The organism is Enterobacter sp. PI-10 (genome assembly GCF_027947695.1).
Taxonomy (GTDB): Bacteria; Pseudomonadota; Gammaproteobacteria; order Enterobacterales; family Enterobacteriaceae; genus Enterobacter; species Enterobacter vonholyi.
Genome location: NZ_JAJNOG010000003.1, coordinates 56,364 through 287,049 on the forward strand (window position 1 = coordinate 56,364; position 230,686 = coordinate 287,049).

Annotated in this window: 201 protein-coding genes, 7 tRNA genes and 1 pseudogene (2 of these 209 only partly in view); 141 read left to right on the top strand and 68 right to left on the bottom strand. The window is 56.1% G+C overall.

The annotated features are described in order from the left end of the window. The 4 genes from LRM19_RS08750 to LRM19_RS08765 form a co-directional block, all read right to left on the bottom strand. Window positions 1-94, bottom strand: the 5' portion of a protein-coding gene (locus LRM19_RS08750; RefSeq protein ID WP_271368298.1) for a MurR/RpiR family transcriptional regulator. The gene continues 677 nt to the left of window position 1, outside the view; the window shows 94 of its 771 coding nt (coding positions 1-94); it begins with the start codon at window positions 92-94; its stop codon lies off the left edge, out of view. Next, the gene (gene sseA, locus LRM19_RS08755) at window positions 94-939 is read right to left on the bottom strand and encodes a 3-mercaptopyruvate sulfurtransferase (protein ID WP_271368299.1); all 846 of its coding nucleotides are present in this window, start codon (window positions 937-939) and stop codon (window positions 94-96) included. Before sseA ends, LRM19_RS08750 begins: the two co-directional genes overlap by 1 nt. A 90-nt stretch (window positions 940-1,029) precedes the next feature. After that, on the bottom strand, window positions 1,030-2,397 hold the full coding sequence (locus LRM19_RS08760; RefSeq protein ID WP_271368300.1) for a 6-phospho-alpha-glucosidase: 1,368 nt from the start codon (window positions 2,395-2,397) through the stop codon (window positions 1,030-1,032). Between the two features lie 12 nt (window positions 2,398-2,409). Continuing rightward, a complete protein-coding gene (locus LRM19_RS08765; RefSeq protein WP_271368302.1) occupies window positions 2,410-3,954 on the bottom strand; it encodes a PTS transporter subunit EIIC in 1,545 nt (514 codons plus the stop codon). A gap of 286 nt (window positions 3,955-4,240) precedes the next feature. Between LRM19_RS08765 and LRM19_RS08770 the strand changes: the two genes are divergently transcribed. The 12 genes from LRM19_RS08770 (at window position 4,241) to LRM19_RS08825 (ending at window position 22,779) form a co-directional block, all read left to right on the top strand. Beyond that, a complete protein-coding gene (locus LRM19_RS08770; RefSeq protein WP_271368304.1) occupies window positions 4,241-9,193 on the top strand; it encodes an alpha-2-macroglobulin family protein in 4,953 nt (1,650 codons plus the stop codon). Window position 9,194: 1 nt separating this feature from the next. Continuing rightward, the gene (gene pbpC, locus LRM19_RS08775) at window positions 9,195-11,519 is read left to right on the top strand and encodes a peptidoglycan glycosyltransferase PbpC (protein ID WP_271368306.1); all 2,325 of its coding nucleotides are present in this window, start codon (window positions 9,195-9,197) and stop codon (window positions 11,517-11,519) included. Between the two features lie 156 nt (window positions 11,520-11,675). Further along, window positions 11,676-12,107 carry a nucleoside-diphosphate kinase gene (gene ndk, locus LRM19_RS08780; protein WP_003860625.1) on the top strand — a complete coding sequence of 144 codons (432 nt, stop codon included), beginning with the start codon at window positions 11,676-11,678 and terminating at the stop codon, window positions 12,105-12,107. Window positions 12,108-12,276: 169 nt separating this feature from the next. After that, window positions 12,277-13,443: a bifunctional tRNA (adenosine(37)-C2)-methyltransferase TrmG/ribosomal RNA large subunit methyltransferase RlmN gene (locus tag LRM19_RS08785; protein WP_014171168.1), complete on the top strand. Its 1,167-nt coding sequence runs from the start codon at window positions 12,277-12,279 to the stop codon at window positions 13,441-13,443. A 292-nt stretch (window positions 13,444-13,735) separates the two neighbouring features. Continuing rightward, on the top strand, window positions 13,736-14,749 hold the full coding sequence (gene rodZ, locus LRM19_RS08790; RefSeq protein WP_271368309.1) for a cytoskeleton protein RodZ: 1,014 nt from the start codon (window positions 13,736-13,738) through the stop codon (window positions 14,747-14,749). A 26-nt stretch (window positions 14,750-14,775) separates the two neighbouring features. Beyond that, entirely contained in the window at window positions 14,776-15,894 is a 1,119-nt protein-coding gene (ispG, locus tag LRM19_RS08795) for a flavodoxin-dependent (E)-4-hydroxy-3-methylbut-2-enyl-diphosphate synthase (protein ID WP_262806007.1), read from the top strand. Window positions 15,895-15,974: 80 nt separating this feature from the next. After that, window positions 15,975-17,249: a histidine--tRNA ligase gene (hisS, locus tag LRM19_RS08800; RefSeq protein ID WP_032622984.1), complete on the top strand. Its 1,275-nt coding sequence runs from the start codon at window positions 15,975-15,977 to the stop codon at window positions 17,247-17,249. A gap of 13 nt (window positions 17,250-17,262) precedes the next feature. Beyond that, on the top strand, window positions 17,263-17,883 hold the full coding sequence (locus LRM19_RS08805) for a YfgM family protein (protein ID WP_115875997.1): 621 nt from the start codon (window positions 17,263-17,265) through the stop codon (window positions 17,881-17,883). A 10-nt stretch (window positions 17,884-17,893) separates the two neighbouring features. Continuing rightward, the gene (gene bamB / locus LRM19_RS08810) at window positions 17,894-19,072 is read left to right on the top strand and encodes an outer membrane protein assembly factor BamB (RefSeq protein ID WP_008502135.1); all 1,179 of its coding nucleotides are present in this window, start codon (window positions 17,894-17,896) and stop codon (window positions 19,070-19,072) included. A 112-nt stretch (window positions 19,073-19,184) separates the two neighbouring features. Then, the gene (der, locus tag LRM19_RS08815; RefSeq protein ID WP_115875996.1) at window positions 19,185-20,657 is read left to right on the top strand and encodes a ribosome biogenesis GTPase Der; all 1,473 of its coding nucleotides are present in this window, start codon (window positions 19,185-19,187) and stop codon (window positions 20,655-20,657) included. Between the two features lie 300 nt (window positions 20,658-20,957). Then, window positions 20,958-22,499, top strand: coding sequence for a peptide MFS transporter (locus LRM19_RS08820; RefSeq protein WP_271368315.1), 1,542 nt, complete (start codon window positions 20,958-20,960; stop codon window positions 22,497-22,499). Window positions 22,500-22,557: 58 nt separating this feature from the next. After that, window positions 22,558-22,779, top strand: a complete 222-nt coding sequence (locus tag LRM19_RS08825; protein ID WP_115875994.1) for a zinc ribbon domain-containing protein — start codon at window positions 22,558-22,560, stop codon at window positions 22,777-22,779. Here LRM19_RS08825 and LRM19_RS08830 read toward each other — a convergent pair. The 3 genes from LRM19_RS08830 to xseA are packed head-to-tail and all read right to left on the bottom strand — an operon-like array spanning window position 22,776 to window position 25,578. Beyond that, complete coding sequence (locus tag LRM19_RS08830; RefSeq protein ID WP_024908659.1) at window positions 22,776-23,126, bottom strand: protealysin inhibitor emfourin; 351 nt, start codon at window positions 23,124-23,126, stop codon at window positions 22,776-22,778. The two genes, LRM19_RS08825 and LRM19_RS08830, sit on opposite strands and share 4 nt — an antisense overlap. Next, window positions 23,127-24,146, bottom strand: coding sequence for a M4 family metallopeptidase (locus tag LRM19_RS08835; RefSeq protein WP_111965157.1), 1,020 nt, complete (start codon window positions 24,144-24,146; stop codon window positions 23,127-23,129). It abuts the gene before it with no gap. A gap of 58 nt (window positions 24,147-24,204) precedes the next feature. Beyond that, entirely contained in the window at window positions 24,205-25,578 is a 1,374-nt protein-coding gene (gene xseA / locus LRM19_RS08840; RefSeq protein ID WP_133294910.1) for an exodeoxyribonuclease VII large subunit, read from the bottom strand. Between the two features lie 158 nt (window positions 25,579-25,736). On the opposite strand from xseA, the gene guaB reads away from it, so the two are divergent. Then, complete coding sequence (gene guaB / locus LRM19_RS08845; RefSeq protein ID WP_008502128.1) at window positions 25,737-27,203, top strand: IMP dehydrogenase; 1,467 nt, start codon at window positions 25,737-25,739, stop codon at window positions 27,201-27,203. Window positions 27,204-27,270: 67 nt separating this feature from the next. After that, window positions 27,271-28,848 carry a glutamine-hydrolyzing GMP synthase gene (gene guaA / locus LRM19_RS08850; protein WP_008502126.1) on the top strand — a complete coding sequence of 526 codons (1,578 nt, stop codon included), beginning with the start codon at window positions 27,271-27,273 and terminating at the stop codon, window positions 28,846-28,848. Window positions 28,849-28,903: 55 nt separating this feature from the next. Here the strand turns inward: guaA and LRM19_RS08855 are convergent, their stop codons facing one another. Beyond that, complete coding sequence (locus LRM19_RS08855) at window positions 28,904-29,734, bottom strand: MurR/RpiR family transcriptional regulator (RefSeq protein WP_271368322.1); 831 nt, start codon at window positions 29,732-29,734, stop codon at window positions 28,904-28,906. 291 nt (window positions 29,735-30,025) lie between these two features. Between LRM19_RS08855 and LRM19_RS08860 the strand changes: the two genes are divergently transcribed. The 10 genes from LRM19_RS08860 (at window position 30,026) to iolB (ending at window position 43,153) form a co-directional block, all read left to right on the top strand. Next, window positions 30,026-31,531 (top strand): CoA-acylating methylmalonate-semialdehyde dehydrogenase, encoded by a 1,506-nt coding sequence (locus LRM19_RS08860; protein ID WP_271368324.1) that lies wholly within the window; start codon window positions 30,026-30,028, stop codon window positions 31,529-31,531. 11 nt (window positions 31,532-31,542) lie between these two features. Next, window positions 31,543-33,468: a 3D-(3,5/4)-trihydroxycyclohexane-1,2-dione acylhydrolase (decyclizing) gene (gene iolD, locus LRM19_RS08865; protein WP_271368326.1), complete on the top strand. Its 1,926-nt coding sequence runs from the start codon at window positions 31,543-31,545 to the stop codon at window positions 33,466-33,468. A 300-nt stretch (window positions 33,469-33,768) separates the two neighbouring features. Then, window positions 33,769-34,755, top strand: coding sequence for an inositol 2-dehydrogenase (iolG, locus tag LRM19_RS08870; RefSeq protein WP_271368329.1), 987 nt, complete (start codon window positions 33,769-33,771; stop codon window positions 34,753-34,755). 31 nt (window positions 34,756-34,786) lie between these two features. Beyond that, complete coding sequence (locus LRM19_RS08875; RefSeq protein WP_008502118.1) at window positions 34,787-35,716, top strand: sugar ABC transporter substrate-binding protein; 930 nt, start codon at window positions 34,787-34,789, stop codon at window positions 35,714-35,716. Window positions 35,717-35,770: 54 nt separating this feature from the next. Next, on the top strand, window positions 35,771-37,318 hold the full coding sequence (locus LRM19_RS08880) for a sugar ABC transporter ATP-binding protein (protein WP_025912800.1): 1,548 nt from the start codon (window positions 35,771-35,773) through the stop codon (window positions 37,316-37,318). 11 nt (window positions 37,319-37,329) lie between these two features. After that, entirely contained in the window at window positions 37,330-38,358 is a 1,029-nt protein-coding gene (locus LRM19_RS08885) for an ABC transporter permease (protein ID WP_008502116.1), read from the top strand. Between the two features lie 8 nt (window positions 38,359-38,366). Next, entirely contained in the window at window positions 38,367-39,500 is a 1,134-nt protein-coding gene (locus LRM19_RS08890; protein ID WP_271368332.1) for a Gfo/Idh/MocA family protein, read from the top strand. A gap of 12 nt (window positions 39,501-39,512) precedes the next feature. Further along, window positions 39,513-41,417, top strand: a complete 1,905-nt coding sequence (locus LRM19_RS08895) for a bifunctional 5-dehydro-2-deoxygluconokinase/5-dehydro-2-deoxyphosphogluconate aldolase (RefSeq protein WP_271368333.1) — start codon at window positions 39,513-39,515, stop codon at window positions 41,415-41,417. Between the two features lie 11 nt (window positions 41,418-41,428). Continuing rightward, a complete protein-coding gene (gene iolE / locus LRM19_RS08900) occupies window positions 41,429-42,319 on the top strand; it encodes a myo-inosose-2 dehydratase (protein ID WP_271368336.1) in 891 nt (296 codons plus the stop codon). A 9-nt stretch (window positions 42,320-42,328) separates the two neighbouring features. Further along, window positions 42,329-43,153: a 5-deoxy-glucuronate isomerase gene (iolB, locus tag LRM19_RS08905; protein ID WP_271368338.1), complete on the top strand. Its 825-nt coding sequence runs from the start codon at window positions 42,329-42,331 to the stop codon at window positions 43,151-43,153. Between the two features lie 54 nt (window positions 43,154-43,207). On the opposite strand, the gene LRM19_RS08910 is transcribed toward iolB, so the two are convergent. Genes LRM19_RS08910 through LRM19_RS08920 form a run of 3 tightly spaced genes read right to left on the bottom strand, consistent with a single transcriptional unit; the run spans window position 43,208 to window position 45,711 of the window. Continuing rightward, window positions 43,208-43,951 (bottom strand): alpha/beta fold hydrolase, encoded by a 744-nt coding sequence (locus LRM19_RS08910; RefSeq protein ID WP_271368339.1) that lies wholly within the window; start codon window positions 43,949-43,951, stop codon window positions 43,208-43,210. An 11-nt stretch (window positions 43,952-43,962) separates the two neighbouring features. Next, on the bottom strand, window positions 43,963-44,430 hold the full coding sequence (locus LRM19_RS08915) for a DUF6130 family protein (protein ID WP_271368340.1): 468 nt from the start codon (window positions 44,428-44,430) through the stop codon (window positions 43,963-43,965). A 51-nt stretch (window positions 44,431-44,481) separates the two neighbouring features. After that, window positions 44,482-45,711 (bottom strand): MFS transporter, encoded by a 1,230-nt coding sequence (locus LRM19_RS08920; protein WP_271368341.1) that lies wholly within the window; start codon window positions 45,709-45,711, stop codon window positions 44,482-44,484. Window positions 45,712-45,808: 97 nt separating this feature from the next. On the opposite strand from LRM19_RS08920, the gene LRM19_RS08925 reads away from it, so the two are divergent. After that, window positions 45,809-46,690, top strand: a complete 882-nt coding sequence (locus LRM19_RS08925; RefSeq protein WP_127731919.1) for a LysR family transcriptional regulator — start codon at window positions 45,809-45,811, stop codon at window positions 46,688-46,690. Here the strand turns inward: LRM19_RS08925 and LRM19_RS08930 are convergent. Then, window positions 46,687-46,875 carry a YfgG family protein gene (locus tag LRM19_RS08930; RefSeq protein WP_021241815.1) on the bottom strand — a complete coding sequence of 63 codons (189 nt, stop codon included), beginning with the start codon at window positions 46,873-46,875 and terminating at the stop codon, window positions 46,687-46,689. The genes LRM19_RS08925 and LRM19_RS08930 overlap by 4 nt on opposite strands. Window positions 46,876-47,228: 353 nt before the next feature. On the opposite strand from LRM19_RS08930, the gene LRM19_RS08935 reads away from it, so the two are divergent. After that, window positions 47,229-49,469 (top strand): sensor domain-containing phosphodiesterase, encoded by a 2,241-nt coding sequence (locus tag LRM19_RS08935; RefSeq protein WP_271368343.1) that lies wholly within the window; start codon window positions 47,229-47,231, stop codon window positions 49,467-49,469. 4 nt (window positions 49,470-49,473) lie between these two features. Here the strand turns inward: LRM19_RS08935 and ppx are convergent, their stop codons facing one another. The 4 genes from ppx to purM all read right to left on the bottom strand — a co-directional run bounded on the left by ppx (window position 49,474) and on the right by purM (window position 54,959). Then, complete coding sequence (ppx, locus tag LRM19_RS08940; RefSeq protein ID WP_045399702.1) at window positions 49,474-51,012, bottom strand: exopolyphosphatase; 1,539 nt, start codon at window positions 51,010-51,012, stop codon at window positions 49,474-49,476. A 3-nt stretch (window positions 51,013-51,015) separates the two neighbouring features. Beyond that, window positions 51,016-53,076 carry a polyphosphate kinase 1 gene (gene ppk1, locus LRM19_RS08945; protein ID WP_111965176.1) on the bottom strand — a complete coding sequence of 687 codons (2,061 nt, stop codon included), beginning with the start codon at window positions 53,074-53,076 and terminating at the stop codon, window positions 51,016-51,018. A 207-nt stretch (window positions 53,077-53,283) separates the two neighbouring features. Beyond that, a complete protein-coding gene (gene purN / locus LRM19_RS08950) occupies window positions 53,284-53,925 on the bottom strand; it encodes a phosphoribosylglycinamide formyltransferase (protein ID WP_271368344.1) in 642 nt (213 codons plus the stop codon). After that, window positions 53,922-54,959 carry a phosphoribosylformylglycinamidine cyclo-ligase gene (gene purM, locus LRM19_RS08955; RefSeq protein WP_008501643.1) on the bottom strand — a complete coding sequence of 346 codons (1,038 nt, stop codon included), beginning with the start codon at window positions 54,957-54,959 and terminating at the stop codon, window positions 53,922-53,924. The genes purN and purM overlap by 4 nt, the downstream gene beginning before the upstream one ends. Before the next feature lie 266 nt (window positions 54,960-55,225). Between purM and LRM19_RS08960 the strand changes: the two genes are divergently transcribed. From LRM19_RS08960 to LRM19_RS08975, 4 genes are all read left to right on the top strand, one after another. Beyond that, window positions 55,226-56,656, top strand: a complete 1,431-nt coding sequence (locus LRM19_RS08960; RefSeq protein ID WP_252093292.1) for a 6-phospho-beta-glucosidase — start codon at window positions 55,226-55,228, stop codon at window positions 56,654-56,656. A 228-nt stretch (window positions 56,657-56,884) separates the two neighbouring features. Then, window positions 56,885-57,511: a uracil phosphoribosyltransferase gene (upp, locus tag LRM19_RS08965; RefSeq protein ID WP_111965178.1), complete on the top strand. Its 627-nt coding sequence runs from the start codon at window positions 56,885-56,887 to the stop codon at window positions 57,509-57,511. Between the two features lie 86 nt (window positions 57,512-57,597). Then, the gene (uraA, locus tag LRM19_RS08970; RefSeq protein WP_045399708.1) at window positions 57,598-58,887 is read left to right on the top strand and encodes a uracil permease; all 1,290 of its coding nucleotides are present in this window, start codon (window positions 57,598-57,600) and stop codon (window positions 58,885-58,887) included. A gap of 96 nt (window positions 58,888-58,983) precedes the next feature. Beyond that, window positions 58,984-59,685: a DnaA inactivator Hda gene (locus tag LRM19_RS08975; protein WP_211438414.1), complete on the top strand. Its 702-nt coding sequence runs from the start codon at window positions 58,984-58,986 to the stop codon at window positions 59,683-59,685. Window positions 59,686-59,774: 89 nt separating this feature from the next. Here LRM19_RS08975 and LRM19_RS08980 read toward each other — a convergent pair whose 3' ends face one another. The 3 genes from LRM19_RS08980 to celB are packed head-to-tail and all read right to left on the bottom strand — an operon-like array spanning window position 59,775 to window position 63,475. Further along, the gene (locus LRM19_RS08980; RefSeq protein WP_271368677.1) at window positions 59,775-61,196 is read right to left on the bottom strand and encodes a leucyl aminopeptidase family protein; all 1,422 of its coding nucleotides are present in this window, start codon (window positions 61,194-61,196) and stop codon (window positions 59,775-59,777) included. Then, complete coding sequence (locus tag LRM19_RS08985; RefSeq protein WP_115875974.1) at window positions 61,196-62,152, bottom strand: N(4)-(beta-N-acetylglucosaminyl)-L-asparaginase; 957 nt, start codon at window positions 62,150-62,152, stop codon at window positions 61,196-61,198. Before LRM19_RS08985 ends, LRM19_RS08980 begins: the two co-directional genes overlap by 1 nt. Before the next feature lie 3 nt (window positions 62,153-62,155). After that, window positions 62,156-63,475 carry a PTS cellobiose transporter subunit IIC gene (gene celB / locus LRM19_RS08990; RefSeq protein WP_271368348.1) on the bottom strand — a complete coding sequence of 440 codons (1,320 nt, stop codon included), beginning with the start codon at window positions 63,473-63,475 and terminating at the stop codon, window positions 62,156-62,158. Between the two features lie 145 nt (window positions 63,476-63,620). On the opposite strand from celB, the gene LRM19_RS08995 reads away from it, so the two are divergent. Next, entirely contained in the window at window positions 63,621-64,445 is an 825-nt protein-coding gene (locus tag LRM19_RS08995) for a helix-turn-helix domain-containing protein (RefSeq protein ID WP_271368350.1), read from the top strand. Here LRM19_RS08995 and arsC read toward each other — a convergent pair. Both arsC and bepA read right to left on the bottom strand, forming a co-directional pair. Continuing rightward, on the bottom strand, window positions 64,442-64,798 hold the full coding sequence (gene arsC, locus LRM19_RS09000) for an arsenate reductase (glutaredoxin) (RefSeq protein WP_271368353.1): 357 nt from the start codon (window positions 64,796-64,798) through the stop codon (window positions 64,442-64,444). The genes LRM19_RS08995 and arsC overlap by 4 nt on opposite strands. Window positions 64,799-64,816: 18 nt before the next feature. Then, window positions 64,817-66,280, bottom strand: coding sequence for a beta-barrel assembly-enhancing protease (bepA, locus tag LRM19_RS09005; protein ID WP_111965181.1), 1,464 nt, complete (start codon window positions 66,278-66,280; stop codon window positions 64,817-64,819). A 221-nt stretch (window positions 66,281-66,501) separates the two neighbouring features. Between bepA and LRM19_RS09010 the strand changes: the two genes are divergently transcribed. Then, window positions 66,502-67,566, top strand: coding sequence for an AI-2E family transporter (locus LRM19_RS09010; RefSeq protein ID WP_033146172.1), 1,065 nt, complete (start codon window positions 66,502-66,504; stop codon window positions 67,564-67,566). A gap of 95 nt (window positions 67,567-67,661) precedes the next feature. On the opposite strand, the gene bcp is transcribed toward LRM19_RS09010, so the two are convergent. Together bcp and LRM19_RS09020 are read right to left on the bottom strand one after the other, a co-directional pair. After that, on the bottom strand, window positions 67,662-68,132 hold the full coding sequence (gene bcp / locus LRM19_RS09015; RefSeq protein WP_014171119.1) for a thioredoxin-dependent thiol peroxidase: 471 nt from the start codon (window positions 68,130-68,132) through the stop codon (window positions 67,662-67,664). After that, complete coding sequence (locus LRM19_RS09020; protein WP_023308758.1) at window positions 68,132-68,701, bottom strand: glycine cleavage system transcriptional repressor; 570 nt, start codon at window positions 68,699-68,701, stop codon at window positions 68,132-68,134. Before LRM19_RS09020 ends, bcp begins: the two co-directional genes overlap by 1 nt. 145 nt (window positions 68,702-68,846) lie before the next feature. Between LRM19_RS09020 and dapA the strand changes: the two genes are divergently transcribed. The 6 genes from dapA to ypfH all read left to right on the top strand — a co-directional run bounded on the left by dapA (window position 68,847) and on the right by ypfH (window position 75,301). Continuing rightward, window positions 68,847-69,725 (top strand): 4-hydroxy-tetrahydrodipicolinate synthase, encoded by an 879-nt coding sequence (gene dapA / locus LRM19_RS09025; protein ID WP_008501633.1) that lies wholly within the window; start codon window positions 68,847-68,849, stop codon window positions 69,723-69,725. A 16-nt stretch (window positions 69,726-69,741) separates the two neighbouring features. Continuing rightward, complete coding sequence (gene bamC, locus LRM19_RS09030; protein ID WP_111965182.1) at window positions 69,742-70,776, top strand: outer membrane protein assembly factor BamC; 1,035 nt, start codon at window positions 69,742-69,744, stop codon at window positions 70,774-70,776. A 109-nt stretch (window positions 70,777-70,885) separates the two neighbouring features. Further along, window positions 70,886-71,599 (top strand): phosphoribosylaminoimidazolesuccinocarboxamide synthase, encoded by a 714-nt coding sequence (gene purC, locus LRM19_RS09035; RefSeq protein ID WP_008501631.1) that lies wholly within the window; start codon window positions 70,886-70,888, stop codon window positions 71,597-71,599. Between the two features lie 120 nt (window positions 71,600-71,719). Continuing rightward, complete coding sequence (gene ypfJ, locus LRM19_RS09040; RefSeq protein ID WP_111965183.1) at window positions 71,720-72,586, top strand: KPN_02809 family neutral zinc metallopeptidase; 867 nt, start codon at window positions 71,720-71,722, stop codon at window positions 72,584-72,586. Continuing rightward, window positions 72,586-74,532: a tRNA(Met) cytidine acetyltransferase TmcA gene (locus tag LRM19_RS09045; RefSeq protein WP_271368375.1), complete on the top strand. Its 1,947-nt coding sequence runs from the start codon at window positions 72,586-72,588 to the stop codon at window positions 74,530-74,532. The genes ypfJ and LRM19_RS09045 overlap by 1 nt, the downstream gene beginning before the upstream one ends. 73 nt (window positions 74,533-74,605) lie before the next feature. Further along, complete coding sequence (gene ypfH / locus LRM19_RS09050; protein ID WP_136195541.1) at window positions 74,606-75,301, top strand: esterase; 696 nt, start codon at window positions 74,606-74,608, stop codon at window positions 75,299-75,301. A 38-nt stretch (window positions 75,302-75,339) separates the two neighbouring features. On the opposite strand, the gene LRM19_RS09055 is transcribed toward ypfH, so the two are convergent. From LRM19_RS09055 to LRM19_RS09065, 3 genes are read right to left on the bottom strand one after another with little or no spacing between them, the layout of a single operon-like run. After that, window positions 75,340-75,537 carry a YpfN family protein gene (locus LRM19_RS09055; protein ID WP_008501627.1) on the bottom strand — a complete coding sequence of 66 codons (198 nt, stop codon included), beginning with the start codon at window positions 75,535-75,537 and terminating at the stop codon, window positions 75,340-75,342. A 24-nt stretch (window positions 75,538-75,561) separates the two neighbouring features. Next, window positions 75,562-76,689 carry a succinyl-diaminopimelate desuccinylase gene (dapE, locus tag LRM19_RS09060; protein ID WP_136195540.1) on the bottom strand — a complete coding sequence of 376 codons (1,128 nt, stop codon included), beginning with the start codon at window positions 76,687-76,689 and terminating at the stop codon, window positions 75,562-75,564. 10 nt (window positions 76,690-76,699) lie between these two features. Next, window positions 76,700-77,050: an ArsC family reductase gene (locus LRM19_RS09065; protein WP_115875967.1), complete on the bottom strand. Its 351-nt coding sequence runs from the start codon at window positions 77,048-77,050 to the stop codon at window positions 76,700-76,702. A gap of 387 nt (window positions 77,051-77,437) precedes the next feature. Between LRM19_RS09065 and ypfM the strand changes: the two genes are divergently transcribed. After that, window positions 77,438-77,497, top strand: a complete 60-nt coding sequence (gene ypfM / locus LRM19_RS09070; RefSeq protein WP_015572204.1) for a protein YpfM — start codon at window positions 77,438-77,440, stop codon at window positions 77,495-77,497. Between the two features lie 109 nt (window positions 77,498-77,606). On the opposite strand, the gene acrD is transcribed toward ypfM, so the two are convergent. Further along, entirely contained in the window at window positions 77,607-80,720 is a 3,114-nt protein-coding gene (acrD, locus tag LRM19_RS09075) for a multidrug efflux RND transporter permease AcrD (protein WP_127731904.1), read from the bottom strand. Between the two features lie 142 nt (window positions 80,721-80,862). Continuing rightward, entirely contained in the window at window positions 80,863-82,557 is a 1,695-nt protein-coding gene (gene narQ / locus LRM19_RS09080; protein WP_271368377.1) for a nitrate/nitrite two-component system sensor histidine kinase NarQ, read from the bottom strand. A gap of 152 nt (window positions 82,558-82,709) precedes the next feature. On the opposite strand from narQ, the gene aegA reads away from it, so the two are divergent. The 3 genes from aegA (at window position 82,710) to LRM19_RS09095 (ending at window position 86,491) form a co-directional block, all read left to right on the top strand. Further along, window positions 82,710-84,686 carry a formate-dependent uric acid utilization protein AegA gene (gene aegA / locus LRM19_RS09085; protein WP_271368378.1) on the top strand — a complete coding sequence of 659 codons (1,977 nt, stop codon included), beginning with the start codon at window positions 82,710-82,712 and terminating at the stop codon, window positions 84,684-84,686. 66 nt (window positions 84,687-84,752) lie between these two features. Further along, window positions 84,753-85,346: a GDP-mannose pyrophosphatase NudK gene (gene nudK / locus LRM19_RS09090; protein WP_127731898.1), complete on the top strand. Its 594-nt coding sequence runs from the start codon at window positions 84,753-84,755 to the stop codon at window positions 85,344-85,346. Window positions 85,347-85,447: 101 nt separating this feature from the next. Then, a complete protein-coding gene (locus LRM19_RS09095; protein ID WP_111965192.1) occupies window positions 85,448-86,491 on the top strand; it encodes a DUF1176 domain-containing protein in 1,044 nt (347 codons plus the stop codon). 42 nt (window positions 86,492-86,533) lie between these two features. Here the strand turns inward: LRM19_RS09095 and tkt are convergent, their stop codons facing one another. Both tkt and tal read right to left on the bottom strand, forming a co-directional pair. Next, window positions 86,534-88,522 (bottom strand): transketolase, encoded by a 1,989-nt coding sequence (tkt, locus tag LRM19_RS09100; protein WP_111965193.1) that lies wholly within the window; start codon window positions 88,520-88,522, stop codon window positions 86,534-86,536. Window positions 88,523-88,541: 19 nt separating this feature from the next. Next, on the bottom strand, window positions 88,542-89,492 hold the full coding sequence (tal, locus tag LRM19_RS09105) for a transaldolase (protein WP_115875961.1): 951 nt from the start codon (window positions 89,490-89,492) through the stop codon (window positions 88,542-88,544). Window positions 89,493-89,781: 289 nt separating this feature from the next. Between tal and maeB the strand changes: the two genes are divergently transcribed. Continuing rightward, window positions 89,782-92,061 (top strand): NADP-dependent oxaloacetate-decarboxylating malate dehydrogenase, encoded by a 2,280-nt coding sequence (gene maeB, locus LRM19_RS09110; protein ID WP_115875960.1) that lies wholly within the window; start codon window positions 89,782-89,784, stop codon window positions 92,059-92,061. Between the two features lie 47 nt (window positions 92,062-92,108). Here the strand turns inward: maeB and hemF are convergent, their stop codons facing one another. Further along, a complete protein-coding gene (hemF, locus tag LRM19_RS09115) occupies window positions 92,109-93,005 on the bottom strand; it encodes an oxygen-dependent coproporphyrinogen oxidase (RefSeq protein ID WP_271368380.1) in 897 nt (298 codons plus the stop codon). Then, complete coding sequence (gene amiA / locus LRM19_RS09120) at window positions 93,005-93,880, bottom strand: N-acetylmuramoyl-L-alanine amidase AmiA (RefSeq protein ID WP_023308739.1); 876 nt, start codon at window positions 93,878-93,880, stop codon at window positions 93,005-93,007. Before amiA ends, hemF begins: the two co-directional genes overlap by 1 nt. Window positions 93,881-94,092: 212 nt before the next feature. Between amiA and LRM19_RS09125 the strand changes: the two genes are divergently transcribed. The 10 genes from LRM19_RS09125 to pdxK all read left to right on the top strand — a co-directional run bounded on the left by LRM19_RS09125 (window position 94,093) and on the right by pdxK (window position 102,435). Continuing rightward, the gene (locus LRM19_RS09125) at window positions 94,093-94,518 is read left to right on the top strand and encodes a GNAT family acetyltransferase (protein ID WP_014884750.1); all 426 of its coding nucleotides are present in this window, start codon (window positions 94,093-94,095) and stop codon (window positions 94,516-94,518) included. Beyond that, window positions 94,505-94,954, top strand: coding sequence for a DUF2919 domain-containing protein (locus tag LRM19_RS09130; RefSeq protein WP_115875958.1), 450 nt, complete (start codon window positions 94,505-94,507; stop codon window positions 94,952-94,954). The genes LRM19_RS09125 and LRM19_RS09130 overlap by 14 nt, the downstream gene beginning before the upstream one ends. 63 nt (window positions 94,955-95,017) lie before the next feature. Next, window positions 95,018-95,593 carry an RpoE-regulated lipoprotein gene (locus LRM19_RS09135; RefSeq protein WP_111965198.1) on the top strand — a complete coding sequence of 192 codons (576 nt, stop codon included), beginning with the start codon at window positions 95,018-95,020 and terminating at the stop codon, window positions 95,591-95,593. A 92-nt stretch (window positions 95,594-95,685) separates the two neighbouring features. Beyond that, entirely contained in the window at window positions 95,686-96,585 is a 900-nt protein-coding gene (locus tag LRM19_RS09140; protein WP_111965199.1) for a Dyp-type peroxidase, read from the top strand. 172 nt (window positions 96,586-96,757) lie between these two features. After that, window positions 96,758-97,771: a sulfate ABC transporter substrate-binding protein gene (locus LRM19_RS09145; protein ID WP_271368384.1), complete on the top strand. Its 1,014-nt coding sequence runs from the start codon at window positions 96,758-96,760 to the stop codon at window positions 97,769-97,771. Further along, window positions 97,771-98,604 (top strand): sulfate/thiosulfate ABC transporter permease CysT, encoded by an 834-nt coding sequence (cysT, locus tag LRM19_RS09150; RefSeq protein ID WP_004123378.1) that lies wholly within the window; start codon window positions 97,771-97,773, stop codon window positions 98,602-98,604. Before LRM19_RS09145 ends, cysT begins: the two co-directional genes overlap by 1 nt. Beyond that, a complete protein-coding gene (gene cysW, locus LRM19_RS09155; RefSeq protein WP_045325891.1) occupies window positions 98,604-99,479 on the top strand; it encodes a sulfate/thiosulfate ABC transporter permease CysW in 876 nt (291 codons plus the stop codon). Before cysT ends, cysW begins: the two co-directional genes overlap by 1 nt. Next, the gene (cysA, locus tag LRM19_RS09160) at window positions 99,469-100,563 is read left to right on the top strand and encodes a sulfate/thiosulfate ABC transporter ATP-binding protein CysA (RefSeq protein ID WP_008501607.1); all 1,095 of its coding nucleotides are present in this window, start codon (window positions 99,469-99,471) and stop codon (window positions 100,561-100,563) included. The genes cysW and cysA overlap by 11 nt, the downstream gene beginning before the upstream one ends. 118 nt (window positions 100,564-100,681) lie before the next feature. Beyond that, on the top strand, window positions 100,682-101,593 hold the full coding sequence (gene cysM / locus LRM19_RS09165; protein WP_115875955.1) for a cysteine synthase CysM: 912 nt from the start codon (window positions 100,682-100,684) through the stop codon (window positions 101,591-101,593). Between the two features lie 5 nt (window positions 101,594-101,598). Continuing rightward, window positions 101,599-102,435 carry a pyridoxine/pyridoxal/pyridoxamine kinase gene (pdxK, locus tag LRM19_RS09170; protein ID WP_115875954.1) on the top strand — a complete coding sequence of 279 codons (837 nt, stop codon included), beginning with the start codon at window positions 101,599-101,601 and terminating at the stop codon, window positions 102,433-102,435. A 45-nt stretch (window positions 102,436-102,480) separates the two neighbouring features. Here the strand turns inward: pdxK and crr are convergent, their stop codons facing one another. From crr to cysZ, 5 genes are all read right to left on the bottom strand, one after another. Further along, window positions 102,481-102,990 carry a PTS glucose transporter subunit IIA gene (crr, locus tag LRM19_RS09175; protein ID WP_003861316.1) on the bottom strand — a complete coding sequence of 170 codons (510 nt, stop codon included), beginning with the start codon at window positions 102,988-102,990 and terminating at the stop codon, window positions 102,481-102,483. Window positions 102,991-103,030: 40 nt separating this feature from the next. Then, entirely contained in the window at window positions 103,031-104,758 is a 1,728-nt protein-coding gene (gene ptsI / locus LRM19_RS09180; protein ID WP_023332954.1) for a phosphoenolpyruvate-protein phosphotransferase PtsI, read from the bottom strand. Window positions 104,759-104,802: 44 nt separating this feature from the next. Continuing rightward, window positions 104,803-105,060, bottom strand: coding sequence for a phosphocarrier protein Hpr (gene ptsH / locus LRM19_RS09185; RefSeq protein WP_045909449.1), 258 nt, complete (start codon window positions 105,058-105,060; stop codon window positions 104,803-104,805). A 317-nt stretch (window positions 105,061-105,377) separates the two neighbouring features. Continuing rightward, window positions 105,378-106,349, bottom strand: a complete 972-nt coding sequence (gene cysK / locus LRM19_RS09190) for a cysteine synthase A (RefSeq protein WP_014884739.1) — start codon at window positions 106,347-106,349, stop codon at window positions 105,378-105,380. 163 nt (window positions 106,350-106,512) lie between these two features. Further along, on the bottom strand, window positions 106,513-107,274 hold the full coding sequence (gene cysZ / locus LRM19_RS09195; RefSeq protein WP_111965203.1) for a sulfate transporter CysZ: 762 nt from the start codon (window positions 107,272-107,274) through the stop codon (window positions 106,513-106,515). A gap of 230 nt (window positions 107,275-107,504) precedes the next feature. On the opposite strand from cysZ, the gene zipA reads away from it, so the two are divergent. From zipA to LRM19_RS09210, 3 genes are all read left to right on the top strand, one after another. Next, window positions 107,505-108,500, top strand: coding sequence for a cell division protein ZipA (gene zipA, locus LRM19_RS09200; RefSeq protein WP_271368394.1), 996 nt, complete (start codon window positions 107,505-107,507; stop codon window positions 108,498-108,500). A 68-nt stretch (window positions 108,501-108,568) separates the two neighbouring features. Continuing rightward, window positions 108,569-110,584, top strand: a complete 2,016-nt coding sequence (gene ligA, locus LRM19_RS09205) for an NAD-dependent DNA ligase LigA (protein WP_271368396.1) — start codon at window positions 108,569-108,571, stop codon at window positions 110,582-110,584. 1 nt (window position 110,585) lies between these two features. After that, on the top strand, window positions 110,586-110,801 hold the full coding sequence (locus tag LRM19_RS09210; protein ID WP_003861328.1) for a DUF3820 family protein: 216 nt from the start codon (window positions 110,586-110,588) through the stop codon (window positions 110,799-110,801). Between the two features lies 1 nt (window position 110,802). Here LRM19_RS09210 and LRM19_RS09215 read toward each other — a convergent pair whose 3' ends face one another. Further along, the gene (locus LRM19_RS09215; protein ID WP_111965206.1) at window positions 110,803-111,798 is read right to left on the bottom strand and encodes a bile acid:sodium symporter family protein; all 996 of its coding nucleotides are present in this window, start codon (window positions 111,796-111,798) and stop codon (window positions 110,803-110,805) included. 89 nt (window positions 111,799-111,887) lie between these two features. Between LRM19_RS09215 and LRM19_RS09220 the strand changes: the two genes are divergently transcribed. Then, the gene (locus LRM19_RS09220) at window positions 111,888-112,829 is read left to right on the top strand and encodes a LysR family transcriptional regulator (RefSeq protein WP_271368401.1); all 942 of its coding nucleotides are present in this window, start codon (window positions 111,888-111,890) and stop codon (window positions 112,827-112,829) included. Here LRM19_RS09220 and LRM19_RS09225 read toward each other — a convergent pair. The 5 genes from LRM19_RS09225 to LRM19_RS09245 all read right to left on the bottom strand — a co-directional run bounded on the left by LRM19_RS09225 (window position 112,820) and on the right by LRM19_RS09245 (window position 113,715). Next, entirely contained in the window at window positions 112,820-113,158 is a 339-nt protein-coding gene (locus tag LRM19_RS09225; RefSeq protein ID WP_111965208.1) for a FlxA-like family protein, read from the bottom strand. The genes LRM19_RS09220 and LRM19_RS09225 overlap by 10 nt on opposite strands. 179 nt (window positions 113,159-113,337) lie before the next feature. Next, window positions 113,338-113,413, bottom strand: a tRNA-Lys gene (locus LRM19_RS09230). A 4-nt stretch (window positions 113,414-113,417) separates the two neighbouring features. Further along, a tRNA-Val gene (locus LRM19_RS09235) sits at window positions 113,418-113,493 on the bottom strand. A 29-nt stretch (window positions 113,494-113,522) separates the two neighbouring features. After that, window positions 113,523-113,598 (bottom strand) — tRNA-Val (locus LRM19_RS09240). Window positions 113,599-113,639: 41 nt separating this feature from the next. Beyond that, a tRNA-Val gene (locus LRM19_RS09245) sits at window positions 113,640-113,715 on the bottom strand. 259 nt (window positions 113,716-113,974) lie between these two features. On the opposite strand from LRM19_RS09245, the gene gltX reads away from it, so the two are divergent. Next, the gene (gene gltX, locus LRM19_RS09250; RefSeq protein ID WP_271368404.1) at window positions 113,975-115,390 is read left to right on the top strand and encodes a glutamate--tRNA ligase; all 1,416 of its coding nucleotides are present in this window, start codon (window positions 113,975-113,977) and stop codon (window positions 115,388-115,390) included. Between the two features lie 44 nt (window positions 115,391-115,434). Here the strand turns inward: gltX and LRM19_RS09255 are convergent, their stop codons facing one another. Together LRM19_RS09255 and LRM19_RS09260 are read right to left on the bottom strand one after the other, a co-directional pair. Beyond that, entirely contained in the window at window positions 115,435-115,827 is a 393-nt protein-coding gene (locus LRM19_RS09255; protein WP_271368405.1) for a YfeC-like transcriptional regulator, read from the bottom strand. Window position 115,828: 1 nt separating this feature from the next. Next, entirely contained in the window at window positions 115,829-116,191 is a 363-nt protein-coding gene (locus LRM19_RS09260; protein WP_115875947.1) for a YfeC-like transcriptional regulator, read from the bottom strand. A 217-nt stretch (window positions 116,192-116,408) separates the two neighbouring features. Between LRM19_RS09260 and LRM19_RS09265 the strand changes: the two genes are divergently transcribed. From LRM19_RS09265 to LRM19_RS09275, 3 genes are all read left to right on the top strand, one after another. After that, window positions 116,409-116,484, top strand: a tRNA-Ala gene (locus tag LRM19_RS09265). 41 nt (window positions 116,485-116,525) lie between these two features. Continuing rightward, window positions 116,526-116,601, top strand: a tRNA-Ala gene (locus LRM19_RS09270). A 215-nt stretch (window positions 116,602-116,816) separates the two neighbouring features. Further along, window positions 116,817-119,006, top strand: a complete 2,190-nt coding sequence (locus tag LRM19_RS09275) for an EAL domain-containing protein (protein WP_271368408.1) — start codon at window positions 116,817-116,819, stop codon at window positions 119,004-119,006. Window positions 119,007-119,050: 44 nt separating this feature from the next. Here LRM19_RS09275 and LRM19_RS09280 read toward each other — a convergent pair whose 3' ends face one another. Next, window positions 119,051-120,238, bottom strand: coding sequence for a NupC/NupG family nucleoside CNT transporter (locus LRM19_RS09280; protein ID WP_008501591.1), 1,188 nt, complete (start codon window positions 120,236-120,238; stop codon window positions 119,051-119,053). A gap of 348 nt (window positions 120,239-120,586) precedes the next feature. Between LRM19_RS09280 and LRM19_RS09285 the strand changes: the two genes are divergently transcribed. Beyond that, window positions 120,587-121,825, top strand: coding sequence for an Nramp family divalent metal transporter (locus tag LRM19_RS09285; RefSeq protein WP_008501590.1), 1,239 nt, complete (start codon window positions 120,587-120,589; stop codon window positions 121,823-121,825). Window positions 121,826-121,857: 32 nt separating this feature from the next. Here the strand turns inward: LRM19_RS09285 and LRM19_RS09290 are convergent, their stop codons facing one another. Both LRM19_RS09290 and mgrA read right to left on the bottom strand, forming a co-directional pair. Beyond that, entirely contained in the window at window positions 121,858-122,199 is a 342-nt protein-coding gene (locus tag LRM19_RS09290; RefSeq protein WP_111965213.1) for a DUF2502 domain-containing protein, read from the bottom strand. Window positions 122,200-122,326: 127 nt separating this feature from the next. Then, entirely contained in the window at window positions 122,327-123,325 is a 999-nt protein-coding gene (mgrA, locus tag LRM19_RS09295) for an L-glyceraldehyde 3-phosphate reductase (RefSeq protein WP_271368416.1), read from the bottom strand. A gap of 185 nt (window positions 123,326-123,510) precedes the next feature. Between mgrA and ipdC the strand changes: the two genes are divergently transcribed. Then, window positions 123,511-125,169 (top strand): indolepyruvate decarboxylase, encoded by a 1,659-nt coding sequence (gene ipdC, locus LRM19_RS09300; RefSeq protein ID WP_223580128.1) that lies wholly within the window; start codon window positions 123,511-123,513, stop codon window positions 125,167-125,169. Here the strand turns inward: ipdC and LRM19_RS09305 are convergent, their stop codons facing one another. After that, window positions 125,170-126,405 carry an ion channel protein gene (locus LRM19_RS09305; RefSeq protein ID WP_115875943.1) on the bottom strand — a complete coding sequence of 412 codons (1,236 nt, stop codon included), beginning with the start codon at window positions 126,403-126,405 and terminating at the stop codon, window positions 125,170-125,172. It lies immediately after the preceding gene. A 205-nt stretch (window positions 126,406-126,610) separates the two neighbouring features. Between LRM19_RS09305 and glk the strand changes: the two genes are divergently transcribed. Then, on the top strand, window positions 126,611-127,576 hold the full coding sequence (gene glk / locus LRM19_RS09310; RefSeq protein ID WP_045285807.1) for a glucokinase: 966 nt from the start codon (window positions 126,611-126,613) through the stop codon (window positions 127,574-127,576). 35 nt (window positions 127,577-127,611) lie between these two features. Here glk and LRM19_RS09315 read toward each other — a convergent pair whose 3' ends face one another. Together LRM19_RS09315 and LRM19_RS09320 are read right to left on the bottom strand one after the other, a co-directional pair. Next, window positions 127,612-128,343 (bottom strand): LytR/AlgR family response regulator transcription factor, encoded by a 732-nt coding sequence (locus tag LRM19_RS09315; protein WP_115875941.1) that lies wholly within the window; start codon window positions 128,341-128,343, stop codon window positions 127,612-127,614. Between the two features lie 3 nt (window positions 128,344-128,346). Continuing rightward, window positions 128,347-130,053 carry a sensor histidine kinase gene (locus LRM19_RS09320; RefSeq protein ID WP_115875940.1) on the bottom strand — a complete coding sequence of 569 codons (1,707 nt, stop codon included), beginning with the start codon at window positions 130,051-130,053 and terminating at the stop codon, window positions 128,347-128,349. Between the two features lie 386 nt (window positions 130,054-130,439). On the opposite strand from LRM19_RS09320, the gene alaC reads away from it, so the two are divergent. Next, the gene (gene alaC, locus LRM19_RS09325) at window positions 130,440-131,678 is read left to right on the top strand and encodes an alanine transaminase (RefSeq protein WP_023308710.1); all 1,239 of its coding nucleotides are present in this window, start codon (window positions 130,440-130,442) and stop codon (window positions 131,676-131,678) included. Between the two features lie 52 nt (window positions 131,679-131,730). Here alaC and ypdK read toward each other — a convergent pair whose 3' ends face one another. Further along, window positions 131,731-131,802 (bottom strand): membrane protein YpdK, encoded by a 72-nt coding sequence (gene ypdK / locus LRM19_RS09330; protein WP_099458937.1) that lies wholly within the window; start codon window positions 131,800-131,802, stop codon window positions 131,731-131,733. A 358-nt stretch (window positions 131,803-132,160) separates the two neighbouring features. Then, complete coding sequence (gene lpxP / locus LRM19_RS09335) at window positions 132,161-133,081, bottom strand: kdo(2)-lipid IV(A) palmitoleoyltransferase (protein ID WP_024907634.1); 921 nt, start codon at window positions 133,079-133,081, stop codon at window positions 132,161-132,163. Window positions 133,082-133,093: 12 nt separating this feature from the next. On the opposite strand from lpxP, the gene LRM19_RS09340 reads away from it, so the two are divergent. The 24 genes and pseudogenes from LRM19_RS09340 to LRM19_RS09455 all read left to right on the top strand — a co-directional run bounded on the left by LRM19_RS09340 (window position 133,094) and on the right by LRM19_RS09455 (window position 164,371). After that, window positions 133,094-133,231, top strand: coding sequence for a hypothetical protein (locus LRM19_RS09340; RefSeq protein ID WP_159427010.1), 138 nt, complete (start codon window positions 133,094-133,096; stop codon window positions 133,229-133,231). A gap of 639 nt (window positions 133,232-133,870) precedes the next feature. Continuing rightward, window positions 133,871-134,368, top strand: coding sequence for a type VI secretion system contractile sheath small subunit (tssB, locus tag LRM19_RS09345; RefSeq protein WP_111965220.1), 498 nt, complete (start codon window positions 133,871-133,873; stop codon window positions 134,366-134,368). Between the two features lie 32 nt (window positions 134,369-134,400). Next, the gene (gene tssC / locus LRM19_RS09350) at window positions 134,401-135,945 is read left to right on the top strand and encodes a type VI secretion system contractile sheath large subunit (protein ID WP_271368424.1); all 1,545 of its coding nucleotides are present in this window, start codon (window positions 134,401-134,403) and stop codon (window positions 135,943-135,945) included. Window positions 135,946-135,962: 17 nt separating this feature from the next. After that, entirely contained in the window at window positions 135,963-137,303 is a 1,341-nt protein-coding gene (tssK, locus tag LRM19_RS09355) for a type VI secretion system baseplate subunit TssK (protein WP_271368427.1), read from the top strand. Then, window positions 137,300-137,989, top strand: a complete 690-nt coding sequence (tssL, locus tag LRM19_RS09360; protein WP_223580121.1) for a type VI secretion system protein TssL, short form — start codon at window positions 137,300-137,302, stop codon at window positions 137,987-137,989. The genes tssK and tssL overlap by 4 nt, the downstream gene beginning before the upstream one ends. Further along, window positions 137,986-139,692, top strand: coding sequence for an OmpA family protein (locus tag LRM19_RS09365; RefSeq protein WP_271368428.1), 1,707 nt, complete (start codon window positions 137,986-137,988; stop codon window positions 139,690-139,692). Before tssL ends, LRM19_RS09365 begins: the two co-directional genes overlap by 4 nt. A 4-nt stretch (window positions 139,693-139,696) precedes the next feature. Further along, window positions 139,697-140,188 (top strand): type VI secretion system effector Hcp, encoded by a 492-nt coding sequence (hcp, locus tag LRM19_RS09370; protein ID WP_023325816.1) that lies wholly within the window; start codon window positions 139,697-139,699, stop codon window positions 140,186-140,188. 155 nt (window positions 140,189-140,343) lie between these two features. Then, complete coding sequence (tssH, locus tag LRM19_RS09375; RefSeq protein ID WP_271368430.1) at window positions 140,344-142,998, top strand: type VI secretion system ATPase TssH; 2,655 nt, start codon at window positions 140,344-140,346, stop codon at window positions 142,996-142,998. Continuing rightward, entirely contained in the window at window positions 142,995-145,490 is a 2,496-nt protein-coding gene (locus tag LRM19_RS09380; protein WP_271368431.1) for a type VI secretion system Vgr family protein, read from the top strand. Before tssH ends, LRM19_RS09380 begins: the two co-directional genes overlap by 4 nt. A 1-nt stretch (window position 145,491) precedes the next feature. Then, window positions 145,492-146,541, top strand: a complete 1,050-nt coding sequence (locus LRM19_RS09385; protein WP_271368433.1) for a T6SS immunity protein Tli3 family protein — start codon at window positions 145,492-145,494, stop codon at window positions 146,539-146,541. Continuing rightward, window positions 146,531-148,465 (top strand): T6SS effector phospholipase Tle3 domain-containing protein, encoded by a 1,935-nt coding sequence (locus LRM19_RS09390; RefSeq protein WP_271368435.1) that lies wholly within the window; start codon window positions 146,531-146,533, stop codon window positions 148,463-148,465. Before LRM19_RS09385 ends, LRM19_RS09390 begins: the two co-directional genes overlap by 11 nt. Before the next feature lie 164 nt (window positions 148,466-148,629). Beyond that, window positions 148,630-149,133: pseudogene (locus LRM19_RS09395) on the top strand (DUF2345 domain-containing protein); the annotation flags it as partial. Between the two features lie 16 nt (window positions 149,134-149,149). Beyond that, window positions 149,150-149,896, top strand: coding sequence for a T6SS immunity protein Tli3 family protein (locus LRM19_RS09400; protein ID WP_271368437.1), 747 nt, complete (start codon window positions 149,150-149,152; stop codon window positions 149,894-149,896). A 10-nt stretch (window positions 149,897-149,906) separates the two neighbouring features. Next, window positions 149,907-151,871 (top strand): T6SS effector phospholipase Tle3 domain-containing protein, encoded by a 1,965-nt coding sequence (locus LRM19_RS09405; RefSeq protein ID WP_271368438.1) that lies wholly within the window; start codon window positions 149,907-149,909, stop codon window positions 151,869-151,871. Window positions 151,872-151,917: 46 nt separating this feature from the next. After that, complete coding sequence (locus LRM19_RS09410; RefSeq protein WP_271368439.1) at window positions 151,918-152,181, top strand: PAAR domain-containing protein; 264 nt, start codon at window positions 151,918-151,920, stop codon at window positions 152,179-152,181. Continuing rightward, window positions 152,181-153,617: a hypothetical protein gene (locus LRM19_RS09415; protein ID WP_271368440.1), complete on the top strand. Its 1,437-nt coding sequence runs from the start codon at window positions 152,181-152,183 to the stop codon at window positions 153,615-153,617. Before LRM19_RS09410 ends, LRM19_RS09415 begins: the two co-directional genes overlap by 1 nt. 5 nt (window positions 153,618-153,622) lie before the next feature. After that, window positions 153,623-157,027: an ImcF-related family protein gene (locus tag LRM19_RS09420; RefSeq protein ID WP_271368442.1), complete on the top strand. Its 3,405-nt coding sequence runs from the start codon at window positions 153,623-153,625 to the stop codon at window positions 157,025-157,027. Beyond that, entirely contained in the window at window positions 157,027-158,628 is a 1,602-nt protein-coding gene (gene tssA, locus LRM19_RS09425; RefSeq protein ID WP_271368444.1) for a type VI secretion system protein TssA, read from the top strand. The genes LRM19_RS09420 and tssA overlap by 1 nt, the downstream gene beginning before the upstream one ends. 41 nt (window positions 158,629-158,669) lie before the next feature. After that, a complete protein-coding gene (gene tssF / locus LRM19_RS09430) occupies window positions 158,670-160,424 on the top strand; it encodes a type VI secretion system baseplate subunit TssF (RefSeq protein ID WP_271368446.1) in 1,755 nt (584 codons plus the stop codon). Then, window positions 160,388-161,473, top strand: a complete 1,086-nt coding sequence (tssG, locus tag LRM19_RS09435) for a type VI secretion system baseplate subunit TssG (RefSeq protein WP_271368448.1) — start codon at window positions 160,388-160,390, stop codon at window positions 161,471-161,473. Before tssF ends, tssG begins: the two co-directional genes overlap by 37 nt. After that, complete coding sequence (gene tssJ, locus LRM19_RS09440; RefSeq protein WP_271368450.1) at window positions 161,451-161,996, top strand: type VI secretion system lipoprotein TssJ; 546 nt, start codon at window positions 161,451-161,453, stop codon at window positions 161,994-161,996. Before tssG ends, tssJ begins: the two co-directional genes overlap by 23 nt. Continuing rightward, window positions 161,996-162,451: a type VI secretion system baseplate subunit TssE gene (tssE, locus tag LRM19_RS09445; RefSeq protein ID WP_059355594.1), complete on the top strand. Its 456-nt coding sequence runs from the start codon at window positions 161,996-161,998 to the stop codon at window positions 162,449-162,451. Before tssJ ends, tssE begins: the two co-directional genes overlap by 1 nt. A 14-nt stretch (window positions 162,452-162,465) precedes the next feature. Then, a complete protein-coding gene (locus tag LRM19_RS09450; protein WP_271368452.1) occupies window positions 162,466-162,936 on the top strand; it encodes a hypothetical protein in 471 nt (156 codons plus the stop codon). 103 nt (window positions 162,937-163,039) lie between these two features. Continuing rightward, window positions 163,040-164,371, top strand: coding sequence for a VasL domain-containing protein (locus tag LRM19_RS09455; protein WP_271368454.1), 1,332 nt, complete (start codon window positions 163,040-163,042; stop codon window positions 164,369-164,371). A 47-nt stretch (window positions 164,372-164,418) separates the two neighbouring features. Here LRM19_RS09455 and LRM19_RS09460 read toward each other — a convergent pair. After that, window positions 164,419-164,490: transfer RNA gene (locus LRM19_RS09460), tRNA-Arg, on the bottom strand. Between the two features lie 75 nt (window positions 164,491-164,565). Beyond that, on the bottom strand, window positions 164,566-165,495 hold the full coding sequence (locus LRM19_RS09465; protein ID WP_271368457.1) for a formate/nitrite transporter family protein: 930 nt from the start codon (window positions 165,493-165,495) through the stop codon (window positions 164,566-164,568). 313 nt (window positions 165,496-165,808) lie between these two features. On the opposite strand from LRM19_RS09465, the gene mlaA reads away from it, so the two are divergent. Continuing rightward, a complete protein-coding gene (mlaA, locus tag LRM19_RS09470; protein ID WP_115875917.1) occupies window positions 165,809-166,561 on the top strand; it encodes a phospholipid-binding lipoprotein MlaA in 753 nt (250 codons plus the stop codon). Window positions 166,562-166,605: 44 nt separating this feature from the next. Here mlaA and fadL read toward each other — a convergent pair whose 3' ends face one another. Continuing rightward, entirely contained in the window at window positions 166,606-167,928 is a 1,323-nt protein-coding gene (gene fadL, locus LRM19_RS09475) for a long-chain fatty acid transporter FadL (RefSeq protein WP_032659239.1), read from the bottom strand. 372 nt (window positions 167,929-168,300) lie between these two features. Here fadL and LRM19_RS09480 point away from each other — a divergent pair, with 372 nt between their 5' ends. The 4 genes from LRM19_RS09480 to sixA all read left to right on the top strand — a co-directional run bounded on the left by LRM19_RS09480 (window position 168,301) and on the right by sixA (window position 172,984). After that, window positions 168,301-168,585, top strand: a complete 285-nt coding sequence (locus tag LRM19_RS09480; protein WP_023294142.1) for a YfcZ/YiiS family protein — start codon at window positions 168,301-168,303, stop codon at window positions 168,583-168,585. 246 nt (window positions 168,586-168,831) lie between these two features. Further along, the gene (gene fadI / locus LRM19_RS09485) at window positions 168,832-170,142 is read left to right on the top strand and encodes an acetyl-CoA C-acyltransferase FadI (protein WP_271368461.1); all 1,311 of its coding nucleotides are present in this window, start codon (window positions 168,832-168,834) and stop codon (window positions 170,140-170,142) included. Next, window positions 170,142-172,289 carry a fatty acid oxidation complex subunit alpha FadJ gene (gene fadJ / locus LRM19_RS09490; RefSeq protein ID WP_271368463.1) on the top strand — a complete coding sequence of 716 codons (2,148 nt, stop codon included), beginning with the start codon at window positions 170,142-170,144 and terminating at the stop codon, window positions 172,287-172,289. The genes fadI and fadJ overlap by 1 nt, the downstream gene beginning before the upstream one ends. Window positions 172,290-172,498: 209 nt before the next feature. Beyond that, window positions 172,499-172,984 (top strand): phosphohistidine phosphatase SixA, encoded by a 486-nt coding sequence (sixA, locus tag LRM19_RS09495; protein ID WP_045330962.1) that lies wholly within the window; start codon window positions 172,499-172,501, stop codon window positions 172,982-172,984. A gap of 46 nt (window positions 172,985-173,030) precedes the next feature. Here sixA and smrB read toward each other — a convergent pair whose 3' ends face one another. After that, entirely contained in the window at window positions 173,031-173,582 is a 552-nt protein-coding gene (gene smrB, locus LRM19_RS09500) for an endonuclease SmrB (protein WP_008502613.1), read from the bottom strand. 145 nt (window positions 173,583-173,727) lie between these two features. Between smrB and prmB the strand changes: the two genes are divergently transcribed. Genes prmB through LRM19_RS09530 form a run of 6 tightly spaced genes read left to right on the top strand, consistent with a single transcriptional unit; the run spans window position 173,728 to window position 178,279 of the window. Beyond that, window positions 173,728-174,660: a 50S ribosomal protein L3 N(5)-glutamine methyltransferase gene (gene prmB, locus LRM19_RS09505; protein WP_008502612.1), complete on the top strand. Its 933-nt coding sequence runs from the start codon at window positions 173,728-173,730 to the stop codon at window positions 174,658-174,660. A 60-nt stretch (window positions 174,661-174,720) separates the two neighbouring features. Then, the gene (gene aroC / locus LRM19_RS09510) at window positions 174,721-175,806 is read left to right on the top strand and encodes a chorismate synthase (protein WP_115875913.1); all 1,086 of its coding nucleotides are present in this window, start codon (window positions 174,721-174,723) and stop codon (window positions 175,804-175,806) included. A 2-nt stretch (window positions 175,807-175,808) separates the two neighbouring features. After that, window positions 175,809-176,633: a penicillin-insensitive murein endopeptidase gene (mepA, locus tag LRM19_RS09515; protein ID WP_271368472.1), complete on the top strand. Its 825-nt coding sequence runs from the start codon at window positions 175,809-175,811 to the stop codon at window positions 176,631-176,633. Next, window positions 176,633-177,442, top strand: a complete 810-nt coding sequence (locus LRM19_RS09520; RefSeq protein WP_008502609.1) for a sulfite exporter TauE/SafE family protein — start codon at window positions 176,633-176,635, stop codon at window positions 177,440-177,442. Before mepA ends, LRM19_RS09520 begins: the two co-directional genes overlap by 1 nt. Then, entirely contained in the window at window positions 177,442-177,987 is a 546-nt protein-coding gene (locus tag LRM19_RS09525; protein ID WP_111965248.1) for an elongation factor P hydroxylase, read from the top strand. Before LRM19_RS09520 ends, LRM19_RS09525 begins: the two co-directional genes overlap by 1 nt. A gap of 13 nt (window positions 177,988-178,000) precedes the next feature. Then, on the top strand, window positions 178,001-178,279 hold the full coding sequence (locus LRM19_RS09530; RefSeq protein WP_048029667.1) for a YfcL family protein: 279 nt from the start codon (window positions 178,001-178,003) through the stop codon (window positions 178,277-178,279). 58 nt (window positions 178,280-178,337) lie between these two features. Here LRM19_RS09530 and mnmC read toward each other — a convergent pair whose 3' ends face one another. Further along, a complete protein-coding gene (mnmC, locus tag LRM19_RS09535; RefSeq protein ID WP_271368477.1) occupies window positions 178,338-180,335 on the bottom strand; it encodes a bifunctional tRNA (5-methylaminomethyl-2-thiouridine)(34)-methyltransferase MnmD/FAD-dependent 5-carboxymethylaminomethyl-2-thiouridine(34) oxidoreductase MnmC in 1,998 nt (665 codons plus the stop codon). Between the two features lie 158 nt (window positions 180,336-180,493). On the opposite strand from mnmC, the gene fabB reads away from it, so the two are divergent. Then, window positions 180,494-181,711, top strand: a complete 1,218-nt coding sequence (gene fabB / locus LRM19_RS09540) for a beta-ketoacyl-ACP synthase I (protein WP_014832795.1) — start codon at window positions 180,494-180,496, stop codon at window positions 181,709-181,711. A gap of 207 nt (window positions 181,712-181,918) precedes the next feature. Next, window positions 181,919-183,097 (top strand): MFS transporter, encoded by a 1,179-nt coding sequence (locus tag LRM19_RS09545; protein ID WP_032659215.1) that lies wholly within the window; start codon window positions 181,919-181,921, stop codon window positions 183,095-183,097. A 42-nt stretch (window positions 183,098-183,139) separates the two neighbouring features. Here the strand turns inward: LRM19_RS09545 and flk are convergent, their stop codons facing one another. After that, entirely contained in the window at window positions 183,140-184,144 is a 1,005-nt protein-coding gene (flk, locus tag LRM19_RS09550) for a flagella biosynthesis regulator Flk (RefSeq protein WP_045402671.1), read from the bottom strand. Window positions 184,145-184,257: 113 nt separating this feature from the next. Between flk and pdxB the strand changes: the two genes are divergently transcribed. From pdxB to hisP, 15 genes are all read left to right on the top strand, one after another. Beyond that, a complete protein-coding gene (gene pdxB, locus LRM19_RS09555) occupies window positions 184,258-185,394 on the top strand; it encodes a 4-phosphoerythronate dehydrogenase PdxB (RefSeq protein ID WP_271368483.1) in 1,137 nt (378 codons plus the stop codon). 67 nt (window positions 185,395-185,461) lie between these two features. Continuing rightward, window positions 185,462-186,475, top strand: a complete 1,014-nt coding sequence (locus tag LRM19_RS09560; RefSeq protein WP_024908943.1) for an aspartate-semialdehyde dehydrogenase — start codon at window positions 185,462-185,464, stop codon at window positions 186,473-186,475. Next, complete coding sequence (truA, locus tag LRM19_RS09565) at window positions 186,475-187,287, top strand: tRNA pseudouridine(38-40) synthase TruA (RefSeq protein ID WP_115875908.1); 813 nt, start codon at window positions 186,475-186,477, stop codon at window positions 187,285-187,287. Before LRM19_RS09560 ends, truA begins: the two co-directional genes overlap by 1 nt. 28 nt (window positions 187,288-187,315) lie before the next feature. After that, window positions 187,316-187,975 carry a DedA family protein gene (locus LRM19_RS09570; RefSeq protein WP_008502599.1) on the top strand — a complete coding sequence of 220 codons (660 nt, stop codon included), beginning with the start codon at window positions 187,316-187,318 and terminating at the stop codon, window positions 187,973-187,975. 154 nt (window positions 187,976-188,129) lie between these two features. Beyond that, the gene (accD, locus tag LRM19_RS09575) at window positions 188,130-189,035 is read left to right on the top strand and encodes an acetyl-CoA carboxylase, carboxyltransferase subunit beta (RefSeq protein WP_111965256.1); all 906 of its coding nucleotides are present in this window, start codon (window positions 188,130-188,132) and stop codon (window positions 189,033-189,035) included. Window positions 189,036-189,105: 70 nt separating this feature from the next. Further along, window positions 189,106-190,374 (top strand): bifunctional tetrahydrofolate synthase/dihydrofolate synthase, encoded by a 1,269-nt coding sequence (gene folC / locus LRM19_RS09580; protein WP_271368491.1) that lies wholly within the window; start codon window positions 189,106-189,108, stop codon window positions 190,372-190,374. Then, window positions 190,364-191,062 carry a cell division protein DedD gene (dedD, locus tag LRM19_RS09585; protein WP_111965258.1) on the top strand — a complete coding sequence of 233 codons (699 nt, stop codon included), beginning with the start codon at window positions 190,364-190,366 and terminating at the stop codon, window positions 191,060-191,062. Before folC ends, dedD begins: the two co-directional genes overlap by 11 nt. A 165-nt stretch (window positions 191,063-191,227) precedes the next feature. After that, the gene (gene cvpA / locus LRM19_RS09590) at window positions 191,228-191,716 is read left to right on the top strand and encodes a colicin V production protein (protein ID WP_000262116.1); all 489 of its coding nucleotides are present in this window, start codon (window positions 191,228-191,230) and stop codon (window positions 191,714-191,716) included. Window positions 191,717-191,749: 33 nt separating this feature from the next. Next, window positions 191,750-193,267, top strand: a complete 1,518-nt coding sequence (gene purF / locus LRM19_RS09595) for an amidophosphoribosyltransferase (protein ID WP_021241570.1) — start codon at window positions 191,750-191,752, stop codon at window positions 193,265-193,267. A gap of 89 nt (window positions 193,268-193,356) precedes the next feature. Beyond that, window positions 193,357-193,926 carry a UbiX family flavin prenyltransferase gene (locus LRM19_RS09600; RefSeq protein WP_271368559.1) on the top strand — a complete coding sequence of 190 codons (570 nt, stop codon included), beginning with the start codon at window positions 193,357-193,359 and terminating at the stop codon, window positions 193,924-193,926. Window positions 193,927-194,217: 291 nt separating this feature from the next. Then, window positions 194,218-195,000, top strand: a complete 783-nt coding sequence (gene argT, locus LRM19_RS09605; RefSeq protein ID WP_023616063.1) for a lysine/arginine/ornithine ABC transporter substrate-binding protein ArgT — start codon at window positions 194,218-194,220, stop codon at window positions 194,998-195,000. 226 nt (window positions 195,001-195,226) lie between these two features. Then, window positions 195,227-196,009: a histidine ABC transporter substrate-binding protein HisJ gene (gene hisJ / locus LRM19_RS09610; protein WP_023336423.1), complete on the top strand. Its 783-nt coding sequence runs from the start codon at window positions 195,227-195,229 to the stop codon at window positions 196,007-196,009. A gap of 88 nt (window positions 196,010-196,097) precedes the next feature. Next, window positions 196,098-196,784: a histidine ABC transporter permease HisQ gene (locus tag LRM19_RS09615; protein ID WP_271368563.1), complete on the top strand. Its 687-nt coding sequence runs from the start codon at window positions 196,098-196,100 to the stop codon at window positions 196,782-196,784. Continuing rightward, the gene (locus LRM19_RS09620) at window positions 196,781-197,497 is read left to right on the top strand and encodes an ABC transporter permease (protein WP_008502590.1); all 717 of its coding nucleotides are present in this window, start codon (window positions 196,781-196,783) and stop codon (window positions 197,495-197,497) included. Before LRM19_RS09615 ends, LRM19_RS09620 begins: the two co-directional genes overlap by 4 nt. A gap of 8 nt (window positions 197,498-197,505) precedes the next feature. Next, a complete protein-coding gene (hisP, locus tag LRM19_RS09625) occupies window positions 197,506-198,279 on the top strand; it encodes a histidine ABC transporter ATP-binding protein HisP (RefSeq protein ID WP_014832781.1) in 774 nt (257 codons plus the stop codon). Between the two features lie 47 nt (window positions 198,280-198,326). Here hisP and LRM19_RS09630 read toward each other — a convergent pair whose 3' ends face one another. From LRM19_RS09630 to yfcG, 4 genes are all read right to left on the bottom strand, one after another. Further along, window positions 198,327-198,836, bottom strand: a complete 510-nt coding sequence (locus LRM19_RS09630) for a GNAT family N-acetyltransferase (RefSeq protein ID WP_271368567.1) — start codon at window positions 198,834-198,836, stop codon at window positions 198,327-198,329. A gap of 44 nt (window positions 198,837-198,880) precedes the next feature. Next, window positions 198,881-199,774, bottom strand: a complete 894-nt coding sequence (locus tag LRM19_RS09635) for a TIGR01777 family oxidoreductase (RefSeq protein WP_271368569.1) — start codon at window positions 199,772-199,774, stop codon at window positions 198,881-198,883. 13 nt (window positions 199,775-199,787) lie between these two features. Next, window positions 199,788-200,156 (bottom strand): dihydroneopterin triphosphate 2'-epimerase, encoded by a 369-nt coding sequence (gene folX / locus LRM19_RS09640; protein ID WP_023312555.1) that lies wholly within the window; start codon window positions 200,154-200,156, stop codon window positions 199,788-199,790. Window positions 200,157-200,231: 75 nt separating this feature from the next. Continuing rightward, window positions 200,232-200,861: a GSH-dependent disulfide bond oxidoreductase gene (gene yfcG / locus LRM19_RS09645; RefSeq protein WP_133294860.1), complete on the bottom strand. Its 630-nt coding sequence runs from the start codon at window positions 200,859-200,861 to the stop codon at window positions 200,232-200,234. A 140-nt stretch (window positions 200,862-201,001) separates the two neighbouring features. Here yfcG and yfcF point away from each other — a divergent pair, with 140 nt between their 5' ends. Genes yfcF through yfcD form a run of 3 tightly spaced genes read left to right on the top strand, consistent with a single transcriptional unit; the run spans window position 201,002 to window position 202,864 of the window. Then, the gene (gene yfcF, locus LRM19_RS09650; RefSeq protein ID WP_127731800.1) at window positions 201,002-201,646 is read left to right on the top strand and encodes a glutathione transferase; all 645 of its coding nucleotides are present in this window, start codon (window positions 201,002-201,004) and stop codon (window positions 201,644-201,646) included. 56 nt (window positions 201,647-201,702) lie between these two features. Next, complete coding sequence (gene yfcE / locus LRM19_RS09655; protein WP_271368572.1) at window positions 201,703-202,254, top strand: phosphodiesterase; 552 nt, start codon at window positions 201,703-201,705, stop codon at window positions 202,252-202,254. A gap of 55 nt (window positions 202,255-202,309) precedes the next feature. Continuing rightward, the gene (yfcD, locus tag LRM19_RS09660; RefSeq protein ID WP_032641987.1) at window positions 202,310-202,864 is read left to right on the top strand and encodes an NUDIX hydrolase YfcD; all 555 of its coding nucleotides are present in this window, start codon (window positions 202,310-202,312) and stop codon (window positions 202,862-202,864) included. Between the two features lie 3 nt (window positions 202,865-202,867). On the opposite strand, the gene LRM19_RS09665 is transcribed toward yfcD, so the two are convergent. Next, window positions 202,868-203,887 carry a LacI family DNA-binding transcriptional regulator gene (locus LRM19_RS09665; protein WP_127731794.1) on the bottom strand — a complete coding sequence of 340 codons (1,020 nt, stop codon included), beginning with the start codon at window positions 203,885-203,887 and terminating at the stop codon, window positions 202,868-202,870. A gap of 234 nt (window positions 203,888-204,121) precedes the next feature. Here LRM19_RS09665 and LRM19_RS09670 point away from each other — a divergent pair, with 234 nt between their 5' ends. The 5 genes from LRM19_RS09670 (at window position 204,122) to LRM19_RS09690 (ending at window position 208,104) form a co-directional block, all read left to right on the top strand. Next, the gene (locus LRM19_RS09670) at window positions 204,122-204,565 is read left to right on the top strand and encodes a PTS sugar transporter subunit IIA (protein ID WP_271368576.1); all 444 of its coding nucleotides are present in this window, start codon (window positions 204,122-204,124) and stop codon (window positions 204,563-204,565) included. 80 nt (window positions 204,566-204,645) lie between these two features. Next, window positions 204,646-204,918: a PTS sugar transporter subunit IIB gene (locus LRM19_RS09675; RefSeq protein ID WP_271368578.1), complete on the top strand. Its 273-nt coding sequence runs from the start codon at window positions 204,646-204,648 to the stop codon at window positions 204,916-204,918. Window positions 204,919-204,939: 21 nt separating this feature from the next. Beyond that, a complete protein-coding gene (locus tag LRM19_RS09680; RefSeq protein ID WP_115875900.1) occupies window positions 204,940-206,331 on the top strand; it encodes a PTS ascorbate transporter subunit IIC in 1,392 nt (463 codons plus the stop codon). Continuing rightward, window positions 206,328-207,158 (top strand): transketolase, encoded by an 831-nt coding sequence (locus LRM19_RS09685; protein WP_271368581.1) that lies wholly within the window; start codon window positions 206,328-206,330, stop codon window positions 207,156-207,158. The genes LRM19_RS09680 and LRM19_RS09685 overlap by 4 nt, the downstream gene beginning before the upstream one ends. After that, window positions 207,151-208,104: a transketolase family protein gene (locus LRM19_RS09690; protein ID WP_271368582.1), complete on the top strand. Its 954-nt coding sequence runs from the start codon at window positions 207,151-207,153 to the stop codon at window positions 208,102-208,104. Before LRM19_RS09685 ends, LRM19_RS09690 begins: the two co-directional genes overlap by 8 nt. A 72-nt stretch (window positions 208,105-208,176) precedes the next feature. On the opposite strand, the gene pta is transcribed toward LRM19_RS09690, so the two are convergent. After that, window positions 208,177-210,318, bottom strand: coding sequence for a phosphate acetyltransferase (gene pta / locus LRM19_RS09695; protein WP_271368583.1), 2,142 nt, complete (start codon window positions 210,316-210,318; stop codon window positions 208,177-208,179). A gap of 76 nt (window positions 210,319-210,394) precedes the next feature. Beyond that, window positions 210,395-211,597, bottom strand: a complete 1,203-nt coding sequence (ackA, locus tag LRM19_RS09700) for an acetate kinase (protein ID WP_033146081.1) — start codon at window positions 211,595-211,597, stop codon at window positions 210,395-210,397. Between the two features lie 337 nt (window positions 211,598-211,934). On the opposite strand from ackA, the gene yfbV reads away from it, so the two are divergent. The 4 genes from yfbV (at window position 211,935) to LRM19_RS09720 (ending at window position 215,555) form a co-directional block, all read left to right on the top strand. Then, complete coding sequence (gene yfbV / locus LRM19_RS09705) at window positions 211,935-212,390, top strand: terminus macrodomain insulation protein YfbV (protein WP_023312543.1); 456 nt, start codon at window positions 211,935-211,937, stop codon at window positions 212,388-212,390. A gap of 91 nt (window positions 212,391-212,481) precedes the next feature. Next, the gene (locus LRM19_RS09710) at window positions 212,482-212,976 is read left to right on the top strand and encodes a YfbU family protein (RefSeq protein ID WP_023617380.1); all 495 of its coding nucleotides are present in this window, start codon (window positions 212,482-212,484) and stop codon (window positions 212,974-212,976) included. 11 nt (window positions 212,977-212,987) lie between these two features. Further along, window positions 212,988-213,647 carry a sugar phosphatase gene (locus LRM19_RS09715; protein WP_115875897.1) on the top strand — a complete coding sequence of 220 codons (660 nt, stop codon included), beginning with the start codon at window positions 212,988-212,990 and terminating at the stop codon, window positions 213,645-213,647. A 75-nt stretch (window positions 213,648-213,722) separates the two neighbouring features. Beyond that, window positions 213,723-215,555, top strand: coding sequence for an SLC13 family permease (locus LRM19_RS09720; RefSeq protein ID WP_271368591.1), 1,833 nt, complete (start codon window positions 213,723-213,725; stop codon window positions 215,553-215,555). A 54-nt stretch (window positions 215,556-215,609) separates the two neighbouring features. On the opposite strand, the gene yfbR is transcribed toward LRM19_RS09720, so the two are convergent. Both yfbR and alaA read right to left on the bottom strand, forming a co-directional pair. Beyond that, window positions 215,610-216,209, bottom strand: a complete 600-nt coding sequence (yfbR, locus tag LRM19_RS09725) for a 5'-deoxynucleotidase (RefSeq protein WP_010433329.1) — start codon at window positions 216,207-216,209, stop codon at window positions 215,610-215,612. Between the two features lie 94 nt (window positions 216,210-216,303). Further along, entirely contained in the window at window positions 216,304-217,518 is a 1,215-nt protein-coding gene (gene alaA / locus LRM19_RS09730; protein WP_008500204.1) for an alanine transaminase AlaA, read from the bottom strand. A 937-nt stretch (window positions 217,519-218,455) separates the two neighbouring features. Between alaA and lrhA the strand changes: the two genes are divergently transcribed. From lrhA to nuoL, 12 genes are all read left to right on the top strand, one after another. Next, window positions 218,456-219,394 (top strand): transcriptional regulator LrhA, encoded by a 939-nt coding sequence (lrhA, locus tag LRM19_RS09735; protein ID WP_111965271.1) that lies wholly within the window; start codon window positions 218,456-218,458, stop codon window positions 219,392-219,394. A gap of 630 nt (window positions 219,395-220,024) precedes the next feature. Beyond that, complete coding sequence (gene nuoA / locus LRM19_RS09740; protein ID WP_014171000.1) at window positions 220,025-220,465, top strand: NADH-quinone oxidoreductase subunit NuoA; 441 nt, start codon at window positions 220,025-220,027, stop codon at window positions 220,463-220,465. A 15-nt stretch (window positions 220,466-220,480) separates the two neighbouring features. Further along, the gene (gene nuoB / locus LRM19_RS09745) at window positions 220,481-221,155 is read left to right on the top strand and encodes an NADH-quinone oxidoreductase subunit NuoB (protein ID WP_003861482.1); all 675 of its coding nucleotides are present in this window, start codon (window positions 220,481-220,483) and stop codon (window positions 221,153-221,155) included. An 89-nt stretch (window positions 221,156-221,244) separates the two neighbouring features. Continuing rightward, entirely contained in the window at window positions 221,245-223,047 is a 1,803-nt protein-coding gene (nuoC, locus tag LRM19_RS09750; RefSeq protein ID WP_023312537.1) for an NADH-quinone oxidoreductase subunit C/D, read from the top strand. 2 nt (window positions 223,048-223,049) lie between these two features. Beyond that, window positions 223,050-223,550, top strand: a complete 501-nt coding sequence (nuoE, locus tag LRM19_RS09755) for an NADH-quinone oxidoreductase subunit NuoE (protein ID WP_006176513.1) — start codon at window positions 223,050-223,052, stop codon at window positions 223,548-223,550. Beyond that, on the top strand, window positions 223,547-224,884 hold the full coding sequence (gene nuoF / locus LRM19_RS09760; protein ID WP_008500209.1) for an NADH-quinone oxidoreductase subunit NuoF: 1,338 nt from the start codon (window positions 223,547-223,549) through the stop codon (window positions 224,882-224,884). Before nuoE ends, nuoF begins: the two co-directional genes overlap by 4 nt. Before the next feature lie 55 nt (window positions 224,885-224,939). Further along, the gene (gene nuoG / locus LRM19_RS09765) at window positions 224,940-227,663 is read left to right on the top strand and encodes an NADH-quinone oxidoreductase subunit NuoG (RefSeq protein ID WP_147301715.1); all 2,724 of its coding nucleotides are present in this window, start codon (window positions 224,940-224,942) and stop codon (window positions 227,661-227,663) included. Beyond that, window positions 227,660-228,637 (top strand): NADH-quinone oxidoreductase subunit NuoH, encoded by a 978-nt coding sequence (nuoH, locus tag LRM19_RS09770; RefSeq protein ID WP_008500211.1) that lies wholly within the window; start codon window positions 227,660-227,662, stop codon window positions 228,635-228,637. The genes nuoG and nuoH overlap by 4 nt, the downstream gene beginning before the upstream one ends. Window positions 228,638-228,650: 13 nt before the next feature. Continuing rightward, window positions 228,651-229,193: an NADH-quinone oxidoreductase subunit NuoI gene (gene nuoI, locus LRM19_RS09775; protein ID WP_003861491.1), complete on the top strand. Its 543-nt coding sequence runs from the start codon at window positions 228,651-228,653 to the stop codon at window positions 229,191-229,193. A gap of 10 nt (window positions 229,194-229,203) precedes the next feature. Next, window positions 229,204-229,758, top strand: coding sequence for an NADH-quinone oxidoreductase subunit J (gene nuoJ / locus LRM19_RS09780; protein ID WP_271368620.1), 555 nt, complete (start codon window positions 229,204-229,206; stop codon window positions 229,756-229,758). Continuing rightward, window positions 229,755-230,057 carry an NADH-quinone oxidoreductase subunit NuoK gene (gene nuoK / locus LRM19_RS09785; protein WP_003861496.1) on the top strand — a complete coding sequence of 101 codons (303 nt, stop codon included), beginning with the start codon at window positions 229,755-229,757 and terminating at the stop codon, window positions 230,055-230,057. The genes nuoJ and nuoK overlap by 4 nt, the downstream gene beginning before the upstream one ends. Then, window positions 230,054-230,686, top strand: the beginning of a protein-coding gene (gene nuoL, locus LRM19_RS09790) for an NADH-quinone oxidoreductase subunit L (protein WP_023325763.1). It continues 1,209 nt past the right edge of the window; 633 of the gene's 1,842 nt are visible here — the first part of the coding sequence; the start codon lies at window positions 230,054-230,056; its stop codon lies beyond the right edge, outside the window. The genes nuoK and nuoL overlap by 4 nt, the downstream gene beginning before the upstream one ends.

Consider the following 230,686-nt stretch of genomic DNA (forward strand, 5'->3'; position numbering starts at 1 on the left):
GCAGCGGATGCTCCGTGAGGTGGGCGAGGACGCGATACTCCGCGCGGGTCAGAGACGTCCCGCGCGTTAACAGCGTGGCCAGGCGGTTATCCATTATTTTTCCGGTTCGACAGGCAGATCGTCTCGCGCACCCCATTCGCTCCAGGCGCCGTCGTAGAGCGTGACGTCGCTTACGCCGAGCGTGGCGAGCGCCAGAATCACTACGCAGGCCGTCACGCCGGAACCGCAGCTGGCAATAATCGGACGATGTAAATCAACCCCTGACTGGTCAAAAATAGCGCGCAGCTCGTCGGTGGTTTTCAGCTCGCCCTCAAACACCAGATCGCCCCACGGCACGTTCAGCGCGCCCGGAATATGTCCGCGCTTCAGCCCCGGACGCGGTTCATCCGCTTCGGCATTGAAGCGCGGAGCAGGGCGGGCATCGACGATTTGCGCCGTTTTTTCATGGCTCACGACCAGTACGTCGGTCAGGCGTTTCACCACATGGGCGTCAAAGGTCGCGTCGAATTCGCCTTCCGGCAGCGTTACGTCACCCTGCTGAAGGGGCAGCTCGTCACGTTTCCAGCCCGCCAGCCCGCCCGCCAGAATCGAGACTTTTTCTACGCCGAAGTTTTTCAGCATCCACCACGCGCGCGGCGCGGAGAAGAGGTTACCTTCATCATAGACAACGAGGTGCTTATCTTTGCTGATGCCCAGCTCGCGCATCGCCACGGAAAACGCTTCCGGGCGCGGCAGCATGTGCGGCAGGGGAGAGGTGTGATCGGAAAGGGCTTCGATATCAAAAAATACCGCGCCAGGCAGATGCCCGGCACGGTATTCACCGGGCACGTCACGATGCTCTTGCCCCGGAGGGGCCATACGAGCGTCGATAATCTGAACTTCCGGATCGTCGCCGTGCTCAATCAGCCAGTCGGCAGCGACAAAATATGAGGTGGACATGGGTTGCCTCCATTCTTTTCCGTAAAAAAGGATTGTCGGTGTTTTTTCTGACACCGACAAGCAAACCACGTTCAACTCGCGAGCAAGCCCCTATTTTTTCACCGGTTCGCCGTCCTGCCAGGCTTTTTGCAGCGCAGGCCAGTAGTCGCGGTTGGCCACGATCATCTCATCAAGAATCACTTTCGCATGTTCCATGGTCGGCACGGTGCGGTTGAGGGTGAACGCCTGCAGGGCTTTCTCATAGCTGCCCTCGATGGTCGCCTCCACCAGAAGCTGTTCCGAGGCGAGCTGCTGTTGCAGCAGGGTCTGATGGAACAGCGGCACCTGACCGACGCGAATCGGTTCCGGGCCTTCGGAGGTGATATAAGCGGGCACTTCCACCACGGCATCGTACGGCAGGTTGGCGATCGCCCCGCGGTTTTCCACCATCACCAGATGTCGGCTGCGCAGGTTAAAGGCCAGCGAGCAGGCGACATCAACAATAAACTCGCCGTGGACGCCCACGTGGAAGGCATCAGGCAGGATCCCGGTTCGCTTATATTCTTCGGCAGCGGCGAACAGCTTTTTCTCACGCCCGTCCATCACTTCATTGGCGCGGGTATAGTCCGGGTTCTGATGCTCCACAATCTGGTTCGGCATCAGGTAGTACTGCAGATACGGGTTCGGCAGATACTCCGGGAAGTTGTCCATGATCGGCTTGATATTGCGCCAGGTCTTCACCCATGAAGGATCGGAATGCTGCGGATCGGTTTTAGCCGCGTCTTCCGTCAGCAGGCCAAACTTTGCGATATGCTTACGCAGCTCGGGCAGCTTGTCTTCGCCGTCCACCAGCACGCGGGTAAACCAGCCGAAGTGGTTCAGGCCGAAGTAGTCGACCTCCAGCTTGTGGCGATCGACACCCAGAATTGCCCCCATATTGCGCATCGCGGCCACCGGCATATCGCAGATATTCAGCACCCTCGCGTTCGGGCGCAGGCGGCGCACGCCTTCCGCGACGATCGCCGCCGGGTTGGAATAGTTCACGATCCAGGCTTTCTCGTGCGCGTAGCGATCGACCAGATCGATAAGCTCCACCATCGGCAGGATCGTGCGCAGGCCGTAGGCAAGTCCGCCGGGTCCGCACGTTTCCTGGCCCACCACGCCGTGACGCAGCGGGATCTTCTCATCCTGCTCGCGCATTTTATACTGGCCGACGCGCATCTGGGCGAAGACGAAATGCGCGCCGCTGAAGGCCACTTCCGGATCGCTGGTGACGGTAAATTTGATGTTCTGACTGTGGTCGCGAATCACCTTCTCGACGACGGGCGCAATGGTGTTTTGACGCGCCTCGTCGATGTCATAAAGGCGGATTTCGGCCAGAGGGAAATCCTGCAGGCGCACCATCAGGCTTTTCACAATACCCGGCGTGTAGGTGCTGCCGCCGCCGGCAATCGACAGAATGAATGGGGGTGTAAACATCTTTAGCTCCTTTCAGAGAAACGTCTCAACGGCTTCTCGCATTTTTTTGACGTGCAGCCCGTAGACCACCTGAACGTTGTTACCTTGTTTGATAATCCCTTTCGCGCCGGTCGCCTTCAGCCGCGGCTCGTCGATAATGGCGATGTCCTTCACCGTGACGCGTAAGCGGGTGTAGCAGTTATCCACGACCTGAATATTTTCCCGGCCTCCGAGACCTACCACGATGGATTCGCCGAGCCCGTCGTTATTCCCCTTCGCCTGGTATTCCTGCTTGCTGTAAAGGCGCGTTTCCTTGTCGTCATCCTCACGGCCCGGCGTTTTCATGTTGAAGTGCAGGATCAGGAAGCGGAACACCACGAAGTAGAGGGCAAACACGATCATCCCCACCACGATGTACATCGGCCAGTTGGACTTCTCCGTGCCGAGCGGCAGGTTGTAAAGGATGAAGTCGATAATCCCGTTGGCGCCGATGGCGTGAACGCCCAGCAGCGAGAACAGCATCATGCCGATGCCGGTCAGCACCGCGTGCACCACGAACAGCAGCGGGGCGACGAAGAGGAATGAAAACTCAATCGGCTCGGTCACGCCGACCAGCAGCGAGGTCAGCGCCGCGGGGATAAGAATGGCTTTCGCAATGACTTTACGCTCCGGCTTTGCGGTCATATACATCGCCAGCGCGGCGGCAGGCAGGCCGAACATTTTGCTGATGCCGCGCGCGTCCCACACCACCGTGCTGCTGAGCTGCTTCACGTTCGGGCAAGCCATCTCGGCGAAGTAGATATTGCGCGCGCCCTGATATGTTGCGCCGCACACCTCCTGCGTACCGCCCAGCTCGGTATAGAGAAACGGCGTATAAACCAGATGGTGCAGGCCAGTGGGAACCAGAATGCGTTCCAGGAAGCCGTAGATGGCCACGCCAAACGGCCCGGAGCCTTTGATGGCAAGCGCCAGGGCGCTGATGCCGTGCTGGGCAAAGGGCCACAGTTCACTCATCACCACGCCGAGCAGCATGGAGACCGGAAGCATTACAATGGCGACAAAACAGTGGCCGGAGTAAATCGCCATCGCGCCGTTAAACTGTACGCCGGAGTATTTATTGTACAGATATCCGGAGAGCGCTCCGGTCAGGATCCCGGCAAAGACCCCCATCTCTAGCACCTGCACGCCCAGCACCATTGTCTGTCCGGCCGCTTTCATCTGGGCAACTGGCGCCAGCGCGCCCTGCAGCTGCAGCGTGACGTTCATGGCGTTGATGAACACGATAAAGGTGACCAGGCCAATCAGTGCGGCATAGCCTTTATCACGCGTCGCCAGACCAATCGGAATACCGACGGCAAACACCAGCGCGAGGTTAACCAGCACCGACACGGCAGATTTCGCGATAAGCTGACCAATATGCTGAATCAGAGGATGTCCAAGAAACGGCAGGTACTCCGCGAGATTACCGTTACCCAGCACGTTACCAAAGGCGATAAACAGACCGACGATCGGTAAGATAAGTACCGGTCCGTACAATGATTTTCCGAAATTTTGTAGGGCGTTCACGGCTCGTTTCATGGCTTTCTCTCTTATTGAACCGCGCACTCGGGGTGCGTCATGGTCATAAAACTAGCAGTCTTCAGGCACGTTTATCCAGCTATCTTATTGTTTTAAAAACAAATGACATGGAAAGTAACATGTGACGTTATGTCTTGTGATCGCGGTTCCATCACGGCGTAGCGGCGTGATGCCATTCTGCGAGGCGCTTTCCAGACTCTAAAATTGGACTTTTTGAATTAATGAAACTTGCGGATAATACTTATCCGGACGACGACCAACAGGCCCCCTGGGCCAGGGACAAAGGATGAAACCGTTTCGCTTAGCCGCGCTCTCTCTTGCGCTGCTTACCACGTTTACGCTTGTCGGCTGTGATAACAGCGACGATAAATCTCAGGCTGCGGCTCCCGCGGCATCCACCGCATCCACACCAAAAGCCGCGGAAAAGCCCAATGCTGAAACGCTGGCTAAACTGGCCGCCCAGAGTCAGGGAAAAGCGCTGACCTTGCTGGATGCCTCTGAAGTCCAGCTAGACGGTGCTGCCACGCTGGTGCTGACCTTTTCTGTTCCGCTGAATCCTGAACAGGATTTCGCGAAAACAGTGCATGTCGTGGATAAGAAAAGCGGCAAGGTTGACGGGGCGTGGGAACTTGCGCCTAACCTGAAAGAGCTTCGCCTGCGCCATCTGGAGCCTAACCGCAACCTGGTCGTCACCGTTGAACCTGGCCTGCAGGCGCTGAACAAAGCGACGTTTGGTACTGATTATGAGAAAGCCCTGACCACCCGGGACGTTGAACCCACCGTCGGTTTTGCCAGCCGCGGCTCGCTGCTGCCGGGTAAAGTGGTGGAAGGGCTGCCGGTTATGGCGCTCAACGTCAACAATGTCGATGTCAACTTTTACCGCGTGAAGCCTGAATCGTTGGCCTCCCTTGTTAGTCAGTGGGAGTACCGTAACTCGCTGACCAACTGGGAATCCGACAACCTGCTGAAGATGGCGGAACTGGTTTACACCGGTCGATTCGATCTTAATCCGGCGCGCAACACGCGCGAAAAATTGCTATTGCCTCTGAAGGATATTAAACCGCTCCAGCAGTCTGGCGTTTATATCGCGGTCATGAACCAGGCCGGGCACTACAACTACAGCAACGCCGCGACGCTCTTTACCTTAAGCGATATTGGACTGTCCGCTCACCGTTATCATAACCGCCTGGACATCTTCACCCAGAGCCTGGAAAACGGGGCGGCGCAGTCCGGGGTTACCGTTACCCTGCTGAATGACAAAGGGCAGACCCTTGCCGAAGCAAACAGCGATGCCGACGGCCATGCGAAGCTTGAAACCGACAAAGAGGCCGCGCTGATCCTGGCCAGCAAAGACGGCCAGACCACGCTGCTTGACCTCAAGCTGCCGTCGCTCGATCTGGCGGAGTTCGATATTGCCGGTAGCCCCGGCTACAGCAAGCAGTTCTTTATGTTTGGCCCGCGCGATCTCTACCGCCCGGGTGAAACGGTGATCCTCAACGGCCTGCTGCGCGACAGTGACGGTAAGCCACTTCCGGATCAGCCCGTGAAGCTTGACGTGCTGCGTCCGGATGGACAGGTCGCGCGTACCATTGTCGTCAAGCCAGAGAACGGGCTCTATCGCTTTAACTATACGCTGGACAGCGGAGCGCAGACCGGCATGTGGCATATCCGCGCCAACACGGGCGATAACCTGCAGCGTCTGTGGGACTTCCATGTCGAAGACTTCATGCCAGAGCGCATGGCGCTCAACCTGAGCGGACAAAAAACGCCGCTATCACCGCAGGATAACGTCGACTTTAACGTGGTGGGCTATTACCTGTATGGCGCACCGGCCAACGGTAATTCTCTGCAGGGCCAGCTTTTCCTGCGTCCGCTGCGTGACGCGGTGTCTGCGCTGCCGGGCTTCCAGTTTGGCGATATCGCCGAAGAGAACCTGAGCCGCAGCCTGGATGAAGTGCAGCTTACGCTCGATGAGCAGGGGCGTGGGCAGGTTTCTACCGAAAGCCAGTGGAAAGAGGTGCATTCTCCGCTGCAGCTGATATTGCAGGCCAGCCTGCTGGAGTCCGGCGGCCGTCCGGTAACGCGTCGTGCTGAGCAGGCTATCTGGCCGGCGGCTGAGTTGCCGGGGATTCGTCCTCAGTTCGCCAGTAAAGCCGTTTATGACTACCGCACCGATACCACCGTCAACCAACCGATTGTTGACGAGAACGGCAACGCCAGCTTCGACATCGTGTATGCCGATGCCAGCGGAGCGAAAAAAGCGGTTTCCGGGTTACAGGTTCGTCTGATTCGCGAGCGTCGGGACTACTTCTGGAACTGGTCTGAGAGCGAAGGCTGGCAGTCTCAGTTCGATCAGAAAGACCTGGTCGAGGGCGAGCAGGAGCTAACTCTCAAGGCCGATGAGACGGGTAAAGTCACCTTCCCGGTGGAGTGGGGCTCTTATCGTCTGGAGGTGAAAGCGCCTGATGAGATGGTCAGCAGCGTGCGCTTCTGGGCGGGGTACAGCTGGCAGGATAACAGCGACGGCACCGGGGCAGCGCGCCCTGATCGCGTGACGCTGAAGCTGGATAAGCCAGCCTATCAGCCAGGCGACACCATCAACCTGCACATTGCAGCGCCGGCCGCAGGCAAGGGCTATGCGATGATCGAATCCAGCGAAGGGCCGCTGTGGTGGAAGGAGATCGACGTACCGGCAAACGGGCTTGATCTCGCTATCCCGGTCGACAAGGCGTGGAAACGTCACGATCTTTATCTGAGTACGCTGGTGGTGCGTCCTGGGGATAAATCAAAATCCGCTACGCCGAAACGCGCGGTCGGCCTGCTGCATCTGCCGATGGGCGACGAAAACCGTCGCCTGAATATTGCGCTCGATAACCCACAGAAAATGCGTCCAAACCAGACGCTCTCGGTGAAGGTGAAAGCCAGCGTGAAAGAGGGGGCCGTGCCGCAGAAGGTGAACGTCCTGGTATCGGCGGTGGACAGCGGCGTGCTGAACATTACCGATTACGTGACGCCTGATCCCTGGCAGGCTTTCTTTGGTCAGAAGAGCTACGGCGCGGATATCTACGACATTTATGGCCAGGTCATTGAAGGGCAGGGCCGCCTGGCCGCGCTGCGCTTCGGTGGCGATGGGGATGAACTGAAGCGCGGCGGCAAACCGCCGGTGAACCACGTCACCATCATTGCCCAGCAGGCACAGCCGGTCACGCTGGATGCCAACGGGGAAGGCACGATTACGCTGCCGATTGGAGACTTTAACGGTGAGCTGCGTCTGATGGCGCAGGCCTGGACGGAGGACGATTTCGGTAGCAGTGAAAGCAAGATTATTGTGGCCGCGCCGGTTATTACCGAGCTTAATACCCCACGCTTCCTGGCAAGTGGGGACACCTCACGCCTGACGCTGGATCTAACCAACCTGACCGACCAGCCGCAAACGCTGAACGTTGCCCTGACCGCAACAGGCAAATTATCGCTGGAAGGCGGGCAGCCGCAGCCGGTGCAACTGCCTCCGGGGGCACGAACCACCCTCTTTATTCCGGTGCGTGCGCTGGAAGGCTATGGTGACGGTGAGGTGACAGCACAGGTTACCGGCCTGCAGCTTCCGGGCGAGACCTTTGCGCCACAGCAGAAGAGCTGGAAAATCGGCGTGCGTCCGGCGTTCCCGGCGCAGACGGTCAATACCGGTGCCATGCTGAACCCTGGCGAATCCTGGACCGCACCGGCGCAGCACAGTAACGGTTTCTCTCCTGCCACCCTGCAGGGGCAACTGCTGCTGAGCGGAAAACCACCGCTCAACCTGGCGCGCTACATTCGTGAGCTGCAGGCCTATCCGTATGGCTGCCTGGAGCAGACCGCAAGCGGCCTGTTCCCGTCGCTCTATACTAACGCGGCGCAGCTTACGGCGCTTGGCATCAAAGGTGATACGGACGATAAACGCCGTGCCGCCATTGATATCGGTATTTCCCGTCTGCTGCAGATGCAGCGTGAAGACGGCGGGTTCGCGCTGTGGGATAAAAACGGTCCGGAAGAGTACTGGCTGACGGCCTACGTGACCGACTTCCTGGTGCGCGCGGGCGAGCAGGGTTACAGCGTACCTGCCGATGCGGTGAATAACGCCAATAGCCGCCTGCTGCGCTACCTGCAGGATCCGGGCATGATGTCCATTCGCTACAGCGACGATACTCAGGCCAGTAAATTTGCCGTGCAGGCCTATGCCGCTCTGGTGCTGGCACGTCAGCAAAAAGCACCGCTGGGAGCTCTGCGTGAAATCTGGGAACGTCACGCTCAGGCGGCGTCCGGGCTACCGCTGATGCAGCTGGGCATGGCGCTCAAGCTGATGGGCGATGCGCCGCGCAGCCAGCAGGCGCTGGATCTGGCGCTCAAAACACCGCGTAACGACAGCAAAACCTGGATGGCCGATTACGGCAGCCAGCTTCGCGATAACGCGCTGATGCTCTCCCTGCTGGAGGAGTACAAGCTGCTGCCGGATGCGCAGAATACGCTGCTGAATGCTCTGTCTGAACAGGCCTTCAGCCAGCGCTGGCTGTCAACGCAGGAGAGCAACGCGCTGTTCCTGGCCGGACGTTCGCTGCAAACCTTGTCCGGTACATGGCAGGCGAAAACCTCTCTGTCTGAGACCGCATCAGGCGGCGATAAGTCACTGGTACAAAACGTGAGCGGCGACCAGCTTGGCGCGCTGCAGGTGACCAATACCGGCACGACTCCGCTGTGGGTGCGTCTGGACAGCACCGGCTATCCGGAATACGCCCCTCAGCCGAGCGCGAACGTGCTGCAGGTTGAACGTCATATCCTGGCAACCGACGGCAGCACTAAATCACTCTCTTCCCTGAAGAGCGGTGAGCTGGTGCTGGTGTGGCTGGAAGTTAAAGCCAGCCAGAACGTGCCGGATGCGCTGGTGGTGGATCTCCTCCCTGCGGGTCTGGAGCTGGAAAACCAGAACCTGGCAAGCAGCAGCGCCAGCCTGCAGGACAGCGGTAGCGAAGTACAGAACCTGCTCAGCCAGATGCAGCAGGCGGACATTCAGCATATGGAATTCCGCGACGACCGCTTTGTGGCCGCCGTGCCGGTAAATGAAGGTCAGCCGGTCACGCTGGTCTATCTGGCGCGCGCCGTGACGCCGGGAACCTACCAGGTGCCGGTTCCGATGGTCGAGTCCATGTATGTGCCGCAGTGGCGGGCAACGGGGGCGGCCAGTGGCCCGCTGATTGTTGTTCCGTAATATGCGAATGGCACGTTTGACACGCTCCCGCTGGCTCTGGCTGGCGGGAGCGCTTCTCGTTTTATGGGGGCTAATTGTCGCCGCCGACCGCCTGTGGCCGTTGCCTCTGAAAGAGGTTAACCCTGCCCGGGTGGTGGTGGATGAGAAGGGCACGCCGCTCTGGCGTTTTGCCGATAGCGATGGGATCTGGCGCTATCCGGTGACGATCGAAGAGGTATCTCCCCGTTATCTTGAGGCGCTGATCCAGTATGAAGATCGCTGGTTCTGGGATCACCCCGGCGTAAACCCGCTCTCTGTTCTGCGCGCTGCCTGGCAGGATCTCACTTCCGGAAGAGTGGTTTCTGGCGGCAGCACGCTCACCATGCAGGTCGCGCGACTGCTGGACCCGCATCCGCGCACCGTTGGCGGCAAAATTCGCCAGCTCTGGCGGGCGATGCAGCTGGAGTGGCATCTTTCCAAGCGTGAGATCCTCACGCTCTATCTCAACCGCGCCCCGTTTGGCGGTACGCTGCAGGGTGTGGGGGCTGCAAGCTGGACGTATCTGGGCAAGCCGCCGTCGCAGCTCAGCTATTCCGACGCGGCGCTGCTGGCGGTGCTGCCGCAGGCACCGAGTCGTTTACGCCCGGACCGCTGGCCTGAACGGGCCGAAGCGGCGCGCAACAAAGTGCTCGACCGCATGGCGACGCAGGGCGTCTGGTCCGCAAAGCAGGTCAAAGAATCCCGTGAAGAATCAGTATGGCTGGCGCCCCGGCAGATGCCGCAGCTGGCGCCGCTCTTTGCACGGATGATGCTCGGCAAAAGTCGCGACACGAAAATTGTCACCACGCTGGATGCCGGACTGCAGCGGCAGCTGGAAGAGCTGGCAATGAACTGGAAATCCCGCCTGCCGGCACGCAGCTCGCTGGCGATGATCGTGGTCGATCATACCGATATGAAAGTGCGCGGCTGGGTAGGATCGGTGGATATCAACGATGACACGCGTTTTAGCCACGTAGATATGGTCAATGCGATCCGATCACCGGGATCGGTGTTAAAACCCTTTATCTACGGCATGGCGCTGGATGATGGCCTGATCCATCCCGCCTCGCTGCTTCAGGACGTTCCCAGAAAAACCGGTGATTATCGCCCGGGAAATTTTGACAGCGGTTTCCACGGACCGGTCAGCATGAGTGAAGCGCTGGTGCGCTCCCTCAACCTGCCGGCCGTACAGGTGCTGGAAGCCTACGGACCAAAACGATTTGCCGGGATGCTGAGCAATGCAGGCTTGCCGCTGATCCTGCCCGCGGGGGCGCAGCCGAATCTGTCTCTGATCCTCGGCGGGGCAGGCGCGCGGCTGGCAGATATCGCCGCTGCCTACAGCGCCTTTGCCCGACACGGTAAGGCGGGAAGGCTGCGCCTGCAGCCGGGCGATCCGCTGACTGAACGTCCGCTGTTATCACCGGGCTCGGCGTGGATTATTCGCCGTATTCTTGCCAATGAAGCGCAGCCGCTGCCGGATAATGCGCTACCGCAGGTTGCGCCGCTGGCGTGGAAAACCGGCACCAGCTACGGCTACCGTGATGCCTGGGCCATCGGTCTGAATGCCCGTTACGTGATAGGCATCTGGACCGGGCGACCGGACGGCACGCCCGTGGCGGGACAGTTTGGGTTTGCCAGTGCGGTGCCGCTATTAAACCAGGTCAATAACCTGCTTCAGTCGCGCTCAACGGTAGACGAAGCCCGCCTGCCGCGCGATCCGCGTCCGGAGAGCGTCGGGAGGGGCGTAATCTGCTGGCCGGGCGGCCAGTCGCTGCCGGAAGGCAGTGAAAACTGTCGACGTCGCCTGTCGACCTGGCTGCTGGATGGGAGTGAACCGCCCACGCTGCTCTTGCCCGAACAGGAAGGCATACGCGGGATCCGTTTCCCGGTCTGGCTGGATAAATCAGGTAAACGCGTGGCGGCAGATTGCCCGGATGCTACAGAGAAGGTCCTGGATGTCTGGCCGCTGCCGCTGGAGCCGTGGCTACCCGCAACCGAGCGTCGTGCGGTACGGGTCCCTCCTTCATCAACAACCTGCCCTCCGCTGTCGCAGGACGCACCTGCGCCACTCATCCTGACAGGCGTGCGCGAAGGGGCCGTCATCAAACGTCTGCCGGGGGAACCCCGCGTTTCGCTGCCGCTTCAGGCGACCGGCAATAGCGGTGAGCGCTGGTGGTTTTTGAACGGTGAACCGCTGAATGTGAAGGGAAGAGTTTACACATTACAGCTTGATAAACCGGGCGATTATCAGTTACTCGTTATGGATGAGACCGGGCAGGTCGCGACGGTGAATTTTACGCTGCAGTGACCTGAAAAAAGCTTTCTGATGTGAGCTGTTGCTAAAACTCGTCTTATTTTAAAAAAATGTTACCTGAATCCATAGGCAATGGCGCCATTGCTCATTATAATCCGCGCCACACCATACTCAGGTATGCAAAACAACAGAACATTGACAGAGGTTATCATGGCTATTGAACGTACTTTTTCCATCATCAAACCAAACGCGGTGGCAAAAAACGTTATTGGCAGCATCTTCGCTCGCTTTGAATCTGCAGGGTTCAAAATTGTTGGCACCAAAATGCTGCACCTGACCGTTGAGCAGGCTCGCGGCTTCTACGCTGAGCACGAAGGTCGCCCATTCTTTGACGGCCTGGTTGAGTTCATGACCTCCGGTCCAATCGTGGTCTCCGTGCTGGAAGGCGAAAACGCCGTACAGCGTCACCGCGACCTGCTGGGCGCAACCAACCCGGACAACGCGCTGGCAGGAACTCTGCGCGCTGATTACGCTGACAGCTTCACCGAGAACGGCACCCACGGTTCTGACTCTGTTGAATCTGCTGCACGCGAAATCGCTTTCTTCTTCGCTGAAGGCGAAGTGTGTCCACGTACCCGTTAATTTAACGGTTTCGTTTACACATTATTTTCGTAAATGCCGCGTCCAGACGTGGCATCCCTGCGCCAGACTTTGTACAATGCAACGCCCCGGACGAGCAGACCGCTTTCCGGGGCGTTTCTATTCAACCCTCCATGGGCCATAACGTGTAACAACGAGGCCGGTAAATATTATGTCTGAATTAGTGAATACCTCCGAAGTCGCCATTCCTGCGGTTCCCAATAAAAATGGAAAAATCAACCTGCTGGATCTGAACCGTCAGCAGATGCGCGAGTTCTTTAAAGAGATGGGCGAAAAGCCATTTCGTGCCGATCAGGTCATGAAGTGGATGTACCATTACTGCAGCGACAATTTTGATGACATGACTGACATCAACAAGGTCCTGCGCAACAAGCTCAAAGAAGTGGCTGAAATCCGCGCACCAGAAGTGGTGGAAGAGCAGCGCTCCGCGGATGGCACCATCAAATGGGCGATTGCGGTTGGCGATCAGCGCGTTGAAACCGTCTACATCCCGGAAGAAGACCGCGCTACGCTGTGCGTCTCCTCCCAGGTTGGCTGCGCGCTGGAGTGCAAATTCTGCTCAACCGCGCAGCAAGGCTTTAACCGTAACCTGCGCGTTTCAGAAATTATCGGCCAGGTCTGGCGTGCCGCGAAAATCGTGGGCGCGGCAAAAGTAACCGGCACGCGCCCTATCACCAACGTGGTGATGATGGGGATGGGTGAGCCGCTGCTGAACCTGACCAACGTCGTTCCGGCGATGGAAATCATGCTGGATGACTTCGGTTTTGGTCTGTCCAAGCGTCGCGTCACGCTGTCTACTTCTGGCGTTGTGCCTGCGCTGGACAAGCTTGGCGACATGATTGACGTCGCGCTGGCGATCTCCCTGCACGCGCCAAACGATGAAATTCGTGACGAAATTGTGCCGATCAACAAAAAGTACAATATCGAAACCTTCCTCGCTGCGGTGCGTCGCTACCTGGAGAAATCCAACGCCAACCAGGGCCGCGTCACTATCGAGTACGTGATGCTTGACCACGTCAACGACGGTACTGAACATGCGCATCAGCTGGCTGAACTGCTGAAAGATACGCCATGCAAAATCAACCTGATCCCATGGAACCCGTTCCCGGGCGCGCCGTATGGCCGTAGCTCGAACAGCCGTATCGACCGTTTCTCCAAGGTGCTGATGGAGTATGGTTTCACCACCATCGTGCGTAAAACCCGTGGTGATGACATTGATGCCGCATGCGGACAGCTGGCGGGTGATGTTATTGACCGTACCAAACGTACCCTGCGTAAACGCATGCAGGGCGAGACGATCGCGGTTAAAGCTGTTTGATTATTATGCACTCACGGCGCATTATCTGCGCCGTGAGGCATAGTCTTATGAATAATCAGTCAGATTCGTGATGACTGATCAATAATTACGGTGCGTTTCATCCGACTTTCGGGCAGTATGTAACGACGTAACAACAGTTTAGCCGTACGGGCAGGGCTGTACTGTCATCTCCGGGCTGACAGTCTTATACTCTCTGTTCAAGGTTAACTGACCAGAAGTTTCGCGGTGCGGGTGGCATTGTGACTCACCGGCGCCTGAACCCTTATTTTTCACGTACCAGTAGTTGTAGCGAATGAATACTGAAGCCACTCACGACCAACATGAAGCACTCTCCACTGGCGTTCGTCTTCGCAACGCCCGTGAACAACTCGGACTCAGCCAGCAAGCCGTTGCGGAACGCTTGTGCCTGAAGGTTTCCACGGTTCGCGATATTGAAGAAGATAAGGCGCCTGCCGATCTGGCTTCAACGTTCTTGCGCGGTTATATCCGCTCTTACGCAAAACTGGTGAATATCCCCGAAAACGAATTACTGCCAATGATGGAGAAGCAGGCGCCGGTCCGTGCAGCAAAAGTTGCGCCGATGCAGACCTTCTCTCTGGGGAAACGTCGTAAAAAACGTGACGGCTGGCTGATGAGCTTTACCTGGCTTGTGCTGTTTGTGGTGATCGGTCTGACCGGTGCATGGTGGTGGCAAAACCACAAGGCGCAGCAGGAAGAGATCACCACCATGGCCGATCAATCGTCTGCTGAACTCAACCAGGCCGGAAATGATAACGCCCAGAGCGTGCCGCTGAATACCGACGGTGCGGCGTCCTCCAGCGAACCACAGACCGCAGCGCCAGACGCGTCTGCAACCGGTGCGACACAGGCTCCTGCAGCAACGGCTGACACCGCTGCGCCGCAGGCTCAGGATCAAAACGCGGTTGTTGCCCCTTCTCAGGCAAATGTTGATACGGCGGCGAACGCGCCTGCTGCTACTCAGCCTGCAGACAATACCGCAGCGTCTCTGCCAACCAGCCCGGCGGGTACGGCGACAGCAGCCGATCCTAACGCACTGGTGATGAACTTCAGCGCCGATTGCTGGCTGGAAGTTACTGACGCGACTGGTAAAAAACTGTTCAGCGGCCTGCAGCGTAAAGATGGCACGTTAAATCTAATCGGCCAGGCTCCTTATAAACTTAAAATCGGCGCTCCGGCAGCGGTACAGATCCAGTATCAAGGAAAACCTGTCGATCTGAGCCGCTTTATCAGAACTAACCAGGTTGCACGTCTTACCGTTAATGCCGAACAATCAGCAGCACAGTAACAGACGGGCAACGCGGGAGATTTTTCATGCATAACCAGGCTCCGATTCAACGTAGAAAATCGAAACGGATTTACGTTGGGAATGTGCCAATAGGCGATGGGGCACCTATCGCCGTTCAGTCGATGACCAACACGCGCACCACCGATGTGGAAGCGACGGTCAATCAAATCAAAGCATTAGAACGTGTAGGCGCGGACATTGTTCGCGTCTCCGTCCCGACCATGGATGCCGCTGAGGCGTTCAAACTGATCAAACAGCAGGTCAGCGTTCCGCTGGTGGCGGATATTCACTTCGACTACCGCATCGCACTGAAAGTGGCCGAATACGGCGTCGATTGCCTGCGTATTAACCCGGGCAACATCGGTAACGAAGAGCGTATCCGCATGGTCGTGGACTGCGCCCGCGATAAAAATATCCCTATCCGTATTGGCGTTAACGCCGGTTCCCTGGAAAAAGACCTGCAGGAAAAATACGGCGAGCCTACGCCACAGGCGCTGCTCGAATCCGCTATGCGTCACGTCGATCATCTTGATCGTCTTAACTTCGAACAGTTCAAAGTCAGCGTAAAAGCGTCCGACGTGTTCCTGGCGGTAGAGTCTTATCGCCTGCTGGCAAAGCAGATCGACCAGCCTCTGCACCTCGGGATCACCGAAGCGGGTGGCCTGCGCAGCGGCTCGGTAAAATCCGCGATCGGTCTTGGGCTGCTGCTCTCTGAAGGGATCGGTGACACCCTGCGCGTCTCGCTGGCGGCCGATCCGGTCGAAGAGATCAAGGTCGGTTTCGATATCCTGAAGTCGCTGCGTATTCGCGCGCGTGGGATCAACTTCATTGCCTGCCCAACCTGCTCACGTCAGGAGTTTGATGTGATCGGGACGGTGAATGCCCTGGAGCAACGTCTGGAAGACATTATCACCCCGATGGACGTCTCCATCATCGGCTGTGTGGTAAACGGCCCGGGTGAAGCGCTGGTGTCAACCCTGGGCGTGACCGGCGGTAACAAGAAAAGTGGTCTCTATGAAGATGGCGTTCGTAAAGATCGTCTGGATAATAGCGACATGATCGACCAGCTTGAAGCCCGCATCCGTGCGAAAGCCGCCATGATGGACGAGACACAGCGTATTAACGTTCAGCAGGTTGAAAAATAACGTGATGGGAAGCCGCGAGCTTCCCATGTATGATTGAACCCATTCTTTGGGTTTTTTTTGTATATAGAAAGAGAATAAACGTGGCAAAAAACATTCAAGCCATCCGCGGCATGAACGATTATCTGCCTGGCGAAACCGCCATCTGGCAGCGCATTGAAGGCACGCTGAAGCAGGTGCTCGGCAGCTACGGTTACAGCGAAATTCGTTTGCCGATTGTAGAGCAGACCCCGTTATTCAAACGCGCGATCGGTGAAGTCACCGACGTGGTTGAAAAAGAGATGTACACCTTTGAGGACCGCAACGGCGACAGCCTGACCCTGCGTCCGGAAGGTACGGCGGGCTGCGTACGCGCCGGCATCGAACATGGTCTTCTGTACAATCAGGAGCAGCGCCTGTGGTATATCGGCCCGATGTTCCGCCACGAACGTCCTCAGAAAGGTCGTTATCGCCAGTTCAATCAGCTGGGTGTGGAAGTCTTTGGTCTGCAGGGCCCGGACATCGACGCCGAACTGATTATGCTGACCGCCCGCTGGTGGCGCGCCCTCGGTATCGCCGATCACGTTTCCCTTGAGCTGAACTCTATTGGTTCTCTGGAAGCGCGCGCTAACTACCGCGATGCGCTGGTGGCGTTCCTGGAACAGCATAAAGAGAAGCTGGACGAAGACTGCAAACGTCGCATGTACAGCAACCCGCTGCGCGTTCTGGATTCCAAAAACGCCGATGTTCAGGCTTTGCTGAACGATGCGCCTGCGCTGGGTGACTATCTGGATGAAGAATCTCGCGAACACTTCGCGGGCCTGTGCAAGCTCCTTGAAGCGGCAGGCATCGCCTATACCGTGAATCAACGCCTGGTACGCGGTCTGGACTACTACAACCGTACCGTGTTTGAGTGGGTGACCACGAGCCTCGGCTCTCAGGGCACCGTGTGCGCGGGCGGTCGTTATGACGGTCTGGTAGAGCAACTTGGCGGTCGCGCAGCACCTGCTGTTGGCTTCGCGATGGGTCTTGAGCGACTTGTTTTGCTGGTTCAGGCAGTTAATCCGGAATTTAAAGCAGATTCCGTTGTCGATATATACCTGGTGGCCTCAGGCGCGGAAACGCAGTCTGCGGCGATGCAGCTTGCCGAACGCGTGCGCGATGCGCTGCCGGGCGTTAAGCTGATGACCAACCATGGCGGCGGCAACTTTAAAAAACAGTTTGCTCGTGCCGATAAGTGGGGCGCAAGTATTGCACTGGTGCTGGGTGAGTCCGAAGTGGCTAACGGCGAAGTGGTGGTGAAGGACCTGCGCTCTGGTGAGCAGACAACGGTAACGCAGGACGGCGTTGCGGCGCACTTGCGCACTCTATTGGGCTAAGGAGAAGGACTGCGTGGAAATTTACGAGAACGAACACGATCAGGTCGACGCGATTAAGCGCTTCTTTGTTGAAAACGGCAAAGCGCTGGTTGTTGGGGTTGTTTTAGGTATCGGTGCGCTGGTGGGCTGGCGTTACTGGAACAATCATCAGGCAGATTCCGCGCGCGGCGCGTCTCTGTCCTATGAAAATACCGTGAGCGCAATTCGTGCCGATCAGCCTCAAACGCTGACGGCGGCAGAAAAGTTTGCGGCTGACAACAAAAACACCTACGGTGCACTGGCTGCGCTGGAAGTGGCTCAGCAGTACGTTGATAAGAACGAACTGGATAAAGCCGCTGCACAGCTGTCTCAGGGCCTTGCTGCCGCCAGTGATGAAAACCTGAAAGCGGTGATCAATCTGCGCCTGGCACGTATTCAGGTTCAGCAGAAGAAAGCTGACGATGCGCTGAAAACGCTCGATACCATCAAAGGCGAAGGCTTTGCTGCCATCGTTGCCGATCTGCGCGGTGAAGCACTGCTGAGCAAAGGTGACAAAGCGGGCGCGCGTAAAGCGTGGCAAGCTGGCGTAGAGAGCAATGCTTCACCTGCGCTGAGCGAAATGATGCAGATGAAAATAAATAATTTGTCCGTCTGAGAGGGACCCGATGCAATTGCGTAAATTACTTCTGCCAGGACTGCTTTCTGTTACGTTATTGAGTGGTTGTTCACTGTTCAGTGGCGAAGAAGACGTTGTGAAAATGTCCCCACTGCCGACGGTTGAAAACCAGTTTACCCCATCCACCGCGTGGGATGTCTCCGTGGGCAATGGGATTGGTGATTTCTATTCCAACCTTCATCCAGCGTATGCAGACAGCGTTGTCTATGCCGCTGACCGCAAAGGTACCGTGAAAGCGGTGAACGCCGATGACGGGAAAGAAGTGTGGTCCGTTAACCTGGCGGAAAAAGACGGCTGGTTCTCCCGTAAGCCTGCACTGCTGTCTGGCGGTCTGACCGTTGCCGGTGGCCATGTTTACGTGGGCAGCGAAAAGGCGCAGGTGTATGCGCTGAACAGCAGCGACGGCTCCATTGCCTGGCAAACAACCGTGGCGGGTGAATCCCTGTCGCGTCCGGTAGTAAGCGACGGCCTGGTGCTGATTCATACCAGCAACGGCCAGCTGCAGGCGCTGAACGAAGCGGACGGCCTGGTGAAATGGACCGTTAACCTGGATATGCCTGCGCTCTCTCTGCGCGGCGAATCTGCCCCGGCTACCGCATTTGGTGCTGCCATTGTGGGCGGTGATAACGGTCGCGTGAGTGCCGTGCTGATGCAGCAGGGCCAGATGATCTGGCAGCAGCGTATCTCTCAGGCCACAGGCTCAACGGAAATTGACCGTCTGAGCGACGTGGATACAACGCCTGTTATCGTTAACGGTGTGGTTTACGCCCTGGCCTATAACGGCAACCTGACCGCGCTGGATCTGCGCAGCGGCCAGATCATGTGGAAACGTGAGCTGGGCTCGGTGAACGATTTCATCGTTGAGGGTAACCGTATTTATATGGTTGACCAGAACGACCGTCTGCTGGCCCTGAGCACCGAAGGCGGCGTAACGCTGTGGACGCAAAGCGACCTGCTGCACCGTCTCCTGACCGCACCGGCGCTGTACAACGGTAGCCTGGTTGTCGGCGACAGCGAAGGGTATATGCACTGGATCGATCCGGATAACGGCCGCTTTGTTGCGCAGCAAAAAGTCGACAGCTCCGGTTTCCTGACCGACCCGGTTGTGGCCGACGGCAAACTGCTGATTCAGGCAAAAGACGGCACGCTGTACGCGATCACGCGTTAATTACCCGGCGGTTGTAGTATACTAAACGGCTCCTGTTCACTCAGGAGCCGTTTTGACATTTTTAAAAACGCCGCGAAAGCGACGTTATTTTGAATTTTATGAGGCTTCAAACATGGTACCTGTGGTCGCGCTTGTCGGGCGCCCTAACGTTGGAAAATCCACTCTTTTTAACCGTTTAACACGCACCCGTGATGCGCTGGTTGCGGATTTCCCGGGGCTGACGCGTGACCGTAAGTACGGTCGTGCAGAGGTGGAAGGACGCGAGTTCATCTGTATTGATACCGGCGGTATTGACGGCACGGAAGACGGCGTGGAAACCCGCATGGCGGAACAGTCGCTGCTGGCGATTGAAGAAGCGGACGTGGTGCTGTTCATGGTGGATGCACGCGCTGGCCTGATGCCGGCGGACTCCGCTATCGCTAAACACCTGCGTTCACGCGAAAAACCAACCTTCCTGGTGGCGAACAAAACCGACGGCATCGATGCCGATCAGGCCATCGCGGATTTCTGGTCTCTGGGCCTGGGTGAAATCTATCCTATCGCGGCATCGCATGGCCGTGGCGTTACCAGCCTGCTGGAAACCGTTCTGCTGCCGTGGGTGGACGAAGTAAACCCGCCGGAAGAAGTAGACGAAGACGCTGAATACTGGGCGCAGTTCGAAGACGGAGAAGAGGGCGAAGAAGAGCCTGAAGACGACTTCAACCCGCAGGACCTGCCGATCAAGCTGGCCATCGTGGGTCGTCCAAACGTAGGTAAGTCTACGCTTACTAACCGTATTCTGGGTGAAGAGCGCGTGGTCGTTTACGATATGCCGGGGACCACCCGCGACAGCATCTACATCCCGATGCAGCGCGATGAGCGTGAATATGTCCTCATCGACACCGCCGGGGTGCGTAAGCGCGGGAAAATCACCGATGTGGTGGAGAAATTCTCCGTTATCAAAACCCTGCAGGCGATCGAAGATGCTAACGTAGTGCTGCTCGTCATCGACGCACGCGAGGGTATCTCCGATCAGGACCTCTCTCTGCTCGGCTTTATCCTCAATAGTGGGCGCTCACTGGTTATCGTGGTCAATAAGTGGGATGGCCTGAGCAACGAAGTGCGTGAGCAGGTGAAAGAGACCCTCGACTTCCGTCTGGGCTTTATCGACTTTGCCCGCGTACACTTCATCTCTGCGCTGCACGGCAGCGGTGTGGGTAACCTGTTCGAATCCGTGCGTGAAGCTTACGACAGCTCCACCCGTCGTCAGAGCACCGCCATGCTGACCCGTATCATGAACATGGCTGCGGAAGACCATCAGCCGCCGCTGGTGCGCGGTCGTCGCGTGAAGCTGAAATACGCCCACGCCGGTGGTTATAACCCGCCAATCGTGGTGATCCACGGCAACCAGGTGAAAGACCTGCCAGACTCCTACAAGCGTTACCTGATGAACTACTTCCGTAAATCGCTGGACGTGATGGGCACGCCTATCCGTATCCAGTTCAAGGAAGGGGAAAACCCGTTCGCCAACAAGCGCAACACCCTGACGCCAAACCAGATGCGTAAGCGTAAGCGCCTGATTAAGCACATTAAGAAAAGCAAATAAGCTTTGCTGAACACACAAAAGCCCGCGACTATCGCGGGCTTTTTTTTGCCCAATCATACCGCCGGTTTTCTCTGTGTGAAGTCAATCACTATTCACTTTTAACCAAGTTTAAATCTAAGAAAGTAGACAATCGTCGAATTTTCATCTTAAAGTCCAGGGTCCGGTACTAGACAAAACTAGCGCCTGGTTATCAAATGGTTAACTAACTTTTCGCCGCATGTAAAAAATCGGCCAGATACGTAACTGGCCGGCGTACCTGCTGGTGTTTACAAGCACGACGACATACCTTTCGGGAGAATTATGCAATCCACTGTTAATCAAAAAGAGAGCCGAACGTTCTTCGGCCACCCGTATCCGCTCGGTTCGTTGTTCTTCACCGAGATGTGGGAGCGTTTCTCGTTTTACGGCATTCGTCCGTTACTGATCCTGTTTATGGCCGCCACAGTCTATGACGGCGGGATGGGCCTGGCGCGAGAAAACGCCTCGGCGATTGTCGGTATCTTTGCCGGTACCATGTACCTGGCCGCGCTGCCGGGCGGCTGGCTGGCGGATAACTGGCTCGGTCAGCAGAGAGCCGTCTGGTACGGTTCGATTCTGATTGCGCTCGGTCACCTGTCGATTGCGCTCTCGGCGGTGATGGGGAACAACCTGTTCTTTATCGGCCTGATGTTCATCGTGCTCGGCTCCGGGCTGTTTAAGACCTGTATCTCGGTCATGGTCGGTACCCTATATAAAAAAGGCGACGCGCGTCGTGACGGCGGTTTCTCGCTGTTCTACATGGGCATAAACATGGGCTCGTTCATCGCGCCGCTGATTTCCGGCTGGCTGATTAAAACCCACGGCTGGCACTGGGGCTTTGGCATTGGCGGTATCGGGATGCTGGTAGCGCTGATTATCTTCCGCGTGTTTGCCGTTCCGGCCATGAAACGCTATGACGGCGAAGTTGGCCTCGACTCCACCTGGAACAGCCCGGTTGTGAAGCGTAACGGCGTGGGCGTTTGGCTGCTGGCGCTGGCGGCAGGCGTGGCAACGCTCGTGACGCTGATTGCGCAGGGCGTGATTGTAATTAACCCGGTCGCGGTAGCCAGCGTGCTGGTCTACGTGATTGCTGCATCCGTTGCCCTCTACTTTATTTATCTGTTTGTTTTTGCAGGCCTGAACCGTACAGAGCGCGCCAGGCTGCTGGTCTGCTTTATTCTGCTGATCTCCGCGGCGTTCTTCTGGTCCGCGTTTGAACAGAAGCCAACCTCGTTCAACCTGTTTGCCAACGACTACACTAACCGCATGATCGGCGATTTCGAAATTCCGGCGGTGTGGTTCCAGTCAATCAACGCCCTGTTCATCATCCTGCTGGCACCGGTGTTCAGCTGGGCGTGGCCAAAGCTGGCGAGCATGAACATTCGTCCGAGCAGTATCACCAAGTTTGTTATCGGTATTCTGTGTGCCGCAGCGGGCTTTGGCCTGATGATGCTGGCGGCGCAGAACGTGCTGAGCAGCGGTGGGGCGGGCGTATCGCCGTTCTGGCTGGTGGGCAGCATCCTGATGCTGACGCTCGGCGAACTGTGTCTCAGCCCGATTGGCCTGGCAACCATGACGCTGCTGGCGCCGGAGAGAATGCGCGGCCAGATGATGGGGCTGTGGTTCTGTGCGAGCGCGCTGGGTAACCTGGCGGCGGGCCTGATTGGCGGCCACGTGAAGGCTGACCAGCTTGATATGTTGCCGGATCTCTTTGCGCGTTGCTCCATCGCGCTGCTGATTTGTGCAGCGGTACTGATCGTCCTCATTGTTCCGGTTCGCCGCATGCTGGAAAATGCGCAGACTAAACCGGCGGCTGAAGCCTGATAACATTCACCCTGACGGGGCAGTTATCTTGCCCCGATAAAACCCAACAGGAGAGAAAATGACGATTACCTGCCCGGATTGCCGGGCACCGCTTGAGCCCCTGAATGGGGTGGCACACTGCGAGAGCTGTAATAAGGATATTGCGCTTGAAGCCCGCTGCCCGGAGTGCCATCAGCCACTCCAGGTCTTAAAAGCCTGTGGGGCGGTGGATTATTTCTGCCAGAACGGCCACGGTCTTATCTCCAAAAAACGCGTGGAGTTCGTTCGGGCCGAAGGTTAATCGCACACGCAGCCTTCGCCTTTCTTCCACAGCTCGACCAGCGACTCGGGCGCTTCCTGCTCCGGTACCAGCACGATGATATCGGCGTAGTGCGCCTGATTTTGCCCGGTCCAGATAATCTGGATGCGGAAATAGCGCTGGTCGCCGCTGCCGGGTGAAGAGGCTTGCCCGGGCGGCTGGCCGCGTGGAAAGGCCTGCTCCAGGATGCTTACCAGTCGCTGGCGCTGGGCCTCATTGAGCGAGGAGAGCGCGATGGTGCGCTGTCCGCTCAGCTTGGGAATAAAAGCGACGCCGCCTTCCCGGGCCAGCTCAACAACGGCGTCATCCGTCAGTTCCGGAACCTGCATTTACAACACTCCCACCTGTTCCCAGGCTTGTTTAATGGCCGCCCCCACGTCGCCGCCGGAACGTTTCTCTCCGTGCGCGATCGTCAGTTTTGCGAAAGCCTCAAAATCCGCATCCTGCGCCAGATTGCGATCGCAAACCGTGTCGTACCAGGCATAACCCGCTTTTTTCCAGGCGTAGCCGCCGATCGCCGTCGCGGCCAGATAAAATGCCCGGTTGGGGATGCCGGAGTTCAAGTGCACGCCGCCGTTATCCTCACGCGTTTTGATGAAATCTTTCATGTGTGCAGGCTGCGGGTCTTTGCCGAGCAGCGGATCGTTGTAGGCGGTGCCCGGTTCAGACATCGAGCGCAGCCCTTTGCCGTTGATGCCTTTTGCCAGTAATCCCTCACCAATCAGCCAGTCCGCTTTATCGGCGGTTTGCTTCAGATGGTACTGCTTCACCAGTGATCCAAACACGTCCGACAGCGACTCGTTCAGCGCGCCGGACTGCTCAAAGTAGATAAGCCCGGCTTCGGTCTCGGTCACGCCGTGGCTCAGCTCGTGCGCCACGACGTCTATGGCGATGGTAAAGCGGTTAAATATTTCCCCGTCACCGTCGCCGAATACCATCTGCTGTCCGTTCCAGAAGGCGTTCTGATATTCCCGGCCATAGTGAACGGTACCGGTTAAAATAAGCCCTTTATTATCGAGCGAATCGCGCTGATATTCCTTCCAGAAGAAATCATGGGTAATACCTAAATACTCGTAGGCCTCATCCACCGCTATATCGCCGTTCGACGGCTGGCCTTCGTAACGCACCTGCGTACCTGGTAGTTCCTGAGTCTGCTTTGCGTCGTAAATATCACGCTCAAGCTGCCCGGCTTTATTCACGTGCGGCGCAGCGGGTTTGCCGGGCATATGTGCCATCAGCGTCTGGACATGGGTTAAGGTCTGGCGGGCACAGCGCTGCTGCGGTTCGGAACCGCTTTCGATAATACGACGAAGAATATACGGCGGAATAACGCTATTAAGATGGGTCATGCTGCTCTCCTTATTAAAAAAGGGAATAGCAGCAGTATAGTAAGTAACCGGCGAAGAATTATCCGGTTTTACGCTGACGCGTTTTTTTCACCGGTTTAATTGATTTCACTTCGCTTTCTACCCAGCCGTCTGACAGGCGCGTCGTCAGCACATCGCCTGTACTCACCTGTTTGGTTTGCTTCAGCACTTTGCCGTCCGTCGCCGTCGTCACGCTATAGCCGCGCGCCAGCGTGGAGAGGGGGCTAACCGCTTCAAGGTGGGTCACCGCATTGCCAAAGCGTTCGCGGGTGGTGCTCAGTCGCGCACGGATAGTTTCCGCCAGACGATACTCCAGCTGCTGAATTCGCGTTTGCGCGCGATAAATTTTCGGCTGCGGGTTCTGCTGGTTCAGGCGCTGGGTCGCGCGCTGCTGGCGCGATATCGCGCGCTTAAGCTGCGCGTCCACCGCAACGTTCATGCGCTGACGCAGACGTTCCAGAACGGTCTGCTGACGCGCCAGACGCAGCTGCGGGTGCTGCTGCTGTAGACGGTGGTGAAGCTGGGTAAAGCGCCGGGTCCGGTTGGCGAGGTAGTAGTCCATCGCCATCTCAAGACGCTGCTGGCCGTTCTGAATCTGACGCAGCAGCTCCAGCTGGTTGCGGCTGACCACTTCCGCCGCCGCGGACGGCGTCGGCGCGCGGAGATCCGCGACAAAATCGGCGATCGTTACGTCCGTTTCGTGGCCGACGGCGCTCACCACGGGGATCTGACTTGCAAAGATTGCCCGCGCCACGCGCTCGTCGTTAAAGCTCCACAAGTCTTCCAGCGAGCCGCCGCCGCGCCCGACGATTAGGACGTCGCACTCCTGACGGGCGTTCGCCAGCTCAATGGCGCGCACAATCTGGCCCGGCGCATCGTCACCCTGCACGGCGGTCGGGTAGATAATGACGGGCAGGGAAGGGTCGCGACGCTTCAGCACGTGCAAAATATCGTGCAGTGCCGCACCGGTTTTCGAGGTGATGACCCCAACGCAGTGGGCGGGGGAGGGCAGCGTCTTTTTGTACTGCTGGTCGAACAGCCCCTCGGCAGAGAGCCGGGCTTTTAACTGTTCATACTTCTGCTGCAGCAGGCCTTCGCCCGCGGGTTGCATGCTCTCGACGATAATCTGATAGTCGCCGCGCGGCTCATACAGGGTGATATTGGCGCGAACCAGAACCTGCTGGCCGTGCTGAGGGCGAAACGTCACGCGACGGTTGCTGTTGCGGAACATTGCGCAGCGCACCTGGGCGGTGTCGTCTTTTAAGGTAAAGTACCAGTGACCGGAGGACGGCTGCGTGAAGTTAGAGATCTCACCGCTGATCCAGACCTGCCCCATTTCCTGCTCAAGCAGCAAACGCACCGTCTGATTCAGGCGGCTGACGGTATAAATTGAGGGGGATTGAGAGGATAACATGTGAGCGGGATCAAATTCTAAATCAGCAAGTTATTCAGTCGATAGTAACCTGCTGAGAGGCAATCGCAAGCTTTTTTATAAAAAAGTGTAGATGCAATCGGTTACGCTCTGTATAATGCCACGGCAATATTTAACCACCCAGGTCAGAGATATTGCCCATGCTACGTATCGCTAAAGAAGCACTGACGTTTGACGACGTCCTCCTCGTTCCCGCTCACTCCACCGTTCTGCCGAATACTGCCGACCTCAGCACGCAGTTGACGAAAACCATTCGCCTGAACATTCCTATGCTCTCTGCGGCAATGGACACCGTGACTGAAGCGCGCCTGGCTATTGCCCTGGCACAGGAAGGCGGCATTGGCTTTATCCACAAAAACATGTCCATCGAACGTCAGGCAGAAGAAGTTCGCCGCGTGAAGAAGCATGAATCCGGCATCGTGTCTGACCCACAGACCGTTCTGCCAACCACCACGCTGCACGAAGTGAAAGCCCTGACCGAGCGTAACGGCTTTGCCGGTTACCCGGTGGTGACCGAAGAGAACGAACTGGTTGGTATTATTACCGGTCGTGACGTGCGTTTCGTGACTGACCTGAACCAGCCTGTTAGCGTGTACATGACGCCAAAAGAGCGTCTGGTTACCGTTCGCGAAGGTGAAACCCGCGACGTGGTGCTGGCAAAAATGCACGAAAAACGCGTTGAAAAAGCGCTGGTTGTTGACAGCAACTTCCACCTGCGCGGCATGATCACCGTTAAAGATTTCCAGAAAGCAGAACGTAAGCCTAACGCCTGTAAAGACGAGCATGGCCGTCTGCGCGTCGGCGCTGCGGTTGGCGCAGGTGCCGGTAACGAAGAGCGCGTTGACGCGCTGGTTGCTGCGGGCGTTGACGTCCTGCTGATTGACTCCTCTCACGGCCACTCCGAAGGCGTTCTACAGCGTATCCGTGACACCCGTGCCAAATACCCTGACCTGCAGATCATCGGCGGTAACGTGGCGACGGGCGCAGGCGCTCGCGCGCTGGCTGACGCCGGCTGCAGCGCGGTGAAAGTGGGTATCGGCCCTGGCTCTATCTGTACTACCCGTATCGTGACCGGCGTGGGCGTTCCGCAGATCACCGCGGTGTCTGACGCGGTTGAAGCGCTGGAAGGCACCGGTATTCCGGTTATCGCTGACGGCGGTATTCGCTTCTCTGGCGACATCGCGAAAGCGATCGCAGCGGGCGCAGCTGCCGTAATGGTAGGCTCCATGCTGGCCGGTACCGAAGAATCCCCGGGTGAAATCGAACTCTATCAGGGCCGTTCTTACAAATCTTACCGCGGTATGGGCTCCCTGGGCGCGATGTCCAAAGGCTCCTCTGACCGTTACTTCCAGACCGATAACGCCGCAGACAAACTGGTGCCAGAAGGTATCGAAGGTCGCGTTGCCTATAAAGGCCGTCTGAAAGAAATTATTCACCAGCAGATGGGCGGCCTGCGCTCCTGTATGGGTCTGACCGGCTGTGGTACCATTGACCTGCTGCGTACTAAAGCGGAATTCGTACGCATCAGCGGTGCGGGTATCCAGGAGAGCCACGTTCACGACGTGACGATCACCAAAGAGTCCCCGAACTACCGTCTGGGCTCCTGATAAGTTTCCGCGCCCGGCTTCTGCCGGGCGCTCTGTTTTTGTTTCACTTGCCTCGGAATTAGCGTCAATGACGGAAAACATTCATAAACATCGCATTCTCATCCTGGACTTCGGTTCTCAGTACACTCAGCTGGTGGCGCGTCGCGTGCGTGAACTGGGCGTTTACTGTGAGCTGTGGGCGTGGGATGTCACGGAAGCACAGATTCGCGAATTCAATCCAAGCGGCATCATCCTGTCCGGCGGCCCGGAAAGCACCACCGAAGAGAACAGTCCGCGCGCGCCGCAGTACGTGTTCGAAGCTGGCGTGCCGGTATTCGGCGTTTGCTACGGTATGCAGACCATGGCAATGCAGCTGGGCGGCCACGTAGAAGGCTCCAGCGAGCGCGAGTTCGGCTATGCGCAGGTTGAAGTGGTTAACGACAGCGCGCTGGTGCGCGGTATCGAAGACTCCCTGACCGCAGATGGCAAACCGCTGCTGGACGTGTGGATGAGCCACGGCGACAAAGTCACCGCTATCCCGTCTGACTTCGTGACCGTTGCTAGCACAGAGAGCTGCCCGTTTGCCATCATGGCGAACGAAGAAAAACGCTTCTACGGCGTGCAGTTCCACCCGGAAGTAACCCACACCCGTCAGGGTATGCGCATGCTGGAGCGCTTCGTGCGCGACATCTGCCAGTGTGAAGCCCTGTGGACCCCGGCAAAAATCATCGACGACGCCGTTGAGCGTATTCGCCAGCAGGTTGGCGATGACAAAGTGATCCTCGGCCTCTCCGGCGGCGTGGACTCCTCCGTGACCGCGATGCTGCTGCACCGCGCTATCGGCAAAAACCTGACCTGCGTCTTCGTGGACAACGGCCTGCTGCGCCTGAACGAAGCCCAGCAGGTTATGGACATGTTCGGCGACCACTTCGGTCTGAACATCGTTCACGTGGAAGGCGAGCAGCGCTTCCTGGACGCGCTGAAAGGCGAGAACGATCCGGAAGCAAAACGTAAGATCATCGGTCGCGTGTTCGTGGAAGTGTTCGACGAAGAAGCGCTGAAGCTGGACGACGTCAAATGGCTGGCGCAGGGCACCATCTATCCTGATGTGATCGAGTCTGCGGCATCCGCCACAGGCAAAGCGCACGTCATCAAATCTCACCACAACGTGGGCGGCCTGCCGAAAGAGATGAAGATGGGTCTGGTTGAACCGCTGCGCGAACTGTTCAAAGACGAAGTGCGTAAGATCGGTCTGGAACTGGGGCTGCCGTACGACATGCTCTACCGTCACCCGTTCCCGGGTCCGGGTCTGGGCGTGCGCGTGCTGGGCGAAGTGAAGAAAGAGTACTGCGACCTGCTGCGTCGTGCGGACGCGATCTTCATCGAAGAGCTGCACAAAGCTGACTTGTACAACAAGGTAAGCCAGGCGTTCACCGTGTTCCTGCCGGTTCGCTCCGTCGGCGTGATGGGCGATGGCCGTAAGTACGACTGGGTTGTTTCCCTGCGTGCGGTGGAAACCATCGACTTCATGACCGCGCACTGGGCGCACCTGCCGTATGACTTCCTGGGCCGCGTGTCTAATCGCATCATCAACGAAGTGAACGGTATTTCCCGCGTGGTGTATGACATCAGCGGTAAGCCACCGGCTACGATTGAGTGGGAATAATTTCCCTCTGAATTAACCCAAAACCCTCTGCCTGTGCAGGGGGTTTTTTATTTTCCTATTTCCCTTCACCCAGCCGATACGCCAGCGCCACCACCAGCGACTGCACCAGGCACAGCGTCGCCGACTGAGACCGAAACGCATCCACCTGCGCCTCTTTCACCACAAAGCAGAGATCGCTGAACGTCGCCAGCGGGCTGATCTGGCTGTCCGTAATCACAATCTGCCGCGCGCCGACGCTGGCGGCGGTTTCGCTGACCATCACCGTCTCTTCCGCGTACGGCGAGAAGCTTATCGACACCACGATGTCGCGCGCCTTAATGCGGCTGATCTGCTCGCGCAGCATCCCGCCCATGCCGTCGAGCAGGATAGGGCGGCACTCCAGATGGCTCAGTGCATAGGTAATGTACGCGGCGACGCTAAAGGAGCGGCGCAGTCCGGCGATGTAGATGGTGTCGGCGTCGGCCAGCAGCTGTACCGCGCGCTCCAGCATCTCCGGCTCGGCGCGGGCGGCCAGCTGCTGCAGCGCCTGCGCGTTCGAGCGGGCAAACTCCTGCAGGATATCGAGCGGCGTTTCCGGCACGGCCTCGCTCTCCATCTCGCGGAACAGCCGGGCGCGGTCGCTGTAGCTGGCGGTCTCCTCCACCAGGTTCATGCGAAACAGCTGTTTCATTTCGTTGAAGCCGGTGAAGTCAAAGGCGTTGGCAAAGCGGATCAGCGTCGAGGGCGGCACGTCGGCGCGCTCGGCAATGACGGCAACCGTATCAAAGGCCACGCTGTTGGTGTTGTCCAGCACGTAGCGGGAGACCTGCTGCAGCCTCTTGCTCAGGCTATCGTAGCGATCGCGGATTTGCTGCTGCAGTTCGTTCAGGCTGGTTGCTGTCGTCATGTTATCCCCCAAATACAGTCATATGATTCTAAACGCAAAACCGCGTTTTTTAAATGTCGGCCATCCATCTGGCAGCAAAAATGAAACAGAAGATTCAGTCATTTCCTCGCCCGAGAACCCTTAATAGCGCACGCGGCGTCAGTGGTGCTGGCTGTTAACATAAAAATCCATCCTTGATCACAATAATCATCATTTATTTTATTTCAACTTAAAATGGAATATTTGTTTCATATATAGTGTTCAGTACACAGTGTTCAGGTCAAGTCACGTATCAACAGCGAGAGGTTAAGGATGGAGACGGTAGCGAATTTTATTCACGGCGAATGTGTCACCGGTTCAGGCCAGCGCGTTCAGGCGATCTTCAACCCGGCCACCGGCGAGCAGATCCGCCAGGTGGTGATGAGTACGGCACAGGAAACGGAGCAGGCGATTGCCGCCGCGCAGCAGGCGTTTCCGGCGTGGGCGCGTCATGCTCCGCTTAAGCGCGCGCGCGTGATGTTCCGCTTCAAGGCGCTGCTGGAAGAGAATATGGAACGTCTGGCCCGTCTCATTAGCGAAGAGCACGGCAAGGTCTTCTCCGATGCGGTGGGCGAACTGACCCGCGGCCTGGAAGTGGTCGAATTTGCCTGCGGCATTCCGCATCTGCAAAAGGGTGAACACTCGGCGAACGTCGGGACCGGCGTTGACAGCCACTCGCTGATGCAGCCGCTCGGGGTCTGCGCCGGGATCACGCCGTTTAACTTCCCGGCGATGGTGCCGATGTGGATGTTCCCGATTGCGCTGGCGACCGGGAATACCTTCGTGCTGAAACCGTCGGAAAAAGACCCTTCTCTGGCGCTCGCGCTGGCGCAGCTGCTGAAAGAGGCCGGCCTGCCGGACGGCGTCTTCAACGTGGTGCAGGGTGATAAAGAGTCCGTTGACGTGCTCCTGACCGACCCGCGCGTGCAGGCGGTGAGCTTTGTCGGCTCCACGCCGATTGCGGAATACATTTACCAGACCGCGTCCGCCCACGGTAAGCGCTGCCAGGCGCTGGGCGGTGCGAAAAACCACTGCATTTTAATGCCGGATGCCGACATGGAGATGGCGACCAACGCCATCATGGGCGCGGCCTACGGCGCGGCGGGGGAACGCTGCATGGCGCTCTCGGTGGTACTGGCGGTGGGCGATAACACCGCCGATGACATCTGCGCCCGGCTGGAAAAACAGATTGCCGCGCTGCGCGTCGGGCCGGGGCTGGACCAGACGCCGGAAAACGAAATGGGGCCGCTCATCTCCTCCGCGCACCGCAGCAAGGTGCTGGGCTACATCGACAGCGGAGAAGCGCAGGGGGCGACGCTTCGCGTGGACGGTCGCGGCTTCAGCGTGAAGGGCCACGAGCAGGGCTACTTCGTCGGGCCGACGCTGTTCGATAACGTCACCCCGGAGATGACCATCTATAAAGAAGAGATTTTTGGTCCGGTGCTTTCTGTGGTGCGCGTAGCAGATTACGCCAGCGCGGTGGACCTGATTAACCGCCATGAATATGGTAATGGCTCGGCAATCTTCACCCGTGACGGCGGCTGCGCGCGCCGCTTCTGCGAAGAGGTGCAGGCAGGTATGGTGGGCGTCAACGTGCCGATCCCGGTGCCGATGGCGTTCCACAGCTTCGGCGGCTGGAAGCGTTCCATCTTCGGCGCGCTCAACGTCCACGGCAACGACGGCGTGCGTTTCTACACCCGAATGAAAACCATCACCGCGCGCTGGCCGGAAATGCAGCAGGAGACAGGCGCTGCGTTCTCCATGCCGACGCTGGGCTGACAGGAGATTTTATGCAAACCGAACGTATGACCATGGCCCAGGCGCTGGTCCGGTTCCTGAATCAACAGTACGTCAGCGTGGATGGCAACGAAACGCCCTTCGTGGAGGGTGTGGCGACGATCTTTGGGCACGGCAACGTGCTGGGTATCGGCCAGGCGCTGGAGCAGGATCCGGGCCATCTGCAGGTGATGCAGGGCTGCAACGAGCAGGGCATTGCCCATATGGCGACGGGATTCGCCAAACAGCACCGCCGTCAGCGCATCTTTGCCGTCACCTCCTCCGTCGGGCCGGGTGCCGCCAATATGGTTACGGCGGCGGCAACCGCCACGGCGAACCGCATCCCGCTGCTGCTGCTCCCGGGCGATATCTACGCCAGCCGCCAGCCGGACCCGGTGCTGCAGCAGATCGAGCAGTATCACGACCTCAGCATCAGCACCAACGACTGCTTCCGTCCGGTCTCCCGCTACTGGGACCGCATTAACCGCCCCGAGCAGCTCATGAGCGCGATGCTTAGCGCGATGCGAACGCTTACTGACCCGGCAGATACCGGTGCGGTGACGATTTGCCTGCCGCAGGACGTGCAGGGGGAAGCGTGGGATTACCCGCTGAGCTTCTTCGCGCGTCGCGTGCACCACATCGAGCGTCGTCCGCCCGATCCGCAGCGTCTGGCGCAGGCGCGGGCGCTGATCGCCCGCAAGCGTCGCCCGCTGGTGGTGTGCGGCGGTGGCGTGCGCTATTCCGGCGCACATGAGGCGTTTCGCGAATTTGTCGAGACGCTGCAGCTGCCGTTTGCCGAAACCCAGGCCGGAAAGGGGGCGCTGGTAAGTGACCACCCACTTAACCTCGGCGGCGTAGGGGTGACGGGCGGAATGGCGGCCAACCAGCTCGCGCCGCAGGCTGACCTGGTGATTGGCATCGGCACGCGCCTGACCGACTTTACCACCGGCTCCAAGGCGCTCTTTTCCCATCCGGACGTCGAATTTCTGCTGCTGAACGTGGCCGAGTTTGACGCCCTGAAGCTGGACGCCACGGCGCTGATTGCCGACGCTCAAACCGGGCTCGAGGCATTGACCCACGCGCTCGGTGATTACCGCAGCGGCTGGGGAGAGGCGATCGCTGAGGCGAAATCCGCCTGGCGCGACGAGTGCCGCCGCCTGTGGGATCGCCAGTGGCGTCCTGACGACGCGCCCGAAGTGGCGGGGCACCTGGACGCGCAGTTGGCGGAGTACGGCGAGGCGCTCAATACCCGCCTGACCCAGACGCGGGTGCTGGGGCTGATCAACCAGCATGTGGAAGATAACGCCATCGTGGTGGGCGCGGCCGGTTCGCTGCCGGGCGATTTACAGCGCCTCTGGCAGGTCAAAACGCCGGACAGCTATCACCTGGAGTACGGCTACTCCTGCATGGGTTACGAGATTGCGGCAGCCATCGGCGCGAAGCTTGCCCGACCCGGGCAGCCGGTATACGCCATGGTGGGGGATGGCTCCTACATGATGCTGCACTCCGAGCTGCAAACCGCCGTTCAGGAGGGTATTAAGGTTACCGTTTTGCTGTTTGATAACGCCAGCTTCGGCTGCATTAACAACCTGCAGATGGGGCACGGCATGGGCAGCTTTGGCACGGAAAACCGCCATCGCAACCCGGAAACCGGACGGCTTGACGGTCCGCTGGTGAAGGTCGATTTTGCGCAAAACGCGGAGAGCTACGGCTGCCGCGCGTGGCGGGTGCACGACGAGCAAAGCCTGCTGGCGGCGCTGGAGGCGTCACGCGCCCATCCGGGCCCGACGCTGCTGGACATCAAGGTGCTGCCGAAGACCATGACCCACGACTACGCCTCCTGGTGGCGAACCGGTGATGCGCAGGTGGCGGAATCGTCTGCCGTGCGTGAAGCCGCGGAGCAAACGCAGTCGCAGGTGAAAAAAGCCCGTCAGTATTGAGTTTTCCCGAAGTAACGAAATTTTCATTTCATTTTCCCCTCACCTTAACCCTCTCCCCATTGGGGAGAGGGAATGGTTCGGTGCGCTCTTTTCCCCCTCGCCCCTTTGGGGAGAGGGCCGGGGTGAAGGGCTAGCAGCACCTTCTTCCATGTTGTGAGATTGATAACAAAATTTATCTCATTCATCTCAAAAGTGTTAACCCGCACTCAAAAACATAATTTTCACTATTTATAAAAATGAAATAAATGTTTTATTTATAGAGTCGTTAGTTCACAGCATTCACCAACACCGGGAGCCGTTATGTTTAACATTGCTTTACTGGGCGCTGGCCGAATTGGCCAGGTACATGCAGCTAACATCGCCAGCCACGGCGCGACCACGCTCTGGTCCGTGGTTGACCCGAATCAGGAATTTGCCACCCGTCTCGCCGCGCAGTATCAGGCCCGCCAGCAGAGCCTGGATGAAGCGATGACCGACCCTAACGTTCACGCCGTGCTGATCGCCTCCGCCACCGATACCCACGCGGACCTGATTGAAATGGCCGCCCGCCACGGCAAGGCCATCTTCTGCGAAAAGCCGGTCCACCTCGACCTTGCCCGCGTGCGCGACTGCCTGAAGGTGGTCAAAGAGTACGACGTGCCGCTGTTTATCGGCTTTAACCGCCGCTTTGACCCGCAGTTCCGCCGCGTGAAAACCGACGTGCAGGCCGGGCGCATCGGCAAGCCGGAATCGCTGCTGATCGTTTCCCGCGACCCGTCTCCACCGCCTGCGGAGTACGTGCGCGTCTCCGGCGGCATGTTCCGCGATATGACCATTCACGATTTTGACATGGCCCGCTTCATCATGGGCGAAGAGCCGGTGTCGGTGTATGCCCAGGGCAGCAACCTGGTGGATCCGGCGATTGGCGAGGCAGGCGACATCGATACCGCGTTTATCGTCCTGAAATACGCCTCCGGCGCGATGGCGACCATCGTCAACAGCCGCCGCTCCTCGTATGGCTACGACCAGCGCCTGGAGCTGCACGGCTCCGAAGGGCTGCTGTGCGCGGGCAACATTCTGGAAAACCAGGTGCAGCACTACGGCAAACAGGGCTGCACCAGCGCGCTGCCGGAACACTTCTTCCTGCAGCGCTACAAATCCGCTTACGCCGCGGAATGGGAACACTTTGTCGCGGTCCTGCGCGGCGAAGCGGTGCCTGACTGCAGCGGCGATGATGGTGAACGTGCGCTGTACCTTGCGGATAAAGCGCTGGAGTCACTGCGCAGCCAGCGCGAGATCGTCCTCTAAACACCACAACCCTACACAGAGAGACATAATAATGAAAAAACTGATCGTAGCCGCCCTCATCGCCATGACGTCCGGGGCCGCTCTCGCCGAAAACGAGCAAATTGTTTTCAGTACGCCAAACCTGGCCATGCCGTTTGAAGTTCACATGCAGCGCACGGCGGTAAAAGCCGCAAAAGAGATGGGCGTGAAGCTTCAGGTGCTGGACGGGCAGGGCAGCTCGCCGAAGCAGGTTGCTGACCTGGAAAACGCCATCACCCGCGGGGCGCAGGGCTTTATCGTCTCCCCTAACGACGTGAACGCGGTCTCCAGCGCGGTGGATGAAATTCAGGATGCGAAGCTGCCGGTGGTCACCCTTGACCGCTCCGTCGACAGCCAGAAGAAAGTGCCGCACTTTGGCGCCAACAACTACAAAGGCGGCCAGGCGATTGGCGACTTCGTCAAAACCAAATTCCCCGACGGGGCGGAGATCATTCTGCTGACCGGCCAGCCGGGCTCCTCCTCCAACATCGAACGCACTAAAGGGATCCGCGACAGCCTGAAGGCGGGTGGCGATAAGTACAAGATCGTCGCCGATCAGACCGGCAACTGGATGCGTTCTGAAGGGATGCGCATCGTGGAAAGCGTGCTGCCCTCGCTGCCGAAACGCCCGCAGGTGATCCTCTCCGCTAACGACGACATGGCGCTGGGGGCGATCGAAGCGCTGCAGAGCCAGGGCGTGAAGCCGGGCGAAATTCTTGTCACCGGCTTTGATGCGGTGCCGGAAGCGCTTGCCCGCGTGCGCGATGGCTGGCTGGCGGTAACGGCGGACCAGCGTCCGGGCTTTGCGGTGCAGACGGCGATGAGCCAGCTGGTGGCCAACGTGCGCGAGAAGAAAGCCATCACCGGGGCCGACTACCCGCCGACGCTGATCACTAAAGAGAACCTGCAGCAGGCTGAGCGTATCGGTGAGGCCGGTAACTGATTTATCCGCAGCCGCCGCTGGCGCGGCGGCTCACTCTAAAGGAGGAGCAGACCGATGTCGCAACCCTTACTGAAAGTGACCGACCTGGCAAAAAGCTTTTCCGGCGTCTGGGCGTTAAGCAGCGCACAGCTGACCGTCGGCGCGGGCGAGATCCACGCCCTGCTGGGGGAAAACGGGGCGGGTAAATCCACGCTGCTGAAGGCGCTCGCGGGGGCGCAGCCGCAAACCCGCGGGGATATCTGGTTCAACGGCGAAACGCTGCCGGTGGACGACTCCCCGGTGGAACGGCAGAACAAGGGCATTATCACCATCTATCAGGAATTCAACCTGCTGCCCAACATGACCGTCGCGGAAAACATGTTTCTCGGGCGCGAGCCGCGTAAACGTAACCTGATCGTCGACGAAAAGGCGGTAAATCAGGAAGCGCAGGTCATTCTCGACTATCTGCAGTTGAACGTTGCGCCGACCACGCCTGTCGCCCGTCTGAGCGTTGCCCAGCAGCAGATGGTGGAGATCGCCCGGGCGCTGACCCTCAACGCCAGGCTGATCATTATGGACGAACCGTCCGCCGCGCTGAGCGACAGCGAGGTGGAAAGCCTGCATCGCGTGGTGCGGGAGCTTAAAAACCGCGGCGTAAGCATTATTTACGTTACCCACCGTCTGCACGAAGTTTTCCAGCTCTGCGATCGCTTCACCGTTTTCCAGGACGGCCGCTTCACCGGCACCGGCGCGGTGGCGGAGACCAACGTCGAACAGCTGATCCGCCTGATGGTCGGTCGTGACGTGGCCTTTAACCGTCGTCCCGCCAGCGAAACGCATCATGAAGACAAACCCGTCCGCCTGGCGGTGAAGGGACTGAGCCGCGAAAAGCCGCCGCTGGATCCGCACGGCATCGCCCTGCACGACATCAGCTTCCACGTTCACGCCGGGGAGGTCTTAGGCATTGCCGGACTGGTGGGCGCCGGGCGCACCGAAGTGGCCCGCTGCCTGTTTGGCGCAGATGCCTTTACCTCGGGCAGCTTTGAACTGGACGGCGTACCGTACCAGCCGCGCGACCCGCTCTATGCCCTCGACCAGGGCGTGGCGCTGGTACCGGAAGACCGCAAAAAAGAGGGGGCGGTGCTGGGACTGTCGATTCGCGACAACCTGTCGCTCTCCTGCCTCTCCTCGCTGCTGCAGTGGCGCTGGTTCGTGAACACCCGCAAAGAGGACGATCTGATCGAGTCCTACCGCAAGGCGCTGCAGATCAAAATGGTCAACAGCGCGCAGGAGGTGCGCAAGCTCTCCGGCGGTAACCAGCAAAAGGTGATCCTCGCGCGCTGCATGGCACTCAACCCGCGGGTGCTGATCGTCGATGAGCCGACGCGCGGCATCGACGTGGGGACCAAATCGGAAGTGCACCAGGTGCTGTTTGACATGGCGAAAAAGGGCGTGGCGGTGATCGTGATCTCCTCCGATCTGCCTGAAGTGATGGCGGTGTCAGACCGGATCATCACCCTCAGCGAAGGCCGGGTGACCGGCGAGATCCACGGTGACGACGCCAACGAAGAACGGCTGATGACGATGATGGCCATCAACCATAACGCCCTGAACGCGGCATAACGGAGTTTCTCATGACGCAGATGATTTCTAAAACGCAGGCCCCGGTCAAACGCGCCGGACGCATCGATCCCATCGCCTTCTTCGAGCGCTTCGGGGTGCTGATTTTCATGATCCTGCTGCTGATCTTCTTCCAGTCGCAGAACAGTAATTTTTTCTCTGAACGCAATATTTTCAACATCCTGACCGAAGTCTCCATCTACGGGATCATGGCCGTGGGGATGACCTTTGTCATCCTGACCGCCGGGATCGACCTTTCCGTCGGCTCCATTCTGGCGGTCTGCGCCATGACCGCGGCGTACGTGATTAAGGGCGACAACTTCACCACCGTCGACCCGAACGCCTGGGGCGGCATGAGCTGGCTGATTGGGCTGGGGATTTGTCTGGCGATGGGCACGGCGATTGGATTCCTGCACGGTCTGGGCGTAACCCGCCTGCGCCTGCCGCCGTTCATCGTGACCCTCGGCGGGATGACCATCTGGCGCGGCCTGACGCTGGTGATCAACGACGGCGCGCCGATTGCCGGTTTCGATCAGGGCTACCGCTGGTGGGGGCGCGGGGAGCTGCTCGGCATCTCCATTCCGATCTGGATCTTCGCCATCGTCGCCCTCGGCGGCTATCTGGCGCTGCATAAAACCCGCTGGGGCCGCTTTGTCTACGCCATCGGCGGTAACCCGGAGGCGGCGCGCCTGGCGGGGGTGAACGTCAAGCGCGTGCTGGTCAGCGTCTACGTGCTGATTGGCTGCCTGGCGGGGCTGGCGGGCTTCATCCTGAGCGCGCGTCTTGGGAGCGCCGAGGCGGTGGCCGGGATCTCCTTTGAGCTGCGCGTCATCGCCTCGGTGGTGATCGGCGGTACCTCGCTGATGGGCGGCTACGGGCGCATCGGCGGCACGATTATCGGCTCCATCATCATGGGGATTCTGATTAACGGCCTGGTGTTGATGAACGTCTCGGCCTACTACCAGCAGATTATCACCGGATTAATTATCGTTCTGGCGGTGGCGTTTGACACCTACGCCAAGAGCCGTCGCGGCGCACTGTGAGGATCACGATGAAAGAGGTTCGTATTGGATTAATTGGCACCGGGTATATCGGCAAGGCGCACGCTATCGCCTATGCCCAAGCCCCGACGGTGTTCAACCTGCGCGGCAGGCTGGTGCGCGAGATGGTGGCGGAAGTCACGCCGGAGCTGGCGGCAGAGCGCGCGCAGGCGTTTGGCTTCAACCGCTCCACCGGCGACTGGCGGGCGCTGGTGGCCGACCCGGCTATTGATGTGGTGGATATTTGCTCACCTAACCATCTGCATAAAGAGATGTCGCTGGAGGCGATCCGCCACGGCAAGCACGTCTACTCGGAGAAGCCGCTGGCGCTGAACGCCCACGACGCGCGGGAGATGGTTGAAGCCGCGAAGCGGGCCGGGGTGAAAACGCTGGTGGGGTTCAACTACATGAAGAACCCGACGGCGCAGCTGGCGAAAGAGATTATCGCCCGCGGTGAAATTGGCGAGGTGATCCACTTCTACGGCACCCACAACGAAGACTATATGGCCGACCCGCTGTCGCCCATTCACTGGCACTGCTTTAAAGAGACCGCCGGGCTGGGGGCGCTGGGCGACCTCGCGGCGCATATTGTCAACATGGCCCAGTACCTGGTGGGGGAGATCGAGCAGGTCTGCGGCGATCTGAAGATCGTGGTCCCGGAGCGCCCGGCGAAGGCCGGAGCGTCGGAGATGATTGCCGTCGAAAACGAGGATCAGGCCCACGCGATGGTGCGCTTCGCGGGCGGGGCGCAGGGCGTGATTGAAACCTCCCGCGTCGCCTGCGGCCGCAAGATGGGGCTGTCGTACGTCATCACCGGGACGAAAGGCGCCATCAGCTTCACCCAGGAGCGCATGGCGGAGCTGAAGCTCTATCGGCATGACGATCCGGTGAACCGTCAGGGATTCCGGACCTTACTCGTCGGCCCGGCGCACCCGGACTACGCCGCGTTCTGCATGGGCGCAGGACACGGGATTGGCTTTAACGATCAAAAAACGGTGGAGGTGCGCGATCTGGTGGACGGGATTGCCGCCGACGCGCCGATGTGGCCGGACTTCGAAGAGGGCTGGAAGGTGTCGCGCGTGCTGGACGCGATCGCGCTTTCGCACCGGGAAGGCCGCTGGCTGAACGTGAACGACATTGTCTGATGAGGTATCAACGTGGAAAAGCAGTTTGATGTGATATGCATGGGCCGCGTGGCGGTAGACCTCTACAGTCAGCAGATTGGTGCCCGTCTGGAGGATGTGTCGAGCTTCGCCAAATACCTCGGCGGCTCGTCCGGCAACGTGGCGTACGGCACCGCGCGCCAGGGCCTGCGCTCGTCGATGCTGGCGCGCGTCGGCGATGAACATATGGGCCGCTTCCTGCGCGAAGAGCTCAACCAGGTGGGCTGCGATACCAGCCATCTGATTACAGATAAAGACCGCCTCACGGCGCTGGTGCTACTCGGCATTAAAGACCGGGACACCTTTCCTCTGATTTTTTATCGCGATAACTGCGCGGATATGGCCATTACGGCCAGCGATGTGGACGAAAGCTACATTGCCTCCGCACGGTGTCTTGCCATCACCGGGACCCACCTTTCTCATCCGCAGACCCGCGAGGCGGTGCTGACGGCGCTGGGCTATGCCAGCCGTCACGGCCTCCGGACGGTGCTGGACATTGACTACCGTCCGGTGCTGTGGGGGCTCACCGCCTTAGGCGACGGCGAAACGCGCTTTATCGCCGCCGATAAGGTCACCCGCGAGCTGCAGGAGGTACTGCACCTCTTCGACGTCATTGTCGGCACCGAGGAGGAGTTTCACATTGCGGGCGGCAGCACGGATACCCTGCAGGCGCTGGGGCAGGTGCGTGCCGTGAGTCAGGCCACCCTGGTCTGCAAACGCGGCGCGCTCGGCTGCTCGGTCTATACCGACGCCATTCCGCCCCGGCTGGACGACGGCCTGACGGTGACCGGCGTGCGCGTGGAGGTGCTGAACGTCCTCGGCGCGGGGGACGCGTTTATGTCCGGCCTGCTGCGCGGCTATCTGAACGACGAGGGCTGGGAGCAGGCGTGCCGCTACGCCAACGCCTGCGGCGCGCTGGTGGTCTCGCGCCACGGCTGCGCCCCGGCGATGCCGAGCAAAATCGAGCTGGATGACTATCTTTCGCGCGCTGCAGATGTGCCGCGCCCGGATCTCGACCCGCGTCTTAACCATCTCCACCGGGTGACCACCCGCCGCCGCGAGTGGCCGGAGCTGTGCGTGATGGCCTTCGACCACCGCAGCCAGCTTGAGGATATGGCGATGCAGTGCGGCGCGTCGCTTAAGCGCATTCCGGCGCTGAAGCAGCTGATCCTGCAGGCCAGCCGCGAGGCTGCGAGCCGCGCCGGGCTGGAGGGCAAAGCCGGCCTGCTGTGCGACGGAACCTTTGGTCAGGACGCGCTGAACGCCATCACCGGCGAGGGGTGGTGGATTGGTCGCCCCATCGAGCTGCCGGGCTCGCGTCCGCTGGAGATGGAGCATGGCAACATCGGCACCCAGCTCATCAGCTGGCCGCAGGAGCACGTGGTGAAGTGCCTGGTCTTTTTCCATCCGGAAGACGCTCATGGCCTGCGCCTGGAGCAGGAGCAGAAAATCGCCGAGGTTTACCACGCCTGCTGCCGGTCCGGGCATGAGCTGCTGCTGGAGGTGATCCTGCCTGCGACCATGCCGCGCAGCGACGAGCTCTACCTGCGCGCCATCTCCCGCTTCTACAACCTCGGCATTTACCCCGACTGGTGGAAGCTGCCGCCGCTTTCCGCCGAGGGCTGGACGGCGCTGAACGAGATTATCGAACGCCGGGACCCGCACTGCCGCGGGGTGGTGATCCTCGGCCTGGATGCCCCGGCGGAACAGCTGCGCGCCGACTTCAGGGCCGCAGCAGGGCAGACGGTAGTAAAAGGCTTCGCCGTGGGGCGCACGCTGTTTGGCGATGCCTCCCGCGCGTGGCTGAAGCACGATATTGACGATGCGCAGCTGGTGGCACGCATCCGGGACAACTACCTGCAGCTTATCGCCTGGTGGCGCGAGCGCGGACACGCATAATGGAGAAGACAATGAGTGTACAACTGGGCATTAACCCGCTGACGTGGACGAACGACGATCTGCCTTCTCTTGGCGCAGATACGTCGCTGGAGACCTGCCTGAGCGAAGGTAAAGAGGCCGGTTTCGCCGGCTTCGAGCTGGGCAATAAGTTCCCGCGCGAAGCGCGCCTGCTCGGCCCCATCCTGCAGCGCCACGACCTGCAGCTGGTCTCCGGCTGGTATTCCGGCCGCCTGCTGGAGCGCAGCGTGGAGGAGGAGATCGCCGCCGTGCAGTCCCACCTGACGCTGCTGCGCGAGCTGGGGGCGAAGGTGCTGGTCTTTGCGGAAGTGAGCGGCTGCATTCACGGCGAGCAGCAGACCCCGGTGCATCTGCGCCCGCGCTTCCCGCAGTCACGCTGGAAGGAGTACGGCGAGAAGCTTACCGAATTTGCCCGCTACACCCAGCAGCAGGGCGTGCAGATTGCCTACCATCACCATATGGGCACGGTGATTGAGTCCGCCGACGACGTGGACAACCTGATGACCCACACCGGCGACGCGGTGGGGCTATTGCTCGATACCGGCCATCTGACCTTTGCCGGGGCCGATCCGCTGGCGGTGGCGCAGCGCTGGGCGTCGCGTATCAACCACGTTCACTGCAAAGACGTGCGTGCCGACGTGCTGGCGGACGTGAAAAACCGTAAAACCAGCTTCCTCGACGCGGTGCTGAGCGGCGTGTTTACCGTGCCGGGCGATGGCTGCGTCGATTACCCGCCGATTATGCGGCTGCTGAAGGCGCAGGATTATCACGGCTGGCTGGTGGTGGAGGCCGAGCAGGACCCGGCGATTGCCCATCCGCTGACCTACGCCCGTCTGGGGTATAACAATCTGAGCCGCCTGGCGCGCGACGCCGGACTGATTTGAGGAGGCGACATGTCACGTTTGCTATCACGCTGGCAACAGCCGAACGCGGAGGGGCGCACCCAGTCCGTAACGCCGGAAAGCGCAGGGTGGGGGTACGTCGGCTTTGAGGCGTATGAGCTGCAGGAGGGGCAGCAGCTAACGCTGCCCGCCGTCAGCGAAGAGCGCTGTCTGGTGCTGGTGGCCGGACGCGCTTCCATCAGCACGCCCTCCGCGCAGTTTAACGATATTGGCGAGCGGATGAGCCCGTTCGAGCGCATCAAGCCGTGGGCGGTTTACGTCACCCCGCAGGAGACGGTCCAGGTGAAGGCGCTGACGAAGCTTGAGCTGGCGGTCTGCGCCGCGCCTGGCAAGGGCACGTATCCGACGCGGCTGATTGCGCCGCAGGATATCGACGGTGAAGCGCGCGGCAAAGGTCACAACCAGCGCTATGTGCACAACATTTTGCCGGAAGACAGGCCCGCCGATAGCCTGCTGGTGGTGGAGGTCTGGACTAACGAGGGCTGCACCAGCTCGTACCCGAGCCACAAGCATGACACGGATAACCCGCCGCAGGAAACCTATCTGGAGGAGACCTACTACCATCGCCTCAACCCGGAGCAGGGGTTCTGCATGCAGCGCGTCTACACCGACGACAGAACGCTGGATGAGTGTATGGCGGTCTATAACCGTGACGTGGTGATGGTGCCGAAGGGCTACCACCCGGTGGCGACGATGGCCGGGTATGACAGCTACTACCTCAACGTGATGGCCGGGCCGGTGCGCAAATGGATGTTCACCTGGGAGGAGGACCACGCGTGGATTAATCGCGATTATCCCGGGGATAGCGGGCACTGAGGCTATTATTTGCCGGGTGGCGCTGCGCTTACCCGGCCTACAATTTACAAAATATTATTTTGCTTCAATCGCCTGCTCAATCGTCCGGGCAACGATCTGCGGCTGGCTCACCATCGATACGTGGCTTGCCGCCACCTCGGTGGTTTTCGCGTGGATCGTCTTCGCCATCGCCCGTTCAAGATCGGGGTTGATCATTCGGTCATTCTTGCTGACCACATACCAGCTCGGTTTGTCATGCCACGCCGCGTGGACGACTTTTTCACCAAACGCCTCTGCCTTAATTGGCCCCTGCGTGGCTGCAATCGTATCTTGAATGGCTGGCTTCACGTCAGGCGCGAAATCCTTCCTGACGGCTTCCGTCGGCAGGTATAAATAGCCGTCCGCCGTTTTGGCAATGCCCGCGCTACCCGGCGGCGCAGGGTAGCTTCCTGCCAGGTCCGCCGTCGACTGGCCGGGATCAGGCGCGAATGCCGCCACATACACCAGCGATTTTACCCGCGCATAGTTGCCCGCCTCGCTAATCACGGTGCCGCCCCAGGAGTGGCCCACCAGCACCACGTCACCCTTGGCGCGGGCGATGGCCCGCCGCGTGGCCGCAACGTCATCCTTAAGCGACGTGAGCGGGAGCTGGACGGCAATGACCTCGGCGTGCTGCTTCTGCAACAGGGCAATCACCTTATTCCAGCTGCTGCCGTCGGCAAACGCGCCGTGAACCAGCACGACGCTTGTTTTACCCTGTGCAAAGGCGCTTGCGGAGAGCGCCAGCAGGCCTGCCGTTAGTACAGTCAGTGCTTTCATCTTGAGACTCCTTAAAAATGGTGGACCGCCGCGTGGGGCGGTACGGTGAATTCAATGGTTTTGTGGTCGAGCGGCTTGTGCGTCGGGTCGGCCAGAATAATCGTCACCTTGTGTTTACCGGCGGGGAGTCCCACCAGAATCACCGGCTCTCCGCTGGCGTCAGCCCAGTGCCAGGGCGCGTCATCCACCACCACGTGAATGTGTCCGACGCGCGGGGTGACCTTGAGCGCTTCAGGTCCGAATACCGGCTCGATGCGCAGGTTTTCGGCACGGTACTGTATAAACACCGCGCCTTTGCTCAGCGGCCCGGCAAGCGGGGGATCGACGATCAGCTTTGCGGGTGGTTGCGGCTGCGCCAGCGGGGCAACGGCGGCGGGGCCGTTAACGTCCCCGGCGCTCAGGTTGTCCAGCGGCGTGGCCTGGGCATGGGCTACAGATGCCAGGATAAGCAGGGTGATAAGTGCATAACGACGGGTCATCGGTCTCTCTCCTCATCGGTTCTGAATGGCGACAGGGAAAGAAAACCATTTTTATGTATCGGAGATATTTGCCGGAGGCGGCGTTTTGTACCCGTTTGTCAGCGTGGCGCTCTGGATACAGTGCGATACAGTTTGCTTCCCGGGACAGCGCACGATCGCTATCGCCAGCCCGGCAATCACCAGCGTCAGCCCCGTCGACACCCCCATTGCGCCAGCGATCCCCAGCGTTTTGTTCAGCCACGCATAGGCAAACGGTGAGGCTGCGGCCATAAGTTGGCCCGGGATAAGCAGCATGCCCGTACGGCGGGCATAGCTTTCGGTGTTAAACAGTTCCAGCGGCAGCGTGGCTTTCACGATGGTGACCAGCCCGTTGATGGCACCGTAACCCAACACAAATCCGGCCGCGCACCAGACAAACTGGGAACTGCTTAGCCCAACCAGAAAGCAGAGCGGCATGGCGAGCGCGGTAAAAAGCGTGAGTTTGAAGGGGGTTAAGCGGGCGCCCGCCAGCACTTCCAGCGAGCGAGCACCCGTCTGGCCGATCCCCCACAGCATGCCGATGGCGACAGGCAGACCGAAGTGGGCAATAAACTCCGGCAGATGGGTGGACGTGCCGTTCGAAACAAAGGTAATGAGGGCAATGAAGATGGCATAAAGCCAGCCGTTACGCCGCTCGTTGCTCAAAGGCGGCGAGGTGAGCTTTGTCGTAATCGTTCGCCGCTGACGGGGAAGCGTTCTTATCAGCGCCGCGCTCAGCAGGCCGAGCAGAGCATAGACGCGCAGCGCGTCCTGCCAGCGCATAACCTGAAGCAGAGCATCGCCCAGCGGCCAGAAGACGGCGGAGGCCAGTCCGCCCGCCAGCGTGACGCGTGAGATTGTTCTGCGCGCCTGCTGCCCGTAGAGGTTCACCAGCGCGGCGAACAGCGCATCGTAAAGCGACAGGCGCATGCCTGTGCCGGCGACCAGCCAGGCACAGTACCAGCCAAAAAGCGTCTGGGTATACGCCATCCCTGCGCAGCTTGCGGCGATCAGCAACGTTCCGCTCATCACCACCGTCTGACCGCCAAAGCATGCCAGCAGGCGGGCTATAAAAGGGGATACCGCCGCCATCACCAGCATCGCCAGCGTCAGGCCGAGGTAAATCTGCGGTGAAGACCATCCACGGTCGGCTGAAATGGCCAGCGCAAAGGTGCCCGGCATATAAAACGAGATCCCCCAGTTGATGAGTTGATTACATCCGGCTGTGAGGGCGAGGCGGCGTGGCAGGGCAGGTGTTTCCATTATTTTTCATTCCGCTATGCAGTTGTCCTGAGCATAACGGGCGCGGTATTGTGCTGGCAGGGCTGCAACCTTATGCGCGGTATAAGAGAAACTTTGAATGACGACGCTTAATCTGGGCTATCTCGCCACCTTCCGTCTGGTGATCCAGCGCGGCAGCTTTTCAGCAGCAGCGGATGTGCTGGGTATCTCCCAGCCCGCCGTCAGCCTGCAAATACGCCAGCTGGAGCAGTTTCTGCAAACGCGGCTGGTGGAGCGTACCGGGCGAGGGATAAAGGCGACGGCAGCCGGAGAGGCATTGCTGGCGCATGGGGAGCGTATTCAGCAGGTGGTGGATGACGCCATTCGGTCGGTGAGCGCATTCAGCCACGATGTGAGCGGCACTATTACGCTTGGCACGGGGGCAACGGCCTGCATTCATTTTCTGCCACCTCTGCTGGAGCAGCTACGACGCGACTATCCGCTCCTGAACGTGGGGGTGACGACGGGCAACACCCGCGATATCGTCAGGGCCATCGAAGAGAACCGTCTCGATATGGGGCTGGTCACGCTGCCGGTGAGTGGCAAGGCGTTGGACGTCATGCCGGTGATGGACGAAGAGTTTGTTTTTATCGCCTCGCCGGAGCTGAAGGATGTTTTCAGAGACTTTACCCCGGATGCGCTGCACGCTCAGCCGCTGATTGCCTTTGAATCAGGTAGCGGAACCCGGACGCTGATCGATGGCTGGTTTGCGGCTAATGGATTAGCGATCGCACCGGTGATGCAGCTTGGCAGCATCGAGGCGATCAAACGCATGGTTCGCGCGGGGCTGGGCTACAGCATCGTGCCTCGAATGGCGGTAGAACAGGATGACGATCGCGAAGGGCTATGCGTGATGTCGCTTACGCCCATGCTGCAGCGGCAGCTGGCGGTGGTGATGCGACAGGATAAAATCCTCAGCAAAGGGATAGCGGCCATTATTCGGCTCGTGCTGGCGGTTTAGCGGTCAGCGGTGTCGACGGTGAGGCTGGATTGCTGCGACTGGGTTTTGTCCTGATGGTGGTACCAGGCGCCAATCGAGGAGTAAACGAAGCGGCCAAAGAAAAACAGAAAGCTGATGAGCAGTATGATGCGGGTCATTCGGGTGTTAAATCGATGTCGTTTGCGCATACGCGTGACCTGACTCACTCTGTTTATCCTGGGTAAGCCCTTTTGGGCGATAAGGATATTAAGGCACAGCGGGAAGATGGGGTCAATTCTGCAGTGTGTAAATAACCGTCAATGTATACATTTATTAATGTTATTGAATTTAATTAATGCATTTACCATATTGATAATATGAAGAAAATTATTTCAAAAAAAACGCCACAAAGAGTAATTTGCGTAAAGTAGTTTGATTTAAGTCAACGGATTCCCGGCCCTTATATTTAAAATCCTTCCTCCACACAGTTCGCCCCGCACGCCGCCGGGCGGCGCGTACGTCAGGTTGGATGCCTGTCTTTATTTTCCCTCTGGAGCGAAAGGGGTTTAACCGGGCATCTATGAACATTCTCGCTTTCCTGAAAAAAAATGAAAACCGCTGGTGGGCATTGCCGCTTATTTTGCCTGTGGTTTTACTTCCCGTGCTGAGCATCGCGAATACCTTCACGCAGCTGGGAGACGGCATTGCGGCACTCTATTATTTACCCCTCTCATTTTTGCTTTCGCTGATGATGTTCTTTGGGCTGGAAGCGCTGCCCGGGATCGTATTGTCGCTGTTTATCCGCTATTACCCCTCGGTCGGCATGTTCGAAACGGTCGCTGGTATGCTCCATTTTGTCGTCCCTTTAGTGCTGAGCTGGGGCGGCTACCGGGTGTTTGCGCCCAGACGGAATATGACCGCATACGGCGACATCCGGCTGATGGCGCAGCGCATCTTCTGGCAGGTCTTCTGCCCCGCGACGCTATTTCTGGTGCTGTTTCAGTTTGCGGTGTATTTAGGCGTGTATGAGAGCCGGCAGAGCCTTGCGGGATTAAACCCTCTTAATATTCGCACGCTCATCAACTATCAGACGCTGCTGGTCAGCGGGCTGACGGGCGTGCCGCTGAGCTATCTGCTGATCCGCCTGATTCGCCATCCGCGCTATCTCAAAAGCCTTTTCTCGCAGATCCGTTCCCAGATAGATAAAAAGGTGACGGTCATTGAGTTTCTGATGTGGGCGATTGCGCTAGGCGGGCTGCTTACGCTGCTGCTGCTCCCGATGAATGAAAACAGCTCCATTTTCACCACGAACTACACCCTATCGCTGCTCATGCCGGTGATGCTCTGGGGCGCGATGCGTTTTGGCTATAAGCTGATTTCGCTTATCTGGACGCCGATACTGCTGGTATCTATTCACTATTTTTACCGCTATATCCCGGTGAACCCGGGGTATGACATTCAGCTGGCGATCACCTCTTCCAGTTACCTGGTCTTCTCGTTCGTGGTGATTTATATGTCGATGCTCGCAACCCGGCAGCGCGCGGTGAACAAACGCTCGCGCAGGCTGGCGCTGCTCGATCCGGTCGTCCATATGCCTAACCTGCGGGCGCTGTCGCGCGATCTGGCGAAAAACCCGTGGTCGGCGCTCTGCCTGCTGCGTATTCCGGAGCTGGAAATTCTGGGCCGAAATTACGGCGTGTTGCTGCGGATTCAGTACAAGCAGCAGCTGGCGCAGTGGGTGAACGGTACTCTCCAGCCCAGCGAGCAGGTGTACCACCTGACCGGGTGCGACATGGCGGTACGCCTCAACGCGGAATCGCACCAGCAGCGGATTGAAACCCTGGACGAGCATATCAAACAGTTCCGCTTTGTCTGGGACGGCATGCCGCTTCAGCCTCAGGTGGGAGTGAGCTATTGCTATGTCCGGTCCCCGGTTAACCATCTGTATCTGGTGCTGGGTGAACTGGGCGTGGTTGCCGACCTGTCGCTCGCCTCCAACCATCCGGAAAATCTTCAGCAGCGTGGGGCCGTCCATTTGCAGCGTAACCTGAAGGATAAAGTTGCGATGATGAGCCGCCTGCAAAAGGCGCTTGATAACGACGAATTCACCCTGCTGGTTCAACCCGTTCGCGGCCTGCGTGGCGATTGCTATCACGAAGTCCTGCTCCGGATGCCGGATGCCAACGGGCTATTGATCTCTCCCGATCGGTTCCTGCCCGTCGCGCAGGAGTTTGGCCTCTCCTCGCGGGTGGATTTGTGGGTGCTGGAGTATACTCTGCGCTTCCTGGCCGCGCATCGCGAAAGGCTGCCCGGCCAGCGTTTCGCCATTAATCTGGCCCCCTCAACCGTATGTCGGGTGCAGTTTCCGCTTGAGGTCAGTCGCCTGCTGGCGAAATACACCATTGAGCCGTGGCAGCTGATTTTTGAAGTGACGGAGTGCAGCACCTTTTGCAATGCGGAGCAGGCTCTACACATCCTCCGGCAGCTGCAGAAAATGGGGGTACGTATTGCGATTGATGATTTTGGCACCGGCTATGCGAGCTATGCGCGGCTGAAAAGCGTGGATGCGGATATTCTCAAGATCGACGGCAGCTTTATCCGCAATATCGTCAACAACAGCCTGGATTATCAGATTGTGGCGTCTATCTGCCATCTGGCGCGCATGAAGAAGATGCTGGTGGTGGCGGAGTACGTCGAGACCGAAGAGATACGTAGCGCGGTTCACGCGCTAGGCATCGATTATGTGCAGGGCTATCTGATTGGCAGACCGGCGCCGCTTGAGTCGCTGCTGGAAGCTGAGGCGTGCTGCGCGGACGCCTGAACCGTTACGCGGCGACGTCGGCGCTCTCTTCTTCAATTTTAAGCAGCCAGCCGGTGACCGCTTCCCAGTACTGCTGCTCTTTTTCCAGGTCCAGCAGGACCAGAGCGTTCTGGCTGAACCAGTCGTGCGGGAAGCTCAGCGTCCAGTGATGGTCGTCGGTTTTAAGCTTCAGCGTGGGCGGCGTGGTGGTGGCCTGGCGCTGGTTATTGAGCAGTACGCCCAGACGCAGCAGCTGTATAAGCGGCAGGAACTGTTTTTTCTTGAACAGCGTGAAGCGCGGCAGGTCGTCGAGCTTGATAGCTTTGCGGTGATAACGCACCAGGGTCGCCATCATGGTTTGCTGCTCCTGGTTGAAGCCAGGCAGATCGCTATTTTGCAGAATGTAGGCCGAATGGCGATGCATCCCGCTGTGGTTGATGTTGAGCCCCACCTCGTGGAGCATTGCGGCCCATTTTAACAGCGCTGCAAGCTGCGGGTGCGCGAGCTTCGGATTCTGCTCTTCCCACTGCTCGTACATCTGCACCGTGGTGTCCAGCACGCGCTTCGCCTGCTCGCGGTCGATGTTGTACTGGTTAGCCAGGCTTTGCGCGGTGCGGCTGCGAATATCCTGATGGCGGAAGCGGCCTTCCATCTCATACAGCACACCTTCGCGCAGCGCGCCGTCGGAAAGGCGCAGCTCTTTAATGGCGAGGGCATCAAACACGCCGCAGAGGATGGCCAGCCCCGGAACGAAGACCACCTTACGCTCGTCGGAAAGCCCCGGCAGGCTTAAGGCGTCAAAACTTTTATGCTTCAGCACCTCTTCGGTCAGCAATGTCAGGCGTTCGGGCGTGATAAACCCGTCTTTTTCACCCATCGCCAGCAGCACTTCATGCGCCGCTTTGATGGTACCCGACGCGCCAAGCGCCACGTTCCAGCCCTGGATACGGTACTGCCAGGCCAGGTTTTCCAGCTTCTGGACGGCCGCCATCCGCGCACGCTGGAAGTTCTCGCGGGTGATGCTACCGCCCGGGAAATACATCTGTGCGAAGCTGACGCAGCCCATACGGCGGCTTTCCACCAGGCGCGGCTCAAAGTCTTCGCCGATCACAAGCTCCGTAGAACCACCGCCGATGTCGATCACCAGCTTGCGCCCTTTTTCCGGCTGGGTGTGCTCGACGCCCATGAAGATCAGACGCGCTTCCTCGTTGCCGGAGATGATCTCAATCGGGTAGGGGATCACCTTTTCGGCCCGCTTGAGAAACTCAGGGGCATTCAGGGCCTGGCGCAGGGTATGGGTGCCCACGATGCACACGCTGGAGGGCGAGAAGCCCTGCAGGCGCTCAGCAAACAGCGACAGGCAGTTTAACCCGCGCTCCATCGCCTCTTCGCTGAGCATGCTGCGTTCATCAAGACCATCCGCCAGGTGTACGCGCTGCTTCAGACGACCGATGATCTGCAACGCGCCATCCACCTCACGGGCGATGACCATGTGGAAACTGTTAGAGCCAAGATCGACCGCGGCGAATTCCTGCGGGCGTGGGGTCTTATCATTTATCGGCATAGGTTAATCGGGTTGCTCGAGTGATTTGATATAGTCGTAAATCGCCAGTTGCGACCGCACTTTACGGCGGTTGCCGCGCGGTACATAGCGGTTACTGAGTTCTTTGTCGATATAGCGTGCTTTCACGGTATCGCTGAACAGAATCTCGATGATGTCGAGGATCTGCTGCTTCAGGCGCGGATCCAGCAGCGGTGCCGCGACTTCAATTCGGTAGTCAATATTGCGCGTCATCCAGTCTGCCGAAGAGAGATAGACCTGTTTATCACCCGCATTATCGAAAATATAGACCCGATCGTGCTCCAGGTAGCGGTCAACAATGCTGATCACGCGAATATTGTCGCTGATGCCTTCCAGTTCCGGGATCAGCGAGCACATGCCGCGGATCAGAAGATTAACCGGTACGCCGGAGCTGGACGCCGCATACAGCCTGTCCACCAGCCCTTTATCGACCAGGTTGTTAAGCTTCAGCGTGATGCCGGACGACAGCCCTTTCTGGGCATTGGCGATCTCTTTATCGATCATATCGTACAGCAGACGGCGCGAGTTCTGCGGCGAGACCAGCAGATAGTCAAAGCTCACCGGACGGTACGGGTTTTCGATAAAGTTAAAGACCCGGCGCACTTCGTTAGTGATGCGGGCATCGGCAGTTAAGAGCGAGTAATCGGTATAAATTCGCGCGGTTTTCTCGTTAAAGTTCCCGGTACCGATGTGGGCATAACGCACCACCTCATCGCCCTCTTTACGAGAGATGAGGAACAGCTTGGCGTGAATTTTCAGCCCCGGCGCGGAGAAAATGACGTGCACACCGGCTTCCGTCAGACGTCGCGCCCAGTGAATGTTCGCCTCTTCGTCGAAGCGCGCCTGCAGCTCAACCACCACGGTGACTTTTTTGGCGTTGTGCGCCGCGTGGATCATCGCATCGATGATGCGGGAATCTTTTGCCACGCGGTAGATGTTGATTTTGATCGCCAGCACGCTCGGGTCGAACGAGGCCTGACGCAGCAGTTCCAGCACGTGCTCAAACGTATGATACGGATAGTAGAGCAGGACATCGCGTTCGCGGATGGCGTCGAATCCGTTGCGGAATTTATCGAACCAGAGATGGCGCAGGCGCGGCAGCGGCTTGTTTACCAGATTGGCTTTGCCGACGTTCGGGAAGCCAATAAAATCTTTAAAGTTGTGGTAACGACCACCCGGAACGATGGAGTCATAGCGCGAAATGGTCAGTTTCTCACGCAGCATCTCCACCATGGCGTCCGGCATATCGCGCTGATAGACGAAGCGCACCGGTTCAGCCGTCAGGCGCTGTTTCAGGCTGGATGACATCAGCTCCATCAGGCTGGCTTCCATCTCGTGCACCAGGTCATATTCGGCGTCACGAGTCATTTTCATCGAGTAGGCGTTTAACGCATCGTAATCGAAGAAGCCTTTGAAGATGTCGTCCAGACAGTAGCGCAGGATGTTATCCAGCAGGATCATTGGTTTGCGTCTGCGCGGGGTTTCCGGCGGCAGGTTCACAAAGCGCGGCACCTTGTCGGATGGGATCTCCAGCAGCGCGTAACGGATAGATTCACCGCGAATAATTTCCACCGCCAGGTAGGTATAGTCATCTTTCAAAAACTGCACCAGATCGGTTTCGCGGTTGATCAGAATCGGGGTAATGTGCTGGCGCAGATAGTGTTTGAAGTAGTGGCGCAGCCAGTTTTGTTGGTTAACGGAAAGCTGGCGTTCGTTAATCAGGAAGATTTGATTGCGCGCCATCTCCAGCAGCAGTTCGTTATACAGGCCGTCAAATTCCTGATCGGCTTTCAGCACGCGGGACTGGATTTTGCCCAGCAGATGCCGCGAGTGCGAGTTTAAGCCCTGTTCTTCGCTGATGATGATGCGTCTTTTCAGCTCGGCAAAGCGAACCTTGTAGAACTCATCCAGGTTGTTCGAATAAATACCCAAAAAACGCATGCGCTCGATCAGCGGGTTACTTTTGTCTGCCGCTTCCTGGAGTACACGTTCGTTGAATGCTAACCAGCTTAGCTCTTTCTCGATATATAACTTTTCCTGACCCATTACAGCTCACACTCCAGTTCAATCACAGGACGTGGTAAATCCGTCTCGTCCTTATTATGGCGAGCATTTCCACGATATGTCCAACAGTGCCAGAAAAGTATGACAGTTATTTTTTTTGTTGGGGATTTTAGAGGGTTGGGGAGGGGACATTCGGGTAATGCATCAGGCAGGTCGGGTAAGCGCAGAAGCGCCACCCGACATAATAAACTACTCTTCCGCCGCATGACCCTGCAGAGGTAACTTAACGCCGTCCAGCCAGGCAGCGCCGTCGCGCATCTCGAGACGTCCGTCGACAAACCAGCTTACCACCAGCGGGTAAATGGCGTGTTCCTGGGTCTGCACGCGTTCGGTCACGTCTTCTTCGCTATCGCCGTCAAAGACCGGGACTTTCGCCTGCAGGATAACCGGACCGCCGTCCAGCTCGTCGGTAACGAAATGCACGGAGGTGCCGTGCTCCTCATCGCCATTTTCCAGAACCTGACGATGGGTATGCAGGCCGGGATATTTCGGCAGAAGAGAAGGGTGGATATTCAGCAGACGTCCGGCGAAGTGTTCGACGAAGGCCGGGCTCAGAATACGCATATAGCCTGCCAGCACGACTACGTCCGGCGCGTAGGCATCAATCTCATGCACCAGCTCGCGGTCAAAGGCTTCACGTCCGGCGAACTGGCTGGCTTCCAGCGCGTGCGCGGGAATGTTGGCTTCCCGCGCGCGCTCAAGGCCGAACGCGTCGGCCTTGTTGCTGAATACTGCCCGAATGGTGCCGTTGATTTTCTTCTGCTTGCAGGCGTCTATGATGGCCTGCAAATTGCTTCCGTTGCCGGAAATGAGCACCACGATGTTTTTCATTCAATGACCACACGCTGTTCGGAATCGGAGGCTTTAATCGTACCGATTTTCCACGCGTTTTCACCTTTCTCCGTCAGCAGCTTCACTGCTTTATCCGCTTCGCTTGCCGGCAGGGCGATAACCATGCCCACGCCGCAGTTAAAGGTGCGGTACATTTCGTGAGAGCTCACGTTGCCCGCGGTCTGCAGCCAGTTAAACACGGCTGGCCACTGCCATGAGGATTCGTCGATCACCGCCTGGGTGTTGTCCGGCAGAACGCGCGGAATATTTTCCCAGAAGCCGCCGCCGGTCAGGTGGGCAATGGCGTGAACGTCGACGTTCTCGATAAGCTCGAGCACGTTCTTCACGTAGATACGTGTTGGCGCAAGCAGATGGTCAGCCAGTGGTTTACCGTCAAGCTCGGTGGTCAGCGGATCACAGCCGCTCACTTCGAGGATTTTACGCACCAGGGAGTAGCCGTTAGAGTGCGGGCCGCTGGAGGCCAGCGCGATCAGCACATCGCCATCGGCCACTTTGCTGCCGTCGATAATTTCTGATTTTTCTACTACGCCGACGCAGAAGCCCGCGACGTCATAATCTTCGCCGTGATACATGCCCGGCATTTCTGCGGTTTCACCACCGACCAGCGCGCAGCCAGACTGCAGACAGCCTTCGGCGATACCGTTAATCACGCTTGCCGCGGTATCTACGTCCAGTTTGCCGGTCGCGTAGTAATCGAGGAAGAACAGCGGCTCTGCGCCCTGAACCACCAGGTCATTCACGCACATCGCGACCAGATCGATACCGATCGTGTCGTGACGTTTTAAATCCATCGCCAGGCGCAGCTTGGTGCCTACACCGTCAGTACCCGAGACCAGAACAGGTTCACGATATTTTTGCGGCAGCGCGCACAGTGCGCCGAATCCACCCAGACCACCCATCACTTCCGGGCGGCGGGTTTTTTTCACCACACCTTTGATTCGGTCAACCAGCGCATTACCTGCGTCAATATCAACACCGGCATCTTTGTAGCTGAGAGAAGTTTTGTTGGTCACGGCTTAAATCCCCACGCGATTGCATAGCTAGTAAGAAAAATCGGCGCAATTCTAACAGTCCAGGCAAACGTTTGCGAGCCTATTCTGGACGTGGAGATCTTTTTTTCTGTGCACCCCGTGAATGCAGCCAAACTTGACTCTGTTCACGAAAATGAAACCGGTTTCTGAGAACTGCTTGCAACGGTTATTCCGTTTGCACATCATCGAACTGAAACCGGTTTCTGTAATTGTTTTTGCAGATAATAACGCAGAATGAGGGAAAGCGAATGTCAGGATTTAAAGCAGATTTTCTGTGGGGGGGGGCCGTTGCGGCGCACCAGCTGGAAGGCGGCTGGAAAGAGGGCGGAAAAGGCGTGAGCGTGGCCGACGTCATGACCGCGGGCGCGCACGGCGTGCCGCGTGAAATCACCAACGGCGTGCTGGAAGGGAAAAATTACCCTAACCATGAAGCCATTGATTTCTACCACCGCTATAAAGAAGACATCAAACTCTTTGCCGAGATGGGGTTCAAATGCTTCCGCACCTCTATTGCCTGGACGCGGATCTTCCCGAAAGGCGACGAGCTTGAGCCTAACGAGGCTGGCCTGAAATTCTATGACAACCTGTTCGACGAATGCCTGAAGTACGGCATCGAACCGGTTATCACCCTGTCTCACTTCGAGATGCCTTTCCATCTGGTCACGGAATACGGCGGCTGGCGCAACCGTAAGCTGATCGACTTCTTCGTTCGTTTTGCAAAAGTGGTATTCCAGCGCTATCAGCATAAAGTGAAGTACTGGATGACCTTCAACGAGATCAACAACCAGGCCAACTTCCACGAAGACTTTGCGCCGTTCACTAACTCCGGGCTGAAGTACGCGCCGGGTGAAGACCGTGAGCCGGTGATGTTCCAGGCGGCGCACTATGAGCTGGTGGCCAGCGCCCTGGCGGTGAAGGCGGGGCGCGAGATTAACCCGTCGCTGCAGATTGGCTGCATGATTGCCATGTGTCCTATCTACCCGCTCACCTGCGCGCCGGACGATATGATGATGGCGATGAATGCCATGCACCGCCGCTACTGGTTCACCGACGTGCACGTGCGCGGCAGGTACCCGCAGCATCTGCTCAACTACTTTGCGCGTCGCGGCTTCACGCTGGATATTACCGAAGAAGATAAAGCCGCGCTGAAGCAGGGCTGCGTCGATTACATCGGCTTCAGCTACTATATGTCCTTCGCCACCAAGGCGACGGCGGATAACCCGCAGCTGGATTACGACGAGAGCAAGAGCCTGGTCACTAACCCGTACGTGCAGAAATCGGACTGGGGCTGGCAGATTGACCCGGTGGGGCTGCGCTACTCCCTCAACTGGTTCTGGGATCACTATCAGCTGCCGCTGTTTATCGTTGAAAACGGCTTTGGCGCGATCGACGTGCAGGAGAGCGACGGCACGGTGAACGACCAGTACCGCATTGACTACCTGTCCGCCCACATCCGCGAGATGAAAAAAGCGGTGGAGGAAGATGGCGTGGATCTGATGGGCTATACCCCGTGGGGCTGTATCGACCTCGTTTCTGCCGGTACGGGCGAAATGAAAAAACGCTACGGCTTTATCTTTGTCGACAAAGACAATGAAGGCAACGGCACGCTGAACCGCAGCAAGAAGAAATCGTTCGACTGGTATAAGCAGGTAATTGCGAGCAACGGCGATAGCCTGTAATTGCCGGGTGGCGCTAACGCTTACCCGACCTACACTACACGTAGGTCCGCGTAAGCGTTAGCGCCACTGGGCAGAACCCGCACCCAAGCCGGAGTCTCGCCTCCGGTTTTTTTTGTCTCTAAATCACTTTGCTTGATATACGTCAAGCAAGATGGGTATGGCCTAATCCGAAAAAAGCGGTATAATCCCGCGATTTTTTTGCGGACGCCGCCTCAGAGGAGAAAGAGAATGAAGATTGTGGAAGTGAAACACCCACTCGTTAAACACAAGTTGGGCCTGATGCGTGAGCATGACATCAGCACGAAGCGTTTTCGCGAACTGGCATCTGAAGTCGGCAGCCTGCTGACATACGAAGCGACCTCCGATCTGGAAACGGAAAAAGTCACCATCGAAGGCTGGAACGGCCCGGTGCAGGTTGAGCAGATCAAAGGTAAGAAAATTACCGTGGTGCCAATTCTGCGTGCCGGTCTCGGCATGATGGAAGGCGTGCTGGAGCACGTGCCAAGCGCGCGTATCAGCGTGGTGGGTATCTACCGTAACGAAGAAACCCTTGAGCCGGTTCCTTACTTCCAGAAGCTAGTGTCTAACATCGACGAGCGTATGGCGCTGGTGGTTGACCCGATGCTGGCGACCGGTGGTTCGATGATCGCCACCATCGACCTGCTGAAAAACGCGGGCTGTAGCAGCATTAAGGTGCTGGTGCTGGTTGCGGCACCGGAAGGGATCGCGGCGCTAGAAAAAGCGCACCCGGACGTTGAGCTGTATACCGCCTCTATCGACCAGGGCCTGAACGAGCACGGATACATCATTCCGGGGCTCGGCGATGCCGGCGATAAGATCTTTGGTACGAAATAATCGAATAACGATAAATAAGCCGACTTTGATAGTCGGCTTTTTTTTGAATAAAACACCAACAACAATACTACTCAGAGGAAAACACTATGACGCGCCGTGCTATCGGGGTGAGTGAAAGACCGCCGCTTTTACAGACTATCCCGCTTAGTTTGCAGCACCTGTTCGCCATGTTTGGCGCAACCGTGCTGGTGCCAATCCTGTTCCACATTAACCCGGCAACCGTGCTGTTGTTCAACGGCATCGGTACGTTGTTGTACCTCTTTATCTGTAAAGGCAAAATCCCGGCGTATCTGGGGTCAAGCTTCGCGTTTATCTCGCCGGTTTTGCTGCTGCTGCCGCTGGGTTATGAAGTCGCGCTGGGCGGCTTTATCATGTGTGGCGTCCTGTTCTGCGTGGTGTCCTTCATTGTGAAGAAAGCCGGTACCGGCTGGCTGGACGTGATGTTCCCGCCTGCGGCGATGGGCGCCATCGTTGCGGTCATCGGTCTTGAACTGGCGGGTGTGGCGGCGAATATGGCCGGTCTGCTGCCTGCTGACGGCCAGTCACCGGATTCCAAAACCATTATCATCTCGCTGGTTACGCTGGGCGTAACGGTGTTTGGCTCCGTCCTGTTCCGCGGCTTTATGGCGATCATCCCGATCCTGATCGGCGTGCTGGCGGGCTACGCGCTCTCCTTCGCGATGGGCGTGGTGGACACCACTCCGATTGCCGAGGCGCACTGGTTCGCGCTGCCAACCTTCTACACCCCTCGCTTCGAATGGTTTGCGATTTTCACCATTCTGCCTGCGGCGCTGGTGGTGATTGCGGAGCACGTCGGCCACCTGGTGGTGACGGCGAACATCGTTAAGCGCGATTTGATCCGTGACCCGGGTCTACATCGTTCCATGTTTGCGAACGGTTTCTCCACCATTATCTCCGGTTTCTTTGGCTCAACGCCAAACACCACCTACGGTGAGAACATCGGCGTGATGGCGATTACCCGCGTCTACAGTACCTGGGTTATCGGCGGCGCGGCGATCATCGCCATTCTGCTCTCCTGCGTCGGCAAGCTGGCGGCAGCGATTCAGATCATCCCGGTGCCGGTGATGGGCGGCGTGTCTCTGCTGCTGTACGGGGTAATTGGTGCCTCCGGTATTCGCGTGCTGATTGAATCCAAAGTGGATTACAGCAAGGCGCAGAACCTGATCCTGACCTCAGTAATCCTGATTATCGGCGTGAGCGGCGCGAAGGTGCACATCGGTGCGGCCGAGCTGAAGGGCATGGCGCTCGCGACCATCGTCGGCGTTGGCCTGAGCCTGATCTTCAAGCTGATCTCGGTGATCCGCCCTGAAGAGGTGGTACTGGACGCTGACGAAAGCGAAAAAGCGTCACATTGATCGAAAAGTCGGGCGAGGGATCGCCCGGTTCTCTCCTTGCAGGTTCCGTGTTAAACTCCTTTCCGATTTTACGTAGGATCTCTGGTTGAGGTATTTCTGAACGGACCGGCACAGCTCTCTCTGCCACTTTATCTCCCTGACGACGAAACTTTCGCGAGTTTCTGGCCGGGTGATAACCCCTCTTTACTGGCTGCACTGCAAAACGTGCTGCGCCAGGATCACAGCGGATACATCTATATCTGGTCACGCGAAGGCGCGGGGCGCAGCCATCTGCTGCATGCCGCCTGCGCGGAGCTTTCAGCGCGCGGTGATGCGGTAGGCTACGTGCCGCTGGATAAACGTACGTGGTTCGTGCCTGAGGTGCTGGAGGGAATGGAACATCTCTCGCTGGTCTGCATCGATAATATCGAGTGCGTGGCGGGGGACGAGCCGTGGGAAATGGCGATCTTCAACCTCTACAACCGCATCCTGGAGTCGGGCAAAACCCGGCTGCTGATCACCGGCGATCGTCCACCGCGACAGCTGAATCTGGGGCTGCCGGATCTGGCGTCTCGTCTGGACTGGGGGCAAATCTACAAGCTCCAGCCGCTGTCGGATGAAGATAAGCTTCAGGCGTTACAGCTGCGCGCAAAACAGCGCGGATTTGAGCTGCCGGAAGACGTGGGCCGCTTTCTGCTCAAGCGGCTGGATCGCGAAATGCGCACGCTGTTTGACACGCTCGATCAGCTCGATCGCGCCTCCATTACCGCCCAGCGCAAGCTGACCATTCCGTTTGTGAAAGATATTCTCAAGCTTTGAATTTTCTCGCCCGGTGGCGGCTACGCCTTACCGGGCCTACGAAAACCCGCCGCACTTTGTAGGACGGGTAAGGCGTAGCCGCCACCCGGCTAAATATCCCCAATTAGATGCTCAACCAGAAGTGGAATCGGTCTTCCCGATGCCACGCTCCGTCCGTTTTCGCGCCACAGCGCCGTACCGCTGATGTCCAGATGCGCCCACGGGATTGTCGGCGGGCAAAAGTGGTGCAGCAGCCACGCTGCCGAAGCACTGATTGCTGCATTATTGGTCGGCGTGTTGCACAGATCGGCGATCGCGCTGTCGGTCTGTTTTTTCAGCCGCGCATCCAGCGGCAGGGACCACACTTCATCGCCGCTCTGCTTGCCCGCCAGCGTCAGCGCCGCGCGCAGCGGTTCATCCTGCGTCATTAATCCGCTCAATTCATACCCCAGCGCCTTCACGACCGCACCGGTTAAGGTGGCCATATCAATGATATAGCGCGCCTGCGGATGCCGCTGGCTGGCCCAGGCGATGGCGTCTGCCAGCACCAGTCGGCCTTCGGCGTCGGTATTGTTGATTTCAACGGTGATCCCGTTGCAGGCCGTTGCTACCGTGCCGGGCTGCATGGCGTCCGGGCCGATGGCGTTTTCCGCCAGCGCCAGCACGCCCATAATGCGTACGGGCAGCGCCAGCTCTGCGGCGGTCAGCATCAGGCCCAGCACGTTAGCCGCACCGCACATGTCGTATTTCATGGTATACATGCCCGCGCCTTCCTTCAGCCACAGGCCGCCTGTATCAAAGGTTATGCCTTTTCCCACATAGCAGCGCACCGGGCCGTCGTTGACGCCGTCATAATGGATCGCCAGCAGGCGCGGCGGACAGGTCGCCCCTTTGCCAACGGCGTGCAGCAGCCCCAGACTCTGCTCAACGATTTGCTTTTCATCCAACACCTCGCAGCGCAGAAAAGGGAAGGCGGCACACAGTTTTTGCGCCTCTTCCACCACAAACTGCGGCGTGCATCGGTCGGACGGGATATCCGCCAGCCGTCGCGCAGCGACCATTCCGTGGGCGATGGCCTGCTGCTGGCGGAAGATTCCCTCCAGTTTTGCCTGCTGTTCCGGCAGGCAAAGGGCAGTAATGTGCGTAAGGCGCACCGTCGATTCATCCGTTTTCTTCAGCTTCAGATCGCTTAGCCTGTGCGCCTGATTAAAAAGAAAACGCAGCACCTGCGCCAGCACCACATCGTCGATATTGGTAACGTCCAGTATCAGCTCGGGGCTGACGGGCGAGGCCAGCAGCGGGCGCAGCGCCGTCAGCAATCCTTCGGTCAGGCTATCCTGCCAGAGGGCATCTGGCAGCAGAGTGATCCGGGCAAACGGGGCGCAGCCAAAGCGGGTGTCAGCGATGCTGGCAGACTCGCGCATTTCTGCGACCAGCGCCGTTTCGGGCAAATGCGTACAGGAGGCGGACGCAATCAAAAGGCTCTGCGGAGCCGCGTCAGAAAGCGCGTTGATAAACTGATACGTAATCATCATGACTCCTCAATCGGCGCGCGGATCCGCGCGGCATAGGCCTGCATCCACTCATCATCTACCGCGTGATAATGCGTTTTCTCCCGCAGGCGTTCGGTACGAAAAACGGTGAGAGGCTGGCGAGCCGTCGCCACCACAAACGAGAAGGTTTTGATGTTGGTTGCGGCACCAAATTCGCCTTTGTTGTTCATGCACACCACTGAGAGATCGCCCGCGCGGCCAAAGCGCGACATCAGCTTGTCTTCCAGTTCGAACACTACCGAATCGGCAGCCTGCTGGGGCGTCATGCCCTGCGCCATGCGGCGGACGATTTCGTAGCTGGTGCAGCCTTTCATCAGATCTTCACCGACGCCCGTGGCGGTGGCGGCGCCGGTTTCACTGTCGCAGTAAAATCCGGAACCAATAATGGGCGAATCCCCGAGTCGACCGCGCTTTTTCATGAACAGGCCGCTGGTGGAGGTGGCGACGCTCATCGAGCCCTGCTTATCGAGGCCGATAATGCCGACGGTGTCATGCCCGTCGTAAGGGCTTAAGCCCTTATCCAGCGTTTCAAGGCAGCGTTTGCGGTAGTGCTGCAAGGCGCGGTCAGTGAGCATGGTTTTGTCGGCAAAGCCCTGGCTCAGCGCCCATTCGCGCGCGCCCTGGCCCACCAGCAGGCTGTTGTAGCGCTGGCGGCTTAACGCATGCGCCACCCGCACCGGGTTGGCGATATCCACCAGGTTGCCCACGGCACCAAACGCCAGCGTATCGCCGTCCATGTAGGCGGCGTCCAGCTCCACTTCGCCATTTTCGGTGGGCAGCCCGCCGTAGCCGACGGATTTATAAAACGGAAAATCTTCGACGGCGGCGACGGCATCCACCACCGCTGCCGAGACCGGTTTCCCCGCAGCCAGCGCAGATGCAGACTCGGTGACGCCTTCAAGCGCCATTCTCCAGGTCGCGATAATTCCCCACATGCTTTACTCCTGTTTTGCAAGGGTGGTGTCGGTTTGCGTAACGGTGACCATTTCCGCCGCGCGGTACTGTTTGTCCACGATACGCATGAAAGGTAGGTACAGCATGGCGCCAATTAGCAGGTTGAGAAGCTGCATCACGCTGCCGCTCAGGTGCCCGGTAACGATAAAACCGCTGATAACGGGTGGCAGCGTCCAGGGAATAAACACCCCGGTGGTGACGGCAACCGCGCCAATCTTCATCGCTGCATACTGCACGGTAACCAGCACCAGCGGCACCAGATTGAACGGGATAAGCATGATTGGGTTCATGATCACCGGCAGGCCAAACAGGATCGGTTCGTTGATGTTAAACACCGACGCCCCGGCGCCGAGGCGCGCCACTTCCCGCATGTTTTTGCTGCGGGCGAAAATCAGCATCGCAATGACCAGCGACAGCGTGGCCCCCGCGCCGCCCATCCAGATCATGTCAAAAAACTGTTCGGTGATAATGTGCGGCGGCGTGGCGCCGGCCTGAATGGCCGCGATGTTGTCGGTCTGGTTCTCCATCCACAGCGGGCGAATGATGCCGTTAATCATCGAGCCGGAGTTAATGCCCACTGACCAGAGAATGGTGATGCTGAAGACCGTCATCAGCGCGCCAAAGTAAGAGGTACCGTAGTGGCGCACCGGCGTGGCCACTACTTCGTAAATAAACTGGTGGATAGTGTTGTAGTGGGTGTTTTCAAACACGATACGGATACCCAGCACCAGAATCATCACCAGCAGGGCCGGGATTAATGCCGCGAACGACTCCTGCACCGCCGGCGGCACGCCGTCCGGCATTTTGATGACCAGTTTTTTGCGCTTGAGCCAGCAGAACAGTTCCGTCCACAGCAGAGAACCAATCATCGCCACGAACAGCCCTTTGCTGCCAATCCACTCCACCGGAATGACGGTAATACCGCCGTTTTCCGCCACTTTGATAAAGGGCGTCAGGATGAGAAAGGCGACCAGCGCCAGGATGCCGCAGGAGATGCGATCCTCACCGTAGTGTTCCGCCAGGCGGAAGGCCACCAGGAAGCTGATGAACAGCGACATGGTGGAGAACACCGCGTTGAACGGGATTTCAATAATGGCGCTCCAGCTCTCACCAAAGGCCTGAGACATAAACTGCTGATAGGCTTGATTCGGGAATGACGAGATCACCAGCAGAACGGAGCCGACGATGATAAACGGCATGAAGGATACGTAGGCGCCGCGAATGGCCCCGAGATGACGCTGCTGGGCCGTTTTGGCCGCCAGCGGCATTAGTTTTGCTTCAAGAAATCCCAGAACATTGTTCATTGTGAACTCCGTACAAGATTGAGGGGTGTTGGTTGTGTTATGTCTGGGAATTATCAGTGAAGCGTGGCGAGCGAAAGGTGAAATCGGTCACAAAGCAATCGCTGCTGTAGTATAAATCTCATAAGATTAGTTCTGAGGACTTGCGATGGAAATTAAACTGCATGCTAATGCCACCACGACGCCGCGCATCCGTCGCTATCTTCAGCAGTCAGATAAAAGCGACAGAGAGCTTGCCGCTGAGCTGGGCATTTCGGTCACTACCGTCAGGCGCTGGCGCAACCGCGAGCAGATTTCGGACAACCACACAACGCCAAAAGTGATACACAAAGTGTTGAGACAAGAGCAGATCGCACTGGTGAATGTCCTGCGTGACGTCTCGGGAGCGCCGCTTGATGAACTGCTGCAGATTGTAAACGGCGTGCTGGGGATCCCCGTATCCCGGGCGACATTGAACCGCTACCTCAAACCGACCTCTGCGCAACAAAAAGGGGCTCCGTTGCAGGGGAAAAAGGCGCTCAAGGCAGGTATCGTGCCGCAAAAACTTCTGTTACATCATCAGCCCCTGTCTCTGCATATGGACGATGGCGGAGAACAGCATCTACTTTGGGCGCGTGAACCGGTGAGCGGCTGGTGCTACGCCCGGCTGTACGCGCGCACTTCTCCGCAGCTGCTGGCCCGCTGGGCGCACGACGCGCTGGAAGCCTGTCCGGCTGATATTCAATCTATTGAGACTTTTGGTTTCGAGGTGAAGCCAGAGGAACGTAATACCACCGTTACGGTGCATCCGCAGCAGTACCGCGCTGTTCAGGTTGCTCAGCCGCTCTGTGAAATCATTCCACGCCTGAACAGTGAGCCGGCAGGCGAGCTGTTGATCCAGCTGTGCGAATTTTACAACCGGGGAAAAGCGCAGAAAAAGTTAGGAGAGAGTACGCCGCAGGCCTTTCTTGAAGCGCTGCGGCGTAACGATTAGAGGATCTGGAGCACGTCTTCCGGCGGACGTCCAATGCGCGCCTGGCCGTTCGCCACCACAATCGGGCGCTCAATCAGCTTTGGATTTTCAACCATCGCCTGGACCAGTTCAGCCTCGGTGAGACGGTTGTCATCCAGGTTAAGCGACTTATACAGATCTTCTTTCTGACGCATCAGCTCTCTAGCACTGCCCATTCCCAGCATGCGCAGCAGCTGGCGGAGGGTTTGCGCGTCAGGTGGTGTATCAAGGTAAAGCACCACTTCCGGCTCAACGCCGTTAGACGTCAGCAGGCTCAGGGTATCGCGGCTCTTGGAGCAGCGAGGGTTGTGATAAATTTTTACGGCGTCTGTCATGACGTGAATTCTCCTTTATTACATCTTCTCGTACGGCTTAAAGCGCTGCTGCAGGCCGCGCAGCTGATCGATACGCGCGTCGTAACGGGCCTGCTGTAGGCTACCAAGCTTGACCTGCGAGCTGGCGCTGCTGAGCGCGGAAATCGCCTGATCGAGGCGGCCCACCAGGGCAAAGCCTTCGGCACGCGCCGCAAGCTCCTGATCGCGGTTGCCGAGCTGGGCTTCCGCCTGAGCGAGCAGATCCCAGCCGTTTTGATCGTCTTTATTATTAAAGGTGTAGCGGTTCAGGATGGTCGCCGCTTCACCCGGCTGGCCGCCCTGCAGGTAAGCATTCGCCAGGTTAAGCTGCAGTACCGGGTTGGTACGGACGTCTTTCGCCCCTTTCAGACGGTTAATCGCATCGGCGGTTTTCTTCTGCCCCAGATCGATATCCGTCGAAAGATCGAGATACCACGGGTTGTTCGGGTCGGCAGCAAGGAGCGGCTGCAGCGCTTTACGCGCCTCGTCGTATTTGCTGGCTTCCATCGCCTGAAGCGCCTGACCATACTGCGCGGCGTTTTTCTCACGCACGTTGCCTTTCGCCAGGGTATCCAGCAGGTCACTGGTGAGCTGGTTACGCCCGGAATTGTACATTCCCAGGGTTCTCACTTTCGCCATGTAGAAATCCTGCGAAGACTGGACCACCACAGGACGCATCTGGTTTGCACGGTTACGCGCGTCCGATAGTCGGCTTTCAGGCAGCGGGTGCGTCAGCAGGATTTCCGGCGGACGGGAAGAGTAACGCGCCTGATCGAGCAGTTTTTCCAGGAAGCTCGGCATGGCCTGCGGGTCAAAGCCCGAGCGCTGCAGCACCTGAATCCCGATGCGGTCCGCTTCCTGCTCGTTTTGTTGGGTAAAGCTGATCATCCCCTGACGTGTTCCCGCCAGCGTACCGGTCAGGGCTGCCATCCCGGCCTGCGGGCTGGCCATCGCCAGCAGAATCGATCCCAGTGCACCCACCCAGGTGAGGGGAGCGTTACGTTTCTGGTCTTCCATCGCACGCGCCAGGTGACGCTGTGTGACGTGCGAAATTTCGTGCGCCATTACCGAGGCCAGCTGGCTTTCGTTGTCTGAATATCGGAATAACGCCGAATGCAGCACCACGTTACCGCCAAAGAAGGCGAAGGCGTTGATTTCGTCATTATTGATTAAATAGAAATGGAAGGGGGTCTTTACCGAGTCGGCGTGTGCTACCAGACGCATCCCCAGCCCGTTTATGTACTGCACCAGCAAAGGGTCGTTGATCAGCGGGGCGCTGCCGCGCAGCTGGCGAACATAGTAATCCCCCATTTGCATCTCTTGCCCAATAGAGAGCGTGCTTCCTGCTGTGGTGCCCATGTCCGGCAATGAATCGGACGAGTCAGCAAAAGCGGGCAACACCTGACCGACCGTCACCGCGGCAATCAGTGTTGCAACCAGTGTTTTTCTCAATTGCCTGAACATAACCACTGTCCTGTATGTTGGATGTGCTAATTTGACCGATGAACCGGCATATCGTTCATCTCTGCTGCCCTGCGAGTGTAGCCGTGTTGTAGCATGAAGAAAATCCCATTCATCAGGGTTTTGCGGATTGCGATCGGGATACAAAAAGCGAAAGTCTTTTTTGTGACAGTTAGATACAATTCACCGTCTCACTCCCGCCATTCGATTCAGGGAAGGGTTGTATGCTCGAAATGTTAATGCAGTGGTACCGGCGTCGGTTCAGCGACCCGGAAGCCATTGCTTTGTTGGTTATTCTGGTTGCCGGGTTCGGTATTCTGTTCTTCTTCAGCGGCCTGCTCGCCCCTCTGCTGGTGGCGATTGTGCTGGCGTATCTGCTGGAGTGGCCCACGGCGCGTCTGGAACATATCGGCTGTTCCCGCCGCTGGGCGACCAGCATCGTGCTGGTGCTGTTTGTCGGCATCCTGCTGTTAATGGCTTTTGTGGTGATGCCGGTCGCCTGGCAGCAGGGAATTAACCTGATCCGCGACATGCCCGGCATGCTGAACAAGCTGTCTGATTTTGCCGCCACGCTGCCGCGCCGTTATCCGGCCCTGATGGATGCCGGAATTATCGACGCGATGGCCGAAAATATGCGCGCCCGCATCATGACGATGGGTGATTCGGTGGTGAAGTACTCTCTGGCGTCCCTGGTCGGACTGCTGACGCTGGCGGTTTACCTTGTGCTCGTGCCGCTGATGGTCTTCTTCCTGGTGAAAGATAAAGATCAAATGCTCAACGCCGTGCGCCGTATTCTGCCGCGCAACCGCGGGCTGGCAGGGCAGGTCTGGGAAGAGATGAACCAGCAGATCACCAACTACATTCGCGGCAAGGTGCTGGAGATGATTGTCGTGGGGGTAGCGACCTGGATTGGCTTCCTGATTTTCGGCCTGAACTACTCGCTGCTGCTGGCGGTGCTGGTGGGGCTGTCGGTTCTGATCCCGTACATAGGCGCGTTTGTGGTGACCATTCCGGTTGTTGGGGTCGCGTTGTTCCAGTTTGGGCTGGGGACTGAGTTCTGGAGCTGCTTCGCGGTGTACCTGATTATTCAGGGCCTGGACGGTAACCTGCTGGTGCCGGTGCTGTTCTCCGAAGCGGTGAACCTGCATCCGCTGGTGATTATCTTATCCGTGGTGATTTTCGGCGGGCTGTGGGGATTCTGGGGCGTGTTCTTCGCTATTCCGCTGGCTACGCTGATTAAAGCGGTCGTCCACGCGTGGCCGGATGTGCCGGCGGTGGAAGAGAAGTAGAGGGGGGCGGCCTGATGCCCTCACCCAGACCCCTTCACACGGGGAGAGGGAGAAAACATGAAAAACGGCAACCTGGGTTGCCGTTTTGCTGTTTATCAGGCGCTTTGTTTCAGCCAGTTCAACACCACGTCGTGGTGGTTGCTGGTTTTGAAGTCGTCAAACACGTGTTCAACTTTACCGTCAGCGTCAATCAGGAAGCTGATGCGGTGGATGCCGTCGTAGGTTTTACCCATAAACGTCTTCTCGCCCCAGACGCCGAACTGCTCGCATACCTGATGATCTTCATCAGAAAGCAGCGTGAAGTTCAGCAGCTCTTTTTCAGCAAATCGTGACAGCTTTTCTGGTTTATCGGTGCTGATACCCAGCACTTCCACGCCGACTTTTTTCAACTCGTCCATGTTGTCGCGTAAGCCGCAGGCCTGTACGGTGCAGCCGGGGGTCATGGCTTTCGGGTAGAAATAGACCAGAACACGCTGTCCCTGGAAGTCGGTCAAATTTACTTGCTCGCCGTCTTGATCCGGTAAGCTAAATTTCGGTGCGATGTCACCGGCTTTCAGTGGGTTCATTACTCAACTCCATCCTGTTCGTGCTGCGAATAATTGACGACGCTTATACTGCCCTGCGCGTTTAATTCTGTACAGAGGGCTTTGAACGCTTGCTCGATATTTGACGCATCCTGTGAGGCAGGGCTGTGCGCGGTAATTTGAATAAACAGCACCGGAAGACCATGGTCATCGCTTGTCTGCGTACGGGAAACCAGTTCGGCAATATTCATCTGATGACTGTCAAAAAGCGCCGTGAAACGCTCAATCAGATGCGGAGAATCAGGCACTTCAACCTGTACCCAGACGGTAGAAGGCAGTGCCGGACGCGGACGCGCAGTGGTGCGCTTCATGACAATCAGCAAATCCAGTTCGGCCCCTTTCAGCGGCAGGGTCGATTCAATCAACGTGATGGCGTTCCATGTCCCGGAAAGTAACATAATAAATGTGAACTCTTCACCGAGCATCGCCAGACGGCTGTCTTCGATATTACAGCCGCAGCTGCTTACGTGGCGGGTGATGGTGTTCACGATACCCGGCCTGTCGGCACCCAGCGCAGTGATAACCAGGTAATGTTGTGATGAGGTTGTCAAACCTGTTCTTCCTTTGCATGGTTAAGTCTTCCTAAGGAAAGCATAAAAAAAACATGCATACAACCGCCTGAGAGCCTCAGGTCGCTTGCTTTTATTACAGTTCCAAACGTAACATTGAGGCTCTTGTTCGCACAGAGGATGGCTCATGTTCACGGGAAGTATTGTCGCGCTTGTTACACCGATGGATGAAAAAGGTAATGTCTGCCGGTCAAGCATGAAGAAGCTCATTGATTACCATGTCGCCAACGGAACCTCGGCGATCGTTTCGGTAGGGACTACCGGTGAATCCGCAACGCTGAGCCACGACGAGCACGGCGATGTGGTGATGCTGACCCTGGAACTGGCTGACGGACGTATTCCGGTCATCGCGGGCACAGGGGCTAATGCAACCGCAGAAGCTATCAGCCTGACCAAACGTTTTAACGACAGCGGCATCGTTGGCTGTCTGACGGTGACTCCTTACTACAACCGTCCTACTCAGGAAGGTTTGTTCCAGCACTTCAAAGCCATCGCTGAACATACTGACTTGCCACAAATTCTGTATAATGTGCCGTCTCGTACCGGTTGCGATATGCTGCCGGAAACCGTTGGTCGTCTCTCGGAAGTAAAAAATATTATCGGTATTAAAGAGGCGACAGGGAACTTAAGTCGCGTTCATCAGATCAAAGAGCTGGTTTCAGACGACTTTATCCTGTTGAGTGGTGATGATGCGACCGCGCTGGACTTTATGCAGCTCGGTGGCCATGGCGTGATCTCCGTAACGGCAAACGTTGCGGCGCGCGACATGGCTGAAATGTGCAAACTGGCCGCAGCAGGTCATTTTGATGAAGCGCGCGTCATTAATCAGCGTCTGATGCCGCTGCACAATAAATTATTTGTCGAACCCAATCCGATCCCAGTGAAATGGGCATGCAAGGAGTTGGGTCTTGTAGCAACCGATACGCTGCGTCTGCCAATGACACCGATCACCGACCACGGTCGTGATATCGTCAGGGCTGCGCTGAAGCATGCCGGTTTGCTGTAGAGTTTAGGGAGATTTGATGGCTTATTCAGTACAGAAGTCGCGCCTGGCGAAGGTTGCGAGTGTTTCGCTTGTTATGCTGCTCGCTGCCTGTAGTTCAGACTCGCGCTACAAGCGCCAGGTGAGCGGTGATGAATCCTATCTGGATGCGACCCCGCTTGCTGAACTTCACGCACCGGCTGGTATGATCCTGCCGATTCAGAACGGCGATTATAATATTCCCGTGACCAACGGCAGCGGCCTGGTCGGTAAAGCGCTTGATATTCGTCCGCCAGCACAGCCTCTGGCGCTGGTTAGCGGGGCGCGTACCCAGTTCACCGGTGATACGGCGTCTCTGATGGTTGAGAGCGCGCGCGGTAGCAATCTTTGGCCGCAGGTTGTCAGCGTCATTCAGTCGAAGAACTACACCATCGATAAACGCGATGACGCCAGCCAGACGTTAACCACCGACTGGATCGAATGGAACCGTCTGGATGAAGACCAGCAGTACCGTGGTCGCTATCAAGTCTCCGTTAAACCACAGGGTTATCAGCAGGCGGTCAACGTTAAGCTGTTGAACCTGGAGCAGGCGGGTAAACCGGTTGCGGATGCCGCGTCCCTGCAGCGTTACAGTACCGAAATGTTGAACGTGATTGCCGCAGGTCTGGATAAGACCGCTACCGATGCCGCCAACGCTGCGCAGAGCCGTAACGGTGTGACCTTCGATGTTCAGAGCGGCGCGGATGATACCGGCCTGCCAATGCTGGTAGTGCGTGCACCGTTTAACCAGACCTGGCAACGTCTGCCAGCGACGCTGGAAAAAGTGGGCATGAAAGTGACCGACAGCACGCGTTCAACCGGCAGCATGACGGCAACCTATAAGCCGCTCTCCGACAGCGCGTGGCAGGAACTGGGCGCGAAAGATCCACAGCTTGCCTCTGGTGACTATAAGATTCAGGTAGGCGACCTAGATAACCGCAGCAGTCTGCAGTTTATCGATCCAAAAGGTCACACGCTGACCCAGTCGCAGAACGATGCGCTGGTCGCCGTCTTCCAGGCAGCATTCAGCAAATAAATACGAGGGCTGGTGAATCCAGCCCTTTTTATTTTAGTGCCACGCAAACGTGTGCGTGGCATAATATCCCCAGTTTTGAACACAAATCATCACACCAGGAGTAATGAAGATGCAGAAGCAAGCTGAGTTGTATCGTGGCAAAGCGAAGACCGTATACAGCACGGAAAACCCGGATCTGTTGGTGCTCGAGTTCCGCAATGATACGTCAGCAGGGGATGGCGCACGCATTGAGCAGTTCGATCGTAAAGGCATGGTGAACAACAAGTTCAACCACTTCATTATGACCAAACTGGCCGAGGCGGGTATCCCGACCCAGATGGAAGCGTTGCTGTCCGATACGGAATGTCTGGTGAAAAAACTGGATATGGTTCCGGTTGAGTGCGTTATTCGTAACCGTGCGGCGGGCTCCCTGGTGAAGCGTCTCGGCATTGAAGAAGGTATCGAACTGAATCCACCGCTGTTCGACCTGTTCCTGAAAAACGATGCCATGCACGATCCGATGGTCAATGATTCCTACTGCGAAACCTTCGGCTGGGTGAACAAAGAGAACCTGGCGCGCATGAAAGAGCTGACCTACAAAGCCAACGACGTGCTGAAAAAACTGTTTGATGACGCGGGCCTGATCCTCGTCGACTTCAAGCTGGAGTTTGGTCTGTTCAAAGGCGAAGTGGTGCTGGGCGATGAGTTCTCACCAGACGGTAGCCGCCTGTGGGATAAAGAAACGCTGGATAAAATGGACAAAGACCGTTTCCGTCAGAGCCTGGGTGGCCTGATTGAAGCGTACGAAGCGGTTGCTCACCGTTTAGGCGTTAAGCTCGACTAACTCCCTCACTTGCCAAAGGATGTTCGCATCCTTTGGCGTCTTACCTTTGTTTCCTATGGTAATCTTGCCGTTAACCGCCTACGATCATAGCTATTATAAATGGAATAGTTAGAGGTGGTTATGCGCTGGCAAGGGCGTCGTGAAAGTGACAATGTAGAAGACAGACGCAGTGATGGCGGCGGCGGTCCTTCAATGGGGGGACCCGGCTTCCGGTTACCCAGCGGTAAGGGCGGCATCATCCTGCTGATTGTGGTTTTAGTCGCGGGTTATTACGGCGTTGACCTCACAGGGTTGATGACCGGTCAGCCGCTGCAACAGCAGCAATCTCAGCACTCCATCAGCCCGAATGAAGATGAAGCGGCCAAATTTACCTCCGTTATCCTCGCCACAACGGAAGACACCTGGGGTCAGCTGTTTGAGAAGATGGGGCGTACCTACCAGCAGCCGAAGCTGGTGATGTACCGGGGCGCAACCCGCACCGGATGCGGCACCGGACAGTCCGTGATGGGGCCGTTCTACTGCCCGGCGGACGGCACCGTCTATATCGATCTCTCCTTTTACGATGACATGAAACGCAAGCTTGGCGCTGACGGTGATTTTGCCCAGGGCTACGTGATCGCGCATGAAGTCGGCCATCACGTGCAAAAGCTGCTGGGGATTGAGCCTAAGGTGCGCCAGCTGCAGCAAAATGCCTCGCAGGCAGAAGTTAACCGACTGTCCGTCAAAATGGAGCTGCAGGCGGACTGCTTCGCGGGCGTCTGGGGCCACAGCATGCAGCAGCAGGGCGTCCTGGAATCCGGCGATCTTGAGGAGGCGTTAAACGCCGCTCAGGCTATCGGTGACGACCGTCTTCAGCAGCAGAGCCAGGGGCGCGTCGTGCCGGACAGCTTCACTCACGGTACCTCACAGCAGCGCTACAGCTGGTTCAAACGCGGCTTCGACAGCGGCGACCCGGCGCAGTGTAATACCTTCGGCAAAGCGATGTAATGCTGGCGTTTGAACAGCTGATACGCGAGCTTGAGCGCACCGGCCATCGCCGGCTGGTGGTGCTCAGCGGCGAGGTACAGTGGACGTTAACCCAGGCGCTTGCCCTGCGTGCCGCCCTGCCTGGAGACTGGGTTTGGCTTGACGAACATCCTTCAAAAGCCATCAGCGGCCTGCTGGGACGCGAGTTCCGGCATGCTGTTTTTGACGCCAGCGCCGGGTTTGATGTCGCCGCGTTTGCCGCCCTGAGCGGAACGCTGAGCGCCGGAAGCCTTCTGGTGCTGCGGGTTCCGCCACTCGACGCGTGGGCCGGGTTGCCAGACAGCGATTCACTGCGCTGGAGCGACAGCGCGGAAGCAATAGCCACGCCGCATTTTGTCCACCATTTCTCCCGGACGATTGCAGCCGATCCCGACGCGATTGTCTGGCTTCAGGGCCGCGCGTTATCCCTTCCGCCTTTACCCGACGCGCCAGACTGGCAGCCTGCCAGCGGCGCCCCGCAGCGCGAACAGGCTGAGATCCTGGATGTGCTGCAGGGGATGTCGGGTGGCATCGTGGCCGTCACCGCCGCGCGCGGGCGCGGAAAATCAGCCCTGGCAGGCATGTTGCTGAACCGCATTGCCGGCAGTGCCGTGGTTACCGCGCCGTCGAAGGGGGCGACGGATATCATCGCCCGCTTTGCCGGAGAGCGTTTTCATTTTATGGCCCCGGACGCGCTGCTTGCCTCTTCGCGCCAGGCAGACTGGCTGATTGTTGATGAAGCCGCTGCGATCCCCGGACCTCTGCTGGAAAAGTTAGTTGCCCGTTTCCCCCGCGTGCTGTTGACCACCACGGTGCAGGGCTATGAAGGGACGGGCCGGGGATTTTTGCTTAAATTCTGCGGTCGGTTTGCCGGGCTGCAGCGCTACAGCTTATCTACACCTGTGCGCTGGGCAGCGGGCTGCCCGCTTGAGCGGATCGTCGCCAGTGCGCTGCTGTTTGACGATACGCTGATCGACCGTCGCCCTGAAGGAGAGGTGCATTTAACGTCTCTGGCGCCGACGGCATGGGAAAGCCGCCCGGCGCTTGCCGCGAGCGTGTATGAGCTCCTCTGCGCGGCGCATTACCGCACCTCGCCGCTCGATTTGCGCCGCATGATGGACGCGCCCGGGCAGCAGTTTGCCGTTGCCGAAACGAACACGGTTATCGCCGGGGCGCTATGGCTGGTAGAGGAGGGCGGGCTGTCCCCTGAGCTTAGCCGTGCCGTGTGGGCGGGGTTCCGGCGTCCGCGCGGGAACCTGGTGGCGCAGTCTCTGGCGGCACACGGCGGCTCTCCGCTGGCGGCGACGCTCAGAGGACGGCGGGTGACCCGCATTGCCGTGCACCCTCGCCGTCAGCGGGAAGGGATTGGCCAGGCGCTTGTTCGCAGCGCCTGCGGCGAAGATTATCTGTCGGTGAGCTTTGGTTACACCGATGAACTTTGGCATTTCTGGCAGCAGTGCGGCTTTGTGCTGGTGCGGATGGGCAGCCATCGTGAAGCCAGCAGCGGCTGCTACACGGCGATGGCGCTGCTGCCGCTTAGCGAGGCAGGGCGTCGGCTGTGCGCGCAGGAACATCAGCGTTTGTGCCGGGATATGCGCGTCCTGTCTGCCTGGAACGGTGAAAAGATCCCCGTGGAAGACCGATGGGAAGCTACCCTTAATAGTGACGACTGGCTGGAGCTGGCGGGGTTTGCTTTTGCACACCGTGCGTTTTCAACCTCGGTTGCCGCGCTGACGCGGGTGTTGTTAGCCGTGGACATGCCGCTTCCGGCCCTGCGTGGGAAAATGGCAGGAAAAACGGAAGACGTCGGGCGAAAAGCGTTGCTGGCAAAGCTGCGCAGTGAAACCGCGCAAGCGCTTGAAAGCCTTGATTATCCCCGCAGCCATCAGTTGAAAGAAGACATTTTGCAATGGCAATTTTTTCAATGACTTCTTCAGTAAAGTGGCATGGTCATTCACGTCGGGAAGCGTAGAATCCAGGTCATCTATTAAGGAGACCACCATGAAACACGATCATTTTGTTGTTCAAAGCCCTGACAAACCGGCTAAACAGTTACTGCTTCTGTTTCATGGGGTTGGCGATAATGCCGTCAATATGGGGCAGATTGGCAGCTGGTTTGCACCCGTTTTCCCCGAAGCGCTGATTGTCAGCATCGGTGGCGTAGAGCCATGCGGCCCGAACGGGCGCCAGTGGTTCTCGGTTCAGGGCGTGACGGAAGAGAACCGTCAGGCGCGCATCGACGCCATCATGCCGACCTTTATCGACGTTGTCCGCTACTGGCAGCAGCAGAGCGGCGTGGGTGCCGAGGCGACCGCGCTGATTGGCTTCTCGCAGGGGTCAATCATGTCGCTGGAAAGCGTAAAGGCGCACCCGGGTCTGGTGTCACGGGTGATCGCGTTTAACGGTCGTTTTGCGACGTTACCGACAAGCGCAACCACGCAAACCACGATCCACTTAATCCACGGCGGTGAAGACCGGGTGATTGAGCTCTCGCATGCGGTTGCTGCCCAGGAAGCGCTGATTCGTGAGGGGGGGGATGTGACGCTGGATATCGTTGACGATCTGGGCCACGCCATTGACGACCGCAGCATGCAGTTTGCGCTCGATCGTTTGCGCTATACCGTACCGAAGCACTACTTTGATGAAGCGCTCAGCGGCGGTAAGCCGGATAATGATGATATTGTTGAGTTTATGTGAGGTTATCCCCTCTCCACAGGAGAGGGGATACGGACCGGTTACTTCTTCTGGTCTTTCTTCGGCCAGTCGTCGTCATCGTCCCACTTGTCGTTGAAATCACGGTGCGGGGGAAGATCCGGTTTGTTGGCGAGAAATTTTTTATGGTCCACGCGCTTAAGGTCTTTAATCACGTTAAGCAGTACGCCGACCAGAAAAACCAACACCAGAACCCACCAGTACTTTGAAAGCCAATCCATTCGCTATTCCTCTCAGAGCGTTCGTCAGGCGACGATTTGCTCCATAATACGTTGATACATACGGGCCAGCAGTTGCAAATCTGCCGCATTGACACACTCATTTATTTTATGAATGGTTGCGTTCACTGGCCCCAGTTCGACAACCTGTGCACCCATACGGGCGATAAAGCGTCCGTCTGAGGTGCCACCCGTTGTCAGCAGCTGTGGCTTAATTTCATTATAGTGCTCGATGGCGTTCACCACCGCATCCACCAGTTTGCCGCGCTGCGTCAGGAACGGCTGGCCGGAAAGCCACCATTCCACGGTGTAGCGCAGTTGATATTTTTCCAGGAGGGCAACAACGCGCGCCTTGATCATCTCATCGGTCAGCTCAGTGCTGAAGCGGAAGTTGAACTGGACGAAGTAATCCCCCGGGATCACGTTATTGCTGCCGGTCCCGGCCTTGACGTTCGCAATCTGCATGCTGGTCGGCGGGAAGAACTCGTTGCCCTTATCCCACTCAATCGCCACCAGCTCGCTCAGCATTGGCGCGGCGCGGTGGACCGGGTTATCGGCCAGATGCGGATACGCAACGTGCCCCTGAACGCCGTGAATGGTCAGGTTACAGGTCAGCGAGCCACGGCGTCCGTTTTTGACGACGTCACCCACTACTTCGGTGCTGGAGGGCTCACCGACCAGGCAGTAGTCGAGACGCTCGTTGCGTGCCATCAGCGCTTCAACGACCTTCACGGTACCGTTGTGCGCACTGGCTTCTTCGTCGGAGGTTACCAAAAACGCGAGACGGTTTTTGTGGTTGGGATGCTGCGCCACAAAGCGCTCTGCCGCCACGACCATCGCCGCCAGAGAGCCTTTCATGTCTGCCGCGCCGCGACCAAACAGCATGCCGTCGCGAATGGTCGGTTCAAACGGCGGGTTAATCCAGCGGTCCGCGTCACCGGCGGGAACGACGTCAGTATGCCCGGCGAAGGCCAGCGTTTCGCCCTGTCCGCGCCACGCCCAGAAGTTCTGGGTATCGCCAAAATCCATGCGTTCAACGGTAAAACCGATGGCACGCAGGCGTTCAATCATAAGAGCCTGACAACCTGCGTCGTCCGGGCTAAGGGAAGGACGGCGAATAAGCTGCTGAGTCAGCTCAATGACCGGGCATGACATAAACTACACCTCAACGAAAAAAGTCGGAATAAAGGGTTTCACTGAAACCCAGCAGCATAGGCTGCCCTGGCGCGCAGAGCAATGGGCGTTTGATAATTGCCGGCATCTCGAGCATCAGTTTTGCCGCGCTGTCTGCATCGGTGATGCTGGCGCGCAGAGATTCGTCCAGTTTACGCCATGTGGTACCGCGGGTATTCAGCAGAGCTTCCCAGCCCAGTTCGCGGATAGCGCTATGCAGAAATTCTGCATCAAGCCCATCGGCGCGGTAATCGTGGAAACGGTACTCCACGCCGTTCGCTTCCAGCCATCGACGGGCTTTTTTGATGGTGTCGCAATTTTTAATGCCGTACATCACAACCATGGTGAATCCTTTTGACCTTATGATGATTAAATGTTCAGTAAATTCGAAGATATATCCTTAAGTGGAATATAACACATTCAGGAATCGTCTGGATTTACACTTTATATTAATTCAACTCACATCTGTGCGCTGAATATTCTTTCACCATTTAAGCATAGATGTCCATAAACTTTAAAAACCCAATAAACTCAGCAAATAAAATAAAACTCACCCATCCGTAGGGTTATTTCAAAATATTGCTGGCCGTCACAAAAAATTGAGGTCTCACCGTTCATATTTATCATAAATCCCCGCAGGACGTGGGTTACAATCACAGCAATTGGTTAAATAGTCTTCACAATGATGGCCCGTTTTTGTAGAATGCGCATAATAATAAGAGAGGTAGTTATGATTGAACGTGAACTGGGGAACTGGAAAGATTTTATCGAAGGCATGCTTCGTAAATGACATTCAGTAAGAATTGCAAGAGCACTAAAATAAGTAAAATAACCATAGTGTGAATTAATCACACAGTAAAAAGGCGGCCGATAAAGCCGCCTTTTTTTATTTCAATCACTTACTCAGCACGTTCCTTTAGCGGGAAGCGACGACGCACCAGCACAAAGAACAGCGGAACGAAATAAATGGCCAGGATGGTGGCCGAAATCATGCCGCCCATGACCCCCGTCCCGACGGCATGCTGGCTGCTGGAGCCTGCTCCCGTACTGGTTGCCATCGGCAGTACGCCAAAGACAAACGCCAGTGACGTCATCAGAATGGGGCGCAGGCGCTGACGGCAGGCGTGCAGCGTGGCCGCCATCAGCTCGTGGCCTTTGGCATTCATCTCGTTGGCAAACTCAACGATCAGAATGGCGTTTTTCGCCGACAGCCCAATCACGGTGAGCAGACCCACCTGGAAGTAAACATCGTTCTCCAGACCGCGCATCCAGGTCGCGAGCAGGGCACCAATGACGCCAAGGGGCACGACCAGCATGACGGAGAACGGGACCGACCAGCTTTCATACAGGGCGGCAAGGCAGAGGAAGACCACCAGCAGAGAGAGTGCGTAAAGTGCGGGAGCCTGCGCCCCGGAGAGGCGCTCCTGGTAAGACATGGCCGTCCACTCCAGACCAAAGCCGGCGGGCAGCTGTTGCACCAGTTTTTCCATAGTGTCCATGGCGGTACCGGTGCTGACGCCCGGCGCGGCTTCCCCGACGATTTCAACCGCAGAGTAGCCGTTATAGCGCTCCAGGCGGGGCGATCCGCTCTCCCAGTGCGAAGTCGCAAAGGCAGAGAACGGCACCATGCCGCCAGCGTTATTCCTGACAAACCAGCGGTTAATATCATCCGGCAGCATGCGGAACGGCGCGGCGGACTGGACATAGACTTTTTTCACGCGGCCACGATCCATAAAGTCATTCACATAGCTCGAGCCCCACGCCGTTTGCAGGGTATCGTTGATATCGTTGATCGACACGCCCAGCGCCTGCGCCTTACGCTGATCGATATCCACCTGAAGCTGCGGGCTGTCATCCAGACCGTTATGGCGAACGCGGGTCAGGCCGGGATCGTTGCCCGCCAGCGCTAACAGCTTATCGCGTGCCGCCATCAGCGCCGTGTGTCCCGCACCGGCGTGATCCTGCAGCTCCATGTCAAACCCGGCGGAACTGCCAAGGCCGCTGATTGCCGGCGGGCTGCTGGCAAAGACGCGCGCCTCTTTGATGTGCGCGAAGGCTTTGGTCGCGCGTTCAATGATGGCAAATGATGTTCCCGTTCTGGTATCGCGCTCGTCCCAGTCCTTCAGGCGGACGAACATGCGGGCGACGTTCTGCCCGTTCCCGCCCGGCCCGGAACCGACGGTAGAGAAGACGGATACGACGTTATCTTTCTCTTTAGTAAAGAAATACTGCTCCACTTTCTGGACCACTTTCAGCGTCTGCTGCTGCGTTGCGCCGCTCGGCAGCTGCACCGAGGTGGTGAACATCCCTCGGTCTTCCATCGGCAGGAACGAGGTGGGCAGGTGCAGGAACAGCCACACCATCCCGCCCAGCAGCACGACGTAAACCATCATCCAGCGCAGGCTGCGGTGCAGTACACGCCCAACGGCAGATTCATACCGCGCGGCGTTGCGGTCGAACATGCGGTTAAACCAGCCGAAGAACCCTTTCTGCCCGTGATGCTCCCCTTTATGCAGCGGTTTCAGCAGGGTGGCGCACAGCGCGGGGGTGAGGATCAGCGCGACCAGCACGGAGAGCACCATCGCCGAGACGATGGTGATCGAGAACTGGCGATAAATCGCCCCGGTGGTGCCGCCAAAGAAGGCCATCGGGATAAAGACAGCCGACAGTACCATCGCGATACCGACTAGCGCCCCCTGAATTTGACCCATGGATTTACGCGTCGCCTGGCGCGGAGAGAGCCCTTCTTCGCTCATGATGCGCTCGACGTTTTCAACCACGACGATGGCATCATCCACCAGCAGGCCGATTGCCAGCACCATCGCAAACATCGTCAGGGTATTAATGCTATACCCGAACGCGTAAAGCACCGCAAAGGTCCCAAGCAGCACCACGGGGACTGCAATGGTGGGGATCAGCGTCGCGCGGAAGTTTTGCAGGAACAGGTACATGACCAGGAACACCAGCGCGATGGCTTCCAGCAGGGTCTTCACCACGTCCTCAATGGAGGCTTTAACGAAGGAGGTGGTTTCATAGGCGACTTTGTACTCCAGCCCGTGCGGGAAATACTGTGAAAGCTCATCCAGACGGTCTAACACCAGTTTTGCCGTCGCCATTTCGTTCGCGCCGGAGGCCAGTTTAATCCCCAAACCGGAAGCCTGATTGCCGTTAAAGCGGCTAAGGTAGTCGTATTTTTCGGCCCCCATTTCCACCGTGGCGACATCGCCCAGACGCACTTCCGACCCGTCCTGATTCACGCGCAGGGTGATGTTGCGGAACTGGTCCGGCGTCTGCAGCAGGGATTGCGAATTGATGGTGGCGTTCAGGGCTTGCTTATCAACGGAAGGTGTTCCCCCCAGCTGTCCCACCGCAATCTGGGCGTTCTGGGCTTTGATGGCATTCGTCACGTCGGTCGCCGTCATCTGATAGCTGTTGAGCTTGTTGGGATCGAGCCAGATGCGCATGGAGTATTGTGAGCCGTAGGCGTCAATATCCCCGACGCCGTTAATACGGCTGATGGGATCCTGAATATTACTGGCGACGTAGTCCGCGATGTCCTGTTTATCCATTGAGCCATCTGTCGAGACAAACGCGATGGTCAATATGTTGGTATCACCGGTTTTACGCACGGTTACGCCCTGGTTCTGCACCGCCTGGGGCAGCTTGCGCATGGCCGACTGCAGCTGGTTTTGGACCTGCTGCACCGCTTCGTCCGGGTCGGTGCCCGCCTTGAAGCTCAGGGTCACCGTCGCCTGTCCCGTGGCGCTACTTTGCGAGGACATGTACATCAGGTTATCCAGACCCGTCATGTTCTGCTCGATAACCTGCGTGACGGTATTTTCCAGCGTCTGTGCCGACGCGCCGGGGTAGTTTGCGGTGACGCGCACGTTCGGCGGTGCCAGGTCGGGGTATTGCTCAACGGGAAGTGAAGTAATCGCCAGGACGCCTGTCAGACACAACAGGATGGCAAGCACCCAGGCAAAAATGGGGCGATCGATAAAAAAATTCGCCATGAAAGTGTGACCTCGTTTTGCTGCACGTCATTATTGTTTATTGCCCGCATAACTTTAGCGGTAAGGCCCAGGTCAAACGTGGAGAAATAAAGGAGATAATGTAAATTATCATGCGCTTTTCCCTGCGCTTCCCTCTTTACCGTTATTTACCCGTTAACGGCGTGGGCGCCGGAAACGTCACGCTGACCAGTGTGCCGCCGTTTTGCGGCTGCGAGAAGTGCAGCATCCCGCCGAGCCGTTGCGCGCGTTCGCGCATAATATTCAGGCCGTAATGTCCCGGCGGCTCGCTGGCCTCGCCAATCCCAATACCGTTGTCACGAATGCTGACGCTGTGCGTCCCGTCCACTGAGGTCACGCAGCTTACGGTGATCTCGCTGGCCTGCGCGTGCTTAATGGCATTCAACACCGCCTCACGCACGATCTGTAACAGGTGCACCTGCTTTTGCGCGTCGAGCGCCAGCGAGGAGAGGCGGCAGTCGAGATGCAGTTTCGCCTGCGTCTGGCTCTGCAGCACGTCGAGGGACTCCTGCAGCGCCGCGGGTAAGTTCGCGTGGTTCAGCGTCAGGCGGAAGGTGGTCAGCAACTCGCGCAGCTGCTGCCAGGCATTGTTCAGCTCGCGGGAGAAGTCGGTGATGATGGTCTGCGCCGGGGTATTTTCCTCGGGCACGGCGCGTTTGAGCAGCGCAAGCTGAATGCGTAGATACGACAGCACCTGCGCCAGCGAATCGTGCAGCTCGCGGGCAATGGTGGCGCGCTCTTCCATCAGCAGCAGCTGCTGGTAATGCTTTTGCGCCTGGTTAAAGTACAGTCCGCGCCCGAGCATAGTCGCCACGCTTCTCATCAGCGGAAGGGGGACGCTGTCCGCCTCGCTTTGCCAGCGCAGCTCGCCGTAGAGCGTGTCCTGCATCAGTACCGGCAGGTTTTGCAGAGGGATACCCTCAGCCTCCGTCCCTTCACACAGCCGCCAGTCGTCGCTGGTGCGCAGTTCCAGATAATTCATCTGCGTATAGTCATGGACAATCTGCAGGATATGCCGGAAGCAGTGGCTGTCTATCTGGCCGGTATTCAGCGCCTGAGAGCACTTAAACAACATGTCGAGCTGCTGGTGGGCTTCATGCAAATGTCGCGTCTTTTCCGCGACCGAGGCTTCGAGAGAACGGTAGAGCGTATCCAGCTCGGCTGACATGTGGTTAAAGGCGCGCGAAAGCTGGCCCAGCTCGTTCGGCAGGGCGCTATCCGGCGCAGGCGTGGCAAACTCGCCGCGCTCAATGCGTTCGCTGGCCGCTACCAGGTTATTCAGCGGTAGCACCACCTGGCGGCGGATGCGTCGCAGGGTAAACAGCGTCAGCAGCAGGATCCCGAGTGCGCCAGCCAGCGAGAGCAGGGTGACCGTCTGAATTTTATGTTCAGTGTAGTGCTGCAGGGCGAGCACAAAGGCATCAATGCGGCCGACAAAATCTTCAATATTGCGTTGATACCACGCGCTGTCGCCGCGGGCGATGCGCGCATCCATCTCCTGCCAGGCCACATGAAGCTGCTGATATCGTGCTTTAACATTGTCGGGGACGTACCAGCGGTTCAGCTTTTGCAGGGCAGGCGCGCCGAGCGTCTGTTGCCAGCTCTCGCGATGTGCCGCAAGAGAAGGGCTGTTGCGCTGCATCTCGTAACCCATGCGATAGCTCTGCATGCGCAGCGAACCGGCGATATTGATGGCTTCGGCATCACGCTGGCTGCTTGCCAGCGTCAGCAGCGCGACGGTGCTGGTCAGCACGGACAGGGCTATGATCGAAAAGAAAGCCCAGGCAAGGCTTCCGGAAACGGGTCGTTTAACGGTCACAGAACGGCTCTCTGAATAAAATTGATCTGCCACAGGTTCACTGGAAATAATTGGGCGCTTCAGGCATTTGAAAGTTGCCCGATCGCACCGTGATGCGTAAATACCATACTCTTATAAAGAGAAAGGTTATTGAACCAAAAACAGGTGTGGTTATGAATCGTTTTATTATGGCTAACAGCCAGCAGTGCATTGGGTGTCACGCCTGCGAAGTGGCCTGCGTGATGGCGCACAACGATGAGCAGCATGTCCTGAGCGAGCGCCATTTTCATCCGCGTATCACGGTCCTGAGAGCTGGCGAGAAGAGCCGCCCCGTGACCTGTCATCATTGCGAAAACGCGCCCTGCGCGCAAAGCTGCCCGAACGGCGCCATCAGCAAATGCGATGACAGCGTACAGGTGAATCAACAAAAATGCATCGGCTGTAAGGCCTGCGTGGTGGCCTGCCCGTTTGGCACGATGGAGATTATCGTCACCCCGCTCGACAACGGCAGCGTGAAGGCTTCGGCGAATAAATGCGATCTCTGCCTGACGCGTCCACACGGCCCGGCCTGTATCGAAAATTGCCCGGCGGATGTCCTCTCCCTGGCGACGTCTGCCGTGCTGGACAATCTGACGAAATCACGCCGACAGCGCACGGTCTGCCTGGAGGCGCAGCCCTGGCATGCGGAGGTCGTCGGCGTGGACGCGCCGCGTACCAAACTGCAGCAGATGCAGGCGACGGCGCCACGCGGCGAGCCCGACAAGCTGGCTGCCGCAGAACGCGTGGGCCATTTTAACGAAATTTACCTGCCGTTCCGGGCCGAACAGGCCGTTCGCGAGGCGTCGCGCTGCCTGAAATGCGGAGAGCACAGCATTTGCGAGTGGACCTGCCCGCTGCACAACCACATTCCGCAGTGGATCGAGCGCCTCAACTCGGGAGATATCGCCGGCGCGGCCGAGCTTTCTCATCAGACTAACTGTTTACCTGAAATTACCGGCCGCGTCTGCCCGCAGGATCGATTATGCGAGGGTGCCTGCACAATACGTGAAGAGGCAGGATCCGTGACCATCGGCAACATCGAGCGCTATATCTCCGATCGGGCGCTGGCGATGGGCTGGCGGCCGGATATGTCCGCCGTCACGTCGTCAGGTAAACGCGTCGCGATCGTCGGCGCGGGGCCTGCCGGGCTGGCGTGCGCCGACGTGCTGGCGCGCCGCGGCGTGAGCGTGACGGTCTATGACCGGCACCCGGAAATTGGCGGATTGCTGACCTTTGGCATCCCGGCGTTCAAGCTGGACAAATCGCTGCTCGCGCGGCGCAGAGAGATATTTACCGCGATGGGGATCCGCTTCGAGCTTAACTGCGAGGTGGGCCAGGACGTGTCGATGTCGCAGTTAAAGCACGATTACGACGCCCTGTTTATTGGCGTGGGAACCTATCGCTCGATGAAGGCGGGTATCCCACATGAAGACGCGCCAGGTGTCTACGACGCGCTGCCTTTCCTGGTGGGCAACACGCGCCATGTTATGGGGCTGGAGGCAACGGCAAGCGAACCGTTCATCGACACCCATGGCCTGAACGTGGTGGTGCTTGGTGGGGGCGATACCGCGATGGACTGCGTCCGAACCGCGTTACGCCACGGTGCGGCGAAGGTGACCTGCGCCTATCGTCGGGATGAGGCCAACATGCCGGGCTCGAAGAAAGAGGTGAAGAACGCCAGAGAAGAGGGGGCGGCGTTTGAATTTAACGTCCAGCCGGTTGAGCTGACGCTGGATCCGAACGGAAAGGTCAACGGTATCCGGATGCTGCGTACCGAGCTCGGAGAGTCGGATGCGCAGGGACGGCGGCGACCGGTTCCGGTGGCGGGCAGCGAGTTTGTGATGGCCGCGGATGCGGTCATCATGGCGTTTGGTTTTAACCCGCACGCGATGCCGTGGCTGCAGGCGCAGGGTGTCGAAACGGATGACAGGGGGCGGATCGTGGCCTCGGTCGAGAGCCGTTACCGTTACCAGACGACCAACCCGCAGATCTTCGCCGGGGGCGATGCGGTACGCGGCGCGGATCTGGTGGTGACCGCAATGGCGGAAGGACGCCATGCCGCGCAAGGGATCCTCGACTGGCTTGGGGTTAACGCGCCAAAACATCATTAAACCGGCGGGCGACAAAGCGGGATTCACGGCGTAGTATAGGACGACTCATTGTGCTGTGGAGCCCGTATGACCCTGAAAATTGACGTTATAAAAGACAAAATTCTTTCTGAAAACTACTTTGTCCTGCGTAACATCACCTATGATCTTACACGTAGCAACGGTGAGGTTATCCGCCACAAACGCGAGGTCTACGACCGCGGCAACGGAGCGACCATTCTGCTCTATAACCGTGACAAGCAGAGCGTGGTGCTAATCCGTCAGTTCAGGGTGGCGACATGGGTTAATGGCAACCCTGATGGACGTTTGATTGAAACCTGCGCGGGCCTGCTCGATGACGATGAGCCGGAAGTTTGTATCCGCAAAGAGGCCGTGGAAGAAACCGGCTTCGAAGTGGGTGAGGTCAAAAAGGTCTTCGAGCTGTTTATGTCTCCGGGCGGCGTAACGGAAATTGTGCATTTCTTCATTGCCGAATACAGCGACGCCCAGCGCACGCACCGGGGCGGTGGCGTAGAGGATGAAGATATTGAAGTGCTGGAGCTTCCTTTTATCCGGGCGCTGGAGATGATGCGTTCAGGCGAAATCAGGGATGGTAAGGCAGTGATATTATTGCAGTATTTACAGACGACCGGGTTGATGAACGCTGCTTTCGAGCGGATGTAGTGCATTTTTCGGGTATATCTGATAAATCCGATTGAGCAACCCCGCCGGGAACACGAAGATACTGCCCAGTTAAGCGTTTTCGTTCCGGGATTGTGTCATTCATGCGCTACAGCGTCTTTTTGTTTTACCTGTTTTGTGTGCTTCTCGCGCCGCAGGTGCGGGCTGCACCTGCGCAGCAAGCCTTTTCTGACTGGCAGGTAACCTGCAATAACCAGAATTTTTGCCTTGCACGCAACACGGGTGAACACCGTGGTCTGGTCATGACGCTCACCCGTAGCGCCGGGGCGAAAACGGATGCCACTCTGCGTATCGATCTTGGCGGTCTTGATACACCCTCGATCAAAGAGCCAGAGATTGCCCCCCGGCTGCTGCTGGATAGCGTTCCTCTGAAGCTGGACAAACAGCGCTGGCAGCTCACGCCATGGCATCTGAAAACGGACGATGCGGCCACCATCACCGCCTTTCTGAAAAATATCCAGGAAGGGAAGGCCCTGACTCTGCGCGGCGGTAAGCAGGTCATTTCACTGACAGGGCTTAAGGCCGCACTGCTGTTCATTGATGCGCAGCAAAAGCGCGTCGGCAGCGAAACCGCGTGGATCAAGAAAGGTGACGATCCGCCGTTAAGCGTTCCGCCTGCACCCGCCTTAAAAAAGGTGGCGGTCGTCAATCCGACCCCGACGCCACTCTCCCACGCCGAACTGAACGACCTGCTGGACTATGGCACCGGCAGGATGAACAGCAGCCAGTGCTCGCTGGATCCTAACCGCCGTGAAGTGCGCGTCACCGCGTTAACCGATGAGAAAGCGCTGCTGATCGTCAGCTGCGAGGCGGGAGCCTATAACACGGTCGATCTGGCGTGGCTGGTATCACGTAAAAAACCGTTCACCGCACGCAGCGTCAGGCTTCGTCTGCCGTTTACGCCGTCAGGCGACGGGAGCGAAATGGAGTTGATGAATGCCAGCTTCGATGAAAAGACGCGCGAGCTGACAACGCTGGCGCTGGGGCGCGGTTTGGGCGATTGCGGAGTCCAGACGCGCTGGCGTTTTGACGGACAGCGATTCCGCCTGGTGCGCTACGCCGAGGAGCCCAGCTGTGATAACTGGAACGGGCCAGATGCCTGGCCCACGCTGTGGATCACGCGCTAGTTTTGCCCGGTAAGCGTAGCGCCACCGGGCACGCAGACCGCGCTACAGCACGCTTAACGCCTTCTCAACCACGTTCTCAACGGTAAAGCCGAAGTACGGGAACAGCTTGTCGGCAGGGGCGGACTCACCGTAGCCCCTCATGCCGACAATCGCCCCTTTCAGACCCACATATTTGTACCAGTAGTCGGCAATACCGGCTTCCACCGCCACGCGCGCTGCGACGTTTGAGGGCAGTACCGATTCGCGGTACGCCTCATCCTGGGCATCGAAAATATCCGTAGAAGGCAGGGACACCACGCGCACCGCGTGGCCTTCGGCGGTCAGTTTCTCCGCCGCTTTCACCGTGATTTCCACCTCGGAGCCGGTGGCAATCAGGATCACGTCCGGCTTGCCGCCGCTGTCTTTTAGGATGTAGCCGCCGCGGGCGATGTTTTTCACCTGCTCCGGGGTACGCTCAATCTGCGCCAGGTTCTGGCGCGACAGAATCAGTGCCGTCGGGCCGTTGTGGCGTTCTACCGCCAGCTTCCAGCCCACCGCAGCTTCGACCTGATCGCAGGGACGCCACGTGCTGAAGTTCGGCGTCAGGCGCAGGCTCGCCAGCTGTTCAACCGCCTGGTGGGTGGGGCCGTCTTCTCCCAGACCGATGGAGTCGTGGGTATAGACCATAATCTGCCGCGCCTTCATCAGCGCTGCCATGCGCGCCGCGTTACGGGCGTACTCGACGAACATCAGGAAGGTGGCGGTGTAGGGCACGAAGCCGCCGTGGTGGGCGATGCCGTTGGCAATCGCGGTCATCCCGAACTCGCGCACGCCGTAGTGGATGTAATTCCCGGCGATGTCCTCTTTCAGGGATTTCGATCCCGACCAGATGGTCAGGTTACTCGGCGCCAGATCCGCCGAGCCGCCCAGCAGCTCAGGCAGGAGAGGGCCGATTGCGTTCAGGGTATTTTGCGACGCCTTACGGGTGGCGATTTTCGCCGGGTTGGACTGCAGGTTTTCAATCAGCGCCTGGGTTTTATCGTCCCAGTCTTCCGGCAGACCGCCGCTCATGCGGCGGGAAAACTCGGCCGCCAGTTCAGGATGCGCTTTTTTGTAGGCGGCAAATTTATCGTTCCATGCGTGCTGCGCTTTCTCACCCTCTTCGCGTGCATCCCATGCCCGGTAGATCTCTTTCGGGATCTCAAACGGCGGATGTTTCCAGCCCAGCTTCTGCCGGGTCAGCGCCACTTCCTCCTCGCCCAGCGCCGCGCCGTGCGCCTCTTCTTTACCCGCCTTGTTCGGCGAGCCGAAGCCGATCGTGGTGCGGCAGATAATCAGGGACGGTTTGTCCTTCACGCTTTGCGCTTCCTGAATCGCTTTTTTCACCGCCTCAGGGTCGTGACCGTCGATTTCATGCACCACGTGCCAGTGGTAGGCTTCGAAGCGTTTTGCCGTGTCGTCGGTAAACCAGCCTTCGGTTTCCCCGTCGATGGAGATGCCGTTGTGATCGTAGAACCCGATCAGCTTGCCGAGCCCCAGCGTGCCCGCCAGGGAGCAGACCTCATGGGAGATCCCCTCCATCAGACAGCCGTCACCCATAAACACGTAGGTGTAGTGATCGACAATCTCGTGGTCCGGCTGGTTGAACTGTGCCGCCAGAGTGCGTTCGGCAATCGCCAGCCCGACCGCATTTGCCAGCCCCTGGCCGAGCGGCCCGGTGGTGGTCTCCACGCCCGGCGTATAGCCGATCTCCGGGTGCCCCGGCGTTTTGGAGTGCAGCTGGCGGAAGTTTTTCAGCTCCTCAAGCGGCAGATCGTAGCCGGAAAGGTGCAGCAGGCTGTAGAGCAGCATTGAGGCGTGACCGTTGGAGAGAATAAAGCGGTCGCGATCGTACCAGGTGGGGTCATTGGGGTTGTGCTTCAGAAAGTCGTTCCACAGTACTTCGGCTATATCAGCCATGCCCATCGGCGCGCCGGGGTGGCCGGAATTGGCTTTCTGCACGGCATCCATGCTGAGGGCGCGGATGGCATTGGCTAGCTCTTTACGGGACATAGTTCACTCCGTGGCAAGGTTAAAGTTTGGCGGCGAGAAGATCTTCTAGTTTGCGCTGGTCGACGGCGAACTGGCGGATACCGTCCGCCAGTTTTTCCACGGCCATGGCGTCCTGGTTGTGCTCCCAGCGGAACTCCGCTTCGGTCATGGCTTTCGGTTTTGGCAGAACGGTGGAGGTCGGCACCAGCTTGCGGATCACCGTTTCTTCTTTGTCCTGTAGCTCCTGGAGCAGGTTGGGTGAAATTGTCAGGCGGTCGCAGCCTGCCAGGGCGAGGATCTGCTCGGTACGGCGGAAGCTGGCACCCATCACGATGGTTTCGTAGCGGTGCTGCTTGTAGTAGTCGTAGATATTACGGACCGATTTCACGCCCGGATCCTCATCCACCACGTACGGATCCATCGGCTGTTTCGCCTGGTACCAGTCGTAGATGCGCCCGACAAACGGTGACACCAGGAACACGCCCGCTTCGGCACAGGCGCGCGCCTGTGCAAAGGAGAACAGCAGCGTCAGGTTGCAGTGGATGCCCTCTTTTTCCAGTACCTCTGCCGCGCGGATGCCTTCCCAGGTGGAGGCGAGCTTGATCAGAATGCGTGATTTATCTATCCCCTGTTCCTCGTACAGTTCCACGAGGCGACGCGCCTTGTTAATGCTCTTTTCTTTATCGAAAGAGAGGCGGGCGTCGACTTCGGTCGAGACGCGGCCCGGGATGCTTTTAAGAATTTCCGCACCAAAATTAACCGCCAGCTTGTCGCTGGCTTCGGCGACCTGCTGCTCCTGCGTCTTCCCGCGCTTTTTACCGTAGGCAATGGCGTCATCAATCAGATGACTAAAATGGGTAAGCCCGGCTGCCTTGAGCAGTAGCGAAGGGTTGGTGGTCGCATCCTCCGGCTGATAGTGGCGAATCGACTCGATATCGCCGCTGTCTGCCACCACCGTGGTGAATTGTTTGATGCCGTCTAGCTGGTTCATAAATGATTACTCCTTGGAAATAAAAGAGTTAGATGAGTGCGTTAGTTCACACTTCTGGAAAAATCATGATGGACTTAACAAAAAAGCATAGCAGACGGGGGAGGCATTGCTTTTGAGACGGGTAACATGGCTGTTATAAATTGATAACAATTTTTAATGTGTGATGGTGAGAGTTTGGCTGCCTTCAAAGTTTAGGAGGCGGCCTGAGGCGATACTAGGCGGCACACCAGGGTGTGCATCAGGATCGCTTACGCCACCCTTTTGACCGATACGTGAAAGGAAAAATAAGATGGATGAGCAGTTGAAACAGAGTGCCCTCGATTTTCACGAGTTCCCTGTCCCGGGCAAAATCCAGGTCTCCCCAACCAAGCCGCTGGCAACTCAGCGCGATCTGGCGCTGGCCTATTCCCCGGGCGTAGCTGCCCCGTGTCTGGAAATCGAAAAAGACCCGCTGGCGGCCTACAAATACACCGCGCGCGGCAACCTTGTCGCAGTGATCTCTAACGGCACGGCGGTGCTGGGGCTGGGCAACATCGGCGCGCTGGCCGGTAAGCCGGTGATGGAAGGCAAGGGGGTGCTGTTCAAGAAATTCGCCGGTATCGACGTGTTCGATATCGAGGTGGATGAACTCGATCCTGACAAGTTCATTAACGTAGTGGCCGCGCTGGAGCCTACCTTCGGCGGGATCAACCTGGAAGACATCAAAGCGCCGGAATGTTTCTATATCGAGCAGAAGCTGCGCGAGCGTATGAATATTCCCGTGTTCCATGATGACCAGCACGGTACGGCCATTATCAGCACCGCTGCGATTCTGAACGGCCTGCGCGTGGTAGAGAAAAACCTCTCCGACGTGCGCATGGTGGTCTCCGGCGCCGGCGCCGCGGCCATCGCCTGTATGAACCTGCTGGTGGCGCTGGGTATGCAGAAACACAACATTGTGGTCTGTGACTCCAAGGGCGTTATTTATAAAGACCGCGAGCCGAACATGGCGGAAACCAAAGCGGCGTATGCGGTAGAAGACGACGGCAAGCGCACGCTTGAGGACGTCATTGACGGCGCGGATATCTTCCTCGGCTGCTCGGGTCCGAAGGTGCTGACCCAGGAGATGGTGAAGAAGATGGCGCGTGCGCCAATGATCCTGGCCCTGGCCAACCCGGAACCGGAAATTCTGCCGCCGCTGGCGAAAGCGGTGCGTGAAGACGCCATCATCTGTACCGGCCGTTCGGACTACCCGAACCAGGTCAACAACGTGCTCTGCTTCCCGTTCATCTTCCGCGGCGCGCTGGACGTCGGCGCAACGGCGATCAACGAAGAGATGAAGCTTGCAGCCGTTCACGCCATCGCGGAGCTGGCCCACGCCGAGCAGAGCGAAGTGGTTGCCTCAGCCTATGGCGATCAGGATCTGAGCTTTGGCCCGGACTACATCATTCCAAAACCGTTCGACCCGCGTCTGATTGTTAAAATTGCGCCAGCCGTTGCCAAAGCGGCAATGGATTCCGGCGTGGCGACGCGTCCGATTCACGACTTCGACGCGTACGTCGATAAACTCACCGAGTTTGTCTATAAAACCAACCTGTTCATGAAGCCGATCTTCTCTCAGGCGCGCGCCGACGCGAAGCGCGTGGTGCTGGCGGAAGGGGAAGAGGCGCGCGTGCTGCACGCCACCCAGGAGCTGATCACATTAGGCCTGGCGAAACCGATCCTGATTGGTCGTCCGAGCGTGATTGAAATGCGTATCCAGAAGCTGGGCCTGCAGATTAAGCCGGGCGTCGACTTCGAGATCGTCAACAACGAATCCGATCCGCGCTTCAAAGAGTACTGGAGCGAATACTACGCGATCATGAAGCGTCGGGGGATCACCCAGGAGCAGGCGCAGAAAGCCGTCATCAGCAACACGACGGTGATCGGCGCGATCATGGTCCATCGCGGCGAGGCGGATGCGCTGATCTGCGGTACCATCGGGGATTATCACGAGCACTTTAGCGTGGTGCAGGAGATCTTCGGCTATCGCGACGGCGTCCATACCGCCGGGGCGATGAACGCCCTGCTGTTGCCGAGCGGGAACACCTTTATCGCTGACACCTATGTTAACGACGATCCGAGCCCGGACGAGCTGGCGGAGATCACCGTGATGGCCGCCGAGACCGTGCGCCGCTTCGGTATCGAGCCGAAGGTGGCACTGCTGTCGCACTCTAACTTCGGTTCGTCCAAATCAGCGGCGGCGTGCAAAATGCGTGAGACGCTGGCGCTGGTGCGCGAGCGTGCGCCGGAGCTGATGATTGACGGGGAAATGCACGGCGATGCCGCGCTGGTGGAGAGCATCCGTAACGAACGTATGCCGGACAGCCCGCTGAAAGGATCGGCAAACATCCTGATTATGCCGAACGTGGAAGCGGCGCGTATCAGCTATAACCTGCTGCGCGTCTCCAGCTCTGAAGGGGTGACCGTAGGACCGGTGCTGATGGGCGTGGCGAAGCCGGTGCACGTGTTAACGCCGATTGCCTCCGTGCGTCGTATCGTGAACATGGTGGCGCTGGCGGTGGTTGAGGCGCAGACGCAGCCGCTGTAATTTTTACCCTCACCCTAACCCTCTCCCAAAGGGAGAGGGGATAAGGGTTACACCCAGTCGCGAACCTGAATAAATTCTTTTAAGGCAGCCTCCGGGCTGCCTTCTTTTGGCTCGTAGCAGTACTCCCAGCGCACCAGCGGCGGCATCGACATCAGAATTGACTCCGTGCGCCCGCCGGTCTGCAGGCCGAACAGCGTCCCGCGATCCCACACCAGGTTGAACTCCACGTAGCGCCCGCGGCGGTAGAGCTGGAACTCGCGTTCGCGCACGCCGTAGTCGGTGTTTTTACGGCGTTCGACGATGGGCAGATAGGCGTCGGTATAGCCTTCACCCACCGCGCGCATAAAGCTGAACGCGGTATCAAAATCAGGCGTGTTGAGATCGTCAAAGAACAGTCCGCCGATGCCGCGCTGCTCATCGCGATGCTTCAGGTAAAAGTAGTCGTCGCACCACTTTTTATATTTCGGGTAAATGTCTTCGCCAAACGGCAGACAAAGGTCCCGCGCGGTGGTGTGCCAGTGCACGGCATCCTCTTCGAAGCCGTAGTAGGGCGTCATGTCGAAACCGCCGCCAAACCACCAGACCGGATCGGCCCCCGGCTTTTCCGCAATGAAAAAGCGCACGTTGGCGTGGCTGGTTGGCACGAACGGGTTGTGCGGGTGCACCACCAGCGAGACTCCCATCGCTTCGAAGCTGCGGCCCGCGAGTTCGGGACGATGTGCCGTCGCAGATGCGGGCATGGCGTCGCCGTGAACGTGGGAAAAATTCACGCCAGCCTGTTCGAAGATGCCGCCGTTACGCAGCACGCGACTGCGCCCGCCGCCGGCCTCGCGCTGCCAGGTATCTTCCTGAAATTCTCCGCCGTCTGCGGCGGCCAGTTTCTGGCAAATCTCATCCTGCAGCTGCAGCAGGAAAGTTTTGACCAGTTGTGCATCGGGTTTCATCAACGTTTCCTGGAGTGCGCTTTTTGGTTATCGAACCAGTTGAAATAACTGATAATGCCGGAGGCGATAGCGTTGGCGATCTTCTGACGAAATGCCGTGGTGCCAAGGAGTCGCTCCTCTTCCGGGTTGGTGATGAAGGAGGTTTCCACCAGCACAGAAGGGATGGACGGTGATTTCAGGACCACGAACGCCGCCTGCTCGGTGCCTTTGCTGTGCAGGCGATGCACCGGTTTAATCTTCTTCAGGATGTGCGAGCCAAGCGTCAGGCTGTTTTTGATCGTATCCGTCTGCACGAGGTCGAACAGCACCTGCTGTAGCAGGTGGTCTTTGTCGGTGGCTTTTTTCCCGGCGACTTCATCCGCCCGGTTTTCGCGGTCGGAGAGGTATTTCGCCATGGCGCTACTGGCGCCGCGGTTGGAAAGCGCAAACACCGAGGCACCTGCCGCAGAAGGGTTGGTAAAGCCGTCCGCGTGAATCGACATAAACAGATCCGCACCGTGCTGGTGGGCGATCTCTACGCGGTCATACAGCGGAATAAAGGTATCACCAGAGCGCGTCAGACGGGCGTCAATGCCGTTACTGCGTAAAATCGCCCGCACATTTTTTGCAATCGCCAGCACGACGTGTTTTTCTTTTGACCCGTTTTTGCCGATGGCGCCGGTATCAATACCGCCGTGGCCCGGGTCGAGCATCACCAGACGCTTCGCGCCCGGCTTTTTCGTTTTCGGTTTGCTGTGTCCGTTACTGGTTTTAAGCGTGCTCTCGTCTTTCGCCTGAGCCTGCTTTGCGATACCCGTTAACGTTAAGGCCGCCAGCCCCGCTTTGAGAACCTGACGACGCGATGTGAGTGCTTTTAATGGTTTGAATGTGCTCATGCGGCCTGAATACTAAAAAATGGGGTCCTGGTGTTATATCGTATCGTGTTTCCCGTTACGACAGTCCATGTTGAGAATTGTTTTACTTTTCATTTCAATACGTGACAAAGTGACATTATGCCAAATTTTGGCGAGATTTTCCCCGGTTATTGGCTAAAGGCGAGCTTCGCGCCATAATCACTGTTTTTAAACCCGAAAAGGCGGTTAATACCATGGAGATACGCGTTTTTCGCCAGGAAGATTTCGAAGAGGTGATTACCCTTTGGGAGCGCTGCGATCTGCTGCGTCCGTGGAACGATCCGGAAATGGATATCGAACGTAAGGTGAATCACGACGTCAGTCTGTTCCTGGTCGCGGAAGTCAACGGTGAGGTTGTGGGGACGGTAATGGGCGGTTACGACGGCCACCGCGGCTCGGCCTATTATCTGGGCGTCCATCCGGAATACCGTGGTCGCGGCATTGCCAATGCGCTGCTTAACCGGCTCGAGAAGAAGCTGATCGCCCGCGGCTGCCCGAAAATCCAGATTATGGTTCGGGAAGATAACGATGTGGTGCTGGGCATGTATGAGCGTCTGGGCTACGAGCATTCTGACGTGCTGAATCTGGGAAAGCGTCTGATCGAAGATGAAGAGTACTGAGATTCATCCGGCAGACTATGACGCGCAGGGCCGCGTCAGGCTGCCCTTTTTATTCTGGTGCGTTCTGCTGCTCCAGGCCCGTACCTGGGTGCTGTTTGTGATGGCCGCCGCGTCGCGCGGGCAGGGCGATACGCTGCTGAATCTTTTTTATCCCGATCACGATGCTTTCTGGCTCGGCTTACTGCCGGGCGTACCGGCGGTGGTGGCTTTTTTGTGTAGCGGACGACGGCACCTGATCCCTCGTTTTTGGCGCACGCTTCGCTGGCTGCTAATCCTTGCCCAGACTGCGCTGCTCTTATGGCAGCCGGTTCTCTGGTGGTACGGTGAACCGCTGACGGGCTCCGGCGTTGCGCTGGTGGTTGCTGATATTGTGGCGCTGCTGTGGCTGATGACCAACCCGCGTCTTCGCGCCTGTTTTGCGCCTCAGGATGATTAATCCGGCACTTTTTGCCGATGTCGCACTCCAACAAGCGTTGATTTAACAAGTAAGGACGTTTCAATGAAATCGCTGCGTTTACTCTTATGCGCTCTCCCGCTGGCATTGACCGGCTGTTCGACGCTCTCCTCCATTAACTGGTCCGCTGCGTATCCGTGGAACTGGTTTGGCTCATCAACGGAAGTAACCGAGCAGGGCGTGGGGAAAATTACCGCCGCGACGGCGCTGGATCAGAATGCTATCCAGGATGCGCTCAGCAGTGATTACCGCCTGCGCAGCGGCATGAAAACGGAGAATGGCAATATTGTTCGCTACTACGAGGCGCTGAAGGGCGACAAGCTGGCGCTGGTGATTAACGGTGATAAAGGCACGGTCAACCGAATTGCGGTGATGGATGAAGATATTCCGACGGCGAGCGGTGTGAAGGTGGGGACCCCGTTTAGCGATCTTTATAAGCAGGCCTTTGGCAACTGCGCCAGCGTGCCGTCTGACGACAAGGTTGCGGTGGAATGTAAGGCTGAAGGCAGCCAGCACATCAGCTATGTCTTCACCGGCACCTGGAGCGGCCCGGAAGGACTGATGCCGTCTGACGACACGCTTAAGAGCTGGAAAGTGAGCAAAATACTCTGGAAGCAGTAATTTGCGCCTGAGCAAACCGCCTCGCTGAAATCCGGGTATAATACCCGCCATCAATGCCACGCTGACGTGGCATCTTTATTTCAGGAGGAGCGATGTCTCAGGTTCAGAGTGGCATTTTGCCAGAACATTGCCGCGCGGCGATTTGGATTGAAGCCAATGTTAAAGGGGACGTGGATGCCCTGCGTGCGGCCAGCAAAGCGTTTATTGATAAACTGGCGACCTTCCAGGCCAAATTCCCGGAAGCACACCTCGGCGCCGTTGTCGCCTTTGGCAATAACGTCTGGCGTCAGCTGAGCGGTGGCGAAGGGGCGGAAGAGCTGAAAGACTTCATCCCATACGGCAAAGGTCTGGCTCCGGCAACCCAATACGACGTGCTGATCCACATTCTCTCCCTGCGTCACGATGTGAACTTTTCCGTTGCCCAGGCGGCGGTAGCGGCTTTTGGCGACAGCATTGATGTGCAGGAAGAGGTTCACGGCTTCCGCTGGGTCGAAGAGCGCGATCTGAGCGGCTTTGTCGACGGAACCGAAAACCCGGCAGGGGAAGAGACGCGTCGTGAGGTGGCGGTGATTAAAGACGGCGTGGACGCGGGCGGCAGCTACGTGTTCGTGCAGCGCTGGGAGCACAACCTCAAGCAGCTTAACCGCATGAGCGTGCACGACCAGGAGATGATGATTGGCCGTACGAAAGAGGCTAACGAAGAGATCGACGGCGACGACCGTCCCGTTACCTCGCACCTGACCCGCGTTGACCTCAAAGAAGACGGCAAAGGGCTGAAGATTGTCCGCCAGAGCCTGCCGTACGGTACGGCAAGCGGAACGCACGGCCTTTACTTCTGCGCCTACTGCGCGCGCCTGTATAACATCGAGCAGCAGCTGCTGAGCATGTTCGGCGATACCGACGGCAAGCGCGACGCCATGCTGCGCTTCACCAAACCGGTGACCGGCGGCTACTACTTTGCGCCGTCCGTTGAGCGTTTGCTAGCGCTGTAATGGCATTTCTCCCTCTCCCTGCGGGAGAGGGCCGGGGTGAGGGCATCAGGCCTCACCCTTATTCCCTTTTCTGCTTGTAAATCACCAAACGGTATATAAAACCGTTACTCCTTTCATCCCCGTTATAAATATTATGACTATAAGATAGTCATCACATTTATAAGGGTGCGCAATGGCCGTTACTGTACTGAAAAAAGGAACTCTGGCGCTGGCAGGTTTACTGCTGGTGGCACAGGCGCAGGCGACTGAACTGTTAAACAGTTCGTATGACGTCTCCCGCGAGCTGTTTGCCGCCCTTAATCCCCCGTTCGAACAGCAGTGGGCGAAAGACAATAACGGCGACAAGCTGACCATCAAGCAGTCCCATGCCGGCTCGTCCAAGCAGGCGCTGGCGATTTTGCAGGGCCTGAAAGCGGATGTGGTGACCTACAACCAGGTGACTGACGTGCAGATCCTGCACGACAAAGGCAACCTCATCCCGGCGGACTGGCAGAGCCGACTGCCGAACAATAGCTCGCCGTTCTACTCCACCATGGGCTTCCTGGTGCGTAAGGGCAACCCGAAGAATATCCACGACTGGAGCGACCTGGTGCGTTCCGACGTGAAGCTGATTTTCCCGAACCCAAAAACCTCCGGTAACGCGCGTTATACCTATTTAGCCGCGTGGGGCGCGGCGGACAAGGCTGACGGTAACGATAAAGCCAAAACCGAGCAGTTCATGACCCAGTTCCTGAAAAACGTCGAAGTATTTGATACCGGCGGCCGCGGGGCGACAACGACCTTCGCGGAGCGAGGTCTCGGCGATGTTCTGATCAGCTTTGAATCGGAAGTGAATAACATCCGCAAGCAGTATGAAGCGCAGGGCTTTGAGGTGGTTATCCCGAAAACCAACATTCTGGCCGAGTTCCCGGTCGCATGGGTGGATAAAAACGTGCAGGCGAACGGTACCGAGAAAGCGGCAAAAGCCTATCTCAACTACCTCTACAGCCCTCAGGCGCAGACCATCATTACCGATTACTACTACCGCGTGAACAACCCGGACGTGATGAACAAGCTGAAAGATAAATTCCCGCAGACCGCGCTGTTCCGCGTGGAAGACCATTTTGGCTCCTGGCCTGATGTGATGAAAACGCATTTTGCCAGCGGCGGTGAGTTAGACAAACTGCTGGCGGCGGGGCATAAGTAATGTTTGCTGTCTCGACAAAACGCGTCCTGCCGGGCTTTACCTTAAGCCTCGGGACCAGCCTGCTGTTCGTCTGCCTGATCCTGCTGTTGCCGCTCAGCGCGCTGGTGATGCAGCTTGCTCAGATGAGCTGGGCGCAGTACTGGGACGTGGTCACCAACCCGCAGGTGGTGGCGGCCTATAAGGTGACGCTGCTGTCGGCGTTTGTCGCCTCCATTTTTAACGGCGTGTTTGGCCTGCTGATGGCGTGGATCCTGACCCGCTATCGCTTCCCGGGCCGCACGCTGCTTGACGCCCTGATGGATCTGCCGTTTGCGCTGCCGACGGCGGTGGCGGGTTTGACCCTCGCGTCGCTCTTCTCTGTAAACGGGCTGTACGGCGAGTGGCTGGCGAAATTTGATATCAAAGTAACCTACACCTGGCTCGGTATCGCGGTGGCGATGGCCTTCACCAGCATCCCGTTTGTGGTACGTACCGTGCAGCCGGTGCTGGAAGAGTTGGGTCCGGAATACGAAGAAGCGGCGGAAACGCTGGGCGCCACGCGCTGGCAGAGCTTCCGCAAGGTAGTTTTGCCGGAGCTCTCTCCAGCGCTGATGGCAGGTGTCGCGCTGTCGTTTACCCGCAGCCTCGGTGAGTTCGGCGCGGTGATTTTTATCGCCGGGAACATCGCCTGGAAAACGGAAGTGACCTCGCTGATGATTTTCATCCGCCTGCAGGAGTTTGATTATCCGGCGGCGAGCGCGATTGCTTCGGTGATCCTCGCCGCCTCGCTGCTGCTGCTGTACTCGATTAACACTCTGCAAAGTCGCTTTGGTCGACGTGTGGTAGGTCACTGATGGCGGAAGTTACGCAATTGAAGCGATACGATGCGCCCCGCATCAACTGGGGTAAATGGTTTCTGATTGGGGCGGGCGTGCTGGTTTCCGCCCTCATTCTCGTCGTGCCGACGATTTATATTTTCGTTCAGGCGTTCAGCAAGGGTCTGATGCCCGCGCTGGAAAACCTGGCGAACCCGGATATGCTCCATGCCATCTGGCTCACCGTGCTGATTGCCCTGATCACCGTCCCAGTGAACCTGGTGTTCGGGACCCTGCTGGCGTGGCTGGTGACGCGCTTTAACTTCCCCGGACGTCAGCTGCTGCTGACCCTGCTGGATATTCCGTTTGCCGTGTCGCCGGTGGTGGCGGGCCTGGTGTACCTGCTCTTTTACGGCTCCAACGGCCCACTGGGCGGCTGGCTGGATGCGCATAACCTGCAGATCATGTTCGCCTGGCCGGGCATGGTGCTGGTCACCATCTTCGTGACCTGCCCGTTTGTGGTGCGCGAGCTGGTGCCGGTGATGTTAAGCCAGGGGAGCAACGAAGACGAAGCGGCGGTGCTGCTGGGGGCTTCGGGCTGGCAAATGTTCCGCCGCGTGACGCTGCCGAACATCCGCTGGGCGTTGCTTTACGGCGTGGTGCTGACCAACGCCCGCGCGATTGGCGAGTTCGGTGCCGTTTCCGTTGTTTCCGGCTCTATCCGGGGTGAAACCCTGTCGCTGCCGCTGCAGATTGAACTGCTGCAGCAGGACTACAACACCATCGGCTCGTTTACTGCCGCAGCGTTATTGACGCTGATGGCCATTTTGACCCTGTTTTTGAAGAGTGTGGTGCAGTGGCGTTTAGAAAATCAGGAAAAACGTCAGCATCAGGAGGGAAATCATGAGCATTGAGATTGCCAATATTAAGAAGTCTTTTGGTCGCACCCAGGTGCTGAATGATATCTCGCTGGATATCCCTTCCGGACAAATGGTGGCGCTGCTGGGGCCGTCCGGCTCGGGCAAAACCACGCTGCTGCGCATTATCGCCGGGCTTGAGCATCAGACCAGCGGGCACATCCGCTTCCACGGTACCGACGTGAGCCGCCTGCACGCCCGCGATCGTAAAGTGGGTTTTGTGTTCCAGCATTACGCGCTGTTCCGCCACATGACCGTGTTTGACAACATCGCGTTTGGGCTTACCGTGCTGCCGCGTCGCGAGCGCCCGGATGCGGCAACCATTAAGGCGAAGGTGACCAAACTGCTGGAGATGGTGCAGCTGGCTCACCTGGCGGATCGTTTTCCGGCCCAGCTGTCCGGCGGGCAGAAACAGCGCGTGGCGCTGGCTCGCGCGCTGGCCGTTGAACCGCAAATTCTGCTGCTGGATGAGCCCTTCGGCGCGCTGGATGCGCAGGTGCGTAAAGAGCTGCGCCGCTGGCTGCGTCAGCTCCATGAAGAGCTGAAATTCACCAGCGTCTTCGTGACCCACGATCAGGAAGAGGCGATGGAAGTTGCGGATCGCGTGGTGGTCATGAGCCAGGGCAACATTGAGCAGGTTGACGAACCGGAGCAGCTCTGGCGTGAACCGGCGACCCGCTTCGTGCTGGAGTTTATGGGCGAGGTGAACCGTCTGCAGGGCACTATTCGCGGCGGTCAGTTCCACGTGGGCGCGCACCGCTGGCCGCTGGGCTATACCTCCGCGCATCAGGGCCCGGTCGATCTGTTCCTGCGTCCGTGGGAAGTGGACGTGAGCCGCCGAACCAGCCTGGATTCACCGCTGCCGGTGCAGGTGCTGGAAGCGAGCCCTAAAGGTCACTACACCCAACTGGTGGTACAGCCGCTGGGCTGGTATACCGAGCCGCTGACCGTGGTCATGCGCGACGACGTCCCGCCGCACCGGGGGGAGCGCCTGTTTGTCGGGCTGCAGCATGCCCGGATTTATCACGGGAAGGAGCGCATCGAGACGCGCGAGGATATTGCTCTGGCGGAGTCAGCCTGATAGGTTATTAGGATGTTTATCGCCCGGTGGCGCTGCGCTTACCGGGCCTACAGTTATCACTGCGTCTTGTAGGCCGGGTAAGCGAAACGCCACCCGGCTTTTTTATTGAGTAAAAAACGTGAATACACTCGAACACACCATCGGCAACACCCCTCTGGTCAAACTTCAGCGCATGGGGCCGGCTAACGGCAGCGAAATCTGGGTCAAACTCGAAGGCAATAACCCGGCGGGGTCGGTAAAAGATCGTGCCGCGCTGTCGATGATTGTCCAGGCTGAAAAGCGCGGCGAGATTAAGCCGGGCGACGTACTGATTGAAGCCACCAGCGGTAACACCGGTATCGCCCTGGCGATGATTGCGGCGCTGAAAGGCTACCGCATGAAGCTGCTGATGCCTGACAACATGAGCCAGGAGCGCCGCGCCGCGATGCGTGCCTACGGGGCCGAGCTGATTCTGGTGACCAAAGAGCAGGGGATGGAAGGCGCGCGCGACCTGGCGTTAGAAATGGCCGAGCGCGGCGAAGGTAAACTGCTCGATCAGTTTAATAACCCGGACAACCCGTACGCGCACTACACCACCACCGGCCCGGAAATCTGGCAGCAAACCGACGGGCGAATCACCCATTTTGTCTCCAGCATGGGCACCACCGGCACCATTACCGGCGTATCGCGTTTTCTGCGCGAGCAGGACAAAGCCGTCACCATTGTGGGCCTGCAGCCGGAAGAGGGGAGCAGCATTCCGGGCATTCGCCGCTGGCCGGCGGAGTATATGCCCGGCATCTTTAATGCGCAGCTTGTGGACCAGGTGCTGGATCTTCACCAGCGCGAGGCGGAAAATACCATGCGTGAGCTGGCCGTGCGCGAAGGTATCTTCTGCGGCGTCAGCTCGGGCGGCGCGGTAGCGGGCGCGATTCGGGTAGCGCAGGCAAACCCGGGCGCTGTGGTGGTGGCGATTATTTGCGATCGAGGCGATCGCTATCTGTCTACCGGCGTCTTTGGTGAAGAGAGTTATTCGCAGGGGGCGGGGATTTAAGCGTCATGGAGATGATTCTATTCCGGGATAATACCCGGGCGCAGCAAACTGATATTGTCGCGGTACAGTCGCAGGTGGTTTACGGCAGCGTGGGTAACAGCATTGCGGTGCCGAATATTCGAACCCACAGGCTGAACGTCACCGCCGTGCCAACGGTACTGTTCAGCAACACGCCACACTATGACACCTTCTATGGTGGCGTGATCCCCGATGAGTGGTTCAGCGGCTACCTGAAAGCGCTGGAAGAGCGCGAGATCCTGCGCGAGCTTAAGGCGGTTACCACCGGCTATATGGGAAATGCCAGCCAGATCGTCCTGCTGGCGCAGTGGCTGAAGGCGGTCAAAGCTCAGCATCCTGATCTGCTGGTGCTGGTCGACCCGGTTATTGGCGATATCGACAGCGGGATGTACGTGAAGCCGGATATCCCGCAGGCGTATCGGGAGCACCTGCTGCCGCTGGCGCAGGGGATTACGCCAAACGTCTACGAGCTGGAAGTGTTAAGCGGCAAACCGTGCCGCACGCCGGAAAGCGCCATCGCGGCGGCACAGGGACTGCTCTCTGACAGCCTGAAATGGGTGGCGATTACCAGCGCGCCGGTCGCTGACGACCCGCAAAACATCCACGTGGTGCTGGTCACCCGCGATGGCGTGACCGTCAGCGCGCACCCGCGCGTAGAAACCGATCTGAAAGGGACGGGCGACCTGTTCTGTTCAGAGCTGGTGAGCGGAATTGTAGAGGGGAAAACCGTTGCAGATGCCATTCGCATGGCCGGCGATCGGGTGACGGACGTGATGCTCTATACCCAGTCGAAAGGCTACGACGAGCTTATCCTCCCGGCATAAACAAAAATGGCGCCCGAAGGCGCCATTTTTCTGTGCGGGCAAGAATTACTTCTTGATGCGGATAACCGGGGTTTCACCCACGGTGACGCTGCCAGACAGTTTGATCAGTTCTTTGATTTCGTCCATGTTGGAGATAACTACCGGCGTCAGGGTAGACTTGGCTTTTTCTTCCAGCAGTGGCAGATCGAATTCAATCACCGGGTCGCCAACTTTAACACGCTGGCCTTCTTCCGCGATACGTTTGAAGCCTTCGCCTTTCAGTTCAACGGTGTCGATACCGAAGTGAACGAACAGTTCGATACCGCTATCAGATTCGATAGAGAACGCATGGTTGGTTTCAAAAATTTTACCGATGGTGCCGTCAACTGGAGCAACCATTTTGTTGCCAGTTGGTTTGATAGCAATGCCATCACCAACGATTTTCTCAGCAAACACTACATCCGGCACGTCTTCGATGTTGACGATCTCGCCGGAGAGCGGAGCAACAATCTCAATAGTTCCGGAGTCTTTCTTATCATCAGAAACCAGAGATTTCAGTTTATCGAACAAACCCATGATCTTCTCCTAAGCAGTAATTTGGGCCGCATCTCGTGGATTAGCAGATTGTTTTTTCTTCAATGAACTTGTTAACCAGCGTCATTAACTCGTCCGTTGTCGGTTGAGCAAGAGCCTGCTCTGCTAACACCTTCGCATCTTCGAAGTTCGTGTTACGGATAATCTTCTTAATGCGCGGGATGGAAATGGCGCTCATAGAGAATTCGTCCAGACCCATACCCAGCAACAGAAGTGTAGCACGTTCGTCGCCTGCAAGCTCACCACACATGCCAGTCCATTTACCTTCTGCATGAGAAGCATCAATAACTTGCTTGATCAAGTTCAGTACGGACGGTGACATTGGCTGGTAGAGATGTGAAATCATATCATTACCACGGTCAACTGCCAGGGTGTACTGCGTTAAATCATTGGTGCCGATACTAAAGAAATCAACTTCTTTGGCTAAATGACGCGCAATAGTCGCCGCCGCAGGTGTTTCCACCATTACGCCGATCTCGATTGACTCGTCAAACGCTTTACCTTCGTCGCGCAGTTCCTGCTTGTAAATTTCGATCTCTTTCTTCAGTGCACGCACTTCTTCAACAGAGATGATCATCGGGAACATGATGCGCAGTTTACCGAAAGCAGAGGCTCGGAGGATCGCGCGAACCTGGTCACGCAGGATCTCTTTACGATCCATCGCGATACGAATCGCACGCCAGCCCAGGAACGGGTTCTCTTCTTTCGGGAAGTTCATGTACGGCAGCTCTTTGTCGCCACCAATGTCCATAGTACGGACGATAACCGCCTGAGAGCCACACGCTTCAGCCACGGCTTTATAGGCAGCAAACTGCTCTTCTTCCGTTGGCAGCGCGTCGCGGTCCATGAACAGGAATTCTGTACGATAGAGACCTACGCCTTCCGCACCGTTGCGCTCAGCGCCATCAACGTCGCGGACGGTACCGATGTTTGCGCACACTTCAACCTGATGGCCGTCCAGGGTGATAGCTGGCAGGTCTTTCAGCTTAGCGAGTTCCGCTTTTTCAGTCGCAACCTGCTCCTGAACCGCGCGCAGTTTATCGATCTCTTCATTAGTTGGGTTGACGTAAACCAGATTGTTTACGGCATCCAGAATCAGATAGTCGCCGTTTTTCACCTGAGAGGTGACGCTACCGGTACCCACGATGGCAGGCAGTTCCAGAGAGCGCGCCATGATAGAGGTGTGGGAGGTACGGCCACCCGCGTCGGTGATGAAACCGAGGACCTTTTTCAGGTTCAGCTGTGCGGTTTCAGACGGGGTGAGGTCCGCGGCAACCAGGATCACTTCATCCTGAATTGCGCTCAGGTCGATAATGGCCAGACCCAGGATGTTGCGCAGCAGGCGCTTACCGATGTCACGTACGTCAGCCGCACGCTCTTTCAGGTATTCATCATCCAGTTCTTCCAGGGCAGTTGCCTGACCTTCGATAACTTCATGCGCAGCCGCGTCGGCCGTCATGCCTTTATCTTTAATCAGGGCTATGATTTCCTGCTCCAGCTCCTCATCTTCGAGCAGCATGATGTGCCCTTCGAAGATGGCTTCTTTTTCTTCACCGAAAGTTTCGCCAGCTTTAGTTTTGATTGCTTCCAGTTGCGCAGATGCCTTGGCACGACCGCTCAGAAAACGTTCAACTTCCTGATCAACCTTGTCGGCAGAAATTTTTTTCCGGTCGATGACGATCTCGTCTTCTTTCAGCAGCAGTGCTTTGCCGAAAGCGATACCCGGGGATGCTAAAATGCCTGAAATCATAACCCTACCTTACTTGTGACTGATATTTAAAAGAACCCGGAAACTTACTCGAGCTCAGCCATCAGTTTTACCAGATGCTCAACTGCTTTCTGCTCGTCTTCACCTTCCGCAGAGATGGTGACAACGGTGCCCTGAGTCAGGCCCAGAGTCTGCAGTTTGAACAGGCTTTTTGCGCTCGCGCTTTTGCCGTTGGAAGTCACAGTGATTTCAGAAGAAAAGCCTTTTGCTTCTTTAACAAACTGAGCAGCAGGGCGGGTGTGCAGACCGTTCGGAGCGGTAATGGTAACTTCTTGCTGGAACATTGTATTTCCCCAACTTATAGGTTTAGTGTTGTGGAACTAAAGTCTAGCCTGGCGACTGAACTTTAGCCTGTATTGTTAGCGCTGACGTTTCGATCGTCATTAAACATTATGCAGCGAAAGCAAGACTTGAACCAAATCATAAAATCGATTCAGCAAGGCTATTTCATTCACCGATTAATTTCACGCATCAAAATAATTGCTGGTTTAAATACCAGACCCAACGGGGTGAAGCAATGCCAGGAGGGGTAAAAGTTTGAAGCAGGCCACAAAAAAGCACCTGAAAAGGTGCTTTTTTACGCGTTATTAACATGCTGGCACTACTGTTGCAGCTCTTTTTCGGTAAACAGATCGGCAAACAGTGCGGTGCTCAAGTAACGCTCACCCGAGGACGGAAGGATAACCACAATATTCTTATTGGTAAAGGCTTCGTCTTCCTGCAGCTTGAGCGCTGCCGCAACGGCCGCACCGGAAGAGATACCCGCCAGAATGCCTTCTTCATCCATCAGGCGACGCGCGGTAGAGATGGCCTCTTCGTTAGTGATGGTGACCACTTTATCGATCAGCTTCAGATCCAGGTTGCCCGGAATGAAGCCTGCGCCAATACCCTGGATTTTATGCGGGCCTGGTTTGAGCTCTTCACCGGCCAGGGCCTGGGTGATAACCGGTGAGTCAGTCGGCTCAACGGCAACGGTGATCAGGTCTTTTTTACCCTTTGTGCCTTTAATATAGCGTGACACGCCGGTCAGCGTACCGCCGGTACCCACGCCGGAGATAAAGACGTCAACCTGGCCGTCGGTATCTTCCCAGATTTCCGGACCGGTGGTCTTCTCGTGAATTTCCGGATTTGCCGGGTTGCTGAACTGCTGCAGCAGCAGATATTTCGCCGGATCGCTGGCCACAATCTCTTCGGCTTTCTGAATGGCGCCCTTCATGCCCTTCGCGCCTTCGGTCAGCACCAGGTTCGCGCCAAGCGCTTTAAGCAGCTTACGACGCTCGATGCTCATCGTTTCTGGCATAGTCAGCGTCAGCTTGTAGCCGCGCGCAGCAGCAACATAGGCCAGAGCAATACCGGTGTTGCCGCTGGTCGGTTCCACCAGCTCAACGCCAGGCTTCAGTACGCCACGTTTTTCAGCATCCCAAATCATGTTTGCACCGATACGGCATTTAACGCTGAAGCTCGGGTTACGTGATTCGACCTTCGCCAGGATGCGTCCATTACCGATACGGTTCAGTCGAACCAGGGGCGTATGACCGATAGTCAGCGAGTTGTCTTCATAAATCTTACTCATGGCCTGTCCTTAACTGTATGAAATTGGGATACCGACCCAGCATACCTGTTGAGCAGGTAGGGGGAAGTAAGGAATTCGCATATCTATATACTGCAAGGAAATAATGGGGATCAGTATGGAATAAGGGGCGGCATAAGCCACCCCTGCTTTACACATTTTTGCATTATTTCCATAACGCGTGCTTAGCACGGTAGCAGTCGACCCACATCGCCGTCGCGCCGCAAACGGCGACGGGCATGATGAACAGATTCAGGAAGGGAATCATGGTGAACAGGCTGGTCAGTGCGCCAAACTGCATATTGGCGACCTTCTGGCTGCGCAGGGCGGTGCGCATCTCTTTAAACGGTACCTTGTGGTTATCGAAAGGATAGTCGCAGTACTGAATGGCCAGCATCCAGGCGCTGAACAGGAACCACAGCACTGGTGCCACGGTCTGGCCAATGCCTGGCACAAAATAGAGGATAAGCAGCACGAGCGCGCGGGGCAGGTACCAGGCAAACTTCTGCCATTCGCGCTTCATAATGCGAGGGAGGTCTTTCATGATCCCCCATATCCCTGTGTCCGGCGGCGTCGCACCGGTAAGCCGCGCTTCCAGCTGTTCCGCCAGCAGACCGTTAAACGGTGCGGCTATCCAGTTTGCAATTGTCGAGAAGAAGTAGCCAAACACCAGCAGCACGGAGATCACCGCCACCGGCCAGAGCAGGTAGTTAAGCCACTGCAGCCAGTCCGGCACGTAACTCATCAGCGACGGGATCCAGCTCTCCAGTTTTGTAAACAGCCACCAGAACGCGCCGCCCATAAGAATAATGTTGATCAACAGCGGCAGAATGACGAAGCGTCGAATCCCCGGCAGGGAGACCAGTTTCCAGCCCTGAGAAAAATACCAGACGCCGCTGCGCGGGGGGGAAGAAGATGTTGAAACCATAGCCAGGCTGTACTCCTTTTTACACAACCAGTGGAATTGCCCGCCTATATTATCCACTTACTGAGCAATGACCAGTTCGGAAATGTTCGAAAAACCAGCAAAAAGCACGATTTACTTCATCTTTATGCTGTGAATGCTCTGCACACACTTGCACTTGACGTAAACGGCAAATACTCTTAGTGAGTAAATGTTTGCCGTGGTGGCAAGGTGTTAGAACAACAGAGAATATAATGATGCAGGATTTGCGTCTGATATTAATCATTGTTGGCGCGATCGCCATAATCGCTTTACTGGTACATGGTTTCTGGACCAGCCGTAAAGAGCGTTCCTCGATGTTTCGCGATCGCCCACTGAAGCGCATGAAGTCCAGTCGTGACGACGATGACAGTGAAGATGACATCGACGGTAGCGATGACGACGGCGTGGGTGAAGTTCGTGTTCATCGGGTCAATACTGCGCCCGGCGCAGGCCATGGGGAGCATGAAGCGCCTCGTCCTTCGCAGCACCAGTATCAACCGCCGTATGCTTCTGCACAGCCGCGCCAGCCAGCGCCGCAGCCTGTGGAAGAGCCGGTGCGCCAGCCGCCGCAACAGCCTGTCTATCAGCAGCCTGCTGCGCCACAGCCGGTTCAACAGCAACCGGTACAGCAACCGGTTCAGCAGCCCGTGCATCAACAACCTGCTCAGCCAGTACAACAACCGCAGCAGCCTGTTCACGTACAGCCTGCGCCTCAGCCTACTCCGGCCCCGCACGTTGAGCCTGAGCCCGTTGTAGAGCCAGAACCGGTTGTTGAAAAACCGCAGCGTAAAGAAGCGGTGATCATTATGAACGTGGCCGCGCATCACGGTAGCCATCTCAATGGCGATGTGCTGCTTAACAGTATTCAACAGGCAGGCTTCAAGTTTGGCGATATGAATATTTTCCATCGCCACCTGAGCCCTGACGGTAGCGGTCCGGCGCTGTTCAGCCTGGCCAACATGGTTAACCCTGGCACCTTCGATCCGGAAATGACCGGTGATTTCGTGACCCCGGGTGTCACTATCTTTATGCAGGTGCCGTCCTACGGTGATGAACTGCAAAACTTTAAGCTGATGCTGCAGTCCGCTCAGCACATCGCTGACGAAGTCGGTGGCGTGGTGCTCGACGATCAGCGTCGAATGATGACCCCGCAGAAATTGCGCGAGTATCAGGACCGCATCCGTGAAGTTAAGGAAGCTAACGCGTAATCGCCGCGTTGACTTCTACTCCTCCTCAACCCCCGCATGTCGGGGGTTTTTCTCATTGATGGTGCGATATGGACTCAATCGAACAACAACTCACTGAACTGCGAACCACGCTTCGCCATCATGAATACCTCTATCATGTTATGGACGCGCCGGAAGTGCCGGATGCGGAGTATGACCGCCTTATGCGCGAGCTGCGCGAACTAGAGGCGCAGCATCCTGAACTCATCACGCCGGATTCCCCCACCCAACGCGTCGGCGCTGAGCCGCTGGGCGCTTTCAGCCAGGTGCGTCATGAAGTGCCGATGCTGTCGCTGGATAACGTCTTCGATGAAGAGAGCTTCCTCGCGTTTAACAAGCGCGTGCAGGATCGCCTGAAAAGCAGCGACTCTCTCACCTGGTGCTGCGAGCTCAAGCTGGATGGCCTGGCGGTCAGTCTTCTCTATGAAAACGGCGTGCTGGTGCGTGCCGCGACGCGTGGCGACGGCACGACGGGCGAAGACATCACCACCAACGTGCGTACCATCCGCGCGATCCCTCTGAGGCTGCAGGGTGACAACATTCCTGCGCGTCTGGAAGTGCGCGGCGAAGTGTTCCTGCCGCAGGCGGGCTTCGAGAAAATTAACGAAGAGGCTCGTCGCACCGGCGGGAAAGTGTTTGCTAACCCGCGTAATGCGGCGGCGGGCTCGCTGCGCCAGCTTGACCCACGTATTACCGCGAAGCGACCGCTTACTTTCTTCTGCTACGGTGTGGGTATTCTTGAGGGCGGCGAGCTGCCGGATACGCACCTCGGACGCCTGCTGCAGTTTAAAGCGTGGGGCCTGCCGGTAAGCAATCGCGTCCAGCTCTGCGACTCGCCGGAAGCGGTACTGGCGTTCTACCACAAGGTGGAAGAGGACCGTCCGACGCTCGGTTTTGATATTGATGGCGTCGTCATCAAGGTGAATTCACTGGCGCTGCAGGAGCAGCTGGGCTTTGTGGCGCGCGCGCCGCGCTGGGCTGTGGCGTTTAAGTTCCCTGCCCAGGAGCAGATGACCTTCGTTCGCGACGTGGAGTTCCAGGTTGGCCGTACGGGGGCTATTACACCGGTCGCCCGTCTTGAGCCGGTGCAGGTGGCGGGCGTGCTGGTGAGTAACGCCACGCTGCACAACGCCGATGAAATCGAACGCCTGGGCCTGCGCATTGGTGACAAAGTGGTGATTCGCCGCGCAGGGGACGTGATCCCGCAGGTGGTTAACGTTGTGGAGTCAGAACGTCCTGATGATACGCGCGAGGTTGTCTTCCCGACCCATTGTCCGGTGTGCGGCTCGGACGTTGAGCGCGTAGAAGGTGAAGCGGTGGCCCGCTGTACGGGGGGCTTAATCTGTGGCGCGCAGCGTAAAGAGTCACTGAAGCACTTCGTTTCCCGTCGCGCAATGGACGTTGACGGCATGGGCGACAAGATTATCGATCAGCTGGTTGAGAAAGAGTACGTCCACACGCCAGCGGACCTCTTCAGGTTGACCGCTGGTAAACTGACCGGTCTGGACCGCATGGGACCAAAGTCTGCCCAGAATGTGGTTAACGCGCTGGAAGCCGCAAAAGAGACGACTTTCGCCCGTTTCCTCTACGCGCTGGGCATTCGTGAAGTGGGTGAAGCAACCGCAGCAGGTCTGGCAGCATACTTTGGTACGCTGGAGGCGCTGGAAAAGGCGAGCATCGAGGAGCTGCAGAAAGTCCCGGACGTAGGTATTGTCGTCGCCACGCACGTCTTTAACTTCTTCGCCGAAGAGAGCAACCGTAACGTCATCGGCGAACTGCTGGAAGAGGGCATTAAATGGCCCGCGCCGGTGGTGGTTAACGCTGAAGAGATCGACAGCCCGTTCGCCGGTAAAACGGTGGTGCTGACCGGCAGCCTGAGCCAGCTTTCACGCGACGATGCAAAAGCGCGTCTGGTGGCGCTGGGGGCAAAAGTGGCGGGCAGCGTGTCGAAGAAAACCGACCTGGTGATCGCCGGTGAAGCGGCGGGTTCGAAGCTGGCGAAAGCCCAGGAGCTCGGCATTGAGGTTATCGACGAAGTGGAAATGATGCGTCTGTTAGGAGAGTAACGTGGAGAAAGAGCAGCTCGTTGAGATCGCCAATACCGAGATGCCGTTCGGTAAATACAAGGGCCGCAGGCTGATTGATTTGCCGGAGGAGTATCTGCTGTGGTTTGCCCGTAAGGATGAATTCCCGGCAGGGCGACTGGGCGAGCTGATGGCTATCACGTTACTGATCAAAACCGAGGGGCTGACTCAGCTGGTGCAGCCCCTGAAACGTCCTTAACTTAAGCCTTCGCGGCGCGGGTCTCTTCCTGCGCCAGCTTTTCGGTCTGGCGCTTGTAGCGACGCGCCAGCACCGCGCAGACCATCAGTTGGATCTGGTGGAAAATCATCAGCGGCAGCACCATCATCCCAATCACCGAGGTCGGGAACAGAATGTTGGCCATCGGGATGCCGTTCGCCAGGCTCTTCTTCGAACCGCAGAAGACAATCGTGATTTCATCCGCTTTGTTGAAGCCGCACTTGCGTGCCACAAAGACGTTTACCGCAATCACAATCGCCAGCAGGACGATGCTGACCACCACGATAAACAGCAGCGAGCCTGCCCCCACCTTGTGCCAGATCCCGTTCACGACCGCTTCGCTGAAGGCGGAGTAAACCACCAGCAGAATCGAGGTCTGGTCGGTTTTTGAAATCCATTTTTTATGCTTCGCCACAAACGCGCCGGTCCACGGTCGGGAAAGATGCCCCAGCACAAACGGCAGCAGCAGCTGCAGACAGATTTTGCCGACCTGCTCAAGGTTACCTTCCGCACCGTGCATGTTCATCAGCAGGCCTACCAGCAGCGGCGAAACGAAAATCCCTAACAGGCTGGATGCCGATGCCGAGCAGACCGCGGCCGCCACGTTCCCTCCCGCGAGAGAGGTAAAGGCAATGGCGGACTGCACCGTGGCCGGAAGAATACAGAGATACAGGAAACCGGTGTAAAGCGCCGGGTCGACGTTAACCGGCGCCCACCAGGCAAACAGCACCCCGAGGATCGGAAACAGAATGAACGTGCTGCACATCACCCACAGGTGTAGTCGCCAGTGGCTACCGCCCGCGATAATGGCTTCGCGGGAGAGCTTTGCGCCGTGCATAAAGAACAGTAGCGCGATGGCGGCCGTCGTCAGCCCTTCAAAAAACGGAACGAAACCGCCGCGAGCGGGGAAGAAAGAGGCCAGTAAAACGGTAACTACCAGGGTGAGCGTAAACGGATCAACAATACGAAATAGTTTCATAATGACTCCTGAAAACAGATGACGCTATTGTGCTTTTTTTCATTTGAGAAATAAAATTGATTTATTGCATCCATTCATGAATTAAAAAGATGAATTATTCACTCCGTCAGCTTCGTGTTTTTGTCACCGTGGCGCAGGCTCGTAGCTTTAGCCGGGCAGGGGAGATGATTGGCCTGAGCCAGTCGGCGGTTAGCCACAGCGTGAAAGAGCTGGAAAATCAGACTGGCGTCCGGTTACTTGACCGAACCACGCGTGAAGTGGTGCTGACCGAAGCGGGGCAGCAGCTCGCTCTGCGCCTTGAACGGTTGCTGGATGAGCTCAACAGCACGCTCAGAGACGTGGGGAGGCTGGGCCAGCAGCTTTCGGGTACCGTGCGGGTCGCGGCCAGCCAGACGATATCCGCACACCTTATACCTCAGTGTATTGCCGAGGGAAGCCATCGCTACCCGGACATTGATTTTGTGCTGCATGACAGGCCGCAACAGTGGGTGCTGGAGAGCATCCGCCAGGGGGATGTCGATTTTGGTATTGTTATCGATCCCGGTCAGGCAAGCGATCTGGCGTGCGAAAGCGTACTTTCTGAGCCTTTTTTGCTGCTCTGCCGTGACGACGATCCGCTGGCCTCGTTGCCGGAGGTCAGCTGGCAGTCCCTGCAGGGCGCGAATCTGATATTACAGGATTATGCCTCGGGCAGCCGTCCGTTGATTGATTCCGCGCTGATGAATCAGGGCGTAAAGGCAACAATCGTGCAGGAGATTGGTCACCCGGCGACGCTGTTTCCCATGGTGGAAGCCGGCATTGGCATCAGCGTATTGCCCGCCCTGGCGCTCCCCCTGCCGCAGGGAAGCAGACTGGCCGTCAGGCGATTAACGCCCGTTGTCGAGCGAAAGCTGATGCTGGTGCGGCGAAAAAATCGTTCACTCTCGGGGGCGGCGCAGGCTATCTGGGAAGTGGTGCGTATCCAGGCACAACGATTAACCGAAGCCCGCATACGCGACCCACTGTTTAACGCATCAGAAGATCAGATGTAGATATCAATCTGATTATTGTCTGACGGGCTATTCACGCCTTCCACTTTGCCCAGTTTTTGTTCCTGCTTCTTCTGGGCCTCTTCGGCCTGCTGGCGCTGCAGCGCCGCGAGCTGAGCCTGCAGCACTTTGAGCTGGGTCTGAATAAGTTCCTGCTGCTTTTTCTTCTCGTCGGTGCTGATGGGGCTGTTCGACAGCTCTTTTAACTGCTGGGTCAGTTTTTTGATCTTGTCGAGAATGCGGGTGATTTGCGCAGAGATATCGTTACTGCTCGAAGTTCCACTCGCGCCGCTGGTTTGAATCTGTTGGGTTGAAGCCTGAATGGTCGTCATACTTTTTCCTCGCGTTATAAAACAGAGGTATCGGCACCAATGGGATTAGCTTGAGCAAAACTGCCATATCTGGCAGGGAGTTGCATCGATACACAATCAGTATTGATTGCGACGTTGAAGGCAGGGAAGTAGACAAACTGCGGATAGCAAAAAGGCGCCTTTAGGGCGCCTTTTTACATTGGTGGGTCGTGCAGGATTCGAACCTGCGACCAATTGATTAAAAGTCAACTGCTCTACCAACTGAGCTAACGACCCGAAATGGTGGGCGATGACGGGCTCGAACCGCCGACCCCCTCCGTGTAAAGGAGATGCTCTACCAACTGAGCTAATCGCCCATTTCGGAACTGCTGCGATAAGGTGAGAATGGTGGGCGATGACGGGCTCGAACCGCCGACCCCCTCCGTGTAAAGGAGATGCTCTACCAACTGAGCTAATCGCCCAATCTCAATTCTTATCTACACTGCGGGTCTACCGAAGTAGATGGTGGGTGATGACGGGCTCGAACCGCCGACCCCCTCCGTGTAAAGGAGATGCTCTACCAACTGAGCTAATCACCCCCGCTGTGTGGAGTCGCATTATAGGGAGAGTTGAAAATGAGTCAACGCATTTTCTAAAGTTTTTATTCGTTCGTCGTAAAATTAAGCAAAACGATCGCGAAACGGGCTGTGGCGCATGATTTCTAAACAAAAATCGCAAACTCGGTCACGATAAAGGGATCAACATTGAGGAATCCCCCCACAGTGATAGAATATTGCCCATCTTTTTTTTCCCCAGGATTTGCCGATTGCCGGCATCTTTATAACGTAAGGCCATTTCATGAAAATCAAAACTCGCTTCGCGCCGAGCCCGACAGGCTATCTGCACGTCGGTGGTGCACGTACCGCTCTCTATTCCTGGCTTTTCGCACGCCACAACAAAGGTGAGTTCGTGCTGCGTATTGAAGACACCGATCTTGAGCGCTCCACGCCGGAAGCAATTGAAGCCATTATGGATGGGATGAACTGGCTGAATCTGGAATGGGACGAAGGCCCTTATTTCCAGACCAAACGCTTTGACCGCTATAACGCCGTCATTGATGAAATGCTGGTCGCGGGCACGGCGTATAAGTGCTATTGCTCCAAAGAGCGTCTGGATGCGCTGCGCGAAGAGCAGATGGTGAATGGTGAAAAGCCGCGTTATGACGGCCGCTGCCGCCATGACCACAGCGAGCATGCTGCTGATGAGCCTTGCGTTGTGCGTTTTGCTAACCCGCAAGAGGGGTCTGTGATCTTTGACGACCAGATCCGTGGCCCGATCGAATTCAGCAACCAGGAGCTGGACGATCTGATCATCCGCCGCACCGATGGTTCCCCAACCTACAACTTCTGCGTGGTGGTTGACGACTGGGATATGGAAATTACTCACGTTGTCCGTGGTGAAGACCACATCAACAACACGCCACGTCAGATCAACATCCTGAAGGCGCTGAACGCCCCTGTGCCTGTTTATGCGCACGTCTCCATGATCAACGGCGACGACGGGAAAAAGCTGTCTAAACGTCACGGCGCGGTCAGCGTCATGCAGTATCGCGACGACGGTTATCTGCCAGAAGCGCTGCTGAACTATCTGGTGCGTCTGGGCTGGGCTCACGGTGACCAGGAGATCTTCAGCCGTGAAGAGATGATCGAACTGTTCTCTCTGAGCTCTGTCAGCAAATCAGCGAGCGCGTTTAATACCGACAAGCTCCAGTGGCTGAACCATCACTACATCAATACCATGCAGCCGGAATATGTGGCGACTTACCTGCAGTGGCACATTGAGCAGGCAAATATTGATACCCGCACTGGCCCTGAGCTGGCGGATCTGGTGAAACTGCTCGGCGAGCGCTGCAAAACTCTGAAAGAGATTGCTGAAAGCTGCCGCTACTTCTATGAAGAGTTTGCTGAGTTCGACGCGGACGCCGCGAAGAAACACCTCCGTCCGGTTGCGCGTCAGCCGCTGGAAGTGGTGCGTGACAAGCTGGCTGCGCTCACCGAATGGACCGCTGAGAATGTGCATCACGCCATTCAGGCGACGGCAGACGAGCTGGAAGTCGGCATGGGTAAAGTCGGTATGCCACTGCGCGTTGCGGTGACCGGAGCGGGTCAGTCTCCGGCGCTGGACGTAACGGTTCATGCCATCGGCAAATCACGCAGCGTGGCGCGCATTAACAAGGCGCTGGACTTTATCGCTGAACGAGAAAATCAGCAGTAATAGCGTCTCAGATAAAACAAACGGCAGGGGAACCTGCCGTTTTTTTATGCTTCTTCTCCTGCTATCCCCAGACGCTTAAGAAATCCGTGTATGCCTTCGCGCTTCAATAACGCATCCAGACGCTTCTGCTCCGGCTTAGTCATACTCTCCAGCGTCTCAATAATGCCCGGATACAGGTTTGAAGAGGAGGTATTGTAGGAAGATGTAGCCTCCGCGAGATGGTAAACCTCGTGAGGGGTACGAATTGCCGGAAGGCTCATAATATGTTCCTTCACGCGCGCATCGACATGAATGAGTCGCGCGCGACCGCCTTTCACGCCGTTGAGCCCTTCGGTTTTCCATCCCTGCTGGCGTATCCAACGATTAACCGTTTGCCTGGCGACGCCCAAACTCTCCGCCAGCTCTTCCGTGGTCATTTTGCTCCGTAATCTTTTCATGTCAGTCCCGATCGCGAATCCCTAAACGTTGCAATAATCCGGTGATCCCTTCCCGCAGTAATAGCGATGTCATCTGCTTCTGTTCTTCCGGCGTCATTTCATTGGCTAGCGTCAGGAGCAGGGTGTGAAGTGAACTATCATGACTGACGCCTTCTGGCAGTTCGGACGTTTCGCTTGCCCGACGTGCACTGCGGATAAATTCACGGACTTTTTCGTTCACATGTACCAGACGCGCTTTCCCGCCCTGGACGCCTGGCTTTGGTGACGTAATCCAACCCTCTTTGCGTACCCATTTATTGATGGTCTGTCGGCTATAGCCAGTGAGGAGGGCTAACTCTTCTGGCGTCATTCGTTCCTTGATCATGCAATTTCCTGAATATCTGTGGGGTTAATTAGCGGCTCATTTTATAGCACCCTTTAACGTGAAAACGTGACAGGCTTAACTCCTGACTGCGAGCAGGCTCGCAAAGTGATTCATTTGCATGATTTTTCGGCGATTGAATAGCTGGAATTGATTTTGCCGTTGACACTCCGCAGCGGAATTCATATTATGCCGCCCGTCAACATGACAGCTTTACGATGGGGCTATAGCTCAGCTGGGAGAGCGCTTGCATGGCATGCAAGAGGTCAGCGGTTCGATCCCGCTTAGCTCCACCAAACTCTGAACCCAACAGAGTGCGGTCAGTAAAGTCATATGTGGGGCTATAGCTCAGCTGGGAGAGCGCTTGCATGGCATGCAAGAGGTCAGCGGTTCGATCCCGCTTAGCTCCACCAAAATTGTAAACCCTCGTCGAATGACGGGGGTTTTTTTTTATCTGTTTGTAACGCCCTTTACCGCATTTTGTTATCAAAAAGAAGGTATTTCTGTACCTCACCTCAATCGTAATCAATAAACCGGTCTATAAATAGACTTGAACTTGATTCGCGCAATTAATAAACCTATTATCCATCCGGTCAATGATTCTCCTGGAAAATAACGTCCCTGATTAATGAATAAAAAAACGTATGATAATGTAAAGATATTTACGATTGCCCAGGTACTTTGCCTGATTGCGGTACCTGTCTCCCGTTATCTTTCTCCACGCGCAATTGTTAATGGTCACGACGTTTATTTAGCATGGTTGCCACTCAGCGTTATGCTGGCGATCATTCTGATATTTGGGCGCAGAGCAATTCTTCCCATTCTGTTAGGTTTTACTGTCACTAATTTATTCTATATTAATTTAGCGCCGCTACAATATCCAGTTTTACTGTTCTGTCAGACCTTTGCGTTATTCGCGGGATGCGGCCTGCTACGCCTTATGCTGGGCAAGCGCTGGCGCTACAGTATCCCTAACAAACACATCGGGCTTCGTATATTCTGGCTCGGTTTTGTCGTGCCATTAGGTATTAAGCTGTCGATGTATATGGCAGGCTATTTCTTTGATTTTCCGGTGACAATTTCGACCTATTTCGGCGAAGGCACGGTAATTTATAACGTTGTGGATATTCAAAGCCTGATATGCGCGGCGCTGATTTTTACCATGATGTTCTATTACCCGCTAAGAATGATAATTAATCCTCGTTATGCCGTCACCTTCTGGCGGCGAAGCGTGAAGCCCATGTTTTATCACAAGAATCCATTATATATTTTTGTCTGGTTAGCGCTTTTAAGCTTCATTCTTGTCATTTTATGTGGTCCTTTTGAGTCACCGGTCATTGCGGGCTATTTGATGCCGCTGATATTTATTCTTTTTACCTTAGCGATAAGCCGCCTGACCTATGCGTTGATTTCTCTGCTGTGGGCCACCTCAGCGCTCCTGCTGCTGACATACAACTATAATTTCCTTAACGGGGTGGAATCGGGACATTCGCTCTCCTTTATCCTCTCCGTGCTGATCTCTTTCGCCATCTGTTTGCTTTACATGTCTCGCATTTACCAGCGCAGCGAGTGGCTGAAGCGGGGCTGGCAGGACAGGGCGCTGACCGATCCTCTTACCGGTCTGCCTAATATTCGTGCGCTGGAGGATTACCTTGAAATTCATCCGGATGCCAAAGTGTGCATTTTGCGCATGGATAATCTGGAGTTTTTGAGCCGCCACTACGGGATTATCATGCGGGTCCACTGCAAACGAACGATCGCCACGTCGCTTCAGCCGCTCCTGCAAAAAGATGAGCTGCTCTTCCAGCTGCCCGGAAGCGAGTTGGTGCTGGTCTTGCTCGGGCCGGAAATTGCTGAACGTCTCCAGCATATGGTCGATCGGCTCAACAGCAATAAGATTTTCTGGAACAACACCGGGCTGGATATTGAGTTTGGCGCGTCATGGGGAATGGTCGAAGACGGCGAGAAACTGCATCACACGCTGGGGCAGCTAAGCTGGCTGGCAGAACAGGCCTGCGGAGAGCAAAACGTACTCGCGCTCACGAATAGTCTTGAGGTGGCATCAGGGCAAACGACAGAGCGTGTCCTGATGCTGGCTCGGATTAAGCATGCCCTGGAGGCGGGGCAGTTCAATTTGTATGCGCAGCCGATCCAGAAGGCGGACGGGAGCGGGTACTATGAAATCCTGACGCGAATGGAGAGCGAGGGGGAGATTATTACCCCTGACCGCTTTATTCCGCTGATTGCGCAGTTCAACCTCAGCCACCGGTTTGATATGTGCGTCATGGAAAAATTACTGGTGTGGCTGCGCGATAACCCTGCAACGCACGCTGGCGCCCGTTTTTCCGTCAACCTGATGCCGCTGACGCTGATGCAAAAAGAGGTGGCGACCGAGATTTGCGCGCTGTTTGAACGGTACGGCGTTGCGCCTCAGGCAGTCGTGATTGAGATTACTGAAGAGCAGGCTTTCTCAAATTCAGGCACGAGTATCAACAATATTCAGCAATTGCGGGAGTATGGTTTCCGTATTGCCATCGATGATTTTGGTACTGGCTACGCTAACTATGAGCGCCTCAGACGCCTGCAGGCGGACATCATTAAAATTGACGGCTGCTTTGTGAAAGACATTTGTACAGACGACATGGATGCAATGATTGTGCAGTCGATGTGTAATCTGGCAAAGACAAAATCGCTCTGCGTCGTCGCGGAATATGTGGAAACACCGGCGCAGCGGGAGATGCTGCTCCGCTTCGGTGTGGATTACCTGCAGGGCTACTTGATAGGCAAACCCAAACCGCTGGAAGAATTACGGACATAAAAAAACCGGGAGCCAGGCTCCCGGTTTTTGTATCACGATAAACGTTACAGGACCAGTGCCGCAATGGACGCTGACAGGACGCTCACCAGCGTAGAGCCGTAAACCAGCTTCAGGCCGAAGCGAGATACCACGTTACCCTGTTCTTCGTTCAGACCTTTAATCGCACCCGCGATAATCCCGATGGACGAGAAGTTCGCGAAGGAGACCAGGAACACGGAGAGAATGCCTTCCGCACGCGGAGAAAGCGTACTGGCAATTTTCTGCAGATCCATCATTGCAACGAATTCGTTAGAAACCAGCTTGGTTGCCATGATACTGCCCACCTGCAGCGCTTCGTGAGCCGGAACACCCATCACCCATGCAACCGGATAGAAGATGTAGCCCAGAATCCCCTGGAAGGAGATACCCAGCACCGCAGCGAACAGGGCGTTCAGCGCAGAAATCAGCGCAATGAAGCCGATCAGCATGGCGGCAACGATAATCGCGACTTTGAAACCGGCCAGAATGTACTCACCCAGCATTTCGAAGAAGCTCTGGCCTTCGTGCAGGTTTGACATCTGAATGTTCTCTTCGCTTGCGTCAACGCGGTACGGGTTGATCAGCGACAGAACGATAAAGGTGCTGAACATGTTCAGAACCAGCGCAGCAACCACGTATTTTGGTTCCAGCATGGTCATATACGCGCCCACGATAGACATGGAAACGGTAGACATTGCGGTTGCCGCCATGGTGTACATGCGGTTGCGGGACATCTTGCCGAGAATATCTTTATACGCGATGAAGTTCTCAGACTGACCGAGGATCAGGGAACTGACGGCGTTGAAGGATTCCAGCTTGCCCATACCGTTCACTTTGGATAACAGGAAGCCAATTCCACGAATAACGAAAGGCAGAACGCGGATGTGCTGCAGAATACCGATCAGCGCGGAGATGAAGACGATAGGGCAGAGAACCTTCAGGAAGAAGAACGCCAGACCTTCGTCGTTCATTTTACCGAAGACAAAGTTGGTCCCTTCGTTGGCGAATCCGAGCAGTTTTTCGAACATTTCGGAGAAGCCTTTCACGAAGCCGAGGCCTACGTTGGAGTTCAGGAAGAACCACGCAAGTAAAACTTCAATGACCAGCAGTTGAACAACATAACGGATACGAATTTTTTTGCGGTCTGTGCTGACCAGCAATGCAAGTGCAGTAACGACAACAAGTGCCAGGACAAAATGAAGGACGCGGTCCATATTTGCTCCAAATATGAGGCAGGTTTAATTTTCGTGCACATTCTATGTAACAAGCGAAAAGAAAACGAGATCGAGGACACACTATAGTTACATCCTGTGACGAGTCTCAAAAATAGTGATCCACAATACATTTTTGTTATGTTAGGTAAATGAGTGAAAAGTTAAGTTTGTGTGCTAGTCTTCACAAAAGCATGCGCGATTTCAGTTTCGGTTAGATCGCCCCACTTACCCGCCCGTCTATCGTTCAAAGCTATCAGAGAAATCACTGCAAACTTTATAAATGATCTTGATAATCATTCTCATTTTGATAGCATTAAACATAGCAAAGGCTATATTTCAGAGGCAGAAATGACAAACAGTCGCGTAGAGGGTAGCAGTGGCAGAGCCGCGCGCAAGTTGCGGTTCGCATTAATGGGACCTGCATTCATCGCTGCCATTGGCTATATCGATCCAGGAAACTTTGCGACCAATATTCAGGCCGGGGCCAGCTTCGGCTATAAGCTGCTGTGGGTGGTCGTCTGGGCTAACCTGATGGCGATGCTGATTCAGATGCTCTCCGCAAAGCTGGGGATTGCGACGGGTAAAAACCTGGCGGAGCAAATTCGCGACCATTACCCGCGCCCCGCCGTCTGGCTCTACTGGGTTCAGGCTGAAATCATCGCCATGGCCACTGACCTCGCTGAGTTTATCGGTGCAGCGATCGGCTTTAAGCTGATTCTGGGCGTGTCGCTGTTGCAAGGGGCGGTGCTGACCGGGATTGCCACTTTCCTCATCCTGATGCTGCAGCGTCGGGGTCAAAAGCCGCTGGAGAAGGTGATTGGTGGTCTGCTGCTGTTTGTGGCGGCGGCCTACATTGTCGAGCTGATTTTCTCACAGCCGAATCTGGCACAGCTCGGTAAAGGGATGGCGATCCCAAGCCTGCCAACGTCGGAAGCGGTGTTCTTGGCCGCCGGGGTGCTGGGGGCGACCATCATGCCGCACGTGATTTATTTGCACTCCTCGCTGACGCAGCATCTCCACGGTGGAACGCGTAAAGAGCGTTACTCCGCCACCAAGTGGGACGTCGCGATCGCTATGACCATCGCAGGGTTTGTAAACCTGGCGATGATGGCGACTGCAGCTGCGGCTTTCCACTTTAACGGTCATACCGGTATTGCCGATCTCGACCAGGCGTATCTCACGCTGGAGCCGTTGCTGAGCCATGCTGCCGCCACGATATTTGGTCTCAGCCTGGTAGCTGCCGGCCTCTCTTCTACGGTGGTGGGCACGCTGGCAGGCCAGGTTGTGATGCAGGGGTTTGTCCGCTTCCACATTCCGCTGTGGGTTCGTCGCTCCGTCACCATGCTGCCGTCATTTGTGGTGATTCTGATGGGTCTCGACCCAACGCGAATTCTGGTCATGAGCCAGGTTCTGCTGAGTTTTGGTATCGCGCTGGCGCTGGTGCCGCTGCTGATCTTTACCAGCAACAAAACTCTGATGGGCGAGCTAGTTAACTCAACGCTGGTAAAACGAACAGGATGGGCCATCGTGGTGGTGGTCGTTGCGCTGAACCTGTGGTTGTTGGTGGGAACCGCACTGGGTCTTTAACAAAAAAAGGAGCCTCCATGGCTCCTTTTTTATTAGTGGTGATGGCCGTGACCATGACCTTTCCCGCGACCCCAGCCGCCGCGACGGTCGTCACGATCGTTCCAGCCTTCACGGTAGCCGCGCTCATACGCGTTGTCTTTATACCAGCCGCGGTGTCTGCCGTTATCATGTTTCCACCAGCGATCGCCGCGCCATTCATAATGACGGTGCCAGTAGTCACGGTCGCGCCAGTAGCCGCCGTCCCAGTATCTGCCGTAGTCGTCACGATCGCCAATTTGTAATTTTACTGATGGCAACAGGGTGATTTCGCCCGCAGTGGCGATCAGCGGCGCCGAAGCCAGTAATACCGCTGCAAGAATCAGTGACCTGAACATACTCTTTCTCCTTCACGATCGGGGCCTTTGGTGGGCCTGTTAACGCAATTTTACGAGTTGGTAAAGCTTCGTATCATCGCCTCAACTCCGAATTCCTGGGGGAGAGCACTTTTTGCTAAAAACGGTTTTATATTGAACTGCTCAGGATCGCGTCTATACGGGCCAAGTCATCCACAGAGAAATGGCGGTTTGCCAGCATCCCCACGGCGTCATCAATTTGAGCCGCTTTACTCGCCCCTATCAGCACTGAGGTCACACTCTCATGACGCGATACCCAGGCCAGCGCCATCTGGGACAGCTTCTGGCCGCGCTCTTCCGCCATGGCGTTCAGCTTTCTAATCTTCTCCAGCTTCTCTTCGGTGAGCTGGTCGGGGTTAAGGAACTGACTGCCGCTTGCCGCGCGTGAGTCTGTGGGAATGCCATTCAGATAGCGGTTGGTCAGTTGCCCACCGGCCAGCGGCGAGAAGGGAATACAGCCGACCCCTTTTTCCTGCAGCACGTCCAGCAGTCCCTCTTCCGGCGCACGCTCAAACAGGGAATATTTCGGCTGGTGGATCAGGCAGGGCGTCCCGAGATCGTCAAGGATATCAATCGCCTTGCGGGCCAGTTCAGCGGGGTAGTTGGATAATCCAACATACAGAGCCTTCCCCTGACGCACCGCATGGTCAAGCGCTTTCATGGTTTCCAGCAGCGGCGTCTGCGGGTCAGGACGGTGATGATAGAAGATATCCACATACTCCAGCCCCATCCTCTTCAGGCTTTGATCGAGGCTTGCCAGCAGGTATTTGCGTGACCCCCAGTCGCCGTAAGGACCCTCCCACATGGTATAGCCCGCTTTGGTAGAGATGATTAGCTCGTCGCGCCAGGGCTGGAAGTCCTCCTGTAAAATACGGCCGAAATTACGTTCGGCCGATCCCGGTGGCGGGCCATAGTTGTTGGCAAGGTCGAAATGCGTAATGCCCAGATCGAACGCTCGCTGTAAAAGTTGACGGCTGTTTTCGATAAGGGTGGTGTCACCGAAGTTATGCCACAGCCCGAGCGAGATGGCGGGCAACCTGAGCCCGCTTTGCCCACAGGGGCGATACTCCATTGTCCCGTAACGATTTTTGTCCGGCTGATAACCCATTTTCGTGACCTCTGGCGCTGAAGTGTAAAATCAGTGTATGCGTTTACATTTACGTGAAAAAAAGCAGCATAGCGCAGCCTTTTTTGTAAAGCATTCTTTCCATGCCCTTCTTATCGCCAATTCTGGACAGCCATCACGCTTATTTAATACTCAAGGTGAGGTCAACATTAGAAGGATACCTGTTCATGCGTACCCCATACTGCGTCGCCGATTACCTGCTGGACCGTCTTACAGATTGTGGAGCCGATCATCTGTTTGGCGTGCCGGGCGACTATAACCTGCAGTTTCTCGACCACGTGATAGACAGCCCCGATATCTGCTGGGTGGGCTGTGCCAACGAGTTAAACGCCTCTTATGCCGCGGACGGATATGCCCGATGTAAGGGCTTCGCCGCGCTGCTGACGACATTTGGCGTAGGAGAGTTAAGCGCCATGAACGGCATTGCGGGCAGCTATGCCGAACATGTTCCGGTACTGCATATTGTGGGGGCGCCGGGTATGGCGTCACAGCAAAGAGGGGAGCTACTGCACCACACGCTGGGCGACGGTGAGTTTCGTCATTTTTATCATATGAGCGAGCCGATTACTGCTGCACAGGCGATCCTGACCGAACAAAACGCCTGCTATGAAATCGACCGGGTGTTAACCACTATGCTCCGGGAGCGTCGCCCCGGCTATCTGATGTTGCCTGCCGACGTGGCAAAAAAGGCCGCCACGCCTCCTGTAAGCGCTCTCACGCTCCGCCATGCGCATGCCGATAGCGCCTGCCTGAAAGCGTTCCGGGAAGCCGCTGAGAACAAGCTTGCCAGAAGCAAGCGTACTGCGCTGCTGGCCGATTTCCTTGTCCTGCGCCATGGCCTGAAGCATGCGCTACAGAAATGGGTCAAAGACGTGCCGATGGCACACGCCACCATGCTGATGGGTAAAGGAATATTTGACGAACGTCACGCTGGTTTTTACGGCACCTACAGCGGTTCGGCGAGCGCCGGCGCGGTAAAAGAGGCGATTGAAGGGGCGGATACCGTGCTGTGCATCGGGACGCGATTTACCGATACCCTTACCGCCGGCTTCACGCATCAGCTCACCCCGGCACAAACGATAGAAGTTCAGCCTCATGCTTCACGCGTTGGTGATATCTGGTTTACCGGCATCCCCATGCTTCAGGCAATCGAAACGCTGGTGGAGCTGTGTAAACAGCACGTGCACGGTACGCCCGTGCCGTCCTCTCAAAGCTCGATGGCCTATCCGCAGCCGGATGGCTCGCTGACGCAGGCGAATTTCTGGCAAACGCTGCAGACGTTTATTCGTCCGGGAGACATCATTCTTGCGGATCAGGGCACCTCGGCCTTCGGTGCGATCGACCTTCGTCTGCCGGCGGACGTGAATTTTATCGTCCAGCCGCTGTGGGGATCGATTGGCTATACGCTGGCTGCGGCATTTGGCGCACAGACGGCCTGCCCGAACCGGCGCGTGATTGTTCTGACGGGGGATGGCGCGGCGCAGCTCACCATCCAGGAGCTCGGCTCGATGCTGCGGGATAAACAACACCCCATCATTCTGGTCCTTAACAACGAAGGGTATACGGTGGAAAGAGCGATCCATGGGCCTGAGCAGCGCTATAACGACATTGCGCTATGGAACTGGACGCAAATCCCGCAGGCTCTGAGCCTTGATCCCCAGGCCCAGTGCTGGCGGGTCAGTGAAGCGGAGCAGCTGGCGGACGTCCTTGAAAAAGTGGCGCACCACGAGCGGCTCTCGCTGATTGAGGTGATGCTGCCGAAAGCGGATATCCCGCCGCTGCTGGGGGCGATTACCAAAGCGCTGGAAGCGCGTAATAGCGCCTGATTATTTGTCGTTTCGCCATGCCATCATCATCGGTTTGCCCGCCAGCAGGAGCCAGGCGGGCAACATCACGATACAAAGCAGCGGGAAAAGCGTTGAATCCGGTACGACTACCGCCGCCATAAACAGGCTTAGCCAGGCGTCGCGCGTGACCACCAGAACCAATCCCAGAATAGAACAAGAGACGGTAATGGCCGCAGGGACCGCATCGACATGCTCGTGCAGCATCAGCCCCAGCGCAACGCCGACAAAGACCGCCGGGAAGATGCGTCCACCGCGGAAACCACAGGCGGCGGCCACCACCAGCGCTGCCAGCTTGATCACGGCAAAAAGCAGATAGTCGGAGACGCTAAACACCTGGCTGAAGGCCAACTGCTGCATCTCGTCCAGACCTTTGAACAATGTCACCGTCCCGCCGATTGCCCCTAAAATACCGAGGATCAAACCGCCGGCTCCCAGAATCAACACCGGGTGTTTAAGTCTATGCATCAGCCGATGCAGACGTGGAAGGCACCACACTGCCACCATGCCCAGCGCAATGGCGATGGCGACGACGATGGCGCCGCTGAAGATATCGGCGATTTGCATCTGGCCGTAGTGTGGCAGGGAGAGTGAAAAATGGGGATGGAAAAACAGGCTGGTGGTCAACGCCCCGGCTGCGGCGGCCATCAGCGGCGCAAACAGCTTATCCCACAGCGGGACATCGTTATTACTACTGAGCGTCTGTGAAAAGATCAGTGCTGCCGCAACGGGCGTGCCGAAAAGCGCCCCGATGGTGCCTGCGGAGGCGAGAATGGTCCAGTCCAGCGCGCCGACACGAGGCAAAATGCGTGAACCGAGAAAAACCGCCAGGCCAATATTCACGGCCATAATCGGATGCTCTGGCCCCAGGCTGACGCCGCCGGCAAGGCCCAGAATCAACGCAATGATTAGCCCTGGCAACGCCGAGGGCGCAACCGGGGCACCAATCAACGGTTCCTGTGCCGGATCGGGGCCGGCATGGCCGGGACTGAAACGGATCACCAGACCCACCGCTATACCGGTTAACGTCAGCATTCCAACGATCCAGGCAGGAGAATCAGCGGGGACGCCCAGTCCTGCAGGAAGCGCGTTCCATAATAGCGTTTGCAGCACCGACGCGACTTTCATCACGACAATGAGCACCAGACTTGAAACCACGCCGATGATGAGCGCCGGAATGGCCAGCAACAGCATGGTTCTGGCTCGCGGGTGGAGCATGATGATTTCCTTGTACAAAACGGTATTACGTTACTTTGCACATTAAGCCTTATGGCAATAGTGCAAAAGGTGCTGAAACGGTAAAGTTATTCTGTGACGAAGATCGATAATCCACGGGCATTCACCTTCCGGTCGTTGTTGTTATCACGCCTTGAATTTACAGTGTCCCAAAGATTTATTTTGACTTTAGCGGAGCAGTTGAAGAATGACAAAGTATGCGTTGGTAGGTGATGTGGGCGGCACGAACGCGCGCCTCGCATTATGCGATGTAAGTAGTGGTGAAATTTCCCGGGCGAAAACCTATTCCGGGCTGGATTATCCAAGCCTTGAGGCCGTTGTCCGCGTCTATCTGGAAGAACATCAGGTGAGCGTTGAAGATGGCTGCATCGCCATTGCCTGCCCGATAACCGGCGACTGGGTCGCCATGACCAACCATACCTGGGCATTCTCCATCGCCGAAATGAAAAAAAACCTCGGCTTTGCGCATCTTGAAATCATCAATGACTTCACCGCGGTGTCCATGGCGATCCCGATGCTGAAGCCGGAGCATCTGATCCAGTTTGGCGGCGCTGAACCGGTCGAGGGTAAGCCGATTGCGGTCTACGGGGCCGGTACCGGCCTGGGCGTTTCACATCTGGTGCATGTCGCTCAGCGCTGGGTGAGCCTGCCGGGTGAAGGTGGTCACGTGGACTTTGCGCCTAACAGCGAAGAAGAGGGCATTATCCTCGAAGAATTGCGCGCTGAGATCGGCCACGTCTCCGCCGAGCGCGTCCTTTCAGGTCCGGGACTGGTGAACCTGTACCGGGCGATTGTGAAATCAGACGGTCGTCTGCCGGAAAATCTGCAGCCAAAAGACGTTACCGAACGCGCGCTGGCGGACAGCTGCATTGACTGCCGTCGTGCCCTGTCGCTGTTCTGCGTGATTATGGGACGCTTCGGCGGCAACCTGGCGCTGACGCTGGGCACCTTCGGGGGCGTTTATATCGCGGGCGGCATTGTGCCGCGCTTCCTGGAGTTCTTCAAAGCCTCCGGCTTCCGCGGCGGGTTCGAGGATAAAGGGCGCTTCAGAAGCTACGTGCAGGACATCCCGGTTTATCTGATCGTGCATGATAACCCAGGCCTGCTGGGGTCGGGTGCCCACCTGCGTCAGGTTCTCGGTCAGATTCTCTGATGCTTGGCCCTCTCCCGCGGGAGAGGGCTTTTTCGTTACAGGTGCATGAGCTGGCGGAACTCTTTCACCTTGCTGCGGCTCACCGGCACCTGAAAATCCAGATCCTTCAGACGCAATATATAGGTATTGTTAAACCACGGTTCGATCTCGCGGATCTTGTTTAAATTCACGCAGAACGAGCGGTGGCAGCGGAAAAAGTGCGACGCAGGCAGCTTGCTGCAAAACTCGGTGATGTTCATCGCCATCACGTAAGATTCCCGCCGCGTATAGACAAATGTCATCTTTTCATGGGCTTCGGCATAGTAGATATCATTGACCGGCGTCACGATGATGCGCTCATCTTTGACCAGATTGATGGTGTCGTTGTCCCTTATCGTTGGGCTGGCGTTAGCAGGGGCTGTCTGCTGCTGCCATGCGGCCTCCAGCTTTTGCAGCATGCTCACAATCCGCGATTCCTGGTAAGGCTTAAGGATATAGTCAAACGCCTCCAGCTCGAAGGCCTCTACGGCGTGCTCTTTCCAGGCGGTAACGAACACAATAAACGGCTTATGGGCAAACTGATTGATGTTTTGCGCCAGTAATACGCCATCCAGCGACGGAATATTGATATCCAGAAAAATGGCGTCGACCCGGTTATGCTGCAAAAACTTCAACACGTCCAGACCGTCATCAAACGTACCCACAATGTCCATCTGGCTGTGGGTGTTGATAAGCCAGGTTAGCTCCTGTTGAGCCAGAATTTCATCTTCGACAATAATAACTTTCATGGGTTACTCCACCTGGGGCAACAGTGATGTTGTCGAATGGACCGGAGAGCGCTCATTCGGGACGTAAAAAGCAATTTCGGTGCCCGGTTCAAGACGCTGAATGTGCAGTCCATCGCCGTAAAGCAGCTTGACCCGGTGGTGCACGTTCAGCAGGCCGATTTTATTTCCGGGCATCTCGTTAGACTCGACGCGCTCAATGACTTTAGGATCAATTCCGTGGCCGGTATCGCGCACGGCAATCCTCACCCGGTTTCCGCTTTCGGTGATGCTGATGGTGACCACCCCTTTGCCTTTACAGGGTTGAATGCCGTGAACAATCGCGTTTTCGACCAGCGGCTGGATAAGCAGGCTCGGGATCACGCAGTTGACCTCTTCATCAATATCGTAAATGACCGTGAGCTTGTCGCCAAAGCGCGCCTGCTCAATCGCGATGTAGTCTTTTATCTGATACAGCTCTTTTTTGATGTCGATCTGCTCGTCATCTTTCAGCTCGATGTTGTAGCGCAGATAGCGCGACAGATTAAAAATCAGCTGGCGCGCGGTGTCCGGATTAAGACGAATGGACGAGGAGATGGCGTTCAGCGCGTTAAACAGGAAATGGGGATTGATTTTGCTCTGCAGCGCGCGAAGCTCTGCCTTATTTGCCATCTCACGCAGCTGTTCTGCCCGCGAAACCTCCAGCTGAGTCGAGATAATCTGCGACAGGCCGATGGCCATCTCCTGCAGCGTCGAGGTGATCTGATGCGCGTGGCAGTAATAAATTTTCAGCGTACCCGTCACGACGCCTTTCTCCCACAGCGGGATCACCAGCATGGAGTGGATTTCCGGCGTTCGGTGGGCTTCATCATTGTTTTTAATAATGATTTTACCGTAGTTAATCGCCTGTCTGGTGGTCGGGCTAATGGTGTCATCGTTGTCGCGATAGTTGTGTTCCCCCACGCCGACGTAGGCCAGCACGTGGTCAATATTGGTGATGGCGACAGCGTCAGCATGAATGTCGTGGCGAATGATCTCGCAGACCTGACGCAATGATTCCGCGTTAACGTGACGGAAGAGCGGTAGCGTTTTGTTGGCGATATCCAGCGCCAGCTTGGCCTGACGTGCGGCGCTTGCTTCTTTTTCGCCTTCAACGCTTTGCACCAGCAGCACGATAAAGCCGATGCACACGCTGCCCAGAATCATCGGAATACCGATTTTCGAGACGATATCCAGCCCCAGCGCGGTGGTGGGGGCCCAGATAACGACCAGGATCATGGTCAGCGTTTCGCACACCATGCCCGCCACGATCCCGGCGCGCCAGCGCTGTTTTTTCGGGATTTTGCGGCTGATCCAGCCGGATAGCACCCCGGCGATAATGCTGGTGATAAAGCAGGGCACCGCCGTCACGCCGCCGATATCAATCAGATAGCGATGGGTTCCGGCAATCACGCCGGTGATGACGCCCACCCACGGGCCAAACAAAATTCCGCCGGACATCACGGCTATAATGCGCACGTTAACCAGCGAACCCTCTACCGGCACGCCTGACCAGGTGCTGAACAGGGCGAACAGGGAAAAGATAGCGGTAACGGCCAGCAGCTCTTTTGGCGAGTGTGCGGATTTGTGCAACAGCTCGCGAAACAGGCGAATACGAATGAGGAAGAACAGGCAAATCAGCATTAATGCCGCACGGTCAAAAACCGCCAGCAGCATAGTAAATATTTCGTGCACGAGTAGACCTGGGAAAACGGGAAAGAGCCATGATAAAAAACCTGACGCGTATTGACCAGCTATCCGACAGGTTTATCAAATGAGGAAAAACCATAATTTCTAAAGGGGATTGTCTGTCGGTAACGGACACGTCCTGATTTTTTATAGCCTGCGTATCGTCAGGTAACTGTTTTGATATCATCCTGTTAAATAACGGCTATCAGAAAGCCAACCCTGAAACAGGGGCTTCCGCTTTTCGGCACAGGAGGGTTCCGGTTTTCAGGCGTTCGCTTTTTTTTCACTTCCCTCTCGACAGCATCATTTTTTTCAGGTTATTTTCTAAGCATGCCACATCGGTGGCAGCGTCGCTCGGACGGTCCGGGCGCTAACGTTAATCTGAGGAATCTATGGCTGAATTCAGTCCTGAACGCCGTTTTACGCGTATCGATCGTCTCCCCCCTTATGTTTTCAATATCACTGCTGAACTGAAAATGGCTGCGCGTCGGCGCGGCGAAGATATTATCGATTTCAGCATGGGTAACCCTGACGGCCCAACGCCACCGCATATCGTTGAAAAGCTCTGCACGGTTGCCCAGCGCCCGGATACGCACGGCTACTCAACCTCTCGCGGTATTCCCAGGTTACGTCGCGCGATCTCGCGCTGGTATCAGGATCGCTATCAGGTTGATATCGATCCGGAAAGTGAAGCGATTGTCACCATCGGCTCGAAAGAGGGGCTGGCACACCTGATGCTGGCCACGCTGGATCATGGCGATACGGTGCTGGTGCCTAATCCAAGCTATCCTATCCATATCTACGGCGCGGTGATTGCCGGCGCCCAGGTCCGCTCTGTGCCGCTGGTGGAAGGTGTAGATTTCTTTAATGAACTGGAACGTGCGATTCGCGAAAGTTATCCGAAACCGAAGATGATGATCCTCGGCTTCCCGTCGAACCCAACGGCGCAGTGCGTGGAGCTTGATTTCTTCGAGAAAGTTGTTGCGCTGGCTAAGCGTTATGACGTGCTGGTGGTTCACGATTTAGCCTATGCTGACATCGTCTATGACGGCTGGAAAGCCCCGTCGATTATGCAGGTCCCGGGCGCGCGTGACGTGGCGGTAGAGTTCTTTACACTGTCGAAAAGCTACAACATGGCGGGCTGGCGTATTGGCTTTATGGTGGGTAACAAAACGCTGGTGAGCGCACTGGCGCGCATTAAGAGTTACCACGATTACGGCACCTTCACGCCGCTGCAGGTCGCGGCTATCGCTGCCCTGGAGGGCGACCAGCAGTGCGTTCACGAGATTGCCGCCCAGTATAAGCGCCGCCGTGACGTGCTGGTAAAAGGCTTGCATGAAGCGGGCTGGATGGTGGAAATGCCGAAGGCGTCTATGTACGTCTGGGCAAAAATTCCGGAACCGTACGCGGCGATGGGATCGCTGGAGTTTGCCAAAAAACTGCTCCAGGATGCAAAAGTGTGTGTCTCGCCTGGCATTGGATTCGGTGATTATGGCGACACCCATGTGCGATTTGCCCTGATTGAAAACAGCGACCGTATTCGTCAGGCGGTGAGGGGCATCAAGAGTATGTTCCGGGCCGATGGTCTTCTCACCTCAAAGAGCGTCGCAGAACATCCCGCATCGTCATGACATAAAAAAACAGGAGCCGATGGCTCCTGTTTTTTTGACTGCATGTTCTTCACTAAATCATCAGGGCAAAGGTTCCGGCCCAGACTAAAACAATCACCGAAATGCCCATAAAGAAATATTTCACGTTTCATCGCTCCGCGTATCTTGTGGTACGCATATAAAAACAGAGTCCACCTGATTATAGAGAGCTGAAATCCGGTCAAAACGAAAATGAGAATTTTCCCGTTACGCCGCTGACTCCAGCTCAGAATTCTGTGCTTTCCTGTTGCCAGACGGCGCTAATGTACGCCTAAAAATGAAGGGTGACAAGAGGGATTTTTTTAAATAATTTCCGCTACTTACGAGTGTCGTGGAACGGCGACAGTTTGATTTCACAACGCAATAAATTCACTTTGAGCGACGCAATGAGTGACGGGTTTTCAGCGGGAAGACAGGTGATTGAAAAGGTTAGTTTCTTAGCGAAACTAACCTTCATGAAGAGCTTAAATATAGAGCGAGGCTTCGCCAAGAGGGCGTGTTTTGAAACGACGATGCATCCACAGATACTGCTCTGGAGCACGCATGATTTCAGTTTCGATGACTTTATTGATAAACGCTGCGGCTTCGCACTCGTTTTCCGGATAGTTAGCCATTTCAGGGGAGATGTGCAGACGGTAGCCTGATTTATCTGCTTTTCTCACCATCGTCACGGTCAGCATGGAGGCGCCCGATAATCGAGAAATGACAAAGGTACCGTTAGTCGTCGCAACGTCTTTCACCGCAAAGAAGGGGGCAAAGCTGCTGCCTTTACGTCCATAATCCTGATCGGGTGCAAACCAGACGGCCTCTCCTTTCTTGAGAGCGCCGACCATACCGCGCAGATTGTTACGGCTGATCATCGCCTTATTGGAACGCATGCGGCCACGCGTCTGGACCCACTCCATCAGAGCGCTGTTGTGCGGTCTGTAAGTTGCCATCATTGGCTGACAAAGCCCCATCACGCGGCCACCCAACTCCAGCGACATAAAGTGAACGCCGACGACCATCACGCCGCGTTTTTGCATCTGCGCGCGTTTCAGATTATCCAGTCCTTCCACGTCAAACCACTTGCGGACACGCTCATCCGGCCAGAACCAGGCCATGCCCGTTTCAAGCAGCGCCATGCCGATAGACTTGAAGTTTTCAGCAATGAGTTTCTCGCGCTCTTCGGCATTGTACTGCGGAAAACAAAGCTCAATATTTTTACGCGCGATGGATTCGCGTCGTTTCAGGAAAACGCGGGAAGCGCTGCCCAGTTTCGACCCCAGCAAGCGCAGGACAGGGTATGGAAGTTGAACCAGCAGCCAGAGTACGCCAAGACCAAACCATGTAAACCAGTAACGCGGGTGTAAAAACGCGCGTTGAAATTTGGATTGAGACAAAATAGTAGAACCTATATGAAGCCTGTAAAGGTAGCGCAGAGTTTGCGATACGACGTGCCGATAAGACCGTTCTTCAAGGTGATGGTTGCAGGCTTTACCGAACTTTACGGCGTTGCCTGGCCACTGCTGATTTGGGCGGGCGGCGTAATGTAGCACCGTTATACGATATGTGCTATTACTCGTTTTTGATTAAAAAAGCGGCAGCTAAGGAGGTGTTTGATTTTACAGATTTTATCGACTTTCACATAGAAAGCGCCTTTCCTCCCCCAGCGGAACGCAGTAGCGTTAGCGTTCAGAAAGAAAGCGTAACGAAAAAAATGCGTCGTTGATTTTCGCCAAATTAAATATTTACGCGTTTATTTATCCCTTCATATAATACTTAAGAATTTTCTTTATGAAAATTCTTAAGTATTATTCATGCTGTCAATGGAGTGGTCGCCTTCTTTCCTCGATTACGTTCCCCTTTTAATCGTGCCGCAATAAGTTATTGCAGTTCTTTAGCGTTTTTTGGCGTGGTGCTGTGATGCAAATCAAAACAAGATGTTTTTATTAACATCTCTCTGGCTGCAATCCCTTCTGCGATACAAATATTCGATTTGTGCGAAAAGAGCAGTTTCTTTTTCTGAGTTAATTAGGCAATTTGCGATAATGTATTAGAGGAAAATTCTTAAGAAAATTCTTGTCGTGGATAAATGATCTGTGTATTTGATTTTGTTTCGATCATTATTCTATTATTGCGCATCAAGAACGACACCGTGAAGTTGGCATAGCTAAACAAAGAGGGATGATTAAATGGCTGACAGTTTTCAGAATGAGGTGCCTAAGGCACGTATTAACCTGAAGCTTGACCTGCATACTGGCGGAGCAAGCAAGAAAATGGAATTACCGTTGAAATTGCTTGTTACAGGTGATTTCAGTAATGGACAGGAATCTGCACCAATATCAGAGCGTGAAAAAGTTAATATCAACAAAAATAATTTTGATAGCGTTCTTTCCGAATATTCCCCAAAAGTTAATCTGGCCGTTAAAAATACGCTGTCTGAAGATGGCGGTGAGGACAACATTCAGCTGACTTTCCAGAGCATGAAAGATTTCACGCCAGAGCAGGTGGCGGCCCAAATTCCACAGCTGAAGGCGATGCTGGCAATGCGCAATTTGCTCCGCGATCTGAAGGCCAACCTGCTGGATAACCAGACTTTCCGAAAAGAACTGGAGAAAATCGTTCTTGACCAGACGCTTAGTGCTGAGTTGCGAAATGAGTTATCCGCGCTGGCTTCAAAAAAACCTTAATCATCATGCTGTTTTAACGGATTAATCAAGGAATGCTCATGTCTGTACAAAATAATACTGCTGGCGGGGAAAGCGTGGTGCTGGAACGCCCTGCTGTGGGTGGGGTGTACGCCTCACTGTTTGAGAAAATCAATCTGAACCCAGTCTCTGAGCTGAGCGCGCTGGACATCTGGCAAGATGCGCAGGCGATGTCGGATGCGACCGCTGACGAGCGTCTGACCGCAGGTATGCAGGTCTTTCTGGAATGCTTGACCAAGGCTGGCTCGAAGGTCGAAAAACTGGATAAAAGCCTGATCGATCACCATATCGCTGAGCTCGACTACCAGATAAGCCGCCAGCTGGACGCCGTTATGCACCATGAAGAGTTTCAGTCGGTTGAGAGCCTGTGGCGCGGAGTGAAGTCGCTGATTGATAAAACAGATTTTCGCCAGAACGTAAAAATCGAGCTTCTGAGCATGTCTAAAGAAGAGCTGCGCCAGGACTTTGAAGACAGCCCGGAAGTCATCCAGAGTGGTTTGTATAAACACACCTACATTGATGAATACGATACCCCGGGCGGCGAGCCGATTGCGGCGTTGGTTTCCGCTTATGAGTTCGATGCTTCAGCGCAGGATGTCGCTCTGCTGCGCAACATCTCAAAAGTATCTGCGGCTGCACATATGCCATTTATCGGCTCGGCAGGCCCGAAATTCTTCCTCAAAGAATCAATGGAAGACGTCGCTGCGATTAAAGATATTGGTAACTATTTTGATCGCGCCGAGTATATCAAGTGGAAATCGTTCCGCGATACGGACGACGCTCGCTACATCGGTCTGGTGATGCCGCGCGTACTGGGACGTTTACCGTATGGCCCGGATACCGCTCCGGTTCGCAGTTTCAACTATGTAGAAGAAGTCAAAGGTCCGGATCACGACAAATACCTGTGGACGAATGCATCGTTTGCCTTCGCTTCCAACATGGTGCGTAGCTTTATTAATAACGGCTGGTGTGTCCAAATCCGTGGCCCGCAGGCCGGCGGTGCGGTTCAGGATCTGCCTATCCATCTTTATGATCTGGGGACAGGCAATCAGGTAAAAATACCGAGCGAAGTGATGATCCCTGAAACGCGTGAATTCGAATTCGCGAATCTGGGCTTTATTCCGTTGTCCTACTACAAAAACCGCGACTACGCCTGCTTCTTCTCAGCAAACTCCACTCAGAAACCGGCGCTGTATGACACCGCTGATGCAACGGCCAACAGCCGTATTAATGCGCGTCTGCCGTACATCTTCCTGCTGTCGCGTATTGCCCACTACCTGAAGCTAATTCAGCGCGAGAACATCGGTACCACCAAGGATCGTCGACTACTGGAGCTGGAACTGAACACCTGGGTCCGCAGTCTGGTGACCGAAATGACCGACCCGGGCGACGAGCTGCAGGCGTCTCATCCACTGCGTGATGCAAAAGTGGTGGTGGAAGATATTGAAGATAACCCAGGCTTCTTCCGCGTGAAATTGTATGCGATTCCACACTTCCAGGTGGAAGGGATGGACGTCAACCTGTCGCTGGTTTCCCAGATGCCGAAAGCGAAATCGTAATAACAGGCAGGAAGCCGATGAAAACGGAACAACCGTTATGGGGTAGGGGCATTATGGTCGCTCCCCAGCATTTTCAGCAACAGGTCGCTTATGCGGCCTGGTCTGCCGAGTGTATTGCCCGGCTGGGCCTCTCCTGCCCGTGGGGGGTTATAAATGCTACCTTCGAGCCGAAAGCTCTCAGGCTTGGACGTCTGCAGGCCCGTCATCTGCATATCCGTTTTCAGGACGGTACGCTGATTGATACAGACAATGCTGATTCGCTGCCACCGGTACTGTCGCTTGAAAGCGAATCGCAGGAGGTGACGGTGGTACTAGCGCTCCCGCTACTGCGGGCAAACGGCGGCAACTGCCTGAAATCCGATGAGGTGGCCGAGCGTCCGGTGCGATATCGTCAGCGCTGGCGGGATGTACGCAATACCTTTGGGGAAGACACTCGTCAGATTGCCGTGATGCAGCCGGAACTGACGCTGCGTTTTGCGCATCAGAACAACAGCGATTATCTGACTTGTCCGGTCGCCCGCCTGCAGCAGGACTCACAGGGGATGTGGTTACTGGATGAGACGTTTCTGCCTCCGCTGTTGACCCTCCAGGGCAGCCGTTGGCTGGTAACTCAGCTGGAACAGCTGATGACCCAACTGCGGGCCCGACTGTGCCGTCTGATGGCAATGCGGCGTGAAAGCAATGAGCGTATGGCAGACTTCGCCGTGGCTGATGTATCACTGTTCTGGCTGCTAAATGCGCTGAACAGCGCCGATCCCGTGCTCGGACAGTTTCAGCGATACCCGCAAAGCCCACCGGAGCGACTGTACCCGGAGCTGGCCCGCCTGGCGGGCAGCCTGCTGACCTTCTCGCTTGAGCATCAGGTGAGTGCTATTCCGGTCTGGCAACATGAGCAACTGAATAATGTCTTCCCGCCGCTGTTTGATTTACTGGGCGATCTGCTTGAAGCCAGCCTGCCGTCACGCGTGGTGGCCCTGGCACTCGACTATGACCCACGGCTGCACTTCTGGCAGGCTCGCCTGCATGACCCGCGTCTGCGCGAGGGGGCTGACTACTATCTTTCTGTGCGCTCACCGATTCCGGTGGCGCAACTGCAGGAGCAGTTTCCTCGCCAGTGTAAGGTGGGCAGCCCTGACCATGTGCGGGGGATCGTCAACTCTTCCCGCGTGGGCGTGCCGCTGACGCCGCTGCGCCATGTGCCAGCCGCCATTCCACTGCGCCTGGAAAATCAGTATTTCAGTCTCGATCTCTCCCATCCTCTGGCGACTGACATGCTCCAGAGTGGGACATGTATGTTTTACGTCCCGGGAATGCTCGGCGAGCCTGAACTTGAACTCTTTGCGGTATTGAGAACATGAGTGAACGTAAACACGGCGCGGTCGTGTCTGTTGATATTGACGCACTGCTGCAGGATACCTGGCTTCAGGTCATCAGCCTTCGCTATGGCCCGCAGTTTCAGGAAGGAGAAGGTCGGGTCTTGTGGGAACGCTGTATCGCTGATGTGGAACGCGTTCAGCGTGAACTGAAAGCGAGTGAACTCGATGAAGCCAGCTGTAAGCATATCCTCACTGCACAATGTGCATTGCTTGATGAGGCAGTCAAAGGGCGCGGTGTAGAGGATGATGCTTGTGTGCAGTGGTATGACATTCCTCTGCAGGGACACTTCCTCGGCACAATGGACGCGGGTGACACTTTGTGTGACAGGATGCGCGATATGCTGCGTGAACCTGCACCAGACAATGCCGTACTGACCTGTTTCCAGCGTGTAATGATGCTCGGATTTCTGGGAAACTTTCGCTCGCTGAACGATCCAGAACGCCAGAAGCTGGTCAGCGCCCTCAATGAACGTGTTATGCCGTTCAGCTATCCGCAGACTCACCCTGTTCTGGCAGAAAGCCGCACGGGGCGCGGGGCGGGTGGCTGGCTGGCGTCATGGCCCGCGCGCATAGGTCTGAGCGTGATTGTTCTTGCTGCACTCTGGTGGGGACTGGATCGCTGGCTCGATCAGATGCTGCTGACCCTGTTGCCGGGAGTCGCAAAATGAGTCCTGTACAACAGCGCGTTCTTGCGCTGTGGGCCGCCCTGCTGAGTGCCTTGGTCTGTCTGGCTTTTCTGCCGGTATCCCGGCTGGCTTCAGTGCTCGTTTTGCTGGCGATGTTCGGGGTTATCGTCGCGTTCTGGTATATCGCCAGATTTCGTAGGGAGCATGACGTCACCCTGCATCTGGATGACCTTCCTGAAACCACTTACCGTCAACCCGTGGTGCTGGTTTGTGGCGATATGCCTCTGACCTGGCCGCAACAGTCACCGGTACTGATGGTCACGCAGGGATGCTGGATCCGCGTTGAGGACCATCAGGATCTGGAACATGTAGCCCGTCAGATTCTGTGGCAAAGTCCGGACTGGGGGCGTCAGCTGTCGGTGATGGTCAGTGTCTGCCCGCAGAAACACGTCGACAGCGAAGCCCTGACAAGTCGTCTGCTGGCTTTGCGCTGGCAAATCAGCCAGTTGCGTAAAGAAACGGGACATTCTGTGCCATTGATTCTGAATGGCCAGATCGGCAGTGCGATGACGGATGACATGCTCTGGCAGGCCGCTATTCCGGGTGAAGGGTGCACTGTCTGGCGTGAGTCGAATGCGCCTTGTTCGATCGCCGCGTGGGTCACCACTGGTGGTGCGCCTGTGATGCAGCAGCAGGTGCTGATGAATAGCCTGATGAGCTGGTTCCATCAGCATGTCCAGGCGGTATTCATCGATGAGAATCCTGATGTTCCGGCCATTGCGCCTGCAGCGTTGCTGTGGGGAATGGGGCCGATTCTTGCCGGAAGCCTTGCGTCCTCTGCCTGGACGGCGTGGTTATCACGTCATACTGCCATGCAGCAGGTAGCCGGCTGGCAACCGGTAGGGACGGACAGTACGGTGATATCACCCTTCCCGGATTTCATCCTGCCGCTGTTACCGGAAGGAAGTGGACTTACTCCCCGGACCCGCACCTGGCGCTGCGCCCTTGGTCTTTTCACCCTGGCGGCCATCGCCGCGGTGCTCAGCAGTGGCTGGAACAATCGCCAGCTGCTGCATCGCGTGAGCTTCGATATAGCCCGTTACGACAGCCTCTCCATCGATGATTATGGCCCGAAGGCTACCGCCGTTTCGGTCCTTCGCGAGAATGCGGCGCTGCTGGATGACTATGCACGTAACGGTGTACCGGCCCGGTTGGGTCTGGGGCTTTATCAGGGAGAACGTCTACGGATGCCCCTTCTGGAAGCGATCCGCTCGTATGTGCCGCCGCCCCCTAAACCGCAGCCAGCCCCAAAACCGGTTCCGAAAATAGTAAGGCTGGACAGCATGTCGCTGTTCGATACCGGCAAGTTCGTGCTGAAAGCCGGCTCTACCAAAATGCTGGTGAATTCACTGGTTGGCATTAAAGCGAAGCCAGGCTGGCTGATTGTCGTGTCAGGGCATACCGATAACACCGGCAATCCGCAGTTGAACCAGACGCTGTCTCTGAAGCGCGCCGAAGCGGTACGCGACTGGATGCGGGATACCGGCGACGTACCCGAAAGCTGTTTTGCGGTGCAGGGCTATGGCGAAAGCCGCCCTGTCGCAACCAACGACACCCCGGAAGGGCGTGCGCTTAACCGCCGTGTCGAAATTAGTCTGGTACCGCAGGCGAACGCCTGTCAGATACCCAGCAAACACCCGGCGTCATCGCAGGATGATGGCGCTTCACTACACAATGGAGAGTAATTCCATGGCAATTCCTGTTTATCTTTGGCTGAAGGACGACGGCGGCGCGGACATCAAAGGGTCTGTTGACGTTCAGGATCGTGAAGGCAGCATCGAAGTGGTCGCTCAGGAACATAATCTGTACATCCCGACCGACAACAACACCGGCAAGCTGACCGGTACCCGTATCCATACCCCGTTCCTGTTTACCAAGGAAATCGATTCCTCCAGCCCGTACTTGTACAAGGCGGTGACCACCGGTCAGACCCTGAAATCCGCTGAATTCAAGTGGTACAAAATCAACGACGCGGGCCAGGAAGTGGAGTACTTCAACACCAAACTGGAAAACGTGAAGGTAGTGAAAGTGAATCCTGAAATGTATGACATCAAGGATCCTTCTAAAGAGAAGCACAACCACCTTGAACGCGTTGAACTGCGTTACGAAAAAATCACCTGGACCTACAAAGACGGCAACATCATTCATTCCGATTCCTGGAACGAACGCGCCACGGCGTAATCCTGATGCGGGCAGGTTTTCCTGTCCGCAGTTTTTTGCTGAGTGCCTGAGATGCGGGCACTCAGCAAAGAAAAAATCTGCCTGCCTGACCTTATGCGCTTTGGTGAACAGCGAGGGGCGGTAGCGTGTCCAGGAACCGACAAAGAGAGAATCTCATGGAAAATCCAGCCATCCTGTTACGTCGTCTGAACCCTTACTGTGCCCGAGCGATGGAAGGCGCAGCTTCGCTCTGTCAGACCCGTGCCCATGCCGAAATTCTGCCGGAGCACTGGCTGCTGAAGCTGCTGGAGCAGGGGGAAGGTGACCTGACGGTGCTGGCACGCCGCTACGAGTGGGATATGGATGGCATCTGGCAGGATCTGCTCGGCTGGCTCGACAGACAACCTCGCTCCGTGCGCCATCGGCCCCAGCTCTCTGATGACATCCAGACTCTGATGCAGCAAGCCTGGCTACTGGCCTCACTCAATGGTGAAGAGCACATTCGCAGCGTCCATCTGCTGATGGCCCTGGTGGAAAAACCGAAACTGGCACGTTGTGACGGCCTTTGGCCGTTGTTAACGCTTGCTCAAAGCCAGCTGGAGCGCCTGCGACCGTTGCTGGATGCGCAATCGGATGAGCGTCCGGAAATGCAGCGCGAAGCCGAGCTGGCACAGAACCACGGTGGTGAGGTGGAGTTTGTCGGGCGTCCGGCTGGCGTGGAAATGAAAGAGGGGGAGCTGAGCCCTGCGCTGCAGAACACGCTTGATAAATTCACCCTCGATGTCACCGCCAAAGCGAAGGAAGGGAAGATCGATCCGGTGTTTGGCCGCGACACAGAAATCCGTCAGATGGTGGATATCCTCTCTCGTCGCCGCAAAAACAACCCGATTCTGGTCGGCGAGCCGGGCGTGGGGAAAACCGCACTGGTTGAAGGTCTGGCATTGCGTATTGCAGAGGGTAATGTGCCTGAATCCCTGAAAGCGGTCACTCTGCGTACCCTTGATCTGGGCCTGCTGCAGGCCGGTGCAGGCGTGAAAGGCGAGTTCGAACAGCGGCTGAAAAACGTCATCGATGCGGTGCAGCAATCCCCGTCCCCGGTCCTCCTATTTATTGATGAAGCGCATACCATCATCGGCGCGGGCAACCAGGCAGGGGGCGCCGATGCAGCGAACCTGCTGAAACCGGCGCTGGCGCGTGGCGAACTACGCACCATTGCGGCCACCACCTGGTCTGAATACAAACAATACTTCGAGCGCGACGCGGCCCTGGAGCGTCGTTTCCAGATGGTAAAAGTCGATGAGCCTGACGACGACACCGCCTGCCTGATGCTCCGTGGTTTGAAATCCCGCTATGCCGAACACCATAACGTGCACATTACCGACGATGCGGTGCGCGCTGCTGTTACGCTTTCCCGCCGCTACCTCACGGGCCGCCAGCTGCCGGACAAGGCGGTTGATCTGCTCGACACCGCCGCAGCGCGCGTCCGGATGAGCCTCGACACGGTACCGGAACAGCTGACCTGCATTCGCTCGCAGATTACCTCTCTTGAAATGGAGAAGCAGGCGCTGCTGGAAGATATTGCTGTCGGCAATCAGAGCCATGGTGAACGCCTGACCGTCATTGAGCAGGAAGAGAACGCTCTTATCGTTGCTCTCGATGAGCTTGAAACGCAGTACGGGCAGGAGCTGAAACTCACCGAACAACTGCTGGAAAGCCGCCAGGACATTTCCCGTCAAAGCGAGACGCGCGCGCTGCAGCAGGAACTGAACGGCATGCAGCACAGCAACCCGCTGCTCTCCGTGGATGTGGATGTACGCACGGTAGCAAACGTGATTGCTGACTGGACAGGCGTGCCGCTGTCATCGCTGATGAAAGATGAGCAGACCGAACTGCTGACCCTCGAAAATGAAATGGGTAAACGTGTGGTCGGGCAGGATGTGGCGCTTGAGGCCATCGCCCAGCGTCTGCGTGCGGCAAAAACGGGTCTCACCTCCGAGAATGGCCCGCAGGGCGTATTCCTGCTGGTGGGACCGAGCGGGGTGGGGAAAACCGAAACCGCGCTTGCGCTGGCCGATGTCATGTACGGCGGTGAGAAGTCACTCATTACGATTAATCTCTCAGAATACCAGGAGCCGCATACGGTTTCCCAACTGAAGGGCTCCCCTCCGGGTTACGTCGGTTATGGCCAGGGAGGGATCCTGACCGAAGCCGTGCGCAAGCGTCCGTATAGTGTGGTTTTGCTCGATGAAGTCGAAAAAGCCCACCGCGACGTGATGAACCTGTTCTATCAGGTCTTTGAACGCGGCTTTATGCGCGACGGCGAAGGGCGTGAAATCGACTTCCGCAACACCGTTATTCTGATGACCTCGAATCTCGGCAGCGACCACCTGATGCAGCTGCTTGACGAACAGCCGGAGGCCAGCGAAGGCGATCTTCACGAGCTGCTGCGTCCGATACTGCGCGACCACTTCCAGCCGGCGCTGCTGGCCCGCTTCCAGACCGTGATTTACCGCCCCCTCTCGGAAGCAGCCATGCGTACCATCGTGGAAATGAAACTCTCACAGGTCAGCAAGCGCCTGCATCGACACTACGGCCTGAGCACGCACATTGATGAAAGTCTTTATGACGCGCTGACTTCAGCCTGCCTGCTGCCAGATACCGGTGCGCGTAACGTCGACAGCCTGCTCAATCAGCAAATTCTGCCGGTGCTGAGTCAGCAGTTGCTGACCCACATGGCCGCAAAACTGAAACCACAGTCATTACGTTTTAGCTGGAGTGAGGAAGAGGGGATCGGGCTGGAATTTGATGTGAAACAGGGAGTGGACGCATGAGTAATAATCCTCCATTAAGATACAGCCATAACCACCACCTGCTGGCGGTGAAAGGCTGTGAGTCCGCGCTCGACGTGCTGGCGTTTGAAGGCGATGAAGCCCTGAGCACGCCGTTCCGCTACCGTATTGAATTCACCAGCAGTGACCACGCCATCAGCAAAGAGATGATGCTGATGAAGCCCGGTACGCTGACGCTGCAGGCCCCGGTAGACCAGGGTTACGGCATTAAAGTGCAGCAGCCGGTGCGCACCCTTCAGGGCGTGGTGACCGATTTTGAACGCCTCAGCACGTCAAAAGATGAAACCCGCTACGCCCTGACGCTCCGGCCACGTCTGGCGCTGCTCGACCGCTCGCACCAGAACGCTATTTACCAGGACATGTCGGTTCCGCAAATCGTGGAAAAAATCCTGCGCGAGCGCCACGGCATGCGCGGCCAGGATTTTCTGTTCTCGCTGTCAAAAGAATACCCGCGTCGTGAACAGGTGATGCAGTACGGTGAGGACGACCTGCACTTTATCACCCGCCTGCTGGGTGAGGTCGGTATCTGGTTTCGCTTCACCACCGACACGCGCCTCAACATTGACGTGGTGGAGTTTTACGACTGCCAGCAGGGGTATGAAAAAGGTCTGACGCTGCCGTCGGTACCGCCATCGGGCCAGCATTCAAAAGGCGTGGATTCAGTCTGGGGAATGGAATGCCATCACAACGTGGTGCAGAAGCAGGTCAGCACCCGGGACTACAACTACCGTCAGGCCACGCAGGACATGAACACCCTGGTGGATGCGACCCGCGGGGATGTCACCACGTACGGTGATGCCTATCACTGGGCGGATAACTACCTGACGCCGGGCAGCGCGCATGACCGCAATCCGGCCCCGGAGTCCGGGGCGTTTTATGCCCGCCTTCGTCACGAACGCTACCTGAATGGTCAGACCCGGGCGCAGGGCATCACCAGCTGTCCGACCCTCTCGCCGGGTCAGGTACTGAAAGTCACCGGCGGATATGAAGTGGCCGACGTGTTTGCGCAGGGCGTGGTCATCACGGTGATGCATACGTATGCCCGCCGTGATAAGGACTTTGCGGTTGATTTTGACGGCATTCCGGACAGCACCGATTTTGGTTTCCGCCCGGAACCTGGCTCACGCCCGGTGATGGCCGGTACGCTCCCGGCCCGCGTCACCAGCACCACCGAAAATGACACCTACGGGCATATCGATAAAGACGGTCGTTACCGCGTCAGCATGATGTTTGACCGTGATAACTGGGAAACCGGCTTCGAGAGCCTGTGGGTACGCCAGTCGCGCCCGTACGCCGGCGACACCTACGGCCTGCACCTGCCGCTGCTGGCGGGCACCGAAGTGGCGATTGGCTTTGAGGACGGTAACCCGGACCGGCCGTACATTGCCGGCGTGCTGCACGACTCGGCGCACGGCGACCACGTCACCATCCGGAACTACAAACGTAACGTCCTGCGTACCCCGGCGAACAACAAAATCCGCCTCGATGACGAGCGCGGAAAAGAGCACATCAAGGTCAGCACGGAGTACGGTGGGAAGAGTCAGCTCAATCTCGGGCATCTGGTCGACAGTGAGAAGCAGAAGCGGGGCGAGGGGTTTGAGCTCAGGACGGACAGCTGGGGGGCGATACGGGCGCAGAAAGGGATATTTATCAGTGCTGACGGGCAGAGCGCGGCGCAGGGGCAGGTTCTTGATATGGAGCCAGCGCTCGCACGGCTTTCAGCAGCATTAGTTGAAATGGAGTCTCTTGCGGCCAGCGCACAGCAGGCACAGGCACTGGCTGCCGACGTCGGCCGCCAGCAAAAACTTCTGAAACAAAAAATTGAGCAATTACATGAGGAAGTTATCCTGGGCAGTGCCCCGAAAGGAATGGCACTGGTGAGCGGTGAGGATATGCAGCTATCAGCCAGTGATAATCTGACGCTGACGGCGGGTGAACAACTGGATGTGGGCGTGCAGAAGAACTTCACGCTGGCGGCCGGTAAACAACTCAGTCTGTACAGTCGTGAAGGGGCGAAATTGTTCAGCTCGCAAAACGATATAGATATTCAGGCTCAGGGCGGAAACCTCACCACCTGGTCCACGCAGGACACGCATATTTCGAGTGGCAAGAAAATGGTTGTCACGGCACAGGACGAGCTGACACTGATATGCGGTGGCGGCTATATCAAAATAAAAGGTGGAAACGTTGAAATTGGCGGACCGGGCAAACTGCTGATTAAGAACACGGGCATCAGGAAGGCGGGCTCAGGCAGTATGCAGGGGATGATGAAGTCGTTTGAACCCTCAACGTTTGATGAGAAATTCGTCATCAGAAATGCGCTGACAAAAGAACCATTACCAGGTAAAGCGTACAAAATTACTATGCCAGATGGTTCTGTTCTTTCCGGTATTACAGATGCTTCTGGAGCAACGTCACTCAATTCTTCTGATGTTATCGACAATATGATTATCAGCTTAGTTAAGGCGAATTAAGATGAGATGGAATCAGTCAGACAGGAAAGTCCTTACAATTATAGCAATTATTGGTGTACTCCTGTATGTCATTTATAAAGGCTTACAGTTCCTGGCAGGAGCAAGTATGGGGGCCAGTTTTGGGGTGGGTCTGGGGGGGATGAGCGGCTCTCAGAAGGTAGAGGAGTCACGAACAGTTGAAACAGATGCACCGGTTCAAATTATTTATCGCATAGATAAATATCGATACCTGACGCTGGAAAACTACATATCTTGCGATAAGGGTGGACAGGTTTATTACAATGACACTCAGCGGGGAATAAAAACACACCTGGGATGGGATATCGATTTCAATGACTTCTCATATCGACTTGGGAATAGCGTGGCAGCATACCAGGGCACCATTGTTAATGGTGCGGACAATGGGTATCTGGCATTTCCTGGTGCATCTACCAGACAGTATTGTGGTAGCGGAAGGTCAGAGCGAGGTTGTCCTGTGTTTTTCTTCTTTTCAGCAGATTATGGAAAATCCTTTATCTATAAAATCATAGCCGAAGAATACAGAACTCCGGAGCGTTTTAGTCAACTTAAAGTTGTGGTGGCAAATGATGGGGTTTATCTAAGGGATGAGTCTCAGACAGAGAGTGTGTATTCTCATCCTATAGGTCTTCGCGATCTTCATGCAGTGAATAAATTAAGGTTTTCTGACGGTACTTTAATTAGTGTTTATGACGACTGGCAGGAAAAATATTATGAATTAGTAAAAGAAGAACTGATAAGAAAAAAAATGCCCTATGCGAATGAGTATGGACCAAGGTTTCATATATTCGACTATATAAGAACCTTAACGCCACCTAAAACTCATGAGGAAAGCAATTTGATGGCAGATGAATTGTCAGAGATTCGAATCAGGATTGAGGATGAGGTTTATAGTAACAGGATTGAATTCCCGAAAGTTGTAACGAAAAGTATTAATGCTAAATATTCATGCGATAAAAATATTAAAGCTAAAACTACTACGTATACACTCGAATCAAGCGGGAAGAAGGAAGTGGTGAAAAATGAGCAATAAAAAAGAGCCAATTCGTGTACTTGAGTGTACGTTCGATGATAATGGGCATCCCTCCTGGAACTCATTCCCGTCTCATAAAAATTGCCAAATCAGAGGCGGGTGTGATTTACCACCACATTTGCCTGGTATTATTATACTTGTACACGGTGTTAACTCGACAGGAGAGTGGTATTCAATTGCGGAGAATAAACTTTGTGAAGGTTTGAATAAGAGGCTCGGATTAAATGGGACAGATTATAAACTAGTGGCCAATAAATACCTTTCTGACGATAAAATAGATTCTGAACCTCTGGTGCCCCGAGACTTACCTGAAGTTGATAGAAATAAATCCCCTGTCATTCGCTTTTACTGGGGGTATTCCTCGCTTAAAGGTAATGAAGATAAATATGTTATACCGTTAGCCAATAGGAAAGGCGTTGATTATCATCAGTTGAAAATGCAAGGTGTTTCTCATGAAAATATTCTGGCTCAAGGGCCATTTTTTTGGGGCGGCGGTCCATTCCAGAATGGTACAAATAATCTGCACTCTTTATGGAGTGAGAAAGGGTTTAAAGAGAGAGTCGCAGGTATCAAAGTCCAGTGGTTTAATGAAGACAAAGATCGTTTGTTAACCAATGCACCACCGCGAAAATACTACGCGCATGCTGCAAAACGCCTTGCAGACCTGGTTGACAGTATTCGTAATAAATATCCAAAAGATACAGTAACCATTATTTCTCATAGCCAGGGAACTATGGTTGCCATGGCTGCGGTAGCGATAGCCAGGAATGCACCTGACGCATTATTTGTACTTAATTCTCCCTACGCATTGGATCATAACGATCTTAATGGGGCGTCACTTCCGACAGATGAATGCATTTCGCCAGAAGGACGGCTGAATACGTTATCTGCCATCATTGATAAGGTGGCTTCCAGAAAAAATCATTTATCAACACTGGGCTATGAAGGGCTTTGTGTCGGACAGACGGCAGATAAAAAGAACTGGCGACCTGATGTCACTCTTGCTGGTGAAGGTGGCACCGGTCTTGCCGAACGAGATAACCACGGGCGCACCTACATCTACTTTTGCCCTCATGATCGTGTTATGGGGTCACGCCCGTTACGCTCTATTGGCTGGCAGGGATTACCCAATGATTCTCAGCGGCGGCCCCATCCTCTGCTGAAAAAGCATCAGGGATATTTATTTCAACGCATGCTGGCTCGCAGTACTTCATGTGGAGAAGCTCCAAATCCCGTGACGCCTTTTGCAAAACTGCCGGATGGAAAACCTTTCTGGGATGATAAAGGCGACAAGTATCAAAGTAGTCGTTTCACCTATCCGGATCCTCCAGAATGGCAAACAGTTTTTATTAATGCTGAAAAGGTACCTGAACCTATAGATGCTGCAAAATTAGCTGATTTTGATGTATCACGCGTTGGAGCTGAACATGATAATAGACAGATAGATGGTTGGGGGGAAATTAATCCGGATAAAAAACAAAAAAACGACAATACCTATGATAACTACATTAATCTTTATCCTAATCAGGATATTGTGATTGGATTTAAAAATGTGGGTACTGAATCTGAGCCCCGACTGGTGCCAGTGACCCGTAAGGAAACGTTTGAAGAAAAAGATCTTCGCCTACGAACATATGTTTCTCAGCCCACGGATCATAGCACTCTGCCAATGCATGCCGATTTTATGTCACATGTAGTGGCTTATGATTTGCCGATTGGGTATTGCGATTCAACCTGGGATAAAGCGTTCATGGCTGATTTGCGGCGAAAAGCGGATTGGACGCAGGGTGAGGATCCTTATCTCTTCAGTGGAATACCAGACAAAGTGCCTGAGCCTGATTTAATTAGTAGGGAAACTGTTGTTGATGAATTTTATAAAGAGCAAAGTAAGCTGCCAGCATATAGGGCTGTAAATAAAGCATAAACACACTTCGGTAGGTTGTTGTTCAGTGAGTTTGCTAAATTTCAACGCTATATAATCAGTTGTTTTCTTCTAATTAAAGGATTAGCAAGTGGGGAAATGTGCCGTCGTTTTAGGTGACGCCACTACGCATGGTAGTAAAGTGAAGTGGTCGAATAATCAGGCGCTTCACGCTGGCGGCCGGTAAGCAACTCAGCCTGTACAGTCGTGAAGGGGCAAGACTGTTCAGTTCGCAAAACGATATTGATATTCAGGCACAGGGCGGAAACATCACCACGTGGTCCACGCAGGATACCTATATATCAAGCGGAAAAAAACTGGTGATCACAGCACAGGATGAACTGGCGCTGATATGCGGTGGCGGCTATATCAAAATAAAAGGTGGAAACGTTGAAATAGGCGGGCCGGGAAAACTGCTGGTCAAGAATGCCGGAATTAAGAAAGCCGGTACAGGCAGTCTGCAGGGGGTGATGAAGTCGTTTGAACCCTCAACGTTTGATGAGAAATTTGTTATTACACATCCTGTTTCAGGTAAGCCGCTGGCAAATCAGAATTATGATATTCATATGCCGGATGGAAAAATTCTGTCTGGTGTCACAGATAGTTCAGGAAACTCATCATTAATAATGTCAAAATCGATTGATGGACTGAAGATCGTATTGAAGAAATAAAGAAAGGAACAAAGATATGATAAATCTGATTATGCGGTTCTGCTTGATATATGTTGTGTTTGTTCTGAGTGGTTGTGTAGCGGGTCCGTATGGAGGCGGAGTTGCCTTAGTGAACCCTTTTTCTGCAATGAGTAATACGCAGAAAGAACCGGAAAAGGAAAAGCAGCAACCAGTGGTTTATGGACCGCCACAGATAATATATCGCATTGATAAAGATCGTTACTTTACGCTTGAAGAGTATACCCGATGCGAAAATGGGAAAACCTTCTATAACAACAAAGCGAAAGGGATTCATACACAAATATCACCTTCGTCAGGTTATTTATTTAAAGGACGGCTGTTCTGGTTGTCAAACCGTGATGATTATTTAGCTTTTCCAATGACGAGGAATAATAATAAAGCTGCTTGCATGGGGTCGGATAAAGGATGTTTGAACATTGTTGCAGTAACAACAGATGGGGGGAAAACAGTACGCTCAGTGACGTATGGTTCAAATACACAAGATCCGAATGGTGATACAAAAGACTACGACATGCTGGTAACTGATGATGGGTTTTATATGATTAATTACTGGGATGGCAGAAGAACACCAACAAATGGCTCTGTAGATAAGTGGACATTTAATCCAGCAACCAAGGATTCAAACCCAGCCTATCCAGGAGTAACAGGCCCTGTGTATTTTAAAGAATTTGACATGGACGTTTCTAATGTAATTCAGGAAACAATTCAATGTAACAGAACACTTGAGCCTGCCAATCGTTAAGGGGAATGACATGATTAATGAACAATCTGCATCTACTCGGAAAGTCAATGTTCATATAACGGATAATGGTACCCCGTTCGCACATTCAATAACCACGCATAAAAATATTAAAATAAACGCAGAGGTGCAACCCCCATTACAACTACCTGGTCTGATTATTTTTGTCCATGGTGTTAACTCTGAAGGCGAATGGTATGATCATGCAGAAAATTCCTTATGTGAAGGTTTAAATGTTCGACTTGGTTTGCTTGAGAGCGGCGGTCATGGTTTAAAACCAAACAAGTATTATAGTCCTCATTGGAATGATGATAAAAGCGAGTGGATTGTACCGCCTCGAAAGATAAAAGAAGAAGGTCGCTCTCCTGTCATTCGTTTCTATTGGGGCTATCGTTCTGCCGGTAATGAAAGCGATAAATATGCAATCCCGCTTAAAAATAAGCAGGGTGATAATTATTACGACCTGACGCCTGAACAACGAAAAAGTAAAGGACCTTTTTACTGGGGCGGTGGTCCGTTCCAGAATGGTTGTAATCAGTTAGTCAGTTTATGGAGCGACAAAGGGTTTGATAACTGGCCTTCCGCGTTGGGAGTGCCCATTCCATTTAGTACACAATTACTGAACGGTGAACGCGACAGACTTCTTACAGCAGCCCCACCGCGTCACTATTATGCTCATGCAGCAGGTCGTCTGGCAAAGCTCATTAAAACTATTCGTGATAAACATCCTGAAGATACAGTGACGGTGCTGTCACACAGTCAGGGAACCATGGTTGCCCTGGCCGCGGCTGCAATCGAAGCCCCGGATGCATTGTTTGTGATGAATTCGCCCTATGCGCTGGATAATGAAATGACAACCTATATTTCATATCCCATAAATGAAATCATCAGTAAAGAAGCCAGAGAAGCGACATTTGCCGATATTGTTAAGAAAGTGGCTGAGAATAAAAACCGTCTGAAGCTACAGGGGAGTGAACGTTTATTGGCAGGGGTATGCAGTGATGGTGAAAGCTGGACGCCGGAAGGGAAAACCCATGGTGGTGTTCCGGAGCGGGATAACCATGGAACCACGTGGATCTACTGTAACCCTCATGATCGCGTAATGGGCTCTTCACCACTTCGTAGTATCGGCTGGCAGGGATTGCCAAATACCAAAAGTAGTAATTTTACAGAGTCTCACGCTCTGTTTAACACCGCAGGTGAAACATTATATGTGCGCATGCTCGGGAGAAATACCCCTTGTGGTGATGTACCTGATGCTCATACTCATTTCAGCAATCTTGGTGACGGTAATGAATTTTGGGATAGCACGACCACAATAATGGAAAAATTGACATGGCCTGAACCGGTTAGCGGGCAGAAATTGACCATCAATGGCCCGTTGGTTCCTGAACCCCTGACAGCGGATGAATTAAAAGATTTTGATAAGGATTACCGGAGTAAAGAAAAGCAAACCGGTAAAGTAGGATTTGGGTACGGCCAGATCGATGCTGATACGATCCACAACGGAGATATTTATTCTGGCAAACCTGTTGATTATGACTATCGCTACTACATTTCCCTTTATGGTTATTTTGATCAAAAAATGAAACTCAAAGAACCCTCTGGGATTAATTTGCCTGGGCCGGGAGAAAAAGAGGATCGTAACAGATATGAAAAACAATCCAGAGAAGAAATGTTGGAAGATGTTCGTACCTATGTTCAGCGACCAACAGATCACAGCACATTGCCAATGAATGAATATTTTATGAGCCGGGTTGTTGCCTATGATTTGCCAGTTGGTTATTGCTGGCACTCCTGGGACAGAGAAAGTCTTGCTGAATTGCGTTATCAGGCTGACTGGCTGGAAAGTGATGATTATTACTGGACGGGAAAACTCACGATCCCTGCTATGCCTGCAATTATAAGAAGAGATGTGGCAAGCGATGCCACAGAAAAGAGAACTCACGAAATGGAACGGCTTCAACTTAAAAAATAACATCAACAGTTAACGAGGCATGCACTTTAATTTTAAGGAGTGAAATATGGGGAAATTAGCCGTCGTTTTAGGGGATGCCACTTCACATGGTGGCAAAGTCACATCTGCCTCATCGAGTTTCGATATATCCGGTAAAAATGCCGCACTTTTGAATGATACCGTCAGTTGTCCGAAGCACGGCACAAACAAAATTATTGAATGTGATGTTTCTGCCTATGAAGAAAACGGGCGTGGAATTGTATTGCATGGCTGTAAAACACAGTGCGGTGCGAGCGTTATTGCAAGCTTGCAGGATATGGAGGTTGGCTGATGGGATGGTCTCTGCCGGAGGTGCCAGAAAAAAAGCAGGCACCTGCCTGGTCACCGTGGATCTGTCTGTTGATTATTTTTCTCGGACTTTTCACTGGGCTGCTTGTTGCTGTACTGAAATCACCGACGACAGGGTTACCTTCATTGAGAAGTGGGGCCTGGTTGCCACTGACGGCACAGATAGTTGCGGGCATTTCGGCAGCCATCGCGGTTTATAGTCTCTGGTGGGAAGCGTTGGCAATCCGTGTCTGGAACTGGAATGAGTGGTGCCGAAATATGCGTCTGAAATGGCGTTTACGCGCACATCAGCATCTTGTCATTCTCAGTCATGTTTTCATCGCTGCAGATACTGGGTTGCTGTCTCGTATTGCACATATAGATACACAAGAAGGGGACAGTCCGGACACACCGCCTTTGACGCTGTTGCCGGACGACCCCCTTACACCCGGTATTTCACGTTTTGAGCAGTTACTGTGTCATCTAATTGCTCAGATAACGCCTTCGGTTCGGCGGCGATATCCTTCCGGCCCGCTTCAGATTATTGTTCAGACCAACGGTAGCGACAAAGAACGTGAATCTCAGTCATTTCAGCGTATCTGGTCTGCAGGTTCTCCTCCCTGGAAAGCTGAGATTCATTTTCAGGATGCAAACTCATCCTTTGGTGACTGGAATCAGTTTATGGGGACAGTAAAGCTCCCCGTACTCATATTGGCGATGCACTATCGGCTACCCGATGATGTTCTGCCTGAATTTGCCAGCGCGTTGTTTATGGTGCATCCGTCGATTGTAAGTGAAGTTGAAGGAAAAAATGCGTTACGGCTTTTCCGAGCGATGCCGCTCAACACCCGTACGCTTGCAACAGAACTCAGTGAATTATGGGATATGGCCCTCACGCCTGCCAGCAAGAAATACCTTATCTGGCACAGTGGACTGTCAGATGCGCCACGGCAGTCAGTGAGCAGGGTGCTGAATGATCTGTCGGTTCCTCTCTACGATAGCATTGGCATTGGCGGTGTCATTGACTATGACACAGCATATGTCCGGTATGGCGGTCTTGCTGGCTGGGCAATGATTGGCGCTGCGGCTGAAATGGCTGCTTATGGCCCAGCCAGCCAGTGGCTTCTTCTCGAAGGTGAAGATGATGCCTGGGCAGTGACGCTAGGAAACAACGCCCCCGAAGTCGAGTATGATCATTTCGTTATTCAGCCCCCCTTCCCCGGAGGGTCTGTTCTGATGGCATTACTGCTCAATGCCGGGCTGTACAGCCTGATGGTCCGCTACTTCCCTTCAACGGCATTCTCCTGGTCAGGGATCACTCTTCTTCTGCTGTCACTGATAGTGACATTGCCCGGGCTGGCCATTTTGCTGAGACGAATGACAGCCCGTCTTCAACGCCCGGAATTTATCAGGGTTGCGCGACACACCGGAAAGGAATAACCGGCATGAAAAAGGTTTCAAAGCCACTGGGCGCTGGGCTACTCATCGTGGCAGTCCTGCTGATGATACTCTTTGTTTTTGCACAGACAACGCAGTTGCCCTCTGAGAGTGGTGATGATAATTTCTGGTATGTACTGGCAGGTTTCATCATCCTGACTGCCACATTATGCACCCTGGTCTTTTTTACGTTGTCCAGGCAACAAAATCTCTCTCCCGTTACGCCTGATGGTGAAAACTATCACAACGAAGAAATAACGTCGGATCAATATTATTTTGCAGCACTGAGCAAGCACCTCAGGAGACGTTACTCGCTCTTCTGGTGTCGTAGAACCCGCCTGCTGCTTGTCACCGGTGATGAGACGGCAATCGAACAGTTGGTTCCTGGTCTACAGGAAAGCCAGTGGTTCGAAGGTAACCGTACCGTTCTGATTTACGGTGGTGGCCTGACCGCTGAGCCTGATAAGGAAAAATACACCGCGCTGCGAAAACTGCGGCGCGGCCGCCCACTGGACGGTATTGTCCGCGTCATGCCTGCGTCGCTTAATCTGAGCCCACAAATTAGTGACAACGATTTACGCGGGCTGGAAAAAATCAGCGAATTGCTCCGTTATTCCGCGCCGGTCTGGCTGTGGCAACTGTGTGACAGCAAATGGTCACAGGCAAAACGTACTGAACAGGCGGTAGGAGCCCGTTTCCCGCTGCGTGCCAACGCTGACGATATTACCCGTCAGCTTGAGCTGATGCTGCCTGCATTGCGGACGCAGGGGATGAGTCAGGTCGCTGAGAACAACGGCCACGATTTCCTGCTGCGTCTGGGCCAGTACCTCAAAGACGGCGGTATCGTCCGCTGGACTCAACAACTGGTGCCATGGTTGGCTGCCTCTCAGCAGTGTGTTCCGCTGCGTGGTCTGATGTTCAGCCTGCCGGACAGTTACCTTGTTCATACTACTGAGGGGACAGCCGAACCTGAGAAATATATCCCCGAATCACAACGCCATGCCCTTGCCCTGCCCGCAACATGGCAGGGTATCGTTGATGACTGCATCCGCGTACGTGGCCGCCGGGTCGGTATGGCCTGGGAACAGACGCTGGCCTGGACGCTGATGACCATCATCGGTATCTGGGGAGCGGGTACACTGCTGTCGTTCGCGGTCAACCGCATGCAGATAATCTCTGTTGCCGAGCAGGCGCATGCGCTGGTGGAGCATCCTTCCGTATCGGATTACCAGCTCACGGCTCTGCATACCCTGCGTAATGACGCCGGCCGCCTGCAGCACCGTATTCAGGATGGAGCGCCCTGGTACCAGCGCTTCGGTCTGGACCATAACCAGCAGTTGCTCGATGCGTTGCTGCCCTGGTACGGCGTCGCAAACAACCGCCTGATACGCGACCCGGCGAATCAGGCGCTGACACAGAAACTCAACGCTTTGGCAAACTCTGCCCCCAACAGCGACCAGCGTGCACAGCTGGCGAAGCCGGGTTATGACCAGCTTAAAGCCTGGCTGATGATGGCCCGCCCGGATAAGGTTGATGGGGCATTCTACGCGCAGACCCTGAAAACCGTGCAGCCGACACGAATGGGTATTTCTACCGGTCTGTGGCAAAGCCTGGCGCCGGATTTGTGGGCCTTCTACATCACCGAACTGCCTAAGCAGCCCCAGTGGAAAATCACACCGGATGCGCAGCTGGTCAGCCAGAGTCGACAGGTGCTGCTGCAGCAAATCGGGCGTCGTAACGCTGAAAGCACACTGTATGAAAATATGCTCAAGTCAGTGCGTCGTAACTTCGCCGATGTCTCCCTGGAGGATATGACCAGCGGTACCGATGCGCGTCGTCTGTTCACTACCGACGAAGTGGTGCCGGGCATGTTTACCCGCCAGGCCTGGGAAGGGGGCATTCATCAGGCCATTGAGAAGGCGGCAACGTCGCGCCGCGATGAAATTGACTGGGTGCTGAGTGACAGCCGGAAAGCCGTTTCCTCTGACCTGTCGCCGGAAGCCCTGAAAGCGCGCTTGACGCAACGCTACTTCACCGACTTTGCCAGCAGCTGGCTGAGCTTCCTTAACAGCCTGCGACTTAATCCGGCAAACAATATTGCGGACGTTACCGATCAGCTGACGCTGATGAGCGATGTCCGCCAGTCGCCACTGATTGCCCTAATGAATACCCTCGCCTGGCAGGGACAGACAGGCCAGCAAAGCGAAGGTCTTTCGGACTCCATCATCAAATCGGCCAAAGAGCTGGTTGGTGGAAAAGACAAACCCGCAATTGACCAGTCAGCGACAGGTCCCCAGGGACCACTGGATGAAACTTTCGGTCCGCTGCTTCAGCTTTTGGGTAAAAACACGGGCAGCAACGTCATGTCGGCGGATAACTCCCTGAGTCTGCAGACGTATCTGACCCGCATCACCCGCGTGCGTCTGCGGCTGCAGCAGGTGGCCAGCGCTTCTGACCCGCAGGCAATGATGCAGACCCTGGCGCAGACCGTATTCCAGGGCAAAAGCGTGGACCTCACCGACACTCAGCAATACGGTAGCCTGATTTCGGCAAGTCTTGGCGAGGAGTGGAGCGGATTTGGCAGCACAATGTTTGTGCAGCCGCTGACCCAGGCCTGGGAGACCGTGCTTCAGCCGTCGGCAGCCAGTCTGAATGACAAATGGAGCCGTTCGGTTGTCGCGAACTGGCAAACTGCCTTTGACGGTTGTTTCCCGTTTGCTGCCAGCAAAAGTGATGCCTCTTTACCGATGCTGGCTGAATTTGTGCGTAAGGACAGCGGACGGATAGAGCGCTTCCTGTCGACAGAGCTCAACGGCGTGCTGCACAAAGAGGGCAGCCAGTGGGTACCGGATAAGGTCAACAGCCAGGGACTCAACTTTAACCCAGCCTTCCTGCGGGCCATTAACCAGCTGAGCCAGCTGTCAGACATTCTGTTCACCGATGGTAGCCAGGGCATTAGCTTTGAGCTGCAGGCGCGTCCTGTGCCGCAGGTAGTGGAGACGCAGCTAACCATAGATGGACAAAAGCTGCACTACTTCAACCAGATGGCCGACTGGCAGAGCTTTCGCTGGCCGGGAGAAAGTTACAAGCCAGGAACAATGCTGACATGGACCACGGTCAACGCCGGTGCGCGTCTGTTCGGGGATTACAGCGGAACCTGGGGCTTTATCCGCTGGCTGGACTTGAGCAAGCGTCAGCAGCTTGACCGCAGCCAGTGGATGATGAGCTTTACCGCACCGGACGGTCGCACCCTGCAGTGGGTGCTGCGCTCACAATTTGGAAAAGGCCCGCTGGCGCTGTTGGATCTGCGTGGTTTCAAGCTGCCGGATCACATATTCAGTGTCGACAGCGCGGCCACCGCTCAGGCGCTGATGGCTAATACGGAGAACAATGACATGGAGGGCGTCGAATAATGAGCACATTGCAGAATTTGGTTACCGCCTGTCAGGCTGACGATGCTCAACTGCGTGAACAGGCGCAGGCGCGCACGGATAACTGGCAGCCCTGGCTTGCTCCGTTAAGCGTTGCCAGTCCGACAGGGGAAGACCCGGGATATGACGATGATTTTCAGCGTATCCGCGAAGAGGTTAATAAGCTCTCAGGGATTGATACCGAACTGATATGCACGCTTGCTGAAAAGTTACTGACCACCACGGCCAAAGACATCCGTATTGCGACCTATTACTGCTGGGCGCGGCTTCACCAGGATGGCGAAGCCGGCTTTGCTGAAGGGCTTGAACTGCTGGCGGGATTACTGCAGCGCTACGGCATGCAGCTTCACCCGCAGCGGGATCGAAGCCGCAAGGCTGCACTGGAATGGCTTGCCGGTAGCCGTGTCCTGGACAGTCTGTCACTGTTCCCGGAGGTCATACGCGAGGATGCACAGCGTACAGCCGGGGCCTTGCTGCTCATCAGTACCCGTCTGGAGACAGAGCCGGAAGCATCGCGGCCAGAGCTGAATGCCCTGTACAGCGGGCTGGAGTCTCGCCTGATGAAGGCCGGTGGTGTGGATGCCGTGGTACCGCAGAACGCAGGGAATAAGGCGCAGTCACAGCCCTTTACGCATGCGACCGAGTCAGATGCGCCGGTTCTGAACCGCATCACCTCCGGTCAGGATTTGCTGGCCCAGGCCCGTACCCTGACGGGATATCTGCGCGAGCAGCCTGATGGCTGGCTAGCCGCACATCGGCTGATGAAAAGCTTGCGCCATGACACGCTGAGAGCGATCCCTGCACCGGATGCCGAAGGGAAAACACGTATCGAACCACCGCGGGCTGACCAGCGGGCCATGCTCAAACGGTTGTATCTGCAGCAGAGCTGGCTGGAGATGCTGGAGCAGGCGGACAGCACCTTCTCGCGTGGCGCTAATCACCTCTGGCTGGATTTGCAGTGGTATATCCACCAGGCTCTGGTGAAATTGGGGCACGATGTGCTGGCCGATATCATCATCGCTGACCTGAAAGGGCTGCTGAGCCGTCTCACAGGACTTGAAACGCTGGCCTTTAACGACGGTACGCCGTTTGCCGATGAGGTCACGCTCAACTGGATAAATCAGAGCGTGCTCGACGATATGTCCAACTGGCGGGATGAGCCGGTCAGTGCTGCTGGTGAGACAGATAACGATATCCTGCTCCTCGAGCCGGAAGCGCTGGATAAAGCGGACACTGACGGTCTGGATGCCACACTTCACTGGCTGCAGACACGTCCGGGTAACGACTCTACAAAAGACAAATGGCTGCTGCGCCTGCTGATGGCCCGCATAGCCGAGCAAAAGGGTAAAAATGAGCTGGCCCTGCATTTGTTAGGTGAACTCGATAGCGCCGCACGGTCAATCACCCTCACGCAATGGACACCGGCGCTGTTATTTGAAGTGAAATCCCGTCGCCTCAGACTGCTACGCATGAAAGCTACACGCAGTGAAACTGATAAGTCACGCCTTCAGCCTGAGATGGACCAGCTTCTGGCCGGTCTGATTGCGCTCGACCCGGCAAGCAGTGCGGTGCTTTGCGGATAAAACGCCTGGCTACCTTTAACATTCCTATATTCAGGTTTTTTATGGACGACTTAACCCTGCGTTATTACGACGCCGAAATGCGCTATCTGCTGGAAGCCGGTGAAGAGTTTGCCCGTGCTCACCCCGAGCAGGCAGCAATGCTCAACCTCGATAAAGCCGGTGCGCGCGACCCGTATGTTGAACGCCTGTTCGAGGGCTTTGCCTTCCTGATGGGGCGCTTGCGTGAAAAGCTCGATGACGACCTGCCTGAACTGACTGAAGGGCTGGTCAGCCTGCTGTGGCCGCATTACCTGCGTACCATTCCGTCGATGTCGGTGGTGGAGTTCACGCCTGACTGGCGCGAAATGAAAGAGCCGATGCGTATCGCCAAAGGCTTTGAGGTGAACTCAAGGCCGATCGGTGAGAAGGGCACGCGCTGTCGGTACACCACTACCAAAGAGATCACCCTCCTGCCGTTATCGCTGGAGCAAGCCCGCCTGTCGACTGATCCTGACGGGCGTTCGGTTATCAGCCTGCGCTTTAACTGCAGCCATCTTGCCGACTGGAGTCGTATCGATCTCGGCCAGATCCCGCTCTACTTCAACGCTGATGCACCGCTGGCCTGCGCCATGCATAAAGCCTTTACCATGAACGCAGCGCGCCTCTGGCTGCGGATACCGGGCGACATGGACAGAAGACCGCTCGACGGGTATTTCACCGCGCTGGGCTTTGGCGATGATGACGTCCTGTGGCCGAAAGGCAGCAGCAGCTTTAGCGGCTATCAGCTGCTGCTCGAGTATTTCACCTTCCGTGAGAAATTCATGTTTACCGGCCTGCGTGGGCTGGAGACCGTACTCTTTCCGGCTGAGCTCCCATGGTTTGAAATCGACGTGGTGCTGGCAGAGCGTTGGGAGCATGATTTCAGCTTTACCGAAAAGCATCTGCGTCTGAACTGTGTGCCGGTGATCAACCTATTCCCGCTGGAATCTGACCCGCTGACGCTCAACTCCCTGCAGACCGAATACATGCTGCGCCCGATGCGCGTGCAGGATGGCCATACCGAGATATACGCTGTCGATTCTGTGATGTCATCGAGCCAGCATACCTACGTGCCGTTCTCCAGCTTCCGCCACAAGGGCGGAATGATGCGCCATGAAGCCCCGGAATATTACTACCACACCCGCGTGCGCCGAGGTCCCTCCGGACTGCATAACACCTGGCTTATCCTCGGCGGGGAAGCGTTTGATAACCACACGGTGCCGGAGGATGAAAGCCTGTCGCTGACGCTAACCGGCACCAATGGCCAGCTACCTCGCAGAGCGTTGCAAAGTACCGTGCTCGATACAGTGATGAAAACCACTTCAGCCCGTATCGCCGTGCGTAACCTGTGTGCGCCGACGCTGCCTTGTTATCCCCCGGCACAGGATCGCTTTCACTGGCGTGTGCTGAGCCATCTCGGCAGCGGCTTCCTGTCGATGATGGACAATGCCGACGTGCTGCGCGGCACGCTGGCGCTGTACGAGTGGACTGACAGCGAGATGAACCGCCGTCGTCTGGAGGCGATTATCGATGTGAAGCACAGTGAAACGGAACGCTTTGAGCAGGGATATCTGGTGCGCGGGGTGCAGATTGAGGTGACGCTTGAGAGCAACGGCTTTGCCGGGCGCGGCGATATCTGTCTGTTCGGCGAGATGCTGAGCCGCTTCTTTGCACTGTACACCGATATCTATCTTTTTAACCGCCTGATTATTATTCTGCAACCGACCGGAGAGCGCCTGGAATGGGAAGAGAAGCACAACCGCCGCATTCCCGGCTGACCCCGCGGCTGGAGGCCGATCTTCACCGCATCAACTTTTATCGTTTATGCCAGCTACTGGAGAAGCGCCATCCGGACAGACCGCTGATGGGCTCTACCAGCCATCCGGCGGATGACCCGGTACGCTTTGCACCGCACTCTGGAATGGGGTTCCCTGTAAGTGAATTGAAGGCTGTCGAGTATGACGAGGATGATGACAGCAAGCCACCGATCATCCGTACAACCTTTATGGGGATGTATGGCGTTGATTCACCGCTGCCGACCGCCTATCTCGATGACATCACCCAGCGCCGGGAAGGGCATGAGGCGCTGCAGGGCTTTCTGGATATTTTCAGTCATCGCATCCTGACGCAGTTTTATCGCGTCTGGCGTAAATACTCGTACCCGGCGACATTTGAGCCTGGAGGCACCGACAGCATTTCGCAGTCGTTACTGGGTCTGGTTGGTCTGGGGATACCAGGCACGGCAAATCATATTGCCACGCCGGTGTCGCGCTTTCTGGCTCTGCTGGGGGTTTTGCAGCAGCCGGGCAAAACTCAGGAAGGGATGCAGGCACTGGTGAGCCTGCTGGCCCCCGAGACGACGGTGCAGGTGAGTCCGTATTGTCTCCGGCCTGTAGTAATAGACAGGCCGCTGGGTTTTTACGGTGACGAAGATTTTCTGCTTGATGGCAATACTCCGCTGGGTGACGAAGCGATGGATGCCGGCAGCCAACTGCTGGTTGCTCTCGCGACGGACAACGAACAGGAAGCGCAGGGCTGGAAACCGGATGGTCAGTTGTACCTGGATTTCCTGGTAATGCTACGGGTGTATCTGGGCTGGCGGTTTAAGGCCAGAATTACCCTGACCACTTCCGTACGTCTGCTGGCCGTTCCACCGCTTGGAGAAAATCCTTTCTGGCTGGGGTTGAACGGCGTGCTGGGCGCTGACAGTGATAGCCTACCGGATGATATTCCTGAGACCTTTACCACAGAGCTGGGTTATTACAGCGGTCTGGAGCCTGCAAAATCACAACAAGGAAACCGACGTGTTACGTACAAGTTTAATTAAGACTACGCGCTGGCTGATGCCGCTGATAGCACTCTCTCTAACTGGCTGTGGGGTAACGCAGAGCGTCACCGACGGAACCAAATCGGCGTTCAATTCTGTGTTCTATAAAAAAATTAAAATCCTGCATCTGGATTTCACCGCGCGTGAGGCGCTGAACACCGACTCCCGTGAAAGTAACTCGCTGTCTCAGCCGGTGGTGGTAAGGGTTTACCAGCTCAAAGACCGCAAAACCTTCGATAAGACGGTATATCAGCAGTTGCTTCAGGATGATAGCACCATTCTGAAAGACGACATGCTGGCCAGTCGTGATGTTGTGGTGAAACCGGGTGGCGATGCAAACCTTGATATGCCAATGGAAGAAGAGACGCAGTTTGTCGCGGTGGTAGGGCTGTTCCGCCATCCGGATATGGACAACAACGGCTGGAAGCAGGTTATTAAACGCAGTGACCTGGATCCGGATAAACCGCGAATTCTGGAAGCAGGCGATAACTCTCTGACGCTGCAACCGCTTAAGGACGACTGATGCCCTACGGACATAACACGCCTTCGCTGTATGAAATGCTGACCGGAAATTTTACAGGCGGCCTCAACCTCAACCAGGTCAGTGAGGAAAATCAGGTCATCCTCTCGGTACTTGATAACATGCAGCGTATCCTTAACTGCCGCGCCGGCACGCTGGCGCATCTGCCTGACTACGGCCTTCCGGACATGACCAAAATCCTGCAGGGCATGCCGGGAACGGCCCATGAGCTTATGGGAACATTGTCTGCTGTCCTGCTCAAATATGAACCACGCCTGAAAAAAATAACCGTTGTCCTGCTGGAACAGAATGTCCCCGGTGAACTGCGCTATGCCATTGACGCTGAACTTAAAGGGATTGGCCTGGTGCGCTACGGGACTGAATTTATGCCCGAAGGGCGGGTCCTGTTAAGGCATCTCAGGCAACAGCAGTATCTCGACACCACTCTCCGTATATAAGGTCCGATAACATCATGTCCGTAAAATCACAGTTCCTGAAGAAGTTGCAGGCAAGACAACCTGCACCTGTTCCTGCAATCAGCAGGAGTCAGGCTGATATTGCAGAGTTTCGCCAGCGAATGGCTGAGCTTCAGGATGAGATGAACGCGTGGCTGACAGATACGGGACTGAATGTGGAGCCACTGACGGTATCCGTTCCGGATCTGCTGGTGGAGGGCGGGGCTTTTGAGATTTCCGGTATCGTTCTGCATTATGGCAGCCGAGCGGTCAGATTTATGCCGATCTTTCTGTATGGACAGGGCGTAGCTGGTTGTGTCGAGGTGACTTTATGTTCCGGGGATAAGGTGATTTCTCAGGGACGCCTGTTCATGCGTGTGGGGAGCGTAAATGGCTGGATCTTTACGCCCCCTGATATCTCATCCCGTTCAGGACAACTATTTGATGAAGGCATTTTTTACAGCCTGATTTTAGCGCTGCTGCCATAGCGATAACATTCATTCCTTTTATTAGTCACTGCATTTTTAATCGCAAAATAGCCTTACATCTCAACTGACGAAATTAACTACACGGATATGCAGGCCCTTCAGGATGACCACACATATAACGTTAAAAACCGGCGGCGACCCGCGTACGCTGCCAGATTACGCCGCCCTTCGCGATGAACTCAGTAAGCTTACGCATCCTGCTCGCCCGGATGTGAACTGGCAATATGTCGAAAAACTCGGTCTCTCTCTGTTTGAACAAAACGGTGTGGAGTTGCAGACTGCGGCCTGGTACACCCTTGCCCGTACTCACCTGTCTGGATTAGCTGGCCTGAACGAAGGGTTGGCAATTCTGGAGGCCCTGATTAGCCGCCAGTGGGACGTATTCTGGCCGAAGACGCTACACGCTCGTCTGGAAATCCTTAGTGGCCTGAGCCAGCGCCTGCAGCAGCGCATGCGCATGCTTGCATTGAACAACAGCCATCTACGTGAGCTTTATAGTGCTGAAGCGTTGCTTACCAGCCTGAGCGCGGTGTTCCAGCGTCTCGAACTCAAACACCTTAGCCAGTTCGATACGTTACGAACGTTGATACGTTCAAGTGCTGAACGGCTGGAAAGCGGTAATGACGCATCAGATTTGAATGCGATCATAATGCCCGGTCGCGAGTTACCTCAAGAGAGGGCTGAACCGATTGACGAAGTGAAATGGGTCTACGTTGTGCAGCAGGAAAATCAACCGGATACAAAGGATCGTCCGACTGCGCACGGGTCTGTCAGACCATGGAAACCCTTTGTTGCCGGGATGTGTTCTGTGCTGGTGGTCAGCCTCGCCGTGGCGTGGGGAGGGGGCTTTCTGTCGAGACCGGATCCCTTAACGACTCAGGCCATTGCCTCGCTGGCGCCGTTACCTGAAGTGCTTACTCCTGTTCAGCAAGACGCGTTAGCGCAGCGAGGCACCATTCCGTCCACGTTTATCACCGAAACGCAGCAGCAGCTTGCCCGACTGGATAAGCTGCCACCTGACTGGAATATTTCCTACAGCCTTCAGTTGTTAGCGCAACTCCAGACATTGCAGCCGGAGGAAGCGAAGTCGCTCACCGTGCAGTGGAAGCAAAAAATTAACGCGGCAGCGTTACCTGTCGATTCCATGAACAGCTGGTATCAGGGAATGATGAAGCTTCAGCAACTGAGCCATAGGCTGAGTAGTCTGGATGAGCAAAAAGGAAAATATATCACGGTAAGTGAGCTTAAATCGGTGGTTTTTTCGACAATACAGTCCTTTAACCAAACCATACCGGCTGAAGAACAACTCCGGCGCCTGTCAGAGCATAGTGCTGAAAGTGCGCTTCCTGAAGCCGAAAAAACCCAGCTGGAGTTGCGTCTAAGACAGCTGGCAACGCGTTATGCTCAAATCAAACAGGATTTTTCTGCTCAGTGAATGCGGGTGTGGAGAAACGATGTGCAGAAATAAGCGGGAGGGTAAAGTGTCCCCTGCAGGAATCGAACCTGCAACTAGCCCTTAGGAGGGGCTCGTTATATCCATTTAACTAAGGGGACGAGGCGGCATGAGTATAGCCTTATTTACACTTTGCGTTAAGCGCATCGCCGCCTGACTGCTCAAAGAGTCACCATTCAGGTCGTTTTTTTTGTCGATTTATCATCATCTTCCCGTGCCTTAAGCTCAGCTTTGCGTTTGTTTGACATGTCGTTACGGATTTGGGCGTGGCTTAACAGCGCGAAGATAAACGTTCCACCGCAGATGTTTCCCGCCAGCGTCGGAAGGGCAAACGGCCAGAAGAAATCGCTCCAGTGAAGCGTACCGTTAAAGACCAGATAGAGGATTTCAACGGTCCCGACCACAATATGCGTGGTGTCCGCCAGCGCAATCAGCCAGGTCATCAGTATGATCACGACAATTTTGGCGCTGCCTGCTGAAGGGAACATCCACACCATCGTGGCGATAATCCAGCCGGAGATGATGGCATTCGAGAACATCTCGACCGGCGTGTTTTTCATTACATCCATGCCGATTTTTACAAACGCATCCCGTGTGGGTTCATCAAATATCGGCATATATTCAAACGCCCAGGCCGCGATGCCCGTGCCGATGATATTTCCCAGCAGGACCACGCCCCAGAGCCGCATCAATAAACCGAAATTCCCGAGTGTGGGGTTTTGCATCACCGGCAGAACCGCGGTCACCGTGTTTTCAGTAAATAGCTGCTGGCGGGCCATGATGACGATAATAAAGCCGAAGGTATAACCGAGGTTCTCGAGTAAAAAACCGCCGGGTACGCCCTCCAGCTGCACATGAAATATCCCTTTCGCAAGCAGAGATGCTCCCATTGAGAGCCCTGCAGCGATGGCTGACCAGAAGAGAGCCATCGCGTCGCGCTCCATCTCTTTTTCACCGTCCTGGCGGATATGCTCGTGAATGGCCATCGCGCGGGAAGGGAGTCGATCTTCGTCAATTTCTATTTTCTCGCCGCGCGCTTTCTCCTCGCTTTCAATTTCAAGTTCCTCATTGCTCTCGCCAATTTTTTCTTCGCCCACTTCTTTCATATATGCTCCCGGAGATTGATCTTTCTGTTAAGCGTAGCGGCTTTTGTCGGGATGCCTGTGGGGATGCTCTTAAATTGGCAGCAATGACAACAAAGGTGATACATCTCTTTCAAAGGCATTATAAAATTGCCAGCGAAACGAATTCTAAAAGCCAGGCTATGCTGAGATCAGAGTCACGGTGGTTACTGCCCGTAATTGTGCTCATAGACATCGGTAAACGTGCTGTTACAATCGCTTGCACGTTTACAGACGGAGCATCAGGCTCCGTTACGGATGGCAATCAACGATAGCCATACTGAACAGGGAGATTTTTATGAAACTTCGGCTGTCGGCGCTTGCGCTGGGCGCGACGATGCTTGTGGGCTGCGCCAGCTCTGGGGAGCAAACGGGCCGCTCCGATCCTCTCGAAGGATTTAACCGCTCCATGTATAGCTTAAACTACAACGTGCTGGACCCGTATGTGGTTCGCCCGGTGGCAGTGGCATGGCGCGATTATGTTCCACAGCCCGCGCGTAACGGGTTAAGTAACTTTACCAGCAACCTCGAAGAGCCTGCGGTAATGGTGAACTACTTCCTGCAGGGCGACCCCTACCAGGGGATGGTCCACTTTACCCGCTTCTTCCTGAACTCCATTCTGGGGATGGGCGGCTTTATTGACGTCGCAGGCATGGCGAACCCGAAACTGCAGCGTGAACAGCCGCACCGTTTTGGTAGTACGCTGGGGCATTATGGTGTCGGTTACGGCCCTTACGTTCATCTGCCGTTCTATGGCAGCTTCACCGTGCGTGATGACGGCGGTGATATGGTCGATACGCTGTATCCGGTTCTGTCATGGCTGACCTGGCCGCTGTCGGTGGGTAAATGGACGGTGGAAGGGATTGAAACCCGCGCGCAATTGCTTGACTCTGATGGCCTGCTGCGCCAGTCTTCTGACCCGTACATTATGGTACGTGAAGCGTACTTCCAGAATCATGACTTTATTGCCAACGGCGGTAAGCTGAAGCCGGAAGAGAATCCAAACGCGAAGGCGATCGAGAACGAACTAAAAGATATCGATTCTGAGTAAATAAAAAAGGTGAGCAATGCTCACCTTTTTTGATTCTGTCGCGGTTAGAACGCGTAGTTGAAGTTCATGCCGTACAGCCAGGCTTTACCTTCGGAAGAGAACTCATACGGACCTTCCTTGAAGTTAACTTTTTGACCGTGCATATAAGATATGCCCGCATCAATAGAAGCATCCTTGTTAAATGCATAGGTCGCGCCAGCGCTCAGCCAGAAGCGGTCCTGATCCGGAATCGAGATAGAGCGTTTGTCTGCTGGTACCGGACTATCATCGAAGGCAATACCGGTGCGGAATGTCCAGTTGTCATCCATATAATAGGTTGTACCCAGCGCGATGCGGTAAGCATCACGGAAGCTCTCATCTTTATAGAAGAGCGTGTCGCCGTTGCTATTGGTCGCCTTCAGCTCCTGGAACTGGCTCCAGCTGGTGTAGGTTAGGCTATAGTGAACTGCCCACTGTGGCGCCACTTTGTTATAACCTGACAATTCCCACATTTCTGGTAAGTGCAGGCTCAGAGAGCCGCCAGTGGTTTGGCCATTGGTTCCCATTGGCAGACCGAAGTTGCCGAGGATCTGGTTATAAGCAGAAGGGAGGCTGCTTTTGTAATCTCCATCAAAATCGATTTTTACTTCTGAACGGTAGGTAAAGCCGTAACGGTTGTTTTTATCGAGTTCATAAAGGATACCGGCGTTCCAGCCAAAGCCCCACTCATCGCCCTTCAGATAAGCGATCTGAGTATCCGCTGGGATACCAGCCACACGCTGTGCCAGGGCTGGTGGAAGTGCGCCTGAGCCAGCGACGACTTTGCCCAGGTCACCTGCGTAACGTTCGATCTTCGCTTTAGCATAAACAGCGTCAAAGCCAACGCCGAAACTCCAGTGATTATCCAGACGGTAAGCACCGCTCAGGTTCAGGTTCAGGGTTTCCAGGTCGGTTTTACCGCCAAACGCTCCAGCTGCATAGTCGTTATTGAACTCGGTTGCTAAACCGTAGTTAGAGGTCACGGATGCGCCCCAGCCGAACTGGTCGTTAATCGGCGCCACGAAGTGCATGTTTGGAACCCATGCCGTTGGGGCAATGTTATCCGATTTCAGATCTGCACCTGTCGGAGAACGGCCCGAGATATCAACACCTGGATCGACAAAAATTGCACCGGCAGAGAAAGTCGGACGATCGAACATCATGATCAACGCGGGGTTACGACTCGCGTTACCCGCATCATCAGCAATAGCGCCTTCCCCGGAATACGCACGGCCAAGGCCAGAGGAAGAAAATTCGTTTAACTGAAAGCCCGCTGACCAGGCGGAAGTGGAGACGAGTGCCACTGCGACTGCCAGCGCAGTCTTGTTGAACAGGGTTTTCTGGCTCATGACCATAACCTCATTGAGTTATTTTTATTCAATAATTGTTACATACCGTAACAGGAGCGCGAAGTGTAGGGTCTGAGGTATGACAGACAAATCAGACCAGTGGCCAGAGTATAGGTCTGACCAGCCAGAATGTTGCAAGTTTGTTTATTAATATTTTCAAACATGTTTCGCGAAACGAGATCTGGTTGGCAAAATTGTGACCATCGCGACTCACCCAAAAGGGTGGTTTTTGTTCTGGATCATTTTTTAGTGTGATATTGGTCACTTATCCGTTTTTGCGCCATTAACGGCTGGAGAGAGCCCGCGCCGGGGCGTAAAATATCAGCATCGTGTTTATCTCGCGCGCTGCGCGAATACAGAGGAAATTGAGCTATGAGTAAATGCAGTGCTGATGAAACCCCGGTTTGCTGCTGTATGGATGTTGGGACCATCATGGACAACTCCGATTGCACCGCGTCTTACAGCCGTGTGTTCACTAACCGTGCCGAAGCGGAAGAGACCCTGGCCGCGCTGAGCAAGCGTGCGCGTGATGTTGAATCCGATCCGTGTGAAATCAAGTCGACCTTCACCGAAGTGGAAGGCGGCGTGAAGCTGGACATCGACTTTGTTTTCGCCTGCGAAGCAGAAACGCTGATTTTCCAGCTGGGTCTGCGTTAATCCTTTTTGCCCGGCGGCGCTTCGCTTGCATGGGCCTACGATCGTGTAGGCCGAGTAAGGCAACGCCGCCACCCGGCAACAAACCGCACAAATGCCCCTGCCATGCAGGGGCATTTTCTTTTTCTTCTCTGTGTTTTAGCTCGCATTTTTTCGTTTCCCCGATTGGCTGAATGTAAAAAAATGGTTAAGACTATTATCAGGTCAGACCACTTTATGTTTGCGAAAAATTTTTTACAGGGGAGTGTTATGAGTCAGGCATTACCGCTAATTACCCGTCAGGGCGATCGCATTGCCATAGTCAGTGGATTGCGAACGCCATTTGCGCGTCAGGCAACGACGTTTCATGGCATACCGGCCGTTGACCTGGGGAAAATGGTAGTGGGGGAGATGCTGGCTCGCAGCGAAATTCCGCCTGAGGTCATCGAGCAGCTGGTGTTCGGTCAGGTCGTGCAGATGCCTGAAGCTCCCAATATTGCGCGGGAAATCGTACTCGGTACCGGGATGAACGTGCATACCGATGCCTACAGCGTCAGCCGCGCCTGCGCAACCAGTTTCCAGGCCGTGGCTAACGTCGCCGAAAGCCTGATGGCGGGCACTATTCGCGCCGGAATTGCGGGTGGGGCTGACTCCTCTTCGGTACTGCCGATTGGGGTCAGTAAAAAGCTGGCGCGTATCCTGGTCGATGCCAACAAAGCCCGTACAACGGGTCAAAAACTCAAACTCTTCTCGCGTTTACGTCTGCGCGATCTGATGCCCGTGCCACCTGCCGTAGCGGAATACTCCACCGGCCTGCGCATGGGCGATACCGCCGAGCAGATGGCGAAAACCTACGGCATTACCCGTGAACAGCAGGATGCGCTGGCGCATCGCTCACATCAGCTTGCGGCAAAAGCCTGGTCGGAAGGCAAGCTGACCGATGAGGTCATGACCGCCTACATTCCACCCTATCGCGAACCGCTTGCGGAAGATAACAATATTCGCGGCACCTCGACGCTGGCGGATTACGCAAAGCTGCGCCCGGCGTTTGACCGCAAGCACGGCACGGTGACGGCGGCGAACAGTACGCCGCTGACGGACGGGGCCGCCGCCGTGATCCTTATGACCGAATCCCGCGCGAAAGAGCTGGGCATCACTCCCCTGGGCTATTTACGCAGCTATGCCTTCACCGCCATTGATGTCTGGAAGGACATGTTGTTAGGTCCGGCATGGTCCACGCCGCTGGCGCTGGAGCGCGCGGGGCTGACGATGGCTGATTTAACCCTGATTGATATGCATGAAGCGTTTGCCGCGCAGACTCTGGCAAACGTTCAGCTACTGGCAAGCGAGCGTTTCGCGCGCGATGTGCTGGGCCGCGCCCATGCCACAGGCGAAGTGGATCAGAGTAAGTTCAACGTGCTGGGTGGTTCTATCGCCTACGGTCACCCGTTTGCCGCCACCGGTGCGCGAATGATCACGCAAACATTACATGAACTCCGTCGCCGCGGCGGCGGGTTTGGCCTCGTAACCGCCTGTGCGGCGGGTGGCCTTGGCGCAGCAATGGTTCTGGAGGCTGAATAATGGATATGCCATCTGCATTTAATCTGACGGTTCGCCTCGATAACGTGGCCGTTATCACTATTGATGTGCCTGATGAAAAGATGAATACCCTGAAGGCCGAATTTGGTGTTCAGGTGCGCGCGATGCTAAAGCAGATCCGCGAAAACAAAGCCATTCGCGGCCTGGTGTTTATCTCTGCCAAACCCGACAACTTTATCGCCGGGGCGGATATCAACATGATCGACCGGGCGCAAAACGCACTGGAAGCCGAAGAGCTGGCGCGTCAGGGCCAGCAGGTAATGTCGGAGATCAACAGCCTGCCGATCCCGGTTATCGCAGCGATCCACGGCGCCTGTCTGGGCGGTGGGCTTGAGCTGGCGCTGGCATGTCACAGCCGGATTTGTACTGACGATGCAAAAACCATTCTGGGCCTGCCGGAAGTGCAGCTGGGTCTGCTGCCTGGTTCTGGTGGAACGCAGCGATTGCCGCGCCTCGTGGGCGTCAGCACGGCGCTGGAGATGATCTTAACCGGTAAACAGCTGCGCGCCCGTCAGGCGCTAAAAGCCGGTCTGGTCGATGACGTCGTGCCGCAGTCTATTTTACTGGAAGCCGCCGTCGAGCTTGCGCTGAAAGGGCGTCAGGCAAAACGTCCTTTGCCGGTACGCGAGCGCGTGCTGGCTGGCCCGCTGGGAAGAACGCTTCTGTTCAACATGGTGGGCAAAAAGACTGAACAAAAAACCAAAGGCAACTACCCGGCGGCAAAGCGGATCCTGGAAGTGATCGAAACCGGGCTGTCGCGGGGCAGCAGCAGCGGCTATGCCGCGGAGGCCAAAGCCTTTGGCGAACTGGCGATGACGCCGCAGTCACAGGCGCTGCGCAGCATCTTCTTCGCCAGCACGGACGTGAAAAAAGATCCCGGCAGCGAGGCTGAGCCTGCACCGCTGCGTGCCATTGGCGTACTGGGTGGGGGGCTCATGGGCGGCGGTATCTCTTTTGTTACCGCCAGCAAAGGCAAATTACCTGTACGTATCAAAGACATCAATCCGAAGGGTATCAACCACGCGCTGCAGTACAGCTGGCAGAACCTTGATCAAAAGGTGAAACGCCGCCATATCAAAGCAAGCGAGCGTGATAAAACCCTGGCGATGATCTCCGGTACGACGGATTACAGCGGTTTTGCGCGCCGCGATCTGGTGATTGAAGCCGTGTTTGAAGATCTGGCGCTTAAGCAGCAGATGGTGGCAGACGTTGAGCAACATTGTGCTCCGCATACCATTTTTGCTTCCAATACGTCGTCATTACCGATTGGCGATATCGCGGCGAAAGCCGCGCGTCCGGAGCAGGTGATTGGGCTGCACTTCTTTAGCCCGGTCGAAAAAATGCCGCTGGTGGAAGTCATTCCACACGCGACGACCAGTCCGCAAACCATCGCCACGGTAGTCAAACTTGCGAAGAAGCAGGGGAAAACGCCGATCGTAGTAGCAGATAAGGCCGGCTTCTACGTTAACCGCATTCTGGCTCCCTATATTAATGAAGCCATGCGATTGCTGACGGAGGGAGAGAAGATCGAGCACGTCGACGAGGCGCTGGTAAAGTTTGGTTTCCCCGTAGGTCCAATCCAACTTTTGGATGAGGTGGGAATAGACACCGGCACTAAAATTATACCAGTGCTGGAAGCCGCATATGGCGATCGTTTCAGCCCACCTGCAAATATTGTTTCTGCGATTTTGAAGGACGATCGCAAAGGCAGAAAAAATGAACGCGGTTTCTATCTTTACGGCGCGAAAGGGCGTAAAAGCAGGAAACAGGTCGACCCTTCGGTTTATGGACTTATTACGACTTCTGGTCAGGGAAAACTCTCCGCCGTTCAGTGCGCTGAGCGCTGCGTGATGATGATGCTCAATGAAGCGGCGCGCTGCTTTGGTGAGCAGGCGATCAAGAGCGCGCGCGATGGAGACATTGGTGCGGTATTTGGCATTGGTTTCCCGCCGTTCCTTGGCGGCCCGTTCCGTTACATGGATACGCTCGGCGCGGGTGAAGTGGTTGCAATCCTGCAACGTCTGGCTTCGCAGTATGGTCCACGGTTTACACCGTGTGACCAATTATTGCAGATGGCGGAACGGGGCCAGACATTTTGGCCAGCAAGGGAAACTGTCCTCGTAAGCTGAGGTCAAAGAAGGGTAAATCCTGAGGTGAAGGAACCTGTTCTGGCGATTTTGTAAACAGAGATTGACTATACTTACGCCATTGAGGTAAAAAACAGCGTTTCATTCACCGAATGGATCAGGCACAATGCCCGGCCATCGGGTTTTCTACCTCTCAGCATTTATCGCGGGTAGTTAACGCCGGTGATTCTGGTTAACAAAAGCGGTGCAATATGCAAGTTTTTATCATGCGTCACGGCGACGCGGCACTCGATGCCGCCAGTGACTCAGTACGTCCTTTGACCGTCTGTGGCTGCGACGAATCTCGTCTGATGGCGACCTGGCTTAACGGTCAAAAAGTGGACATCGAACGCGTTCTGGTGAGTCCGTTCCTGCGTGCAGAACAGACGCTGGACGTGGTAGGGGAGTGTATGAACCTACCATCCAGCGTGGATGTTCTCCCTGAACTCACCCCGTGTGGCGATGTAGGCCTTGTCAGCGCTTATCTTCAGGCGCTGTGCAATGAAGGTGTCGCTTCCGCGCTGGTCATTTCCCACCTGCCACTGGTTGGCTATCTGGTATCTGAGCTTTGCCCTGGCGAGACCCCGCCTATGTTCACGACATCCGCTATTGCCAATGTTTCTCTCGACGAAACGGGCAAAGGTGTCTTCAACTGGCAAATGAGTCCGTGCAACCTGAAGATGGCAAAAGCGATCTGACGTGACGTGCGATATGGCGGGGTGCAATGTGCTTCCCGCCATTCTGTCAGGGCAACTCTGGCGGTTGCCACTCTTCCACTTCAATCAACACCAGCAACGCGGCATCTCCGCCGTACTCTTTCGGTGCCTGATGAAAAGCCATCACGTGCGGGTGCTGCGCCAGCCACAGGGGCGTCTGTTGCTTGAGAATATGTTTACCGTGGCCATGCATTACGCAGGCGCAAAAAACATGTTCGCGACGGCAGGCGGCGATCAATGCCCCCAACTCCTGTTTGGCCTGCATCTGCGTTAAGCCGTGGAGATCGAGAAACAGCTCCGGCGAATAATCCCCGCGGCGTAATTTTTTCAGCTCAAAATGGCTGACGTCTTCGCGTACATACTTAACAGCCCCTTGCGTATTAAGCAGCGGCTGAAATTCATCTGAAAAATAGTGGCTGTTATCGGCCTGCTCCTGCAGCAGGCGTTTGACCGGGACTTCGCTGATTTTTTTACGCTGCGGGCGATGAACGATGGTGTCCTGCGCGATCTTACGCGTCCCGGTCATCAGCTGTCGGAAGAGCGCCTGATCCTCCTCGCTGAGCGATGTTTTCTTTTTCATTCGTCATTCTCATCTCGTATTTCCGATAGTGTACCCGACTAAACGCATTTTTTAACCTCAAGCGCGACGCGTCATTGCTGATTTATCGCCGTCTTCATGGCAAACTAGCCGCCGAAAATTATGCGAGCATGCCCTGGAGGAAAGAGTGGATAAAATATTTGTCGATGAAGCAGTAAACGAGCTGCATACCATACAGGACATGTTGCGCTGGTCGGTTAGCCGCTTCAGCGCCGCCAATATCTGGTACGGTCACGGTACCGATAACCCATGGGATGAAGCCGTGCAGCTGGTGCTGCCGTCACTCTACCTGCCGCTGGATATCCCGGAAGACATGCGCACCGCGCGCCTGACCTCCAGCGAAAAACACCGCATCGTTGAGCGCGTGATCCGCCGCGTGAACGAGCGTATTCCTGTCGCCTATCTGACCAACAAAGCCTGGTTCTGCGGCCACGAGTTCTATGTCGATGAACGCGTGCTGGTGCCGCGCTCGCCGATTGGTGAGCTGATTAACAACCACTTTGAAGGCCTGATCGGCCATCAGCCGCAGCACATTCTCGATATGTGTACCGGCAGCGGCTGCATCGCGATTGCCTGCGCGTACGCCTTCCCTGAAGCGGAAGTGGACGCCGTCGATATCTCCACCGACGCGCTGGCCGTGACCGAACACAATATTGAAGAGCACGGCCTGATCCATCACGTTACGCCAATTCGCTCCGATCTGTTCCGCGATCTGCCGACGCTGCAGTACGATCTGATCGTCACCAACCCGCCGTACGTCGATGCGGAAGATATGTCCGATCTGCCGAACGAATACCGCCACGAGCCGGAGCTGGGTTTGGCTTCTGGCTCTGACGGCCTGAAGCTGACCCGCCGCATTCTGGCCTGCGCGCCGGATTATCTGACCGACGACGGCGTTCTGATTTGTGAAGTGGGCAACAGCATGGTACATCTGATAGAGCAGTACCCGGATGTGCCGTTCACCTGGCTTGAGTTCGACAACGGCGGTGACGGCGTCTTTATGCTGACCAAAGCGCAGCTGCTCGACGCGCGCGAACACTTCAGCATCTATAAAGATTAATCCAGCGGGCTTCGGCCCGTTTCACAACGCTCAAACACAAACAACAACATCGGAGCCGTGATGGCAGGAAACACTATTGGACAGTTATTCCGCGTGACCACCTTTGGCGAGTCACACGGGCTGGCGCTGGGCTGTATCGTTGATGGCGTACCGCCAGGCATCGAACTGACCGAAGCCGATTTACAGCACGACCTCGACCGTCGTCGTCCGGGCACCTCTCGCTACACCACGCAGCGTCGCGAGCCGGACCAGGTCAAAATTCTCTCCGGCGTCTTTGAAGGCCGAACCACCGGCACCAGCATTGGTCTGCTGATTGAAAACACCGATCAGCGCTCCCAGGACTACGGCGCCATCAAAGACGTGTTCCGTCCGGGCCATGCCGACTATACCTACGAACAAAAGTACGGGTTCCGCGACTATCGCGGCGGCGGACGCTCTTCCGCCCGTGAAACCGCAATGCGCGTGGCGGCTGGCGCCATTGCCAAAAAATACCTGCAGCAGAAATTTGGTATCGTTATCCGCGGCTGTCTGACCCAGATGGGCGACATTCCGCTGGCGATCAAAGACTGGGATCTGGTCGAGCAAAACCCGTTCTTCTGTGCCGATGCCGACAAGCTGGACGCGCTGGACGAACTGATGCGCGGCCTGAAAAAAGAGGGCGACTCCATCGGGGCGAAAGTGACCGTGGTGGCCGATGGCGTCCCGCCAGGCTGGGGCGAGCCGGTATTTGACCGTCTCGACGCCGACATCGCCCACGCGCTGATGAGCATCAACGCGGTGAAGGGCGTTGAGATTGGCGACGGTTTTGACGTGGTATCCCTGCGCGGCAGCCAGAACCGCGACGAAATCACGAAAGCGGGCTTCCAGAGCAACCACGCGGGCGGCATCCTGGGCGGGATCAGCAGCGGGCAGCAGATTGTTGCCAACATCGCGCTGAAGCCAACCTCCAGCATTACCGTGCCGGGCCACACGATTAACCGCGATGGCGAAGAAGTTGAGATGATCACCAAAGGACGTCACGATCCGTGCGTGGGGATCCGCGCGGTGCCGATCGCAGAAGCGATGCTGGCGATCGTGCTGATGGATCACTTCCTGCGCCAGCGCGCGCAGAATGCGGATGTGACGACCACCATTCCACGCTGGTAAACATGAAAAAAACCGCAATTGCTCTGCTTGCGCTGCTTGCCAGTGGAGCCAGTCTGGCCGCCACACCGTGGCAAAAAATCACCCATCCGGTGGCGGGGAGCGCGCAGTCGATCGGCGCTTTTTCCAACGGCTGTATCCTGGGCGCGCAGGAACTTCCGCTGCAATCGGAGACCTATCAGGTGATGCGTACCGACCAGCGTCGTTACTTCGGCCACCCGGATCTGGTGCTGTTCATTCAGCGGCTGGGAAACCAGGTGCATAACCTGGGGCTTGGCACGATGCTGATCGGCGATATGGGGATGCCTGCCGGCGGTCGTTTTAACGGTGGACACGCCAGTCACCAGACCGGACTGGATGTTGATATCTTCCTGCAGCTGCCGAAAGCCCGCTGGACCGCCGCCCAACTGCTGAAACCGCAGGCGCTGGATCTGGTGGCGAGCGACGGCAAGCGCGTTGTGCCGTCCCTGTGGACGCGAGAGGTCTCCAGCATGATCAAGCTGGCGGCAGAAGATAACGACGTCACGCGGATTTTCGTTAACCCTGCCATCAAGCAGCAGCTCTGCCTGGATGCCGGAACCGATCGTGACTGGCTGCGCAAAGTGCGGCCGTGGTTCCAGCATCGAGCGCACATGCACGTTCGTCTGCGCTGCCCGGCGAATAGCCTGGAATGTGAAGATCAGCCGCTACCTCCGCCGGGCGATGGCTGCGGTGCGGAACTGCAAAGCTGGTTTGAACCGGCAAAACCTGGAACCTCTAAGCCTGAGAAGAAGACACCGCCTCCGCTGCCGCCTTCCTGCCAGGCGCTACTGGATGAGCATGTACTTTAATGGATAATTTCGTCGATCTGTTTATGGTGTCACCGCTGCTGCTGGTGGTGCTGTTCTTCGTGGCCATGCTGGCAGGTTTCATTGATGCCCTTGCGGGCGGCGGCGGGTTATTAACCGTACCCGCGCTGCTGGCGGCGGGCATGAGCCCGGCGCAGGCGCTTGCCACCAATAAGCTGCAGGCCTGCGGCGGCTCGCTCTCGGCGTCGCTCTATTTTATTCGCCGCAAGGTGGTGAGCCTGGCCGATCAGAAGCTCAATATCCTGATGACCTTTATCGGCTCAACGTCGGGCGCGCTGCTGGTGCAGCACGTGCAGTCGGATATTTTGCGCCAGATCCTGCCGGTGCTGGTTATCTGCATCGGTCTCTACTTCCTGCTGATGCCAAAACTCGGCGAGGAAGACCGCCAGCGTCGTCTGCACGGCCTGCCGTTTGCCCTGATTGCCGGGGGCTGCGTCGGTTTTTACGACGGTTTCTTCGGCCCGGGGGCAGGCTCGTTTTACGCGCTGGCGTTCGTGACGCTGGCCGGGTTTAACCTCGCCAAGTCGACCGCCCATGCCAAAGTGCTCAACGCCACCTCGAACGTCGGCGGCCTGCTGCTGTTTATCATTGGCGGCAAGGTTATCTGGGCAACCGGGTTTGTGATGATGGCAGGGCAGTTCCTGGGCGCGCGCGCGGGCTCGCGCCTGGTATTAAGCAAAGGGCAAAAACTGATTCGCCCGATGATCGTCATCGTCTCGGCCGTGATGAGCGCCAAACTACTTTATGACAGCCATGGACAGGAGATCCTCACCTGGTTGGGGATGCACTAATGAACAGTACGCATAAATACGAACAGCTGATTGAGATTTTCGACGGCTGTTTTGCTGACGATTTTAATACCCGTCTGATTAAAGGCGACGACGAACCGATCTATCTTCCTGCAGATGACGAGGTTCCGTATAACCGCATCGTCTTTGCCCACGGCTTTTACGCCAGCGGCTTGCACGAGATTTCGCACTGGTGCATCGCCGGAAAAGCGCGGCGCGAGCTGGTAGACTTTGGTTACTGGTACTGCCCGGACGGACGTGACGCCGCGACGCAGGGGCAGTTTGAAGATGTGGAAGTCAAACCGCAGGCGCTGGAATGGCTGTTCTGCGTCGCGGCGGGTTTCCCGTTCAACGTCAGCTGCGATAACCTCGAAGGCGACTTCGAGCCAGACCGTATCGTCTTCCAGCGCCGCGTGCATGCGCAGGTGATGGAATATCTTGAGAAAGGCATCCCGGAACGTCCGGCGCGCCTGATCGAGGCCTTACAGAATTATTACCACACGCCGGCGATCGCGGCGGAATGCTTCCCTTGGCCGGAAGATCTTTAACAGAGGAAAGAAGATGATCGCAGAATTTGAATCACGCATTCTGGCGTTAATTGATGACATGGTGGAACACGCCAGCGATGATGAGCTGTTCGCCAGCGGTTATCTGCGTGGTCACCTGACGCTCGCGGTAGCCGAGCTTGAAGCGGGGGACGATCACTCTGCCGACGCCGTTCACGAAGAAGTGACCCGCAGTCTGGAGAAAGCCATTCAGGCCGGGGAACTCTCTCCGCGCGACCAGTCTCTGGTGCTGGGCATGTGGGACAACCTGTTCCAGCAGGCAAAAGCGAAGTAAGTGTTTCACCACCCTCTCCCAGTGGGAGAGGGGCGGGGTGAGGGCCCCGGAACGCACCCTATTTAATCTTCTTCCCCTTCAGCAGTTTCCGCACCCACAATCGATTCGGATTCAGGCCCGCAAGCGTAATTCTGTCCAGCGGAATCGGCTCTCCGCTCATTTGCGCGGCTAAGACTTCGGCCAGCAGCGGCGCAGAACACAGCCCGCGAGAACCCAGCCCGCCGAGTATATACAGTTCCGGATAAACCGGAGCGCTCACCGCTTTATCCCGGTTATTAGCAAGGTCCTGATAAACCTCAAGCGTTGCCTGATAGTCCGGCACATTGCCCGCCATCGGCAGATGATCGCGGGTGGCGCAGCGCACGCCGCAGCGCGCGTCTCCGGCGCTGACGTCGACTTCTTTCGCCCACGCCGCATCCGGGAAGCAGTCAATCAGACGCTGGCGGTTCTGCGCCTGATCCACTTCGCTGTAGCGCATATCCGTTTCGCCACGATGATAGCTGGCCCCGATGCAGTGATGGCCGTTAGACGGATTTTGCGGCGTCAGATAGCCGTCATAGCACAGCACCTGGCGCAGTTTGCCGAGCTCAGGCGCGGTGGGAATATGGCTTACCTGGCCGCCAACAGGATAAACCGGCAACGACTCCGTCTGGGCAAACTGGCTGATGTGATGTCCGTTTGCCAGCACAACGCTGGCATGGCGTGCCTCTTTGCCATTAGCAAAACGCAGATCCCAGCATTCTGTCCGGCTCAGCGATTCAACCTTGTAGGCATACTGCACAGTCAGCCCGCGCGACTGCGCCAGGGTAATGACCGCCGCGGTCAGTTCAGCCGGGCACAGCCAGCCGCCGAGCGGATACTGAATGCCCCCACACCCGGTTTCCACGCCAGCGGTGTCTTCCACCTCTTGCGCACTTACCGCGCGGGCAATCTCTTCGGGCAGGCCCAGAGACAGCATCTGCGCGATCTTCTGCTGGCTCTTCTCATCCCAGCCGAGCTGCGTGACGCCGCACCAGTCATGGTCGAAGGCCACCGGAAGCGCGTCATAAAGGCGACGAGCGAAGGTAAACGCTGCCGGGAAAAACTGGAACAGAGCCGGGTCGTGCGCGCTTAAAAGCGGATAGAGCGCCCCCTGACGATTGCCGGACGCGCCGCTGGCGGGCGCGTCGTCAGCACAGTAGAGCGTGACCTGCCAGCCGCGCTGGAGAAGGGCGAGCGAGAGCAGGGCGCTGGCGATCCCGCCGCCAACGATCGCTACGTCGCGCGATGCGCTCGCGCGGCGCGCAAACCAGGGCGTCTGAGCGGGGATGTCCAGCGTCTGCTCCATCCTGCCGACCAGCATGTCGCGTTTGCGGCCAAAGCCTTTGGTCTTCTGCATGGTAAAGCCCGCCTCCTGCAGTCCGCGGCGGACAAAACCTGCCGAGGTGAAGGTGGCAAGCGTCGCGTCAGGACGAGCCAGCCGCGCCATCGCGTTAAACAGATGCTGGCTCCACATGTCCGGGTTTTTGGCAGGGGCAAAACCGTCCAGGAACCACGCGTCGACCTTCTGATTCATCGAATCATCGAGCCTGTCGGTCAGGTCGTTGATGTCGCCGAGCCATAAGTCCAGCGTGACGCGTCCGCCGTCCAGAATCAGACGGTGACAGCCGCCGGTGTGGGCCGGCCACTGCGCCTGAAGCTGTTCTGCCCAGGGCGCAAGCTCCGGCCAGCGCTGGTGGGCAAGCCGCAGATCGTGCGCGGTGAGCGGGAATTTTTCGAAACTGATGAAATGTAATCTTTGTAGCGTAGCCTCGGGGTGAGCAGCGTGGAACTGGTTAAACGCCTGCCAGAGGGTTAAAAAATTCAGCCCGGTGCCGAATCCACTTTCCGCGACCACAAACAGGCTCCGCGGGTGCGCCGGGAAGCGGGTGCTGAGCTGATTTCCGTCGAGGAAAACATAGCGAGTTTCTTCGAGTCCGTTATCATTAGAAAAATAGACGTCATCAAAATCTCGGGAAACAGGTGTACCCTCAGCGTTGAATTCGAGGTTGGCGGGTTGTATAGCGTTTTGTTTCACGTAAGTTACTCGTCTGACAGGCAGTGGCACGATCTTAACGATGTGAGTCCATCGGTGCAAATTTCCGCAGAAAATGTCTGATCGGACTTGTTCGGCGTACAAGTGTACGCTATTGTGCGACTCGAAACTTACTATAGTGCGACTTACAGAGGTATTGAATGAAACGTGCAGTGATTACTGGCCTGGGCATTGTTTCCAGCATCGGTAATAACCAGCAGGAAGTCCTGGCATCTCTGCGTGAAGGACGCTCCGGGATCACTTTCTCTGAAGAGTTTAAAGATTCAGGTATGCGTAGCCACGTATGGGGTAACGTCAAACTGGACACCACCGGTTTGATCGACCGCAAAGTGGTTCGTTTCATGAACGATGCCTCTATTTATGCTTATCTCTCCATGCAGGAAGCGATCAAAGATTCCGGCCTGAGCGAAGAGGTTTATCAGAACAACCCGCGCGTGGGTCTGATTGCCGGTTCCGGCGGCTCATCTAAAGCGCAGGTATTCGGTGCTGACGCAATGCGTAGCCCGCGTGGTCTGAAAGCGGTAGGTCCGTACGTGGTTACTAAAGCCATGGGTTCTGCGGTTTCCGCGTGCCTGGCGACCCCGTTCAAAATCCACGGTGTGAACTACTCCATCAGCTCCGCGTGTGCGACCTCCGCACACTGTATCGGTAACGCTGTTGAGCAGATCCAGCTGGGTAAACAGGACATCGTATTTGCTGGCGGCGGCGAAGAGCTGGGCTGGGAAATGGCCTGTGAATTCGACGCGATGGGCGCACTGTCCACCAAGTACAATGAAACCCCGGATAAAGCCTCCCGTACCTATGATGCGCACCGTGACGGTTTCGTTATCGCGGGCGGCGGCGGTATGGTTGTGGTTGAAGAGCTGGAGCATGCCCTGGCACGTGGCGCGCACATCTACGCTGAGATCGTGGGCTACGGTGCGACGTCTGACGGTGCCGACATGGTTGCGCCATCCGGCGAAGGCGCGGTGCGCTGCATGAAGATGGCGATGCACGGCGTTGACACCCCAATCGACTACCTGAACTCCCACGGTACCTCTACTCCGGTAGGCGACGTGAAAGAGCTGGGTGCGATCCGTGAAGTCTTCGGCGACAACAGCCCGGCGATCTCCGCGACTAAAGCCATGACCGGTCACTCTCTGGGTGCGGCTGGCGTGCAGGAAGCGATCTACTCTCTGCTGATGCTGGAAAACGGCTTTATCGCGCCAAGCATCAACATTGAAGAGATGGACGAGCAGGCTGCCGGCCTGAACATCGTGACCAAACCAACGGAAGCGACGCTGACTACCGTCATGTCAAACAGCTTCGGCTTCGGTGGTACCAACGCCACGCTGGTTATGCGTAAGCTGAAAGCATAAGTTTTAAGTTTGATTCCGAAAGGGAGCCATAAGGCTCCCTTTTTTATGCATTGACAAGCGGCTGATCTCACAGGCAAACTTCACCCCTCAACATTATCCTCACGATAATGCGTAAGCGTTTAACGTCAACCAACGCGCCTTAATCCTGATAATCAGGTAGAGGGGGCGTGGGATTTTCCCGCCTTACTCTTCATTTCGGAGTAAAGCATGACTGCAGTAACTCAAACAGAAACAACCCCTTCAGCGAACGTCTCGCTGTTCCGTATCGCCTTTGCGGTATTCCTGACCTATATGACCGTTGGCCTGCCGCTGCCGGTGATCCCGCTTTTCGTTCATCAGGAACTGGGCTATGGCAACACCATGGTCGGCATTGCTGTGGGCATTCAGTTTTTAGCCACGGTATTAACCCGCGGTTACGCCGGACGTCTGGCGGATCAGCACGGTGCCAAGCGCTCGGCGCTGCAGGGCATGTTTGCCTGCGGGCTAGCGGGCGGCGCCTGGCTGCTGGCGGCTCTACTGCCGGTCGATGCTGCGTATAAATTTGCGCTGCTTGTACTGGGCCGTTTAATTCTTGGCTTCGGTGAAAGCCAGCTGCTGACCGGCACCCTGACCTGGGGAATGGGGCTGGTGGGGCCTGCTCGTTCCGGTAAGGTGATGTCCTGGAACGGTATGGCCATCTATGGCGCGCTGGCTGCCGGTGCGCCGCTTGGGCTGCTTATCAATAGCCAGTTTGGATTTGCGGCATTGGCCGCAACCACCATGGTTTTACCTCTGCTGGCGTGGGCGTTTAACGGCTCGGTGCGTAAGGTGCCCGCGCACAAAGGCGAGCGACCTTCCCTGTGGAGCGTGGTAGGCCAAATCTGGCAGCCGGGTCTTGGCCTGGCGCTGCAGGGCGTGGGTTTTGCGGTGATTGGGACGTTCGTTTCGCTCTATTTTATGAGCCGTGGCTGGGCGATGGCCGGTTTTACGCTCACCGCTTTTGGCGGCGCGTTTGTGCTAATGCGCGTCTTCTTCGGCTGGATGCCGGATCGCTTTGGCGGCGTGAAGGTGGCGGTGGCGTCGCTGGTGATTGAGACCATCGGTCTGCTGCTGCTGTGGAATGCTCCCGTGGCTTCCGTTGCGTTGCTTGGTGCGGCGCTGACCGGCTGCGGCTGTTCACTGATCTTCCCGGCGCTGGGTGTTGAAGTGGTGAAGCGCGTGGCCCCGCAGGTGCGCGGTACGGCGCTGGGCGGCTATGCGGCGTTTCAGGATATCTCATACGGGGTAACCGGACCGCTGGCCGGGGTGTTAGCCACCTCGTTTGGCTATCCGTCCGTCTTCCTGGCAGGTGCGGTTTCCGCGGTGGTTGGGATTGTGGTGACGCTGGTGGCGTTTCGCAGGACTTGAGCCGTTGTAGGCCCGGTAAGCGCAGCGCCACCGGGCCAAACCTCAGACAACCAGCCAGAAAATCGCCAGTGCAATCAGTAGCGCAATAAACATCAACCCCGGACGCGCGGAGAGCGTTCTGAAGGTTTCCACGACCGGCGCAAACAGCGGGCTGTAGATCGGCTGAATGTTTCTTACCTCCGGCACGCCGCCTTCACGCTCTGCGCGGCGAACGAAGATCTGGTTGAGCAGATCCTGCACCTGCGCGGTGGTCAGTACCGTCTGCGGCGTGGCCTGCCAGTTTTGCTGGGCGTAATCCCGAATCACCTCGAACTCGTGCGGCTCAAGCGGCTGTTTCAGCGCGGCCTGGACGGTATGCAGGGTAGGGGCGCTCTGGGTGCTGAGCGTCTGGCGCGCCTGAAGCCAGGTCACCAGATGAGTAAACTGTTTGGCCGGGATTAACTCACCCGCCTTCACGCCGGACAGCTCCAGCATGGATTGCCAGATAAGCTTCGTCGGCTCGCCGGTGGCCGCTGCCAGCTTCGTCACCATCTGCTTGAGCGTATTGTGCTCCGCGGGCAGCAGCGGACGCTCGGTCGCCGGGCGCACCTGTGGCTGCGGAATAGACAGCTCGTTATTCTGCAGCAGGGTCAGCACGGTTTTGAGCTGGTCGGGCGTCAGCTGGCCCAGCGCGGTCTGACCATACTGCTGGCGAATAAAATCACTTACCGCCTGGCGGTTATTTCCCTGACCCAGCAGCTCCGTCAGCTGAGAAACAATCTGGCGGGTGGTGTGGTTCTGCTGCGCGGTCGTAATACGCTGGTTCAGATTTTGTTCGGCCGCCGGGAAATGGCGCGACTGCAGCGGTGCGTCGTTTCTCACGCCTAAATCATGCTTTACCCCGGCCCAGACTTCCGCGTTCTGCTGCGAAGTCAGCGCAATCAGGCGCGTGATCAGTCGCTCCAGCACGGTGCGCTGTTGCGTGGATAGCGGTTGTTCACCGGCAACGTTTGGCGTGACCGGGCCTTCACCTGGAGGGCGTGGCGGCGTACCTGAAATGGGCTGCATCGTCAAAAATCCTTAAAGTCAAAACTCAGCGTAAACCTGGCAGACGTATATGCCTGGCGGCCAGATTATGGCACACTTGGCAGGTTTTCTTCCTCTCAAACAGGTACTCAGACGTGAAAATCCTCGTTGATGAAAATATGCCTTACGCCCGTGAGCTGTTTAGCCGCCTGGGTAACGTAAAGGCTGTTCCTGGTCGCCCGATCCCGGTCAACGAACTGGACGATGCCGACGCCCTGATGGTGCGCTCGGTGACCAAAGTAAATGAGGCGTTGCTCGCCGGTAAGGCGATTAAGTTCGTTGGGACCGCAACGGCAGGGACCGATCATGTGGATGATAAATGGCTGAAGCAGGCCGGAATCGGTTTTTCCGCCGCACCGGGCTGCAACGCCATTGCAGTCGTGGAATACGTTTTCTCCTCGCTGCTGATGCTGACCGAGCGCGACGGTTTTGCGCTGAAAGACCGCACCGTGGGGATTGTCGGCGTGGGTAACGTCGGCGGGCGCCTGCAAAAGCGCCTGGAAGCGTTAGGGATCCGCACGCTGCTGTGCGATCCGCCGCGCAAAGACAACGGCGAGGACGGGGATTTCCGCTCGCTGGACGAGCTGGTTGAACAGTGTGACGTGCTGACGTTCCACACGCCGCTGTTTAAAGAGGGTCCGTATAAGTCGCTGCATCTTGCCGATGAGGCGCTCATTCGCCGTCTGAAGGCTGGCACTATTCTGATAAATGCATGTCGTGGTCCGGTAGTCGATAACGCCGCCTTGCTGACGTGTCTGAACGAAGGACAAGATCTCAGCGTGGTGCTGGACGTCTGGGAGCCGGAGCCGGACCTCAACGTTGAGCTGCTTAACAAGGTGGACGTGGGCACCGCGCATATCGCCGGTTATACCCTCGAAGGGAAAGCCCGCGGCACGACGCAGGTCTTCGAGGCCTACAGCGCGTTTATCGGCCATCCGCAGCAGGTGGCGCTGGATACCTTACTCCCCGCACCTGAATTTGGCCGCATTACTCTCCGCGGCCCGCTCGATCAGGCAACGCTGAAAAGGCTGGTGCATTTGGTGTATGATGTGCGCCGCGATGATGCGCTGCTGCGTAAAGTGGCGGGGATCCCGGGCGAGTTTGATAAGCTGCGCAAGAACTACGTTGAGCGCCGCGAGTGGTCTTCCCTGTATGTGATGTGCGACGACGCCCTGGCGGCGACGCTGCTGCACAAGCTGGGGTTTAACGCCGTTCATCACCCGGCGCATTAATGTCTTCTTAATGCTCCCTGTCGGATACTCCGACAGGGACGCTTTTTTATTTCTGGAGTAAACCACCATGTCTGAAGGCTGGAACATTGCCATTTTAGGTGCCACGGGTGCCGTGGGCGAAGCCCTGCTCGAAACGCTTGCTGAGCGTCAGTTCCCGGTGGGCGATATCTATGCGCTGGCGCGTACCGATAGCGCGGGTGAGCATCTGCGTTTTAACAGTAAATCCGTCATGGTTCAGGATGCGGCGGCGTTCGACTGGACGCAGGCGCAGCTGGCGTTTTTCGCTGCAGGTGCTGAAGCCACTGCGGCGTACGTTGAAGAGGCGACCAACGCAGGCTGCCTGGTCATCGACCTGAGCGGCCTGTTCTCCATGGAGCCGGATGTGCCGCTGGTGGTGCCGGACGTGAACCCGTTTGTGCTGGCTGACTACCGCAACCGTAACGTCATTGCGGTGCCGAACAGCCTGACCAGCCAGCTGCTGACTGCACTGAAACCGCTGATCGACGACGGCGGCCTGTCGCGCATTACCGTCACCAGCCTGCTGTCCGCGTCCGCAAACGGCAAAAAGGCCGTTGACGCGCTGGCCGGGCAGAGCGCGAAGCTGCTGAACGGCATTCCGATTGATGAAGATGATTTCTTTGGCCGCCAGCTGGCGTTCAACATGCTGCCGCTGCTGCCGGACCGCGAGGGCTCCGTGCGCGAAGAGCGTCGTATCGTCGATGAGGTGCGTAAAATTCTGCAGGATGATGGCCTGATGATCTCCGCAAACGTCGTGCAGTCCCCGGTCTTCTACGGTCACGCGCAGATGGTCGGCTTTGAAGCGCTGCGTCCCCTGGCGGCAGAAGAGGCGCGCGATGCGTTTGGCCGCGGGGAAGACATCGTCCTCTCCGAAGAGAGCGAGTTCCCGACGCAGGTGGGCGATGCCACCGGCAGCGCGCATCTTTCCGTTGGCTGCGTGCGGAACGACTACGGTATGCCGGAGCAGGTCCAGTTCTGGTCCGTTGCCGACAACGTTCGCTTCGGCGGCGCGCTGATGGCGGTCAAGATCGCTGAAAAACTGGTGCAGGAGTACCTGTACTGATGTCAGACGTGGAACAAAAGCCGGTTCATAAAATTGCCCTCGGTATTGAGTACGATGGCAGTAAATATTATGGCTGGCAGCGTCAGAATGAGGTGCGCAGCGTTCAGGAGAAGCTGGAGAAAGCGCTCTCTCAGGTGGCAAACGAGCCGATTAACGTCCTGTGCGCAGGCCGTACGGATGCCGGCGTTCACGGCACGGGGCAGGTGGTTCACTTTGAAACCACCGCCGTGCGTAAGGATGCCGCCTGGACGCTGGGTGTAAATGCGAATTTGCCTGGTGACATTGCGGTGCGCTGGGTGAAAGCTGTGCCGGATGATTTTCACGCGCGCTTCAGCGCCACGGCGCGCCGTTACCGCTACGTCATCTACAACCAGCGCCTGCGTCCGGCTGTGTTGAGCCAGGGCGTGACGCATTTTTATGAACCGCTCGACGCAGAACGTATGCATCGCGCGGCGCAGTGTCTGATTGGTGAAAATGACTTTACGTCGTTTCGTGCGGTGCAGTGTCAATCCCGTACGCCGTGGCGCAACGTCATGCACATCAACGTCAGCCGTTTTGGCGCGTATGTGGTGGTGGATATCAAAGCCAATGCCTTTGTACATCATATGGTTCGGAATATTGTGGGCAGCCTGATGGAAGTAGGTGCCGGACACCAGCCGGAGAGCTGGATTGCAGACCTGCTGGCAGCGAAGGACAGAACGCTTGCGGCAGCCACGGCGAAAGCGGAAGGATTGTATCTGGTCTCAGTAGACTATCCGGAACGATTTGACCTGCCGAAACCGCCAATGGGCCCGCTGTTTTTAGCGGACTAAACAAAGGTGCAATAAGGGCTTAGACAATATGGACGTAATACGTTTTCTGATTGATTTCATTCTGCATATTGATGTTCACCTGGCGGAGCTGGTCGCGCAGTACGGCGTCTGGGTTTACGCCATTCTGTTCCTCATTCTGTTTTGTGAAACCGGTCTGGTCGTTACCCCATTCCTGCCAGGGGATTCACTGCTGTTCGTTGCCGGGGCGTTATCGGCGTTACCCACCAATGACCTGAACGTGCATCTTATGGTTGTGCTGATGGTAATTGCCGCCATTGTCGGTGATGCGGTCAACTATACGATTGGTCGCGTATTCGGTGAGCGGCTTTTCAGCAATCCGGATTCGAAAATTTTCCGTCGCAGCTATTTAGATAAAACCCATGCGTTTTATGAACGCCATGGCGGTAAAACCATTATCCTTGCGCGTTTTGTGCCTATTGTGCGCACATTTGCACCGTTTGTGGCGGGAATGGGACATATGTCCTATCGTCATTTTGCCATGTATAACGTCGTGGGGGCGCTGCTGTGGGTACTGCTGTTTACCTACGCAGGCTACCTGTTTGGCGATCTCCCTGTGGTTCAGGAAAACCTTAAGTTACTGATTGTAGCGATTATTGTGCTTTCCGTACTGCCTGGCGTTATCGAAATTATTCGTCACAAACGTGCGGCGGCAAAACAAGCGAAGTAAATGCACGCTGGCGGTTCGACCACTTTTTTATCCAAAGTTTCGGGCTGTTATGTTTTAATGTGCAACATTCATGGTCTGTTGGAGGCAAAAATGGCATTATTCGCCTCTTATAGCAAAACTGGCATACGACCAGGTTCAGGCAGAAAGGTTATCAATGAGCTGGATTGAACGAATTAAAAGCAACATTACCCCAACGCGCAAAGCGAGCATTCCTGAAGGGGTATGGACGAAGTGTGATAGCTGCGGTCAGGTTCTGTATCGCGCAGAGCTGGAACGCAACCTTGAGGTGTGTCCGAAGTGTGACCACCATATGCGTATGTCGGCGCGCAACCGCCTGCATAGCCTGCTGGACGAAGGTTCTCTGGTAGAACTGGGCAGCGAGCTTGAGCCAAAAGACGTGCTGAAGTTCCGCGATTCCAAGAAATATAAAGATCGTCTGGCCTCCGCACAGAAAGAGACCGGCGAGAAAGACGCGCTGGTCGTCATGAAAGGCACCCTGCATGGGATGCCGGTTGTTGCCGCTGCGTTTGAGTTCTCCTTTATGGGCGGCTCAATGGGCTCCGTGGTCGGTGCGCGCTTCGTGCGTGCCGTTGAGCAGGCGCTGGAAGACAACTGTCCGCTGATCTGTTTCTCTGCCTCCGGCGGAGCACGTATGCAGGAAGCGCTGATGTCCCTGATGCAGATGGCTAAAACCTCTGCAGCGCTGGCGAAGATGCAGGAGCGCGGTCTGCCGTACATCTCCGTGCTGACCGACCCAACCATGGGCGGCGTCTCCGCGAGCTTCGCGATGCTGGGCGACCTGAACGTCGCTGAGCCAAAAGCGCTGATCGGCTTTGCGGGTCCTCGCGTTATCGAGCAGACCGTTCGTGAAAAACTGCCGCCGGGCTTCCAGCGCAGTGAGTTCCTCATCGAGAAAGGCGCCATCGACATGATCGTCCGCCGTCCGGAAATGCGCCTGAAGCTGGCGAGCATCCTGGCGAAGCTGATGAATCTGCCAGCGCCAAACCCGGATGAGCCGCGCGAAGGCGTGGTGGTACCGGATCAGGAACCCGAGGCCTGATAACTGAAAAGGGCAGGGCCGGTTGGCGCTGCCCTTTTGCTTTCTAATCTGTTAATGACAACCGGGCATTATGGAAAATAAAAGCATTCCCCAAGCCACGTCGCCCCTGGCCGCGTGGCTTTCTTATCTGGAAAACCTGCACAGTAAAACCATCGATATGGGGCTTGAACGGGTGAGCCAGGTTGCCGCGCGTCTTGATGTGCTCAAACCGGCACCTTTCGTGTTCACCGTCGCAGGGACAAACGGTAAAGGCACGACCTGCCGCACGCTGGAGTCCGTCCTGATGTCGGCCGGTTACAGGGTAGGCGTTTATAGCTCTCCACACCTGGTCCGCTACACCGAGCGGGTTCGCGTGCAAAATCGCGAACTGCCGGAATCCGCGCATACGGCGTCGTTCGCGGAAATTGAAGCCGCGCGCGGCGAGATCTCATTAACCTATTTTGAATACGGCACCCTGTCGGCCCTGTGGCTGTTTAAACAGGCGCAGATGGATGTGGTGATCCTTGAGGTTGGCCTCGGAGGACGTCTTGATGCAACCAATATCGTGGATGCAGATGTGGCGGTGGTCACCAGCATCGCGCTGGATCATATCGACTGGCTGGGTCCGGATCGTGAAAGCATTGGCCGCGAGAAGGCCGGTATTTTCCGCGCAAATAAACCCGCCGTGGTCGGCGAGCCGGATATGCCACACACCATTGCTGACGTAGCAAACGAGAAGGGCGCGCGTCTGCTGCGCCGCGGCGTTGACTGGCAGTATGAGGTTCAGAACAACGGCTGGCGCTTTAGCGACGCGCAGGGGGCACTGGATAACTTGCCGTTGCCGCAGGTTCCGCAGCCGAACGCGGCCACCGCGCTGGCGGCACTGCGCGCCAGCGGATTGGTGGTGAGCGAGCAGGCAATCCGCAACGGCATTCAGAGCGCAATTCTGCCCGGGCGTTTCCAGATTGTCAGCGAGTCACCGCGCCTGATTCTGGACGTGGCGCATAACCCGCATGCGGCGGCGTATCTCGCGGGACGTCTCAAATCGTTACCAAAAACCGGGCGCGTGCTGGCGGTTATCGGTATGCTTCATGATAAAGATATCGGCGGGACGCTGGCCTGCATGGAGAGTGTGGTCGATAGCTGGTATTGTGCTCCTCTGGAAGGGCCGCGCGGCGCGACGGCCGAGCAGTTGATGGAACATCTCGGCAAAGGCGCAATCTACAGTAGCGTGGCTCAGGCCTGGCATGCCGCGATGGCGGATGCTAAACCAGAAGATACCGTGCTGGTGTGTGGTTCATTCCACACGGTGGCACATGTCATGGAAGTGATGGACGCGGGGAGAACCGGTGGCGAGTAAGTTTCAGAACCGTTTAACAGGAACCATTGTGCTGGTCGCGCTCGGGGTGATTATTCTTCCCGGGCTGCTCGACGGGCAGAAAAAGCATTATCAGGATGAGTTTGCCGCTATTCCGCTGGTGCCGAAACCGGGTGACCGCGATGAGCCGGATATGCTGCCCGCGGCGACGCAGGCGCTGCCTGCTCAGCCACCGGAAGGCGCGGCGGAAGAGGTGCGCGCGGGCGATGCCGCAGCACCGTCGCTCGATCCGTCTCGCCTGGCGGCAGCGAGCAGCAGCGATATCGATCCGGTGCCGGTAGAGCAGCCTAAACCGGTTGAAAAACCGAAGCCGGTTGAGAAGCCGCAGCCGAAACCGCAGCGCGATAAAACGGCAGAACAGCTCGCCGCGGCGTCAGAAACCCCACCGCCAGCAAAACCGGCGCAGCAGGACGCTGCTGCCCCAACGGGTAAAGCCTACGTGGTGCAGCTCGGTGCGCTGAAAAACGCCGACAAAGTCAACGAGGTCGTGAGCAAACTGAGAAGTGCGGGATACCGTGTTTACACTTCACCTTCCACGCCGGTGCAGGGTAAAATTACCCGTATCCTCGTGGGGCCAGAAGCGTCTAAAGACAAACTGAAAGGGTCGCTGGGTGAGCTGAAGCAGATCTCCGGCCTGAGCGGTGTGGTGATGGGTTACAGCGCAAACTAAGTACGACCTGCTCCTTTAAGAGAGAGGCGATAAGCCACGGCGTTGAACATTTTTTCAGCGCCTTTTTTATTTACGCGCGGGAAGGAAATCCCTACGCAAACGTTTTCTTTTTCTGTTAGAATTCGCCCCGAACTGGATGACAGGGCGTTTAATCGTGGGACACATATGGTCTGGATTGATTACGCCATCATTGCGGTGATTGGTTTTTCCTGTCTGGTTAGCCTGATCCGTGGCTTTGTTCGTGAAGCGTTATCGCTGGTGACTTGGGGTTGTGCTTTCTTTGTCGCCAGTCATTACTACACTTACCTGTCTGTCTGGTTCACGGGCTTTGAAGATGAACTGGTCCGAAACGGAATTGCCATCGCGGTGCTGTTTATCGCAACGCTGATTGTCGGCGCTATCGTGAATTACGTGATAGGTCAGCTGGTCGAGAAAACCGGTCTGTCAGGAACGGACAGGGTGCTCGGGATCTGTTTCGGAGCGTTGCGAGGCGTGCTGATTGTGGCCGCGATCCTGTTCTTCCTGGATACCTTCACCGGGTTCTCCAAAAGCGAAGACTGGCAGAAATCGCAGCTCATTCCAGAGTTCAGCTTCATCATCAGATGGTTCTTTGACTATCTGCAAAGCTCGTCGAGTTTTTTGCCCAGGGCATAAACCCTGAGATGTGGCTTAACGAGGAAAAGACGAATGTGCGGTATTGTCGGTATCGCCGGTTTCATGCCGGTAAACCAGTCGATTTATGACGCGTTAACGGTGCTTCAGCACCGTGGGCAGGATGCTGCGGGTATCATCACCATTGATGCAAACAACTGCTTCCGTTTACGCAAGGCGAATGGCCTGGTAAACGATGTGTTTGAAGCCCGCCATATGCAGCGTCTGCAAGGTAATATGGGGATCGGTCACGTTCGTTATCCTACTGCTGGCAGTTCCAGCGCCTCTGAGGCACAGCCTTTCTACGTCAACTCACCGTATGGCATCACCCTTGCTCATAACGGCAACCTGACCAACGCGCATGAGCTGCGTAAAAAGCTGTTCGAAGAGAAACGTCGCCACATTAACACCACCTCTGATTCTGAAATCCTGCTCAATGTGTTCGCCAGCGAGCTGGATAACTTCCGTCACTATCCGCTGGAAGCAGACAACATCTTTGCCGCGATTGCCGCGACAAACCGTCAGATCCGCGGCGCGTACGCCTGCGTTGCGATGATCATCGGTCACGGTATGGTCGCCTTCCGCGATCCAAACGGCATTCGTCCGCTGGTGCTCGGTAAGCGCGACCTTGGCGACGGCCGTACTGAATATATGGTTGCCTCTGAAAGCGTGGCGCTGGATACCCTGGGCTTCGAATTCCTGCGCGACGTTGCGCCGGGCGAAGCGGTCTACATCACCGAGAAGGGGCAGCTGTTTACCCGCCAGTGTGCCGATAACCCGGTCAGTAACCCGTGCCTGTTTGAATACGTTTACTTTGCCCGTCCGGATTCCTTCATCGACAAGATTTCCGTCTACAGCGCGCGCGTCAACATGGGCACCAAGCTGGGCGAGAAGATTGCCCGCGAGTGGGATGATCTCGACATCGACGTGGTTATTCCTATCCCGGAAACCTCCTGCGATATCGCGCTGGAGATCGCCCGCATTCTGGATAAGCCATACCGTCAGGGCTTCGTGAAGAACCGCTACGTTGGCCGCACGTTTATCATGCCGGGGCAGCATCTGCGCCGTAAGTCCGTGCGCCGCAAGCTGAACGCCAACCGCGCGGAGTTCCGCGACAAGAACGTTCTGCTGGTGGATGACTCCATCGTTCGCGGCACCACCTCTGAGCAGATTATCGAGATGGCGCGTGAAGCGGGTGCGAAGAAAGTCTACCTGGCCTCTGCTGCGCCGGAGATTCGCTTCCCGAACGTGTATGGTATTGATATGCCAACCGCCAACGAGCTGATCGCTCACGGTCGTGAAGTGGATGAAATTCGTCAGATCATCGGTGCCGACGGCCTGATTTTCCAGGATCTGAACGATCTTATCGACGCGGTGCGTGCCGAGAATCCGGAAATTCAGCAGTTTGAATGCTCCGTGTTTAACGGTATTTACGTGACCAAAGACGTTGACCAGCAGTACCTCGACTATCTTGATTCACTGCGCAACGACGACGCCAAAGCCGTCCAGCTGCAGAACGATCTCGAAAGCTTAGAGATGCACAACGAAGGTTGATGCTCCGGCAGGTGAGGGCGAATGCCCTCACTTGCAACTCCCCGCAAAATCCTGCACAGTCTGCCCTGAAATCAGTAAGGGCGAAAATCATGAAACGACTCATTGTTGGGCTCAGCGGCGCCAGCGGCGCGATTTACGGCGTACGTTTGTTACAGGTTCTGCGTAGCGTGACGGACGTCGAAACCCATCTGGTGATGAGCCAGGCGGCGCGGCAGACCCTCTCTCTGGAAACCGATCTCTCCCTGCGCGATGTTCAGGCACTGGCGGACGTGGTTCACGATGCCCGTGATATCGCCGCCAGCATCTCCTCAGGCTCGTTTAAAACGACCGGCATGGTTATCCTGCCCTGTTCGATTAAAACGCTCTCCGGCATTGTGAACAGCTATACGGACACCCTGGTGACGCGCGCGGCGGATGTGGTGCTGAAGGAGCGGCGTCCCCTGGTGCTGTGCGTGCGGGAAACGCCGCTGCACCTGGGCCATCTGCGCTTAATGACGCAGGCTGCGGAGCTGGGGGCTGTCATCATGCCGCCGGTACCCGCGTTCTATCATCGCCCGACCTCGCTGAATGACGTGATTAATCAGACCGTTAACCGCGTGCTGGATCAGTTTGACATCGACCTGCCCGACGATCTCTTCACCCGCTGGCAGGGAGCCTGAATCTGTGCACAAAACAGGTGCATGAAAAGACAAGTTGCCCTGTTTCAGGGCAATTATGCAACGGTGATCATATCCTCGACATTTAATTCGTTTTTTCCCTTTTTCTCTTTCCGGTTCGTTCGGCAGACCTGCTATCTTTCACCATTAAGGCAATATCGCAACGTTTTATTAACATATTTAACGTCGAAGTTTTGACCAGACGGCAATGTGGCATAAGACCTGCAAGATGAAGCCTGCAACACAACACACAACACAATACATAATAAAATCACGGTACTTGAGGGTAAATGTATGAAGAAGACGGTTCTGGCTCTGTCTTTGCTCGTGGGGTTAAGTGCGGCAGCAGGTAGCTACGCAGCGCTTCCACAGACGGTTCGTATCGGTACAGACGCAACCTACGCGCCATTCTCTTCCAAGGATGCGAAAGGTGATTTCGTAGGGTTTGATATCGATCTGGGTAATGAAATGTGCAAGCGCATTGCGGTGAAATGCACATGGGTGGGCAGCGACTTTGACGCGTTAATCCCGTCGCTGAAAGCCAAGAAAATTGACGCCATTATCTCTTCTCTCTCCATCACCGAAAAACGTCAGCAGGAGATTGCCTTCTCTGACAAGCTCTACGCCGCGGATTCTCGCCTGATTGCGCCGAAAGGCTCCCCGATTAAGCCCACCATCGACTCTCTGAAGGGCAAACACGTCGGCGTGCTTCAGGGCTCGACGCAGGAAGGCTATGCCAATGCTAACTGGCGTGAGAAGGGCGTAGACGTGGTGGCTTACCAGAACCAGGATCTGATTTACTCTGACCTGGCGGCAGGCCGTCTGGATGCTGCATTCCAGGATGAAGTCGCCGCGAGCGAAGGCTTCCTGAAGCAGCCTGCGGGCAAAGAATTCGCGTTTGCTGGCCCGTCTGTAAAAGACAAAAAGTACTTTGGTGACGGCACCGGGATTGGCCTGCGTAAGGATGATACCGAGCTGAAAGCCGCCTTCGACAAAGCCTTTGCGGAGCTGCGTAAAGACGGTACTTACGACAAACTGGCGAAGAAATACTTCGACTTCAACGTATACGGTGAATAACACCTGACGGTAACGCACCGGAGAGGTGCGTTGCGGGAGCGGTTGACCCAATACAGTGCATTAAATGCACTGTATTGGATCGCTTTGTGCATACTTACGCATTTATAATGCAAAAATTCCCGCCTGAAGGGCATTAGTCTTTGCCTGGCAGAGGGGATTAATGGCACATTAGCACCACCCCGTCGTCGTAAAAATCCCGTATGAAGACAGTTTGTTGAGGATAAATATGAAAAAACTCGTGTTATCACTATCTCTGGTACTGGCCTTTTCCAGCGCCACCGCGGCATTCGCAGCCATTCCGCAGAAAATCCGAATTGGTACCGATCCAACCTATGCGCCGTTCGAATCGAAGAATTCAAAGGGTGAACTGGTCGGTTTTGACATCGATCTGGCCAACGAGCTGTGCAAACGCATCAAAGCACAGTGTACCTACGTTGAGAACCCGCTGGATGCGCTGATCCCGTCCCTGAAAGCGAAAAAAATCGACGTAATCATGTCCTCGCTCTCCATCACCGAAAAACGCCAGCAGGAGATTGCCTTCACCGACAAACTCTATGCGGCCGATTCACGTCTGGTGGTAGCTAAAGCTTCTGACATTCAGCCAACGCTGGAGTCGCTAAAAGGCAAACGCGTCGGCGTGCTGCAGGGCACCACGCAGGAAACCTACGGCAACGAACACTGGGCGCCGAAGGGGATTGAAATCGTCTCCTATCAGGGCCAGGAAAATATCTACGCTGACCTGACGGCAGGCCGAATTGATGCGGCATTCCAGGATGAAGTCGCGGCAAGCGAAGGCTTCCTGAAAACGCCGGTGGGTAAAGATTACAAGTTTGGCGGCCCGTCCATTAAGGACGTGAAGTTGTTTGGTGTGGGCACCGGTATGGGCCTGCGCAAAGAAGACAACGAGCTGCGTGAGGCGCTGAACAAAGCGTTCGCTGAAATGCGTGCTGACGGTACCTACGACAAGCTGGCGAAAAAGTACTTTGATTTTAATGTTTACGGCGGCTAATCGCCCCGTCAAATAACGTGCGGCCCCTCCCGCTGCGGGAGGGGAAAAGACACGGTTCCACCACTCACGATACGACAGGGCTCGCGGTATGCTGTACGGATTTTCTGGCGTTATTTTACAGGGCGCGCTTGTCACCCTTGAGCTGGCTATCAGCTCCGTGGTGCTGGCGGTGCTGATAGGTCTGGCAGGCGCAGGTGCGAAGCTTTCGGCGAACAAACCGCTGGCGCTGATTTTTGAAGGCTACACCACGCTTATTCGCGGCGTTCCCGATCTGGTGCTGATGCTGCTTATCTTTTACGGTCTGCAGATTGCGCTGAACAGCTTAACGGACGCGATGGGCATGGGACAAATTGATATCGACCCGATGGTGGCCGGTATTATTACCCTCGGTTTTATCTACGGCGCCTACTTCACCGAAACCTTCCGCGGCGCCTACATGGCCGTGCCGAAAGGCCACATTGAGGCGGCAACCGCATTTGGTTTTACCTCTTCACAAACGTTTCGTCGGATTATGTTCCCGGCCATGATGCGCTATGCGCTTCCGGGCATCGGCAACAACTGGCAGGTTATCCTTAAAGCCACGGCGCTGGTCTCGCTGCTCGGTCTGGAAGACGTCGTGAAAGCGACTCAGCTGGCGGGCAAGAGCACCTGGGAGCCGTTCTACTTTGCGGTGGTCTGCGGCGTGATCTATCTGGTCTTTACGACCGTCTCCAATGGTGTGCTGCTTCTTCTCGAGCGTCGCTACTCCGTGGGTGTGAAGAGGGCTGACCTGTGATTGAGATTATTCAGGAATACTGGAAATCGCTGCTGTGGACAGATGGCTACCGCTTTACCGGCGTGGCGATTACCCTCTGGCTGCTGATCTCCTCCGTGGTGATGGGCGGTATTCTGGCGGTGTTTCTCGCCATTGGCCGCGTGTCGAACAATAAATTCATCCAGTTCCCGATCTGGCTGTTCACCTACGTATTTCGCGGTACGCCGCTGTACGTGCAGCTGCTGGTGTTCTATTCGGGGATGTATACGCTTGAGATCGTAAAAGGCACTGAGATGCTGAATGCGTTCTTCCGCAGCGGTCTGAACTGTACGGTGCTGGCGTTGACGCTCAACACCTGCGCCTACACCACCGAGATTTTCGCGGGGGCGATTCGTTCGGTTCCATACGGTGAGATAGAAGCTGCGCGAGCCTACGGCTTCTCGTCGGTGAAACTCTACCGCTGCATCATTCTGCCGTCGGCCCTGCGTATTGCGTTACCGGCGTACAGTAACGAAGTGATTTTGATGCTGCACTCCACCGCGCTCGCTTTTACCGCGACGGTGCCGGATCTGCTCAAAATCGCGCGCGATATTAACTCCGCGACCTATCAGCCGTTTACCGCGTTTGGCATTGCGGCGGTGCTCTATTTAATTATCTCTTATGTTCTGATTAGCCTGTTCCGTAAGGCTGAAAAACGCTGGTTGCAGCATATAAAACCTTCTTCGACGCACTGAGAAAGATGATGGCTGAGAACAAATTAAACGTTATTGATTTGCACAAACGCTACGGCGAACATGAAGTGCTGAAAGGGGTGTCGCTGCAGGCAAATGCTGGCGACGTAATCAGTATCATCGGCTCATCCGGCTCGGGGAAAAGTACCTTCCTGCGCTGCATTAACTTCCTCGAAAAACCGAGCGAAGGCTCGATTGTGGTGAGCGGGCAGAATATTAACCTGGTCCGTGACAAAGACGGACAGCTGAAGGTTGCGGATAAAAATCAGCTACGCCTGCTGCGTACCCGCCTGACGATGGTTTTCCAGCACTTCAACCTCTGGAGCCACATGACGGTGCTGGAGAACGTGATGGAAGCGCCGGTTCAGGTGCTGGGCCTGAGCAAGCATGAAGCTCGCGAGCGCGCGGTGAAATACCTGGCGAAAGTGGGCATCGACGAGCGCCAGCAGATGAAATACCCGGTGCATCTCTCCGGCGGTCAGCAGCAGCGTGTCTCCATCGCACGCGCGCTGGCGATGGAACCCGAGGTGCTGCTGTTCGACGAACCGACCTCCGCGCTGGACCCCGAACTCGTTGGCGAAGTGTTGCGCATCATGCAGAAGCTAGCCGAAGAGGGCAAAACGATGGTGGTGGTGACGCACGAGATGGGCTTCGCCCGTAACGTCTCGAACCACGTTATCTTCCTGCATCAGGGGAAAATTGAAGAGCAGGGGCACCCGGACGAAGTGCTGGCGAACCCGCAAAGCCCGCGTTTGCAACAGTTCCTGAAGGGGTCGTTGAAGTAGATTTTGTCTTTCCCCTCTCCCTATGGGAGAGGGGCGAGTTGAGGGCATCAGGCCGCACCGCACTCCAACCTGTACACCCAGTCGTCATAGCGCACGCCGTCAATCTCATACGCCTTTTCCAGCACCTGCGTACGCACGAACCCGACTTTCTCCAGCACCCGCACCGACCCGCCGTTGTCCGCCAGGACATACGCGTTAATCGCTTTCACGCCGGTCTGGTTGAACGCATAATCACACACCGCGCGCAGCGCTTCGCTGGCGATACCTTTGCCCTGCGCGGCAGGCACAACCGTATAGCCGATATCCGCCTCTTCACGATTCTCTGCGCTGATTTGCAGGCCGATATCGCCCAGCGGCGTATCATCATCCCGCGCGCGAATAACAAACACATGAGCAGCAGCGAGTCGCGCGGCAAACACGCGTCGGGTCTCTTTTTCCGGGGCGATGGCGGCCATGTAGCGCATGATACTGCGATCTTCTCGTAGCGAGCGGAAGAAGGCCCAGTCAGTGGGTTCGAAAGGGGTGAGGTAAAGCCGGGGTGTGGTGATGGTTGCCATTGTTACGCCATATCTTCGGAACACGGCCTGTCACTGTACCATATTCACCGCACCACATCCCCCAGCGCCTCTTCTAATTCATACCAGCGGAACGCAAACCCGGCCGCTTCCAGCCGTTTGGGCAGTGCCCGCTGCCCGCCTAATACCAGAACAGACGCTTCACCCATCATCAGGCGAATAACCGTCGCAGGCACGCGCAAAATTGCCGGACGGTGCAGGGCATGCCCCAGCGCGTGGGCAAACTGTTCATTGCGCACCGGATACGGCGCAACCATATTGAACGGCCCGCGCAGATCGTTATCCAGCAGCCAGAGAATCCCGTTGACCATATCGTCGATATGGATCCAGGCCAGGTACTGACGACCATTACCGATGGGGCCACCGAGTCCGAGCCGGAAAGGGGGAAGCATCTTCGCCAGAATGCCGCCTTTCGGCGCGAGAACGACACCGGTCCGCAGCAGGCAGACGCGGGTCCGATCGCTCTGCGCCGCGCAGGCGATACGCTCCCACTGGGCGCAGAGCTTATGGGTAAACTCATTATGGGGCGGCTCTTCCTCGGTTACAACCACCTCGCCAAGATCGCCGTAATAGCCCACTGCGGAACCCGAAATCAGCACTGAAGGTGGCGTGGGGCTATTGCGGATCAGCTCGACCAGCTTTTCGGTAATATTCCACCGGCTGCTGCACAACAGCTGTTTTTGCTCTTCCGTCCAGCGCTTATCGGCGATGGGTTCACCCGCGAGGTTAATGACGGCGTCGAAGCCGTCCAGATTTTGCTGCTCGGCCAGATTTTTCCAGATATCAACGCCTGCCCCCAGCACCTGGCGCGCTTTCTCCGGGCTGCGCGTGACTACAGTGATGTCATGGTGCATGGCCTGCAGACGCGCAATGAGGTGACGACCAATCAGGCCTGTACCGCCGGTCAGCAAAATCTTCATACAACCTCCAGGTTTACGCCTGGCGCCGCCAGCTTAACGTCATGGAGACGGAGTCGGCATAGCGCAGGGCGTGAAGTTTATCGATCTCAACTTCAGCATAAGTGACCCAGTGATGTTCGCGTGCGATATCGAGCACATCCTGAGTTAATTTTTCCAGCAGAGAAAAGCGGTTATTCTCAACGTACTGGATGATGTTTTTGGTGATTGTGCGGTAGTTCAGCGCGTCGTTGATGTCTTCGCTGGCCCGCGCTTTGTCTGCGGGGTAGTGAATTACCACGTTAATGACAATATCCTGACGGTTGGCGATCTCTTCCTCTTTGATGCCGATGAAGGTACGCAGGCGTAAATTTTTTATGCGAATAATAGCGTCTGGCTGTGACATTGCAGGTCTTCTCCGTGTCAGTATTTCCTGCCCATAATACATGAGAGCTTCACAGGCACCCAGCCTCATACCGGGTTAAATTTGCTGGATTTTTTGCATCGCCCGCTCGGTCGCCGGGCGGGTCCGGATGCGCTCAAACCAGTTGTTCACCGCCGGGAAAGCGGCCAGGTCAATGCGGTGTTTTTCATGCGTATTCACCCACGGCCAGCAGGCGATATCGGCAATACTGTAATGATCGCCCCCGAGCCACGGCGTTTTCTTCAGCCGACGGTTCAGAACGTCATAGAGTCGTTGAGTCTCAACCTGATAGCGTTCTATCGCGTAAGGAATAGGCTGCGGGGCGTAAGCGGTAAAATGATGATTTTGTCCCAGCATGGGGCCCAGCCCGCTTGCCTGCCAGAAAAGCCATTGCAGGGTATGGTGACGCTCGCGCAGTTCGCCGCTCAGCAGCTTGCCGGTTTTCTCCGCCAGATAGAGCAAAATTTCACCGGATTCAAACAGGCTCAATGGTCTGCCCCCGTCCGCCGGCTGGTTATCAATAATGGCCGGGATTTTATTATTCGGCGAGATAGCCAGAAAGAGAGGGCTGAACTGTTCGCCTTTGCTGATATCCACGCGAATGATCCTGTAATCCAGCTCGGCTTCTTCAAGAAAGAGGGTGATCTTATGGCCGTTTGGGGTAGGGGCGTAATAAAGGTCGATCATTCTCAACTCCTGTCCATGCGAATAGTGGTGCCATGACAAATGAGTATAGGTGGTTGTTGTAAATCGTGAGTTTTCATCAAGTGACAGCGAGGCAAAGAGATTATATGTTGAGTAAAAACCGATCAGCCTATGAGGATGTTATGAACCAGCCCGTCATCACGTTGTGGTCCGATGCGAATTTCTTTTCTCCCTATGTTATGAGCGTATACGTTGCGCTGGCCGAAAAAGGGCTCACCTTTACGCTGAAGACCGTTGATCTCGACGGCGGTGAACATCTCAAACCACAGTGGCAGGGTTACGACCTGACCCGACGCGTGCCGGTGCTGGAGATTGACGGTTTTGCCCTGAGCGAATCGTCGGCGATCGATGAGTATCTGGAAGATCGGTTCGCCCCCCCGGAGTGGGAACGTATCTATCCTCACGATCTGCAAAAGCGCGCGCGGGCGCGGCAGATCCAGGCGTGGCTGCGTAGCGATCTGGTGCCGATTCGCGTCGAACGCTCGACGGACGTTGTGTTTGCCGGGGTGAAAAAGCCGGCGCTGAGCGCAGAAGGTGTAGAAAGCGCGAAGAAACTGATTGAAACCGCCACCTCGCTGCTTGCCCATGGCAACCCGAATCTTTTTGGCGAGTGGTGCATTGCCGACGCCGATCTGGCGTTGATGCTAAACCGCCTGATCCTCAACGGTGATGAGGTGCCGCAGCTGCTGGTGGATTATGCTGCGTTTCAGTGGCAGCGTGCCTCCGTGCAGCGCTATGTGGCACTCTCGGCTAAGCGCGCGGGCTGATAAGCCCGGACGCTTAAGGTATGATGGGGGCAGTCTGTTTTACCGAGGAGTGACTGATGAAACTGATGTTTGCGTCGGATATCCATGGATCGCTGCCCGCAACCGAGCGTGTCCTTTCCCTGTTTGCACAAAGCGGTGCGCAGTGGCTGATTATTTTGGGCGACGTGCTGAATCACGGCCCGCGCAACGCGCTGCCGGAAGGCTATGACCCTGCGCAGGTCGCGGAAAAGCTCAACCCGTACGCCTCGCGCATCATCGCCGTTCGCGGCAACTGCGACAGCGAAGTGGACCAGATGCTGCTGCATTTTCCCCTTACCGCGCCGTGGCAGCAGGTGCTGCTGGAACAAAGCCGCCTGTTCCTGACGCACGGGCATCTTTTTAGCCCGGATAATCTCCCGGCGCTCGCGGCTGGCGATGTCCTGGTTTACGGTCATACTCATATTCCGGTTGCGGAAAAACGCGGTGAGATTTATCACTTTAATCCGGGCTCGGTTAGCCTCCCAAAAGGCGGATATCCTGCGAGCTACGGCATGCTGGAAGGAAATACCCTGAGCGTTATCGCACTTAATGATCAGCAAGTTATTGCGCAGGTAGCGATTAATCCGTAAGTTACACCTCAACTGCAAACGCGCCGAAAGAGCGCTTAGAAGAGAAGGTTTCCCGATGGTGGAGCAGAGTCATTTGGCAAGTACAGAGTGGGTTGACATTGTCAGCGAAGAGAATGAAGTGATCGCGCAGGCCAGCCGCGAACAAATGCGTGCGGAGCGTCTGCGTCACCGTGCAACGTACATCGTTGTGCATGACGGTATGGGCAAAATTCTGGTCCAGCGCCGTACGGACACCAAAGATTTTCTCCCGGGTATGCTGGATGCCACCGCAGGCGGGGTTGTCCAGGCAGATGAAGTGCTGCTGGATTCCGCGCGTCGAGAAGCAGAAGAAGAGCTAGGTATCGCCGGTGTGCCGTTTGCCGAGCACGGTCAGTTCTATTTCGAAGACGAAAACTGTCGCGTCTGGGGCGGGCTGTTTAGCTGCGTTTCTCACGGCCCGTTTGCCCTGCAGGAAGAAGAGGTGAGTGAAGTCTGCTGGATGACGCCGGAAGAAATTACCGCGCGTTGCGACGAGTTTACGCCGGATTCATTAAAAGCGCTGGCGCTGTGGATGACCCGCAACGCCAAAAACGAATCGACCAAATCAGAGAAAGAGGAAGAGGCTGAGTAAGCTTCAGCAACTCTCTCTCAGACACAGACTGGACGCGATGGGCTTTTGATCGCGCCAGTCGCCGCCATTCAGTCGCTCCAGTAGTGCTTTCCCGGCTTCAACTCCAATCTTACGATGCGGCACCGCCATCGTCGTCAGCGGCGGCTGACAGACGCGGCTCACGTCGCTATCGCCAAACCCTACCACTGCCAGATCGTCCGGCACTTTGATTCGCCTGCGCTGGCACTCGTATAGCGCGCCGCAGGCCAGCTCGTCAGAGACGCACACCAACGCATCCAGCTCCGGCCACGCCAGCAGGAATTCAGGCAGCTGCGCCGCGCCGGTCGAGAAGCTCGGCGGCATCGCCGCGTTAATGACCCGGTTCGGCGACATATGGTGGCGAAGCATGGCCTTGTACCAGCCCTGCAGATGCTGCTGGAAAATCCACTGCTCCTGGTTGGCGCACAGGAGGCCAATATTTTGGTAGCCGCGCTTAATCACCATTTCCGTGAGCTCATACATGGCCGCTACGTTATCAATCCCGATATTCATATCAATCGGGTCGGCGCGCATGGCACCCATCTCCATCACCGGAATGGAGGCGTTTTTCAGCCAGTGGCGAACGGTATCGGTATGTTCAACGCTGAGCAGGATAGCGGCGGCAATGTTCGACGCCAGCAGCGTCTCCAGCAGTTTCTCCTCCTGCTCAAGACGATGCTGGGACTCAGCCAGCATGATCTGATACCCGGCAGGCTGCAGCACCTGCTGTAGCCCGGCGAACATCTCCGAGCAGCCTGCTTCGGAGAGGTTGGGCACCACCATGGCTATCGTCCATGACGACGCCGAGGCCAGGGCACTGGCGGCAAGATTAGGCATATAACCCAGCTCCTGCACGGCAGCTTCAATTTTTTCTCGTAGTTTATCGGAAACCTGCTCGGGCGTGCGAAGCGCACGGGACACGGTCATCGTGCCCACACCGGCAAGCTGTGCGACATCGGCGAGTGTCACTTTACCAGTACTGCGCCGTTTTCGGGTTAGAGACATACACCTTCCTGCTGACCAGACGCGTTCTTATTTTCCTTCGTTTCACGTGACAGGCAGTATACGCCTTAAATCCCTTTTTTTGCTGTGATTTAGCAACGTGATTGCAATTTGATAGCGCTATCACATTTCTGCATGATAACGATTGGTAGCGCTATCTTTGTGATCGCGATCGCAGTCAATCAGTGATGCGTTGAATAAAGTTTGCTCATCTTAAGCGTGTCGCGGGAGTGAAAAGTGCTCAAAAAATGGATATATGATACAACCATCACGCTGCAGGAGAGCGTGGAAAACTGGCCGCAGGCGCTGGAGCTGTGCGCGAAGCCGCTGCTGGATTTGCAGGTGATTGAGCCTGAATACGTCACGGCCATCATCCAGCAGCACCACACGTTAGGACCTTATTATGTGCTGGCACCAGGGCTGGCGATGCCGCATGCGCGGCCGGAGGAAGGCGCCAAAGGACTGGGGTTGTCGTTATTAAAACTAAAACAGGGCGTCTCGTTTGGTGCCGGTGAGTTTGACCCTGTCGACGTCATTATTATGCTCGCGGCACCCGACAAAAATAGCCATATCGAGATGATCTCGTCGCTGGCAGAGTTATTTTCCAGCGATACCGATATGGCCGAACTGCATCAGGTGAATACGCGGGAGGAAATTAAAACGATTATTAACCGCTTCTGATTTAATTCTTTAATCCGGTTTTTCACAACATTACGCGTCAGCGTGATGGGGCGTACTCTACTCAAAATAAGGGGACAACAATGAAAATCATGGCTATTTGCGGTTCTGGCCTGGGCAGCAGTTTTATGGTCGAAATGAATATAAAAAAGGTGCTCAAAAAGCTGGAGATTGAGGCTGAGGTTGAACATTCCGATCTCTCCTCGGCCACGCCGGGCGCGGCCGATCTGTTCGTGATGGCAAAAGACATTGCGGCCAGCGCCAGCGTGCCGGAAAGCCAGCTGGTGGTGATCAACAACATCATCGACATCAACGAACTTGAAGCGCAGCTGCGCGCCTGGTTCGAAACACAATAACCCTGATAAGGCGAGGTGGATATGTTTATCCTTGAAACGCTGAATTTCGTTGTTGATATTTTAAAAGTCCCTTCGGTGCTGGTCGGTTTAATTGCGCTTATTGGTCTGGTTGCGCAGAAAAAAGCGTTTTCGGACGTGGTGAAAGGAACCATTAAAACTATTCTGGGCTTTATTGTGCTGGGCGGCGGCGCCACTGTGCTGGTCGGGTCATTAAATCCGTTAGGCGGTATGTTCGAACACGCCTTTACGATTCAGGGCATTATTCCAAACAATGAAGCGATTGTCTCCATTGCGCTGGAAAAATACGGTGCAGCGACCGCGCTGATTATGGCCTTCGGCATGGTGGCGAATATTATCGTCGCGCGCTTTACTCGCCTGAAGTACATCTTCCTGACCGGGCACCACACGTTTTACATGGCGTGCATGATTGGCGTGATCCTGACGGTAGCAGGCTTTGAGGGCGTGGGTCTGGTCTTTACCGGCTCGCTGATCCTCGGCCTGATCATGGCTTTCTTCCCGGCGATTGCGCAGCGCTACATGAAGCGCATTACCGGCAACGATGAGATTGCCTTCGGCCACTTTGGCACGCTGGGCTACGTGCTGTCGGGCTGGATTGGCAGCAAGGTCGGCAAAGGCTCCCGCTCAACCGAAGAGATGAACCTGCCGAAGAATCTGAGCTTCCTGCGCGACAGCTCGATCTCCATTTCCCTGACCATGATGATTATCTACCTGATCATGGCGGTGAGCGCCGGGCGCGAGTACGTCGAGGCTACCTTCAGCGCCGGCCAGAACTACCTCGTCTACGCCATCATCATGGCAATCACCTTTGCGGCGGGGGTGTTCATTATCCTGCAGGGCGTACGCCTGATTCTGGCAGAAATCGTCCCGGCCTTTACCGGCTTCTCGGAGAAACTGGTGCCGAACGCGCGTCCTGCGCTGGACTGCCCGGTGGTGTACCCCTATGCGCCAAACGCGGTGCTGATTGGCTTCCTGTTCAGCTTCCTCGGCGGGATTGTGGGGTTGTTCATCTGCGGTCAGTTTAGCTGGGTGCTGATCCTCCCGGGCGTCGTGCCGCACTTCTTCACCGGCGCAACGGCGGGAGTGTTCGGTAACGCCACCGGTGGACGTCGCGGGGCGATGATCGGTGCGTTTGCCAACGGCCTGCTGATTACCTTCCTGCCGGTCCTGTTGCTGCCGGTACTGGGCGCCATTGGTTTTGCCAACACCACCTTCTCGGACGCCGACTTCGGCGCGGTCGGGATTGTGCTCGGCAACCTGGCGCGCTTCCTGTCGCCGCTGGCCATCACCGGGCTGGTCGTGGCGCTGTTTGCGCTGCTGGTGGCGTACAACATCTTCGCGAAAAACAAACCTGCAGGCGGTAACGCGCAGGAAAACACCGGAGCCAAATCATGAATGAGAAAGAGATAACCGAACTCGCGCGTCAGATCCGTCTTGAGACGCTGAAGTCGCTGACGCAGCTGGGCTTTGGACACTACGGCGGCAGCATGTCGGTGGTTGAAACGCTGGCCGTGCTCTACGGCGCGGTGATGAAAATCGACCCGGCGGATCCGGACTGGCCGGAGCGAGACTATTTTGTTCTGTCGAAAGGCCATGCGGGCCCGGCGCTCTACAGCACGCTGGCGATCAAGGGCTACTTCCCGGTGGAAGAGCTGAGCACGCTGAACCAGAACGGCACGCGCCTGCCGAGCCACCCGGACCGCCTGAAAACGCGCGGCGTAGATGCTACCACCGGTTCGCTGGGACAGGGGATTTCCATCGCCGGCGGTATGGCGCTGTCGCACAGGCTGGTCGGGCGACCGAATCGGGTCTTCTGCATCGTCGGCGACGGCGAGCTGAACGAGGGGCAGTGCTGGGAAGCATTCCAGTTTATTGCCCACCATCGCCTGAACAACCTGACGGTATTTGTCGACTGGAACAAACAGCAGCTCGACGGCGAGCTGGACGAGATCATCAGCGCGTTCGACCTGGAGGGGAAATTCCGCGCCTTTGGCTTTGACGTGGCGACGGTGAAGGGGGACGACATTCCGGGTCTGCTGGCAGTGACGTCGCGGATCCGGGCAGCCGATTCGCGTCCGTTAGTCGTCATCCTCGACAGCATCAAAGGCCAGGGGGTGCCGTATCTGGAGCAGCTCAGCAACTCGCACCACCTGCGATTGACCGCGGAGAGCAAAGCGGCCCTCAACGAGACGATTCGCCAACTGGAGGCTTCACATGATTAAGGTTGCACCGGCAGGACAGAAAGACGCCGTTGAGATGCGTAAGGTCTACGCTGGCTTCGTGGCAAAACAGATTGAGGCCGGAAGTGACATCATTGCGCTCGAAGCAGACCTGATGAGCTCGATGGCGATGGACGGCGTAGCGCGAGATTATCCGCAGCACGTGATTAACTGCGGCATTATGGAGGCCAACGTCATCGGCACGGCGGCGGGGCTGTCGCTTACCGGACGCAAGCCGTTCGTTCACACCTTCACCGCCTTTGCCAGCCGCCGCTGTTTTGACCAGCTGTTTATGTCTCTGGACTATCAGCGAAACAACGTGAAGGTGATTGCTTCAGACGCGGGCGTGACGGCCTGCCACAACGGCGGAACGCATATGTCGTTTGAGGATATGGGCATCGTGCGCGGGCTGGCGCATTCGGTGGTGCTGGAGGTCACCGACGCGGTGATGTTCGAGGACGTGCTGCGACAGCTTATCGATCTCGACGGCTTCTACTGGGTGCGGACCATCCGTAAGCAGGCACCGAGCGTGTATGCGCCTGGCTCAACCTTCACAATCGGCAAAGGCAACGTGCTGCGCGAAGGAACCGATATTACCCTGATTGCCAACGGCATCATGGTGTCGGAAGCGCTGGAAGCCGCGCGCCACCTTGAGCAGGAGGGCATCAGCGCGGCGGTCATCGACATGTTTACCCTGAAGCCTATCGACCGGATGCTGGTGAAAAACTACGCCGAGAAGACCGGGCGCATCGTCACCTGTGAAAACCACAGCATTCACAACGGCCTCGGGTCGGCGGTGGCGGAAGTGCTGGTGGAAACCTGCCCGGTGCCGATGCGGCGGGTGGGCGTTAAGGAGCGTTATGGCCAGGTGGGGACGCAGGATTTTCTGCAGAAAGAGTATGGCCTGACGGCACATGACATTGTATCGGCGGCGCGCGAGCTGCTGTAAATAAAAAAGGCGACCGGTTAAGTGGTCGCCTTTCTTGCCCGGTAAGCGCTAGCGCCACCGGGCTTTTTAACATTACTGCTGCTGCGAAGACTGGATAGCCGTCAGCGCGATGGTGTAAACGATATCGTCTACCAGTGCGCCACGAGACAGGTCGTTCACAGGTTTGCGCATGCCCTGCAGCATCGGCCCGATGGAGATCAGGTCGGCAGAACGCTGCACCGCTTTGTAGGTGGTGTTACCGGTGTTCAGATCCGGGAAGATGAACACGGTAGCGCGGCCTGCAACCGGCGAGTTCGGCGCTTTAGATTTCGCAACGTCAGCCATAACCGCGGCGTCGTACTGCAGCGGGCCGTCGATCATCAGATCAGGACGTTTTTCCTGCGCAATACGGGTCGCTTCACGCACTTTTTCTACGTCGCTACCTGCACCTGAGGTACCGGTGGAGTAGGAGAGCATCGCTACGCGCGGTTCGATACCGAAGGCAATCGCAGAGTCCGCGGACTGGATAGCGATTTCGGCCAGCTGTTCTGCGGTTGGATCCGGGTTGATCGCGCAGTCGCCGTAAACGTAAACCTGTTCAGGCAGCAGCATGAAGAACACGGAAGAAACCAGAGAGCTGCCTGGCGCGGTTTTGATCAGCTGCAGCGGTGGACGGATGGTGTTCGCTGTGGTGTGAACCGCACCGGAAACCAGACCGTCAACTTCGTCCTGCTCCAGCATCAGCGTGCCCAGCACTACGTTGTCTTCCAGCTGCTCGCGCGCAACGGCTTCGGTCATGCCCTTGCTCTTACGCAGCTCAACCAGACGGGCAACGTAGCTTTCGCGAACCACTTCTGGGTCAACGATTTCGATGCCAGCGCCCAGCTCAACGCCCTGAGATGCCGCTACGCGGTTGATCTCATCCGGGTTACCCAGCAGCACACAGGTCGCGATGCCGCGCTCTGCACAGATAGCCGCTGCTTTAACGGTACGTGGTTCATCGCCTTCTGGCAGAACAACGCGTTTGCCCGCTTTGCGCGCCAGCTCGGTCAGCTGGTAACGGAATGCTGGAGGAGACAGACGACGGCTGCGCTCGGAGGTCGCAGTCAGGGATTCGATCCAGTCTGCGTTGATGTAGCCCGCAACGTATTCCTGAACTTTCTCGATACGCTCGTGGTCATCAACCGGCACTTCCAGGTTGAAGCTCTGCAGGCTCAGGGAGGTCTGCCAGGTGTTGGTGTTCACCATGAAGACCGGCAGGCCGGTGGCGAACGCGCGTTCGCACAGCTTGCTCACGCGCGGGTCCATCTCGTAGGCACCGGTCAGCAGGATCGCACCGATTTCTACACCGTTCATCGCGGCCAGGCACGCTGCAACCAGCACGTCTGGACGATCTGCGGAGGTCACCAGCAGGGAACCTGCGCGGAAGTGTTCCAGCATGTGCGGAATGCTGCGCGCACAGAAGGTTACTGACTTCACGCGGCGAGTGTTGATGTCACCTTCGTTAACGATGGTGGCGTTAAGGTGGCGCGCCATATCGATTGCACGGGTGGCAATCAGATCGAAGCTCCATGGCACCGCGCCCAGAACCGGAAGCGGGCTGGATTCCTGCAGCTTAGCCGGGTCAACTTTGATGACTTTCGCTTTGGAAGAGTCGTCGAAGATCTCGGACAGGTCAGGGCGAGTACGGCCCTGCTCATCCACTGGCGCGTTCAGCTTGTTGACGATCACGCCGGTGATGTTGGTGTTTTTCGCGCCGCCGAAGCTGCTGCGTGTCAGCTCGATACGCTCGTTCAGCTGCTCTGGGGTGTCGGTGCCCTGAGACATCACGAAAACGATCTCTGCGTTCAGGGTTTTCGCGATTTCAAAGTTCAGAGACTGAGCAAACTGATGTTTGCGGGTTGGAACCAGACCTTCTACCAGCACCACTTCCGCGTCTTGCGCGTTAGCATGGTAGTTGGCGATGATCTCTTCCATCAGCACGTCTTTCTGGTTGCTGGAGAGGAGAGATTCAACGTGGCTCATCTTCAGCGGTTCGGCCGCTGGCAGATTGGAGTTTTTGCGCACGATGGTGGTTGTCTGGTCTGGCGCATCGCCCCCGGCACGTGGCTGGGCGATTGGCTTAAAGACGCTCAGACGAACGCCTTTGCGTTCCATAGCACGGATCACACCAAGGCTGACGCTGGTCAGGCCGACGCTGGTTCCGGTAGGGATCAGCATAATAGTACGGGACACGGTTTATCCTCTTTCGTTACCGCCGCAATTGGGCGGGTTACAAAACAGCACCGCCAGCATTGCTGGCGGTGTGGAATCAGGCAGTCAGGCGGTGCGCGTCTTGCGCGATGACCAGCTCTTCGTTAGTTGGGATAACGAGAGCAGGGCGGGTGCCTTCTTTGTTGATGAAGCCAGACTTGCCGAAGCGGGCAGCCAGGTTACGCTCGTGATCAACGTCGAAGCCCAGAACGCCCAGTTTGCCCAGGGACAGTTCACGAACCATTGCCGCGTTCTCACCGATACCACCGGTGAAGATAACCGCGTCCAGACGACCGTCCATCAGCGCAGTGTAAGAGCCGATGTACTTCGCCAGACGGTGGCAGTAAACGTCCATTGCACGTTTAGCGTCTTCTTTCTCTGCGTAGTTGTCTTCAACGTAACGGCAGTCGCTGGTGACTTCGGTCAGACCCAGCAGGCCAGACTCTTTCGTCAGCATTTTGTTGATCTGGTCAACGCTCATGCCCAGGGTGTCGTGCAGGTGGAAGATGATCGCCGGGTCGATGTCACCGGAACGGGTACCCATCACCAGACCTTCCAGCGGGGTCAGACCCATGGAGGTATCAACACATTTACCGTTGCGGATAGCCGAAACAGAACCACCGTTGCCCAGGTGGCAGGTGATGATGTTCAGTTCTTCAACCGGCTTGTTCAGGACTTTTGCGGCTTCCTGAGTCACATAGAAGTGGCTGGTGCCGTGCGCGCCGTAACGACGTACGCCATGTTCTTTGTACAGGCTGTATGGCAGGGCATAGAGGTAAGACTCTTCCGGCATGGTCTGATGGAACGCGGTATCGAATACGGCCACGTTTTTGTCTTTCAGATTCGGGAAGGATTTCAGTGCTTCAGCGATACCGATCAGGTGAGCCGGGTTGTGCAGCGGTGCGAAGGACGCAGAGTCCTTGATGCCCTGGATCACAGATTCGTCGATGACAACGGAGCTGGTGTATTTTTCGCCGCCGTGGACGATACGGTGACCAATCGCAGTCAGCTGAGCAGACAGTTCTGGTTTTTGTGCCAGAATAGTGTTAACGATAAAGTTCAGCGCTTCACTGTGAGCGGCGCCTGCACCTAAAGCCGCTTCTTGTTTGCTGCCGTCCATCTTCCACTTGATACGTGCTTCAGGCAGATGGAAACATTCGGCCAAACCAGAGAGGTATTCGTCACCGTTGAGCGCATCGATGATGGCGAATTTCAGTGAGGAGCTACCGCAGTTCAGAACCAGTACTAACTTACTCGACATGGAAGTACCTATTATTGATACGTGGCTAAAAAAACGTCAGTGAGTCTAACAGCGTAACGCATGATGACTCGGACATTTATGATTAACATCATGCCAAACGAACATTGTGGCATGATGGAAGAAATAACTATGATTTTATGCCATTTTGCACAATTTTCAGCCAATGGCATAATATGCAATAATTTGACGAGCTAATGATTCTCGTCTATGGCCCTATCAGGCTGGCACAGGATACCCGATACGGGGTAGAGATGACAAAATATTTTGAACGTTGTCATAGCTTGTTGTGGTTTTGCACGAAAATTTTAATTTTTATATGTGAAGTTGAGGTACAGCCATGTCGACACCAGAGAACCCGTCCGTAAATTTCTTCAGTCTGTTTCGTCGGGGACAGCATTACGCAAAGACGTGGCCAATGGAAAAGCGCCTTGCGCCGATGTTTATTGAGAATCGCACCATCCGCGCCACGCGCTATGCGATTCGCTTTATGCCGCCTGTCGCTGTCTTTACGCTGTGCTGGCAGATTGCGCTGGGTGGGCAGCTTGGACCTGCCGTCGCCACGGCGCTCTTCGCATTAAGCCTGCCTATGCAGGGCCTGTGGTGGTTAGGTAAACGGTCCATCACGCCACTTCCACCTTCTATTTTACACTGGTTTTATGAAGTGCGCGGTAAGCTGGAAGAGGCCGGGCAGGCGCTCGCCCCGGTTGAAGGCAAGCCGGATTACCAGGCGCTGGCGGACACGTTAAAGCGTGCTTTTAAGCAACTGGATAAAACATTCCTCGATGATTTGTGATTGATCATCGAAACGACGACGAAAAGAGGGCACAGTAACAATCAGTTACCGTGTCTTTTTTTTAAGTGCAATGCGCTACAGGAGTCGAAAGATGGAAATGACCCATGCTCAACGTCTGATTTTGTCTAACCAGTACAAGATGATGACTATGCTTGATCCCGATAACGCTGCGCGCTACAGCCGCCTGCAAACCATCGTCGAACGCGGCTTTGGTTTGCAAATGCGTGAACTGGACCGCGAGTTTGGCGAGCTGAAAGAAGAAACCTGCCGCATCGTGATCGATATTATGGAGATGTATCACGCTCTGCACGTGTCATGGACGAATCTCAAAGATCGGCAGTCCATTGACGAGCGTCGCGTCACTTTCTTAGGCTTTGATGCCGCAACGGAAGCGCGTTATCTGAGCTATGTTCGTTTTATGGTGAATACTGAAGGGCGTTATACCCACTTTGACGCGGGCACCCACGGCTTCAACGCGCAGACCCCGATGTGGGATAAGTATCAGCGCATGCTGAGCGCGTGGCATGCCTGTCCGCGTCAGTACCATTTAAGCAGCAACGAAATTCAACAAATCATTAATGCCTGACGGAGGTGCGTGTGCAGTGTAGAGGTTTTCTGTTTGATCTGGACGGTACGCTGGTGGACTCGCTGCCGGTTGTTGAGCGTTCATGGTGCCATTGGGCTGACAGACATGGCATCGACCATCAGGACGTGCTGAATTTTATCCATGGCAAACAGGCCATTACCTCGCTACGGCACTTCCTGGCCGGACGCACTGAGGACGAAATTCAGGCGGAGTTCAAATACCTGGAGCATATTGAAGCCACCGATACTGACGGCATCACCGCATTACCGGGCGCGCGCGAACTGCTTGAGCATTTGAACGAGGCGCAGATCCCGTGGGCTATCGTCACCTCCGGTTCCGTACCGGTTGCCCACGCCCGACACAAGGCGGCAGGGTTGCCGACGCCTGACGTGTTTATTACGGCGGAGCGCGTGAAGCGGGGTAAACCGGAGCCTGATGCATTTTTACTGGGCGCTGAACTGCTGGGCCTCGACCCGGCAGAGTGCGTGGTGGTGGAAGATGCGGCGGCTGGCGTACTGGCCGGGCTGAACGCAGGGAGCCACGTCATCGCCGTTAACGTTCCGGCGGGATCTCCCCGCCTGGAGGAGGCAGATTTGGTGCTCGATTCCCTGACGGCACTGGCTGTTTCGAAAGCCTCTGATGGCGTTGTAACCGTCTCGCTAAAAATGTAAACCCATGATATAGCCCCACGCTGATGGGGCTTTTTTATGGCAAAATTTCTCATCTCCCACTGACAAGGACATGTTGTGAACGGTGAACTGATTTGGGTCCTGAGCCTGCTTTTAATCGCCATCCTTCTTTTTGCAACGGGCAAGGTACGCATGGACGCCGTCGCCTTGTTTGTCATCGTCGCGTTTGTGCTGAGCGGTACGCTCACGCTGCCGGAAGCCTTCTCCGGGTTTAGCGATCCCAACGTTATCCTGATTGCAGCCCTGTTTATTATTGGTGATGGGCTGGTGCGCACCGGCGTGGCGACCATTGTGGGGTCGTGGCTAGTGAAAGTGGCGGGCAGCAGCGAAACCAAAATGCTGATCTACCTGATGGTGACCGTCGCCGGACTGGGGGCGTTTATGAGCTCCACGGGCGTGGTCGCCATCTTCATCCCAGTGGTGTTGAGCGTTTCCATGCGGATGCAGAGCTCGCCGTCGCGCCTGATGATGCCCCTGAGTTTCGCCGGTTTGATCAGCGGAATGATGACGCTGGTGGCAACGCCGCCGAACCTGGTCGTCAACAGCGAGCTGATCCGGGAAGGATTTGAGGGCTTCAGTTTTTTCAGCGTCACCCCGCTTGGGCTGGTTATTCTTGTAATGGGCGTGGTCTACATGCTGATGACCCGTTTTGCCCTTAACGGTGAAAAACAGGACAAAAATAAAGAAGGATGGAAGCGACGCACCTTCCGCGATTTGATTAAAGAGTACCGCCTTACCGGGCGCGCGCGCCGTCTGGCTATTCGCCCTGGCTCGCCGATGGTTGGGCAGCGGCTTGATGATCTGAAACTGCGTGAGCGCTATGGCGCGAATGTGATTGGCGTAGAGCGCTGGCGACGTTTTCGTCGAGTGATTGTTAACGTCAACGGGGTGTCGGAATTCCGCGCGCGTGACGTACTGCTGATTGATATGTCCACCGCGGACGTGGATCTGCGCGATTTTTGCAGCGAACAGCTGCTGGAACCTATGGTGCTTCGCGGGGAGTATTTCTCCGATCAGGCGCTGGATGTCGGCATGGCCGAGGTGTCGCTGATCCCGGAGTCAGAACTGTTGGGTAAAACCGTGCGGGAAATGGGATTCCGTACCCGCTATGGCCTGAACGTCGTGGGGCTGAAGCGTGATGGCGTGGCGATGGAAGGGGCGGTAGTTGATGAGCCGATCCTGCTGGGCGACATCTTCCTGGTTGTCGGTAACTGGAAGCTGATAAGCCAGCTCGGGCAAAAAGGGCGTGATTTTGTGGTGCTCAACATGCCTGTTGAGGAGAGCGACGCGTCGCCTGCGCACAGCCAGGCGCCTCACGCTATTTTTTGTCTGGTGCTGATGGTGGCGCTGATGCTGACCGATGAAATTCCCAATCCGGTCGCGGCAATCATCGCCTGCCTGTTGATGGGTAAATTCCGCTGTATTGACGCCGAAAGCGCCTATAAAGCCGTTCACTGGCCGAGCATTATTCTCATCGTCGGGATGATGCCTTTCGCCCTGGCGTTGCAAAAAACCGGTGGCGTGGATCTGATCGTTAAAGGCTTAATGGACGTCGGCGGCGGGTATGGGCCGTACATGATGATGGTCTGCCTGTTTATCATGTGCGCCACCATCGGTCTGTTTATCTCCAACACCGCGACGGCGGTACTGATGGCGCCTATCGCGCTGGCGATGGCAAAGTCCATGGGCGTATCGCCGTACCCGTTTGCGATGATGGTGGCGATGGCCGCTTCCGCGGCATTTATGACGCCGGTCTCTTCACCGGTGAACACGCTGGTGCTGGGGCCCGGGAATTATAAGTTCAGCGATTTCGTGAAGCTGGGCGTGCCGTTCACCGTGCTGGTGATGGTGGTGTGCGTGGTATTGATACCGGTCCTGTTCCCGTTTTAAGCGTGAGCGCAGAAACGTAGGCCGGGTAAGGCGAAGCCGCCACCCGGCGAAAAATTACAACGGCGAATCCTGACTGATCTCATCCAACGATAAATGGAAGCTCGGTACGAACACCTGCATAAAATAATCCATCTCTTCGCTGCGGCGGGATTCCAGCGTTTTTTCCAGGCGCGTTTTTGCCAGTAAAAATTCGTTATTCCCTGCAGACAGCTCTTCGAGACACTTCAGATAGGCGCAGAGCGCGTCGGCCTGTTTGACCAGCGACTTTTCATCTTCCGTGTACTGATGCTCATCGATGAGCGGCTCAAAGATGTCGCGCAACTCATCCGGCACCATGTCGATCAGCTTCTGCTGGGCAATCTTCTCGATGGCCTTATATTCCTGCGCAATTTGCGAGTTGAAATATTTCACCGGCGTAGGCAGGTCGCCGGTCAGCACTTCTGACGCATCGTGGTACATCGCCAGCAGGGCAATGCGCTCTGCATTGACCTGACCGTTGAATTTGCGGTTTTTAATGGCGGCCAGCGCGTGAGCGACCATGGCAACCTGCAGGCTGTGCTCTGACACGTTCTCTGTGCGCACGTTGCGCATCAGCGGCCAGCGGTTGATGAGTTTCAGGCGGGAGAGGTGGGCAAAGAAATGACTCTGACTCATAGGATACCTTTTGTCTTCACTGCGACAGGCGTTCATTGTGCGGGGAGGGGAGGGAAGATGCAAATCAGGCTACCGAAGTAGCCTGATTTTAAGATTACTGATGGTATCCAGAGAGGAAGCGACCAAAGCGGCTGATGGCCATTTCGAGGTCATCTTCGCGCGGCAGCGTCACGATACGCACATGATCCGGCCACGGCCAGTTAAACGCCGTGCCCTGGACCAGCAGCACTTTTTCCTGCAGCAGGAAATCAAGCACCATTTTCTGATCATCGTGAATATTGAAGCGCTTCGCGTCAATTTTCGGGAACATATAGAGCGCCCCATTCGGCTTCACGCAGGAAACCCCCGGAATATCGTTGATCAGCTCCCACGCGCGGTTACGCTGTTCGTACAGGCGTCCACCGGGCACGATGAACTCGCTAATGCTCTGATAACCACCCAGCGCCGTCTGGATTGCGTGCTGCGCCGGAACGTTGGCACATAAACGCATGGAGGCCAGCATCTCCAGCCCTTCAATATAGCCTTTGGCGTGCTTTTTCGGACCGTTTAATACCATCCAGCCCTGACGGAAACCGGCCACGCGGTAGGTTTTAGACAGGCCGTTAAAGGTGACGGTCAGCAGATCCGGGGCCAGCGCTGCGATTGAGTGGTGCTGTGCCGCGTCGTACAGGATCTTGTCGTAAATTTCGTCGGCAAAGATGATCAGGTTGTGCTGGCGGGCGAGCTCGACGATCTCCATCAGCAGCTCTTTTGAGTATACCGCACCCGTTGGATTGTTCGGGTTAATGATCACGATGCCGCGCGTGCGGGGCGTGATTTTTGCGCGAATATCATCGAGGTCCGGGAACCAGTCGGAGGACTCGTCGCAAAGATAGTGCACGGCCTTACCGCTGGACAAGGATACTGCAGCCGTCCACAGCGGATAGTCCGGTGCGGGAACCAGCATTTCGTCACCGCTGTTCAGCAGCGCCTGCATCGCCTGCACGATCAGTTCGGAGACGCCGTTGCCAATATAAATATCTTCAACGGTAACATCACGCATGCCGCGTGCCTGGTAGTGTTGCATGATAGCTTTACGTGCGGAGTAAAGTCCTTTTGAATCGCAATAGCCTTGTGCAGTAGGAAGGTTGCGGATCACATCAACCAGAATTTCATCCGGCGCTTCAAAACCAAATGGCGCAGGGTTACCAATGTTGAGTTTAAGAACCTTATTGCCTTCCTCTTCAAGGCGTTTTGCCTCTTTCAGAACCGGGCCGCGGATGTCATAACAGACGTTATCTAGCTTGCTGGATTTTTCGATAGGGGACATGAACCTTTAACCTTTTCGCTATTATTGCCACTCCCTGCCGTGGAAGTCAGCACGGAATAATGTACTCCCCCCTCGCTTCGTTTTGAAGGGTGTGCAGTAGAAGATTTTGTGCCGGCAGCAAAAAATTGATAAATCTTTTTCGCTGCACATTCGCTTTTATACTGGCTTAAAGTTGCACTTACGGTACCAGGATGGGGCGAATGTGCTATTAATTTGTCAAAATACTGTATATTGTGCTGAATAAAATAAGTGGTGAGCCGGACGACGGTAGCAATCACCCTGAGTGACTTTTCGTAAATCCTGAATGCTTGAGGAATGTTCCTGTAAAAGCATAATGTGGCTAAAAGTTACTCATGTGAAATTAATGTTAAGTGCCATTAATGAATGGTCTTAATCTAAATTAAAATTTATTTATTATTAACCTATAAAATGCAACTTTAGTTAATTTTAATAAAATTAGTTTAGAAGCTTAACATTCTTCTTTAATCCTCAATATTGCAATAAGACTTATAAATAAAGTGGATTTGGGTTAAGATGTCTTACAGGAAAGCAGGGGGCAGATACACGGTTTTTGTATATCTGTAACTGATTTTCCGAATTAATTGATTGTTATTGTTGGAGTTATCTCTGGCTGGAATGTGTCGAACATCTCCTGCTACGTTGACAGCGCTGCGATAAAGATGGCAGAAAAGGTGTTATACCTTTAATGTAATTTACATAAACCTGCGAACATCTAAATATCCTGAACGTTTAAGAGAATAAAAATAACGTCATGAAACGTGCTTTCTGACTGTTGATATAAAGCAGCACAATAACTATCTGTCAGGCAGTCTGCCGGGCCGGGATGCGAGGGAAAACCTTCAGAGGGAATTGCTTAACTGTTACACACAGCTTCAACCCGGGCAGCTCCGCACGAGCAACCTGAAAGTGAATAGATATGATAAATGCAAATCGTCCGATAATGAATCTCGACCTCGATCTGCTGAGAACGTTTGTTGCGGTCGCCGATCTCAACACTTTTGCAGCAGCTGCTGCCGCCGTTTGCCGAACTCAGTCCGCCGTCAGCCAGCAAATGCAGCGGCTGGAGCAACTGGTTGGTAAAGAGCTTTTTGCGCGTCATGGGCGTAATAAGCTCTTAACGGAACACGGTATTCAGCTTCTGGGTTATGCCAGGAAAATTCTTCGCTTTAATGATGAAGCATGTATGTCATTAATGTTTAGCAACCTACAAGGGGTGCTAACGTTAGGCGCATCTGATGAGTCAGCGGATACAATATTGCCGTTTCTTCTCAATCGTATCAGTTCGGTTTATCCGAAGCTTGCACTGGACGTTAGCGTAAAGCGTAATGCTTTTATGGTTGAGATGTTAAATGAGAATAAAGTCGACCTGGTGGTGACTACGCATCGTCCCGGGCAGTTTGATTGCCTGACGCTGCGTACATCGCCTACGCACTGGTATTGCGCAGCCGAATACGTGCTGCAAAAAGGGGAACCGGTGCCACTGGTCTTACTGGATGACCCGAGCCCGTTCCGTGATATGGTGCTCACGGCGCTGAATGAGGCCAACATTCCGTGGCGTCTGGCGTATGTGGCTTCCACGTTGCCAGCGGTCCGTGCAGCCGTGAAGGCCGGTCTGGGTGTAACGGCGCGTCCGGTAGAGATGATGAGCCCCGATCTGCGCGTTCTGGGAAAATCCGATGGCCTGCCTGCGCTGCCGGATACGGAATATCTGCTCTGCCACAATTCGTCCAGCCATAACGAGCTGGCAAAGGTGGTGTTCGACGCGATGGAAAACTACCATAACCCGTGGCAGTTCGAGCGCGTTACCTCCGAAGGGGGGGATGATTCCCTGATCGTTGAAGGGGATTTTGAGTGATCGCCTGCTCAAAATTCTGGTAACAAAATGTAAGTGTAAAAAAAGGCCACTCGTGTGATTTTCGCATGCAGTGGCTTTTTTTTTGCAATAATATCCGCTTATAGCATATGGATTTTCAGGATACTCTATATTTATCAATAAGCTAAATGATTTTGCTTACATATTGTCCGTTTTCCGTTCTAACTTCATCCATATCCCTCTCATGTTAAAAAAACAGGAAATATGTTGCCGTTTTCCTGGTTGAATTAACAAAAGCGTGTCACAGATCAAGAAAATACTCCTATTTGGGGGGAGGAATCGTTGGCAAATCCTGTCAAAATAGGAGGGTTATTTTTTTTACTTCCGAAACGGACACGATTCAACAACATACATTTGACGGAAAGTCATGCACCCACCAGGGTTAAAGGGCACCAAATGTTAATGAGAATCGCTCGATGTAATTTAATGTGAAGAAACCTTTGTTAAAGTTGACAATAGGTTATAGAAAGGAGTAAAAAACCCCATCATTTTGCTGTCTACGTCTCATTTCTGACAGTTAGTGTAAGGTTATTTGTTCCTCCCCATGAATCGATGTGATGCCCATCTGCCAGCAAGAGCAGTGTCGTTGGTATCACTTTTGATGAGTAAGCAATGAGTATGTCAACATCCACAGAAGTCATCGCTCATCACTGGGCATTCGCAATCTTTCTTATTGTAGCCATTGGCCTGTGCTGCCTGATGTTAGTCGGCGGCTGGTTCCTGGGCGGTCGCGCCCGTGCAAGGCACAAAAACACACCTTTCGAATCAGGTATTGATTCAGTAGGTTCCGCTCGCTTACGCCTGTCTGCCAAGTTCTATCTGGTAGCCATGTTCTTCGTCATCTTCGACGTGGAAGCGCTTTACCTTTTCGCATGGTCAACGTCCATCCGCGAAAGTGGTTGGGTAGGCTTTGTCGAGGCCGCAATTTTCATTTTAGTGCTACTGGCCGGTCTGGTTTATCTGGTGCGTATTGGCGCGCTTGACTGGACGCCTGCGCGTTCACGTCGTGAACACATCAACCCGGAAAACAGTATCTCTAATCGTCAGCAGTAACAGCGAGGCAATAAGATGGATTATACGCTCACCCGCATAGATCCTAACGGTGAGAATGACCGTTACCCCCTGCAAAAACAGGAGATCGTAACCGACCCCCTGGAGCAAGAAGTCAATAAAAGCGTGTACATGGGCAAACTCGAACATGCCATGCACGATATGGTCAACTGGGGTCGTAAGAACTCCATCTGGCCTTACAACTTTGGCCTTTCTTGCTGCTACGTTGAAATGGTGACGTCATTCACTGCGGTGCATGACGTTGCGCGTTTTGGGGCAGAGGTACTGCGTGCTTCCCCACGTCAGGCTGACCTGATGGTGGTAGCCGGTACGTGCTTTACCAAAATGGCACCTGTTATTCAGCGTCTTTATGACCAGATGCTGGAGCCTAAATGGGTTATCTCCATGGGGGCATGTGCTAACTCTGGCGGTATGTACGACATCTATTCCGTCGTACAGGGCGTAGATAAATTTATCCCAGTGGATGTGTACATCCCGGGTTGCCCGCCACGTCCGGAAGCTTACATGCAGGCATTGATGCTGCTGCAGGAGTCTATCGGTAAAGAACGTCGCCCACTGTCGTGGGTTGTTGGCGATCAGGGTGTGTATCGCGCGAACATGCAGTCTGAGCGCGAGCGTAAACGTGGTGAACGTATTGCCGTCACCAATCTGCGTACGCCTGACGAAATTTAAATTGCGCCTGTAGGCCTGGAGAACACCTTCGCATATCACTACTCAAATAGCGCGAAGCCAGGCTCAACAGTCACCACGGACCATTTGCAATGGTGAACAATATGACCGACTTAACCGCGCAAGAAGCCGCCTGGCAGACCCGAGATCATCTGGACGACCCAGTCATTGGCGAACTGCGCAACCGTTTTGGGCCGGATGCCTTTACTGTTCAGGCTACCCGCACCGGGGTACCCGTTGTTTGGGTGAAGCGTGAACAATTGCTGGAAGTTGTCGATTTCCTCAAGAAATTGCCAAAACCGTACGTCATGCTGTTTGACTTACACGGCATGGATGAACGTCTCAGAACGCACCGCCAGGGTCTCCCTGCTGCGGATTTTTCCGTTTTCTACCACCTGATCTCAATAGACCGTAATACGGATATCATGCTCAAGGTGGCATTGTCTGAAAACGACATGCATCTGCCGACGATCACCAAACTTTTCCCGAACGCCAACTGGTACGAGCGTGAAACCTGGGAAATGTTCGGCATGACCTTTGACGGCCACCCGCACCTGACGCGCATCATGATGCCGCAGACCTGGACCGGCCACCCGCTGCGTAAAGACTACCCGGCACGTGCTACCGAATTCGATCCGTTTGAGCTGACCAAAGCCAAGCAGGACCTGGAGATGGAAGCGCTGACCTTCAAACCGGAAGACTGGGGCATGAAGCGCGGTACCGACAACGAGGACTTCATGTTCCTCAACCTCGGTCCAAACCATCCGTCTGCGCACGGTGCATTCCGTATTATTCTTCAGCTTGATGGCGAAGAGATTGTCGACTGCGTTCCGGACATCGGCTACCACCACCGTGGTGCTGAGAAGATGGGCGAGCGTCAGTCCTGGCACAGCTACATTCCGTATACCGACCGTATCGAGTACCTCGGCGGCTGCGTCAACGAGATGCCATACGTGCTGGCCGTTGAGAAACTGGCGGGTATCGTTACGCCGGATCGCGTTAACGTGATTCGCGTTATGCTGTCAGAACTGTTCCGTATCAACAGCCACCTGCTGTACATCTCCACGTTCATTCAGGACGTCGGCGCGATGACCCCGGTCTTCTTCGCCTTTACCGACCGTCAGAAAATCTACGATCTGGTGGAAGCGATTACCGGTTTCCGTATGCACCCGGCCTGGTTCCGTATCGGCGGTGTGGCACACGATCTGCCGCGCGGCTGGGACCGTTTGCTGCGTGAATTCCTCGACTGGATGCCAAAACGTCTGGCGTCTTACGAGAAAGCCGCGCTGCGTAACACCATCCTGAAAGGCCGTTCCCAGGGCGTTGCTGCCTACGGCGCGAAAGAAGCGCTGGAGTGGGGGACAACAGGTGCAGGTCTGCGTGCGACCGGTATTGATTTCGACGTGCGTAAAGCCCGTCCTTACTCTGGCTACGAGAACTTCGACTTTGAAGTCCCGGTGGGCGGCGGTGTTTCCGACTGCTACACCCGCGTGATGCTTAAAGTGGAAGAGCTGCGCCAGAGTCTGCGCATCCTTGAGCAGTGCCTCAACAACATGCCGGAAGGCCCGTTCAAGGCGGATCACCCGCTGACGACGCCACCGCCGAAAGAGCGCACGCTGCAACATATCGAAACCCTGATCACCCACTTCCTGCAGGTTTCCTGGGGTCCGGTCATGCCGGCGCAAGAATCCTTCCAGATGATTGAAGCGACCAAGGGTATTAACAGTTACTACCTGACCAGTGACGGCAGCACCATGAGCTACCGTACCCGCGTGCGTACGCCGAGCTTTGCGCACCTGCAGCAGATCCCGTCCGCCATCCGCGGCAGTCTGGTCTCTGACCTGATTGTGTATCTGGGTAGTATCGATTTTGTTATGTCAGATGTGGATCGCTAATTATGCACGAGAATCAACAACCACAAACCGAGGCTTTTGAGCTGAGTGAAGCAGAACGTGCCGCCATTGAGCACGAGATGCACCACTACGAAGACCCGCGTGCGGCGTCCATTGAAGCGCTGAAAATCGTACAGAAACAGCGTGGTTGGGTGCCGGATGGGGCGATCTATGAGATCGCGAAAGTGCTGGGTATTCCGGCAAGCGACGTAGAAGGCGTAGCCACGTTCTACAGCCAGATCTTCCGTCAGCCGGTTGGCCGCCATGTGATCCGCTACTGTGACAGCGTTGTCTGCCATATCACCGGTTATCAGGGCATCCAGGCTGCGATTGAGAAGAAGCTCAATATCAAGCCGGGCCAGACCACGTTCGATGGACGCTTTACTCTGCTGCCAACCTGCTGCCTGGGTAACTGCGACAAGGGGCCGACCATGATGATTGATGAGGACACTCACAGCCATCTGACGCCGGAAGCGATTCCTGACCTGCTGGAGCAGTACAAATGAAAACTGTAATTCGTACTGCTGAGACGCATCCGCTGACCTGGCGTCTGCGTGATGACAAACAGCCGGTATGGCTCGACGAATATCAGAGCAAAAACGGCTATGCCGGTGCGCGTAAAGCCCTTGGCGGCATGGCGCCGGACGACATCGTTAACGCGGTAAAAGAGTCTGGCCTGAAAGGCCGCGGCGGCGCGGGCTTCTCCACCGGTCTGAAGTGGAGCCTGATGCCAAAAGACGAATCCATGAACATCCGTTACCTGCTGTGTAACGCCGATGAAATGGAGCCGGGTACCTATAAAGACCGTCTGCTGATGGAGCAGCTGCCGCACCTGCTGGTGGAAGGCATGCTGATTTCCGCGTTCGCGTTGAAAGCGTACCGTGGCTACATCTTCCTGCGCGGTGAGTACATCGAAGCGGCGGAAAACCTGCGTCGCGCGATTGCAGAAGCCACCGAAGCGGGCCTGTTGGGTAAAAACATCCTGGGCACCGGGTTTGACTTCGAACTGTTCGTGCACACCGGCGCCGGGCGTTACATCTGCGGTGAAGAAACTGCGCTGATTAACTCCCTGGAAGGCCGCCGCGCGAACCCGCGTTCTAAGCCACCGTTCCCGGCAAGCTCCGGCGTGTGGGGTAAACCGACCTGCGTAAACAACGTCGAAACCCTGTGTAACGTTCCGGCTATCCTCGCCAACGGCGTGGAGTGGTATCAGGGCATCTCCTCAAGCAAAGATGCCGGTACCAAGCTGATGGGCTTCTCCGGTCGCGTTAAAAACCCTGGCGTATGGGAGCTGCCGTTCGGTACCACCGCACGTGAAATTCTTGAAGACTACGCTGGCGGCATGCGTGATGGCCTGAAATTCAAAGCCTGGCAGCCGGGTGGGGCAGGGACAGACTTCCTGACCGAAGCCCACCTTGACCTGCCGATGGAGTTCGAAAGCATTGGTAAAGCAGGCAGCCGTCTGGGTACGGCGCTGGCGATGGCCGTCGACCACGAGATCGGCATGGTCTCGCTGGTCCGTAACCTGGAAGAGTTCTTCGCCCGTGAGTCCTGCGGCTGGTGTACACCGTGCCGTGATGGTCTGCCGTGGAGCGTGAAGATCCTGCGTGCAATCGAACGTGGCGAAGGCCAGCCTGGCGATATCGAAACGCTTGAGCAACTGTGTCGATTCTTGGGCCCGGGTAAAACCTTCTGTGCCCACGCACCGGGTGCCGTCGAACCTCTGCAGAGCGCGATCAAATATTTCCGCGACGAGTTCGAAGCAGGCATCAAGCAGCCGTTCAGCAATACCCATGCCATCAATGGGATTCAGCCGAACCTGCTTAAAGCGCGCTGGTAACGACAAGAATTTTGATTAACGCTCGGTTTCGACCGAGCCAACTGGAAGCATGCTAATGGCTACGATTCATGTAGACGGCAAAGAATACGAAGTCAACGGGGCGGACAACCTGCTGGAAGCTTGTCTGTCTCTTGGCCTCGATATTCCGTACTTTTGCTGGCATCCGGCGCTGGGCAGCGTCGGTGCTTGCCGCCAGTGTGCGGTGAAGCAATATCAAAACGCGGAAGACACGCGTGGTCGCCTGGTGATGTCCTGTATGACGCCAGCCACCGAAGGCACCTTTATTTCGATTGATGACGAAGAAGCGAAACAGTTCCGTGAAAGCGTTGTGGAATGGTTGATGACCAACCACCCGCACGACTGTCCGGTCTGTGAAGAGGGCGGTAACTGCCACCTTCAGGATATGACCGTGATGACCGGTCACAGCTTCCGTCGCTATCGCTTTACCAAGCGTACCCACCGTAATCAGGATCTGGGGCCGTTCATCTCTCACGAAATGAACCGCTGCATTGCCTGCTACCGCTGCGTGCGTTACTACAAAGACTATGCAGACGGTCAGGATCTGGGCGTGTATGGCGCACATGACAACGTCTACTTCGGTCGTCCGGAAGACGGCGTACTGGAAAGCGAATTCTCCGGTAACCTGGTAGAAATCTGCCCGACCGGCGTCTTCACGGATAAAACCCACTCCGAGCGTTACAACCGTAAATGGGACATGCAGTTTGCGCCAAGCATCTGCCAGCAGTGTTCTCTCGGCTGTAACACCAGCCCGGGTGAGCGCTACGGCGAACTGCGTCGTATCGAAAACCGTTACAACGGTACCGTTAACCACTACTTCCTGTGCGACCGCGGTCGTTTCGGCTATGGCTATGTGAATCTGAAGGACCGTCCGCGTCAGCCGGTTCAGCGCCGTGGCGACGACTTCATTACCCTAAACGCTGAACAGGCGATGCAGGGTGCGGCAGACATTCTGCGCCAGTCGAAGAAAGTGATTGGTATTGGCTCCCCGCGTGCCAGCATCGAAAGCAACTTCGCGCTGCGCGAGCTGGTCGGGGCGGAAAACTTCTATACCGGTATCGCCCAGGGCGAGCAGGAACGTCTGCAGCTGGTACTGAAAGTGCTGCGTGAAGGCGGTATCCATACCCCGGCGCTGCGCGAAATCGAATCCTATGATGCGGTCCTGGTGCTGGGTGAAGACCTGACGCAGACCGGCGCACGCGCGGCTCTGGCGGTTCGCCAGGCGGTGAAGGGTAAAGCACGTGAAATGGCAGCGGCGCAGAAAGTGGCTGACTGGCAGATTGCGGCGATCCTGAACATCGGCCAGCGCGCGAAGCATCCTCTGTTTGTGACCAACGTCGACAATACCCGTCTGGACGATATCGCGGCGTGGACCTACTGCGCACCGGTTGAAGATCAGGCGCGCCTCGGCTTTGCGATTGCCCACGCGCTGGACAACAGCTCACCGGCCGTTGAGCTGGATCGGGACCTGCAAAACAAGGTCGACGTGATTGTTCAGGCCCTGGCAGGTGCGAAGAAGCCGCTGATTATTTCCGGTACCAACGCCGGTAGCGCAGAGATCATTCAGGCAGCAGCCAACGTGGCCAAAGCTCTGAAAGGCCGCGGTGCTGACGTCGGTGTGACCATGATTGCCCGTGCGGTGAACAGCATTGGACTGGGCATGATTGGCGGCGGCTCGCTGGAAGAAGCGTTAAGCGAACTGGAATCCGGTGCCGCTGACGCCGTGGTGGTGCTGGAAAACGACCTGCATCGTCATGCTTCTGCCGCTCGCGTAGACGCCGCGCTCTCCAAAGCCCCGCTGGTGATGGTCATTGACCATCAGCGCACCGCGATTATGGACAAAGCGCACCTGGTGCTCTCTGCGGCAAGCTTCGCAGAAAGCGACGGTACCGTTATCAACAACGAAGGCCGCGCGCAGCGTTTCTTCCAGGTTTACGACCCGGCGTACTACGACAGCAACACCGTGATGCTGGAAAGCTGGCGCTGGCTGCACTCCCTGCACAGCACCGTGCAGAGCCGTGAAGTGGACTGGACGCAGCTCGACCACGTTATCGACGCGGTAGTCGAAAAACTGCCTCAGCTGGCAGGCATTAAAGATGCCGCGCCTGAAGCAAGCTTCCGCATTCGCGGCCAGAAACTGGCGCGTGAACCGCACCGTTACAGTGGCCGTACTGCGATGCGTGCCAACATCAGCGTGCACGAACCGCGCCAGCCGCAGGATAAAGACACCATGTTCGCCTTCTCGATGGAAGGGAACAACCAGCCGTCTGCGCCGCGTTCGCAAATCCCGTTCGCATGGGCACCGGGCTGGAACTCCCCGCAGGCATGGAACAAGTTCCAGGCTGAAGTGGGCGGCTCCCTGCGCCACGGCGATCCGGGCGTGCGTCTGATTGAAGCCTCCGAAACCGGTCTGGACTTCTTCACCACCGTACCGGCGAGTTTCCAGGCGCAGGACGGTAGCTGGCGTATTGCCCCGTACTACCACCTGTTCGGTAGCGACGAGCTGTCCCAGCGTTCACCGGTCTTCCAGACCCGTATGCCGCAGCCGTACATCAAGCTTAACCCGGCTGACGCCGCGAAGCTTGGCGTTAACGCGGGTGCAAACATCGCCTTTAGCTATGACGGCCAGACCATCAGCCTGCCGCTGATTATTTCTGAAAGTCTGACAGCAGGGCAGGTGGGTCTGCCGATGGGTATGCCTGGCATCGCGCCGGTTCTGGCGGGTGCGCGTCTTGATAATCTGCAGGAGGCAAAAGCATGAGTTGGTTAACGCCGGATCTTATCGACATCCTGCTGAGCATTCTGAAAGCGATTGTAATCCTGCTGGTGGTGGTCACCTGCGGCGCGTTCATGAGCTTTGGTGAACGTCGTCTGCTCGGTCTGTTCCAGAACCGTTACGGACCGAACCGCGTGGGCTGGGGTGGTTCACTCCAGCTGGTCGCGGATATGATCAAGATGTTCTTTAAAGAGGACTGGATCCCGCGCTTCTCGGATCGCGTGATCTTTACTCTGGCACCGATGATCGCCTTCACCTCGCTGCTGCTGGCGTTTGCTATCGTTCCGGTTAGCCCGACCTGGGTGGTCGCTGACCTGAACATCGGCATTCTGTTCTTCCTGATGATGGCAGGCCTCGCGGTTTACGCGGTCCTGTTCGCAGGCTGGTCCAGTAACAACAAGTACTCGCTGCTGGGTGCGATGCGTGCTTCCGCGCAGACCCTGAGCTACGAAGTGTTCCTGGGTCTTTCCCTGATGGGCGTGGTGGCGCAGGCCGGTTCATTCAACATGACCGACATCGTCAACAACCAGGCCGACATCTGGAACGTTATTCCGCAGTTCTTTGGGTTTATTACCTTTGCCATCGCGGGCGTGGCAGTGTGTCACCGTCACCCGTTTGACCAGCCAGAAGCCGAACAGGAACTGGCCGACGGTTACCACATCGAATATTCCGGTATGAAATTCGGTCTGTTCTTCGTGGGCGAGTACATCGGTATCGTCACCATTTCCGCGTTGATGGTAACGCTGTTCTTCGGTGGCTGGCATGGCCCGTTCTTACCGCCGTTCATCTGGTTCGCGCTGAAAACCGCGTTCTTCATGATGATGTTCATTTTGATTCGCGCAGCGTTACCGCGTCCGCGTTATGACCAGGTAATGTCCTTCGGCTGGAAAGTGTGCCTGCCGCTGACGCTCGTCAACTTGTTGGTAACGGCGGCTGTCATTCTCTGGCAGCAGCCATAAGGGGCTATAGACCATGACCTTAAAAGAATTACTGGTAGGCTTTGGTACCCAGGTACGCAGTATCTGGATGATCGGCCTGCACGCGTTTGCCAAACGCGAAACCCGGATGTACCCGGAAGAGCCGGTATATCTGCCGCCGCGCTACCGTGGCCGTATCGTGCTGACGCGCGACCCGGACGGTTCCGAGCGCTGCGTTGCCTGTAACCTGTGTGCGGTAGCGTGTCCGGTAGGCTGTATCTCTCTGCAGAAAGCAGAGACGGTAGACGGCCGCTGGTACCCTGAGTTCTTCCGCATCAACTTCTCACGCTGCATTTTCTGCGGTCTGTGTGAAGAAGCGTGCCCAACCACGGCGATTCAGCTGACTCCAGACTTCGAGCTGGGTGAGTACAAGCGTCAGGACCTGGTGTACGAGAAAGAGGATCTGCTGATTTCCGGTCCGGGCAAATACCCGGAATATAACTTCTACCGGATGGCGGGTATGGCAATCGACGGCAAAGATAAGGGTGAAGCAGAGAACGAAGCTAAGCCTATCGACGTCAAGAGCCTGTTACCGTAAGGAGAGGGCAATGGAATTCGCTTTTTATATCTGTGGCCTTATCGCCATCCTGGCTACGCTGCGAGTGATCACGCACACCAACCCGGTGCATGCGCTGCTGTACTTAATCATCTCGCTGCTGGCCATTTCCGGGGTGTTCTTCGCACTGGGCGCGCACTTCGCCGGTGCGCTGGAAATCATCGTCTACGCCGGGGCCATCATGGTGCTCTTCGTGTTCGTCGTGATGATGCTGAACCTGGGCGGCTCTGAAATTGAGCAGGAACGTCAGTGGTTAAAGCCGCAGGTGTGGATCGGCCCGGCATTTTTGTCGGCCATCATGCTGGTGGTGATTGTGTACGCCATTCTGGGTGTTAACGATCAGGGCATCGACGGCACGCCGATTGGCGCGAAAGAGGTAGGTATCACGCTCTTTGGCCCATACGTTCTGGCGGTTGAACTGGCCTCAATGCTACTGCTGGCAGGTCTGGTTGTTGCTTTCCACGTTGGCCGCGAAGAGCGTGCTGGCGAGGTGCTGAGCAACCGCACTGACGACCGCGCGAAAAGAAAAACGGAGGAGCGCGCATGATCCCCTTAACACATGGACTGATCCTCGCTGCGATTTTATTCGTTCTGGGTCTGACCGGTCTGGTTATCCGCCGCAATCTGCTGTTTATGCTGATCGGGCTGGAAATCATGATTAACGCCTCCGCGCTGGCCTTCGTGGTCGCCGGAAGCTACTGGGGCCAGACCGATGGTCAGGTGATGTACATTCTCGCCATCAGCCTCGCGGCTGCCGAAGCGAGTATTGGCCTGGCGCTGTTGCTGCAGCTCCATCGTCGCCGCCAGAATCTGAACATCGATTCAGTAAGTGAGTTGCGTGGATGAACATGCTTGCCTTAACCATTATTTTTCCGCTGATTGGCTTCGTGCTGCTGGCGTTTTCTCGCGGCCGCTGGTCTGAGAATCTGTCTGCGACCGTCGGCATGGGCTCTGTTGGCCTGGCCGCGCTGGTGACAGCGTATGCGGGTATCGACTTCTTTAACAACGGGCGTCAGCCTTTCAGCGTACCGCTGTGGACCTGGATGTCGGTCGGTGATTTCAACATCGGCTTCAACCTGGTGCTGGACGGCCTCTCGCTGACCATGCTCTCCGTGGTCACCGGCGTCGGCTTCCTGATCCACATGTTCGCCTCCTGGTATATGCGCGGTGAAGAGGGGTACTCCCGCTTCTTCGCCTACACCAACCTGTTTATCGCCAGCATGGTGGTTCTGGTGCTGGCCGATAACCTGCTGCTGATGTATCTGGGCTGGGAAGGCGTAGGTCTGTGTTCTTACCTGCTGATCGGTTTCTACTATACCGATCCGAAGAATGGCGCAGCGGCCATGAAAGCATTCGTCGTGACCCGCGTGGGTGACGTCTTCCTCGCTTTCGCGCTGTTCATTCTTTACAACGAACTGGGCACGCTGAACTTCCGCGAAATGGTGGAACTAGCGCCGGCGCACTTCGCGGCAGGC

Excerpts from the sequence above, each read along its gene's own strand:
- LRM19_RS09520 (WP_008502609.1), top strand. The coding sequence starts at position 176,633 with ATGGATAATTTCGTCGATCTGTTTATGGTGTCACCGCTGCTGCTGGTG.
- nuoJ (WP_271368620.1), top strand. The coding sequence starts at position 229,204 with ATGGAATTCGCTTTTTATATCTGTGGCCTTATCGCCATCCTGGCTACG.
- LRM19_RS08935 (WP_271368343.1), top strand. The coding sequence starts at position 47,229 with ATGAACATTCTCGCTTTCCTGAAAAAAAATGAAAACCGCTGGTGGGCA.
- LRM19_RS09255 (WP_271368405.1), bottom strand. The coding sequence starts at position 115,827 with ATGAAAAGATTACGGAGCAAAATGACCACGGAAGAGCTGGCGGAGAGT.
- LRM19_RS08830 (WP_024908659.1), bottom strand. The coding sequence starts at position 23,126 with ATGCAGGTTCCGGAACTGACGGATGACGCCGTTGTTGAGCTGGCCCGG.
- LRM19_RS09455 (WP_271368454.1), top strand. The coding sequence starts at position 163,040 with ATGACCACACATATAACGTTAAAAACCGGCGGCGACCCGCGTACGCTG.
- LRM19_RS09465 (WP_271368457.1), bottom strand. The coding sequence starts at position 165,495 with ATGAAAGAAGTGGGCGAAGAAAAAATTGGCGAGAGCAATGAGGAACTT.
- LRM19_RS09685 (WP_271368581.1), top strand. The coding sequence starts at position 206,328 with ATGAATGAGAAAGAGATAACCGAACTCGCGCGTCAGATCCGTCTTGAG.
- LRM19_RS08760 (WP_271368300.1), bottom strand. The coding sequence starts at position 2,397 with ATGTTTACACCCCCATTCATTCTGTCGATTGCCGGCGGCGGCAGCACC.
- tssE (WP_059355594.1), top strand. The coding sequence starts at position 161,996 with ATGCCCTACGGACATAACACGCCTTCGCTGTATGAAATGCTGACCGGA.
- ppk1 (WP_111965176.1), bottom strand. The coding sequence starts at position 53,076 with ATGGGTCAGGAAAAGTTATATATCGAGAAAGAGCTAAGCTGGTTAGCA.
- LRM19_RS08995 (WP_271368350.1), top strand. The coding sequence starts at position 63,621 with ATGGAAATTAAACTGCATGCTAATGCCACCACGACGCCGCGCATCCGT.
- hisP (WP_014832781.1), top strand. The coding sequence starts at position 197,506 with ATGGCTGAGAACAAATTAAACGTTATTGATTTGCACAAACGCTACGGC.
- truA (WP_115875908.1), top strand. The coding sequence starts at position 186,475 with ATGTCAGACGTGGAACAAAAGCCGGTTCATAAAATTGCCCTCGGTATT.
- iolB (WP_271368338.1), top strand. The coding sequence starts at position 42,329 with ATGTCACGTTTGCTATCACGCTGGCAACAGCCGAACGCGGAGGGGCGC.
- LRM19_RS09600 (WP_271368559.1), top strand. The coding sequence starts at position 193,357 with ATGAAACGACTCATTGTTGGGCTCAGCGGCGCCAGCGGCGCGATTTAC.
- LRM19_RS09130 (WP_115875958.1), top strand. The coding sequence starts at position 94,505 with ATGAAGAGTACTGAGATTCATCCGGCAGACTATGACGCGCAGGGCCGC.
- cvpA (WP_000262116.1), top strand. The coding sequence starts at position 191,228 with ATGGTCTGGATTGATTACGCCATCATTGCGGTGATTGGTTTTTCCTGT.
- ppx (WP_045399702.1), bottom strand. The coding sequence starts at position 51,012 with ATGCCGATAAATGATAAGACCCCACGCCCGCAGGAATTCGCCGCGGTC.
- LRM19_RS09405 (WP_271368438.1), top strand. The coding sequence starts at position 149,907 with ATGATTAATGAACAATCTGCATCTACTCGGAAAGTCAATGTTCATATA.
- aroC (WP_115875913.1), top strand. The coding sequence starts at position 174,721 with ATGGCAGGAAACACTATTGGACAGTTATTCCGCGTGACCACCTTTGGC.
- argT (WP_023616063.1), top strand. The coding sequence starts at position 194,218 with ATGAAGAAGACGGTTCTGGCTCTGTCTTTGCTCGTGGGGTTAAGTGCG.
- fadL (WP_032659239.1), bottom strand. The coding sequence starts at position 167,928 with ATGAGCCAGAAAACCCTGTTCAACAAGACTGCGCTGGCAGTCGCAGTG.
- LRM19_RS09690 (WP_271368582.1), top strand. The coding sequence starts at position 207,151 with ATGATTAAGGTTGCACCGGCAGGACAGAAAGACGCCGTTGAGATGCGT.
- LRM19_RS09450 (WP_271368452.1), top strand. The coding sequence starts at position 162,466 with ATGTCCGTAAAATCACAGTTCCTGAAGAAGTTGCAGGCAAGACAACCT.
- ypfH (WP_136195541.1), top strand. The coding sequence starts at position 74,606 with ATGAAACACGATCATTTTGTTGTTCAAAGCCCTGACAAACCGGCTAAA.
- tssC (WP_271368424.1), top strand. The coding sequence starts at position 134,401 with ATGCTCATGTCTGTACAAAATAATACTGCTGGCGGGGAAAGCGTGGTG.
- tssB (WP_111965220.1), top strand. The coding sequence starts at position 133,871 with ATGGCTGACAGTTTTCAGAATGAGGTGCCTAAGGCACGTATTAACCTG.
- smrB (WP_008502613.1), bottom strand. The coding sequence starts at position 173,582 with ATGAAAAAGAAAACATCGCTCAGCGAGGAGGATCAGGCGCTCTTCCGA.
- zipA (WP_271368394.1), top strand. The coding sequence starts at position 107,505 with ATGATGCAGGATTTGCGTCTGATATTAATCATTGTTGGCGCGATCGCC.
- LRM19_RS09220 (WP_271368401.1), top strand. The coding sequence starts at position 111,888 with ATGAATTATTCACTCCGTCAGCTTCGTGTTTTTGTCACCGTGGCGCAG.
- ptsH (WP_045909449.1), bottom strand. The coding sequence starts at position 105,060 with ATGTTCCAGCAAGAAGTTACCATTACCGCTCCGAACGGTCTGCACACC.
- LRM19_RS09415 (WP_271368440.1), top strand. The coding sequence starts at position 152,181 with ATGGGATGGTCTCTGCCGGAGGTGCCAGAAAAAAAGCAGGCACCTGCC.
- LRM19_RS09630 (WP_271368567.1), bottom strand. The coding sequence starts at position 198,836 with ATGGCAACCATCACCACACCCCGGCTTTACCTCACCCCTTTCGAACCC.
- bamB (WP_008502135.1), top strand. The coding sequence starts at position 17,894 with ATGCAATTGCGTAAATTACTTCTGCCAGGACTGCTTTCTGTTACGTTA.
- LRM19_RS08910 (WP_271368339.1), bottom strand. The coding sequence starts at position 43,951 with ATGAAAGCACTGACTGTACTAACGGCAGGCCTGCTGGCGCTCTCCGCA.
- nuoA (WP_014171000.1), top strand. The coding sequence starts at position 220,025 with ATGAGTATGTCAACATCCACAGAAGTCATCGCTCATCACTGGGCATTC.
- sseA (WP_271368299.1), bottom strand. The coding sequence starts at position 939 with ATGTCCACCTCATATTTTGTCGCTGCCGACTGGCTGATTGAGCACGGC.
- tssA (WP_271368444.1), top strand. The coding sequence starts at position 157,027 with ATGAGCACATTGCAGAATTTGGTTACCGCCTGTCAGGCTGACGATGCT.
- crr (WP_003861316.1), bottom strand. The coding sequence starts at position 102,990 with ATGGGTTTGTTCGATAAACTGAAATCTCTGGTTTCTGATGATAAGAAA.
- LRM19_RS09125 (WP_014884750.1), top strand. The coding sequence starts at position 94,093 with ATGGAGATACGCGTTTTTCGCCAGGAAGATTTCGAAGAGGTGATTACC.
- LRM19_RS08960 (WP_252093292.1), top strand. The coding sequence starts at position 55,226 with ATGTCAGGATTTAAAGCAGATTTTCTGTGGGGGGGGGCCGTTGCGGCG.
- LRM19_RS09380 (WP_271368431.1), top strand. The coding sequence starts at position 142,995 with ATGAGTAATAATCCTCCATTAAGATACAGCCATAACCACCACCTGCTG.
- der (WP_115875996.1), top strand. The coding sequence starts at position 19,185 with ATGGTACCTGTGGTCGCGCTTGTCGGGCGCCCTAACGTTGGAAAATCC.
- LRM19_RS09545 (WP_032659215.1), top strand. The coding sequence starts at position 181,919 with ATGACTGCAGTAACTCAAACAGAAACAACCCCTTCAGCGAACGTCTCG.
- cysA (WP_008501607.1), top strand. The coding sequence starts at position 99,469 with ATGAGCATTGAGATTGCCAATATTAAGAAGTCTTTTGGTCGCACCCAG.
- mlaA (WP_115875917.1), top strand. The coding sequence starts at position 165,809 with ATGAAACTTCGGCTGTCGGCGCTTGCGCTGGGCGCGACGATGCTTGTG.
- purC (WP_008501631.1), top strand. The coding sequence starts at position 70,886 with ATGCAGAAGCAAGCTGAGTTGTATCGTGGCAAAGCGAAGACCGTATAC.
- LRM19_RS09290 (WP_111965213.1), bottom strand. The coding sequence starts at position 122,199 with ATGTTCAGGTCACTGATTCTTGCAGCGGTATTACTGGCTTCGGCGCCG.
- flk (WP_045402671.1), bottom strand. The coding sequence starts at position 184,144 with ATGCAGCCCATTTCAGGTACGCCGCCACGCCCTCCAGGTGAAGGCCCG.
- nuoH (WP_008500211.1), top strand. The coding sequence starts at position 227,660 with ATGAGTTGGTTAACGCCGGATCTTATCGACATCCTGCTGAGCATTCTG.
- yfcF (WP_127731800.1), top strand. The coding sequence starts at position 201,002 with ATGAACCAGCCCGTCATCACGTTGTGGTCCGATGCGAATTTCTTTTCT.
- dapE (WP_136195540.1), bottom strand. The coding sequence starts at position 76,689 with ATGTCATGCCCGGTCATTGAGCTGACTCAGCAGCTTATTCGCCGTCCT.
- tssF (WP_271368446.1), top strand. The coding sequence starts at position 158,670 with ATGGACGACTTAACCCTGCGTTATTACGACGCCGAAATGCGCTATCTG.
- mepA (WP_271368472.1), top strand. The coding sequence starts at position 175,809 with ATGAAAAAAACCGCAATTGCTCTGCTTGCGCTGCTTGCCAGTGGAGCC.
- LRM19_RS09340 (WP_159427010.1), top strand. The coding sequence starts at position 133,094 with ATGAAGCCTGTAAAGGTAGCGCAGAGTTTGCGATACGACGTGCCGATA.
- LRM19_RS09420 (WP_271368442.1), top strand. The coding sequence starts at position 153,623 with ATGAAAAAGGTTTCAAAGCCACTGGGCGCTGGGCTACTCATCGTGGCA.
- pbpC (WP_271368306.1), top strand. The coding sequence starts at position 9,195 with ATGCGAATGGCACGTTTGACACGCTCCCGCTGGCTCTGGCTGGCGGGA.
- cysZ (WP_111965203.1), bottom strand. The coding sequence starts at position 107,274 with ATGGTTTCAACATCTTCTTCCCCCCCGCGCAGCGGCGTCTGGTATTTT.
- fadJ (WP_271368463.1), top strand. The coding sequence starts at position 170,142 with ATGGATATGCCATCTGCATTTAATCTGACGGTTCGCCTCGATAACGTG.
- LRM19_RS09225 (WP_111965208.1), bottom strand. The coding sequence starts at position 113,158 with ATGACGACCATTCAGGCTTCAACCCAACAGATTCAAACCAGCGGCGCG.
- maeB (WP_115875960.1), top strand. The coding sequence starts at position 89,782 with ATGGATGAGCAGTTGAAACAGAGTGCCCTCGATTTTCACGAGTTCCCT.
- LRM19_RS09570 (WP_008502599.1), top strand. The coding sequence starts at position 187,316 with ATGGACGTAATACGTTTTCTGATTGATTTCATTCTGCATATTGATGTT.
- nuoF (WP_008500209.1), top strand. The coding sequence starts at position 223,547 with ATGAAAACTGTAATTCGTACTGCTGAGACGCATCCGCTGACCTGGCGT.
- LRM19_RS09045 (WP_271368375.1), top strand. The coding sequence starts at position 72,586 with ATGCTGGCGTTTGAACAGCTGATACGCGAGCTTGAGCGCACCGGCCAT.
- alaC (WP_023308710.1), top strand. The coding sequence starts at position 130,440 with ATGGCTGAATTCAGTCCTGAACGCCGTTTTACGCGTATCGATCGTCTC.
- hcp (WP_023325816.1), top strand. The coding sequence starts at position 139,697 with ATGGCAATTCCTGTTTATCTTTGGCTGAAGGACGACGGCGGCGCGGAC.
- ndk (WP_003860625.1), top strand. The coding sequence starts at position 11,676 with ATGGCTATTGAACGTACTTTTTCCATCATCAAACCAAACGCGGTGGCA.
- LRM19_RS09710 (WP_023617380.1), top strand. The coding sequence starts at position 212,482 with ATGGAAATGACCCATGCTCAACGTCTGATTTTGTCTAACCAGTACAAG.
- ypfJ (WP_111965183.1), top strand. The coding sequence starts at position 71,720 with ATGCGCTGGCAAGGGCGTCGTGAAAGTGACAATGTAGAAGACAGACGC.
- LRM19_RS09675 (WP_271368578.1), top strand. The coding sequence starts at position 204,646 with ATGAAAATCATGGCTATTTGCGGTTCTGGCCTGGGCAGCAGTTTTATG.
- LRM19_RS08860 (WP_271368324.1), top strand. The coding sequence starts at position 30,026 with ATGGAGACGGTAGCGAATTTTATTCACGGCGAATGTGTCACCGGTTCA.
- LRM19_RS09635 (WP_271368569.1), bottom strand. The coding sequence starts at position 199,774 with ATGAAGATTTTGCTGACCGGCGGTACAGGCCTGATTGGTCGTCACCTC.
- nuoE (WP_006176513.1), top strand. The coding sequence starts at position 223,050 with ATGCACGAGAATCAACAACCACAAACCGAGGCTTTTGAGCTGAGTGAA.
- LRM19_RS08985 (WP_115875974.1), bottom strand. The coding sequence starts at position 62,152 with ATGTGGGGAATTATCGCGACCTGGAGAATGGCGCTTGAAGGCGTCACC.
- ipdC (WP_223580128.1), top strand. The coding sequence starts at position 123,511 with ATGCGTACCCCATACTGCGTCGCCGATTACCTGCTGGACCGTCTTACA.
- LRM19_RS09390 (WP_271368435.1), top strand. The coding sequence starts at position 146,531 with ATGAGCAATAAAAAAGAGCCAATTCGTGTACTTGAGTGTACGTTCGAT.
- LRM19_RS08855 (WP_271368322.1), bottom strand. The coding sequence starts at position 29,734 with ATGACGACAGCAACCAGCCTGAACGAACTGCAGCAGCAAATCCGCGAT.
- guaA (WP_008502126.1), top strand. The coding sequence starts at position 27,271 with ATGACGGAAAACATTCATAAACATCGCATTCTCATCCTGGACTTCGGT.
- ackA (WP_033146081.1), bottom strand. The coding sequence starts at position 211,597 with ATGTCGAGTAAGTTAGTACTGGTTCTGAACTGCGGTAGCTCCTCACTG.
- LRM19_RS09480 (WP_023294142.1), top strand. The coding sequence starts at position 168,301 with ATGAGTAAATGCAGTGCTGATGAAACCCCGGTTTGCTGCTGTATGGAT.
- LRM19_RS09095 (WP_111965192.1), top strand. The coding sequence starts at position 85,448 with ATGCGCTACAGCGTCTTTTTGTTTTACCTGTTTTGTGTGCTTCTCGCG.
- rodZ (WP_271368309.1), top strand. The coding sequence starts at position 13,736 with ATGAATACTGAAGCCACTCACGACCAACATGAAGCACTCTCCACTGGC.
- yfcE (WP_271368572.1), top strand. The coding sequence starts at position 201,703 with ATGAAACTGATGTTTGCGTCGGATATCCATGGATCGCTGCCCGCAACC.
- glk (WP_045285807.1), top strand. The coding sequence starts at position 126,611 with ATGACAAAGTATGCGTTGGTAGGTGATGTGGGCGGCACGAACGCGCGC.
- LRM19_RS09530 (WP_048029667.1), top strand. The coding sequence starts at position 178,001 with ATGATCGCAGAATTTGAATCACGCATTCTGGCGTTAATTGATGACATG.
- LRM19_RS08825 (WP_115875994.1), top strand. The coding sequence starts at position 22,558 with ATGACGATTACCTGCCCGGATTGCCGGGCACCGCTTGAGCCCCTGAAT.
- folX (WP_023312555.1), bottom strand. The coding sequence starts at position 200,156 with ATGTCACAGCCAGACGCTATTATTCGCATAAAAAATTTACGCCTGCGT.
- LRM19_RS09315 (WP_115875941.1), bottom strand. The coding sequence starts at position 128,343 with ATGAAAGTTATTATTGTCGAAGATGAAATTCTGGCTCAACAGGAGCTA.
- purF (WP_021241570.1), top strand. The coding sequence starts at position 191,750 with ATGTGCGGTATTGTCGGTATCGCCGGTTTCATGCCGGTAAACCAGTCG.
- guaB (WP_008502128.1), top strand. The coding sequence starts at position 25,737 with ATGCTACGTATCGCTAAAGAAGCACTGACGTTTGACGACGTCCTCCTC.
- bepA (WP_111965181.1), bottom strand. The coding sequence starts at position 66,280 with ATGTTCAGGCAATTGAGAAAAACACTGGTTGCAACACTGATTGCCGCG.
- LRM19_RS08875 (WP_008502118.1), top strand. The coding sequence starts at position 34,787 with ATGAAAAAACTGATCGTAGCCGCCCTCATCGCCATGACGTCCGGGGCC.
- bcp (WP_014171119.1), bottom strand. The coding sequence starts at position 68,132 with ATGAACCCACTGAAAGCCGGTGACATCGCACCGAAATTTAGCTTACCG.
- ptsI (WP_023332954.1), bottom strand. The coding sequence starts at position 104,758 with ATGATTTCAGGCATTTTAGCATCCCCGGGTATCGCTTTCGGCAAAGCA.
- LRM19_RS08785 (WP_014171168.1), top strand. The coding sequence starts at position 12,277 with ATGTCTGAATTAGTGAATACCTCCGAAGTCGCCATTCCTGCGGTTCCC.
- yfbV (WP_023312543.1), top strand. The coding sequence starts at position 211,935 with ATGTCGACACCAGAGAACCCGTCCGTAAATTTCTTCAGTCTGTTTCGT.
- LRM19_RS09215 (WP_111965206.1), bottom strand. The coding sequence starts at position 111,798 with ATGAAACTATTTCGTATTGTTGATCCGTTTACGCTCACCCTGGTAGTT.
- cysW (WP_045325891.1), top strand. The coding sequence starts at position 98,604 with ATGGCGGAAGTTACGCAATTGAAGCGATACGATGCGCCCCGCATCAAC.
- tssH (WP_271368430.1), top strand. The coding sequence starts at position 140,344 with ATGGAAAATCCAGCCATCCTGTTACGTCGTCTGAACCCTTACTGTGCC.
- LRM19_RS09400 (WP_271368437.1), top strand. The coding sequence starts at position 149,150 with ATGATAAATCTGATTATGCGGTTCTGCTTGATATATGTTGTGTTTGTT.
- nudK (WP_127731898.1), top strand. The coding sequence starts at position 84,753 with ATGACCCTGAAAATTGACGTTATAAAAGACAAAATTCTTTCTGAAAAC.
- nuoG (WP_147301715.1), top strand. The coding sequence starts at position 224,940 with ATGGCTACGATTCATGTAGACGGCAAAGAATACGAAGTCAACGGGGCG.
- ligA (WP_271368396.1), top strand. The coding sequence starts at position 108,569 with ATGGACTCAATCGAACAACAACTCACTGAACTGCGAACCACGCTTCGC.
- LRM19_RS09145 (WP_271368384.1), top strand. The coding sequence starts at position 96,758 with ATGGCCGTTACTGTACTGAAAAAAGGAACTCTGGCGCTGGCAGGTTTA.
- dapA (WP_008501633.1), top strand. The coding sequence starts at position 68,847 with ATGTTCACGGGAAGTATTGTCGCGCTTGTTACACCGATGGATGAAAAA.
- LRM19_RS08765 (WP_271368302.1), bottom strand. The coding sequence starts at position 3,954 with ATGAAACGAGCCGTGAACGCCCTACAAAATTTCGGAAAATCATTGTAC.
- upp (WP_111965178.1), top strand. The coding sequence starts at position 56,885 with ATGAAGATTGTGGAAGTGAAACACCCACTCGTTAAACACAAGTTGGGC.
- LRM19_RS08880 (WP_025912800.1), top strand. The coding sequence starts at position 35,771 with ATGTCGCAACCCTTACTGAAAGTGACCGACCTGGCAAAAAGCTTTTCC.
- LRM19_RS08890 (WP_271368332.1), top strand. The coding sequence starts at position 38,367 with ATGAAAGAGGTTCGTATTGGATTAATTGGCACCGGGTATATCGGCAAG.
- xseA (WP_133294910.1), bottom strand. The coding sequence starts at position 25,578 with ATGTTATCCTCTCAATCCCCCTCAATTTATACCGTCAGCCGCCTGAAT.
- cysT (WP_004123378.1), top strand. The coding sequence starts at position 97,771 with ATGTTTGCTGTCTCGACAAAACGCGTCCTGCCGGGCTTTACCTTAAGC.
- tssL (WP_223580121.1), top strand. The coding sequence starts at position 137,300 with ATGAGTGAACGTAAACACGGCGCGGTCGTGTCTGTTGATATTGACGCA.
- LRM19_RS08770 (WP_271368304.1), top strand. The coding sequence starts at position 4,241 with ATGAAACCGTTTCGCTTAGCCGCGCTCTCTCTTGCGCTGCTTACCACG.
- amiA (WP_023308739.1), bottom strand. The coding sequence starts at position 93,880 with ATGAGCACATTCAAACCATTAAAAGCACTCACATCGCGTCGTCAGGTT.
- folC (WP_271368491.1), top strand. The coding sequence starts at position 189,106 with ATGGAAAATAAAAGCATTCCCCAAGCCACGTCGCCCCTGGCCGCGTGG.
- cysK (WP_014884739.1), bottom strand. The coding sequence starts at position 106,349 with ATGAGTAAGATTTATGAAGACAACTCGCTGACTATCGGTCATACGCCC.
- hemF (WP_271368380.1), bottom strand. The coding sequence starts at position 93,005 with ATGAAACCCGATGCACAACTGGTCAAAACTTTCCTGCTGCAGCTGCAG.
- LRM19_RS09260 (WP_115875947.1), bottom strand. The coding sequence starts at position 116,191 with ATGATCAAGGAACGAATGACGCCAGAAGAGTTAGCCCTCCTCACTGGC.
- tssG (WP_271368448.1), top strand. The coding sequence starts at position 160,388 with ATGGGAAGAGAAGCACAACCGCCGCATTCCCGGCTGACCCCGCGGCTG.
- iolE (WP_271368336.1), top strand. The coding sequence starts at position 41,429 with ATGAGTGTACAACTGGGCATTAACCCGCTGACGTGGACGAACGACGAT.
- nuoB (WP_003861482.1), top strand. The coding sequence starts at position 220,481 with ATGGATTATACGCTCACCCGCATAGATCCTAACGGTGAGAATGACCGT.
- hisJ (WP_023336423.1), top strand. The coding sequence starts at position 195,227 with ATGAAAAAACTCGTGTTATCACTATCTCTGGTACTGGCCTTTTCCAGC.
- mgrA (WP_271368416.1), bottom strand. The coding sequence starts at position 123,325 with ATGGGTTATCAGCCGGACAAAAATCGTTACGGGACAATGGAGTATCGC.
- LRM19_RS09275 (WP_271368408.1), top strand. The coding sequence starts at position 116,817 with ATGAATAAAAAAACGTATGATAATGTAAAGATATTTACGATTGCCCAG.
- alaA (WP_008500204.1), bottom strand. The coding sequence starts at position 217,518 with ATGTCCCCTATCGAAAAATCCAGCAAGCTAGATAACGTCTGTTATGAC.
- LRM19_RS08925 (WP_127731919.1), top strand. The coding sequence starts at position 45,809 with ATGACGACGCTTAATCTGGGCTATCTCGCCACCTTCCGTCTGGTGATC.
- ispG (WP_262806007.1), top strand. The coding sequence starts at position 14,776 with ATGCATAACCAGGCTCCGATTCAACGTAGAAAATCGAAACGGATTTAC.
- acrD (WP_127731904.1), bottom strand. The coding sequence starts at position 80,720 with ATGGCGAATTTTTTTATCGATCGCCCCATTTTTGCCTGGGTGCTTGCC.
- LRM19_RS09285 (WP_008501590.1), top strand. The coding sequence starts at position 120,587 with ATGACAAACAGTCGCGTAGAGGGTAGCAGTGGCAGAGCCGCGCGCAAG.
- LRM19_RS09385 (WP_271368433.1), top strand. The coding sequence starts at position 145,492 with ATGAGATGGAATCAGTCAGACAGGAAAGTCCTTACAATTATAGCAATT.
- LRM19_RS08915 (WP_271368340.1), bottom strand. The coding sequence starts at position 44,430 with ATGACCCGTCGTTATGCACTTATCACCCTGCTTATCCTGGCATCTGTA.
- LRM19_RS09410 (WP_271368439.1), top strand. The coding sequence starts at position 151,918 with ATGGGGAAATTAGCCGTCGTTTTAGGGGATGCCACTTCACATGGTGGC.
- accD (WP_111965256.1), top strand. The coding sequence starts at position 188,130 with ATGAGCTGGATTGAACGAATTAAAAGCAACATTACCCCAACGCGCAAA.
- LRM19_RS09525 (WP_111965248.1), top strand. The coding sequence starts at position 177,442 with ATGAACAGTACGCATAAATACGAACAGCTGATTGAGATTTTCGACGGC.
- LRM19_RS09280 (WP_008501591.1), bottom strand. The coding sequence starts at position 120,238 with ATGGACCGCGTCCTTCATTTTGTCCTGGCACTTGTTGTCGTTACTGCA.
- LRM19_RS09140 (WP_111965199.1), top strand. The coding sequence starts at position 95,686 with ATGTCTCAGGTTCAGAGTGGCATTTTGCCAGAACATTGCCGCGCGGCG.
- LRM19_RS09560 (WP_024908943.1), top strand. The coding sequence starts at position 185,462 with ATGTCTGAAGGCTGGAACATTGCCATTTTAGGTGCCACGGGTGCCGTG.
- sixA (WP_045330962.1), top strand. The coding sequence starts at position 172,499 with ATGCAAGTTTTTATCATGCGTCACGGCGACGCGGCACTCGATGCCGCC.
- LRM19_RS09305 (WP_115875943.1), bottom strand. The coding sequence starts at position 126,405 with ATGCTCCACCCGCGAGCCAGAACCATGCTGTTGCTGGCCATTCCGGCG.
- LRM19_RS09065 (WP_115875967.1), bottom strand. The coding sequence starts at position 77,050 with ATGGTTGTGATGTACGGCATTAAAAATTGCGACACCATCAAAAAAGCC.
- LRM19_RS09615 (WP_271368563.1), top strand. The coding sequence starts at position 196,098 with ATGCTGTACGGATTTTCTGGCGTTATTTTACAGGGCGCGCTTGTCACC.
- bamC (WP_111965182.1), top strand. The coding sequence starts at position 69,742 with ATGGCTTATTCAGTACAGAAGTCGCGCCTGGCGAAGGTTGCGAGTGTT.
- nuoC (WP_023312537.1), top strand. The coding sequence starts at position 221,245 with ATGGTGAACAATATGACCGACTTAACCGCGCAAGAAGCCGCCTGGCAG.
- fadI (WP_271368461.1), top strand. The coding sequence starts at position 168,832 with ATGAGTCAGGCATTACCGCTAATTACCCGTCAGGGCGATCGCATTGCC.
- pdxK (WP_115875954.1), top strand. The coding sequence starts at position 101,599 with ATGGAGATGATTCTATTCCGGGATAATACCCGGGCGCAGCAAACTGAT.
- gltX (WP_271368404.1), top strand. The coding sequence starts at position 113,975 with ATGAAAATCAAAACTCGCTTCGCGCCGAGCCCGACAGGCTATCTGCAC.
- LRM19_RS09055 (WP_008501627.1), bottom strand. The coding sequence starts at position 75,537 with ATGGATTGGCTTTCAAAGTACTGGTGGGTTCTGGTGTTGGTTTTTCTG.
- iolD (WP_271368326.1), top strand. The coding sequence starts at position 31,543 with ATGCAAACCGAACGTATGACCATGGCCCAGGCGCTGGTCCGGTTCCTG.
- yfbR (WP_010433329.1), bottom strand. The coding sequence starts at position 216,209 with ATGAGTCAGAGTCATTTCTTTGCCCACCTCTCCCGCCTGAAACTCATC.
- yfcG (WP_133294860.1), bottom strand. The coding sequence starts at position 200,861 with ATGATCGACCTTTATTACGCCCCTACCCCAAACGGCCATAAGATCACC.
- LRM19_RS08820 (WP_271368315.1), top strand. The coding sequence starts at position 20,958 with ATGCAATCCACTGTTAATCAAAAAGAGAGCCGAACGTTCTTCGGCCAC.
- celB (WP_271368348.1), bottom strand. The coding sequence starts at position 63,475 with ATGAACAATGTTCTGGGATTTCTTGAAGCAAAACTAATGCCGCTGGCG.
- tal (WP_115875961.1), bottom strand. The coding sequence starts at position 89,492 with ATGAACCAGCTAGACGGCATCAAACAATTCACCACGGTGGTGGCAGAC.
- LRM19_RS09680 (WP_115875900.1), top strand. The coding sequence starts at position 204,940 with ATGTTTATCCTTGAAACGCTGAATTTCGTTGTTGATATTTTAAAAGTC.
- nuoI (WP_003861491.1), top strand. The coding sequence starts at position 228,651 with ATGACCTTAAAAGAATTACTGGTAGGCTTTGGTACCCAGGTACGCAGT.
- yfcD (WP_032641987.1), top strand. The coding sequence starts at position 202,310 with ATGGTGGAGCAGAGTCATTTGGCAAGTACAGAGTGGGTTGACATTGTC.
- fabB (WP_014832795.1), top strand. The coding sequence starts at position 180,494 with ATGAAACGTGCAGTGATTACTGGCCTGGGCATTGTTTCCAGCATCGGT.
- iolG (WP_271368329.1), top strand. The coding sequence starts at position 33,769 with ATGTTTAACATTGCTTTACTGGGCGCTGGCCGAATTGGCCAGGTACAT.
- LRM19_RS09010 (WP_033146172.1), top strand. The coding sequence starts at position 66,502 with ATGCTCGAAATGTTAATGCAGTGGTACCGGCGTCGGTTCAGCGACCCG.
- LRM19_RS08885 (WP_008502116.1), top strand. The coding sequence starts at position 37,330 with ATGACGCAGATGATTTCTAAAACGCAGGCCCCGGTCAAACGCGCCGGA.
- aegA (WP_271368378.1), top strand. The coding sequence starts at position 82,710 with ATGAATCGTTTTATTATGGCTAACAGCCAGCAGTGCATTGGGTGTCAC.
- LRM19_RS08835 (WP_111965157.1), bottom strand. The coding sequence starts at position 24,146 with ATGACCCATCTTAATAGCGTTATTCCGCCGTATATTCTTCGTCGTATT.
- LRM19_RS08980 (WP_271368677.1), bottom strand. The coding sequence starts at position 61,196 with ATGATTACGTATCAGTTTATCAACGCGCTTTCTGACGCGGCTCCGCAG.
- LRM19_RS09365 (WP_271368428.1), top strand. The coding sequence starts at position 137,986 with ATGAGTCCTGTACAACAGCGCGTTCTTGCGCTGTGGGCCGCCCTGCTG.
- tkt (WP_111965193.1), bottom strand. The coding sequence starts at position 88,522 with ATGTCCCGTAAAGAGCTAGCCAATGCCATCCGCGCCCTCAGCATGGAT.
- nuoK (WP_003861496.1), top strand. The coding sequence starts at position 229,755 with ATGATCCCCTTAACACATGGACTGATCCTCGCTGCGATTTTATTCGTT.
- tssK (WP_271368427.1), top strand. The coding sequence starts at position 135,963 with ATGAAAACGGAACAACCGTTATGGGGTAGGGGCATTATGGTCGCTCCC.
- uraA (WP_045399708.1), top strand. The coding sequence starts at position 57,598 with ATGACGCGCCGTGCTATCGGGGTGAGTGAAAGACCGCCGCTTTTACAG.
- purN (WP_271368344.1), bottom strand. The coding sequence starts at position 53,925 with ATGAAAAACATCGTGGTGCTCATTTCCGGCAACGGAAGCAATTTGCAG.
- LRM19_RS08920 (WP_271368341.1), bottom strand. The coding sequence starts at position 45,711 with ATGGAAACACCTGCCCTGCCACGCCGCCTCGCCCTCACAGCCGGATGT.
- LRM19_RS09665 (WP_127731794.1), bottom strand. The coding sequence starts at position 203,887 with ATGTCTCTAACCCGAAAACGGCGCAGTACTGGTAAAGTGACACTCGCC.
- arsC (WP_271368353.1), bottom strand. The coding sequence starts at position 64,798 with ATGACAGACGCCGTAAAAATTTATCACAACCCTCGCTGCTCCAAGAGC.
- LRM19_RS09135 (WP_111965198.1), top strand. The coding sequence starts at position 95,018 with ATGAAATCGCTGCGTTTACTCTTATGCGCTCTCCCGCTGGCATTGACC.
- lrhA (WP_111965271.1), top strand. The coding sequence starts at position 218,456 with ATGATAAATGCAAATCGTCCGATAATGAATCTCGACCTCGATCTGCTG.